General features: G+C 68.2%; 200 protein-coding genes and 4 tRNA genes (2 of these 204 running past the window's edge). 102 read left to right on the top strand and 102 right to left on the bottom strand.

Going from position 1 to position 230,686, the window contains the following annotated elements:
* On the top strand, window positions 1–120 hold the 3' portion of the coding sequence (locus tag FEK34_RS12035; RefSeq protein WP_138447909.1) for a hypothetical protein. 87 nt of this gene lie to the left of the window's left edge; 120 of the gene's 207 nt are visible here — the last part of the coding sequence; the start codon falls outside the window, past its left edge; it ends in the stop codon at window positions 118–120.
* A 274-nt stretch (window positions 121–394) separates the two neighbouring features.
* The gene (locus FEK34_RS12040) at window positions 395–1,297 is read left to right on the top strand and encodes a cutinase family protein (RefSeq protein WP_171048163.1); all 903 of its coding nucleotides are present in this window, start codon (window positions 395–397) and stop codon (window positions 1,295–1,297) included.
* 121 nt (window positions 1,298–1,418) lie between these two features.
* Here FEK34_RS12040 and FEK34_RS12045 read toward each other — a convergent pair whose 3' ends face one another.
* The 3 genes from FEK34_RS12045 to FEK34_RS29965 form a co-directional block, all read right to left on the bottom strand.
* Window positions 1,419–1,754: a hypothetical protein gene (locus FEK34_RS12045; RefSeq protein WP_138447910.1), complete on the bottom strand. Its 336-nt coding sequence runs from the start codon at window positions 1,752–1,754 to the stop codon at window positions 1,419–1,421.
* 242 nt (window positions 1,755–1,996) lie between these two features.
* Window positions 1,997–2,608 carry a histidine phosphatase family protein gene (locus FEK34_RS12050; RefSeq protein WP_138447911.1) on the bottom strand — a complete coding sequence of 204 codons (612 nt, stop codon included), beginning with the start codon at window positions 2,606–2,608 and terminating at the stop codon, window positions 1,997–1,999.
* A gap of 116 nt (window positions 2,609–2,724) precedes the next feature.
* Window positions 2,725–2,794, bottom strand: a tRNA-Pro gene (locus FEK34_RS29965).
* A gap of 148 nt (window positions 2,795–2,942) precedes the next feature.
* On the opposite strand from FEK34_RS29965, the gene FEK34_RS12055 reads away from it, so the two are divergent.
* Entirely contained in the window at window positions 2,943–3,638 is a 696-nt protein-coding gene (locus FEK34_RS12055; protein ID WP_249359020.1) for a hypothetical protein, read from the top strand.
* 72 nt (window positions 3,639–3,710) lie between these two features.
* On the opposite strand, the gene FEK34_RS12060 is transcribed toward FEK34_RS12055, so the two are convergent.
* From FEK34_RS12060 to gltB, 3 genes are all read right to left on the bottom strand, one after another.
* Window positions 3,711–3,947 carry a FitA-like ribbon-helix-helix domain-containing protein gene (locus FEK34_RS12060; protein ID WP_249359024.1) on the bottom strand — a complete coding sequence of 79 codons (237 nt, stop codon included), beginning with the start codon at window positions 3,945–3,947 and terminating at the stop codon, window positions 3,711–3,713.
* Window positions 3,948–4,054: 107 nt separating this feature from the next.
* Window positions 4,055–5,524, bottom strand: coding sequence for a glutamate synthase subunit beta (locus FEK34_RS12065; protein ID WP_138447913.1), 1,470 nt, complete (start codon window positions 5,522–5,524; stop codon window positions 4,055–4,057).
* Window positions 5,517–10,166 (bottom strand): glutamate synthase large subunit, encoded by a 4,650-nt coding sequence (gene gltB, locus FEK34_RS12070; protein ID WP_138447914.1) that lies wholly within the window; start codon window positions 10,164–10,166, stop codon window positions 5,517–5,519. Before gltB ends, FEK34_RS12065 begins: the two co-directional genes overlap by 8 nt.
* Before the next feature lie 1,076 nt (window positions 10,167–11,242).
* Here gltB and FEK34_RS12075 point away from each other — a divergent pair.
* Window positions 11,243–13,105: a DUF4407 domain-containing protein gene (locus tag FEK34_RS12075; RefSeq protein ID WP_138447915.1), complete on the top strand. Its 1,863-nt coding sequence runs from the start codon at window positions 11,243–11,245 to the stop codon at window positions 13,103–13,105.
* 287 nt (window positions 13,106–13,392) lie between these two features.
* Window positions 13,393–14,961, top strand: a complete 1,569-nt coding sequence (locus FEK34_RS12080; RefSeq protein WP_138447916.1) for an adenylate/guanylate cyclase domain-containing protein — start codon at window positions 13,393–13,395, stop codon at window positions 14,959–14,961.
* Between the two features lie 321 nt (window positions 14,962–15,282).
* Here FEK34_RS12080 and FEK34_RS12085 read toward each other — a convergent pair whose 3' ends face one another.
* On the bottom strand, window positions 15,283–16,836 hold the full coding sequence (locus FEK34_RS12085) for an MFS transporter (RefSeq protein ID WP_138447917.1): 1,554 nt from the start codon (window positions 16,834–16,836) through the stop codon (window positions 15,283–15,285).
* Between the two features lie 86 nt (window positions 16,837–16,922).
* Here FEK34_RS12085 and FEK34_RS12090 point away from each other — a divergent pair, with 86 nt between their 5' ends.
* The 5 genes from FEK34_RS12090 (at window position 16,923) to FEK34_RS12110 (ending at window position 21,809) form a co-directional block, all read left to right on the top strand.
* On the top strand, window positions 16,923–17,465 hold the full coding sequence (locus tag FEK34_RS12090; protein WP_138447918.1) for a TetR/AcrR family transcriptional regulator: 543 nt from the start codon (window positions 16,923–16,925) through the stop codon (window positions 17,463–17,465).
* 134 nt (window positions 17,466–17,599) lie between these two features.
* Complete coding sequence (locus FEK34_RS12095; RefSeq protein ID WP_249359027.1) at window positions 17,600–18,487, top strand: hypothetical protein; 888 nt, start codon at window positions 17,600–17,602, stop codon at window positions 18,485–18,487.
* Window positions 18,475–19,518 (top strand): DUF4129 domain-containing protein, encoded by a 1,044-nt coding sequence (locus tag FEK34_RS12100; protein ID WP_138447919.1) that lies wholly within the window; start codon window positions 18,475–18,477, stop codon window positions 19,516–19,518. Before FEK34_RS12095 ends, FEK34_RS12100 begins: the two co-directional genes overlap by 13 nt.
* Window positions 19,494–20,498 carry an AAA family ATPase gene (locus tag FEK34_RS12105; protein ID WP_138447920.1) on the top strand — a complete coding sequence of 335 codons (1,005 nt, stop codon included), beginning with the start codon at window positions 19,494–19,496 and terminating at the stop codon, window positions 20,496–20,498. The genes FEK34_RS12100 and FEK34_RS12105 overlap by 25 nt, the downstream gene beginning before the upstream one ends.
* Window positions 20,499–20,501: 3 nt before the next feature.
* Window positions 20,502–21,809 carry a DUF58 domain-containing protein gene (locus FEK34_RS12110; protein WP_138447921.1) on the top strand — a complete coding sequence of 436 codons (1,308 nt, stop codon included), beginning with the start codon at window positions 20,502–20,504 and terminating at the stop codon, window positions 21,807–21,809.
* Between the two features lie 241 nt (window positions 21,810–22,050).
* Here the strand turns inward: FEK34_RS12110 and FEK34_RS12115 are convergent, their stop codons facing one another.
* Window positions 22,051–22,854, bottom strand: coding sequence for an RDD family protein (locus FEK34_RS12115; RefSeq protein ID WP_138447922.1), 804 nt, complete (start codon window positions 22,852–22,854; stop codon window positions 22,051–22,053).
* 43 nt (window positions 22,855–22,897) lie between these two features.
* Here FEK34_RS12115 and FEK34_RS12120 point away from each other — a divergent pair, with 43 nt between their 5' ends.
* Window positions 22,898–23,896 (top strand): stage II sporulation protein M, encoded by a 999-nt coding sequence (locus FEK34_RS12120; RefSeq protein ID WP_138447923.1) that lies wholly within the window; start codon window positions 22,898–22,900, stop codon window positions 23,894–23,896.
* Between the two features lie 681 nt (window positions 23,897–24,577).
* Here FEK34_RS12120 and FEK34_RS12125 read toward each other — a convergent pair.
* On the bottom strand, window positions 24,578–25,978 hold the full coding sequence (locus FEK34_RS12125; protein ID WP_138447924.1) for a hypothetical protein: 1,401 nt from the start codon (window positions 25,976–25,978) through the stop codon (window positions 24,578–24,580).
* Between the two features lie 152 nt (window positions 25,979–26,130).
* Between FEK34_RS12125 and FEK34_RS12130 the strand changes: the two genes are divergently transcribed.
* Window positions 26,131–26,781 (top strand): class I SAM-dependent methyltransferase, encoded by a 651-nt coding sequence (locus FEK34_RS12130; RefSeq protein WP_138447925.1) that lies wholly within the window; start codon window positions 26,131–26,133, stop codon window positions 26,779–26,781.
* 14 nt (window positions 26,782–26,795) lie between these two features.
* Here the strand turns inward: FEK34_RS12130 and FEK34_RS12135 are convergent, their stop codons facing one another.
* Window positions 26,796–27,563: an SDR family NAD(P)-dependent oxidoreductase gene (locus FEK34_RS12135; RefSeq protein WP_138447926.1), complete on the bottom strand. Its 768-nt coding sequence runs from the start codon at window positions 27,561–27,563 to the stop codon at window positions 26,796–26,798.
* A 295-nt stretch (window positions 27,564–27,858) separates the two neighbouring features.
* Between FEK34_RS12135 and FEK34_RS12140 the strand changes: the two genes are divergently transcribed.
* Complete coding sequence (locus FEK34_RS12140) at window positions 27,859–29,253, top strand: FAD-binding oxidoreductase (protein ID WP_138447927.1); 1,395 nt, start codon at window positions 27,859–27,861, stop codon at window positions 29,251–29,253.
* Between the two features lie 59 nt (window positions 29,254–29,312).
* On the opposite strand, the gene FEK34_RS12145 is transcribed toward FEK34_RS12140, so the two are convergent.
* Window positions 29,313–29,395, bottom strand: a tRNA-Leu gene (locus FEK34_RS12145).
* Between the two features lie 212 nt (window positions 29,396–29,607).
* Here FEK34_RS12145 and FEK34_RS12150 point away from each other — a divergent pair.
* From FEK34_RS12150 to FEK34_RS12185, 8 genes are all read left to right on the top strand, one after another.
* Complete coding sequence (locus FEK34_RS12150) at window positions 29,608–31,059, top strand: DUF3662 and FHA domain-containing protein (RefSeq protein WP_138447928.1); 1,452 nt, start codon at window positions 29,608–29,610, stop codon at window positions 31,057–31,059.
* A gap of 201 nt (window positions 31,060–31,260) precedes the next feature.
* Entirely contained in the window at window positions 31,261–31,728 is a 468-nt protein-coding gene (locus FEK34_RS12155) for an FHA domain-containing protein FhaB/FipA (RefSeq protein ID WP_014348331.1), read from the top strand.
* On the top strand, window positions 31,725–33,206 hold the full coding sequence (locus tag FEK34_RS12160; protein WP_138447929.1) for a PP2C family protein-serine/threonine phosphatase: 1,482 nt from the start codon (window positions 31,725–31,727) through the stop codon (window positions 33,204–33,206). Before FEK34_RS12155 ends, FEK34_RS12160 begins: the two co-directional genes overlap by 4 nt.
* A complete protein-coding gene (locus FEK34_RS12165; protein WP_138447930.1) occupies window positions 33,206–34,693 on the top strand; it encodes an FtsW/RodA/SpoVE family cell cycle protein in 1,488 nt (495 codons plus the stop codon). Before FEK34_RS12160 ends, FEK34_RS12165 begins: the two co-directional genes overlap by 1 nt.
* Window positions 34,693–36,159, top strand: coding sequence for a peptidoglycan D,D-transpeptidase FtsI family protein (locus FEK34_RS12170; protein WP_138447931.1), 1,467 nt, complete (start codon window positions 34,693–34,695; stop codon window positions 36,157–36,159). Before FEK34_RS12165 ends, FEK34_RS12170 begins: the two co-directional genes overlap by 1 nt.
* A gap of 37 nt (window positions 36,160–36,196) precedes the next feature.
* A complete protein-coding gene (locus FEK34_RS12175) occupies window positions 36,197–37,720 on the top strand; it encodes a protein kinase domain-containing protein (protein ID WP_138447932.1) in 1,524 nt (507 codons plus the stop codon).
* Entirely contained in the window at window positions 37,717–39,651 is a 1,935-nt protein-coding gene (gene pknB, locus FEK34_RS12180; RefSeq protein WP_138447933.1) for a Stk1 family PASTA domain-containing Ser/Thr kinase, read from the top strand. The genes FEK34_RS12175 and pknB overlap by 4 nt, the downstream gene beginning before the upstream one ends.
* A gap of 137 nt (window positions 39,652–39,788) precedes the next feature.
* Window positions 39,789–40,208 carry a CBS domain-containing protein gene (locus tag FEK34_RS12185; protein WP_138447934.1) on the top strand — a complete coding sequence of 140 codons (420 nt, stop codon included), beginning with the start codon at window positions 39,789–39,791 and terminating at the stop codon, window positions 40,206–40,208.
* A 13-nt stretch (window positions 40,209–40,221) separates the two neighbouring features.
* Here the strand turns inward: FEK34_RS12185 and FEK34_RS12190 are convergent, their stop codons facing one another.
* The 3 genes from FEK34_RS12190 to FEK34_RS12200 are packed head-to-tail and all read right to left on the bottom strand — an operon-like array spanning window position 40,222 to window position 42,043.
* On the bottom strand, window positions 40,222–40,680 hold the full coding sequence (locus FEK34_RS12190; protein ID WP_249359030.1) for a deaminase: 459 nt from the start codon (window positions 40,678–40,680) through the stop codon (window positions 40,222–40,224).
* A 14-nt stretch (window positions 40,681–40,694) separates the two neighbouring features.
* Window positions 40,695–41,402: a RibD family protein gene (locus FEK34_RS12195; RefSeq protein ID WP_138447935.1), complete on the bottom strand. Its 708-nt coding sequence runs from the start codon at window positions 41,400–41,402 to the stop codon at window positions 40,695–40,697.
* Window positions 41,399–42,043, bottom strand: coding sequence for an aminodeoxychorismate/anthranilate synthase component II (locus tag FEK34_RS12200; RefSeq protein WP_036531446.1), 645 nt, complete (start codon window positions 42,041–42,043; stop codon window positions 41,399–41,401). The genes FEK34_RS12195 and FEK34_RS12200 overlap by 4 nt, the downstream gene beginning before the upstream one ends.
* Window positions 42,044–42,157: 114 nt before the next feature.
* Here FEK34_RS12200 and crgA point away from each other — a divergent pair, with 114 nt between their 5' ends.
* Complete coding sequence (crgA, locus tag FEK34_RS12205) at window positions 42,158–42,424, top strand: cell division protein CrgA (protein ID WP_014348321.1); 267 nt, start codon at window positions 42,158–42,160, stop codon at window positions 42,422–42,424.
* Window positions 42,425–42,541: 117 nt separating this feature from the next.
* On the top strand, window positions 42,542–42,961 hold the full coding sequence (locus FEK34_RS12210; RefSeq protein WP_249359031.1) for a PH domain-containing protein: 420 nt from the start codon (window positions 42,542–42,544) through the stop codon (window positions 42,959–42,961).
* A 101-nt stretch (window positions 42,962–43,062) separates the two neighbouring features.
* On the opposite strand, the gene FEK34_RS12215 is transcribed toward FEK34_RS12210, so the two are convergent.
* Window positions 43,063–43,935: a rhomboid family intramembrane serine protease gene (locus FEK34_RS12215; protein ID WP_138447937.1), complete on the bottom strand. Its 873-nt coding sequence runs from the start codon at window positions 43,933–43,935 to the stop codon at window positions 43,063–43,065.
* A gap of 130 nt (window positions 43,936–44,065) precedes the next feature.
* On the opposite strand from FEK34_RS12215, the gene FEK34_RS12220 reads away from it, so the two are divergent.
* A complete protein-coding gene (locus FEK34_RS12220; RefSeq protein WP_138447938.1) occupies window positions 44,066–44,278 on the top strand; it encodes a hypothetical protein in 213 nt (70 codons plus the stop codon).
* 3 nt (window positions 44,279–44,281) lie between these two features.
* On the opposite strand, the gene FEK34_RS12225 is transcribed toward FEK34_RS12220, so the two are convergent.
* From FEK34_RS12225 to FEK34_RS12235, 3 genes are all read right to left on the bottom strand, one after another.
* A complete protein-coding gene (locus FEK34_RS12225) occupies window positions 44,282–45,142 on the bottom strand; it encodes an ABC transporter permease (protein ID WP_138447939.1) in 861 nt (286 codons plus the stop codon).
* A complete protein-coding gene (locus FEK34_RS12230) occupies window positions 45,139–46,149 on the bottom strand; it encodes an ATP-binding cassette domain-containing protein (RefSeq protein ID WP_138447940.1) in 1,011 nt (336 codons plus the stop codon). Before FEK34_RS12230 ends, FEK34_RS12225 begins: the two co-directional genes overlap by 4 nt.
* Window positions 46,150–47,081: 932 nt before the next feature.
* A complete protein-coding gene (locus FEK34_RS12235; RefSeq protein WP_138447941.1) occupies window positions 47,082–48,002 on the bottom strand; it encodes an acyl-CoA dehydrogenase family protein in 921 nt (306 codons plus the stop codon).
* Window positions 48,003–48,124: 122 nt separating this feature from the next.
* Between FEK34_RS12235 and FEK34_RS12240 the strand changes: the two genes are divergently transcribed.
* Window positions 48,125–49,033, top strand: coding sequence for an oxygenase MpaB family protein (locus FEK34_RS12240; RefSeq protein WP_138447942.1), 909 nt, complete (start codon window positions 48,125–48,127; stop codon window positions 49,031–49,033).
* Window positions 49,034–49,037: 4 nt separating this feature from the next.
* On the opposite strand, the gene FEK34_RS12245 is transcribed toward FEK34_RS12240, so the two are convergent.
* Entirely contained in the window at window positions 49,038–49,574 is a 537-nt protein-coding gene (locus tag FEK34_RS12245; RefSeq protein WP_138447943.1) for a pyridoxamine 5'-phosphate oxidase family protein, read from the bottom strand.
* 82 nt (window positions 49,575–49,656) lie between these two features.
* Here FEK34_RS12245 and FEK34_RS12250 point away from each other — a divergent pair, with 82 nt between their 5' ends.
* Window positions 49,657–50,079 (top strand): winged helix-turn-helix transcriptional regulator, encoded by a 423-nt coding sequence (locus FEK34_RS12250; RefSeq protein WP_138447944.1) that lies wholly within the window; start codon window positions 49,657–49,659, stop codon window positions 50,077–50,079.
* 59 nt (window positions 50,080–50,138) lie between these two features.
* Window positions 50,139–51,134, top strand: coding sequence for a hypothetical protein (locus tag FEK34_RS12255; protein ID WP_138447945.1), 996 nt, complete (start codon window positions 50,139–50,141; stop codon window positions 51,132–51,134).
* Window positions 51,135–51,141: 7 nt separating this feature from the next.
* On the opposite strand, the gene FEK34_RS12260 is transcribed toward FEK34_RS12255, so the two are convergent.
* The 12 genes from FEK34_RS12260 to dnaA form a co-directional block, all read right to left on the bottom strand.
* Window positions 51,142–51,675 (bottom strand): hypothetical protein, encoded by a 534-nt coding sequence (locus tag FEK34_RS12260; RefSeq protein WP_249359033.1) that lies wholly within the window; start codon window positions 51,673–51,675, stop codon window positions 51,142–51,144.
* Between the two features lie 578 nt (window positions 51,676–52,253).
* A tRNA-Ala gene (locus FEK34_RS12265) sits at window positions 52,254–52,326 on the bottom strand.
* Between the two features lie 18 nt (window positions 52,327–52,344).
* On the bottom strand, window positions 52,345–52,452 hold the full coding sequence (locus tag FEK34_RS30410; RefSeq protein ID WP_212748746.1) for a DLW-39 family protein: 108 nt from the start codon (window positions 52,450–52,452) through the stop codon (window positions 52,345–52,347).
* A gap of 29 nt (window positions 52,453–52,481) precedes the next feature.
* Window positions 52,482–52,555 (bottom strand) — tRNA-Ile (locus FEK34_RS12270).
* Window positions 52,556–52,762: 207 nt separating this feature from the next.
* Entirely contained in the window at window positions 52,763–53,866 is a 1,104-nt protein-coding gene (locus FEK34_RS12275; RefSeq protein WP_138447946.1) for a DUF3566 domain-containing protein, read from the bottom strand.
* A gap of 36 nt (window positions 53,867–53,902) precedes the next feature.
* Window positions 53,903–56,413, bottom strand: coding sequence for a DNA gyrase subunit A (gene gyrA, locus FEK34_RS12280; RefSeq protein ID WP_138447947.1), 2,511 nt, complete (start codon window positions 56,411–56,413; stop codon window positions 53,903–53,905).
* A gap of 87 nt (window positions 56,414–56,500) precedes the next feature.
* Window positions 56,501–58,558 (bottom strand): DNA topoisomerase (ATP-hydrolyzing) subunit B, encoded by a 2,058-nt coding sequence (gene gyrB / locus FEK34_RS12285; RefSeq protein WP_138447948.1) that lies wholly within the window; start codon window positions 58,556–58,558, stop codon window positions 56,501–56,503.
* 326 nt (window positions 58,559–58,884) lie between these two features.
* Window positions 58,885–59,787, bottom strand: a complete 903-nt coding sequence (locus FEK34_RS12290; RefSeq protein ID WP_138447949.1) for an alpha/beta fold hydrolase — start codon at window positions 59,785–59,787, stop codon at window positions 58,885–58,887.
* Window positions 59,788–59,934: 147 nt separating this feature from the next.
* Window positions 59,935–60,501 carry a DUF721 family protein gene (locus FEK34_RS12295; RefSeq protein WP_138447950.1) on the bottom strand — a complete coding sequence of 189 codons (567 nt, stop codon included), beginning with the start codon at window positions 60,499–60,501 and terminating at the stop codon, window positions 59,935–59,937.
* Between the two features lie 353 nt (window positions 60,502–60,854).
* On the bottom strand, window positions 60,855–62,042 hold the full coding sequence (recF, locus tag FEK34_RS12300; protein WP_138447951.1) for a DNA replication/repair protein RecF: 1,188 nt from the start codon (window positions 62,040–62,042) through the stop codon (window positions 60,855–60,857).
* 162 nt (window positions 62,043–62,204) lie between these two features.
* Complete coding sequence (dnaN, locus tag FEK34_RS12305; protein WP_138447952.1) at window positions 62,205–63,380, bottom strand: DNA polymerase III subunit beta; 1,176 nt, start codon at window positions 63,378–63,380, stop codon at window positions 62,205–62,207.
* A 914-nt stretch (window positions 63,381–64,294) separates the two neighbouring features.
* On the bottom strand, window positions 64,295–66,514 hold the full coding sequence (gene dnaA, locus FEK34_RS12310) for a chromosomal replication initiator protein DnaA (protein WP_138447953.1): 2,220 nt from the start codon (window positions 66,512–66,514) through the stop codon (window positions 64,295–64,297).
* 532 nt (window positions 66,515–67,046) lie between these two features.
* Between dnaA and rpmH the strand changes: the two genes are divergently transcribed.
* The 9 genes from rpmH to FEK34_RS12355 all read left to right on the top strand — a co-directional run bounded on the left by rpmH (window position 67,047) and on the right by FEK34_RS12355 (window position 74,043).
* Window positions 67,047–67,190: a 50S ribosomal protein L34 gene (gene rpmH, locus FEK34_RS12315; RefSeq protein ID WP_011212207.1), complete on the top strand. Its 144-nt coding sequence runs from the start codon at window positions 67,047–67,049 to the stop codon at window positions 67,188–67,190.
* Window positions 67,191–67,278: 88 nt separating this feature from the next.
* The gene (gene rnpA, locus FEK34_RS12320; protein ID WP_138447954.1) at window positions 67,279–67,695 is read left to right on the top strand and encodes a ribonuclease P protein component; all 417 of its coding nucleotides are present in this window, start codon (window positions 67,279–67,281) and stop codon (window positions 67,693–67,695) included.
* On the top strand, window positions 67,692–68,078 hold the full coding sequence (gene yidD, locus FEK34_RS12325; RefSeq protein ID WP_138447955.1) for a membrane protein insertion efficiency factor YidD: 387 nt from the start codon (window positions 67,692–67,694) through the stop codon (window positions 68,076–68,078). The genes rnpA and yidD overlap by 4 nt, the downstream gene beginning before the upstream one ends.
* Before the next feature lie 4 nt (window positions 68,079–68,082).
* Complete coding sequence (gene yidC, locus FEK34_RS12330; protein ID WP_138447956.1) at window positions 68,083–69,162, top strand: membrane protein insertase YidC; 1,080 nt, start codon at window positions 68,083–68,085, stop codon at window positions 69,160–69,162.
* A gap of 158 nt (window positions 69,163–69,320) precedes the next feature.
* Window positions 69,321–69,824, top strand: a complete 504-nt coding sequence (locus FEK34_RS12335; RefSeq protein ID WP_081505532.1) for a protein jag — start codon at window positions 69,321–69,323, stop codon at window positions 69,822–69,824.
* 133 nt (window positions 69,825–69,957) lie between these two features.
* Window positions 69,958–70,710 carry a 16S rRNA (guanine(527)-N(7))-methyltransferase RsmG gene (rsmG, locus tag FEK34_RS12340; protein WP_138447957.1) on the top strand — a complete coding sequence of 251 codons (753 nt, stop codon included), beginning with the start codon at window positions 69,958–69,960 and terminating at the stop codon, window positions 70,708–70,710.
* A 365-nt stretch (window positions 70,711–71,075) separates the two neighbouring features.
* A complete protein-coding gene (locus FEK34_RS12345; RefSeq protein ID WP_249357823.1) occupies window positions 71,076–72,032 on the top strand; it encodes an AAA family ATPase in 957 nt (318 codons plus the stop codon).
* Window positions 72,033–72,081: 49 nt separating this feature from the next.
* Entirely contained in the window at window positions 72,082–73,098 is a 1,017-nt protein-coding gene (locus FEK34_RS12350) for a ParB/RepB/Spo0J family partition protein (RefSeq protein WP_138447959.1), read from the top strand.
* Window positions 73,099–73,305: 207 nt separating this feature from the next.
* The gene (locus FEK34_RS12355; protein ID WP_138448145.1) at window positions 73,306–74,043 is read left to right on the top strand and encodes a GNAT family N-acetyltransferase; all 738 of its coding nucleotides are present in this window, start codon (window positions 73,306–73,308) and stop codon (window positions 74,041–74,043) included.
* 74 nt (window positions 74,044–74,117) lie between these two features.
* Here the strand turns inward: FEK34_RS12355 and FEK34_RS12360 are convergent, their stop codons facing one another.
* The 8 genes from FEK34_RS12360 to FEK34_RS12395 all read right to left on the bottom strand — a co-directional run bounded on the left by FEK34_RS12360 (window position 74,118) and on the right by FEK34_RS12395 (window position 86,384).
* Window positions 74,118–75,308 (bottom strand): N-acetylmuramoyl-L-alanine amidase, encoded by a 1,191-nt coding sequence (locus FEK34_RS12360; RefSeq protein ID WP_036541808.1) that lies wholly within the window; start codon window positions 75,306–75,308, stop codon window positions 74,118–74,120.
* Between the two features lie 182 nt (window positions 75,309–75,490).
* Complete coding sequence (trxA, locus tag FEK34_RS12365) at window positions 75,491–75,817, bottom strand: thioredoxin (protein ID WP_014353750.1); 327 nt, start codon at window positions 75,815–75,817, stop codon at window positions 75,491–75,493.
* Window positions 75,818–75,858: 41 nt separating this feature from the next.
* Complete coding sequence (gene trxB, locus FEK34_RS12370) at window positions 75,859–76,845, bottom strand: thioredoxin-disulfide reductase (RefSeq protein ID WP_138447960.1); 987 nt, start codon at window positions 76,843–76,845, stop codon at window positions 75,859–75,861.
* 77 nt (window positions 76,846–76,922) lie between these two features.
* Entirely contained in the window at window positions 76,923–77,702 is a 780-nt protein-coding gene (locus FEK34_RS12375; protein WP_138447961.1) for a hypothetical protein, read from the bottom strand.
* A gap of 104 nt (window positions 77,703–77,806) precedes the next feature.
* The gene (gene sigM, locus FEK34_RS12380; protein ID WP_249357800.1) at window positions 77,807–78,460 is read right to left on the bottom strand and encodes an RNA polymerase sigma factor SigM; all 654 of its coding nucleotides are present in this window, start codon (window positions 78,458–78,460) and stop codon (window positions 77,807–77,809) included.
* Between the two features lie 214 nt (window positions 78,461–78,674).
* On the bottom strand, window positions 78,675–82,403 hold the full coding sequence (locus FEK34_RS12385) for a murein biosynthesis integral membrane protein MurJ (RefSeq protein ID WP_283206598.1): 3,729 nt from the start codon (window positions 82,401–82,403) through the stop codon (window positions 78,675–78,677).
* Window positions 82,404–83,289: 886 nt separating this feature from the next.
* A complete protein-coding gene (locus tag FEK34_RS12390) occupies window positions 83,290–85,851 on the bottom strand; it encodes a DUF6049 family protein (protein ID WP_138447962.1) in 2,562 nt (853 codons plus the stop codon).
* On the bottom strand, window positions 85,848–86,384 hold the full coding sequence (locus tag FEK34_RS12395; RefSeq protein WP_081597542.1) for an NUDIX hydrolase: 537 nt from the start codon (window positions 86,382–86,384) through the stop codon (window positions 85,848–85,850). Before FEK34_RS12395 ends, FEK34_RS12390 begins: the two co-directional genes overlap by 4 nt.
* A gap of 152 nt (window positions 86,385–86,536) precedes the next feature.
* On the opposite strand from FEK34_RS12395, the gene FEK34_RS12400 reads away from it, so the two are divergent.
* The gene (locus tag FEK34_RS12400) at window positions 86,537–88,006 is read left to right on the top strand and encodes a CCA tRNA nucleotidyltransferase (RefSeq protein WP_138448148.1); all 1,470 of its coding nucleotides are present in this window, start codon (window positions 86,537–86,539) and stop codon (window positions 88,004–88,006) included.
* Between the two features lie 18 nt (window positions 88,007–88,024).
* Here the strand turns inward: FEK34_RS12400 and FEK34_RS12405 are convergent, their stop codons facing one another.
* Entirely contained in the window at window positions 88,025–88,840 is an 816-nt protein-coding gene (locus FEK34_RS12405; protein WP_138447963.1) for a hypothetical protein, read from the bottom strand.
* Window positions 88,841–88,990: 150 nt separating this feature from the next.
* Between FEK34_RS12405 and FEK34_RS12410 the strand changes: the two genes are divergently transcribed.
* The 3 genes from FEK34_RS12410 (at window position 88,991) to FEK34_RS12420 (ending at window position 91,547) form a co-directional block, all read left to right on the top strand.
* Window positions 88,991–89,746: a LamB/YcsF family protein gene (locus FEK34_RS12410; protein WP_138447964.1), complete on the top strand. Its 756-nt coding sequence runs from the start codon at window positions 88,991–88,993 to the stop codon at window positions 89,744–89,746.
* Window positions 89,747–89,795: 49 nt separating this feature from the next.
* Window positions 89,796–90,521: a 5-oxoprolinase subunit B family protein gene (locus tag FEK34_RS12415; protein ID WP_138447965.1), complete on the top strand. Its 726-nt coding sequence runs from the start codon at window positions 89,796–89,798 to the stop codon at window positions 90,519–90,521.
* 159 nt (window positions 90,522–90,680) lie between these two features.
* Window positions 90,681–91,547: a biotin-dependent carboxyltransferase family protein gene (locus FEK34_RS12420; protein ID WP_138447966.1), complete on the top strand. Its 867-nt coding sequence runs from the start codon at window positions 90,681–90,683 to the stop codon at window positions 91,545–91,547.
* Here the strand turns inward: FEK34_RS12420 and FEK34_RS12425 are convergent.
* Entirely contained in the window at window positions 91,541–93,178 is a 1,638-nt protein-coding gene (locus FEK34_RS12425) for a DUF4185 domain-containing protein (protein ID WP_138447967.1), read from the bottom strand. The two genes, FEK34_RS12420 and FEK34_RS12425, sit on opposite strands and share 7 nt — an antisense overlap.
* A gap of 189 nt (window positions 93,179–93,367) precedes the next feature.
* Here FEK34_RS12425 and FEK34_RS12430 point away from each other — a divergent pair, with 189 nt between their 5' ends.
* Complete coding sequence (locus FEK34_RS12430) at window positions 93,368–94,027, top strand: hypothetical protein (RefSeq protein WP_138447968.1); 660 nt, start codon at window positions 93,368–93,370, stop codon at window positions 94,025–94,027.
* A 99-nt stretch (window positions 94,028–94,126) separates the two neighbouring features.
* Here the strand turns inward: FEK34_RS12430 and FEK34_RS12435 are convergent, their stop codons facing one another.
* Together FEK34_RS12435 and FEK34_RS12440 are read right to left on the bottom strand one after the other, a co-directional pair.
* Window positions 94,127–95,458 carry an MFS transporter gene (locus FEK34_RS12435; protein WP_138448149.1) on the bottom strand — a complete coding sequence of 444 codons (1,332 nt, stop codon included), beginning with the start codon at window positions 95,456–95,458 and terminating at the stop codon, window positions 94,127–94,129.
* A gap of 134 nt (window positions 95,459–95,592) precedes the next feature.
* Window positions 95,593–96,060, bottom strand: a complete 468-nt coding sequence (locus tag FEK34_RS12440) for an NUDIX hydrolase (RefSeq protein WP_138447969.1) — start codon at window positions 96,058–96,060, stop codon at window positions 95,593–95,595.
* A gap of 224 nt (window positions 96,061–96,284) precedes the next feature.
* Between FEK34_RS12440 and FEK34_RS12445 the strand changes: the two genes are divergently transcribed.
* Complete coding sequence (locus FEK34_RS12445; protein ID WP_138447970.1) at window positions 96,285–97,076, top strand: pirin family protein; 792 nt, start codon at window positions 96,285–96,287, stop codon at window positions 97,074–97,076.
* Between the two features lie 118 nt (window positions 97,077–97,194).
* On the top strand, window positions 97,195–97,665 hold the full coding sequence (locus tag FEK34_RS12450) for a DUF4190 domain-containing protein (protein WP_138447971.1): 471 nt from the start codon (window positions 97,195–97,197) through the stop codon (window positions 97,663–97,665).
* Here FEK34_RS12450 and FEK34_RS12455 read toward each other — a convergent pair.
* Entirely contained in the window at window positions 97,643–98,167 is a 525-nt protein-coding gene (locus FEK34_RS12455; protein WP_138447972.1) for a hypothetical protein, read from the bottom strand. The two genes, FEK34_RS12450 and FEK34_RS12455, sit on opposite strands and share 23 nt — an antisense overlap.
* A 132-nt stretch (window positions 98,168–98,299) precedes the next feature.
* Between FEK34_RS12455 and FEK34_RS12460 the strand changes: the two genes are divergently transcribed.
* From FEK34_RS12460 to FEK34_RS31140, 3 genes are read left to right on the top strand one after another with little or no spacing between them, the layout of a single operon-like run.
* A complete protein-coding gene (locus FEK34_RS12460; protein WP_138447973.1) occupies window positions 98,300–99,151 on the top strand; it encodes a Scr1 family TA system antitoxin-like transcriptional regulator in 852 nt (283 codons plus the stop codon).
* A 10-nt stretch (window positions 99,152–99,161) separates the two neighbouring features.
* On the top strand, window positions 99,162–99,542 hold the full coding sequence (locus tag FEK34_RS12465; protein WP_138447974.1) for a DUF397 domain-containing protein: 381 nt from the start codon (window positions 99,162–99,164) through the stop codon (window positions 99,540–99,542).
* Window positions 99,543–99,575: 33 nt separating this feature from the next.
* Window positions 99,576–99,764 (top strand): sigma factor, encoded by a 189-nt coding sequence (locus tag FEK34_RS31140; protein ID WP_283206599.1) that lies wholly within the window; start codon window positions 99,576–99,578, stop codon window positions 99,762–99,764.
* Between the two features lie 38 nt (window positions 99,765–99,802).
* On the opposite strand, the gene FEK34_RS12475 is transcribed toward FEK34_RS31140, so the two are convergent.
* Window positions 99,803–100,387, bottom strand: coding sequence for a dihydrofolate reductase family protein (locus tag FEK34_RS12475; protein WP_138447975.1), 585 nt, complete (start codon window positions 100,385–100,387; stop codon window positions 99,803–99,805).
* 114 nt (window positions 100,388–100,501) lie between these two features.
* Between FEK34_RS12475 and FEK34_RS12480 the strand changes: the two genes are divergently transcribed.
* Window positions 100,502–102,508 carry a M13 family metallopeptidase gene (locus tag FEK34_RS12480; protein ID WP_138447976.1) on the top strand — a complete coding sequence of 669 codons (2,007 nt, stop codon included), beginning with the start codon at window positions 100,502–100,504 and terminating at the stop codon, window positions 102,506–102,508.
* A gap of 65 nt (window positions 102,509–102,573) precedes the next feature.
* Here FEK34_RS12480 and FEK34_RS12485 read toward each other — a convergent pair whose 3' ends face one another.
* The 4 genes from FEK34_RS12485 to FEK34_RS12500 form a co-directional block, all read right to left on the bottom strand.
* Window positions 102,574–103,461 carry a L,D-transpeptidase gene (locus FEK34_RS12485; RefSeq protein ID WP_432760951.1) on the bottom strand — a complete coding sequence of 296 codons (888 nt, stop codon included), beginning with the start codon at window positions 103,459–103,461 and terminating at the stop codon, window positions 102,574–102,576.
* A gap of 471 nt (window positions 103,462–103,932) precedes the next feature.
* Complete coding sequence (locus FEK34_RS12490) at window positions 103,933–105,273, bottom strand: cytochrome P450 (protein WP_138447977.1); 1,341 nt, start codon at window positions 105,271–105,273, stop codon at window positions 103,933–103,935.
* Between the two features lie 32 nt (window positions 105,274–105,305).
* Window positions 105,306–106,520 carry a serine hydrolase domain-containing protein gene (locus tag FEK34_RS12495; RefSeq protein ID WP_138448151.1) on the bottom strand — a complete coding sequence of 405 codons (1,215 nt, stop codon included), beginning with the start codon at window positions 106,518–106,520 and terminating at the stop codon, window positions 105,306–105,308.
* A 41-nt stretch (window positions 106,521–106,561) separates the two neighbouring features.
* On the bottom strand, window positions 106,562–107,080 hold the full coding sequence (locus tag FEK34_RS12500; RefSeq protein WP_138447978.1) for a DUF6764 family protein: 519 nt from the start codon (window positions 107,078–107,080) through the stop codon (window positions 106,562–106,564).
* A gap of 209 nt (window positions 107,081–107,289) precedes the next feature.
* Between FEK34_RS12500 and lppU the strand changes: the two genes are divergently transcribed.
* Window positions 107,290–107,922: an LppU family putative lipoprotein gene (gene lppU, locus FEK34_RS12505; protein WP_138447979.1), complete on the top strand. Its 633-nt coding sequence runs from the start codon at window positions 107,290–107,292 to the stop codon at window positions 107,920–107,922.
* A gap of 117 nt (window positions 107,923–108,039) precedes the next feature.
* On the opposite strand, the gene FEK34_RS12510 is transcribed toward lppU, so the two are convergent.
* Complete coding sequence (locus FEK34_RS12510) at window positions 108,040–108,714, bottom strand: S1 family peptidase (RefSeq protein ID WP_138447980.1); 675 nt, start codon at window positions 108,712–108,714, stop codon at window positions 108,040–108,042.
* Window positions 108,715–109,263: 549 nt separating this feature from the next.
* On the opposite strand from FEK34_RS12510, the gene FEK34_RS12515 reads away from it, so the two are divergent.
* From FEK34_RS12515 to FEK34_RS12560, 10 genes are all read left to right on the top strand, one after another.
* Window positions 109,264–110,082, top strand: coding sequence for an MlaE family ABC transporter permease (locus tag FEK34_RS12515; protein WP_228783155.1), 819 nt, complete (start codon window positions 109,264–109,266; stop codon window positions 110,080–110,082).
* Between the two features lie 3 nt (window positions 110,083–110,085).
* Entirely contained in the window at window positions 110,086–110,949 is an 864-nt protein-coding gene (locus tag FEK34_RS12520) for an MlaE family ABC transporter permease (protein ID WP_249357801.1), read from the top strand.
* Window positions 110,950–110,952: 3 nt separating this feature from the next.
* A complete protein-coding gene (locus tag FEK34_RS12525; protein WP_138447982.1) occupies window positions 110,953–112,500 on the top strand; it encodes an MlaD family protein in 1,548 nt (515 codons plus the stop codon).
* Window positions 112,497–113,525 (top strand): MCE family protein, encoded by a 1,029-nt coding sequence (locus tag FEK34_RS12530; protein ID WP_138447983.1) that lies wholly within the window; start codon window positions 112,497–112,499, stop codon window positions 113,523–113,525. Before FEK34_RS12525 ends, FEK34_RS12530 begins: the two co-directional genes overlap by 4 nt.
* Window positions 113,522–114,514: an MCE family protein gene (locus tag FEK34_RS12535; protein ID WP_138447984.1), complete on the top strand. Its 993-nt coding sequence runs from the start codon at window positions 113,522–113,524 to the stop codon at window positions 114,512–114,514. The genes FEK34_RS12530 and FEK34_RS12535 overlap by 4 nt, the downstream gene beginning before the upstream one ends.
* Window positions 114,514–115,593, top strand: coding sequence for an MCE family protein (locus FEK34_RS12540; protein ID WP_138447985.1), 1,080 nt, complete (start codon window positions 114,514–114,516; stop codon window positions 115,591–115,593). Before FEK34_RS12535 ends, FEK34_RS12540 begins: the two co-directional genes overlap by 1 nt.
* On the top strand, window positions 115,590–116,693 hold the full coding sequence (locus FEK34_RS12545; RefSeq protein WP_249359038.1) for an MlaD family protein: 1,104 nt from the start codon (window positions 115,590–115,592) through the stop codon (window positions 116,691–116,693). The genes FEK34_RS12540 and FEK34_RS12545 overlap by 4 nt, the downstream gene beginning before the upstream one ends.
* The gene (locus FEK34_RS12550) at window positions 116,690–117,850 is read left to right on the top strand and encodes an MlaD family protein (protein WP_138447986.1); all 1,161 of its coding nucleotides are present in this window, start codon (window positions 116,690–116,692) and stop codon (window positions 117,848–117,850) included. Before FEK34_RS12545 ends, FEK34_RS12550 begins: the two co-directional genes overlap by 4 nt.
* Window positions 117,851–117,982: 132 nt before the next feature.
* Window positions 117,983–118,978, top strand: coding sequence for a hypothetical protein (locus FEK34_RS12555; protein WP_138447987.1), 996 nt, complete (start codon window positions 117,983–117,985; stop codon window positions 118,976–118,978).
* 36 nt (window positions 118,979–119,014) lie between these two features.
* A complete protein-coding gene (locus tag FEK34_RS12560) occupies window positions 119,015–119,614 on the top strand; it encodes a hypothetical protein (RefSeq protein ID WP_138447988.1) in 600 nt (199 codons plus the stop codon).
* Between the two features lie 77 nt (window positions 119,615–119,691).
* On the opposite strand, the gene FEK34_RS12565 is transcribed toward FEK34_RS12560, so the two are convergent.
* From FEK34_RS12565 to FEK34_RS12590, 7 genes are all read right to left on the bottom strand, one after another.
* On the bottom strand, window positions 119,692–120,285 hold the full coding sequence (locus tag FEK34_RS12565) for a ribonuclease H family protein (protein ID WP_138447989.1): 594 nt from the start codon (window positions 120,283–120,285) through the stop codon (window positions 119,692–119,694).
* Window positions 120,286–120,295: 10 nt separating this feature from the next.
* The gene (locus FEK34_RS12570; RefSeq protein WP_138447990.1) at window positions 120,296–120,766 is read right to left on the bottom strand and encodes an SRPBCC family protein; all 471 of its coding nucleotides are present in this window, start codon (window positions 120,764–120,766) and stop codon (window positions 120,296–120,298) included.
* A 93-nt stretch (window positions 120,767–120,859) separates the two neighbouring features.
* Window positions 120,860–122,068, bottom strand: coding sequence for an L-2-hydroxyglutarate oxidase (gene lhgO, locus FEK34_RS12575; RefSeq protein ID WP_138447991.1), 1,209 nt, complete (start codon window positions 122,066–122,068; stop codon window positions 120,860–120,862).
* 3 nt (window positions 122,069–122,071) lie between these two features.
* Window positions 122,072–123,427 carry a hypothetical protein gene (locus tag FEK34_RS12580; protein WP_138447992.1) on the bottom strand — a complete coding sequence of 452 codons (1,356 nt, stop codon included), beginning with the start codon at window positions 123,425–123,427 and terminating at the stop codon, window positions 122,072–122,074.
* Between the two features lie 137 nt (window positions 123,428–123,564).
* Window positions 123,565–124,005: a hypothetical protein gene (locus FEK34_RS31265; RefSeq protein ID WP_349292426.1), complete on the bottom strand. Its 441-nt coding sequence runs from the start codon at window positions 124,003–124,005 to the stop codon at window positions 123,565–123,567.
* A 21-nt stretch (window positions 124,006–124,026) separates the two neighbouring features.
* On the bottom strand, window positions 124,027–124,737 hold the full coding sequence (locus FEK34_RS31270; RefSeq protein ID WP_349292427.1) for an FAD-dependent oxidoreductase: 711 nt from the start codon (window positions 124,735–124,737) through the stop codon (window positions 124,027–124,029).
* A complete protein-coding gene (locus tag FEK34_RS12590; RefSeq protein WP_138447993.1) occupies window positions 124,734–125,393 on the bottom strand; it encodes a TetR/AcrR family transcriptional regulator in 660 nt (219 codons plus the stop codon). The genes FEK34_RS31270 and FEK34_RS12590 overlap by 4 nt, the downstream gene beginning before the upstream one ends.
* A gap of 281 nt (window positions 125,394–125,674) precedes the next feature.
* On the opposite strand from FEK34_RS12590, the gene FEK34_RS12595 reads away from it, so the two are divergent.
* Both FEK34_RS12595 and FEK34_RS12600 read left to right on the top strand, forming a co-directional pair.
* Window positions 125,675–126,466, top strand: coding sequence for a TIGR03084 family metal-binding protein (locus FEK34_RS12595; RefSeq protein WP_138447994.1), 792 nt, complete (start codon window positions 125,675–125,677; stop codon window positions 126,464–126,466).
* A gap of 352 nt (window positions 126,467–126,818) precedes the next feature.
* Window positions 126,819–127,571 carry a hypothetical protein gene (locus FEK34_RS12600; protein WP_138447995.1) on the top strand — a complete coding sequence of 251 codons (753 nt, stop codon included), beginning with the start codon at window positions 126,819–126,821 and terminating at the stop codon, window positions 127,569–127,571.
* Window positions 127,572–127,642: 71 nt separating this feature from the next.
* On the opposite strand, the gene FEK34_RS12605 is transcribed toward FEK34_RS12600, so the two are convergent.
* Genes FEK34_RS12605 through FEK34_RS12615 form a run of 3 tightly spaced genes read right to left on the bottom strand, consistent with a single transcriptional unit; the run spans window position 127,643 to window position 129,697 of the window.
* Window positions 127,643–128,305 (bottom strand): YdcF family protein, encoded by a 663-nt coding sequence (locus FEK34_RS12605; protein WP_138447996.1) that lies wholly within the window; start codon window positions 128,303–128,305, stop codon window positions 127,643–127,645.
* Window positions 128,306–128,312: 7 nt separating this feature from the next.
* A complete protein-coding gene (locus tag FEK34_RS12610) occupies window positions 128,313–128,765 on the bottom strand; it encodes an ArsR/SmtB family transcription factor (RefSeq protein WP_138447997.1) in 453 nt (150 codons plus the stop codon).
* Window positions 128,762–129,697: a serine hydrolase gene (locus FEK34_RS12615; RefSeq protein WP_138447998.1), complete on the bottom strand. Its 936-nt coding sequence runs from the start codon at window positions 129,695–129,697 to the stop codon at window positions 128,762–128,764. Before FEK34_RS12615 ends, FEK34_RS12610 begins: the two co-directional genes overlap by 4 nt.
* 305 nt (window positions 129,698–130,002) lie before the next feature.
* Here FEK34_RS12615 and lon point away from each other — a divergent pair, with 305 nt between their 5' ends.
* Window positions 130,003–132,477 carry an endopeptidase La gene (lon, locus tag FEK34_RS12620; RefSeq protein ID WP_138448154.1) on the top strand — a complete coding sequence of 825 codons (2,475 nt, stop codon included), beginning with the start codon at window positions 130,003–130,005 and terminating at the stop codon, window positions 132,475–132,477.
* Between the two features lie 169 nt (window positions 132,478–132,646).
* Here lon and FEK34_RS12625 read toward each other — a convergent pair whose 3' ends face one another.
* Window positions 132,647–133,087 carry a PaaI family thioesterase gene (locus FEK34_RS12625; protein WP_138447999.1) on the bottom strand — a complete coding sequence of 147 codons (441 nt, stop codon included), beginning with the start codon at window positions 133,085–133,087 and terminating at the stop codon, window positions 132,647–132,649.
* Between the two features lie 188 nt (window positions 133,088–133,275).
* On the opposite strand from FEK34_RS12625, the gene FEK34_RS12630 reads away from it, so the two are divergent.
* The gene (locus FEK34_RS12630; protein ID WP_138448000.1) at window positions 133,276–134,337 is read left to right on the top strand and encodes a DNA polymerase IV; all 1,062 of its coding nucleotides are present in this window, start codon (window positions 133,276–133,278) and stop codon (window positions 134,335–134,337) included.
* Between the two features lie 35 nt (window positions 134,338–134,372).
* The gene (locus FEK34_RS12635; RefSeq protein ID WP_138448001.1) at window positions 134,373–135,365 is read left to right on the top strand and encodes an oxidoreductase; all 993 of its coding nucleotides are present in this window, start codon (window positions 134,373–134,375) and stop codon (window positions 135,363–135,365) included.
* A 120-nt stretch (window positions 135,366–135,485) separates the two neighbouring features.
* On the opposite strand, the gene FEK34_RS12640 is transcribed toward FEK34_RS12635, so the two are convergent.
* On the bottom strand, window positions 135,486–137,366 hold the full coding sequence (locus FEK34_RS12640) for an ABC transporter ATP-binding protein (protein WP_138448002.1): 1,881 nt from the start codon (window positions 137,364–137,366) through the stop codon (window positions 135,486–135,488).
* Window positions 137,367–137,911: 545 nt separating this feature from the next.
* Here FEK34_RS12640 and FEK34_RS12645 point away from each other — a divergent pair.
* Both FEK34_RS12645 and FEK34_RS12650 read left to right on the top strand, forming a co-directional pair.
* Window positions 137,912–140,716 carry an FAD-binding and (Fe-S)-binding domain-containing protein gene (locus tag FEK34_RS12645; RefSeq protein ID WP_138448003.1) on the top strand — a complete coding sequence of 935 codons (2,805 nt, stop codon included), beginning with the start codon at window positions 137,912–137,914 and terminating at the stop codon, window positions 140,714–140,716.
* 359 nt (window positions 140,717–141,075) lie between these two features.
* Complete coding sequence (locus tag FEK34_RS12650) at window positions 141,076–142,023, top strand: DNA-3-methyladenine glycosylase family protein (protein ID WP_138448004.1); 948 nt, start codon at window positions 141,076–141,078, stop codon at window positions 142,021–142,023.
* 32 nt (window positions 142,024–142,055) lie between these two features.
* Here the strand turns inward: FEK34_RS12650 and FEK34_RS12655 are convergent, their stop codons facing one another.
* Entirely contained in the window at window positions 142,056–142,259 is a 204-nt protein-coding gene (locus tag FEK34_RS12655; RefSeq protein ID WP_036541697.1) for a hypothetical protein, read from the bottom strand.
* Between the two features lie 396 nt (window positions 142,260–142,655).
* Here FEK34_RS12655 and FEK34_RS12660 point away from each other — a divergent pair, with 396 nt between their 5' ends.
* The 3 genes from FEK34_RS12660 to FEK34_RS12670 all read left to right on the top strand — a co-directional run bounded on the left by FEK34_RS12660 (window position 142,656) and on the right by FEK34_RS12670 (window position 144,054).
* Window positions 142,656–143,558, top strand: coding sequence for a helix-turn-helix domain-containing protein (locus FEK34_RS12660; protein ID WP_283206595.1), 903 nt, complete (start codon window positions 142,656–142,658; stop codon window positions 143,556–143,558).
* Window positions 143,555–143,785 (top strand): DUF397 domain-containing protein, encoded by a 231-nt coding sequence (locus FEK34_RS12665; protein WP_138448005.1) that lies wholly within the window; start codon window positions 143,555–143,557, stop codon window positions 143,783–143,785. Before FEK34_RS12660 ends, FEK34_RS12665 begins: the two co-directional genes overlap by 4 nt.
* A 71-nt stretch (window positions 143,786–143,856) precedes the next feature.
* Window positions 143,857–144,054, top strand: coding sequence for a hypothetical protein (locus FEK34_RS12670; protein WP_048833791.1), 198 nt, complete (start codon window positions 143,857–143,859; stop codon window positions 144,052–144,054).
* 8 nt (window positions 144,055–144,062) lie between these two features.
* On the opposite strand, the gene FEK34_RS12675 is transcribed toward FEK34_RS12670, so the two are convergent.
* The 7 genes from FEK34_RS12675 to FEK34_RS12705 all read right to left on the bottom strand — a co-directional run bounded on the left by FEK34_RS12675 (window position 144,063) and on the right by FEK34_RS12705 (window position 152,963).
* Window positions 144,063–144,809: a succinate dehydrogenase/fumarate reductase iron-sulfur subunit gene (locus FEK34_RS12675; RefSeq protein ID WP_138448006.1), complete on the bottom strand. Its 747-nt coding sequence runs from the start codon at window positions 144,807–144,809 to the stop codon at window positions 144,063–144,065.
* A gap of 2 nt (window positions 144,810–144,811) precedes the next feature.
* Entirely contained in the window at window positions 144,812–146,749 is a 1,938-nt protein-coding gene (locus FEK34_RS12680; RefSeq protein WP_138448007.1) for a fumarate reductase/succinate dehydrogenase flavoprotein subunit, read from the bottom strand.
* Between the two features lie 15 nt (window positions 146,750–146,764).
* Window positions 146,765–147,595, bottom strand: coding sequence for a hypothetical protein (locus FEK34_RS12685; RefSeq protein ID WP_138448008.1), 831 nt, complete (start codon window positions 147,593–147,595; stop codon window positions 146,765–146,767).
* Between the two features lie 272 nt (window positions 147,596–147,867).
* Window positions 147,868–148,155: a hypothetical protein gene (locus FEK34_RS12690; RefSeq protein WP_138448009.1), complete on the bottom strand. Its 288-nt coding sequence runs from the start codon at window positions 148,153–148,155 to the stop codon at window positions 147,868–147,870.
* A 163-nt stretch (window positions 148,156–148,318) separates the two neighbouring features.
* On the bottom strand, window positions 148,319–149,278 hold the full coding sequence (locus FEK34_RS12695; RefSeq protein ID WP_432760952.1) for an alpha/beta fold hydrolase: 960 nt from the start codon (window positions 149,276–149,278) through the stop codon (window positions 148,319–148,321).
* A gap of 423 nt (window positions 149,279–149,701) precedes the next feature.
* Window positions 149,702–151,654, bottom strand: a complete 1,953-nt coding sequence (locus FEK34_RS12700) for an acyl-CoA dehydrogenase family protein (protein WP_138448011.1) — start codon at window positions 151,652–151,654, stop codon at window positions 149,702–149,704.
* 127 nt (window positions 151,655–151,781) lie between these two features.
* Window positions 151,782–152,963: an ATP-binding protein gene (locus FEK34_RS12705; RefSeq protein WP_138448012.1), complete on the bottom strand. Its 1,182-nt coding sequence runs from the start codon at window positions 152,961–152,963 to the stop codon at window positions 151,782–151,784.
* A 153-nt stretch (window positions 152,964–153,116) separates the two neighbouring features.
* On the opposite strand from FEK34_RS12705, the gene FEK34_RS12710 reads away from it, so the two are divergent.
* The 3 genes from FEK34_RS12710 to FEK34_RS12720 all read left to right on the top strand — a co-directional run bounded on the left by FEK34_RS12710 (window position 153,117) and on the right by FEK34_RS12720 (window position 154,887).
* Window positions 153,117–153,413 carry a hypothetical protein gene (locus tag FEK34_RS12710; RefSeq protein ID WP_138448013.1) on the top strand — a complete coding sequence of 99 codons (297 nt, stop codon included), beginning with the start codon at window positions 153,117–153,119 and terminating at the stop codon, window positions 153,411–153,413.
* Between the two features lie 478 nt (window positions 153,414–153,891).
* Entirely contained in the window at window positions 153,892–154,482 is a 591-nt protein-coding gene (locus tag FEK34_RS12715) for a C40 family peptidase (RefSeq protein WP_138448156.1), read from the top strand.
* 3 nt (window positions 154,483–154,485) lie between these two features.
* Window positions 154,486–154,887: an RNA-binding S4 domain-containing protein gene (locus tag FEK34_RS12720; RefSeq protein WP_138448014.1), complete on the top strand. Its 402-nt coding sequence runs from the start codon at window positions 154,486–154,488 to the stop codon at window positions 154,885–154,887.
* A gap of 14 nt (window positions 154,888–154,901) precedes the next feature.
* On the opposite strand, the gene FEK34_RS12725 is transcribed toward FEK34_RS12720, so the two are convergent.
* The 3 genes from FEK34_RS12725 to FEK34_RS12735 are packed head-to-tail and all read right to left on the bottom strand — an operon-like array spanning window position 154,902 to window position 162,807.
* Complete coding sequence (locus FEK34_RS12725; RefSeq protein ID WP_249359041.1) at window positions 154,902–156,566, bottom strand: fatty acyl-AMP ligase; 1,665 nt, start codon at window positions 156,564–156,566, stop codon at window positions 154,902–154,904.
* On the bottom strand, window positions 156,563–162,550 hold the full coding sequence (locus FEK34_RS12730; protein ID WP_138448015.1) for a type I polyketide synthase: 5,988 nt from the start codon (window positions 162,548–162,550) through the stop codon (window positions 156,563–156,565). The genes FEK34_RS12725 and FEK34_RS12730 overlap by 4 nt, the downstream gene beginning before the upstream one ends.
* A complete protein-coding gene (locus FEK34_RS12735) occupies window positions 162,547–162,807 on the bottom strand; it encodes an acyl carrier protein (protein WP_138448016.1) in 261 nt (86 codons plus the stop codon). The genes FEK34_RS12730 and FEK34_RS12735 overlap by 4 nt, the downstream gene beginning before the upstream one ends.
* A gap of 146 nt (window positions 162,808–162,953) precedes the next feature.
* On the opposite strand from FEK34_RS12735, the gene FEK34_RS12740 reads away from it, so the two are divergent.
* Window positions 162,954–163,913 carry an MBL fold metallo-hydrolase gene (locus tag FEK34_RS12740; RefSeq protein ID WP_249359046.1) on the top strand — a complete coding sequence of 320 codons (960 nt, stop codon included), beginning with the start codon at window positions 162,954–162,956 and terminating at the stop codon, window positions 163,911–163,913.
* 203 nt (window positions 163,914–164,116) lie between these two features.
* On the opposite strand, the gene FEK34_RS12745 is transcribed toward FEK34_RS12740, so the two are convergent.
* The gene (locus FEK34_RS12745) at window positions 164,117–165,094 is read right to left on the bottom strand and encodes an NAD(P)H-dependent flavin oxidoreductase (protein ID WP_138448017.1); all 978 of its coding nucleotides are present in this window, start codon (window positions 165,092–165,094) and stop codon (window positions 164,117–164,119) included.
* A gap of 330 nt (window positions 165,095–165,424) precedes the next feature.
* On the opposite strand from FEK34_RS12745, the gene fadD5 reads away from it, so the two are divergent.
* Complete coding sequence (gene fadD5 / locus FEK34_RS12750; protein WP_138448018.1) at window positions 165,425–166,993, top strand: fatty-acid--CoA ligase FadD5; 1,569 nt, start codon at window positions 165,425–165,427, stop codon at window positions 166,991–166,993.
* 153 nt (window positions 166,994–167,146) lie between these two features.
* On the opposite strand, the gene FEK34_RS12755 is transcribed toward fadD5, so the two are convergent.
* The 3 genes from FEK34_RS12755 to FEK34_RS12765 all read right to left on the bottom strand — a co-directional run bounded on the left by FEK34_RS12755 (window position 167,147) and on the right by FEK34_RS12765 (window position 171,219).
* Entirely contained in the window at window positions 167,147–169,522 is a 2,376-nt protein-coding gene (locus FEK34_RS12755) for a lysylphosphatidylglycerol synthase transmembrane domain-containing protein (RefSeq protein ID WP_138448019.1), read from the bottom strand.
* A 163-nt stretch (window positions 169,523–169,685) separates the two neighbouring features.
* Complete coding sequence (locus FEK34_RS12760; RefSeq protein ID WP_138448020.1) at window positions 169,686–170,450, bottom strand: SDR family NAD(P)-dependent oxidoreductase; 765 nt, start codon at window positions 170,448–170,450, stop codon at window positions 169,686–169,688.
* On the bottom strand, window positions 170,437–171,219 hold the full coding sequence (locus tag FEK34_RS12765) for a 2OG-Fe(II) oxygenase (RefSeq protein ID WP_138448021.1): 783 nt from the start codon (window positions 171,217–171,219) through the stop codon (window positions 170,437–170,439). The genes FEK34_RS12760 and FEK34_RS12765 overlap by 14 nt, the downstream gene beginning before the upstream one ends.
* An 84-nt stretch (window positions 171,220–171,303) precedes the next feature.
* Between FEK34_RS12765 and FEK34_RS12770 the strand changes: the two genes are divergently transcribed.
* Entirely contained in the window at window positions 171,304–171,903 is a 600-nt protein-coding gene (locus tag FEK34_RS12770; protein ID WP_138448022.1) for a GDSL-type esterase/lipase family protein, read from the top strand.
* 176 nt (window positions 171,904–172,079) lie between these two features.
* Here FEK34_RS12770 and FEK34_RS12775 read toward each other — a convergent pair whose 3' ends face one another.
* Complete coding sequence (locus tag FEK34_RS12775) at window positions 172,080–173,546, bottom strand: ABC1 kinase family protein (RefSeq protein ID WP_249359049.1); 1,467 nt, start codon at window positions 173,544–173,546, stop codon at window positions 172,080–172,082.
* A gap of 97 nt (window positions 173,547–173,643) precedes the next feature.
* On the opposite strand from FEK34_RS12775, the gene FEK34_RS12780 reads away from it, so the two are divergent.
* Window positions 173,644–174,417: a GntR family transcriptional regulator gene (locus FEK34_RS12780; protein WP_138448023.1), complete on the top strand. Its 774-nt coding sequence runs from the start codon at window positions 173,644–173,646 to the stop codon at window positions 174,415–174,417.
* Window positions 174,418–174,619: 202 nt separating this feature from the next.
* On the opposite strand, the gene FEK34_RS12785 is transcribed toward FEK34_RS12780, so the two are convergent.
* The 3 genes from FEK34_RS12785 to FEK34_RS12795 all read right to left on the bottom strand — a co-directional run bounded on the left by FEK34_RS12785 (window position 174,620) and on the right by FEK34_RS12795 (window position 178,068).
* Window positions 174,620–175,747 (bottom strand): NAD(P)H-dependent flavin oxidoreductase, encoded by a 1,128-nt coding sequence (locus tag FEK34_RS12785; protein WP_138448024.1) that lies wholly within the window; start codon window positions 175,745–175,747, stop codon window positions 174,620–174,622.
* A gap of 208 nt (window positions 175,748–175,955) precedes the next feature.
* The gene (locus FEK34_RS12790) at window positions 175,956–176,609 is read right to left on the bottom strand and encodes a class I SAM-dependent DNA methyltransferase (protein ID WP_138448025.1); all 654 of its coding nucleotides are present in this window, start codon (window positions 176,607–176,609) and stop codon (window positions 175,956–175,958) included.
* Between the two features lie 67 nt (window positions 176,610–176,676).
* Complete coding sequence (locus tag FEK34_RS12795; protein WP_138448026.1) at window positions 176,677–178,068, bottom strand: DUF2029 domain-containing protein; 1,392 nt, start codon at window positions 178,066–178,068, stop codon at window positions 176,677–176,679.
* A gap of 139 nt (window positions 178,069–178,207) precedes the next feature.
* On the opposite strand from FEK34_RS12795, the gene rpsF reads away from it, so the two are divergent.
* From rpsF to FEK34_RS12820, 5 genes are all read left to right on the top strand, one after another.
* Window positions 178,208–178,495, top strand: a complete 288-nt coding sequence (rpsF, locus tag FEK34_RS12800) for a 30S ribosomal protein S6 (protein ID WP_036541623.1) — start codon at window positions 178,208–178,210, stop codon at window positions 178,493–178,495.
* A gap of 107 nt (window positions 178,496–178,602) precedes the next feature.
* The gene (locus tag FEK34_RS12805; protein WP_036541621.1) at window positions 178,603–179,163 is read left to right on the top strand and encodes a single-stranded DNA-binding protein; all 561 of its coding nucleotides are present in this window, start codon (window positions 178,603–178,605) and stop codon (window positions 179,161–179,163) included.
* Window positions 179,164–179,219: 56 nt separating this feature from the next.
* Window positions 179,220–179,471: a 30S ribosomal protein S18 gene (gene rpsR, locus FEK34_RS12810; protein WP_036541619.1), complete on the top strand. Its 252-nt coding sequence runs from the start codon at window positions 179,220–179,222 to the stop codon at window positions 179,469–179,471.
* A gap of 17 nt (window positions 179,472–179,488) precedes the next feature.
* The gene (rplI, locus tag FEK34_RS12815) at window positions 179,489–179,947 is read left to right on the top strand and encodes a 50S ribosomal protein L9 (RefSeq protein WP_014353660.1); all 459 of its coding nucleotides are present in this window, start codon (window positions 179,489–179,491) and stop codon (window positions 179,945–179,947) included.
* 692 nt (window positions 179,948–180,639) lie between these two features.
* Window positions 180,640–183,738: a replicative DNA helicase gene (locus FEK34_RS12820; protein WP_138448027.1), complete on the top strand. Its 3,099-nt coding sequence runs from the start codon at window positions 180,640–180,642 to the stop codon at window positions 183,736–183,738.
* Window position 183,739: 1 nt separating this feature from the next.
* Here the strand turns inward: FEK34_RS12820 and FEK34_RS12825 are convergent, their stop codons facing one another.
* Window positions 183,740–184,315 (bottom strand): TetR/AcrR family transcriptional regulator, encoded by a 576-nt coding sequence (locus tag FEK34_RS12825; protein WP_171048166.1) that lies wholly within the window; start codon window positions 184,313–184,315, stop codon window positions 183,740–183,742.
* A gap of 206 nt (window positions 184,316–184,521) precedes the next feature.
* Between FEK34_RS12825 and FEK34_RS12830 the strand changes: the two genes are divergently transcribed.
* The 3 genes from FEK34_RS12830 (at window position 184,522) to FEK34_RS12840 (ending at window position 188,462) form a co-directional block, all read left to right on the top strand.
* Window positions 184,522–184,929 carry a nuclear transport factor 2 family protein gene (locus tag FEK34_RS12830; RefSeq protein ID WP_138448029.1) on the top strand — a complete coding sequence of 136 codons (408 nt, stop codon included), beginning with the start codon at window positions 184,522–184,524 and terminating at the stop codon, window positions 184,927–184,929.
* Between the two features lie 109 nt (window positions 184,930–185,038).
* On the top strand, window positions 185,039–186,721 hold the full coding sequence (locus FEK34_RS12835; protein ID WP_138448030.1) for a cutinase family protein: 1,683 nt from the start codon (window positions 185,039–185,041) through the stop codon (window positions 186,719–186,721).
* Window positions 186,722–187,058: 337 nt separating this feature from the next.
* Entirely contained in the window at window positions 187,059–188,462 is a 1,404-nt protein-coding gene (locus FEK34_RS12840) for a lipase family protein (protein ID WP_212748749.1), read from the top strand.
* A 120-nt stretch (window positions 188,463–188,582) separates the two neighbouring features.
* Here FEK34_RS12840 and FEK34_RS12845 read toward each other — a convergent pair whose 3' ends face one another.
* Together FEK34_RS12845 and FEK34_RS12850 are read right to left on the bottom strand one after the other, a co-directional pair.
* Complete coding sequence (locus FEK34_RS12845; protein WP_138448031.1) at window positions 188,583–189,572, bottom strand: hypothetical protein; 990 nt, start codon at window positions 189,570–189,572, stop codon at window positions 188,583–188,585.
* On the bottom strand, window positions 189,569–190,135 hold the full coding sequence (locus FEK34_RS12850; RefSeq protein ID WP_138448032.1) for a hypothetical protein: 567 nt from the start codon (window positions 190,133–190,135) through the stop codon (window positions 189,569–189,571). The genes FEK34_RS12845 and FEK34_RS12850 overlap by 4 nt, the downstream gene beginning before the upstream one ends.
* An 80-nt stretch (window positions 190,136–190,215) precedes the next feature.
* Here FEK34_RS12850 and FEK34_RS12855 point away from each other — a divergent pair, with 80 nt between their 5' ends.
* Together FEK34_RS12855 and FEK34_RS12860 are read left to right on the top strand one after the other, a co-directional pair.
* Window positions 190,216–190,671, top strand: a complete 456-nt coding sequence (locus tag FEK34_RS12855) for an SRPBCC family protein (protein WP_138448033.1) — start codon at window positions 190,216–190,218, stop codon at window positions 190,669–190,671.
* Window positions 190,672–190,734: 63 nt separating this feature from the next.
* A complete protein-coding gene (locus FEK34_RS12860) occupies window positions 190,735–191,694 on the top strand; it encodes a DUF389 domain-containing protein (RefSeq protein ID WP_171048167.1) in 960 nt (319 codons plus the stop codon).
* A gap of 7 nt (window positions 191,695–191,701) precedes the next feature.
* Here the strand turns inward: FEK34_RS12860 and FEK34_RS12865 are convergent, their stop codons facing one another.
* The 3 genes from FEK34_RS12865 to FEK34_RS12875 form a co-directional block, all read right to left on the bottom strand.
* Window positions 191,702–192,304, bottom strand: a complete 603-nt coding sequence (locus FEK34_RS12865) for a Tellurium resistance (protein ID WP_138448034.1) — start codon at window positions 192,302–192,304, stop codon at window positions 191,702–191,704.
* Between the two features lie 83 nt (window positions 192,305–192,387).
* Window positions 192,388–193,482: a DUF475 domain-containing protein gene (locus tag FEK34_RS12870; RefSeq protein ID WP_036541599.1), complete on the bottom strand. Its 1,095-nt coding sequence runs from the start codon at window positions 193,480–193,482 to the stop codon at window positions 192,388–192,390.
* 261 nt (window positions 193,483–193,743) lie between these two features.
* Window positions 193,744–194,319: a TerD family protein gene (locus FEK34_RS12875; RefSeq protein WP_036541597.1), complete on the bottom strand. Its 576-nt coding sequence runs from the start codon at window positions 194,317–194,319 to the stop codon at window positions 193,744–193,746.
* A gap of 304 nt (window positions 194,320–194,623) precedes the next feature.
* On the opposite strand from FEK34_RS12875, the gene FEK34_RS12880 reads away from it, so the two are divergent.
* The 4 genes from FEK34_RS12880 to FEK34_RS12895 are packed head-to-tail and all read left to right on the top strand — an operon-like array spanning window position 194,624 to window position 200,515.
* Window positions 194,624–195,748: a hypothetical protein gene (locus tag FEK34_RS12880; RefSeq protein WP_138448162.1), complete on the top strand. Its 1,125-nt coding sequence runs from the start codon at window positions 194,624–194,626 to the stop codon at window positions 195,746–195,748.
* Between the two features lie 14 nt (window positions 195,749–195,762).
* The gene (locus FEK34_RS12885) at window positions 195,763–196,974 is read left to right on the top strand and encodes an HpcH/HpaI aldolase/citrate lyase family protein (protein ID WP_171048169.1); all 1,212 of its coding nucleotides are present in this window, start codon (window positions 195,763–195,765) and stop codon (window positions 196,972–196,974) included.
* Window positions 196,971–199,682: a phosphoribosyltransferase gene (locus tag FEK34_RS12890; protein ID WP_138448035.1), complete on the top strand. Its 2,712-nt coding sequence runs from the start codon at window positions 196,971–196,973 to the stop codon at window positions 199,680–199,682. Before FEK34_RS12885 ends, FEK34_RS12890 begins: the two co-directional genes overlap by 4 nt.
* Before the next feature lie 47 nt (window positions 199,683–199,729).
* Complete coding sequence (locus tag FEK34_RS12895) at window positions 199,730–200,515, top strand: HAD family hydrolase (RefSeq protein ID WP_138448163.1); 786 nt, start codon at window positions 199,730–199,732, stop codon at window positions 200,513–200,515.
* A 158-nt stretch (window positions 200,516–200,673) separates the two neighbouring features.
* On the opposite strand, the gene FEK34_RS12900 is transcribed toward FEK34_RS12895, so the two are convergent.
* Both FEK34_RS12900 and FEK34_RS12905 read right to left on the bottom strand, forming a co-directional pair.
* Window positions 200,674–202,233, bottom strand: coding sequence for a TerD family protein (locus FEK34_RS12900; RefSeq protein ID WP_138448036.1), 1,560 nt, complete (start codon window positions 202,231–202,233; stop codon window positions 200,674–200,676).
* Between the two features lie 21 nt (window positions 202,234–202,254).
* Window positions 202,255–203,592, bottom strand: coding sequence for a TerD family protein (locus tag FEK34_RS12905; protein ID WP_138448037.1), 1,338 nt, complete (start codon window positions 203,590–203,592; stop codon window positions 202,255–202,257).
* Between the two features lie 200 nt (window positions 203,593–203,792).
* Between FEK34_RS12905 and FEK34_RS12910 the strand changes: the two genes are divergently transcribed.
* From FEK34_RS12910 to FEK34_RS12920, 3 genes are read left to right on the top strand one after another with little or no spacing between them, the layout of a single operon-like run.
* Window positions 203,793–204,416, top strand: coding sequence for an AIM24 family protein (locus tag FEK34_RS12910; RefSeq protein WP_014353637.1), 624 nt, complete (start codon window positions 203,793–203,795; stop codon window positions 204,414–204,416).
* A gap of 5 nt (window positions 204,417–204,421) precedes the next feature.
* On the top strand, window positions 204,422–205,120 hold the full coding sequence (locus FEK34_RS12915; protein WP_138448038.1) for an AIM24 family protein: 699 nt from the start codon (window positions 204,422–204,424) through the stop codon (window positions 205,118–205,120).
* Between the two features lie 2 nt (window positions 205,121–205,122).
* Entirely contained in the window at window positions 205,123–205,884 is a 762-nt protein-coding gene (locus FEK34_RS12920) for an AIM24 family protein (RefSeq protein ID WP_104360347.1), read from the top strand.
* A gap of 76 nt (window positions 205,885–205,960) precedes the next feature.
* Here FEK34_RS12920 and FEK34_RS12925 read toward each other — a convergent pair whose 3' ends face one another.
* Window positions 205,961–207,064: an alkene reductase gene (locus tag FEK34_RS12925; RefSeq protein WP_138448039.1), complete on the bottom strand. Its 1,104-nt coding sequence runs from the start codon at window positions 207,062–207,064 to the stop codon at window positions 205,961–205,963.
* A gap of 61 nt (window positions 207,065–207,125) precedes the next feature.
* Here FEK34_RS12925 and FEK34_RS12930 point away from each other — a divergent pair, with 61 nt between their 5' ends.
* On the top strand, window positions 207,126–207,488 hold the full coding sequence (locus FEK34_RS12930) for a MerR family transcriptional regulator (RefSeq protein ID WP_138448040.1): 363 nt from the start codon (window positions 207,126–207,128) through the stop codon (window positions 207,486–207,488).
* Here FEK34_RS12930 and FEK34_RS12935 read toward each other — a convergent pair.
* Window positions 207,485–208,483 carry a helix-turn-helix transcriptional regulator gene (locus FEK34_RS12935; protein ID WP_138448041.1) on the bottom strand — a complete coding sequence of 333 codons (999 nt, stop codon included), beginning with the start codon at window positions 208,481–208,483 and terminating at the stop codon, window positions 207,485–207,487. The genes FEK34_RS12930 and FEK34_RS12935 overlap by 4 nt on opposite strands.
* A gap of 90 nt (window positions 208,484–208,573) precedes the next feature.
* Here FEK34_RS12935 and FEK34_RS12940 point away from each other — a divergent pair, with 90 nt between their 5' ends.
* On the top strand, window positions 208,574–209,134 hold the full coding sequence (locus tag FEK34_RS12940) for a DinB family protein (RefSeq protein ID WP_138448042.1): 561 nt from the start codon (window positions 208,574–208,576) through the stop codon (window positions 209,132–209,134).
* A 182-nt stretch (window positions 209,135–209,316) separates the two neighbouring features.
* On the opposite strand, the gene FEK34_RS12945 is transcribed toward FEK34_RS12940, so the two are convergent.
* The 3 genes from FEK34_RS12945 to FEK34_RS12955 form a co-directional block, all read right to left on the bottom strand.
* On the bottom strand, window positions 209,317–211,056 hold the full coding sequence (locus FEK34_RS12945) for a glycosyltransferase family 87 protein (RefSeq protein ID WP_432760947.1): 1,740 nt from the start codon (window positions 211,054–211,056) through the stop codon (window positions 209,317–209,319).
* Between the two features lie 11 nt (window positions 211,057–211,067).
* Window positions 211,068–213,890, bottom strand: a complete 2,823-nt coding sequence (locus FEK34_RS12950; RefSeq protein ID WP_138448043.1) for a transglycosylase domain-containing protein — start codon at window positions 213,888–213,890, stop codon at window positions 211,068–211,070.
* Window positions 213,891–214,182: 292 nt separating this feature from the next.
* The gene (locus FEK34_RS12955) at window positions 214,183–214,602 is read right to left on the bottom strand and encodes a DUF5318 domain-containing protein (protein ID WP_158430226.1); all 420 of its coding nucleotides are present in this window, start codon (window positions 214,600–214,602) and stop codon (window positions 214,183–214,185) included.
* Window positions 214,603–214,829: 227 nt separating this feature from the next.
* Here FEK34_RS12955 and FEK34_RS29970 point away from each other — a divergent pair, with 227 nt between their 5' ends.
* The 4 genes from FEK34_RS29970 to FEK34_RS12975 all read left to right on the top strand — a co-directional run bounded on the left by FEK34_RS29970 (window position 214,830) and on the right by FEK34_RS12975 (window position 218,691).
* Window positions 214,830–215,945, top strand: coding sequence for a DUF1707 SHOCT-like domain-containing protein (locus FEK34_RS29970; RefSeq protein WP_249359052.1), 1,116 nt, complete (start codon window positions 214,830–214,832; stop codon window positions 215,943–215,945).
* Window positions 215,946–215,952: 7 nt separating this feature from the next.
* Window positions 215,953–216,774, top strand: coding sequence for a DUF1707 SHOCT-like domain-containing protein (locus FEK34_RS29975; RefSeq protein ID WP_171048173.1), 822 nt, complete (start codon window positions 215,953–215,955; stop codon window positions 216,772–216,774).
* Window positions 216,775–217,040: 266 nt separating this feature from the next.
* Window positions 217,041–217,598 (top strand): PadR family transcriptional regulator, encoded by a 558-nt coding sequence (locus tag FEK34_RS12970; protein ID WP_036541506.1) that lies wholly within the window; start codon window positions 217,041–217,043, stop codon window positions 217,596–217,598.
* A complete protein-coding gene (locus FEK34_RS12975) occupies window positions 217,591–218,691 on the top strand; it encodes an inositol-3-phosphate synthase (RefSeq protein ID WP_138448045.1) in 1,101 nt (366 codons plus the stop codon). Before FEK34_RS12970 ends, FEK34_RS12975 begins: the two co-directional genes overlap by 8 nt.
* Window positions 218,692–218,916: 225 nt before the next feature.
* Here FEK34_RS12975 and FEK34_RS12980 read toward each other — a convergent pair whose 3' ends face one another.
* The 6 genes from FEK34_RS12980 to FEK34_RS13005 form a co-directional block, all read right to left on the bottom strand.
* On the bottom strand, window positions 218,917–219,342 hold the full coding sequence (locus FEK34_RS12980) for a GyrI-like domain-containing protein (RefSeq protein WP_138448046.1): 426 nt from the start codon (window positions 219,340–219,342) through the stop codon (window positions 218,917–218,919).
* Between the two features lie 10 nt (window positions 219,343–219,352).
* Window positions 219,353–219,811: a GyrI-like domain-containing protein gene (locus FEK34_RS12985; RefSeq protein ID WP_036541500.1), complete on the bottom strand. Its 459-nt coding sequence runs from the start codon at window positions 219,809–219,811 to the stop codon at window positions 219,353–219,355.
* Between the two features lie 271 nt (window positions 219,812–220,082).
* The gene (locus FEK34_RS12990) at window positions 220,083–222,395 is read right to left on the bottom strand and encodes a transglycosylase domain-containing protein (RefSeq protein ID WP_171048174.1); all 2,313 of its coding nucleotides are present in this window, start codon (window positions 222,393–222,395) and stop codon (window positions 220,083–220,085) included.
* A 260-nt stretch (window positions 222,396–222,655) separates the two neighbouring features.
* The gene (locus tag FEK34_RS12995) at window positions 222,656–223,534 is read right to left on the bottom strand and encodes a carbohydrate ABC transporter permease (protein ID WP_138448166.1); all 879 of its coding nucleotides are present in this window, start codon (window positions 223,532–223,534) and stop codon (window positions 222,656–222,658) included.
* A gap of 14 nt (window positions 223,535–223,548) precedes the next feature.
* A complete protein-coding gene (locus FEK34_RS13000; RefSeq protein WP_432760948.1) occupies window positions 223,549–224,604 on the bottom strand; it encodes a carbohydrate ABC transporter permease in 1,056 nt (351 codons plus the stop codon).
* Window positions 224,605–224,634: 30 nt separating this feature from the next.
* On the bottom strand, window positions 224,635–225,930 hold the full coding sequence (locus tag FEK34_RS13005) for an ABC transporter substrate-binding protein (protein WP_138448048.1): 1,296 nt from the start codon (window positions 225,928–225,930) through the stop codon (window positions 224,635–224,637).
* Between the two features lie 120 nt (window positions 225,931–226,050).
* Between FEK34_RS13005 and FEK34_RS13010 the strand changes: the two genes are divergently transcribed.
* Window positions 226,051–226,899 carry a DUF2786 domain-containing protein gene (locus FEK34_RS13010; protein WP_175585995.1) on the top strand — a complete coding sequence of 283 codons (849 nt, stop codon included), beginning with the start codon at window positions 226,051–226,053 and terminating at the stop codon, window positions 226,897–226,899.
* Window positions 226,900–227,332: 433 nt separating this feature from the next.
* Window positions 227,333–227,845, top strand: a complete 513-nt coding sequence (locus FEK34_RS13015) for a TIGR04338 family metallohydrolase (RefSeq protein WP_138448049.1) — start codon at window positions 227,333–227,335, stop codon at window positions 227,843–227,845.
* 12 nt (window positions 227,846–227,857) lie between these two features.
* Here the strand turns inward: FEK34_RS13015 and FEK34_RS13020 are convergent, their stop codons facing one another.
* Window positions 227,858–228,829 (bottom strand): o-succinylbenzoate synthase, encoded by a 972-nt coding sequence (locus FEK34_RS13020; protein WP_138448050.1) that lies wholly within the window; start codon window positions 228,827–228,829, stop codon window positions 227,858–227,860.
* A 102-nt stretch (window positions 228,830–228,931) separates the two neighbouring features.
* On the opposite strand from FEK34_RS13020, the gene FEK34_RS13025 reads away from it, so the two are divergent.
* Both FEK34_RS13025 and FEK34_RS13030 read left to right on the top strand, forming a co-directional pair.
* Window positions 228,932–229,279, top strand: a complete 348-nt coding sequence (locus tag FEK34_RS13025) for a hypothetical protein (protein WP_138448051.1) — start codon at window positions 228,932–228,934, stop codon at window positions 229,277–229,279.
* 205 nt (window positions 229,280–229,484) lie between these two features.
* Window positions 229,485–229,802 (top strand): hypothetical protein, encoded by a 318-nt coding sequence (locus FEK34_RS13030; RefSeq protein WP_138448052.1) that lies wholly within the window; start codon window positions 229,485–229,487, stop codon window positions 229,800–229,802.
* Between the two features lie 13 nt (window positions 229,803–229,815).
* On the opposite strand, the gene FEK34_RS13035 is transcribed toward FEK34_RS13030, so the two are convergent.
* On the bottom strand, window positions 229,816–230,686 hold the 3' portion of the coding sequence (locus FEK34_RS13035) for an ABC transporter ATP-binding protein (RefSeq protein ID WP_138448053.1). 227 nt of this gene lie beyond the right edge of the window; only the last 871 of its 1,098 coding nucleotides appear in the window; its start codon lies off the right edge, out of view; its stop codon occupies window positions 229,816–229,818.

Here is a 230,686-nt window from a genome sequence, read left to right on the forward strand (position 1 = left end):
GACGGGCCCCGGCAACCGCCGTACCCGCCGCAGCAGTACCCGCCCGGCGATCCGTACCCGCCACACGGTGGGCAATATCCACCACCCCCCGGCGGGCAGTATCCGCCGCAGAACTACTAGACCGGCACATCGCTCGCTCGGCTCGCGGATCCGCGGCCGCGTCGGTAGAGGAAACCGGACATCCGATCGCATTCGGTTGGCGGCGATTCGGCTGTAGCCCTATTGTTATTCGCGGTGTGTGCGTCGGGGCCCGGATGTTATCCGGGTATGCGCACTCGGCGGGTGGAACGGTGTTCACTTCGTGTGCACCGGTGCGCCATCCGGCGAGTTCAGCATCGTAGCGACAGCGTGTACGGGAACGCCCCACCTGGGGCGATGGGTTGACTGGAGCAGTATGCAGTTCAAGAAGGTTGCCGCAGCATTGGGCGCGTGCGTGGCGATCGCATCCGGGTTGGTTGTCGGAGGTAACGCGGTGGCAACGGCCGCGCCCGGATGCCCGAGTCTGTACGTGGTGGCGATCCCCGGAACCTGGGAAACCGGCCATGACAAGAAGCCACAGCCCGGCATGCTGTCCGGCGTGACGAACGGGCTCGGACCGGAGACGAAGGTCGACTACGTCACCTACGCCGCCACCGCGTTCCCGTGGGAGGGCGACGTCTACGGCCGGTCCAAGCGCGAAGCCACCGACAAGGCACGCGGCCTCGTCGGCGCGATGGCGCAGCGGTGCGGTGCGACCAAGATCGGCCTGGTCGGCTACAGCCAGGGCGCCGACGCCGCAGGCGATCTCGCCGCGGAGATCGGCACCGGAGTCGGTGTCGTTCCGCCGAGCCGCATCGCCGGTGTCGGCCTGATCTCGGATCCGCGGCGCTCACCCAACGACATCCAGGTGGGCCCGCACGCGGGTGGCGCCGGTGGCGGTGGCCCGCGCGTCGGCGGCTTCGGCTGGATCCACGACCGGGTGCGCACCATCTGCGCCGTCGACGACCTGTACTGCGCGACCGCCTCGGACGATTTCGTCACCCGATTCGCCGGATTCCTCGCGCAGAGCTCCGACGCCAACCCCGCCAACATGTGGCGCTACCAGCTGGAAGCCGGCGCGATCATCAACGACCTGATGGCGCACGGCGGCATCCCGACCCTGCAGTCCCAGCTCACCGAATCCGCCAACCAGCAGCGGATCAAGGAGCTGGAGGAGTTCTACGGTTCGCACGCCCACACCAAGTACGGCAGCTACCAGGTCGGCGGCGGCCAGACCGCCATCACCTGGATGCACAACTGGTTCGCGCGCATGGCGTGATCAGCGGCTCCGCACTGCGGCCACCTGCCCGGCATCTGCCGAGCACGGTGGCCGCAGTCGTTTCCGGACCATGCGTGGCCCGCCGCGCGCTGCCGGCGAACTGACGCCCGGCCCGCGCCCGTCAGCTGCTGCCGAAGGAGCCGGTAGCGCCGGGCAGTACCCGATGGAGGATGCGCGGGCCGGGTCCGGCGGGGCCCGGCCCATCGGGGCGGTGATCGTCCAGATACAGGCGCCGCTCGCCGTCGCGGTGCTCCCCGGGGTGCGGCCCGGGACGGCTCACCTCATCGGCGCTCGCCGCGACCGGGGCAGCGGCCTCGACGACCTGGGTGGTGGCCGCGCTCGGCGCCTCGGCCGATGCGGTGGCCGCGACCGCCGCCACCGGTACCGCGGCGAGCGCGCCCGCCACCGCGACCCGGAGGCCGATCCGCCGAGCAGAAGACAGTTTCGTGGAGTGCAACGTCGATCCCTTTCTCCCGGAACATGTACCGCGTCCGCGGTGCACGAACTCCAGGAAAGTCGCCGTCGCTGGGACCGCGGTGGGACGGAGCTGGCAGTCGGCTGGGAATCGGGACGATCAGTCGGCCGGCTCCGACGGGCGGTAGGTGCTCTGCCCACCTCTGAGCGACAACCGCGCGAGTTGTCGCTCAGAGGTGGGCGGCTGACTCCCCTGCCTGATGAGCGACCGGACGCGTGGCTCGTTCACGCGCTTACATTGCGCGGCAACAGCTCCCAGACATGGCCGTTCTCGTTGATGGTCGCGGCCGTGCGCCGGCCGGTGCGGGAGAACAGCACCCGGGTGATCGAGCAGTAGTCGATCGGGAAGGTCAGCGGCCGGGCCAGGCCGAGAATGTCCTGGAGCAGGATATTGATCACCCCGCCGTGCGCGAACGCGACCACGGTGTCGGTGTGGTCGGCGCGCACCGCGATATCGGTGATGGTGTCGAGCACCCGCGACCTGAACGCCGGCTCGTCGATCACCGACGGCAGATGCCCCGCCTTGATCCGGTCGTATTCGGCGCGGAACTCCACCTTGGCGTCCTCGATCGGGATATAGGCGGGCAGGTCCCGGTCGTATTCGGCCAGCCCGTCCAGCACCTCGACCTCGAGCCCCAGCTTCGCCGCCGTCGGCCCCGCCGTCTCCCGCGCCCGCCGCTGCGGACTGCTCACCACCCGCGCGATCCGATGATGCCCCAGCGCCGCGGGCACCCGCTCCGCCTGCTCCACCCCCACCCCGGCCAGCCCCGGATCCGCCGCCCCCTCGACCTGCTCGATCCGAACGGGCTGGGCATGGCGAACGAGAATCAACTGCACACCAATACTGTGCCGTATCGGGGTCCGCGGCGCGCAGCGGGCACGCCCGTCGATGGCCGCCCGATCCGAGACCGCTCGTTGCCTCGGGTTCGGAGCATCTCGTGCCTCTCGCTACGCAGGCGGAGAAGGATATGAACCTGCGGCCTCCGCTCCCAAAGCGGATGCGCAACCACGCTGCGCTACCCCTCGATCCATCGAGCCCGTTAGGTTTCAGCACACCCGCAGCGATCCACCGAAAACGCGGGAACACCTCGAGTTTCGAACTTCCCCGACCGAATCCGCAAGCGCCGGAATAGGATCAGCAAATGCCATATCGGTGCAATAGCCAACCCCATTGCAGCGCAATGAATTGCACACGATAGGGTCACCGTGTGTCCGTTCACGGGGATCGGACAAAGCGGAGGGAATTCTAAGAATGAAGTTCGGAAAGATCACTGCTGCCGTTTTCATGGCTGTCACCGCGGTGGGGATTACCGCGGCTACCGCCAATGGTCAGCCCGCTGTGGCGAATGATCCGGCCGTGGTGACTTCGGGGGACGCGACTTCCGGTGTTGTGAGCGGAATCAACTACAACACCACCGTTTCTCCTGCTGACAAGACCATCACCTGGTCGGTCGACAGCGGCAAGTTCGAGCTGACCTCGGATGGTTCTGCCGTGGTGCTGAAGTCGGACTCCGGCGCGACCGTTGATCAGGTGGCGCTGCGTTCGGAGGTCGCCGGGTTGCCGATCACGGTGGACGAGGAGATCAGCGCGGACGGCCGCAGCGTGACGCTGGCCGCCACGATGACGCCCGAGGACAGCGCGAAGCTGAAGGACGTCGCGGAGCTGAAGGACATCAGCTCCTACGACCGGCTCATGGAGCAGGTCAACAAGAACCTGCCCGGCATCGCCATCGGCGCTCTGATCGGTTGCTTCGTCCCGTTCCTGTGGATCATCACCATCCCGGCGGGTGCGGTGATCGGCGGATACGTGATGGGTGGCCAGCCGTTCCTGGACGCGCTGATCGCCTTCGCCACCGGCCAGCCCTGATCTGAGCAGGTAGCACCATAAGGGGTGCGCAGGCGGAAATCGCCTGCGCACCCTTTGCGCTTCCAAGGAGGGCTACTCGGCGCTGTCGCGCCCGGCACGGATCTGCGCGGTTATCTCGTGCGCATCGACGCCAAGGCCGCGGTGGCCGGTCGTCGTCTCCCATGCATCGTCGTTTCGGCGAGCGCGGAATTCGCGCTCTAGCAATGCTCGCAAGTAGTCCTGCATCGACTGGCCGCGGGCGGCCGCACGCGCGGCGATCGCGTCGTAGACCGGCTCCGGAACGTCGTAGATCTGGATCGACATGGACATGGCGAACAGTGTGCGGGCGAGCACATCGTGCTGGCAACGATGTACAGATACGACAAAAGGCGTTGCACCGGAATAGCCCCGGTGCAACGCCTTTCGGGTTGATCAGCTCAGCGCTGGGCGACCATCGTCGGGGTGATGGGCGCCGGGAGGGCGGTCTCACCCTCCAGGAACTTGTCCACCGACGAGGCGGCGGCACGGCCTTCGGCGATGGCCCACACGATCAGCGACTGGCCGCGGCCCATGTCGCCGGCGACGTAGACGCCGGGGATGTTGGTGGCCCAGTTCTTGTCGCGCTGGACGTTGCCGCGCTGGTCGTAGCCGACGCCGAGGTCGGTGAGCAGGCCCGGCTTCTCGGGGCCGACGAAGCCCATGGCCAGCAGCACCAGGTCGGCTTCGAGGGTGAAGTCGGTGCCTTCGACCTTCTCGAAGCGGCCGTTGACCATCTTGACCTCATGCGCCTCGAGGCCGGTGACCTTGCCGTTCTTGCCGACGAAGCGTTCGGTGTTCACCGAGAACACCCGCTCGCCGCCCTCCTCGTGCGCCGAGGACACCCGGTACATGAGCGGGTAGGTCGGCCACGGGGTGGAGCTGGCGCGCTCCTCCGGCGGACGCGGCATGATCTCGAACTGGTGCACGCTTTCGGCGCCCTGACGGTGCGAGGTGCCGAGGCAGTCGGCGCCGGTGTCGCCACCGCCGATGATGACGACCTTCTTGCCGCGTGCGTGGATCGGCGGCAGGCCTTCGGCGTCGGTGACCGGATCGCCGTGCTGCACCCGGTTGGCCCAGGGCAGGAACTCCATCGCCTGGTGGATGCCGTCGAGCTCACGTCCGGGGATCGGCAGGTCGCGGGCCTGGGTGGCGCCGCCGGCCAGCACGATCGCGTCGAACTGCTCGCGCAGTTCATCGGCGGTGATGTCGACGCCGACGTTCACACCGGTCTTGAAGATGGTGCCCTCGGCTTCCATCTGCGCCAGGCGGCGGTCGATGAAGCGCTTCTCCATCTTGAATTCCGGGATGCCGTAGCGCAGCAGACCACCGATGCGGTCGGCCCGCTCGAACACGGTCACGGTGTGACCGGCGCGGGTCAGCTGCTGTGCGGCGGCCAGACCGGCCGGGCCGGAACCGACGACGGCGACCTTCTTGCCGGTGAGGCGGGTCGGGTACACCGGGGTGACCCAGCCCTCGTCGAAGGCGTTCTCGATGATCTCGACCTCGACCTGCTTGATGGTCACCGGGTCCTGGTTGATCCCGAGCACGCACGACGCCTCGCACGGCGCCGGGCACAGCCGCCCGGTGAACTCCGGGAAGTTGTTGGTCGCGTGCAGCCGGTCGATGCCGTCGCGCCAGCGGTCCTTGTAGACCAGGTCGTTCCATTCCGGGATCAGGTTGCCCAGCGGACAACCGTTGTGACAGAACGGAATACCGCAGTCCATGCACCGGCTGGCCTGACGCTGGAGGGTCTCGTGGGAGAAGTTCTCCTCGTAGACCTCTTTCCAGTCCATCAGGCGCAGCGGCACCGGACGCCGCTTGGGCAGCTCACGCGAGGTGTGCTTCAAAAATCCCTGCGCGTCACCCACGAGCAGCCTCCATAATTGCCTCGTCCACGTCCTTGCCGCTCTTCTCAGCCTCGGAGATAGCGAGCAGCACCTTCTTGTATTCGCGTGGCATAACCTTCACAAAGTGGTTCACCTGCTGCGACCAGTCACTCAGAATGCGTTCGGCCACAGCCGAACCGGTCTGGTCGCGGTGCTGCGTGATGATGTCGCGCAGCCAGGTGAAGTCGTCGCCGGACAGCGGCTCGATCGCATCGGCCTGGTCCGGGTTCACCTTCGCTTCGAAGGTGCCGTTCGGGTTGTAGACGAACGCCACACCACCCGACATGCCCGCGCCGAAGTTGCGGCCGGTCTCACCGAGGATGACGACCTTGCCACCGGTCATGTACTCACAACCGTGATCGCCGACGCCCTCGACCACCGCGGTGGCACCCGAGTTACGCACCGCGAACCGCTCACCGACGATGCCGTTGATGAACGCGAGGCCGCTGGTGGCGCCGAACAGGATCACGTTGCCGGCGATGATGTTCTCCTCGGCCACGAACTCCGGCGGCGCGGTGGGCGCCGGGCGGACCACGATGTGGCCGCCGGACAGACCCTTGCCGACGTAGTCGTTGGCATCGCCCTGCACCCGCAGGGTGATACCGGCCGGGACGAACGCGCCGAAGCTGTTGCCTGCCGACCCGGTGAAGGTGATGTCGATGGTGTCGTCGGGCAGGCCGGCGCCACCGTAGAGCTTGGTCACTTCGTGGCCGAGCATGGTGCCGACCGTCCGGTTCACGTTGGTGATCTTGGTTTCGAACTTGACCGGCTTGCCGCGCTCGAGCGCATCGGCCGACTGCGCGATCAGCTCGTTGTCCAGCGCCTTGTCCAGCCCGTGGTCCTGGGTCTTGGTGCAGCGGCGGTCCTGGTACATGAACGCGGTCTCGACGTCGTCGAGGATCGGCGACAGATCCAGCTTGGCGGCCTTCCAGTGCTGCTTGGCCTTGCTGGTGTCGAGCAGGTCGACCCGGCCGATGGCCTCGTCCAGCGTGCGGAAGCCGAGCTGGGCCAGCAGTTCGCGCACCTCTTCGGCGATGAACATGAAGAAGTTCTCGACGAACTCCGGCTTACCGGTGAAGCGCTGACGCAGGATCGGGTTCTGCGTGGCGACACCGACCGGGCAGGTGTCGAGGTGGCAGACCCGCATCATGATGCAGCCGGAGACCACCAGCGGAGCGGTGGCGAAGCCGTACTCCTCGGCGCCGAGCAGCGCGGCGATCATTACGTCGCGGCCGGTCTTCATCTGGCCGTCGACCTGCACCACGATGCGGTCGCGCAGACCGTTGAGCAGCAGCGTCTGCTGGGTCTCGGCCAGGCCGAGCTCCCAGGGACCGCCCGCGTGCTTGAGCGAGGTGAGCGGCGAGGCACCGGTGCCACCGTCGTGGCCGGAGATCAGCACCACGTCGGCGTGCGCCTTGGACACACCGGCGGCGACGGTGCCGACACCCGGCTCGGCGACCAGTTTCACGTGAATCCGCGCCTGCGGGTTCGCGTTCTTCAGGTCGTGGATCAGCTGCGCCAGATCCTCGATCGAGTAGATGTCGTGGTGCGGCGGCGGCGAGATCAGGCCGACACCCGGCGTGGAGTGGCGCACCTCGGCGACCCACGGGTACACCTTGTGCGCGGGCAGCTGGCCGCCCTCACCGGGCTTGGCGCCCTGGGCCATCTTGATCTGGATGTCGGTGCAGTTGGTCAGGTAGTGCGCGGTGACACCGAACCGGCCCGAGGCGACCTGCTTGATCGCGCTGCGGCGCCAGTCGCCGTTCTCCTCGACCTCGAACCGCGCCGGATGCTCGCCGCCCTCACCGGAGTTGGAGCGGCCACCGAGCCGGTTCATCGCGATGGCGAGGGTCTCATGCGATTCGGCGGAGATGGAGCCGTAGCTCATCGCGCCGGTGGAGAACCGCTTGACGATCTCGCTGGCGGGCTCGACCTCGTCGATCGAGATCGGCGCGCGCTCACCGGACTTGAACTTGAACAGGCCGCGCAGCGAGGCCAGCCGCTCGGACTGGTCGTCGACCAGCTTGGTGTACTCCTTGAAGATCGAGTACTGCCCGGTGCGGGTGGAGTGCTGCAACTTGAACACGGTGTCCGGGTTGAACAGGTGGTACTCACCCTCGCGCCGCCACTGGTATTCACCGCCGACCTCGAGCTCGCGGTGCGCGCGCTCGGTGCGGTTCTCCAGGAACGCGATCCGGTGCCGTGCGGCGACCTCGGCGGCGATGTCGTCGAGGCCGATACCGCCCAGGTGCGAGCGCAGACCGGTGAAGTACTCGTCGACCAGACCCTGATCCAGGCCGATGACCTGGAACAGCTGGGCGCCGTTGTAGGAGGCCAGGGTGGAGATGCCCATCTTGGACATCACCTTCAGCACACCCTTGCTCGCGGCCTTGTTGTAGTTGGCCACGGCCTTGCGGAAATCGGCGGCGTGATCGCCGGTGCTTCCTGGCATGTCCAGCGCGTTGCGCTCGAGCATGTCCTCGATGGACTCGAAGGCCATGTACGGGTTGATGGCGGCCGCGCCGAAGCCGACGAGCATCGCCATGTGATGCACCTCGCGGGCGTCACCGGCCTCGACGACCAGCCCGACCATGGTGCGGGTGCGCTCGCGGACCAGGTGGTGATGCACCGAGGAGGTGAGCAGCAGCGACGGGATCGGCGCCAGCTTCTCGTTGGACTCGCGGTCCGACAGCACGATGATGCGCGCGCCGCCGTCGATCGCGGCCGAGACCTGGGTGTTGATGGCGGCCAGCGCCTTGCGCAGACCCTCACCGCCCTCGGCGACCGGGTACAGGCCGCGCACGACCACCGAACGCAGCTCGGGGTGCGAGCCGTCGTCGTTGATGTGCACGAGCTTGGCCAGCTCGTCGTTGTCCAGGATCGGCTGCTCGATGGCGATCTGCTTACAGGAATCCGGACCCGGATGCAGCAGGTCGGCCTCGGGACCGATATTGCGCTTGAGGCTGGTGACGACCTCTTCCCGGATTGCGTCCAGCGGCGGGTTGGTCACCTGCGCGAACAGCTGGGAGAAGTAGTCGAACAGCAGCCGCGAACGGCTCGACAGCACCGCGATCGGGGTGTCGGTGCCCATCGAACCGAGCGCCTCACCGCCGGTCTTGGCCATCGGCGCGATCAGCAGGTTCAGTTCCTCGGTGGTGTAGCCGAAGATCTGCTGCCGGATCAGCACCCGGTCGTGCGGCATGTGCACGTGCGGGCGGTCGGGCAGATCGGCCAGCCGGCTCACACCCGCGTCCAGCCACTCCTGGTACGGGTGCTCGGAGGCGAGCTGATCCTTGAGCTCGTCGTCGCCGACGATGCGGCCCTGGGCGGTGTCGACCAGGAACATGCGGCCGGGCTGCAGGCGGACCTTCTTGATCACCTTGGCCGGGTCGATGTCGAGCACGCCGACCTCGGAGGCCATGACGACCAGGCCGTCGTCGGTGACCCAGATGCGGCTGGGGCGCAGACCGTTGCGGTCGAGCACCGCACCGATGACGGTGCCATCGGAGAAGCACACCGAAGCCGGGCCGTCCCACGGCTCCATCAGCATCGAGTGGTACTCGTAGAACGCGCGCCGCTTCGGGTCCATGGTCTCGTTGCGTTCCCAGGCCTCGGGAATCATCATCAGGACCGCGTGCGGCAGGCTGCGACCGCCCAGGTGCAGCAGCTCGAGCACCTCGTCGAAGCGGGCGGTGTCGCTGGCGCCGGGGGTGCAGACCGGGAAGATCTTCTCCAGCCGGTTCTTGCCCGCGGAATCGGTACCGAAGACGTCCGAGCGCAGCAGCGCCTCACGCGCGCGCATCCAGTTCTCGTTACCGCTGACGGTGTTGATCTCACCGTTGTGCGCGACCCGGCGGAACGGATGCGCCAGCGGCCAGGACGGGAAGGTGTTGGTGGAGAAGCGCGAGTGCACGATGCCGAGCGCCGACTCCACCCGGTCGTCCTGCAGATCGAGGTAGAACGCCCGCAGCTGCGGGGTGGTGAACATGCCCTTGTAGACGAAGGTCTGCCCGGACAGGCTCGGGAAGTACACCGACTCGCGGCCGACCGCGCCCTCACCGGCGCCGGACTTGCCGAGCTCGCGCTCGACCCGCTTACGGATGACGTAGGCACGACGCTCCAGGTCCATCCCGGACAGCTGCTCGCCGTCGGCGGGGGAACCGATGAAGATCTGCCGGAAGGTCGGCATGGCGTCGCGCGACAGCGCGCCGAGCGAGGACTCGTCGATCGGCACCTCACGCCAGCCGAGGACCGCGAGGCCCTCTTCCTTGACGATCTTGTCCACGCCGTACGCGGCGACGGCGGCTTCGCGGCGGGCCTGCGGCAGGAAGGCGATACCGGTGGCGTAGGAGCCCTCCGGCGGCAGCTCGAAGTCGACCACGGCACGGAAGAACCGGTCCGGCACCTGGATCAGGATGCCGGCGCCGTCACCACTGTTGGGCTCGGCGCCCGCGGCACCACGGTGCTCCAGGTTCAACAAGGCGGTGATGGCCTTGTCGACGATGTCACGGCTGCGGCGGCCGTGCATGTCCACGACGAAGGCGACGCCACACGCGTCGTGCTCGTTCGCCGGGTCGTAGAGACCGATGGGTCCAGGTGACCTGTGGCCAGGAAGTTGCGTCATGCCTCTGCCTTCAAGAAAGTCGGCCCTCGATTCGGGCGGCCGTCGAAGACGGCCTGTCGAACGCCTCCGTCAAGACTGCGCCGGTACCTTCGGGAAGCCAGCCGCGCTGATGGTTCCCTGTGTCCGATTCGCGGCGCTCGCCGCTGGGTGCAGTCACGTCTCTAGTTGTCCACCCGCTCCTGTTATGCAGTAGGGGTGCTCGGTGGTAACGGAACGCTTACGTGTTCCTTACCGCCGCGCGGGGTTGTGCCCGCTACGCTCGGCACCGGATCAGGGTGCCTGTGCGGGCGTTCGGGCACCGAACATTCTGTGTTCGGCGTAAGAGCAAACGATAAGTCAGGTCCCGAGCCCAACCAACTTAGGTTCGACTAATAACCAGGTCTAGCTGGGCTTCTTCATTCAGGTCCTCCACGTGTGCGCGTCGTCCAGTGTAAAGCAGCATCCGGGCACTGATCGATCCCGTTCCGTGCAGGTCGGAGGGGTTGTCAGGGGGCTTCCCGGTGGATGAGCGAACGCGTCGTTGCGCCCGAACACCCGCTTTCACCTGCATCGAAGCAGATTTCCCCTCGCCGGAGCGGGACAAACCATTCGTGGTGCGGCTAACCATTGCGCGGGCCGGTGAGATATTTCCGACAGCGTTGTGACGAGCACAGAACATGATCCGACCGTCCGGCCTGTTTTGCCCGATGTGCGCTTCAGCACACCCGCAGCAAACGGCGCCGGAGTGGTCTTCGACACATCCGATCGCGGCCGAGGCCGGCCCTGACCCGGTCCGGATCTCGTTGCGGCAGCGTGGTCTTCGGCACATAGGGCGCTACCTGCGGCATCGGATCCGATCACGCGTCGGCCCGCACCCTCGAAGGCGGGCGGCGACGACATCGACGCCGACTGTGAGGCTGACCACATCCCGGGCTCCACGCTCGGTGGATCGGCAGATCGCCTGTCACGCTGTGACAACGAATCCGTGACACTTTCGCATGCGCGGGCGCACCGCCGTGGCAGTCGAGAAGCGAGCTGCGCGCGAATATCGGAGCCGAGCGCGACAAGGACTCGGACGTAGAGGATGTGGGAATCCCATGACCGTCATCGGCACGCTCACCTGGCTCGGCGGGGACCGGTCCGGCGCCCGGCCTGATATCGAAGACCACCGGGAACGCGGTGCGTACGCGCTCATCGGCGCGGTGGTCGCGCTGTTCGCCGTGGTCGCGGGTGTGGTCACCGGTGCGGCGGGTGCGGCGTCGGGGTGGCCTGCCTTCGGTGTGATCGCGGCGGCGGCGATCGTCGCGGTGCTGGCGAGCGCTGTCGGTAAGGCGCTGGCCACCGTCGATCCGGAGACCGTGCTGCGGCGCGACGGTGCGACCGGCGACCGGCGTGGCTCCCTCGGCCGAGTGGTCGTCGCCGCGCTGACCGGGCTGCTGCTGGCGGAACTGGCCTCGACCCTGCTGTTCGGCGGTACCGTCGACCGGCTGCTCGACGAACGCGGTGCGGCCGCTGCGGCCTCGGTGCCTGCCGTGCGCGATGCCCGCGCGGATCTGGACCGGGCCCGCACCGACCGCACGAACCTGAACCAGACGATCGCGCAGGCCCAGGCCGATATCGACAAGGCGCTGGTCACCGCGCGCTGCGAATACAACCCGACCCCGGAGTGCCCGCAGACCCGCATCACCGGCGTCCCCGGGCGCGGACCGGAATCGCAGACCGCCGAGGACATGCTCGCCGACGCCCGTGCCCAGCACGCCGCCGCGGTGGACCGGATCGCGCCACTCGACCAGGCCGTCACCGATGCGCAGGTGCGCGTCGACGCCGCCGAAACCGCTGCCCTCGCCGACGCCGACCGTGGGCTCGGGGCGCGCTGGGTCGCCATGCACGACCACACCACCGCGCACGCCGGCGCGCTGCTGCTGCGCCTGCTGACGGCGGTCGCGTTCGTGCTGCTCGCGCTGCTGCCGCTGATCCTGCGCCGCTGGCGCGGGGAAACCGCGCAGGAGCGGCGGCTGGCCGCCGACCTCATCCGGGACCGGGCCGAGCGCAGCGCCGACGCCGCCATTGCGGTGAAGCGGGCCGAGGTGCGCACCGAGGCCGAACGGCTGCGCGCCGATCAGCAGCTCACCGCCGCCCGGCTGGCCGTCGAGGCCGATACCGCCATCGACCGGGAACGCCAGCGCACCCGCGTCATCGCCGCCATCGGCGGCCTGGAGATCGGCATCACCGAACCCTCGCGCCGGGCCGTCGGCGCGGGCGCGACCGCCGAACTACCGGCCGGAGCTCCGGCCGCCGACCGAAAGGACCCCACCGTGTCGCACGACGGGATCGCCCCGACGAATCTGCCCGCCCCGGTCGGCGCGAACGCCATCGCCCCGGCGCCGGGTGCCCTCGCACCCGCGGTGCGGGCGACCGTGCCCGCCAAGGCCGAACACTCCGGTGAGCGCGGTGGATTGGAGTTGCCGCTGATCGGTCAGGTGCCGTTCACCGATACCGCCGCCCGCTGGATCCGCCCGCTGGTGCCCTCCTTCGTCGCCAATGCCATCGACACCGCGACCCATCCGCTGCGCACCGCGCGCCAGGCGTTCGAGGAGGTCGAGGAGATCACCTTCACGCTGCGCCGCACCCGCAAGGTCACCGTCGACTCCGAGGATTCGGCCGCGCAGGCCGCCCCGCAGGTGGGCTATCAGGTGCCGCCCGGCTACCAGCTGACCCCGGGCACCCCCGAGTACTGGCACGCCCAGCGCATCGCCGCCGCGGCCGTCGACCCGCAGGTGCCGCACTACTACCCGACAACCGACCCCCGCTACTCGACCGATCCCCGCTACTCGGCGCTGCCGCAGGCCTCGGCGTCCGGGTACGGGCTGCCGCACGCTTCCCACGACGAACTGCCCGGCCGCCACACGCCGGAACTGCCCGGACCTTCGGGGCCGCGCGAACTTCCGCCGGGTCGGTGAGCGCCGCGCGACCGGGCGGGTGCAGCGGTGAACACGGACCAGCGAGCCGGTATGCGCTGTGCCGCCGGGCAGCGCCGTCCGATTGGTACGGACTCACGGGCCATCCTGGGTCGTCGCCCCACCACCCGCGCCACCCGAGTCGGCCGATGACCGGCCGGCGGCGCGGATCGGGGGCGGCGAAAGGGTCCGGTCGAACTCACAACGAGAACGGCTCGCGGCTGTCCGGTCTCACCACCGACGGCGCCGCCGGCCCCGAGGGGCGCGCACCCGCGCATACGCTGCCACCTGTGCCCGACAGTGAGCTCACGCCCGAAGCGTTCGGATCCAAGCCGTGGGGTTCTCGGCTGCTCGGACCCGCCGAGGAGAAGTCGGGGATTCGGCGGGTGCGGATCCAGCTGCTGCTGACGATTCCGTTGATCGGGGCGAATCTGATCGGGATCGCGGTGGCGATCGTGCTGATCGGGTTCGTGCTGCCGGGGCCGACGGTCTTCACGCTGCGGTTGCTGCCGCTCAATGCCATTGCCGCGCCGTTGTATGCGGTGCTCGCGGTGGTGGTGGGCCTGCTGTGGGGGACGGTGTCGGGGCTGCGGACATTGCGGTGGGCCACCGACCCCGAGCATGTGCCCACCGAAGCCGAACAGCGCGCGGCGGTGCGGGTGCCGCGGCGGTTGGTGCGCCAGCAGGCGTGGCTGTGGTTCGGCGGGGCGGTGGTGCTCAGCCTGCTCTACGGGCTCGCCGATCCGGCACTCATCCCGAAGATCGTGCTCGGCATCGGGTTCAGCGCGATCGTGGTGTGCGCCAACAGCTATCTGATCGCGGAGTTCGCGCTGCGTTCGGTGACGGCGCGGGTGCTCGACGCCGCGCCGGGACGGGTCATCCACAGCATCGGCGTCTTCGGGCGGACCATGCTGATGTGGCTGCTGGGTTCGGCGGTGCCGGTGGCGTTGTCGATGGTGGTCGCGCTGCTGTCGCTGACCGGGTTCGACGTCAGCACCGAACGCATGGCCGTCTGCGTGCTCACCCTCGGCGGGGCGACCCTGGTATTCGGGATGCTGCTGATGATGCAGGCCTCCGCGGCGACGGTGGCGCCCATCCGCGGGGTGCGCCGGGCGCTGCGGCAGGTGGAGGGCGGCGATCTGAATGTGGCGGTCACCGTTTACGACGGCACCGAACTGGGTGAGCTGCAAAGCGGTTTCAACCGGATGGTGCACGGGCTCCGCGAACGCGAACAGATCCGCGATCTGTTCGGCAGGCACGTCGGCCATGAGGTCGCGGTCGCGGCGATCGGCAGCAATCCGCAGCTGGGTGGGCAGGAATGCGAGGCCGCGGCGCTGTTCATCGACATCATCGGCTCCACGACGTTGACCGCCACCCGCCCGGCCACCGAGATCGTCGCGATTCTCAACGAGTTCTTCGCCATCGTGGTCGACGAGGTGGAGCGGCAGGGCGGGCTGGTCAACAAATTCGAAGGCGATGCGGCGCTGGCGATCTTCGGTGCGCCCGCCCCGCTACCCGATGCGGCGGGGGCGGCGCTGGCCTGCGCCCGTGCCATCCGCGCCCGCCTTGACGAGCACACCTCCGATTTCTCCGCCGCCATCGGCGTGGCCGCCGGACGGGTGGTCGCCGGCAATGTGGGCGCCCACCAGCGTTACGAGTTCACCGTCATCGGGGACGCGGTGAACGAGGCAGCGCGGCTGTGCGAACTGGCCAAACAGGATTCGGGACTGCTGTTGAGTTCCGCGAGCACCGTCGCCGCCGCCGACGCCGAGGAAGCGGCGCAATGGAAGCTGGGCGAGCAGGTGACCCTGCGCGGGCGCACCCAACGCACCGAACTCGCCCGGCCCCGGATGAATTGAGCGCGCCGCGCGTGAAGGGACGGCGCTAGCCATCATCGGGCCGAAGTGACGACGCCGGTTCAGACCGCCATCGTCCCCGACCCACGACAGATGCGCCGCCGGCCCAGGCGGTCGGCCTCGCGACCGGACAGCCTGCGCAGCCGTTTCGGACATGATCGGGCCACCACGCAGCCGGCCGGTTCGCAGTACGGAGGGCCGAGAGCCGGCCGCTCATTCCACCGGACACGGTCGCGCGTCTCGAATGCCGGCTCGCGCTCGGCCCCTGGGCTCGCCACCCAGACGACCGAGCGCCGCTCGACCTCGTCGGCTCCGCGCTGCCCGTCAGCCCCGCGCTGCCCCTGAGCTCCGCGCGCCCCGCGAGCGGAACGCCAGCACTGCCGCCACCAGCAGCACGCCCGCGATGCCGACCGAGGCCAGATGGATACCGGTGACGAAGGATTCGTGCGCCGACGTCAGCAGCGCCGTGCCCGCCGCCTCCGGTAGCTGCGCAGCCAGATCGGCAACGCCGCCCAGCGATTCAGCAGCCGCGCCGGATGCCTCCGACGGCAACGCCGACAGGTCCAGCCCGTTGCGGAACACCGCCATCACCATGCTGCCGAGCAGCGCCACACCGAGCGCGATGCCGGTTTCATAGGCGGTCTCGGAGATGGCCGCTGCCGCACCGGCGCGCTCGACCGGAGCCGAGCTGACCACCAGATCCGACGACACCGTCAGTGCGATGCCGACGCCGGTACCGATCAGCCCGAAGCCGAGCACGAACGGCACGATCCCTGTCGCGGCGTCGGCGGTCAGCCAGCAGAACAGCCCCGCACCGAGCGCTGCCACCGCCAGCGAGCCACCGAGCACCGCGGTCGGCCGCCAGCGCTGCACCAGCACCGCGGCCAGCAGCGAGCCGACGACGCTGGCCGCGAGCCCCGGCAGCAACAGCAAACCCGCCTGCATCGGCGAGCGGCCGAGCACCAGTTGCAGATACTGCGAACCGAAGAACAGCACGCCGGCCAGCGCGAAGACCGCGAGCAGGTTGGTCAGCACCGCCGTGCGGAACTGCGGCACCTCGAACAGTCGCAGGTCGAGCATGGGCTGGTCGAGGGTGCGCTGCCTGCGCACGAACAGCACGCCGGCGCCCACGCCGATCACACCCGCGACCATCGGCACCGGGCTCACACCGTGCGCCGCGAACTCCTTGACCGCGTACACGAACGGCACCAGCGCCAGCATCGACAGCACCGCGCTCGGGATGTCGAATCGGCCCGGGTTCGGGTCCTTCGACTCCGGGATGAGCAGCGGGCCGAGCGCGACCAGCGCCAGCATCACCGGCAGATTCGCCAGGAACACCGAACCCCACCAGTAGTGCTCGAGCAGCCAGCCACCCAGCAGCGGACCCGCGGCGGCGCCACCACCGGCCATGGCACCCCAGACCGCGATGGCGAAGGTGCGCTGACGCGGGTCGAGGAACATCGAGCGGATCAGCCCGAGGGTGGCCGGCATCAGGGTCGCGCCGGTGACGCCCTGCAAGACGCGGGCGGCGATCAGCATTTCGGGGCTGACCGACCAGGCCGCCAGTAGCGAGGCGAGCCCGAAGCCCGCCGCGCCGATCAGCAGCAGCCTGCGCCGGCCGATCCGGTCGCCGAGGTTGCCCATCATCACCAGCAGGCCTGCCAGCACGAACGAGTAGACGTCGATGATCCACAGCAGCTGGGTGGTGCTCGGGGCCAGGTCGGCGCTGATGGCGGGGACCGCGATATCGAGCACGGTCGCGTCCACCGCGAGCAGCAGCAGGGCGAGGGCCAGCACGGCCAGGCCGATCCAGTCCCGCGTGGTGGCGCGGGGCGGGGTTTCGCGCAGGTCGGGGCCGGTGCCCGTGGTGATGTCCATGATCCTTCTCGACTTTCGTCGTTCGTCGTAAACCGTCCAGACGGTACAGTACCAAACATTACCGTCCAGCCGGTACAGTTGATCCCGTGACAACCACCACCCGCGATCGCATCCTGGACGCCCTCGAGACCCTGCTGCTGGACAAGGGCATGTCCCAGGTGACCCTCGAGAACGTCGCCGCCGCCGCGGGCGTGTCCAAGGGCGGGCTGCTCTATCACTTCAAGAGCAAGGACGCGCTGCTCGCCGGCCTCGTCCGGCGGCTGACCGATCGCGCCCGCACCCAGCTCGCCGATTCGGTCGCCGCGGGCGGCTCGGTGGCCGAGTGGTACTTGCAGATCCCGAACACCGAATCCACCGACGAAGCCCTCGAACTGGAGCTGTACCGATCGCTGCTGGCCACCATGCGCACGGTCGACGCCACTGCGGGCCCGGAGACCGACGTCGTCCAGCAAGCGCTGGCCGAGATGATGAACTCGTGGTCCGATGGCCTGGACGCCGAAATCGACGACCCGGTGCGCGCGGATCTGGTGCGGCTGGTCGGCGACGGAATCTATCTGCGCGCCTTGCTCGGGCTGCCGCCGATCGACCCGGAGCGGTACCGGCGCGTGGTGGAGCATCTGCTGAGCTGAACAGACCGCCCGCACCGCCCCACCGGTGCCCGGTCGGCACCTTCCACGCCGGACCGACAGCGCCCGGCTGTCCGCCGCAGCGCGGGGACATCACCGTCGGACCCATTGCTGTCCGACCGGTTACACTCGGCCGCGTGCCACCAGCCGAAACGGCCGGTGCCGTCGGGGCGGGGAACGATCCGGTGCCGGGGTCTCTCGGAACGACGGTGCCGATCCGTCCGATGACCTTCCGCGAACTGCTCGATACGCCGTTCGCGCTCATCCAGTCGGCCATCCGCCCGCTGGCCGGGTTCGGCGCGGTCCTGATCGTCGCGGCCGAACTCGTCGTCGCCGGTGTCACGGCCGGAGTCGCGCGCCTGTCCGATAACGATGACGCCGCGGTCGCGCTGGCCGTGGTGCTCAGCACGCTGGTCTGCCTCTGGCTGGTCCGGGTCGTCCTGCGCGGCATCACCACCGCGATCGGTACCGCCGCGATCGCCGGCGCGCCGATCGATTGGCGTACCGCGCTACGGCGTTTCGCGGCGCGGCTCGGCCCGCAGTTGCTGTTCGGATCGCTGTTCACGCTGGTCGGCGTCGCCGTCGTCGGGCTCGGCACGGTGCTGATCATCGGGCTGCCGTTCGCACTGCTGTGGCTGGGCTGGTTGCGGGCCAACCGTTTCGTGGCGGTGCCGGTGATATTCGCCGAAGGAGCACACCATCGAGTCGCGGTGGCACGCTCGAAACTGCTGGTCAGCGGGGCGCAATGGCCGACGGTGTGGCTGTGGATGTGTGTTCGCGCACTGCTGTTGCTGACGGCCCTGCCGCTGCTCGGTATCCCGTGGTTCCTCTCCGATTTCTCCGGCACGCACCGCTGGGCGGTCATCGTCCTGACGACCTCGGCCGTGCTGTTGATCGTCGCGTTCGGTGAAATCGTCGAATCCGCGACCAGGGTGGTGGTCTATGTGGACCGGCGCTGCCGCCGCGAAGGCCTCGACATCCGGCTGCCCGCGCCGATCGCCGAGGCGGTGCGATGGCCGAGCTGAACACCCCCGACAACGGCTCCGCGCCGCAACCACCTCGGCTCGGCTCGGCTGCCGATCACCGCGCCGCCGCCGAATCCGCGCTCGAGCGCCGCGATTACGACTCCGCCCTGCGGGAACGCTTCCGCGCAACCCTGCGTGGGCTGGAACAGCGCGGCCTGCTCGATATCCGCCGGTCCCGTACCGCCGCCGAGACCGCTGACGAGGTCACCACCGCGGCCGTTCCGGTGCAGCATGCCGACGAATTCCGTCCGGCCGCGCACAGTTTCGACGAGGTCGTCTACGGCGGCAGGCACGCGACCGAGGACGAATACCGCAGGCTCGAGTTCGTCGACCAGTTCTCCGCGGCCGCGCCACCACCGGCCGCCGAACCGCGCGAAGTCGACGCCGTCGAACGCAAGCCACGCACCCGGCCGAACCTGCCTCCGCTGCCGGATCTGCTGCGCGACCCGAAGTTCTGGGCCACCCTCGCGGGCGTCGCCGTGCTGATCCTGCTGCTATGGGCGGTGCTGCAATCGTGCGGCGCCCCCGACGCTCCCCCGCCGCCCGATATCCCGCCGGATCTGCCGGAACCCGACTATCCCGACGACATCGACCCCGATTTCGGCACCGGATCGGATTCCATCTTCGAACGCCTGCCCGCCCCCATCGCGTTCGGCGGCTTGCAGTTCCTGATCGCGGGCGCGCTGCTGGTGTGGTGGCGGGCGCGGCGACGCGGCGCGCTGGTCGGCGAACCACGCCCGGTCGAGGTCACCGCCAATGAACTGCTCGCCGGGCAGGCGGCGCTGTACCGGCGGTCGAAGGACTACGAATACGTGGCGGCGAAACTGCGGGCGGCCACCCTGCGCCGGGTGCGCGCGCCGCTCGGCGTCACCGCCGATTCCGCGCCGGATCAGGTGGCCGCCGCACTCACCGCGCGCACCGGTGCGGACCCGAACTGGGTGTACGCGGCGCTCTACGGGCCGGTACCCGATGAACACACCTTGGAAATGGTTGCCGCGCAACTCGAATGGATCGAAGCGGAGGTCTCGTGACCAGCATTGACACCAGCAAGGCTCCGAGCGCCGAGGAGGCGGCTGCCGCGTTCGCCGCGCTGCGCGCCGAGATCGGCAAGGCGGTGGTCGGCAACGACAATGCCGTCATGTATCTGGTGCTCGCGCTGCTGTGCCGCGGGCACGTGCTGCTGGAAGGCGTTCCCGGCGTGGCGAAGACGCTGCTGGTGCGGGCGCTGGCGACCGCGCTGGACTTGGAGCATTCCCGGGTGCAGTTCACCCCGGATCTCATGCCGGGTGACGTCACCGGATCGCAGATCTACGACCCGCACACCACCGAATTCACCTTCCGCTCCGGCCCGGTGTTCACCAACCTGCTGCTGGCCGACGAGATCAACCGCACGCCGCCGAAAACCCAGTCCGCGCTGCTGGAATCGATGGAGGAGCGCCAGGTCTCCGTCGACGGCACCCCGCGCCCGCTGCCGGACCCGTTCGTGGTGGTCGCCACCCAGAACCCGATCGAACAGGAAGGCACCTATCCGCTGCCCGAGGCGCAGCTGGACCGCTTCCTGTTCAAGGTCGATATCCAGCTGCCCGAACGCGATGACGAATTCCGCATCCTGCAACGGCATGCCGGCGGTTTCGATCCGCGCGATCTGGCCGCTGCCGGTCTGCGTCCGGTGGCCGGTCCAGCGCATATCGCCGCGGGGCGGGCCGCGATCGGCAATGTCACGATCAGTCCCGAGGTGCTGGCCTACATCGTCGACATCTGCCGGGCCACCCGCGCGGCACCGGCCGTGCAGCACGGCGCCTCCACCCGTGGCGCGACCGCGCTGATGGCAGCGGCCCGGGCGTTCGCCTGGTTGAACGGGCGCGGCTTCGTCACCCCGGACGATGTGAAAACCGTTGCGGTGGCCGTGCTGCGGCATCGGTTGCAGCTGCGCCCGGAGGCCGAACTCGATGGCGTGAGCACCGAAGGGGTCCTGCGGTCGCTGCTGCTCGCGGTCCCGGTTCCGGTGTAGGCCGTGGTCGTCACCGGTCGGTTGTTCGCCGTCGCCGTGGCGGCGGCGCTGCTGGTCACCTTCGTGCTGCCGTCCTGGCTCGGCGTCGCGGTGGTGAGCGCGCTGCTGCTGGTCGCGGTATTGGTGGATCTCGCCGCGGCCGGTAGTGCCGCCGCGCTGACGTTGACCAGGGATCCGCTGACGGTCGTGCGGCTCGGGCGCAGCACCGATGTGGAGCTCGTGGTGACCAATACCGGCCCGCGCACCGTCCGCGGTGTGCTGTGGGACGACTGGCCGGCCAGCGCGCACGCCACCGGCCGCACCCACCGCATCGCCCTCGAGCCGGGCACTCGCTCGCGCTACCGCACCACCCTCACCCCGATCCAGCGCGGTGATCGGGTGGCCGGGCCGATCACCGTGCGCGTCGTGGGTCCGCTCGGCCTGGCCGGACGGCAGACCCGCCACAGCGTGCCCGCCCGGGTTCGTGCGCTACCGCCGTTCCGCAGCGAGAAACTGCTGCGCTCGAAAGTGAAACGGCTGCAACATCTCGAGGGCCGCACGGTGGCGAACATGCGCGGACAGGGCACCGAATTCGATTCCTTCCGCGAATACGTCGCGGGCGACGACGTGCGCACCATCGACTGGCGCGCCACCGCCCGCGCCGCCGACGTCCTGGTGCGCACCTGGCGTCCGGAACGCAACCGCCACATGCTCATGCTGCTCGACACCGGACGCGTCAGCGCGGGCCGGGTGGGCGTCGGCGGCACCGACGGCACCCGGCTGGACGCGAGCATCGAGGCCGCGCTGCTACTGGGCGGGCTGGCCGCCGCGGCCGGGGATTCGGTGGATCTGCTCGCCTTCGACCGTCAGGTGCGCGCGGAGGTGCGCGGCATCGGCGGCCGACGGCTGCAATCGAAGCTGATGCACGCCCTGGCCGGGGTGACGCCCGCGCTGGTCGACACCGATACCGCCGCCATGGTGCGCGCCGCCATCGACCGCACCCGCCGGCGCAGCCTCATCGTCTGGTTCACCACCCTCGACGGCGCCGCGGTGCAGGAGAACCTGATGCCGGTACTTCCGGTGCTCGCCCACCGTCATCGGGTGCTGATCGTCTCGGTCACCGACCCCGAGGTCGCAGCGGCCGCCACCCGCCGCGACAGTCCCGCCGAGCTCTACGGCGCCGCTGCGGCCGAATCGCTGCTGGCCGAGCGCGCGCTCGTGCAGGAGTCGCTGCGCCGCACCGGAATCGACGTGGTGGCGGCCTCACCCGAGCGATTGCCCGAAGCGCTCGCGGACGAGTACCTGGAGCTCAAGCAGTCGGGCGGGATGTAGGCGAGGAACTCTCCCTGTCCCGCAGGAGGTAGACCTCGGGTGCGACCTACCCCGAGGACAGGCAGCACCCCGGGCTCGGCGGCCGAGCGCGCGCTGTTCGGTTCAGCTGAACCTTCGCGAGGCCCGCGAGCGAGCGATCCGCGGTCTGTGCACGACCTGGCAAACACCACGCCGCCGTCTGGACGTGCGACGACCTCACAGTCAGCCGGAATCCCATGCCCGGCACCTGCGGACCTGGCAGCTATCGGGCGATGGCAGGTCGCCCCGCCCACCCGATCACCGGCGGTGCCACGGCAGGCGTCGTCAACGCGCGACGCTGCCGTTCGGCCATGATGCTGCCGAGGATCTGCGGCGGCGGATAGTCGCCGGGGCGGGTGATGCCGAGGCGGGCGCAGACGGCGTCGGTGAGGGCGTTGCCGAGGTGGACCTGGGCCTCCGGGGTGAGAGTGCGCAACCGGGTCAGGTACTTGCGGACCGCCAGCGCCAGGTCGTCGGGCAGCGGGGTGGGATCGAGCCGGGTGGCCCAGTCCGCGAGCCAGGGCGGCGGCACGGCGAGCGCCGGGATCGGGAGGGTCTGCTGCCCGTGCACGACGACGGTGCCCGCCAGCACATCACCGACCCGGCGGGCGTTGGGTGAGCACAGCGAGCTGATCATGGCGATGGCGCCGAACCCGCCGAGCATCCAGAAGTCGACGATCGCGCCGGCCAGGCCGCGGGTCAGTGCATGCCGGAAATCGATGGGCCCGCCGTCGGCGCGCACCACGCGCAGTCCGAAGATCAGCTTGCCGAGGGTGCGTCCACGGCTGAGGGTTTCGCAGGTGACCGGGTAGCCGACCAGCACCGTGACCGTGGTGACCAGCACCGCCGTGGTCAGCCAGGCGGAGTCGAGTCCGCTGGGCAGCAGGATCGACACGATGCCCATCATCAGCGTCCAGCCGAGGATCAGCTGCATGATCACGTCGACGAAGAACGCCCCCGCCCTGGTGGGGATGCGCGCGATGGGCAGCTCCAGGGCCACTGCTTCGCCGGTGGTGAACTCAGCCATGTCGCCTAGCATTCTTCCCAGAGCGGGAGTGGGAGGCAACCGAATGGACGTCGACGCATACAGCTACGCGCATCGCGGGGCCTGGAACCGGCTGGACTTCCTGGCCCGCAAGGGCCGCCTCACCGGAGCCGAGGCCGACGAGCTGGTCGCCCTGTATCGGCGCACCTCCCAGCAGCTGGCCCGGTTGCAGACCCACAGCCCGGATCCGGAGCTGGTGGCGGGCCTGAGCGCGGTGCTGGCGCGGGCGCGGGCGAAGGTGCTCGGCACCAGGGCCGACACCTGGTCGGAGGTCGGGCGCTTCTTCACCCACCGGTTCCCGGCCGCGGTGTATCGCGCGTGGCCGTGGTGGGTGTCGGTGGCGGCGGTGTTCCTGCTGGTGTCCGCAGGTCTCGCGGGCTGGGTGGCCGAATCCGATTCGGCGCGTTCGGTTCTCGGCATTCCAGACGACACCCGCGCGGTCACGGCACCCGGTGGCGCGTTCGAGACCTATTACTCCGAGCATCCGAACGAGGCATTCGCGGCGCAGGTGTGGACCAATAACGCCTGGGTGTCGGCGATCGCGCTGTTCACCGGCGTGCTGATCCTGCCCGCGCTGTATCTGCTGTTCATGAACGCGCTCAACCTCGGCGTCACGGCCGGGTTGATGGCCGAAGCGGGGCGGCTGGAATCGTTTTTCGGGTTCATCCTGCCGCACGGCACGCTCGAGCTGACGGCGGTCTTCGTCGCGGGTGGTGCGGGACTAAAACTCGGCTGGACGCTGGTCGATCCGGGGCGGTTCAGCCGGTTGGAGGCGGTGGCGCGGCAGGGCAGGACCACCGCGACGATCGCGCTGGGGCTGATGGGTGTGCTGCTGGTGGCTGGTCTGCTGGAGGGTTTCGTGACGCCGAGCGGTCTGCCCGCGCCGGTGCGGATCGCGATCGGGTTCGCGGCCGAGGCCCTGTTTCTGCTGTATGTGTTCGGGGCGGGCCGGCGGGCGGCGCTGGAACGAGACCATTCTGAAACCGACCAGACGGTAGCTGTTGCGGTGGATCGGTTGCGGTAGCCATCGCCGAGCACACCGTGAGCGATCACGGCTGCGGCAACCGTTGGCAACGCCGGGATTCGGATCGGTGAAGAACTCCCCCATTTGAGTTCCGCTGGCCGCAGCGAGTCGTGCTCAGCTGCGGCCAGCGTTGCCGTTGACTCTACACAATCGTTATGCCTGCGCAACCCTCTGCGCAGCTGTCAAGCGTATAAAGCAGACCCTCCGCAAACCCATGTGAAGACCTCGTTTTTCATGCCTCCAGCTAACTCGCAGCGCCCGATGTGAACCGCGATTTGGTCCTTTCATCTGCAATTGCATTTCGTTTTTCGAGGTCACAGACCTGACTCGGCCGGACACCCTCAGGCGATTAGCCACGCCTACTTGTCCGCTACCGGTCGGTACTCACAACATGCCCCGCTACCTGGGGATTCAGTGTGGATAATGGGGATAGCTGAACGAACTGTGGCGAGAAAGCGACCACAGGTTTGTTTATCACGGAACAAACACGATCAGCATCGTGCAGTGGGTGGCCTACATGTACCAATACACAGTTAACCGGCTGGTTATCCGGTCACCGCAATGCGATCAGCGACCCCATCGATCGGCACAGATCAGCACCATCGGAGTTACTGAAATCCACGGTGTGATCTTCGCCTCATCGGAGGTTTAAACGGGTGAATCGGACAGATCCGGCGGCCTTCAGCCCACCCGGACCACACCGGTGACGGTGCCCTGGAAGAGCTTGCCGCTCTTGGTGATCAACGCCGACATCTGCAACGGATCACCGACGATCGTCGGCGGCAGCACACTGTTGGCCAGTACGCCACCGGTTTCCGGGTCGATCACCGTCAGCGCATAACCATCCAGCGGCGTCGTCGTCGGCAGGCCGATCCGCGACACGGTGTAGACCAGGCCGTCGGCGGTCGACAGGTGCGGCACCGCCGCGCTGCGCACCGCGCTGTCCCACACTGTGCGGCAACCGTTGTCGTCCACATCGACTCGGGTGAGCCCGCCGGTGAACGGCGCCGTCGGCGGCACCGCGGGACCCGCGTCCTCGGGCACGGCCGGATAGGGATAGCCATAGGTGCTCGCCACGAACACCGACCGGCCGATGCCGATCGGCGAATTCTCGCTGCCCGCACCGGCTTCGGTCAGCACCGGCTGCGTGCAGACCAACTCGCCACTGCCGGAGCGGAAGACCAGCAGCCGGACCCGGCCGTCGGCATTGTCGACGATGGTGAGGTAGTCGGCGCCGGTCCGCGGGCCGAAATAGGTGGGCGTGGAACCGGTCCCCCAACTCAACTGTCCCGGCTTGCGCGCCGAACCACGCTCATAGGGCGCGCGCCACAACACTTCCGGACCGGAACCGCTCGCCCGCAATTCGTAGAGGGCGTGCGTGGTGGCCACCGCGACCCGCCCGCTCGGCGCGGCGGAGATGCTGTTGGCCACCTGCTCACCGCCGGGCAGCGCCATCGCCGCCACCGAGCCGGAGGGCCGCACGAAGCCGGCCACCCCGCCGCCGGTGGCGAACCAGACATTGCCGGACCAATCCGGCACCAGCCCGGTGACGTTGTCGCCCGCCGGAATCGAGCCCGCCAGCGCCACCGTGGAATCGACCGAGAGTTGCCATCGTCCGGATTCGCTGCGGCGGTGCCCGATCCGCAGCAGGTCCCGGTTGCCGTCCACCACCACCAGACGGTCGGCGTTGTCGAGGTAGGCGTATACGCCGCCGAGGAGACTGCCCTTGGTCAGCGGCAGCGAGGCCAGCGGCAGGCCGACCGGTGACTGCGGGTCGATCAGGAACACCGTCGGCTCGCGCCCGGCGACCGTGGTGCACAACGCCACCACCAGACCGTCGTTGCCCTGCAACAAGGTCGGGCAGGCGGCGGCCAGCGGATAGATCGTCACCGGATGCAGGCCGGTCCCTGGTCCGGCCAGCGGTGTCGCATCCGAGGAGCCCGCGTCACCGTGCATGGTCGCGGTGCCCAGCGGTCCCAGATGCGGATTGGGTGGTGCGAGCGGCCCCCATGCCGGTGCGGCGCTCGCGCTGCCCGCACTCATCAGGACACAGGTGGCGAGCAGGGCCAGTGGTGCGCGCATGGCGACGCCTGTCGTTCGACTTGGCCGTCCTATTGGAGACGCTGACCTCAATGCGCCACGCCTATCGGCCGGAACCTACCGCGCGGGAACAGTATTGCCGCAACGTCGATCACCGCCCGGTCGATCGCGCATGGCCCCGATACCATGGCCGCATGAGTGGGCTCCGTGACCGCGTCCTGTCGACCGTCGCCGGCCAGCTCGGCAATCCGCACGGCCTGCTCGGCAAGGTCGTCGCGCCGGTATTGAACCGCGGCAACGGTCGCGCCATCACGGCAGCCGTCGACGCGGCCATCGAAGAACAGTCCGGCGCACCGGTCGTCGCCGATATCGGTTTCGGCGGCGGCACCGGCTTGCGGAAACTGCTGGATCGGGTGGGCGCCGATGGCGTCGTGCACGGCATCGAGATCTCCACCGACATGCTCGACCGGGCCGAATCCGGTTTCGCCGACGACATCGCGGCCGGCCGACTGCGCCTGGCCGAGGGCTCGCTCACCGCGCTGCCGCTCGAGACCGACAGCCTCGACGCCGCGATCACCTGCAACACCATCTATTTCGTCGACGACCTGCCCGCCGCCTGCACCGAAATGGCGCGAGTAGTCCGCCCCGGCGGCAGGCTCGTGATCGGCATCGGCGATCCGGACGCGATGCGAAAGCTGCCGTTCACCGGCTACGGATTCACGCTGCGCCCGGTCGCCGAGGTGATCGACACACTGGTCGCGGCCGGCTGCACGGTCGAGCACCGGCGGATCCCCAACCCGCCGATCCCGTTCCATCTGCTGATCGCCCGGCCCGCCGCGTCCTGACCGCACCGACGCCCTCACATGAGGGCGCCGCCGTCGACCCGGATCTCGGTGCCCGTCATGTAACGGCCGTCGTCGGAGGCGACCATCGCGACGACGCCCGCGATGTCCTCCGGGCTGCCGAGCGCGCCGCCGTTGAGCCAGCCGGTCAGCCGCGCGAACAGGCTGGGATCGAAACCCTCCGGCTGCTCCAGGATCGATTTGGTGGTGATCCCGCTGGTGATACCCGCGGGCACGATGTTCACTGCGCGCAGGCCCTGCTTGGCGTATTCGAGCGCGATGGCGTGAGTGAAGCTGGCGACACCGCCCTTGGACGCCGCGTAGGCCGCCAGATACGGCGAACCCTGGAACGCCGCGGTCGACGACAGGTTGACCACCACGCCACGACCGGATTCGAGCAGCGCGGGCAGGGCGGCCTGCGTCATCAGGAAGGTGCCGGTGAGGTTCACCCGGATCACCGTGTCCCAGGCGTCGAGCGGCATCTCGTGGGTGCGGGCGGGGCGCAGGATGCCGGCGGAGTTCACCAGCACATCGAGCCCGCCGAGGAACTCGAGGGCCGTCGCGGTGCCGGTGCGCACCGAGTCCTGATCGGCGATATCGAGCCGGACCGTCCGCAGTCGGTCGGCGGCGTCGCCTGCCTTGTCTGCGGTCGCGGCCAGGCCGGGCTCGTCGATGTCGACGGCCACCAACTGGGCCCCCTCGTCGAGCAGTCGCAATGCGATGCCCTGTCCGATACCTGATCCGGCACCTGTTACCACCACCCGGCGGCCGTCAAATCTGCGCATGCCATGAATTAGAACAGGTTCTTATCGCGAGTCAACCCTGTTCAGCGAATTCCGCGGCGAGAAACTGAAACGCGTTCCATGACCACGACAGGGCCACCCGCGCCCCAGGTTCACCCCATCGACCGAGGCCGGACGCAGGCCACGATGAACTCCCCGACGGCGTGCCGCGTATCACACCTCAGCTCGGAGCAAGAGTTCGAGCGCAGCCCACCAGCTGCCAGGTGGGTGTCGCGGGAAGCCGGTGGTGGTGCCCGGCTTCGCATTCAGCGGGGGCCACACAATGCGGGAGAAAGTTATGGCACGAACACTGCACTCCGGTCTGGGCGCATTGCGTTCGATGATCAGCGGGCCGGTCCACGGCCCCGGCGACGCGGGCTACGACACCGCGCGCTCACTCTGGAACGGCGATATCGACAAGCACCCGGCGATGATCGCGGGCTGCCTGTCCGCCGACGATGTCTCCGCGGCCGTGTCCTTCGGGCGCGAACACGGACTCGAGATAGCCGTGCGCGGTGGCGGCCACGCCTTCAGCGGCTCCTCGTCCGTCGACGACGGGCTGATGATCAACCTCAGCGCGATGAATCAGGTCGTGGTCGACCCCGAGGTACAGCTCGCCAGGGTCGGCGGCGGCGCGACCATGGCGGACATGGATGCCGCCACCCAGGCTCACGGGCTGGCCGTGCCCGGCGGGACCATCAGCCATACCGGCGTCGGGGGCCTGACTCTCGGCGGCGGAATGGGCTGGCTCACCCATACCTTCGGCCTGACCATCGACAATCTGGCCGCGGCGCAAGTCGTGCTGGCCGACGGCAGCATCGTGCGAGCATCCCAACAGGAGAACGCCGATCTGTTCTGGGGCCTGCGCGGCGGTGGCGGCAATTTCGGTGTGGTCACCGAGTTCGAGTTCCGGCTGCACCGGCTCGGACCGGAGATCCATTTCGGGCTGTTCTTCTGGGATCGCGCCGCGGGCGCCGACATGCTGCGGATGTGCCGCGAGTTCCTCCCGACCCTGCCCGAGCGCGCCGGCGCGCTGATGGCACTCGGCCTGTCCGCGCCGCCGGAGCCGTTCGTGCCCGAGCAGTACCACCTGATGCCGGGCTATGCGCTGCTGGTGGCCGGCTTCGGCACCGCCGACGAGCATGCGCGGATGGTCGCGCCGATCCGGGACGCGCTGCCGCCGCTGTTCGAATTCATCACGCCCATGCCCTACACGGCATTGCAGAGCCTGCTCGACAACGCCGCGCCCTGGGGAATTCTCGGATATGAGAAGGCCCTCGACATCGACGACATCTCCGACGAGGCGATCACGGTCATCACCGACAGCATCGGAAAGAAGACCTCGCCGCTGTCGTTCATGCCGTGCTTCTGCCTCGACGGCGCGTTCTCCGCGGTCGGCGTCGACGACACGGCCTTCGGCGGGGCGCGCGCACCGCATTACGTCGTGAACATCGCGGCCGTCGCCACCGAACCCGAAGTGCTCGCCACCGACAAACAATGGGCCAGGCAGACCTGGGAGACGCTGGAACCGCTGTCGTCGAACCCGGCCGGCTATATCAACTTCATGGCCGAACCCAGCGAGGAGCTGATCCGTAGGTCCTACGGTGCGAAGTACGCGAGACTGGCCGCGCTCAAGGCGAAGTACGACCCGGGCAACGTGCTGCACCGCAACGCCAACATCAAGCCGGCCTGACCCGGAAACGAGAAAAGCCGCAGATCAGACGAATCTGATCTGCGGCTTTTCCGCATCTGTGGGCGAAGGGGGACTTGAACCCCCACGTCCCGAAGGACACTGGCACCTGAAGCCAGCGCGTCTGCCATTCCGCCACTCGCCCGAGCGACTCGGAGACAGTATCACGGAGCCCGCCCGGATACGAAATCGCGGTCCACCCTCCGCGACGACCCGCGGGAACCCGCGGCGAGTTCCATCAGTTACAGGTGTAGACGATCGCGGATATCATGCAAAGAACGTGCTCGTTGAACGACACGCCACGTCCGCGTGTCGTCGTTGCGAATGAGGAGACATCTCACCGAAGGGAGGGCCGAGATGGGCATCGTTTCGAGATTCGAGCGTCGCCTGCAAGGCGCCGTCGGTGATGTGTTCGCCAGGGTCTTCGGTGGGAGCGTCGTGCCGCAGGAGGTGGAGGCGGCGTTGCAGCGCGAGGCGGCCGATCACGTCCAGGAACTCGACGGTGGGCATCTGCTCGCACCCAACAGTTATGTGATCACGATCAACCCGTCGGATCATCAGCAGCTCGACGCCGATCACGACCTCACGACGCGCGCGTTCGCCAAGCATCTGCAGGACTTCATCCGCGAACAAGGGTGGCAGACCTACGGCGAAGTACACGTGGCGTTCGAGGCATCCCCTACGCTGCACACCGGACAGTTCAGGGCGAGCGGCCGGGTCGATCCCGACGTCGGCCGTGCGGCTCCCGCAGCTCGCAGCCCGGAACCCCCGCCACAACGACCCGCACACCCGCAACCAGGAGCTGGCCCCATGACGCAGAACTCTGGCTACGACCCGAGCCGTGAGCCCGCGGAGTCCGATCCACGCAACCGCGGGTACGCACCCCCGCCCGCGGGACGCGGGCCGCAGAACGGCGCGTACCCCGAGGACTACGGTTCGGGCGCGCCCTACGGCGCGGGCGCCGACTACCGCGCGCCGGAGTCGCAGGGCTACAGCGACTACCAGGGTGGCGACTACCAGAACGGCTACGACTACCAGCAGGGCGGTCAGCAGGCCTACGGCCAGCAGGGCGGCTACGGCGAACCGGGTTACGGCCAGGCCGAGCCGGGCTACGGTCAGCCCGGCTACGACCAGGGGTACCAGCAGCCCGGCTACGACCAGGGCTACGGCCAGCAAGGCGGCGGCTACTCCGAGCCGGGCTACGGTCAGCCCGGTTACGCCGATCAGGGCTACGCCCCGGCCGCGGGCGGTCAGCAAAGCGCGGGACAACCCGGCTACGGCGAGCAGGCCTACGCCGACCCGGCCTACGGCGCCCAGCAGGGTTACGGCCCGCAGGGGGCCCAGCAGGGCTACGGCCAGCCCGGCTACGCCGATCAGGGCTACGCGGACCAGGGCTACGGCGATCAGGGCGGCTACGGCGAGGACCAGAACTACGGTCAGGCGTACTCCCAGCAGCCCGGTTACGGCGCGCAGGGTGGCTACGCGGGCGGTGGGTACGCCGCGGGCGCCGCGGCGGGTTCGGGGTATTCGGCAACCCTCCAGCTCGACGACGGCAGCGGCCGCACCTATCAGCTGCGTGAGGGAAGCAACATCATCGGCCGCGGCCAGGACGCGCACTTCCGCCTGCCGGACACCGGTGTCTCGCGCAGGCACATCGAGGTCCGCTGGGACGGGCAGACCGCCATGCTGTCGGATCTCGGCTCGACCAACGGCACCCTGGTGAACGGTTCCCCGGTGCAAGACTGGCAGCTGGCCGACGGTGATGTGATCCGCGCCGGACATTCCGAGATCCTGATCCGCATCGTCTGATCCCGTAAGCTCGCGATGCAGGTCACGACATGACTGTCCGGAATTGGGCGGTCGTGGCGTGTCCGTATCGGCTGACGGCCCTATGATGTGCCCACACACGCGAGGCACCGCATACGGAGCCGGCAAGACCAGCACAGCGGTGGGGGTGGGTCGAACCACACCTACGGCACCGACACACGGTCGAACAGGAGGTGGAGCGCCGTGCAGGGACTGATCCTGCAGCTGACCCGTGCGGGCTTCCTGCTGCTGTTGTGGCTGTTCGTGTGGGCGGTGCTGCGAACCTTGCGCAGCGACATCTACGCGGCCTCCGGCATCCGGGTCCAGCCGAGGGCCGCGCGCGGTCCCGCGGTACTGCCGTCCCTGCGCCGAGGCCAGAAGGGCGCCAAATATCTTGTGGTGACTCAAGGTTCACTAGCCGGCACCCGCATCACCCTCGGCACCCAACCGGTGCTGATCGGCCGTGCGGACGATTCCACGCTGGTACTCACCGATGACTACGCTTCCACCAGACATGCGCGGCTGTCACAGCGTGGTGACGACTGGTACGTCGAGGATCTCGGCTCGACGAACGGTACGTATCTCGACCGCGCGAAGGTCACCACCGCTGTCCGTGTTCCGCTCGGCGCTCCCGTCCGGGTCGGCAAAACTGTGATCGAGCTCCGATCGTGACACTTGTTCTCCGCTACGCAGCGCGCAGCGACCGCGGTCTGGTCCGGGCCAACAACGAAGATTCCGTGTACGCGGGTGCCCGCCTGCTCGCCCTCGCCGACGGCATGGGCGGACACGCGGCGGGCGAAGTGGCCTCGCAGCTGATGATCGCGGCGCTCGCCCACCTCGACGACGACGAACCGGGCGACGATCTGCTCGGCAAGCTCGACCGCGCCACCCGTGAGGGCAACGCGGCCATCGCCGACCAGGTCGAGGAGGAACCCGAGCTCGACGGCATGGGCACCACGCTCACCGCCATGCTGTTCGCCGGGAAGAAACTCGGCCTGGTGCACATCGGCGATTCGCGCGCCTACATGCTGCGCGACGGCGAGCTCACCCAGATCACCAGGGACGACACCTTCGTCCAATCACTGGTCGACGAGGGCCGGATCACCCCGGAGCAGGCACACACTCATCCGCAGCGTTCGCTGATCATGCGGGCGCTCACCGGTAACGAGATCGAGCCGACGCTGGTGATGCGGGAGGCGCGCGCAGGCGACCGGTACCTGCTGTGCTCGGACGGGCTCTCGGATGTGGTCAGCGATGAGACCATCGCCAACACCATGCGCGAGGGCAGCACCGACGAATGCGCCGACCGGTTGATCGAACTCGCGCTGCGCAGCGGCGGGCCCGACAACGTCACGGTGGTCGTCGCCGACGTCATCGATCTGGATTACGGGCAGAGCCATCCCATCGTGGCGGGCGCGGCGTCCGGCCAGGACGAGGACACTCCGCCGCCTAACACCGCCGCGGGCCGGGCCGCCGCCATGCGCCCGCCGCGTGCGGCGCCGCGCCGGGCCGCCACCGCGCCGGAACCGCCGCCCGCGGCGAAATCGCATAAGCTGCGCTGGATTCTGCTCGCGGTCGCGCTGGTGGCAGCGGTGGGCGTCGGCCTGCTGGTCGGGTACAAGATGATCCGGTCCAACTACTACGTCGGCGCCGACAACGATCGCGTCGTCGTCATGCGCGGGCTGCCCGGCTCGATCCTCGGCTATTCGATCCATGAGGTCGACCTGGTCGGCTGTGTCGCCGCCGACGGCAAGCTGACGCTGGTCGGCGCCGATGCGGACATGCCCGCCGATTGCCAGGAGCTGAAGGTCGAAGACCTCAAGCAGACCGGACGCGATCAGGTGGACAAGGGCCTGCCGCCCGGTTCGCTGGACAAGGCCAAGGACCAGATGGCCGTGCTGGCCGACCGGGAACTGCTGCCGCCGTGCGACACCAAGAGCTCGGTGCCGCAGCCCGGTGTCGTCGCGCCGCCGGTTGTTCCGCCGACCGCGCCCGCTCCGACCACCACCACCGCGCCGCCCCCGGCTCCGGCACCCAATGGTGAAGGCGCGCCGCCGGCCTCGGCCACCCCGACGCCCGCGCCGCCGACCACCACGGCTCCGCCGACCCAGCCCCAGACCGCGGGGGAGAACTGCCGGGTGACGGACTGATGTCCGCACCGGCACCACCGTCCGCCGGGGCCTATCCGAGTCCCCCGGGCGGCTTCGCTCCCGCGCCTGCGCCGAGCACCAGACGCAACAACGAGCTGTTGTTGCTCGGCTTCGCGGCAGTGGTCACCACCGCGTCGCTGTTCCTGGTCGAGGCCAGCCAGGAGCAGTCGATCACCTGGGATATCGCCAAGTACGGTCTGGCCTACCTCGCTCTGTTCGCGATCGCGCATCTGGCGATCCGTCGCTTCGCCCCCTTCGCCGACCCGCTGCTGCTGCCCATCGTCGCGCTGCTCAACGGTCTCGGCCTGGTGCTGATCCACCGACTCGACCTGGCCGATCAGCAGACCGCGGCCTACAACGACTGGCCGATCCCCTCCCCCGACGCCACCCAGCAGATCCTGTGGACGGCGCTGGGCACGATCGTGTTCATCACCTTGCTGATCGTGCTGCGCGACTACCGCACGCTGGCCCGCTACAGCTACACCCTCGGCCTGATCGGGCTGGTCGCGCTGGCGATCCCGGCCCTGCTGCCGAGCCGATTCTCCGAAACCAACGGCGCCAAGATCTGGATCCGGCTGCCGGGTTTCAGCATGCAGCCCGGCGAGTTCGCCAAGATCCTGCTGATCATCTTCTTCGCCTCGGTGCTGGTGGCCAAGCGCGATCTGTTCACCGCCGCGGGCAAGCATTTCCTCGGCATGGAGTTCCCCAGGGCCCGCGATCTCGGCCCGATCCTCGCGGTGTGGATCGTGTGCATCGGGGTGCTGGTGTTCGAGAAGGATCTCGGCACCTCGCTGCTGATCTTCGGCACCGTGCTGGTGATGCTCTACATCGCCACCGAGCGGGTGGGCTGGCTGATCATCGGCGGCGGGCTGCTCGCACTCGGATTCGTCTTCGCCTATCAGCTGTTCGGGCACGTGCGGGTGCGGGTGGAAACCTGGCTGCATCCTTTCGACGACTACAACAACACCGGCTACCAGATCTCGCAGTCGCTGTTCGGGCTCGCTACCGGCGGACTGGCGGGCACCGGCCTCGGCAGCGGCCGGCCCTCACAGGTGCCCTTCGCCAAGACCGACTTCATCGTCACCACCATCGGTGAGGAACTGGGCCTGATCGGCCTGACCGCGGTGCTGATCCTGTTCCTGGTGTTCATCACCCGCGGTATGCGCACCGCGCTCGCGGTGCGCGACAGCTTCGGCAAGCTGCTGGCCGCCGGGCTGTCGTTCACCATCGCGGTGCAGCTGTTCGTGGTGGTCGGCGGCGTCACCAAGCTGATCCCGCTGACGGGTCTGACCACACCGTTCGTGTCCTACGGTGGTTCGTCGCTGCTGGCCAACTACGCGCTGCTGGCCCTGCTGATCAAGATCTCCGACGCGGCCCGCGCGCCCGCGCCGGTCCGCAAGAAGGAAGTCGCACCGCCGCCGATCGCCGAGGCGCCGACCGAGATGATGCGGCGGGATCAGAACCGTCAGGAAGGGGGGCCGAGGTAGTGAACACTCCCCTACGCCGGGTCGCCGTCGCGGTGATGGTCATGGTCGTCGCGCTGCTGGCCAACATCACCTACGTCCAGGTCATCAAGGCCGACGATCTGCGCGCCGATCCACGCAACTCCCGGGTGCTGCTCGACGAGTACTCGCGCCAACGCGGCCAGATCTCGGCCGGCGGCACCGTGCTCGCCAGCTCGGTCGCCACCGACGACCGCTACAAATACCTGCGCACCTACCCGACCGCGCCGTCGGCCTTCGCACCCGTGACCGGCTTCTACTCGATGCAGTACGGCAGCACGGGGCTCGAGCGCGCGGAGGATCCGGTGCTCAACGGCTCGGACAACCAGCTGTTCGGCAGCCGCCTTGTCGATCTGTTCTCCGGACGCGACCCGCGCGGCGGCAATGTGGTCACCACCATCGACCCGGTCATGCAGCAGGTCGCCTACGACGAGCTGACCAGCAAGGGCTACACCGGATCGGTGGTCGCGATCGAGCCGAGCACCGGCAAGATCCTGACGATGGTGTCCACGCCGAGCTACGACCCGAACCTGCTGTCGGGCCACGACGGCGCCCAGGGCACCAAGGCCTGGGAGCAGCTCAGCTCGGATCCGAACCAGCCGATGCTCAATCGCGCCGTCTCCCAGACCTATCCGCCCGGGTCCACCTTCAAGGTGATCGTCACCGCGGCGGCGCTGTCCAACGGGGTCGCCACCCCGGAAAGCCAGTTCACCGCGGCGCCGAACATCACCCTGCCGGGCACCAGCACCACGCTGGAGAACTACAACGGCACCACCTGCGGTCCGGGCCCGACTGCCTCGCTGTACGACGCGTTCCGGATGTCGTGCAACACCGCGTTCGTCGAGCTCGGTGTCGATGTGGGCGCCTCGAATCTGAAAGACGAAGCCGCCGCCTTCGGCATCGGCCCGCATCGCGGGGTGCCGATCCCGGTCGCCGAGAGCACCGTCGGGCCGATCCCCGACGACGCCGCGCTCGGCCAGACCAGCATCGGCCAGCGTGACGTCGCGCTGACCCCGCTCAACAACGCGGTCATCGCGGCGACCATCGCCAACGGCGGCGTGCGGATGGAGCCGTACCTGGTCGACCAGCTGCAGGGCCCCGATCTGAGCGTGCTGTCGGAAACCACACCGGTGTCGGTCGGGCAGGCGGTGAGCGCCCAGGTAGCGTCGACCGTGACCAACCTGATGGTCGCCTCCGAACAGAACACCAAGGGCGGTGGCGGGCGGCCGTACCAGATCGCGTCCAAGACCGGAACGGCCGAACACGGCTCGGACCCGCGTAATACCCCACCGCATGCCTGGTATATCGCCTTCGCGCCCGCGCAGAACCCGAAGATCGCGATCGCGGTCATCGTGGAGAACGGCGGTGACCGCGGGGAGGCGGCAACCGGTGGGTCGGTCGCCGCGCCGGTAGCCCGCGCGGTACTGGACGCGGGCCTGCAAGGGCGCTGAACGAGATGGATGTGCGAGTGAATCTGCGGGGAAACCGATGCTGAACAACGGTGCGATGATCGCGGACCGGTACCGGCTGCAGCGGCTGATCGCCACCGGCGGTATGGGCCAGGTCTGGGAAGCCCTCGACACCCGTCTCGACCGGCGGGTGGCGGTCAAGGTGCTCAAGTCGGAGTTCTCGGCCGATCCCACCTTCCGGCACCGGTTCCGCACCGAGGCCAAGACCACCGCGCAGCTCAACCACTCCGGCATCGCAGGCATCTACGACTACGGCGAGACCGTCGACCCGCAGGGCGGGGAGGTGGCCTACCTGGTCATGGAGCTGGTGCAGGGCGAACCGCTGAACACCGTGCTGAACCGGCTGGGCAGGCTGTCGGTGGCCCAGGGCCTGGACATGCTCGAACAGACCGGCCGAGCCTTGCAGGTGGCGCACGCCGCCGGTGTGGTGCACCGCGATGTGAAGCCCGGCAATATTTTGGTTACCCCCGCCGGGCAGGTGAAGATCACCGACTTCGGCATCGCCAAGGCAGTGGACGCCTCACCGGTGACCAAGACCGGCATGGTGATGGGCACCGCGCAGTACATCGCACCGGAGCAGGCCGTCGGCGAGGACGCCACCGCCTCCAGCGACGTGTACTCCCTCGGCATCGTCGGCTACGAAGCACTGGCCGGTCAGCGGCCGTTCAGCGGCGACGGCGCGATCACCGTCGCGATGAAGCATGTGCGTGAGACACCGCCGCCGATGCCGTCGGATCTGCCGCCCAACGTGCGCGAACTGATCGACATCACCATCGGCAAGGACCCCGCCCAGCGCTATGCCGACGGCGGCGAGTTCGCCGACGCCGTCGCCGCGGTACGTGCCGGTCGCAGGCCACCGCCGCCGCGCGGGATGGGCACCGGACCCGCGCCCACCGGCGCCACCCGGGTGCTGCCGCCCGGCCCGACGGTGGTGCTGCCCTCGGCCCAGCCCGCCTACGACAACGGCGCGACCGTGCGTTATCCGACCGCGGCGGCGACCGGCGCGGCGACTCCGACCACGGTCGGCGCCGCTCCCACCTCCGGGCACGCGCCGATGCCGCCCGAGAATCACAAAGGCGGCCTGACCTCCACCCAGAAGTGGATGGCCGGGCTCGGTGTCGGCGCCGTGGTGCTCGGCGGCCTGGTGATCTGGCTGCTGTTCGGTGGCGACACCAACCCCGATCCGAACCGGCCGATCGAGTCGAGCACGGTCGCCCCGCATACCCCCAAGCCGCTGCCACCGCCGGTCACCACGACCGTGCGGCCGGTGCCGCCCCCGGTGACCACCACCGAGGAGCCCACCACCACGCAGCCGCCGACCACCACCACCGAACCGCCGACGTCGACGACCACCGAAACGACCACGACGGAATCGACGACGACCGAGCCGACCACGACCGTTCAGCGCACCTCGACACAGCCGACCACCACCGGTAGGCGCGTGCCGACCGTCGACATACCATTGCCCGAGATTCCCGGTGCCCGACGTCCAGTCGTCACCGACAGCAGCACGCCGGCGACTTCCCAGCAAGGACTGCCATGACGACCCCGAAGAATCTCTCCTCCCGGTACGAGCTGGGCGAGATCATCGGGTTCGGCGGGATGTCGGAGGTGCACAAGGCGCGCGACCTGCGACTGAGCCGGGATGTGGCGATCAAGGTGCTGCGCGCCGATCTGGCCCGCGACCCCACCTTCTATCTGCGCTTCAAACGGGAGGCGCAGAACGCGGCCGCGTTGAATCATCCGGCCATCGTTGCGGTGTACGACACCGGCGAGGCCGAGGTCGACGGCGGCCCGCTGCCCTACATCGTGATGGAGTACGTGGACGGCGAGACGCTGCGCGATATCGTGCGCGGCAAGGGCCCGCTGCCGCCGCGCCGGGCGATGGAGATCATCGCCGATGTCTGCGCCGCACTGGATTTCAGCCATAAGGCCGGGATCGTGCACCGCGATATGAAGCCGGCCAACATCATGATCAACCGGTCCGGCGCGGTGAAGGTGATGGACTTCGGCATCGCCCGCGCCATCGCCGACGCCGCCAATCCGATGACGCAGACCGCCGCCGTCATCGGTACCGCGCAATACCTCTCGCCGGAGCAGGCGCGCGGCGAATCCGTCGACGCCCGCTCGGACGTGTACTCGGTGGGCTGCGTGCTCTTCGAGATCCTCACCGGCGAACCGCCTTTCACCGGCGACTCGCCGGTCGCGGTGGCCTACCAGCATGTGCGCGAGGATCCCCGGCTGCCCTCGCTGGTGCACGACGGGGTGCCACGCGAACTGGATTCGGTGGTGCTCAAGGCGATGAGCAAAAACCCCGCCAACCGGTACCAGACCGCCGCCGAGATGCGCGCCGACCTGATCCGGGTGCTCGGCGGGCAGAAGCCGAGCGCGCCGATGGTGATGACCGACGAGGACCGCACCACCATCCTCGGCTCGGAGGAACCGGCGCCGCGTTCGTACCACACCGTCGACAACCACGACCGTGCCTACCGCGACGATGACGACACCGGTGAACAGGAGCCGGTGGACCCGCCCAGTCAGCGGCGCACCGCCTATCTGACGCTGGGCGCGGTGGCCGCGGTGATCGTCGCGATCGCTCTGTTCTGGGTGCTGATCGGGCCGGGCAGCAAGCCCGACCAGGTCGCGGTCCCGGATCTGTCGAACAGTTCGGTGCAGCAGGCCGAACAGAAACTCGAGGACCTCGGTTTCCACGTCGCCATCCAGGAAAAGCCCGACGCCAGGGTCGCTCCCGGCAATGTGATCGCCACCCAGCCCCTCGGCGGATCCCGCGTCGACGAGGGCAGCACCATCACCCTGCACGTATCCACCGGGCCTGCGCAGATCCAGGTGCCCCGGCTGACCGGGTTGACCAGGCAAGAGGCCGAACAGAAGCTCAACGCCATCGGTTTGCGGCTGGATCCCCAGGTCGACAAAGAAGCCTCTAGCACCGCCGAGCTGGACAAGGTGATCGGCCAGAACCCGGCCGAGGGCGCGAGCGTCGAGGTCGACCGGGCCGTCAAGGTGACCATCGGCAGCGGGCCCGAGCAGGTCCGGGTGCCCAATGTGGTGGGCCAGGACATCGAGGTCGCCGAACCGAACCTGGTGGAGGGCGCGCAGTTCAAGGTCGTCGTCCAGGAGGTGGTCTCGTCCCGGCCGAAGGGTGAGGTCATCGCGACCAGCCCGGCCGGTGGTTCCACCGCGGAGAAGGGCTCGACCGTCACGGTGCAGGTTTCGCTCGGCGCCGAGTTCACCATGCCGAGCCTGGTGGGGCTGAACGCCTCGCAGGCCATCGACCGGCTGCGGCAGGCCGGCTGGGCGGGCTCCACCACCCAGATCGTGCAGAACACGCAGGTCACGCTGGATTCGGCGAACGTCGGCAAGGTGCTCAACCAGCAGCCGGCGGCCGGTTCCTCGGTCGGGCGCAACAGCACCATCGTCATCTACACCGGGGTGCTTCCGCTCGGCCCGCCGTGATCCACCGAGCCGCCGGACCGGCTGCAGGATTCGAGTGAACGGGATCTCGATTCACCGAACCGGTCGGTCCGTGCGGTGCGACAATTGATGGGCTCCATCCCGATCAGCTCAGCTGAATCTATGAGGAGGTAGCCCAGATGACCACTGCCAGGGACATCATGAAGCCCGGCGCTCAGTGGATTTCCCGAGATCAAACGGTCGCCCAGGCGGCCCGCGTGATGGCCGAACTCGGTGTCGGCTCGCTCGTCATCGCCGACGAGAACGAACGGATGTGCGGCATCATCACCGACCGCGACATCGTGGTGAAATGCATCGCCCAGGGGCTGTCGCCGTCGGGCACTCGCGCCGCCGAGCTCTGCGAAGCGACGCCCCGCTGGGTCTCGGCCGACGCCGACGTCGACGAGGTGCTCGACGAAATGGAGACCCACCAGGTCAAACGCATGCCGGTGATCGAGAACAAGCGCCTGGTCGGCATGATCAGCGAGGCCGATCTCGCCAGGCATCTCGATGACAACCAGCTCGGCGAGTTCGTCACCGCCGTCTACGGCAGGCCGTGACGCACTGAGCTGATCAGGACAGGTCGAGGTGGCGGTTCATCGACATCGCCGCCTCGGCCAGTTCCGGCAGTTCGACCACCTCGACGCCGTGCTGCCGCAGCCGTTCCACACCGACACAGTTGGTGACAAAAGTGGCCGGTTCCCGCCAGGCGATGACGACTCTGGGAATTCCGGCCCGGAGGATCCGCTCGGTGCACGGCAGCCGCGTCGCCGTGGCGCGCTCCGAACACGGTTCGAGGGTGCTGTAGATCGTCGCACCCGCCAACCGGGGATCATCCGCGGCCAATTTGTCCAGCGCGGATTCTTCCGCGTGCACCTTCGGATCGGTCTCGCGCGAATAGCCGGAGCTGATCTCGATGCCGTCGGCGACGATCACCGCGCCCACCGAGAAGGCGGTCTCGCTACGCGGCGCGAGGCGGGCGAGGTTGATCGCGCGCAGCATCCAGCTGTGGTCTATCGCCGCGGCACCCACTGTGGCCTCCTCGTTCACGCTTCGGGCAGATCGCCGGTCTCGAGCCGATCACCGGACTTGGGTAAATAGCGCAGCACCGCGACATCGCCGGCGCGCCCGACCTCGGCCAGCCGCATCCGCCGCCGCGCGCCACCGGGAAAATCGGCCGGTTCGAGTACCCGCGGGGCGGCGGCGTCGCCGACGATCAGCGGCGCGATCGCCAGCACCAGTTCATCGGCGAGGTCGGCCGCGAGAAACTCGGTGAGGATGCGGGTGCCACCTTCGACCATCAACCGGCCGATACCGCGGCTGCCCAGATCGTCGAGCAACCGGCCCAGCTCGATCCGCTCACCGAGTGCGACGACCTCGGCGGACTCACCCAGCCGATTGCCGAGCCGAGCTGCCCCGGCGACGGTGGTGTAGACCAGTTTGTCACCGCCGTGCTGCCAGAACCGCAGCTCGGGATCGAGGTCACCGATCCCGCTCACCGTGACCTTGAGCGGGTACTCGGGCTTCCCGGACGCGACCCGCTCGGCCCGGCGCGCCTGATCGTTCACCAGCAGTCGCGGATTGTCACTGCGCAAGGTCTGCGCGCCGACCAGGATGGCGTCCGATTCGGCCCGCAGCTGATCGACCCGGTCGAAGTCCTCGGCGCTCGACAGCAGCAGCCGCTGCGGGCTCGCGTCGTCGATATAGCCGTCGACGCTCGCGGCGACCGAGAGCAGCACGTACGGCCGGCTCATGAGATCGCCAGCGCCGCGACCTCCGCCTCCAGCATCTCCACCAGGCCCTCGGCGGGCCGCTCGCCGCACACCTCGAGCCAGTTGGCCAGCATCCGGTGCCCGCCCTGGGTGAGCACCGACTCCGGATGGAACTGCACACCGTGGATGGGCAAATCGTGATGCCGCATGGCCATCACGATCCCGCTTTCGGTGCGGCCGAGCACCTCGATCTCGTCGGGCAGGGTGTCTTCGAGGACGGTGAGCGAGTGATACCGGGTGGCGGTGAACGGATCGGGCAACCCGGCCAGCACGCCCGCGCCGATGTGGAAGACCTCGCTGGTCTTGCCGTGCAGCAGCTCCGGCGCCCGGGTGACGGTGGCGCCGAAAGCCGCGCCGATGGATTGGTGGCCGAGACATACACCGAGCAGCGGCGTGCGCTGCCGGGCCGCGGCGTGGACCAACTCGATACTCGCGCCCGCGCGATCGGGGGTGCCAGGCCCAGGACTGATCAGAATGCCGTCGAATTCGGCGGCCACCGCGTCCAGATCGGCCAGGCGCTGGTCGTCGTTGCGCCAGACTTCGGCCTCCGCGCCCAGCTGGCCCAGGTACTGGACCAGGTTGTAGACGAAGCTGTCGTAATTGTCGACGACCAGAACACGCATGGTTCGAGATTACGTGGCCCACCCACAGGCCGTCGCATCCATTACCAGTTGGGATAGCCTAGAGAGAACCGGAGGGACGCCGGTATTGCCCTGTTCGCCGAATTCGAGGACGTCATGCCCAAGTCCAAGGTCCGTAAGAAGACCGACTACTCCAGCTCCCCCGCCAGCCGGACCCCGGTGAAGGTGAAGGCCGTCGGTCCGTCGCCGGTCTGGTACGTCGCCATCATGCTCGGATTCATGCTCGCGGGCCTGGTGTGGCTGCTTGTGTACTACCTCGCGGGCGATCAGATCAGCTGGATGCGCGACCTCGACGCCTGGAACTTCCTCATCGGCTTCGGCCTGATGGTGATCGGCCTGATCATGACCATGAGGTGGCGCTAGCGCCCGGTTGCCGGCCGCCGTATTACAGTCGTGTCATTCATGCACACCTGTGGATGAACCTGTGGACAACTCGAGGAAATCGTGAATCCTGAGTCGCGTCTTTCGTGGACCACACCGATGTCCGCGCTGGTCGCGGCGACCGTGGGTGGCGTCGTCCTGGCGGTGGTCGCCGTGCTGAACAACGATCCGCCCGGTCGCTTGCTCATCGGTCTGGCCGCCGTGCTGCTGCTCGGCTTGGCCGGTCTCGGATTCCGGCAGCGCCCCCGGCTCTCGGTGATTCCCGGCGCGGATCCGCGCCTGGTGGTGCGCTCGCTGACCGGCCCCACCGAATATCGTCCCGACCAGATCCTGCGGGCCCGCATCGTCTACTACCGCCGCCTCGGCCGCCGGATGCCGATGCTGGAAATTGAGCTCATCCACAACGACGCCGAGCGACTGCTCATCTTCGGGCGCTGGGACCTGGGCACCCACCCCGAAGACGTCTACGACGTCCTCGTCGAGCAACTGCGGCTCAGCGGGGACATCACCCGGCCCTGAGCGTTGTTGCCGCGTTCACGGTCGCCACGGCATCGAACCGGTCCCGTGCACCGTCGTGGTTTCGCGTGAAACATTCCGCCCGGCATAGGTGGCGCACCACCTCACGGCAGCAGCGATGCCGCGCTCACCCCGATAACGGCCAGCGAGATCACCGTGACCGCCCCCACCGCGGACCAGCCGATGATCTGCGCGCTGCGCGTCGAACCGGCCTTCAACCAGGTGGGCAGGAACAGAATGCCGAGCGTGGCCAGCGTCCCCGCGGCGAGCCCGCCCAGATGGCCGAACAGTGAGATGCCCGGCAGCGAGAAGCTGATGAAGACGTTGATGCCGATCAGGATGAACATGCTGTTGGCGTTCTGCCGCAGCCGGATCAAGATCAACGTAATGGCGCCGAACAGGCCGTAGACCGCGCCGGAGGCGCCCGCCGTGAGGTTGTCCTGGGCGAACACCATGACGGCGGCCGAACCGCCGAGCAGCGAGACCAGATACACCGCGAGGTAGCGCGACCGGCCGAGCACCAGCTCGATATCGCGACCGACCACATACAGCGCGAACATGTTGAGCAGCAGATGAATCGGCCCGTAGTGCAGGAAACCGGAGCCGATCACCCGCACCCAGTCGCCATCGGCCACCGCGGGCGGGAACATCACCCAGCGCAGGAACAGCTGTGAGCCGTTGTAGTTGTCGATCAGGCTGCGCGATTGCGCCGCGGTGATGGCGAACACCGCGACGTTCACCGCGATCAACGCATAGGTGACATACGGAATCCGCACTCGTGGCGCAGCCGCCGACGCCACCGTACGGACCTGCGGGGCGCCACGGTTGTCAGCGCGCAGGCAGTCCACACAGTGCTGGCCGACCGAGGCCGGGCGCAGGCATTCCGGGCAGGCGGGGCGACCGCACCTGGTGCAGGCCAGGCCGGTCACCCGATCCGGGTGCCGGACACACGTCGTCGCGGGAGGTTGGGGGTTCATCGGCTCATTCGAATCGTGCCGGCGGCGCCGACGCGGTCATGGTCACCCGACCATCGTGCCATGACCGTCCCGGCAGCGCGCTGACCTGGGGCTCGGTGCGCGCAGCCCGGGTCTGTGTCAGAGTTGACCCATGAGCTCGAGGTCCCTGCACCTGTCTTCGCGTTCCCGTAATCGGCTTCTGACCGCTGCCGCCGTCGCGGCCGCGGGCGGCGCCGCGTGGCTGGCCCGCGCCAAGCGCCCGCTGCCGCCGGAGCCCGCCCCGGCCCCGCCACGCATCGGCTACTCCCGAAACGGGTCCGCGCCGACCCCCGAGACGGAAGCCGGCGCGGAATCGCAGAGCTGAGCCTCAGCGGCTGACGCTGCGCTTGTACCGCCACAGGGTGAGCGGGACGAAGATCGCCAGGATCACCACGACCCAGATCAGGGTCGTCGCGACCGGATGCTGCATCGGCCAGGTGTCCGGCGGCGGCGCCACCGGCGAGGTGTTGCCGAACAACTCGCGGATCGCCTGCGTGACGGCCGAAACCGGATTCCACTCGGCGAATACGCGCAGCACCGTCGGCAGTTCCTCGATCGGCACGAAGGTGTTGGCCAGGAAGGTGAGCGGGAAGATCACCATGAAGCTGGCGTTGTTGAACACCTCCGGCGCCCGCACGATCAATCCGACGAAGGCCATGATCCAGGAGATCGCGTAGGCGAACAGCAGTAGCAGCACATAGGCCAAGACCGCGTCCAGCAGCGAGCCCCGGATCCGCCAGCCGACGATCAGGCCGGTCAGCGACATGACCACCAGGCTCACCACATTGATGACGACATCGCTGATGGTGCGCCCGATGAGCACCGCGACCGGCTCCATCGGCAGCGACCGGAACCGGTCGATGATGCCCTTCTGCATGTCCTCCACCAGGCTCAGCCCGGTGAACGTCGCGCCGAACACGCAGGTCTGGGCGAAGATGCCTGCGATGAGGAACTCGCGGTAGCCACCCTCGAGTCCCGGCACCTTGATGGCCGTGCCGAAGATGTAGGCGAACAGCAGCACGAACATGATCGGTGACAGCGTGCTGAAGATCAGCACATCGGGCACGCGCTTGATCTTGATGACGTTGCGCTTGGTGATGGTGATGGTGTCGGAGACGACGGTCGAGAGCCGCTCACCGAGACCTGGGCCGTGATCGGGCACGACCTTCGTGGTGCTGACCGCGGTCATCGGGTCTGTCCTTCCGTGGCTTCCAGCGCGCCGAGGCCCTCGGCCGCATCGTCGGCAGTGGTCAGTTCCTCGGCCTCGTGTCCGGTGAGGGTGAGGAACACGTCGTCGAGCGACGGGCGACGCAGGCCGACGTCGTGGATCTTCACGCTGTGGTCGTTGAGCCTGCCGACGGCCTCGACCAGCGCCTGCGAGCCGTTGCTGACCGGTACGATGATGCGCCGCAGGCCCGGTTCCAGATGGATCTCGCCGTCGGCCAGACCGGCCAGTGCCTGCTGCGCGATGGCCAGGTTGTCCACATGGTCGACGGTCAGTTCGATCCGGTCGCCGCCGACCATCGTCTTCAGCTCGTCGGCGGTGCCCTTGGCGATGACCTTGCCGCGATCGATCACCGCGATGGAATCGGCGAGCCGGTCGGCCTCCTCCATGTACTGGGTGGTGAGCAGCAGGGTGGTGCCGCCGGCCACGAGTTCCTCGATCACGTCCCACAGGTCCAGCCGGGCCCGGGGATCGAGGCCGGTGGTCGGCTCGTCCAGGAACAGCACCGGTGGCGCGGCGACCAGCGCACCCGCCAGGTCCAGGCGCCTGCGCATACCGCCGGAGTAGCCCTTGACCGGGCGATCGGCGGCATCGCTGAGCCGGAACCGGTCGAGCAGTTCGCGCGCGCGTTCCTTACTGCGTTGGACGCCCATGTGGTACAGGCGTCCCACCATTTCGAGGTTCTCGAAGCCGGTGAGGTACTCGTCGACCGCCGCGTACTGGCCCGACGCGCCGATGTTGCGGCGCAGGGCCCGCGGGTCACGCAGCACATCGATGCCCGCGACGGTGGCGCGGCCGCCATCGGGGATCAACAGCGTGGTCAGCACCCGGACGGTGGTGGTTTTTCCGGCGCCGTTCGGACCGAGCAGCGCGGTGACGGTGCCCTCGGGCACGGTCAGGTCGAGTCCATCGAGGGCGACCTGCGGGCCGTATCGCTTGACGAGACCCTCGGCGACTATTGCGTCACCCATGATTCTCCTGAAGTTCGTAGAGCCCGATGACATGCGGTGTCGGTGGCCGGCTTCCTCGGCGACCTGCTGATATGACGGCCCGCGGTGCGGAAATTAATCGCCGGGGCCGGCAACCGGGCCGATCAGACCATTCGGACGATCGACCAGTCCTGGAGTGAGTATTGCGCGTCGGGTGGCCGATTTCATCGGATTTGTCCGGCCGCCCGGTTACCGGTGGGCAACGAAAAAAGGTCGCACCTCGATCCGGGCGGTGCTCGGGGGTACCGGATCGGGGTGCGACCGATTCGATGATGCCGCGCACGGGGGCCGGCGGTCGTGCGTACCGGACTACTCGAATCCGCGCGGGCCGGTACTCATTCGGGCGCATGGACGGACCGCGTCCGTGTAGTCCGAGACGGAAATACACCGACGACGGCATGCTTCGCGAGGCGAGGTCGTCCACGCGCGGAATGCTGCCACGGGGGTACGACACATTTCCTATATCGCGGTAGCTACCGGGCAACCGCCTCGCCCCGCCGACGCCGACACGCGGCCGCCGGAGCGCCCCGGGCAGGCGCTACAGCGACCGGTCGGCATGTTTTACCGATCGCACCGGACCCCCTGGACAACCGCGTATACAGCCCGGTAAACCGGTGCGGGCCTGCGCTTTTGGCAACCACAGAGCCATCGGCGGCCCGGCTCGGGATCGAGTCGGGTGTCCGATTCACCAACCACGGAACCCGAACCCTGTGAATTACCCCGAAAAAACTTCGAAACCGACTGTCCTCATACACACAAAAACGCGGATCTTCGCGTAGGATCGTTCTCGTCGGCCCCTCCCCCCCGGGCCGACCTTACGCGGGCCTCGGCTAACTCCCCCCCTTCGCCGAGGCCCGCTCTCATGTCCGGACGAGGTTCCGCCGGAACAGATTGGCGGAACCTCGTTTCCGGCACTAATGAGCGGGGCCGTGCACCGATTGCCAGGCCGACGCCAATCGCAGCCCCCGCACTTTTCCGGCAACCCGCAGCAGCGGCAGATCACGCTCCCACCGCCGGACGTCCTCCGGCTCGGCCGCCGCCCAGATCGGCGCCGCCATCCGGGGCAGTTCATCGAAACGGGCCAGCACACCGCCCAGCGCGATATGGACACCGGGCGAACTCGCGGGCGCCCGGGCCAGATCGCGCAATGACGCGGCGTCGGCCAGCAACTGCTCCAGCAACGACCGCGCCACCGCGCCCCGGCGCCCCATCCGGATCAGCCAGCCGAGCGCCGCCGCGAGCACGTGGATGTCCTCGATCGTGCGGAACGGTTTCAGGTAGCCGGAGTAGCCGTCGCCGGGCAGTATCTGAGCTCGCGCACCGGTGAATGTGACCGTCGCGTGCGGTATTTCCGGGATGAACGGGGTCTCGGGAAGCGGAGTCCGCGCCACCGACGGCTGGTCGGTGCCCACGAGCACGGCGGCCAATCGATTGCGCCCGCTGTCATCGGTGCCGGCACTGCCGATCACCACCAGCCGGTCGGCGGGCTCGCCGAGCGTGGCGAAAGTCTTCGTCCCGTCGACCAGCCAGTGCCCGTCCCGCTCGGTGACAGTGGTTCTGATGGCCGCCGGATGCCCGCCGCCCTGCTCGGTCGCGCACAGCGACACCAACTCCTCCGGCGGCAGCTGCGGCAGCAGGGCCCGCAGGGCGGCCTGATATCCGGACAGGAATGCGTAGCCGAGCCGATCCGCACCGAACCCGCAGGCCAGGGCGGCGTCCACGGGAACGTCGAACATCGCGGCGGTGTCCCGGTGCCGCTGCCAGGCCTGCGGCACATCGTTCAGCGGCGCAACCTCGGCCGGCGCGGTGAGCAGGTAGTCGAGTACAGAATCCACCCCTGCACGCTAGCGGTGCTCCACCGGCTGGGCGCCGGAGAGACGCGCACACCCTGCGAACGTGAGAGAGTTAGAGTATATTTGTCTCACAGTTGCTCCATCGTCGATCAAGGGAGATCGCCATGACAGCGTCCGTCGAGGTCGTGCCCAGGACCACCGCCCTTCCCGAACGCCGCCCCTTCGGTCCCGGTACGCGGATGTGGGAGGAAGTCGGGCTGGTCACCTTCTCGCTGACCGCCGGATCCGCGTTCCTGCTGCAAACCATGGAACCGACCATCTCCGCCGTGGTCGACGAACATTCCACCTTCCGCACCGATCCGGTCGGTCGCGCGGTGCGCAGCCTGTCGGCGGTGATGACCTGGACCTACGGCGGCCCCGAGGCTCTCGCCGAGACCGAACGCCTGCGCGCCATGCACGCCTCGCTCAACACCACCGACGCAGCGGGTGTCAAACATCGCGCGCTGTCGAGTGGACCGTGGGCGTGGGTCCTGCACACCGGCACCTTCGCCTTCAGCGAGAACGCCAAATACTTCGCCAAGCGACCGCTGACCCAGGAAGAGAAGGAGCACTACTACCGCGAGACGTTGCAGCTCATGCGCAACTTCTCGGTGCCGCCCAAGGAAATCCCGGCCACCTACGCCGATTTCGAGAAGTTCTTCGCCGACCGGGTGGAGAACCATCTCGTCGCCACCCAGACCGCACACGACTATCTGCGGGTGATCCGCTCGGTCGGCGCACCGAAGCAGCTGCCTTCATTCCTGCGGCCGGTGTGGAAGCGGGCGGTGTCCCCGATCGGCGCGCTGCAATACTTCGTCACCGTCGGCACCACGCCCGAGGCCGCCCGCCGCAAGCTCGGCCTGACCTGGACCGAATCCGATGAACGCAAGCTGCGCGCGATCGGCTGGGTGATCGCCAGGATCGTGCCGCTGCTGCCGGAACGGTTGCGCTACTTCCCCATCGCCTATGAGGCCCGCAAACTCGAACGTGATCGCGCCCGCTTGCAGGCAGTCATCGCCAAGCGCCCGATCTGAGCTGTCACCGGGCCACCGCGGCGGGCCCGGCCGTCACCTCGGCCGGCGCCTGCCAGATCCGGCTGCGCAGATCCCGTCCGCGGATCACCCGGATCCGCCACGGCTCCAACCGCATGATGTGCAGTTTCGGGTCGTCCGGTGAGGTCCAGAATTGCCCGAGGTGATATCCGGCGCCGGGCGGGCTGGTGCTGGCGTACATCCGCCATATCCGCTCCCTGGTCCGCGGGTCGTGCACGCCGTTGGCGGGATCGTCGATCCACCGCGCCGTCGCGTCGATAGCGACCGAATTATTGCTGCCCTGAGCCCAATACGAGAAGTTCACGTGCGGATTGCGCGCGATGTGGGCGGACTTGATCGGCGTCCGGTAGGTCGCCAGCCACCCGAGCGGATCGCCGTCGACGTTCTCCCACACCGGGATCAGCACCCGGGTGCGTGGTCGGTTTTTGCTGTCCACCGTCACCATCGTCGCGTACACGATGCGCCCCACATAGGCATCGAATTCGGATTCGATCTCCGCGAACGACCCCACTTTGCCGGCCATCACGCCACCTCCACATCGGTTCCCAAAGCACCTGTCGGTTACTTCTTGTAACTGAGAGCATCATCGGTCACCATTTGATTCCATGGAAGACGGCACTTCTGAGTCACTCGGTTACTGCGCGGATACCGGCGACTACACGGCGAAACAGTGGGACACCCGCGAGGACTGCGATGTGCGGCAAATTCTCGACCGCATCGCCGACAAATGGTCGTTGCTGACCATCGCGCTGCTGGCCGGTCGCACCATGCGCTTCACCGAACTGCGGCGCGAGATCGACGGCGTCAGCCAGCGCATGCTCACCCGCACGCTGCGGCATCTGGAACGCGACGGGCTGGTTCGGCGCACGGTGTATCCGGTGGTTCCGCCGCGCGTGGAATACGAGCTCACCCCGCTCGGCGGGAGCCTGCACGAGACGATCCAGGCGCTGGTCACCTGGACCGAGACCCATCAACGCGAGATCGCGGCGGCGCGCACCGAATACGACAATAGAGCCGAAATCGCTTGACATGCGGTAGTTGTCGCCAGCGACAGGAAGTGTCATAGACGGCCGCTAGCGTGTGCGGCGTGACCGACTTCGAGGTTCCCCAGAACTGGGCCGACGCCCGTCCCCTGCTGCGGCCGGTGCTTCGGCCCGTGACCTACCGCAGTACCGTGCCCGCCGCCGATCAGCCGCTCGGGCGCACCGTGCTGCCGTTCGTGGATGCGCTGGTGGCTGTCGATCTACCGGACCGGCGCACCATCGTCAACGACGATCACCGCGCGGCCTGGGGTGTGTCGGCAGACGAGGTCTTCGAGGCCGCGATGGCGAATCTGTCGGCGATGGTGCAGTTTCCGGAGATGGAGGCCGATTCCGTCCTGCATTTCGCCGACGACGGCGACGGCTATTTCACCTCCTGGCTACTGGTCCCCGGTTGGCTGGCGGGCCTGCGCGCCGGCTTCGGCCGCCGTCCGGTGGCGTTCCTGCCGGATGTCGACACGTTGATCGTGGCGCCGGATGATCCGGAGATGATCGGTTCGCTGTTCGAGATGATCGAGGAGCAGTACGGCGAGTCCGATCGTCCGCTCAGTCCGCAGGCCTACACCGTCGACGATGACGGCCGGGTAGTGCCGTTCGATCAGGCCGGGCCGCATGAGCAGCTGCCTGCCGCACAGCGCGCCCGGTGCGGGCTCGCTGTCACCGAGTATGCCGCGCAGACGGAGTGGTTGAACGAAATCCTCGAAGAGGACTTCGATTTCGAGTCACTGGACGCCGAGCTCACCGACTCCTCCAGCGCCTATGTCGCCTCGCTGATGTACTACGACCCGGGCGACGGCCCGCGCACCATCACCGCGTGGGGTGAGGGTGTGGACTACCTGTTGCCGGAGGCCGATCTCGTCGTCTTCTGCGATACCGACGACAACGGCAAGGAGCGCACCCTGTTCGACGCACCCTTCGCCCGCGTGGTCGAGATCCTCGGTCTGACGCCGGTGCCCGGCCTCGCGCCGGCCCGCTACGAGATCAGGAGCTGGCCCGAGCCGGAGCAGCTGCGCCGTATCGAGCAGGCAGCAGCCCTCGGCTGAGCCGCGTTCACTGTTCCCGGCGTCGTTTGAATCGGATGTTGAGCGGCGCCGGGTCACGCACCTGGGTGCGCTCGGCAGGCGCGACCAGGATCGCCGCCAACCCGAGGATGGGTAGCAGCGCCGCCGCGAGAACGCTGAAAGTGAAACTCACACCGCTCATTTCGGCCGGCTTGTGCAGCAGGTGATAGATCAGGTGCGGCACTCCGAACACCAACCACCCCAGACCGGCCACCCGCGCCAGCAAGCTGTCCCCGTAATACAGCGCCGCCCCGGTCACAGCCGCCAGCGCGAGAAAGAACGCCCCCACATCCGCGGCCAGGTGATGGTTGTACGGCCCGTCCGCCGATATCCACCGCATCCCGAACCCTGGAAAGCTGGTGTACCAGGAGTGCGGTGCGAACACCGCCCACGCACCCACCACCAACCCCTGAATCGCGAGTATCCACAGGATGATTCGCAGGATCAACCACCGCCGCCGATTCACCTCGAACCGCATCCGAACCCGCAGCCCGTCCCCATTCCCCCGAATCGAGATCCGCATCGGCCCCTCCATCCACACCCGTGCCCGCGTCGAGTGCAGTAACGGTAAGCCCGCATCAGCATCCCCGGCAAGACACCCGGACCTGGGAAGATTCATCATCCCGGACAAGCGGAACTGTGAGCGAGCCCGGCGCACCCGCCCGGTCGTCCGTCCGCCACGAAAGCGAAGCCGACCATGTGATCGGCTGGCCACGGTCTCCCGTAGCCCTGGTTCCTGAATGGTTGACATCCCGCCGTCTCTTAGCCTCGACCCCAGACGTGGTCAGCAGTTGCCGTCCGTGTATCTCCGGCGTAAGCGTGGTCAGCAGCTCGCTATCAGTGAACCGCGCACGTGCCCATGAAGCCGAACGCCACCACTGACGTCGAGCCAACCTGGGATTCGTCACCTTATGGCGGGCCGAACCAGAGAGGGGGTCCTAGGGCGAGCCCCGCCGGCCAGGCACCTTAACGGCGGGTCAAACCTGAAAGGGGGTCCGGGGGCGAAGCCCGCCGGGCGGGGTTTGGGGGCTGCGCCCCCAAATAACACGCGGAACGAGACCCCGGCCCACGCTCTCCGTGGGCATGGGTAGGGAATTCGAGTGGAGCCTAGGGGAATCGAACCCCTAACCCCTGCCTTGCAAAGGCAGTGCTCTGCCAATTGAGCTAAGGCCCCGGGTGGCTGCCCGAGTTGTCAGCGGGTGGTGACCTCGTGCCACAGGTCGTCGTCGTTGCGCTGGCGCAGTTTGGTGATTCCGATGAGAACCGCGACCACGACACCGAGTGTGAGGAGAATTTTCATGGTTCCCACCCTACTGTGATGTTCGGGAGTGGGCCTAGGAGGACTTGAACCTCCGACCTCTTCGTTATCAGCGAAGCGCTCTAACCGCCTGAGCTATAGGCCCGTGTGTTCGTTGTTGTGTTCAGCCGGGTACTGCACCGAACGCAACGACCGAGAACAGAGATTACCCGACGCGCCGACTACGACCAAAACGCCTGGTAGACGGGCTGCCGAGGGCAGCGACCCGCGGGCGGCGCGGCGTGCTCCTGGTAACGACAACGGCCGGCACCGGAACCCGTCGGAGGGCTCGGTACCGGCCGTCGCGTGTGTCCTAGTCCGGGTCGGCCAGGGTGACCTGGATGCCGCCGACCAGATCGCAGCACTGGTTGTAGATGAACGTGCCGACGGTGGCCAGTGCGGTGAACAGCACCACGTTGATCAGCCCGATGACGCCGGCGTAGCCGAACACCGTGCCAGCGTCGATCAGCCCGGTGGATGCGCCGCTGTCCTGCGAGACCATCTCGGTGAAGGTGTCGTTGAGCCGCTCCCACACGCCCATGCCCTCGAGCACGATGTAGAGCAGTCCGACCGCGAGCATCCACACGAAGAACAGCGCCACGCTGATGACCAGGGTGATCTTCAGCGTCGACCAGGGGTCGATGCGACGGATCTGCACCGTGGCGCGCAACGGCTCACCGGCGACAGCCTGGGCGACCGCGACCGGCACCGCGGGCGAGACCGGGGTGGGTCCGGGCTTGGGTGCGGTGGGGTTCTCCGGCGGCAGCGGATGCCGGATCTCGGACAGATCCGGCATGTCCTTGGTGAGCTCGGGGCGCGAGATGCTGCGGGTGGGCCCATCGAGCCCGACCGACTTCACCATCGCCGCTTCCTTGCGGGCCGCCTTGGCCGCGAGGTCGGCGGTGGTGCGGGCATTGCCGACGCCCCCGCCGAGACCGCCGCCACCACCGTGGCCGCCGCCGCTACCGAGGCCGCCACCACCGGACGGCGCCTGCCGACCTGCCACCGGCGAATGCCCGGGCCGCGGCAGGTTGGACTGCGGCTCCCGCTGCGGTAGCGCCGACCAGCCGTCCTGGTACCGCGACTGGCCGCCGCCGTTGCCGCTCGGCGCACCCGAATCGCCCTGCGGCGCTTGACCGGAACCGTTCATCCGGACGGTCTGATCGGAGGCGTTGCCACCATCCTTCGGCGCCGAGTCGGCACCGTCGGAGCCGAATTCGCCCTGCTTGTCGTCGTTTTCGCGCGACTGTGCGGCGGGCCCTGCGCCGGCCTGCGGATTCGCGCCCGCCGGACCGCCATTGGACGGTTCGGACTCCGGTCGTTGGATCGGCCGGGGCGGAATCGGTGACGGTGCGACCCGTTCGGTCACGCCGTTCGTCTGCTGCCGCTCGTCATTCGGCTGATTCGGAGTGGTCAATGCAATCCTCAGATCCGTTCGTTGCCGCCGCTGTGTTTATTGCTCGGAAGAATCGCTGGTGTCGTCGCCGATAGCTTCGGGCTCGTCGGCGTTGCGCGCGATCGCAAGCAAGGTATCGCCCTCGCCCAGGTTCATCAATCGCACGCCCTTGGTCTGGCGGCCTGCCTTGCGAACCTGCTTGGCCCCGGTGCGGATGACACCGCCCCCGGAGGTGATCGCGTACAGCTCGTCGTCGTCGTCGACGATGAGCGCACCGACCAGCGTGCCACGCCTGGTGTCGTACTGGATGGTCAACACACCCTTACCGCCGCGTCCCTGTGCGGTGTACTCCTCGATCGCGGTGCGCTTGGCGTACCCGCCCGAGGTTGCGACCAGCAGGTATGTGCCTTCACGGACGACATTGAGCGAGAGCAGTTCGTCCTCGGCGTTGAACCGCATGCCCTGCACACCGGAGGTGGCCCGGCCCATCGGACGCAGCGCCTCGTCGGTGGCCGCGAAACGGATCGACTGGCCCTGTGCCGACACCAGCAGCAGGTCGTCGTCCGCCGAGCACAGCACGGCACCGACCAGTTCGTCGTTGTCGCGCAGGTTCACCGCGACGATGCCTCCGCTGCGGTTGGAGTCGAAATCCGACAGCCGCGACTTCTTCACGAGGCCATTCTTGGTGGCGAGCACGAGATACGGGGCGTCTTCGTAGGATTTGATCCGAATGATCTGGGCGATCTTCTCGTCCGGCTGGAACGCCAGCAGGTTCGCCACGTGCTGACCGCGGGCGGTGCGGTTGGCTTCGGGCAGCTCGTAGGCCTTGGCCCGGTACACCCGGCCCTTGTTGGTGAAGAACAGCAGCCAATCGTGGGTCGAGGTGATGAAGAAGTGCTTGACCAGGTCGTCCTGCTTGAGACCCGCGCCCTGCACACCCTTGCCGCCGCGCTTCTGGCTGCGGTACAGGTCGGTCTTGGTGCGCTTGGCGTAACCGGTCTCGGTGATGGTGACGACGACGTCCTCGCGGGCGATCAGATCCTCGTCGGCCACGTCGCCGTCGGCGGCGATGATCTTGGTGCGGCGTTCGTCGCCGTACTTCTCCACGATCTCGGCCAGCTCGTCGCGCACGATGCCGCGCTGACGCTCCGGCTTGTCGAGAATGTCCTTGAGGTCGGCGATCTCGGCCTCGATCTTGGCCAGCTCGTCGACGATCTTCTGCCGCTCCAGGGCCGAGAGCCTGCGCAGCTGCATATCGAGGATGGCGGTGGCCTGGATCTCGTCGATATCGAGCAGCTGCATCAGGCCGGTGCGCGCGGTGTCGGTATTGGCCGAACGCCGGATCAGCGCGATGACCTCGTCGAGCGCGTCGAGCGCCTTGACCAGGCCGCGCAGGATGTGGGCGCGTTCCTCGGCCTTGCGCAGCAGGTAGCGGGTGCGCCGGACGATGACTTCCAATTGGTGTTCGACGTAGTACCGGATCATCTGATCCAGGCGCAGCGTGCGCGGCACCCCGTCGACGATGGAGAGCATGTTGGCGCCGAAGCTGGTCTGCAACTGGGTGTGCTTGTACAGGTTGTTCAGCACGACCTTGGCGACGGCGTCACGCTTGACCGTCACAACGATCCGCATACCCGCGCGGTCGGAGGACTCGTCGTGGATATCGGAGATGCCGGCGATCTTGCCGTCCTTCACCTGCTCGGCGATCGAGTTGATGAAGTTGTCGGTGTTGACCTGGTACGGCAGCTCGGTGATGACGATGGTGGTGCGGCCGCGGGTGTCTTCCTCGATCTCCACCACGCCGCGCATGCGGATGGAACCGCGGCCGGTGGTGTAGGCGTCGTGGATGCCCTGCCCGCCGACGATCAGGCCCGCGGTCGGGAAGTCAGGGCCCTTGACGCGTTCCATGCACGCGGCAAGGGTGGCCTCTTCGTCGGCGTCGTAGTTCTCCAGCGCCCAGTAGATGGCGTCGGCGAGCTCGTTGAGGTTGTGCGGCGGGATATTGGTCGCCATGCCGACCGCGATGCCGTTGCTGCCGTTCATCAGCAGGTTCGGCACCCGGCTCGGCAGGACCACCGGCTCCTGCGAGCGGCCGTCGTAGTTCGGCGTGAAATCGACGGTCTCGTGGTCGATCTCGCGCAGCAGCTCCATCGCCAGCGGCGTCAGGCGGCATTCGGTGTATCGCATGGCGGCGGCGCCGTCGTTGCCGCGGGAACCGAAGTTGCCCTGGCCGTCGACCAGCGGATAGCGCAGCGACCACGGCTGCGCCATCCGCACCAGGGTGTCGTAGATGGAGGCGTCGCCGTGCGGGTGGTAGTTACCCATGGTCTCGGCGACCGGGCGCGCGGACTTCACGTAACCGCGATCGGGCCGGTAACCGTTGTCGTACATCGCGTAGAGCACGCGCCGGTGCACCGGCTTGAGGCCGTCGCGCACATCGGGCAGCGCGCGGCCGACGATCACGCTCATCGCGTAATCGATGTAGCTGCTCTGCATTTCGTTCTGGATGTCGACCGGCTCGATGCGGTCGCCTGCGCCGCCGTTCGGGGGCAGTGTGGTCTCAGTCATGAAGAGGTCTCCGTTGGAAGGCTCGGGTGCAGCGGCAGTTGCAGGCGGAGGTCAGGGGTTCGATTCCCCTGACCCCTGCCTGACCGGCTACACGTCGAGGAAGCGAACGTCCTTGGCATTGCGGGTGATGAAGCTGCGGCGCGCCTCGACGTCCTCGCCCATCAGCACCGAGAACAGTTCGTCGGCCGCGGCGGCGTCGTCGAGGGTGACCTGACGCAGCACCCGGACCGCCGGATCCATCGTGGTCTCCCACAGTTCCTTGGCGTTCATCTCGCCCAGACCCTTGTAGCGCTGGACGCCGTCGTCCTTGTTGATCTTCTTGCCCGCGGCCAGACCCGCCTCGAGCAGGCCGTCGCGCTCGCGGTCGGAGTAGGCGAACTCCGGTTCCGCGCGCTGCCACTTGAGCTTGTACAGCGGCGGCTGGGCCAGGTAGACGTGCCCGTGCTCGATCAGCGGGCGCATGAACCGGAACAGCAGCGTCAGCAGCAGGGTGGAGATGTGCTGGCCGTCGACGTCGGCGTCGGCCATCAGCACGATCTTGTGATAGCGCAGCTTGGAGATGTCGAACTCGTCGTGGATACCGGTGCCGAAGGCGGTGATGATCGCCTGGACCTCGTTGTTCTTGAGGACCTTGTCGATGCGCGCCTTCTCGACATTGATGATCTTGCCGCGCAACGGCAGGATCGCCTGGTACATCGAGTCGCGGCCGGACTTGGCCGAGCCGCCGGCGGAGTCACCCTCGACGATGTAGATCTCGGACTTGCTCGGATCCTTGGACCGGCAGTCGGCCAGCTTGCCCGGCAGCCCACCGAGATCGGTCGCGCTCTTGCGGCGCACCAGCTCACGCGCCTTACGCGCGGCCACACGGGCCTGCGCCGACGACACCGCCTTGTTCACGATGGTCTTGGCGTCGGCCGGATTGGCCTCGAACCAGTGCGCCAGATGCTCGTTGCAGGTGCGCTGCACGAACGACTTGACCTCGGTGTTGCCGAGCTTGGTCTTGGTCTGGCCCTCGAACTGCGGTTCGCCGACCTTCACGCTGACGATCGCGGCAAGACCCTCGCGGATGTCGTCACCGGTGAGGTTGCCGTCCTTGTCCTTGAGCAGCTTCTTTTCCTTGGCGTACCGGTTGACCACCGTGGTCAGCGCGGCGCGGAAGCCCTCTTCGTGGGTACCGCCCTCATGGGTGTTGATGGTGTTGGCGAAGGTGTGCACCGACTCCGAATAGCCCGAGTTCCACTGCATCGCGACCTCGAGCTCATGGCCGGTGCCCTTACCGGTGAACGCGACGACCGAGTTGTGGATGGGCTGCTTGGTGCGGTTGATGTGGCGCACGAAATCCTCGAGACCACCCGGGTAGTGGTAGGTGCGCGACTTGACCTTGTGCTCGGCCTGCGGCGTCTGCTCGTCGGCGTGCTTGGGCGCCTCGGCGGTCTCGCTGACGACCTCGTCGGTGACCTCGGTATCGGAGACCCGCTCATCGGTGAGGGTGATGGTGAGGCCCTTGTTCAGGAACGCCATCTCCTGCAGGCGGCGGGCCACCGTCTCGAAGTTGAACGAGGTGGTTTCGAAGATGTTGGGGTCGGGCCAGAACCGGATGGTGGTACCGGTGCGCGTGGTCGGCTCGCCCTGGATGAGCTTGCCCGGCGTGGCGTCCTTGTACTCCTGGGTCCAGTGGTAGCCGGCGTGGTCGACCTCGGCCTCGAGCCGGGTGGACAGCGCGTTCACCACCGAGATACCGACACCGTGCAGACCACCGGAGACGGCGTAGGAATCGGAGTCGAACTTGCCGCCCGCGTGCAGCTGGGTCATGACCACCTCGATGGTGGGCACACCCTGGGCATGCATGCCGGTGGGGATACCTCGGCCGTCGTCGATGACCTCGACGCCGCCGTCGGCGAGCAGCGTGACGTCGACCCGGGTGGCGTAGCCCGCCATCGCCTCGTCGACGGAGTTGTCGACCACCTCCCAGATCAGGTGGTGCAGACCGCGCTCGCCGGTGGAGCCGATGTACATGCCTGGACGTTTACGGACGGCTTCGAGCCCCTCGAGAACCGTGATGGAGGAGGCACCGTAGTCCTTGTTGCCCGCCTTACCCGAAGACGCCTTGGTCGAGCCCGATGCATTGGAGTCGTTGGCAGCCACTGGTCGGTAGCTCTCCTTACTTGCTGATCCCCGGCACAGCGTCGCCACAGCACACGTAGGACCGGATTCTGAGCTGGTCGAGATTCACGGTCCACCGCGCGGGCTGTGCGGAACGCGCCGAAGGTATCGCCGCTAGTTACGTCACCATCCTACTGGTACGCCCAAACTACAGCGCACCTACGACACCCCTGACGGCTACGAGAATGCGAGAAATCGGATCACGGTGGGTCCGATCCGCCGTCCGGCGGTTTCGATCCATCAGGGTTGGCGTGAGAGTTGTGTTGCGGTTCGCCCCGTTCCGCGTCCGCCGGGATCGCTCGCGCCGGTCAGCGTTCGGTGTCGCGCACGGCGAATTCCGCGGTCAGCCGAGCCAGATCCGCCGGATGCGACAGCGGCGACCAGTGCCTGGCCGGGATCTGGCGCATCGTCAGGTCCTTTACCCAATTATCCGCCTCCAGATGCACCACCGGGCGCACCGCGCGGTCGCCTGTCGCGACGATCACCTGCACCGGCACCTCGATCGGACGGGGCCGGGGCTTGCCGAGCCGCGGCCGGATATTGGCGCGGTAGAGCTTCAGGTTGTTGATCATGTCGGCGCGTAGCGTCGGCGCGGGGCGCACCAGCGCGGGGTCGATCCCATCGAAGAAGGCGAGGAATCGCGGCCAGCGACCGGACAATCCGCGCAGCACCGGATCCGGCAGGCCGGGGATCTGGAAGGCGACGGTATAGGCCGACGCCACGCCCTGGGCGAGCGAATTGCGCAGCCGGGCGAAGGAGAAGGGCCCACGCAGGTAGGCGCCGAGGAAGTCGAGATTCGGGCCGGATACCGAGGTGAAGGAGGCGATAGCGGCGGGAGCGTCCGGCATCGAGGCCAGTTCCCAGCCGATCACCGATCCCCAGTCGTGGCCGAGCACGTGCACCTTCTCACCGGGCGCCACGGCGTCGGCGACCGCATGCACGTCGGCGGCCAATTCTTCGAGCCGATAGGCGTCGACCTCGGCCGGAACCGTGCTGGCCCCGGCGCCGCGGTTGTCGATGGCGATCACCCGGAAGCGGTCGGCAAGCAGCGTCGCGACGCCGTTCCACAGGGTGTGCGTATCCGGCCAGCCGTGCACCAGGATGATCGCGGGACCGTCGGCGTTTCCGCATTCGAAGACGGCGAGCTCGATATCGCCGCGGCGGACCGTGCGGGTCGGCAGCGTGGGGAACGGCTCGGTGGCGACGGTCATCGGCGACAACTTTCGATGTGTGGTGGGCCGGCGGGATCCGGATCGGCGCGCGCTGTTCCACGTGAAACCGCAGTTCGCGGCGGCGGTACGAGACGGCGGCCGGTAATTCGGATCAATGTAACACCGGGTACCACACAAAGGAACGGCTCAGCCGTAGGTGTCGCGCGGTCCCCGGCCCTTGATATGGCGTTCACCCTTGCGCCAGCTGGGTGCGGCCGGACCGGAGATCCGCACCGACGTCACCACGCCCTGCCCCACGGCGGCATTGATCTTGGCCAGGATCTGCGACTGCAACATGCGCAACTGGGTGGCCCACGCGGTGGATTCGGCGGCGATGCTCAGCACCCCGTTCTCCAGCTTGACCGGCGTCGCATGGCTGGCGATGTCCTCACCGACCACGCCGGACCACCGGCCGAACACCATGCCCTCGGCCACCTTCGTCGACCAGCCGCGGCTCTTGGCGATCGAGCCCGCCAGCTTGGACAGCATCTGGGGATCGCGCTCGTCGGGGCGCGGACCGGACCATCCACTGCGGCGGCGAGCACCGGTCCGCAGGCTTCGCTTCGGCGAGGAACGACCCTGGCCGACGGATTTGCCGCTGGCCTTGGCGGCGGCCCGGGCTTCTTCGAGTGCCCGGCGGGCCAGGTCGATCCCGCGCAGTTCCGGTTCCGCGTCCGGGCTCCGGCCGCCCGGAGGTTCGGCTTGATCGGTCATCGCCGCTCCGTTCGATTCGTCGAGTTGTCCCCAGCTCTGGCGAGTTGTCCCCAGGCTCCGACACGCTGTGTGCAACACGCGGTTCGCCTGCCGTCCAGCGGTGCCTGGCACCAGGCCGTACGGGAATACCACCCGGTAGAAGACCATTTTTCGATGTTGTGCAGGCGTTGTTCGGCAGTCACGGCCGGATTGCGGTTACTCGGAGAACCTCCTGGGGATCCCAAGTTATCCACAGGCTGTTGACAACATGGGATCGATGCCCGCGACCAGGCCGGACGTGCAGGACGCACGGGAAAACTGTACGGCAGCCCACCCTCGAGCACCGGGACGACGAGCAGTTCCGGATGCATCGATCAGCCGGCGGCCGAGGAGTCGACGCTCTGCACGATTCGCGAGGTGCGGCGCTCGGCGTCGCCGGAGGTCTCCACCCGCAGCGTGGCCGCCGACAGCTCCGCAGGGACGTCCTCGGCCACCGCGGCGGTGATCAGCACCTGTTCGGCGCCTGCCGCGACCGCGGCGAGCGCGGTGCGCCTGCGCCGGTCGAGCTCGGCGAACACATCATCGAGCAGTAGCACCGGGTCGGTGCCGCCCTCGCGTAACAGCTCGAACGAGGCGAGCCGGAGGGCCAACGCGTACGACCAGGACTCGCCGTGACTGGCGAAACCCTTGGCGGGCGCGTCGCCGAGCATGAGCTCGAGGTCGTCGCGATGCGGGCCCACCAGGCAGACCCCTCGCTCCAGTTCCCGGGGGCGGGCCGCGGCGAGCTCGCGCAGCAGGATCGCCTCCAGTTCGGCGGCGTCGCCCGGCTCGGGTGCCCGCGCGGGATCGAGCAATTCCACCGGCAGCGCCGCACTGCGGTAGCCGATGGCAGCGGGCCGCGATTCCGGGGCGATGGCGGCGTAGGAGGCGGCCAGATGCGGCGACAGCTCGTGGACCAGCCGCAATCGCTCGGCCAGCAGCACCGAGGCATGCGCGGCCAGATGGCCGTCCCACACGTCCAGGGTGCCCAGATCGGCACGGGAGCGCGCTTGCCTGCCCGCGCTCTTCAACAGTGCCGAGCGCTGCCGCAACACCCGGTCGTAGTCGGCGCGCACCGCGGCCAAACGGGGCAACCTGGCTGTGCACAACTCGTCGAGAAACCGGCGCCGCTCCCCCGGATCGCCGCGCACCAGCGCCAGATCCTCTGGCGCGAACAACACGGTGTGCAGAATCCCCAGGATCTCGCGCGGCCTGCGCACCGGCGACCGGTTGATCTGCGCGCGGTTGGGCGAGCCCTGATTGAGTTCGACGTCGATGCGCAGTTCACGGCCGGTGTTGACCACCGTGGCGCCGATCCTGGCGCGCTCGGTGCCCATCCGCAGCAACGGCGCCTCGGCGGCGACCCGATGTGAGCCGAGGGTGGACAGATAGCCGACGGCCTCGAGCAGATTGGTCTTGCCGTTGCCGTTCGCCCCCAGGAAAACCGTTCCGCCTGTGGATAACTCGATGTCCGCGTGCTCCCAGGAACGGAAGTCGCGCACCGTCAGAGCTCGGATGAACATGCGCTCAGCTCGCCGAACGGGATGTCACAGTTGTATCCACAACTGTGGACAACTGTGCTTGTGCCACACCGGTTTCCGGCTCGACGACATCGCGGCGAACCGAAACGCTGTACCGCACTGCCGGTTTCGGATCCTGCTCGCACCCGACGGTCACGCCCGTCCTCAGCCCGGGAGCCGGACCGGCATCAGCAGGTAGATGTAGGCGCTGTCCAGGGCCGCGAAGGAACCGGAATCCAGCGGCTGCGGCTCCTCCTCGGAGGCGGGCAGCAGCACCGCGGGACGGCTCGGGGTGGTGAAGCCGAAGGTGACCCGGTCCGAATGCAGCGCCGACAGGCCGTCGATGAGGTAGCCGGGATTGAAGGCGATGGTCAGCGGCTCGCCGCGGAAATCGGCCTCCAGCCACTCCTCGGCGCGGCCGGCGTCGTCGCCGCCCGCCGACAGCAGCAGGCCCTCACCGGAGAATTCCAGCCGTACCTGGGCGCCGCGCTCGGCCACCAGGGCCACGCGCTTGATGGCGTCGGTGAGCGTGGCGACCGGCAACGTCGCGATGGAGGTGTGTTCCTTGGGGAGCAATTGACGGAACTTGGGGAATTCCGCGTCCAGCAGGCGGGTGGTGGTGCGCCGGCCCGCGTTGACGATGCCGAGCAGGCCATCGGCGCCCGCACCGGTGCCGAGCGACAGCTGCACCGGCGCATCGGTGGCGCCGAGCGTCTTCGCCGACTCCGACAGGGTGCGGGCCGGGATGAGCACCGCGGTCTCGATATCGGGGCGCGCGGGCTGCCATTCGATGTGGCGCACCGCGAGCCGGAAACGGTCGGTCGCCGCCAGGACCACATGCGAGCCCTCGATCTCGACCCGGATGCCGGTGAGCATCGGCAGCGTGTCGTCGCGGCCGGCAGCGACGGCGACCTGGCCGACCGCCTCGGCGAAGACGTCGGCATTGAGTTCACCGCTCTGCTGCGGCACCTCGGGCAGCTGTGGATAGTCCTCGACCGGCATGGTGGGCAGGGAGAACTTGGCGCTGCCGCAGCTGATCAGCACGCGGGTTCCGTCGACGGAGACATCGACCGGCTTGTTGGACAGCGCCTTGGTGATATCGGCGAGCAGACGCCCGGAGACGAGCACCTGGCCGGGACCGGCGACCTCGGCCGCGACCCGCATCTGCGCGGAGACCTCGTAGTCGAATCCGGAGACCGTGAGCCCGTCCTCGTCGGCTACCAGCAGCACACCACCGAGCACCGGCACCGGGGGCCGGGACGGGAGGCTGCGCGCCACCCAGGCGACCGATTCCGCGAAATCCTCACGGGCGACCCGAAACTTCATGCTCGAAAGCTCCATCGCCCGATCTGTCCTCTCCCGGTTCCGTGGTCTAGCAGTGATCGAACGATGTCGTCCGACCCCTGACGGCTGGTCAGCGTTGGTTCTCGAAAGACGTGCTGTCGCGGCCGCCTTCGAAAGTGTGGCACAGACGACCGACAACCAAACGGTACCGCGTGCGACCCGGCGCCCGGGTCCGACCCTCCGGTCCTCGCCCGCACGCTCTGTCGTCTGCTTGCTTCGGCTGCTGTGTGGATTGCCTCGGGCACTCAGCGGTCCGGCTCGACTGTCGTGCCACCACGCGCACCGCGCCGCGAGACAGCTCGCCGGTGCGCCCCGCTTCCTCCTTGCCTCTTGTCCGGGAACCCCATCGCCGAGCCGAGCCTGCCCGACCGACTTTCCACACACCCTGTTTTCAAGAGAGATCTATTTGAAGAAGAACCGAAGTAGTAATAGGCCCTGTGGATTCTGGGGAAATCGACTGTTTGCGCAGGTCACAGCGCGTGGTGGCATGGGGATGAGCGTGGAGTGTCTCGAGGATGAACCGGGGGTGTCTGTGGAGGCACGGAATCTGTCCCAAGTTCATCCACCGCTGATCCTCGAGTTGTTCCACCGGATTCACCCGGTTGTGCACACATGTGCACCACAGCGTGGACAACCGGTGGAATCCTCGAGGAGTCCACACGGTTTCCTCGAGGATTCCACAGGCACAACTTCGGAGATCGCCCGCTCAGCGCCTGTGCACGCACCACCCTGTGGACGCTGTGGACAATTGCCTGTGCGTAGATCCGCGACGCCCGTCCCGGCTGCCTGTGGGTAAAACGGTGCACAACCGGTGGATTCCTCGAGGACTCCACAGGAATTCCTCGAGGAATCCACAGGCCACGGGCAGGCGTCAGCCCAGGTCAGGGACTTTCACAGGGTGTGTACGGAGATCAGCGCGAACGCTGTTTGATTCGGGCTGTGAGTTCTTGGACCTGGTCGTAGACCCGGCGCCGTTCGGTCATCTCCTTGCGGACCTTCTTCTCCGCGTACATGACCGTGGTGTGGTCGCGGCCGAACGCCTGCCCGATCTTCGGCAACGACAGGTCGGTGAGCTCCCGGCACAGATACATCGCGATCTGGCGCGCCTGAGCCAGTGGGCGGGCCTTACCCGGGCCGGTCAGCTCCTCGAGCGTGGTGTTGAAGTACTCGGCGGTGACGGCCATGATCGTGGCGGCGGTGATCTCGAGCGCGGCGGTGTCGGGCATCAGGTCCCGCAGCACCACCTCGGCCAGCGGCAGATCCAGCGGCTGCCCGTTGAGCGAGGCGAAGGCCGTCACCCGGATCAGCGCGCCCTCGAGCTCGCGGATATTGCGCTCGACCCGGCTGGCGATGAGTTCGAGCACGTCATGCGGCACATCGAGCCGGTCCATCCTGGCCTTCTTGCGCAGAATCGCGATCCGGGTCTCCAGCTCCGGCGGCTGCACATCGGTGATCAGGCCCCACTCGAACCGCGTGCGCAGCCGCTCTTCCAGCGTGGCGAGCTGCTTGGGCGGGCGGTCCGAGGACACCACGATCTGCTTGTTGGCGTTGTGCAGGGTGTTGAAGGTGTGGAAGAACTCCTCCTGGATACCTTCCTTGCCCTCGATGAACTGGATGTCGTCGACCAGCAGGATGTCGGTTTCGCGGTAGCGGCGCTTGAACGCCACCTTGCGGTCGTCGCGCAGACTGTTGATGAAGTCGTTGGTGAATTCCTCGGTGGAGACGTACTTGACCCGCATCCCGGGGAACAGCCGCTGGGCGTAGTGCCCGGCCGCATGCAGCAGATGGGTCTTGCCCAGACCGGAGGCACCCCAGACGAACAGCGGGTTGTAGGCGCGCGCCGGCGCCTCGGCGATCGCGACCGCCGCGGCGTGCGCGAAGCGGTTGGACGCGCCGATGACGAAGGTCTCGAAGGTGTATTTGGCGTTCAAGCTCGCCGAAGAGGACTGCGGAGCCTGCGACTCCTGTGACTTGGCGAAGTAGGTCGGCCAGGAATCGCGCACATTGACCACGGGCTCGTCGTCGTGCTCGGGGCGCTTCCCGTCACCGGCGGGTTCGCGCACCGAATCGCGCAGCGGCTCTCGCACGGAATCGGGCCCGGGCTCCCGGATCGGTTCATGCGCGGCGGCAGGGGCAGGTTCCTCGGTGGGGCCCGGTTCGCGGGCGGGCGCCGGAACCGGTGCGCGGGGCGCAGGCTCCGGCGTGAACAGTGACTCCTGTCCGGGCGGTGCCGACTCGCGGCGCGGTGCGGTGGCCGGCTCACGACGCGGCGCCGGAGCGCTGTCGGCGCGACCCTCGGCCGCACGTTCGGCCTCGGATGCCGGGTAGTCGCCGCGCGGGTTGTACTCGCCGTCGCGATAGTCGGGCGCGGGACGGTAGTCCTGTTCGGACCGGCGTTCGGTGGACTCGGCGAATTCCGGGCCGCGGGCGAACTCGGGCCTGCCGTAGCTGTCGCGTCCATCGCGCTGCTCGAAGTTGTCGCGCTGCTCGAAGTTGTCGCGCTGCTCGAAGTTGTCGCGCTGCTCGTAGCTATCGTCGGCGCGGTAACCGCTGCCCTCGGCGAATCCGTCGGCACGGCCGTAGCTATCGGGGCGGTCGAAATCCTGACCCTGTGGATAATCCTGGCCGGGCGGGTAGCTGCGCCCGCCCGCGTAGTCGGCGCTCGGATAGTCGGGGGCGTACTCGTTGCCCGCGGCGTATCGCGGCGGCGGGCTGAACTCACCGCGGCCCGCGGACTCCGCGCCCGGATACTCGGACCTGCGGACCGGCTCACGCGGACGCTCCGGCCTGCTGGTCATCCTGGCGTGCCGGGGCGGGGCGCTCGGGCGTTCGGTGCCCGGAGCGGTCGGCGCGGCGATGCGCACCCCGAGACCCTCGACCTGCGGACCGAGCCTGCGGGCGAGCGAACGCAGGATCGGCTCGCGCAGATCACGCTCGATCGCCTCCTGTGCCAGCGACGACGGCACCGAGAGCAGCGCGAACCCCTGCGCGACGGTCAGCGGTTTGACGAGCTTCAACCACGCCTGCTGCGCGCGGGAGACCGACGGGATGGCACCATCGGGAGAGCCGGTGGTCAGTTCTGCCACCACCTCCGGCCAGACGGTGGCCAACACGTTCTGCTCGTCGTCCATGCAGTGTCCTCCCCGGAAATTGGTCGATGGGAGCAGACGGCCGGGGTACGCAAGACGTCTACCGTGGTGGTTCGATCCGATCCCGCGCAGATCCGTGACCGGTTCGCCACGCATCCCGCACTCGCGGATTCCGGATGGCGGCGCGGCACCGTCGGCTTAACGAATATGCCACTCACGGGGTCTTTCCACACAATTATCCACAGATGTGGAGAACCCCTGGGGATTGGGGACTACGGCCGCGTTGACCGGCCGCGACGCCCCGACCTGCGAGGCAGCCGGCAATCGCCCGGCTACGCTCGGGACCTGCGCCCGCGCGGGCCGATCAGGGGTGTGGACGAGCTCACGCCCGCATACCCCTGATATGGGCGAGTTTGACCCGTTCGTGGCCGCTGAGTACCCTCGTACAGTCACCCCTCGGTGCGGTGGCTGTCCTGTGCTGACTGTTCGCCAGGATCGCCGCACGTCGAGGACGAACGAATCACCGAAAAGCTTCGGGTGCGACAGGCGCCCACCAACTCGAGGAGTGTTGACCGTGGCCAAGGGCAAGCGGACGTTCCAGCCGAACAACCGTCGTCGGGCGCGGGTTCACGGCTTCCGCCTCCGGATGCGGACCCGTGCGGGCCGCGCCATCGTTTCCGCGCGTCGCCGTAAGGGCCGCGCCACCCTGACGGCCTGATCCACCTCCCGGATTCGGTGTCGGATGCCCGTTTCGCCGAACGCTGCGCTCCTCGTCCCTGATCGCTCACTCGCCCCCGGACTCTCGGGTGCTGCCTGAGCCGAATCGGCTGCATCGTCGTGCCGACTTCTCCAGGACGGTGCGTTGCGGCCAGCGAACCGGGAGGCGGGATCTGGTGGTGCACGCGTTCGTGCACACCGTGGATCCGGCCGCCGAACCGACCGAGGATGTGCTGATTCGCGTCGGCGGTCCGCGCTTCGGATTGATCGTCAGCAAGGCGGTGGGCAACGCGGTGATTCGTCACCGGGTGGCCCGCCGCCTGCGTCATATCTGCGCCGAGATGCGCACCGAGATCTCCGTCGAGGCCGACATCGTCATCCGCGCTCTGCCCGGCGCCGCGACCGCCGATTCGGCGGAGCTGCTGCGTCAGCTGCGCGGCGCGGCCCGCAAACTCGGCCTCGGTCCCGCCGTCCGGTCAGGCGTCCGCTCGGGTGAACCGGCATGAGATCGCCCGCGGTTCTGCTCCGGTGGCCGGCCAATATTCTGATCTTCCTGATCGAGCTCTACCGGACGTATGTGTCCCCCACCCGGATGCCGGTCTGCCGCTTCACCCCGACCTGTAGCGAGTACGCGGTCACCGCGTTGCGCACCCGAGGGCTGTTCATCGGCCTCGGACTGACGGTCGTGCGTCTGGCCAAATGCGCACCCTGGCACCCTGGTGGGTGGGACCCCGTTCCGGAGCGCAGACGCCGCGCCGAGCACGGGAACGAGGCAACCGCCGAATCGTCACGGGAATCGACCCCGCCGGCCGACTCGGAGCCGGAGGCCAAGGCTTGTACAGGACCACCGCCCGCGGTGGTCGGCGATACGAACGACGGGAGTGCATAGAGCCGTGCTCGACTTCATTTATTACCCGGTGTCCTGGATCCTCTGGTTCTGGCACCGGGTCTTCGGGTTCGCCTTCGGCGCGGACAACGGACTCACCTGGGCGCTGGCCGTGGTGTTCCTGGTGTTCACGCTGCGGTTGGTGCTCTACAAGCCATTCGTGAAGCAGGTGCGCACCACCAAGCAGATGCAGGAGTTGCAGCCCCAGATCAAGGAGCTGCAGAAGAAGTACAAGAACGACCGCCAGAAGATGGCGCTGGAGATGCAGAAGCTCCAGAAGGAGAACGGCTTCAACCCGCTCATGGGCTGCCTGCCGATCCTTGCTCAGGTGCCGGTGTTCCTCGGTCTGTTCCACGTGCTGCGCTCGTTCAACCGGACCGGGCACGGGTTCGGTCAGCTCGGCATGGATCCGTACACCAACGCGCACACGCCGAACTATGTCTTCAGCGCGGCCGACGTGCAGTCGTTCCTGAGCGCGCGCATCTTCGGCGCGCCGATCTCCGCGTTCATCACCACCCCGGCCAACGAGCTGCTGGCCTTCGAGGATTACGGCGGCATTCCGAGCCGGATCTCCATTGCCGCCGTCGCGATCCCGCTGATGGTCATCGCCTCGGTGGCCACGCACTTCAATGCCCGCGCCTCGGTCCAGCGGCAGACCCCGGAGGCCGCGGCCAACCCGCAGGCCGCCCTGATGAACAAGCTGGCGCTGTGGGTGTTCCCGCTCGGTGTGCTCGTCGGTGGTCCGTTCCTGCCGATCGCCATCCTGCTGTACTGGGTCTCCAACAACATCTGGACCTACGGGCAGCAGCACCTGGTCTTCGGACGCATGGCCAAGGAAGAAGAAGCCAAGAAGCAGGCCAAGCTCGAGCAGCGGGCGCAGAACGCGCCGAAGCCGGGCGCCAAGCCGGTCGACACCCGGAAGAAGCAGGCGCCCGCGGCCGCGGCGACCGACGAGGACACCGCCACCACCAACGGTGCGGCTCCGGTGGCAAAGGCGTCGGGCAAGCCGGCCGGCGGCCAGAAGCGTCCTGGCGGTCAGAAGAAGTCGGGCAATCGCGGCCGGGCCAATCAGAAACGCCGCCGCTGAGTCCGCTCAGCTGAGCCCATTCGATCCGTGGGAGACCACGATCGCCGAGCAACCCCTTGATCGCGGCGCATCCGGACACCCGGTGGCCGCGACGAGCAGATGAAGGAAATCACATGACAGTTGAGAGCGACGGAGGGGACGCCACTGTGGCAACGACGATGGTTGATGCCGACACCGAAGCGGCCGACGTGACCGATGCCGAGGAAGCGCTCATCGAAGAGGGTGAGATCGCGGGCGACTACCTGGAGCAGTTGCTCGACGTGCTCGACTTCGACGGCGATATCGATCTGGACGTCGAGGGCGACCGCGCGGTCGTGAGCATCGACGGCGGCCGCGACCTGTCGAAGCTCGTCGGCCGCAATGGCGAGGTGCTCGACGCGCTGCAGGAGCTGACTCGCCTCGCCGTCCAGCAGGCGACCGGCGTGCGCAGCCGGCTCATGCTGGATGTCGCGGGCTGGCGCGCCAAGCGTCGCGAGGAGCTGAGCGCGCTCGGCACCGCCGCCGCCAAGCGGGTGCAGGAGACCGGCGCCCCGGAGTCGCTGGCTCCAATGACGCCGTTCGAGCGCAAGATCGTGCACGACGCCGTCGCCGCCGTCGATGGTGTGGCGAGCGAGAGTGAGGGCGTGGAACCCAACCGGCACGTGGTTGTCGTTCCGGCGTGACGGATAGACCGGCACGCCCCGTGCGCTGACGGGGTGGGCAATGGTTGGATAGGGCCTCGGGTCTTCGGACCGGGGCCCTTCTCCATTTCTGGCCGACGGTGCCCGGCACCGATTTTCGATGACGCTCGGAAGGATGTTTCACGTGGAACGAGATCTCGGCGGAGCGACCGAGTTGCCGGCCGAGCTGGAGCCGCCGGCGGTGGCCGCCACGGTCTTCGGTGACCGTCTCGAACTCGCGCGCCGCTACTGTGCCGCTCTGGCGACCGCCGGCGTCGAGCGCGGGTTGATCGGTCCGCGTGAAGTGCCCCGTCTCTGGGACCGCCACATTCTGAATTGCGCTGTCATTGGTGAGTTGATTCCGGAGGGTGCGTCGGTCGTCGATATCGGTAGTGGCGCGGGGCTGCCCGGTATTCCGCTGGCGATCGCCCGGCCTGATCTGCGAATTACCTTGGTGGAGCCGCTGTTGCGTCGCACGATCTTTCTGAGTGAGTTCATCGAGGAGGCGGGCCTCGACGTGGCCGTCGTGCGCGGCCGCGCGGAACAGTCGGGTGTGATCCATGAGGCCGGTGGCGCGGACGTCGTCACCTCGCGTGCGGTGGCTCCGCTGGCGAAGCTGGCGCAGTGGTCCCTCCCCCTCGTGCACGAGCACGGACGGATGCTCGCACTCAAAGGTGTCAGTGCAGCCGAGGAATTGGCCCGCGATGCGGACGCGCTCGCTCGGGCCGGAGCCGGCAAGGCCGAGGTGCTGGAGTGCGGGGTCGGGATCGTGGAGACGCCGACGCTTGTCATCAGCGCCGAGCGCCTCCCCCGCTCCGAGCGACCCGCGAAAACGCGCCCACAGAAGTCTGCGCGACGAGCGGCGCGGGCCGCCCGGAAGGCCAACTGATCGCTTTCGGTGGCCGATGTTTCACGGGAAACATGGCCTAGCGCACGCGAATGGTCACGGATCCGCGTGTCGTGCGCGCGTCACCGCGATTCAGCTTTCTAATCCCGCTCGGTGCTGGCAAGCTAATGGGCGTCGGGCGTGAGCGTTGGTGCCACGGAGGGATGTGGATGTCACAGCGGCAGAAGCTCCGCTCGGTCGATCGGGCGCCGCGGTCCCGGTTGAGCATCAAGTTCGATCCGACACGGCTTGTTTGAAGACACGGCGCCGACCTTTTCGGGGCACGTGATCTGGAGTTCTCGCGTTAGGAGCTGTCTATGTCGAGCGGTTCAGCGAATGTTTCACGGGAAACATCGCGAGTTCCGGGAATGCTGGATTCCAGCAACGCCGGTCCGGAAACATTCGGAAGCACACCGTTCGGGCACATCTCCCCCAGTGAGACCCCGATTGCGGCGGAGGCGCACCGCGCGAGTCAGATACTGCATCCAGGAAAGGTGACAGTGCCGAAACCGCATGAGCAACGGATCATCACGATCGCTAACCAGAAGGGCGGCGTCGGTAAGACGACCACCGCGGTCAATCTGGCGGCCGCCCTGGCGCATCAGGGGATGAAGGTGCTCGTGATCGATCTCGATCCGCAGGGCAATGCCAGCACTGCACTCGGGGTCGAACACCACTCGGGTGTGCCGTCGAGCTATGAACTGCTCATCGGCGAGATCTCGGTCAAAGACGCGATTCAGCAGAGCCCGCACAGTGAACGGCTGCTCTGCATTCCGGCCACCATCGACCTCGCCGGAGCCGAGATCGAATTGGTCTCCATGGTCGCGCGGGAGGGCAGGCTGAAGGCCGCCATCCAGGAGGCCAATATCGCCGGCTACGACATCGACTACGTGATGATCGACTGCCCGCCGTCACTGGGGCTGCTGACGGTGAACGCGATGGTCGCGGCAAAGGAAGTGCTGATTCCCATCCAGTGCGAGTACTACGCGCTCGAAGGTGTCGGTCAGCTGATCCGCAATATCGGGCTGGTCCAGTCGCACCTCAATCCCGAACTGCACGTCTCCACCGTGATCCTCACGATGTACGACGGCCGCACCAAACTCGCCGACCAGGTGGCCGAGGAGGTGCGCGGTCACTTCGGTGATGTGGTGCTGCGGTCGGTCATCCCGCGCAGTGTGAAGGTCTCGGAGGCGCCCGGCTACGGCATGACGGTGCTGGATTACGATCCCGGTTCGCGAGGGGCGATGAGCTACCTTGATGCCGGTCGGGAAATCGCGGCTCGCGCGGCGGCGAAGCGCGCGGCCGTCACCGAAGGTGCCCAGTGACGCAGGCCGAACGGACCTGTGGCGGTGGAACGAGAAAGGGGTAGGCCCGATGAGTCAGGCGAAGAAGGGTGGTCTGGGACGCGGTCTGGCCGCGTTGATCCCGACCGGACCGGCGTCGACCGGTCTCGGTGACGCGGCCGCGAGTGTGGTCATCGGGGTCGATCCCGGACCGCTGCAGCCCGCCACCGCATACCTGCATCGGGTGCCCGACTCCCCCGCGACCGCCCCCGAACTCGACTCCCCCGGCGACGCCGTCTATCGGGAGATCCCGCCGGACGCCATCGAGCCGAATCCGAAGCAGCCGCGTCAGGTCTTCCAGGAAGACGCGCTCGCCGAGTTGGTGCATTCGATTCGCGAATTCGGGCTCATGCAGCCGATCGTGGTGCGCCGCCTGGAGTCCGATCCCGAGCGCTATCAGCTCGTCATGGGTGAGCGCCGCTGGCGCGCCTGCCAGGAAGCCGGCTTGACCGCCATTCCGGCCATCGTCCGGGAGACCGACGACGGCTCGATGCTGCGCGACGCACTGCTGGAGAACATCCATCGCGTGCAGCTCAATCCCCTCGAAGAGGCGGCCGCCTATCAGCAGCTGCTCGAGGAGTTCGACGTCACCCACGAGGAACTGGCGGACCGGATCGGCCGCTCGCGTTCGGCGGTGACGAATATGATCCGGCTGCTGAAGCTGCCGGTGCCGGTGCAGCGGCGGGTCGCAGCCGGTGTGCTGTCCGCGGGCCATGCGCGGGCGCTGCTCGGTTTGGAGGGTGGAGCCGACGCACAGGAGGTGCTGGCGGCCCGCATCGTGGCCGAGGGCATGTCGGTGCGTGCGACCGAGGAAGCGGTGACGCTGGCGAACCGGGAACCGGAGAACGCCGCGCCCCCCTCCCCCCGCCGCAAGCCGATGCACGCGCCGGGGTTACAGGATGTGGCCGAGCGTCTCTCGGAGTCGTTCGACACGCGCGTGACGGTGAGTCTGGGCAAGCGCAAGGGCAAGATCGTCGTCGAGTTCGGCTCGGTCGATGATCTCGAGCGCATTGTCGGATTGATGCAGCAGAACAACATCGCAACATAACGAAAATAGAGCCTGTGCACCCGTAACCCTCGACCTGGCACCGAAACGTCACTGTGACGGTGCCCGAAAATCGCACAGAGCCCCGAACCGAACAGCACAGTGACGTGGAATGAGGCGGGTTCGCTTGATCGCATATTCTTGCTGGCGAGAAGACAGTGATGCGGCGTGAGCGTGGATGAATCGGACAGCTGGAGGCTGAGCAGAGCGGTGTCGACCAGCGTCACACCACTAACCCTGGACGGGCTGGATCAACTGCCCGCGCATGCTCGGCGCTGTGTGTTCTGGGAAATCGATCCGGCCGTGGCCGCCGACTCTCAGGAATTCAGCGATCCGGTCTTCGAGAAGGAAGCCTGGCTGTCGACGGTCATGCTGGAGTGGGGCTCCTGCGGCCAGATCGCCACCGTCGACGGGAACGCCGCCGGCTGCGCGCTCTACGCTCCGCCGAGCGCCGTACCCCGCGCCACGCTGTTCCCCACCTCCCCCGTGAGCCCGGATGCCATCCTGCTGACCACGCTGCGGGCCGAGCCGCCGCACCAGGACTCCGATATCGGGTACCGGCTGATTCAGGCCGTGGTGACCGATCTGATGCGCCGCGGTGTGCGGGCACTGGAGGTCTTCGGGCTCAGGGGCGACCCGCCCAGCACCGCGCTGTCGGATCGCACCATGGGGTCGATGACGCTGATGGAACGCATCGCGACCCCGGTGCGGGACCGGCTGCGCCCCTCCGGCCGCGCCACCGCGCGCTGTGCGCCGGAAACCTGCATGATCGACGCCGACTTCCTGGAGGAGGCGGGGTTCGAGGTCGTCGCACCGCATCACCGGTTCCCCCGGCTGCGGCTGGAACTCGACTCCGACCACGGCTGGAAGGAAGACGTCGAGCGCGCGCTGGATCAGCTGCTCGCGGCCGCCTCGATGACGGAGCCGACCCGCGTGCTCAGCCTCTGACCAGCGCGATACAGGCATAAGAAGCTGCCCCGCCGGCAACAGGTCCGGCGGGGCAGCTTCGTAGCTGGGGAAGTTTATCCGCGGTCGGCGGCGGCGAGTTCCTCGGCGAGCAGTTCGGCGAAGGTGTAGGTGCCGGTCGGCTGGTCGTCCTGGCCGAGCAGGTAGAGCCGCTTCACCGACACCAGGATGGCCTCGGCGATGACGTCACGCATGCGCGGGTTCGTGAGCACCGAGGCGTCGTATTCGTTTGTCAGATACCCGATATCGACCTGCACCGTCGGCATTTTGGTGAGCCGCAGCAGATCCCAGGTGCGCTGATGGGTGCGGCAGTCCTGCAACGAGGTCCGGGCCACCACCTCACGCTGGATGAAGCCCGCGAGCACCTGCCCGATCATCGACACCGAGCCGTGCGAATTGCCGAAGTAGAAGCCTGCCACGCCGTTGGCCGAGGAGCTGGGGTTGTTGGCGCAGCGCAGCGAGATCATCAGGTCGGCGTCGAAGGCGTTGGAGGTCTCCGCCCGTTCGGCGTCGGTGGGGTTGGCGCCCCACGGCCGCGAGAGGAAGGTCTCCATGCCGGTGGCGGCCATCCGGCCCTCCAGCCGGCTGGCCAGATCCCAGAGGATCTCCGACTCGTAGACGTCACCGAATTCGGTCGGGACGGCCTGGCCCTTGTCGGGTCCGCCGAGACCGGGATCGATGACGATGCGCTTGCCCGTCAGCTGCGGGCCCGCGCGATGCACCACCTCTTCCTCGGCGATGCGATGCGGATTGCCGCCGGTGACCCTGGCACCGAGCAGATCCAGCGACCGCAGCGTGTCCGGGCCGCAGATGCCGTCGGCGGACAGGCCGATCTCGCGCTGGAAGGCGGTCAGGCCGTCATGGGTGTGCGGGCCGAAGTAGCCGTCCACCCGGTGCACGTAGAAGCCGAGGTCTTGCAGCCTGCGCTGCAATGTCGCCACGTCGTCGCCGTAGAGCGGGGCCGACAGCTGGTAGATCAGCGTGCGTGCGCCGAGCCGGTAGGAGGCCTCTTTCAGAGCCCGGTATGTCGCCGGACCGACCACCCCGTCCACCAGCAGCCCGCGATGCTGCTGGAAGGCGCGCACCGCGGAATCGAGCTGGTGATCGAAGGTGGCGTCGGTGTCTTTCCAGTACTCACGCGCGTCGTCGCCATCGGCGTTGTGCTCGTGCAGGAAACCCAGACTTGCCAGGGTGCTCCGAACCTCTGCGACGGCTGGACCGGTATCGCCGTGACGAAGTCGGTGCATGCGTGAGAGCCCTTTCCCTTCCGTCAGCCCGGGTACCCACTCATGCGATGGGTTATACCCTCGCACAACCGGAGCATCGGTCGATTGTCTCAGACCCGGACCGGATTTCGGCAATTCCGGGTCTGGGCATACTACGGCGCGTCGCCGGTGTGCGTTGCCTTACGGCGGAGTTCGCCGCGATCTCAGATGACGCCGTCGAGTTCGCGCAGCAGGGCGGCTTTGCCCTTGGCCCCGACGATCTGCTTGACCGGCTTGCCACCGGCGAACAGCATCATAGTGGGCAGCGACAGGATCTGATAATCCTTGGCGGTGACCGGGTTGGCGTCCACGTCCAGCTTGGCGACGGTCAGCTTATCGGCATGGGTGCCCGCGATCTCCTCCAGCACCGGCGCGACCATCTTGCAGGGGCCGCACCAGTCCGCCCAGAAGTCGACCAGAACCGGCTTCTCGCTGAGCAGGACGTCATCGGCGAAGGTGGCGTCGGTGACGGTGATGGTGGATTCGGACATGGGTGTTCTCCTCTAGCAGGTGAAATGCGCGGTGCGCCGGATCAGTTGGCGGGGACCGCGACCGGGCGTCCGGCGTGGTCGAGGGTGTTGGCGGTGATATCGCCCTGTTCGGCGAGCCACCGCTCGGCGTCGATCGCGGCGCGGCAGCCGGTGCCCGCGGCGGTGATCGCCTGCCGGTAGGTGTGGTCGACCAGGTCGCCCGCGGCGAAGACGCCGGGCACCGCGGTGGCGGTGGACGGGTCGGCCACCTTCACATAGCCCTCGTCGTCGAGTTCGACCTGGCCGCGCACCAGTTCGCTGCGCGGGTCGTGGCCGATCGCGACGAACATGCCGGTGGCGGCGAGCTCGGAGGTTTCGCCGGTGCGGGTGTCGCGCAGGGTGAGGCTGGTCACGCTGGTGTCGCCGTTGACCCGCACGACCTCGGCGTTGGTGACGAAGCGGATCTTCTCGTTGGCCTTGGCCCGTTCCAGCATGATGCGCGAGGCGCGGAACTCGTCGCGGCGGTGCACGACGGTGACGCTGGAGGCGAACTTGGTGAGGAAGGTCGCCTCCTCCATGGCCGAATCGCCGCCGCCGACCACGACGATGTCCTGGCCCTTGAAGAAGAAGCCGTCGCAGGTGGCGCACGCGCTCACGCCGCGGCCGAGCAGTTCCTGCTCACCGGGGACGCCGAGGTAGCGGGCGGCCGAGCCCATGGCGAGGATGATGGCGTAGGCCTCGAAGGTCTCATCGCCCACGGTGACCTTCTTGACCGGTCCGCGCAGGTCGATGGCGTCGACGTCTTCGGTGCGGATGTCGGCGCCGAAGCGCTTGGCCTGGTCGCGCATCTGCTCCATCAGGTCCGGGCCCATGATGCCGTCGCGGAAGCCGGGGAAGTTCTCGACCTCGGTGGTGGTCATGAGGGCGCCACCGAACTGCGTTCCCTCGAACAGCAGCGGCTGGAGTTCCGCGCGGGCCGCGTAGACGGCGGCGGTGTAGCCGGCGGGGCCGGAGCCGACGATGATCAGGTCGCGAACTGGCGTGCTCATGGGGCCCTTCCGAAAGACATCAACGGGACGTGTCGGTCAACAACAGGGTAAACGCACTTGTTCCCCGGGTGAGCGGGCTATCCGATGTCGGTGACGGTCAACACTCTCGGCTCGCCCGCGGTGCAGCCGGGCTCCACGACCAGGGCGGTGATCTTGCCCGGTGCGGTGCCCGCGAGCAGGATCAGCACGGCGTCCTGCCCGCGGAAGGTGATGTCGGAGGAGCCGAGGACCTTGCGGTCGTATCCGGCGGCCGCCACACATCCGGCGAGTTCGGTGGAATCGGCGAGCGGGCCACGGACGTCGTGGCGGCCGAGGACGCCGAGCGCGACCGTCGAATCGAGATCCTCGCCGGGGGCCACATCGACGGTGGTCGGCCCGGCGGTGGGGCTCACCGTGTTGTCCTGGCGCACCGTGGTGATCGCGATGGCCGCGCAGGCGATCACCGCGACGACGGCCGCGGCGGCGGTGAGCACGCGCATCCGCCGGCGGCGGCGCTCGTCCAGCGAGACCACCGAAGTTGTTGGCGTATCACGTGTTTCGTGCCGCCGAACGGGTAGTTGTTCCGATATCCGTGCGGTCGGTTCCTGATCCGATTCGGCGTGCCCGAGTTCCTCGGCCCATTGCCGCAGCCGCATCGCCACGTCGTCGGGCATCGGATGGATGATGCGGTCGTCCCGGCCGAGGTCGCGCAGGTGGGCGCTGACCTCGTCGAGGGACCGTAGATAACGCTGGGCCTCCGGATCGCCGTGGACCGCGGGCCACAACTGTTCGCTCAGTTCGCGCGAGAGGTTGTCGGCGTGCAGGTCGGCGAGCAGCTCCGCCGAATACGGAGGCTGCGGAACGGATCGGGTCGCCATCGCACCTCCAAGTGTTCTTACATTTGACCTTGCACGCAGCCGGGCGAATGCCAGGCGGCGGTTACATCGTCTCGTGGTTCGTCACTATTACTGACGCAACAGGGTCACATCCGGTTCCCTGGATCCCGCAGAAATTCCAAACGTTCTGCCAGTCGCTGTCTGGCCCGGGCGCAGCGGCTCTTGATCGTGCCCTCCGGGACACCGAGCAGTGCCGCCGCGTCCGCCACGCTATACCCCTCCAGATCGACGGCCACGATCGCGGTGCGCTGGTCCGGCGGCAGCGAGAACAGCGCGCGGTCGACCACCATCGACATCTCCAGCCGGGCGATGTCGTCACGGTCCTCGATGGGTTCCGGCATGTTCTCCGGCGTCAGCGAGATCGCGCGCCTGGTCTTGTTGCGCCGGATCCGGTCCAGGCAGGCGTTGACCACGATGGCATGCAACCAGCTGCGCACCTCGGATTCGGCCCGGAACGAGCCCGCGGTGCGGTGCGCCGACAGCAGCGCGTCCTGGAGCGAGTCGGCGGCGTCCTCGCGGGTGTAGGAGGTGCGCAGCGCGGTCTGCCAGAGGTGGTCGTTATGCCTGCGCAGCAGTTCGGCGAAGGCGTGCGGCGCACCGCCCGCGTGGGCGCGGAGTAATTCGGCGTCGGTGGCCTCGCCGAGGACGAGGGAACCGGCCCGCGCGAGGGCTCGAGGTCTCCCCCTGCGGAAGCCCGCGTTCGATTCCGACGACAATGCCAACCCCTTGGACGCGCTCATCACAATGCCCGGCCGGCCTGGCCGGGCACCGAAGAAATCGCAGCATGCAGGGATCGAAACGCCTGATCCCGAGAGGCTCCCCTGCTGAGAGCGCGTGCAAGATCATAACGTGGGTAACGATTCGGTAGCAACCGGACCGCGATCCGGCCAGCGCTGCGACCAGGCCGTGACGACGGAGAGTTTTACCTGGTGAGGACAGGTTTCCAGTGAGGCGTCAGCGGGCGGCGTCGAAGCGGATGTCGGCGATGGAGGTCTGGAACTGGCCGTCGGCGTTGCCGAGGCCGGTGATCCAGACCAGCACATAACGGGCGGCCTGATCGGCCTGCACCGGGATCTGGGTGACGCCGTCGACCAAGGTCGCGCTGCCGATCAACTGCGTCTGATCCAGCGTGGGCGAGGTGGTCGGCGAGGTACGGATCTCCACCCGGGTGCCCGGGCTCGGCGAGTTGATCGCGACATTGGTGAGCTTGGCCGGGCTCGGCAAGGTCGCCAGCAGCCCGACGCCCTTCTTCAGAGCCGGGAACTGCTGGAAGTACTGGTCGGTGCGCCACATCGAGGAGGCGTTGTTGTCCAGCACCGAGCCGACGCCGCTGACGTTGTCCGGGGTGCCCTCCGGCGAGAACACCGACACACCCGTCACCGGAACCGGCACCCCGGCCTTCGGCGCCGGCGCACCGGGCGTCGCGGCGGGTTCGGCGGGGGCGGAACTGGCCGTGGTGAGTCCGATATTGCGCTGTTCGTTCAGCGGTTCATCGGAGGCGCCCGGCGCGAAGATGCTCACCATCCACCAGATGATGATGCCGACCACGAGCGCGGTGAGGATGCCGAGGCCCACCATGATCCACATCATCCGCTGCGACTTCTCGCGTTCGGCCGCAAGCAGTTCCGGATCGGCGAGGGTTTCGTCGGCGGGTGCGGTGGCGCGCTGGCCGAGCCGGAGCACCGGAATGAAGTCGGTCTTCTGATCGACCACCGACGCCTGCTCCAGCACATGCTGCACGGTCGCGGCGGTCCGCACACCCTTGTTGGGCTCCAGCGAACGGACCGCGACGGCGGAGATCTCGAACGGCACCTCCGGACGGATCTGGCGCGGTTCGACCGGGGTGCCGTCGGGGCCGAAATCGGCCAGCCGCAGCCCGCCGACCGTGGCGGCACTGCCGGTGACGCCACCGGCCCGCAGCGGCCAGCGCGCGGTGATCAGCGCGTAGAGCATGGCGCCGAGACCGCGCACGTCGGACTGGGCGTCGGAATCGGCCAGCGTGCCGGGGAAGGCGAGCACCGCGTCACCGGAGGCGCTGATGCGCACCCGGTCCGGATGGTCGATCGACAGCGAACCGCCGCCGCGATGGGCCATCTCGGCGGCCGAGGCCAGCGCCCGGATCGCGCGGGCGGCACCGATCGGCGAGGGCACGGTATCGGCCATCTCGCGCAGCGACCGGCCGGGAGTCCATTCGGCCACGACAATGCCGCCGGAGCTGCCGCGCACCACATCCAGCACGCGCGCCAGGCCCGGCGAGTTGATCTTGCCAAGGCGCAGCGTGCGCGACAGGATCGCCTGCGGGCCATCGTGACCGGAGTTGTCGGCGGCCTTCTGATCGGCGTCGACGAAGGTCAGCGCGACCTCACGATCGAGCTTGATGTCGAGCGCCTGCCAGAACTTCAGGCCGCGCGCACCGCCGTGGCTGGCCAGCAGCCGGTAACGACCGCCGGCGACGGAGGCGCCCGGCATCAGCTTCGGGCCGCGCGGGGTACGGCGCGGGCCGCCGCCGTCACCGCCGCCGACCGGCGGCATCACCGGCAGCATGCCGGTGTCGTACATCGGATCGCGTGGCGGCGCGTGGCGCTCGGTGCGGTCGTCTGCGTGCTCGGCATCGGAGGACGGATCCACCTCGTTCGGATCGGCCTGCTCCGGCTGGTGCGCCGATGCGGAATCGGGCTGCTCCCCCGCGGCGAGCGGAACGTCGGTGGAGAGCCCGCCCGCCGTGTTCGCAGCTGATTCGGCGGCTGGGACGCCGCCCACCGCGTCGTCGCTCACCCTCGGTCCTCCTTCGCCCTGATGTGTCGCAACCCCGGCGAATTCGCCACTTGTGCTTCTCTGCCGAACAGGGTACGGGAACTCGCCGACCCCGGTGATGTCAACAGCATTCGAGCGGATGACGGGCAGCACCATGGTCTGTGCGTCCATGGGGTCGTAGTGGGAGTAGGCCAGGTACGGATCGGGCCTGCGCAGGATCTGGGTGGCGTACTCGTCCTCGACCGGCTCGTCCAGCCCCAGATCGGGCGCGGGCGGAGTGATGCCGAGCTTGCGCGAGATCGCCACGGTGATGGCGACGATCTCCGGGATACCGGCCAGGCGCATGAGTCCGAAAGCCACCCCGAACATCACCAGCGAGGTGATGACGACGCGGATGAACGAGCCCGGGCCGTGCAGCGAGTCCGAGAGCCGGTGCAGGCCGAGCACCTTGTCCACGATCAGCATCACCGCGCCGCCTGCCGCCGAGGACAGCACGACCCTGGTGATGGTGTGGCCCACATTGGCCATGCGCAGATCGCCGAGGCTGCGGTGCAGCAGATATCCGCCGATGAAGGCGCCCGCGGTGAAACCGACGCCGGTGGCCGCGCCGAGCACCATCACCACCTGATCGCCATTGCTGGCCAGCACCGGCGCCAGCGCCGAGCCGATGATCTTGACGGTGACGATGCCGAGAATGATCCAGGTCGGCGTCCAGGCCTGCTCCCTGGCGTAGAACACGCGCAGATGGATCAGTACCAGCGCGTACGGGATCAGCGTGAAGGCCGACCAGCTGACCGCCTGGCCGAGGCGTTCGGCGTCCTCGGCGAAGCGGGCGTAGCCGAACAGCGCGTCACCGACCTGCGGGCCGGCCAGCGTCAGGAACACGACGATGGGGATCAGCGCGATCATCGTCAGCCTGGTGGCGGCCGAGAGATCGTCGACGACCGCCGGGGTGTCGTCGTTGGCGGCGTTGCGGCTCAACCGCGGCATGATCGCGGTGAGCAGGGTGACGCCGAGCACGCCGTAGGGCAGCTGGAGCAGCGCCCAGGCGTTGTTGTAGATCGCCGGACCGGCCGCGTCGGCCTGCGAGGAGATGTGGTTGGCGAAGATCGTGCCGATCTGGCTGATCAGCACGTAGAGGATGATGGCGGCGCCCATGGTGCCGAACTGCTTGAGCCGGGCGTCGACGCCCCACAGCGGGCGCAGATCGATGCCTTCGCGGCGGATGGCCGGGATCAGCACCATCGCCTGGGTGACGACGCCGAGGGTGACGCCGACGCCGAGGATCAGCAGCTTCGGATCGCCCATCCGCACCGGATCCAGCGAGATCTCACCCGGGGTCACCGCGTACAGGCCGAGCGTCACCAGCACGACGATGTTGTTGAACACCGGGGCCCAGGCGCCGGGTTTGAAGTTCTGCCTGGTGTTCAAGATGGCCGTGAACAGGGCCGACATGCCGTAGAACAGGATCGCCGGTACCAGCAGGAACGTCAGCGCGGTGGTCAGATCGGTGTTGACCTCACCGTCGGCTGCGACGAACAGATGGGTGGCCAGGATCGGTGCCGACGCCGTGGCCAGCAACGCGGCCGTGGCCAGCACCACGAAGGCGGCGGTGACCAGCCTGCGCACGAACGCGGCGCCGCCGTCGGCGTCCTCCTGTTCGGCGCGCACCAGCGTCGGCACCACGATCGCGGTCAGCACCGCGCCGAGCACCAGTTCGGCGATCATGTTCGGGATCAGGCTGGCCGAGGTGAAGGCACTGGCGATGGCCGGGCCGAGCACGGTGAGCAGCAGCAGCTGCTTACCGAAGCCGGTGATGCGGCTGATCAGGGTGGCGAAGGCGATGGAGCCGGAGTCGCGCAGCAGCCGGGCGTTGGCGCTTTCCTTGGACTCGGGCTTGGCGGGCTTGTCGGCCACCACGACCGGCATGCCCTTGGTGCTCGGCCTGCCGGACTCGGCGCGGGGCGCCACTCGTTCGGGCGGCGCGGGCCGTCGCACCTGCGGCTGCGGCTGGGTGGGCGGTCGATGCGGTGGCTGCTCGCCACCGCGCGCCGGACGACTCTGCGGCGGCCGGCCCTGACCCGGCACCGACTGACCCTGCGCCGGCCGACTCTGCCCCGGCACCGACTGGCCGGGGCCCTGCGGCGGTTGGCCGGGGCCCTGCGGCGGCTGACTGTGCTGCGGCGGCCCGGGCGGACGCTGCGGTTGGCCCGGACGCGGCGGCCTGCCCTGGCCCTGCGGCGGAAGCGGCGGACGCTGAGGCCTGCCCTGTTGCGGCGGCCCGGGACGCACCGGACGTTGCTGGGGTAGCTCACCGCTGCGGGGGTCGCGCGGCGGCACCGGACGCTGCTGGGGAAATTCCCCGCTGCGGGGATCGACCCCGCCCTGCGGCGGCCGACCGCGCGGCGGAATCCGCTGCGGCGGCGGCAGCGGACCGGGACGTCCCGGTTGCGCGGGCGGCGGACCGGGCCGTGGCGGCCGGGGTTCGGCGGGGTAACTCTGCTGACCGGGATGCGGTGGACGCTGCGGTGGCGGCATCCGGCGGCCGGGGGCGGGCGGTTCGCCGGGACGGCTGATGCGCGGCACTCCGGGCCCGGCACCGTCGCCGCTCATCGTCGGCTCCGCGTGCGGTCCCCGTTCCCAGGGCGCCGCGGGGGCCCGCCGGGCCGGTGGTACGTCGGGGCGGTCCTCGGGTCGCTGATGAGCGAATTGATCATCGTCGCCCATCATGCCTCCTGTGCATCGCCGGGCAGCGGAACCGGACGGTGGCGATGAGCTGCGCCGCGCCGAAGCGCGCCGGGCGGGCCTGGCTCATCTACACCTCCTGTTGCTGTCCTTGCTGCCGAAGTGCGCGCTTACGCGCCCGCCGGTACCTGTTGACCCGCCGCCGGATGCCCGGATCGACGCCCTTGTCGGCGGGATCCGGCTCTCCGTGGAACCGGCGCCACAGGCGGCGTCCGGCCAACAGGAACAGCAGTATCCCGGCACATGCGGTAATTATCGCCAGCGTTTGACCGTACGCGTTCGAACGCACCGACACCGACGTGGCGTTGCCGAGCGGCACCCCCTCCGGCGTGGTAAGCGAAATCGGAATGACCAGGTTACGGGAGTCGCTGACCTCGGTGGGGATCTGGAACGAGCGGGTGCCGCGCGGCGGCAGCTGCTGTTCGCCGATATCGGTGATCTTCGTCTCGGCCGGAGCGTCGATCCGGAACCGGATCCGCACCGCGACCGGCAGATCGTTGCGGGCGACCAAGAGCAAGGGGCTCTGCTCGGAGGCCAGGGTGTACACCCCGCCCGGCGGCAGCACGGTGACCGAACCGAACATGCGGTCCAGTGCGGTCGTGGTCTGCTCCACCCGGCGCTGGGCGAAGGTGTCGGCCATGGCGGTTTCGCCGCGGCGGTCGGACAGGCTCAGCGCGCGCACCAGGTCGTCGCGCAGCGGGGTGAGGAATTCCTGTGGCGTCGGCTCCGACTGCGGCACCTCGACCAGCGCGCGCATCAGTTCGCTGATCCGATGGCCCTGCTCGCGGATCGGCGCGACGAACCGGCCCGGTGCCGCGTCCTCGCTCGCCTGCGCGAGGTAATCGACCTGGTAGGGCGCGGAATCGGCGGGCTGGTCGAGCAGCTGGGCGAAGCTGCGCGGGGTGGCCAGATTGTTCTCCAGCAGCAGTTCGACCTGGCGCAGGACCGCGATGGCCTCGTCGCGGTTGGCGCCCCACTGTTGCGGCGGCACCAGCAGGGCCGAGCGCGGCCGGTCCGGACGCGGGTTGAGCGCACTCCACGACAAGGCGCCGAGCGCGTCCTGCAAGCGGGCGGTCCTGGAGTCCTTGGTGACCTCGTAACGGACCCGGTCGGGGGTGAACGACGGCGTCGGCGGGTTGGAGCCCATCGCGGCCAGCGCCGTCGCCGACCAGATGTCGAAGGTGGCCGCGCGCAGGGCCGGATCATCGGCGGGTTCGGGGACTCGGGGGGCCGGAACTCCCGCGGCGGGCGGCGGCGCCGCGGCGGGTGGGACGGGCGTCGCGGGCGCGGGCGGTGTGATGCCGGGCAGCCGGACCACATCGGGCGTTCCGGGTTCGGGCTCGGTGCGCGCGGTGCGGGTGGCGGCGGTGCGTCCGGTGACGCCGGTGCGGGCCGAGGTGATCGCGGGATCGTCGGCGAGAGCGACGGCATTATCGGCCAGCACCGCGGTCTTGAAGCCGTTGCTGCGCAGCAGCACTCCCGCGCTGGTGTCGATGCTGCCGGAATCGGGCAGGCTCACCCCGCGCACCGACCGGGTGGCCAGGATCGAATCGACGACGTCGGCGGGCGCCTTCACCGCGCGCGCCGTGAGCTGCGGATCGTCCACCGCGGCCAGCGCCGACAGGTCCACCTGTGCGAACGGCAGCGCCACCGTGCACATCGACGAGGCCAGCGTCCGCAACCGGTCCAGCCAGGCCTGCGCCTGGTCCGATCCGGTACCGGCCCTGGTCGCGCCGCCCGGGTCGGATGGGCTGGCCAGCACCCGGTAGTCGCCGGTCATCGCCTGCACGGTGAGCAGCAGATCCGGGTCGACGGCGACACACACCGAGGAGGCCAGCCGCTTGTCCCGGCCCGCATCGCTGCCGAGCACGGTCTCCAACGCGTCGAGCAGCTGCTCCAGCCGCCCGCCCTTGGCCAGCGACGACGCCAGCTCGTCATCGGTCAGTTCGGGCAGCTCGTCCACCGTGCCCGCGCGCCCGGCCACCAGCCGCGGCCGATCCGCCAGCGGCCACACCAGCGTGGTCGCCACCGGGGGCGCCGGTGCGGGCGGCACCGGTTCGGTGGCGCCGGCCGAAGCGGGCGGCAGGCCGAGCACCGGCAGCAGGAAACGGGCGTCGTCGAGGCGGGCCTGGCTGCCGTAGGCCGGTTCCCCGTTGACGTTGAGCAGCAGCGGATACACCCCGGGTGCGGTGATGTCGAGCGAGGCGCCGGTGTCGTCGGCCCGCAACGCGATGCTCAGCGTGAACTGGCGGCGCTGGCCGGGGCTGAGCCGTTCGGCGACGTCCTCGAAGGGGCCGGCCACGTCGTAGTTGGCCTGGTCCAGCCGCAGTGCGGTGCGCAGTCCGCTGGGTTCGGCGATCGCGCGGGCGCGCTGCACCCGGACGCTGACGTCGTCGACCACCCGGTCACCGATGTTGGTGACGGTGCCCGACACGGTCAGCAGTGGATCGCTGGTGGTGGTCACCGTGGTCGGGGTCACCGAGTCCAGCGAGAGCTTGAGGAACTTCGGCGACGACGTCTCACCGGACTCGCTCGGCTGCGCGCCCGCGGGTGGTTCGCTCAGCACCGGCAGCGTCGCCACCGCGCCGAGAATCGTCAGGACCGCCACGATGATCCGCAGTCCACGCGTCATTGCTTGCCGGTCTCCATCCGGTCGATCAGCCGGTTCGCCACCTCGGCCAGGCGCCGTTCGTCGGCGTAGGCGAGCCGGGAGTCGAGCTCACTCAACGGAACCCACGCCACCTGGGTGACTTCGATGTCCGCGTCGGACAGTTCACCACCGACCGAGCGTAAAAGGAAATGGTGCACCGTTTTGTGTACCCGGCGGCCGTCGGTGACGAACCAGTAATCGATGCTGCCGAGTTCGGCGACCACCACGCCCTGGATGCCGGTTTCCTCGGCGACTTCCCGGATGGCGGTCTGCTCGGAGGTCTCGCCTTCTTCGATATGGCCCTTGGGTAGCGACCACAGCAGCCGTCCGCGCCGGTCGGTGCGCCCGATCAGGGCGGCGCTGCGCTGTTCACGCGGCCCGTCGAGGCCGTCGACGACGAGGCCGCCCGCGGAAGTCTCCTTGACCGTGCGCATGCGTGGTCTCGCCGCGTTTCCGGCCGAACCTCGGCGCCGGGGCTGGCGGCGTCGACTGTTCGCGCGATCGGCCGGGGACACCAAGCAATCCTAATCGACGGCGCGGGCCCGGCCGTCCATAGACCGCCGCATGGCGGCGGCGTTCCCGGCCCGCGCGGACGGCGGTGTCCGGGACAACCTTCGGCTGGGTAAGGTTCACGTTCGTGGTTTCGACCGGCCCCGACCCCGCCCAGCTGCCCGCGCAGACCGATCACGCGCAGCTCGCGCCCGATGAGCGCCGCACCAGGCTGCTCGCCGCGGCGGCGGTGACCCTCGGCAGCCTCGGCGATGTGCTCACCCCGCTCGGCGAGCTGTTCGCCGCGCGCGGGTTCCAGCTGTACCTGGTCGGCGGCAGTGTCCGCGACGCGGTGCTCGGCCGCCTCGGCACCGATCTCGATTTCACCACCGATGCCAGGCCGGAGCAGGTGCAGCAGATCATGCGCGGCTGGGCCGATCATCTGTGGGACACCGGCGGCCTGGCCTTCGGCACCGTCAGCGCGGCCAAGGACGAGCAGCAGCTCGAGATCACCACCTTCCGCAGCGACTCCTACGACCGGGTCTCCCGCAACCCGGAGGTCACCTTCGGCGACAGCCTCGAAGGCGATCTGGTCCGGCGCGATTTCACCGTCAACGCGATGGCGGTGAAGATCGGCGCGGACGGCGCCCTGGAGTTCGTCGACCCGCTCGGCGGCATGGACGCCCTGCTCGCCGGCGTGCTGGACACCCCGTCGACGCCGCAGGAATCCTTCGGCGACGATCCGCTGCGGATGCTGCGTGCCGCCCGTTTCGTCTCCCAGCTCGGTTTCACGCTGCATCCGCGGGTGCAGCAGGCGATCACCGAGATGGCGGGCGAGATCGAACGGATCACCGCCGAACGGGTGCGCACCGAACTGGACAAGCTCATCGCGGGCGCGCATCCCATCGACGGCATCAACATCATGTGCGAGACCGGGCTGGCCCAGATCGTGCTGCCCGAGGTGCCCGCCATGAAACTGGAGATCGACGAGCATCACCAGCACAAGGACGTCTACTGGCATTCGCTGACCGTGCTCGAACAGGCCATCGACCAGGAAGAAGGCGATCCCGACCTGGTGCTGCGCTGGGCGGCGCTGCTGCACGACATCGGCAAACCCGACACCAAACGCAATGAGCCGGGCGGCGGAGTGAGCTTCCACCATCACGAGGTGGTCGGCGCGAAGATGGTGCGCAAGCGGATGCGGGCGCTGAAATATCCGAAGCAGTTCACCGAAGACGTGGCCAGGCTGGTGTTCCTGCACCTGCGGTTCCACGGTTACGGCAAGGGCCAGTGGACCGATTCGGCGGTGCGCCGCTACGTCACCGACGCCGGTGACCTGCTGCCCCGGCTGCACAAACTGGTGCGCGCCGACTGCACCACCCGCAACAAGCGGCGTGCCGCGGCCCTGCGTGCCACCTACGACGATCTGGAGCTGCGGATCGCGCGGCTGCAAGAGCAGGAGAACCTTGATCGGGTCCGCCCCGACCTGGACGGCAACGCGATCATGGAACTGCTCGGCCTGAAACCGGGGCCCGAGGTCGGCAAGGCCTGGAAGTACCTGAAGGAACTCCGGCTCGATCGTGGCCCGCTGACCAGGGAAGAAGCCGAGGCGGCGCTGCTGGAGTGGTGGAAGAGCCAGCAGTCCTGATCCGGCCGGGCGGCCGGACTAGAACACGATCAGCGTCGTCCCCGCGACAATCGCCGCCCGCATCTGCGCCAGGTCGATCGAACCGCTGACCTCCGGCAACTCGACCCGGAAGCGCACCAGATCGCCGTCGCGGGTGGCGTGCACGACGCGCGCGTTATTGGGTAGTTCGGGCAGCCGGATCGGGCGCACGGTGCGCATCCGCCGCGGAATCGGCACGCCGAACCAGCCGGCCCGGCGCACATCGAGGGTGAGCATGTTCTCGCGCACCGAGGCGTCGGCGACGGCGGTGATCCGGCGCTGCCGGTGCACGGCCCGGACCAGGCCGTCCGGAGCGAGCGACAGCTTCCAGTCCAGCTGTTGCTCGTTGAGCCAGTCGACCAGGGCGGCCGTGGTCACGGTGCCCTCGACGTCGAGTTGGGCGGTGCGGACCTTGGTGGGCACGCCGGGGATGAGCCGGACGCCGTGCGCGATCACTGTCATCTCGCGGATCGGATGCTTATCCCAGTGCAGATCGGTGAGCACGGTCTTGGTCTGGAAGTGCGCGCCGCGACGGCGCACCTTCAGCACCTCGAGGGTCGCGGTGAGGTCGTGGCCGAGCAGGGTGGCGGTGACCTCCTGGCCGCCGAAGCGGCTGAGGATGCCCTCGCTGAGCACGGTGAGCAGCACATCGGGCATGAGCGCGGTCACCGTGCCCGCGCCAAGATCGGCCACCGGATCCACCCAGGCCGTGGTGTAGGAAATCCACTGCTCCAGCCAGGATTGCTCGAACAGCCGCTTGCCGAAGTCCACTGCCCGCAGCGGTGACCAGGACTTCGGGTCGAAATACGTGGCCATGATTGCTCCGAGCGTACTGGGCGGGCCCGGCCGCGACCATCGCCGAATCCGGGCTCGACCGCGGCCGATCCCCCGCGACCGGCCCCGGACTGCGATCCTTGTCTGCGGAATCACACCCCGAGGACAATGGTGGCGACGGGAAGGACGCGCATGGCGCTGGATCTGAACAGTGATCTCGGCGAAGGCTTCGGGCCGTGGACGATGGGCGACGACGCGGCGATGCTCGACATCGTCACCAGCGCCAACATCGCCTGTGGCGCCCATGCCGGTGATCCGACGATCATGCGCCGCACCTGCGCGTCGGCCGTGGAGAAGGGTGTCCGGATCGGCGCCCACGTCGGCTACCGCGATCTGGCCGGATTCGGCCGGCGCGCGATCGCGGTGGCGCCGGCCGAACTACGCGACGAGGTGCTGTATCAGATCGGCGGCCTGGACGGTTTCGCCCGCGCCGAGGGCGACCGGGTGCGCTACGTGAAACCGCACGGCGCGCTCTATCACGCGGCCGCACGGGACCGGAAGATCGCCGACGCGGTGCTGGCCGCGGTCGCCGAATACGATCCCGAGCTGGCGTTGCTCGGCCCGGCGGGCACCGAACTCGAACACGCGGCCGGCCATATCGGGGTGCGGTTCATCGGCGAGGGGTTCGCCGATCGCGGCTACACCCCGTCCGGTGGGCTCGCCGATCGCGGTACGCCAGGGGCGATCCTGCATACCAATGAGGCGGTCGCCCAGGCCGTCTCGATCGCCATGTCCGGCACCGCGCGCACCGTCGGTGGATCCGGGGAGGTGACCGTGCGGGCCACCAGCATCTGTGTGCACGGCGATACCCCGGAGGCGGTGGAGATGGCCCGGTTGATCCGGGAGACGCTGGACGAGGTCGGCGTGGTGGTCGCGCCGTTCAGCTGAGACCCGAGGCCCGCGAGCCGTACCATCGGTGGCCTGGAGGGAGGCGCTGATGACGACATCGACGGGTTCGGTGCCGCACCGATCCGGCCCATCGCGCACTGCCGGATCGCGCACCGACACTGCCGCGCAGGCGATCCGGGCGGCCGGCGACCGCGCCTTCCTGCTCACTCCGCGCCCGGACGCCGTGGCCGACTTGGCCGCTGACCTGCGCGACCGGCGGCTCGACGGCGTACAGGATGTGCTGCCCGCCGCGGAAACCGTGCTGGTGACGCTGCGATCCACCGCCGACGCCGAGCCGGTGCGGCGGGCCTTGCACACGCTGCTCGAGGAACTCGCCGAGCGCCCCGATTCCGGCGACGTTTCCCGTGGAACATCGTCCGCCGGCGAGCCGGTCCTGATCCCGGTGCACTATGACGGCGCCGATCTGGACGAGGTGGCCCGCACCCTCGGGCTCAGCGTCGCGGACGTGATCGCCGCGCACACCGGGACCGTATGGCGTTGCGCCTTCGTCGGTTTCGCGCCCGGCTTCGGCTATCTCCGCTCCCCCGACGACCGCCTCGATGTCCCGCGCCGCGCCGAGTCGCGCACCGCCATCCCGGCCGGAAGTGTCGCGTTGGCGGGCGGATACTCGGCGGTCTATCCGCGCAAGTCGCCGGGCGGATGGCAGTTGATCGGCCGCACCGAGCTGACCATGTGGGACGTCGACCGCGATCCGCCCGCCCTGATCCGGGCCGGTACCGCGGTGCGATTCGTCGATGCCAGGGCGGGGCGATGAGATCCGGGCACGCTCGGCCGGCGATCAGCGCGGCGCGGGCGACGGATGACATCGAGGCGGGCGCGCGGCGACGGCAGCGACCAGCGCGTACCTGTTCGTGGGGAGATGAGGACCGAGCGTGCGAGCGGGTTCGCCCGTGAACGCGCCGGGGAGGCGAGGATGACCGACGACGCGACACTGCTGGTGGAGCGGGTGGGGCCGCTGGCGACCATCCAGGATCTCGGCCGTCCGGGCTGGTTCGATTCGGGCGTCGGTGTGTCCGGTGCGGCCGATCGCGGCGCGCTGCGGCTGGCCAATCGACTGGTCGGGAATCCGGAGGGCCATGCGGGAATCGAGGTGCTGCTCGGTGGTGTGCGGCTGCGCACGATGCGCCACACCACGCTCGCCGTGACGGGAGCGCCCGCGCCGGTGACGGTCGACGGTCGTCCGGTCGGGCATGCCAGCGTGCTGGAACTCGAACCGGAGCAAGTCGTTTCGCTCGGTCTCGCATCGACGGGTTTGCGCAGCTATATCGGCGTGCGCGGCGGCGTCGATGTCGCGCCGGTGCTCGGCTCGCGCAGCCGCGACACCATGTCCGGGATCGGGCCGCAACCGCTGCGCGCGGGTGATGAAGTGCCCATCGGCCCTGCGCCGCGGACGTTTCCGATCCTGGACCTCGCGCCGCTGCCGAATCTTCCTGTGGTGCTGGATATTCGCGCCATCCCGGGTCCGCGCGACGACTGGTTCACCGATCCGGCGGCCTTGTTCGCCGGCAGCTGGTCGGTCAGCGCCGACGTCGACCGGGTCGGTGCGCGGCTACGTCGCGAATCCGGCCCGCCGTTGGAACGGTCGCGCACGCAGGAACTTCCGACCGAAGGCGTCGCGCTCGGTTCCATCCAGGTGCCGCCCGCCGGGCAGCCGGTGGTGTTCCTCGCCGATCACCCGATCACCGGGGGCTATCCGGTGATCGCGGTGGTCGCCGACGCCGATATCGACCTCATGGCGCAGGCGCGGCCGGGCCAGACCCTGCGGTTCCGGCGCTACTGATCGAGGCGGGCGTGCATGAGATAGACGTTGTAGCTATCCCACGCCGAAATGGTGAAGTACAGGTCCTTCGCCGTCGACCATGGATGGATGAAGCCGCCGTAGGACTTCGGGTAGTCGGTGGTCGAGACCAACGGCACCGCATCGGTCCAGGCGCCCTGCGGTGAGGCGGCGGTGCGCAAGACGATCGCGCCGCGCGCCGAATCCAGATACACCATCTGCCAGCGGCCCGACTCGGCGTCGTAGCGGACCGACAGTTCCGAGGCGATCCCGGGAACCAAAGGCGTGGCGAGGTTTTCGGCCGCGGGAGCCCAGGTGCCGCCGACCCAGTACTGGTAGGCCGACTTGTTGAGCACCTCGTCCTTGGGCACCCTGGCCAGGCCGATCACGCCGATGCGCCCGTTGGGGGTGCCGAACATGTAGACGTAGTCGCCCTGCGGCACCATCGCCGCCACCTGGAACCGGCCGAGCCCGAACAGGTTGTCCCACTTGGCGTGCTGGTCCTTGACCCAGGTGCTGCCGTTGTCGTCGGAGTACGCGATCCCGCCGTAATTGGTCCACCACAGGCCGGGGATGCGGCTCCACCGGTTCACCGACATATAGCTCAGGTACTGCCGGTCGCCGAGGGCGAAACCGGAGGTCGGGATGGTGGTGGTCTCCCAGTTCTTCACCTTCCGGCTGCCGAGGAGTTCGGCGGCGTGGCAGCGGCTGTCCTGCACCATCGTGTCGATCTTCAGACCGTCGGACAGGTCGCGGTCGGTGCTGTAGCCGAGGACGTTGCTGCGCCAGTCCTCGTCCTCGCCGCCGGCGCCGCCCGCACTCCAGCCCTTTCCGAAGGTGTCGCCGAACACCACGGCCACCTCGCCGGGCCGGTTCTCCCACATCAGGCCCAGATCGGTGCCATCGACCTGCCAGCGCATATCGGTCCGGTTCTCCGAACCGGGGCCGGTGACCTGCTCCACCAACCGCACCGACTCCACCCGCGCGGGCGCGACGGCGGGACTCAACGGTCCGGGCTCGGCCGGGTGCACCACGTGTGGCGGCGCGGGTTGCGGTGGGTCGCCGGGCTCGCCGGGTACCGGAATCGGGATGGGTTCGATCTCGGGTTTGATCTGGATCTTCGGCAGTTTGATCGGCTCCGCCGAGCCGGAGGAGCTGCCCGATCCCGATCCACTTCCCGACCCGGATCCACTGCCCGACCCGCTACTCGAACCGGAACCCGGCGCAGGCGGTGACTGCGGTACGGGCGCGGATTCTTCCGGCTTCGCGGTGTCACGGATATCGGGGCACGGGTTGCGGCACGGGTCGCTCGGCAAGGGCTCCGGCACGATCCGGGTGTTGTCCTGCGGCGGATCGGGCACCGGCACGGGGGTGAGCTGCGGGACCGGGATCGGGATATCGATCTGCGGCGGCAGCGGTGGCGCGGGCGGCTGCGAGGGGTCCGGTTCACGTGTGAGCGGATCGAAACCCACCTCGCCGCAACTGTTCACCGGCGGCGGCGCCCACGGAAACGGTGCCGCTTGCACCGGCGCAGGCACCGCGAGTACACCCGTGAGCAGCACGCCGAACAGGGCGGGACGGAACGGGGTGCCGGCGCGGGAGTGGATACCGAGGTGGTTCGGCAGAGGTCCCATGGCGCGGCGGCTCCCGGGTCGGATCGGAACGGGCGTAGCTGATCCCGTGGCCCCGCCTGTGATGCAGGCTCCGGGGCCCGGCCGGATCAAGCGAAGATCAACTTACCGTGCGAGGCGCCGGAACCAAGGGATGAGAGCGAATGTTCATTCCGGTGGAACCGGATCGCCGCGCGCCGCGTCCAAGCAGATATGAACGAGATCGAGTACGCCTTCGGAACCGGCGACGGCACCGTCGACGTCTGGTCGACGCAGGCGAATCTGGAACTGGCCGGATCGCCGGACGCCGTGCAACTGGACTTCGACGGCGACGGCCTGATCGACGACGCCATGTGGGACACCCAGGGTGACGGCGTCGCCGACGTCGCCGCACTCGACCTGAACGACGACGGCGTACTCGACGCCTTCTTCACCGACCCGTCGGGCCACGGCGTCTGGGACCACCAGATCACCGGCAGCACCGCCGACGCCGCCAGTGAACCGCTCGACTGGATCGTGCGCGGTGAGGCCCCGCCCGCCCCCGCTGCTCACGACTCCCCCGCCGGCTACGGCGCGGCGCACCCAGCCCCGCCTGCCGATCCGCTCGTCGGGCACGCGCCACCGCATCCGGCGCCCTCTGCGGACGGGTCCACCGGGTACGACCGCCCGCCCCACGCCGTTGCCGCTCCGTCCGCGGATCTTCTTGCCGTGCGGCCGGTGGACCCCTTCGCCCGGCCGGATGTGCAGCCGGGCAATCCCGCCGGCCTGGTGGTGCAGTTCAACCTGGAGATGCAGGTGAATGCGTCGCCGGGCGGGCCACAGTCTTCTGCGGATCCGGCGGGCGCCGGGTTCGCAGCCGACGGGCAGCACTGATCGCGCTGCTCGTCCAGCCGGTCCGGGCCGGATCGACGAACTTCGCCGACGTTCGAGGGGTCGATGTGCGGGGTTGGCCGATCCGCCTGGACACGCGGGTCACTCGGCCGAGGCGAGGCGCCCGCGGCGGGTGTTGAGCGCGATGGCCAGCAGGCCCGCGCAGTAGATGCCCGCGCCGGCACCCACCACTCCCAGCGATCGCCCGTCGTCGGGCACCGCCAGTGCGGCCGTGGCGACGGCCAGTACGAACGCCACGTTGAACACGGTGTCCTGGAGGGCGAATACCTGGCCGCGGCGGGTGTCGTCGATATCGATCTGCATGGCCGCGTCACCGGTGAGTTTGATGGTCTGACCGGCCAGGCCGAATAAGAAGGCCCCGGCCAGCAGCAGTTGATGGGCCCGGTGCGCGGCCTCGCCCGCCTCGGCCACCGCGATCGGCGTCACCAGCAGCAGCTGCACCACCGTCGCGGTCACCAAACCCGCCACGACGGTGCGTGGTCTGCCCAACCGTGGGATGAGCACCGGCGCGACCACCGCCGCCACCAGCATGCCGCTGGCCGTCGCGGCGATCGCGACGCCGAAGCCGATGAGCCCGCTATCGACGCCCGAGCCGTCCGAGGGTGCCTGCCGCAGCACCAGCACCATGATCAGGGTATTCATCCCGAACACGACGCGATGCGTGCCGATACCGATCATCGCGGTGGTGACCTGCACCGATTCCCAGACCGCGTGGGCGCCGGTGCGCAGTCCGGTCGCGATCGCGCGCACCGCGCCGGTTCGTGCGGCGGCCCCGGCTTCCGGGCCGAGCGCGCGAGCGGCGAATCCGGTTGCCAGGGCAACCCCCGCCACCGAACCGGCTGCACTCACCCCCACCGCGACCGCCGATCCGGTATCCCCCGCGCCGATCAGCCCGATCACCGCGACCGAAGCGGCCGCCCCCACACCCGCACAGCCGGAGGCCACGGTGGCGAGCACCGAATTCGTCGGCACCAGCCAGCGTTGCGCCAGCACCCGTGGCAACGCGGCCGAGACCCCGGCCATCACGAATCTGCTGATGCCGACCACCGCGAGCGCGAGCAACAGCAGCGGCGTGTCGCCGATCCCGGCCAGCAGACCGAGGCTCACCACGCCGATCAGCACCGCACGCAGGACATTCGCCACCAGCAGCACCGTGCGCCGGTCCCATCGGTCCAGCAGCGCACCCGCGTACGGTCCGATGAAGGAATACGGGAGCAACAGCACCGCGAAGCCGGCGGCGATGGCCAGCGGATCGGTCTCGCGTTCGGGATTGAACAGGATGGCACCCGAGAGCGCCGCCTGGAACATGCCGTCACCGAACTGGCCGGTGAAGCGGACCAGCGCAAGCCGCGCGACGCCCGGGCTTTCGCGCAGGGCGGTGCGGAACGCTTTGGCCTTGCCGAGCGCGTTCATCGGGGGTGGTGTGGCGGGCTCGCCGGATTCGTCCGCCCCATGGCGGTTGTCGGGGCGAGCGCTGGACACGGCCGTGAGGCTACCCGGAGCAGGCCCTGTCCATATTCCGAGCGTGCTCGGGGGTGCGGACGACGTCAGCGAATTCCCGTGCTGACCAGTGCGATGACCGTTTGGCGCATATCCGGCGCCATCGGCAGCTCGGCCAGCGCCTCGGCATCGATCCAGGCATAGGCGTCGTGTTCGCCGGGCGCCAGTTCGACCTCGCCCGGTTCGGCCTCCACCACGAAGGCGAATTTGCGGACGCGGGCCTTGGTTCTGGTGGCGTAGTCGAAGCTGCCGAGGAAATCGGTGATCGCGCGTAACCGCAGACCGGTTTCCTCGTGCAGTTCCCTGGCCACACTCTCGGCGAAGCTTTCCCCCGTTTCGACACCGCCGCCGGGCAGTTCGTACATGCCGCCGTGATAATCGTCCGGTACCCGCCGCACGACCAGCAGTTTCCGGTCCCGGAATACCGCGACGCCGACCACGAAGTCGGTGATCCCGTCGCGGTGCGCCTCGGTGCGGAGCTGCCGCTCGACGCGGGCGAGTGTTTCCGGTCGCATCCGGCCCATCCCTCCGGTTCCCTTGGGGCACATTCTGTTACGCCACCGCACCGATTCGGCAGATCGGCCGGTACTGCTCACCTACCGTTCATCCGCTGGTCGCTCGCGTAAAATGCCGAGTGCAGACAATTTACAAGGAATGGGGAGTATCGCGCGCCTGCGGTCGCGCCCGCGGTACTTCGACCGGAAAGGCGATGGTGCCAGGGCCCGAGAGGAGGACCGCGATGTCCACACTCACGACTCCGCATATTGATGTCCATCGCGGTGGCGACCGCATGAAAACGCGTATCTCATGGCTCGATTCGAAACACTCGTTCTCGTTCGGCCAGCACTACGACCCCGATAACACCCATCACGGGCTGTTGCTCGTGAATAACGAGGATATAGTTCTGTCAGGTCAGGGCTTCGATACCCATCCGCACCGGGATATGGAGATCGTCACCTGGGTGCTCAGCGGCAGCCTTGTCCATCAGGATTCCCTCGGCCACAGCGGAATCATCTATCCGGGCCTGGCCCAGCGCATGAGCGCGGGCACCGGAATTATGCATTCGGAGAAGAACGATTCCTGGCGGCTGGACGGAAATCGGCCCGAACACGACGAGCCGGTCCATTTCGTGCAGATGTGGGTGTTGCCGGATGAGCCCGGCGTCGACCCCGGCTACCAGCAGCTCGAGATCGACGATCAGCTGGCCGGCGGCGGCCTGGTCACCGTGGCCTCCGGGCTGCCCCGCTACCGCGATCGCACCGCCATCGCCATCAACAGCAGCCATTCCGCGCTGCACGTGGCCCGGCTCGCCGCCACCGAACCCGGCGGCCCCGATTCGGTCATCGAGCTGCCCGACGCGCTGTATCTGCACGTCTTCATCGCGCGCGGCGAGGTCGACATGGAGGGCGTCGGCCCGCTCTACGAGGGCGACGCGGTGCGGATGACCCGTTCGGGCGGGCAGCGCATCACCGCGCGGATGCCCTCGGAAATCCTGGTCTGGGAGATGCACGCGCGCCTCGGCGGTCCGTAGCCGGCGCACCGGTTGGGTTCGCCGCCATACGGATCCGCGCTCGGTGCGCCATTAACATCGAAGGCCGGCAGGCGCGATCAACCGATGCCCGACCAGCGGCCCGACCGAGAGGACCACCATGTCGCAGTATCCGCCTCCTCCTCCCGGCAACTATCCGGCCCCGCCGCCCGGGCAATACCCCGGTCAGCCCGAATACTGGCAGGAATCACCGCAACGCAAGGGTCTGGCGATCACCACGCTGGTGCTCGGCATCCTGGCCGCGCTGAGCTTCTGGACGGTCGTCGGTGGCGTGCTGTTCGGCCTGTTCGCGGTGATCTTCGGGGTAATCGCGGTGATCAAGGCGATGCGCGGCCGCGCGGGTGGCGCGGTCATGGCGTGGATCGGGCTGATCCTCGGCGCGCTCGCGATCGTCGGCGCCGTCATCGCGGGCATCGTCTACTGGGGCTTCGCCGAAGAGACCGGCTTCACCGATTTCTACGACTGCGTGAGCCAGGCGGGCAACGATCAGGCCAAGATCGACCAGTGCGAACGCGAATGGAATCAGCGCATCGAAGACAAGATCGGAATCACCCCGACTCCCGCGCCTTGACCGCGACCGCCCTGGTCGCGGCCACCACATCGCCGAACTCGGGCCGATAATCACCCTGCGGCGGATTGATCCAGATCCGGTAGCCGTTGCGTTCATCGGCGGGCGAGGGCAGCACGATCTGGCTGCCCGGCAACGCCACCGACGCGCATTCGCGGAACAGATCCGCGAACAGCTCGGTATCCAGATAGGAGTCGTCGACCGGTTCGGTGAGGAAGGTCCAGCGCGAGGAGCGCGGGTGGGCGATGATCGGGCCATTGCGCATGCCGCGGCTGTCGAGCCGGTCGTGTACCTGTTTGCCGAGCACGGCGGGCATCGCGACCGCGCCGACCGCCCCGATTTCGAGCACGATGCGGCCGAGTGCCTCGTCGACGTCGGCGAACAGGCCGTGTTCGGTGCGGTATCGGCGGCAGCGGGCCACCGGATCGGAGTCTGCGCGGAACTTCTGGGGCGGATCGGACGCGGGATAGCTGCCCGGCTCGGAATCGGTGCGGGACGTACTCATGACGAACCTCGCCCTCGGCGCTGGTGGATCTCGTACAGGTGGGATCGACCGCTGACCTCGACAGTAGACCGGGTTACCAGCGCTGACAATAGTCACACGCCGGGGACTTCGGCGGGCGTAGCATCGGCTGCCATGGCACCCGTTTCGCCGACAGTTGCCCGCTGGGAATTGGTGCTGCGGCTGCGTGAGCTGCGCGAACAGCGGGGCTTCGACTCGGCCGGATTCGCCAAGCTGGTCGGCTTCACCCCGGCCAACTGGTCGCATGTGGAAAAGGGCAGGCGGGTGCTCACCACCAACACCATCGGCCCGGTGCTCGACCAGCTCGAGGTGGAAGCGGAAGAACGCACCGAACTGCTCGAACTACTGCGCGCGAGCAAGCAGCGCGGCTGGTGGGCGAAGTCCTCGGCGCTGATCGGCCCGGAACTACAGCGGCTCTACGGGATGGAATACGGAGCGCAGAGCATTCGCAGCTACGACAGCTCCGTGGTGCCGGGCCTGTTGCAGACCGAGGATTACGCCAGGGCGCTGATCAGCGCCGATGTCATGATCCGGCCGGTGCAGGTGGAGCAGCTGGTGGCGATCCGGATGCAGCGTCAGCAGCGGTTGCGCGGGCCCGATCCGGTGGAGGTAACCGCGGTGGTCGGCGAGGGCACGCTGCGTCAGCAGACCGGTGGGCCGGATGTGCTGGCCGCGCAGCTGCGTCATCTGGTGGACCTGATGACCGAACTCGGCAACGTCGAGGTGCGCGTCATCCCGTTCACCGCACCGGCCGGGGCGGTGCTCGGCGGGTCGAGTTTCCATCTGATCGACTTCGCGAGCGAGCGGCTACCCACCTTCGGCTGGGCCGAGAGCGCGGTCTTCGGCGGCGCCGTCGACGACCCGGAGCAGGTCCGCGATCTGAGCTTCGCCTTCGTGCGCGCACTGGAACAATCGCTGTCGCGAGAAGACTCATTATCCCTGCTCAGACGGTATGTAGTCGGGTAAAATGCGGCCCATGGCCACCACCGCGAAGTACCGGCCGCATGCCCGCGGCTGGTTCACATCGAGCAGATCCAACAATGGCAATCAATGTGTCGAGGTTCGGTTCGATGGTGATGCGGTGCTCATCCGTGACAGCAAATACCGCCGCAACCCGGCCAACCGCCCCGACGAAGAGCCCATCATCACCGTCACCGCATGCGAATGGACCGCATTCATCGATACCGTCACCGGGCGCGCAACCGCCACCAGCGTCTTGACCGTGCACACCGCCGAGGACGGCCACACCAGTCTCGGCCACCGCGCCACCACCCTCACCTACACCCCTGAGGAGTGGCAGGCCTTCCTCGACGGCGCCATCGCCGGCGAGTTCGACCGCATCATCCTGCCCGCTTGACCATCACCCCACAGCGGTCGCGCCCACCCGCGGATCGGCTGCCGCGGCAGGAGGTTTCGAGTCGGCGAGCGTGGGCGCGCCGGGCTCGACGACGCCCAGGACATGCCGCAGGAGACGTTCCTGCGCGCGTGGAACAAGCGCGAGTCGTTCAGGGGCGACGCCGCGCCGCGGACCTGGCTCTACTGGATCGCAGGGCCGAGGGTCACGGCCGGCCAGGAATGACTTCGCCCGGCCTCACGACCTGATCGTCCGGGCCGTGCTCATCGCCTCGTCTCGTATCGGGTCAGCAGGATGCCGCCGGGAAACCCACGGGTCTCCACGAGGTTCACGTTCACCCAGCTGTCCAGCGCGGTGAAGAACGGCGTCCCGCCGCCCACCAGGACCGGGTGGGTGACCAGCGCGTATTCGTCGATCAGACCGGCCCGCATGGCCGCCCCGGCGAGCGTCGCGCCGCCGATGTCCATCGGGCCGCCGTCCTCGGCCTTCAGCCGGGTGATCTCGGAAACCGCGTCGCCGGTGACCAGCCGGGTATTCCAGTCGACGGTGCTGGTCGTCGAGGAGAACACCACCTTCGGCATGTCCCGCCAGCGGCGGGAGAACTCGCTCTCCGCCGGTGTGGCGCCGGGCTGCTGGTCGGCGGTCGGCCAATGCGAACTCATCGCCTCCCACAGCTTACGGCCGTACAGCGCAAGGCCCGTCGCCGCCACCCGGTCGGACCACCATTCGAACAGCTCGTCGTTCGGTGACGAGTCAGGTCCCTCACCCCCGCTCCAGCCGAGGTCGTCGCCCGGCGCGGCGATGTAGCCGTCCAGGGTCACATTCATGGCAAAGGTCAGTTTCCGCATGTGGAGCCTCCCGTGAGTCGATGACACAAGTACTGACGGGCGCGGCGGGAAAACCTCATCGGCGAGCTTTCGCCGCACCCCACAGACGTCACGGCCACCGGCATACTGGTGGTCGTGACCTCCGAACTGACCAGTCCTCCCTCCGGTATCGACCTGTCCTACCTCGACCCGGCCGTTCGGGTGCAGGACGACCTGTTCGCGCATGTCAACGGCGCCTGGCTGCAGTCCTATGAGATTCCGGCCGACCGTGCCGTCGACGGCGCCTTCCGCACGCTCTACGACCAGGCCGAACTCGACGTCAAGGCCATCATCCAGCAGGCGGGCGGTGCGCCGGGCAGCGAGGGCCGCAAGGTCGCCGACCTGTATGCCAGTTTCATGGACACCGAACGGGTGGCCGCCGCCGGGCTCGCGCCGATCGCCGGCGAGCTGTCGGCCATCGCCGAGGTGGCCGACCGCACCGCGTTCGCGGCCCTGCTCGGCCGGCTGCAACGCACCGGTGTCGGTGGCGCGCTCGCGGTCTACGTCGACACCGACGACAAGAATTCCCAGCGCTACCTGGTGAACCTCACCCAGTCCGGTATCGGCCTGCCCGATGAGTCCTACTACCGCCAGGACGAATTCGAGGCGATCCGCACCGCCTATATCGCTCATATCGATCGGATGTTCGCGCTCGCCGCCGCAGACGAGGCGGTGGCCGGGTTGCTGCCCGCCGAGCCGGTGGGCCGTCGGGTATTCGAACTCGAACGCAAGCTCGCCGCCGGGCATTGGGATGTTGTGCGCCGCCGCGAGGCCGAGTTGAGTTACAACCTGCGCACCTTCGCCGAGCTGAGCACCGAGCATCCCCAATTCGATTGGCAGGCCTGGGGTTCGGCGCTGTCGGAGAATGTAGCGACCGACGCGAGCGAGCTGTTCGCCGAACTCGTGGTGCGCCAGCCCGAATACCTCGGTGTCTTCGCGGGCGCCTGGGAGCAGGAGTCGCTGGCGGATTGGCAGGCGTGGGCGATGTGGCGGGTGCTGCGGGCCCGCGCGCCCTATCTGACCGATGAGTTGGTCGACGAGAACTTCGACTTCTACGGCCGCACCCTCACCGGTGCCCAGGAGAACCGCGAACGCTGGAAGCGCGCGGTGTCGCTGGTGCAGGATCTGCTCGGCGAGGCCGTCGGCAAACTGTATGTGGAGCGGCACTTTCCGCCGGCGGCCAAGGAACGCATGGTCGAGCTGGTGGAGAACCTGCGCGAGGCCTACCGCCGCAACATCTCCGAGCTGGAGTGGATGGGTCCCGACACCAGGAAGGCCGCACTGGCCAAGCTGGAGAAGTTCACCCCGAAGATCGGTTACCCCGACCGCTGGCGCGACTATTCGGCGCTGGAGATCACCGCCGACGACCTGGTCGGCAATTACCGTCGCGGCTACGCCTTCGAGGTGGACCGGGATCTGAACAAGCTGGGCGGCCCGGTGGACCGCGACGAATGGCATATGACGCCGCAGACCGTCAACGCCTATTACAACCCGGGCATGAACGAAATCGTGTTCCCCGCAGCGATTCTGCAACCACCGTTCTTCGATATGAACGCCGACGACGCCGCCAACTACGGCGGAATCGGCGCGGTGATCGGGCACGAGATCGGGCACGGATTCGACGATCAGGGCGCCAAATACGACGGCGACGGCAATATGGTCGACTGGTGGACCGACGCCGACCGCGCCGAATTCGCCAAGCGCACAAAGGCATTGATCGACCAGTACGGTGTGCTGTCGCCGAAGGATCTACCCGACGAACACACCGTCAACGGTGAGTTCACCATCGGCGAGAACATCGGCGATCTCGGCGGACTCTCGATCGCGCTGGAGGCGTACCGGATTTCGCTGAACGGCGCCGAGCCGCCCGTCATCGACGGGCTGACCGGTTTGCAGAGGGTGTTCTTCGGCTGGGCGCAGGTGTGGCGCACCAAGGCCCGGCCCGAGGAGGCCATCCGCAGGCTCGCCACCGACCCGCATTCGCCGCCGGAGTTCCGCTGCAACGCCGTGGTGCGCAACATCGATGCCTTCCACGAGGCCTTCGACATCCAGCCCGGTGACGCCCTCTACCTGGAACCGGAGGAGCGCGTCAAGATCTGGTAAGGCCACCGACGACAACGGCGGCGCGTCCGGAAAGGACGCGCCGCCGTTGCGGTGTCAGAGGCCGATCAGTTCCAGTCGCCCAGCCCGTCGCGCTGGTTGAGGGTGCCGCCCGCGGTGTTCTGCACGATCACCGCGTCGCCCTTCTTCACGTTCTCGAAGAACCACTTGGCGTCCTCGGTGCTGACGTTGAGGCAGCCGTGGCTGACGTTCGACACACCCTGCTGGCCCACCGACCACGGCGCGGCGTGCACGAAGATGCCGCTGTTGGAGATGCGGGTGGCGTATTCGACGTCGAGCTTGTAGCCCTCGGGATCGTCGATCGGCACACCGTAGGTGGAGGAATCCATCACCATCTCGCGGCGCTTCTCGCCGACGATGTAGGTGCCGTTGGGGGTCTCGTGGTCGGGCTTGCCCATCGAGGTCGGCATGGTCTTGACCACCTCACCGTTGCGGGTGACGGTGATGGTCTTGGTGTTGTCGTCGGCGGTGGCGATCAGCGACTCACCGATCCGGAAGGCGCTGCGGCTGCCGCCCGCCTCCACCACGACGTCGGTTTCGGCCGGCCAGAACTCGTTCGGCCGCCAGCGCACCTGCTTGTCGCTGAACCAGTAGAAGTGGCCCTCGGCCGGGTTCGAGGAGGTGATCTTGATGGCGCGCTCGGCCGCGGCGCGATCGCCCACCGGCTCCTTGAAGTTGATGATGATCGGCTGCGCGACGCCGACCACCTCGCCCTCGCCGGGGTTGAGGCTCGGCGGTGCGAAGTTGGCCTGCGGCGGCACCGGTTCGGTGGCCATTTCCGCCGAACCCGACGGTAGGTGGGGCGCGGCCTGGGCAGGAGCGACGAGCAACGCGCCCGCGGCGGCGACCGCCGCGGTCAACAGGACGCCCTGGCGGAGCCGGTGCGCGCCACGACGGCGCGTGCTCATCGACTCGGTGGTCTTGGCGGCATACATATGTTCTTCGTCCATTCCATCTCTCGGCCGCACCCGCTCGCCGTGGATTGCACGGCGCGTTCGCGCGCGACCTGCGGAGCGGCCCGGTGACTGCTCACCGGACCTGCGGAGCACCCCACGGCATCGAACATGCGCGGTCCCCGCGGCGTGCGCATCGTTCTCGGCGCACCGACGGGTCGTGGAGCCCGGAGCGGCCCCGACCGGGTATCCGCGGATCCGCTGCCGTGACGGCGGCGACCCTGGCGGCTACACCTACCGCTCCGCCGACCATTCCTACCGTTGATGAGCCGGCGTTTCCAGCCGGGTACCGCGGTCATAGGCAACCGCCACCGGTTGTTCGATTGCGCATGGCCCGCCATGGCGTCGCGCGCCGCGGCGAAACGTGCCGCTCACGCCGGTGAGTCGCAGGCGGTGCGGTGATCGGCCCGGCCGGTCGGTATCGGCAGGCCTCAAACATGTTGGTGAGCTAAATCACTCGAGCACGGTGAATCGGATCCGCCTGCTCGGTCCGGTGGCGATCCCGCGCGGCAGCGCGCGTGGCAGGCGGCCGCGATCCAGCGGTGGCGCCAGCCGGAGCCGGGTGCGGCCGACGATCGTCGCGAGGGCGATGCGCAGTTCGGTATCGGCCAGCGCGGCACCCACACAGCGGCGATGACCGCCGCCGAAGGGTGCGAACTCGAACGGGGTGTAGCGGCGGTCGAGGAAACGTTCGGGACGGAACCGGTCCGGCTCGGCCCACACCGCCGGATCGGAATGCAGCAGTGGAACCGCGACGCCCATGATGGCGTCGGGTCCCAGCGCCACCCCGCGCAGCGTGTAGGGCGCGGTGAGTCTGCGCAGCACGATCGGCACGGCCGGATGCAGCCGCAGCGTTTCCTGGCAGACCGCATCGAGGTAGGGCAGCCCGAGCAGCTCCTGCGGCGCCGGCTCCGGACCCGCGGCCCGCAGTTCGTCGCGCAACCGGTGCAGTACGGCGGGTTCGCGATGTACCCGCAGCAGCGCCCAGGCCAGCGTGTTGGCGGTGGTCTCGTGACCTGCGACGAGCAGCGTGCGCAGCTGATCGCACAGGTCGTGATCGGAGATCGTGCTGCCGTCCTCGTAGCGGGTGCCGAGCAGGGTCGAAGCGATGTCCTCACCAGGTGGGCTGTCGCGCCGCTCGGCGATATCGGCGAGCAGCAGCTGATCCAGCCGCTCGCGCGCGGCGACGAACCGGTCCCACGGCGCCAGCCCGAACAGCCCGCGGCGCAAGCCGGGTGCCAGCATCAACGGTCCGGAGAAGCTGCCGAGGAACGCGCCGATCGCGGCGAGATAGGCAGGCCTGCGGTCGTCGCCGACGCCGAACACCGCGTCCAGGATCACCCGCAGCGTGATGGCGGTGGCCGCCGACCGCGCGTCGATGACGCTGCCGGGCCGCCATTGATCCACCTCGCAGCGCACCGATTCCGCGATGAGTTCACCGTAACCACGCACCCGCGTCCCATGCAGCGCCGGTGCCAGCAGCGCGCGGTCGCGGCGGTGGCGTTCGCCGCCGGTCAGGATGAGCGAGGCCGTGCCGACCAGCGGTTCGATCGGGTTCGGCCGCGGTGGAACCAGTGCGTCGACCGGCGCGCGGAACACCTCGCGCGCGCCCTCGGAGGTTCCGGTGAACACCGCTTCGCCGAGTCCGGGGAACCGCAGCAGGAACGGATCGCCGTCACGCTCGCGCCGCCTGCGGAAGTACCACTGGAAGTCGATCCCCGCGGCGGCGGCATGCACGAGCGCCGCGCGCGGCCGGCGCAGCACCACCTGCCCGGCGCGGGTGCTCGGTTCCATACCGCTGGATACGGGCGGTGGACGGCGGCGGTTCAGTGCTCGTGGACGGTGTCGAGATCGTCGACGGGACGTTCCTTGCGGACGGTATTGCGGGCCAGCGCCGCCAACCGGGCCAGCCGGGCGTCACCGAGCGCGGTGACCGCGTTGCCGAGCCGATTGGTGACGAACGCGACCGACATGCCGAGCAGCGGATCGGCATATGCCCCGGACCCGCCGACGCCGTAGTGCCCGAAGGCTTTTCGCGGCTGCTGCTTGGTCATCAGCACCGGACGGTGATAGCCGAGAGTGAACCGCAGCGGGAACCCGAGCACATAGTCGCGGCTCTCGGTCGGCTGCACCTGATTGATCTTCTCGATGGTCTCGGGCTTCAAGAACTGAATCATGCGCCCGCGATCGGCGCCGAGCCCGGCGACCTGTCCGCGATTGGCGAGTGCGCCGTACATCCTGGCCAGCGCACGCGCCGAGAACACGCCGTTCCAGCCCGGCATCACCGCATCGTGCACCCGCGGATCGCGCACCAGCTCGTCGAAACTCTCCGGCATTCCGGCCTCGGCCAGCCCGCGCACCGGCCGCACCCACGACAGCACCGACGACGCGGTATTCCAGCGGATACCGGGCGGAGCCAGGTGCGGAAATGTCTTGGCGATCCGGTAGCGCTCGGATTCGGGTACCCGGAACCAGAATTCGTCGGTGCCCAGCGGGATCGCGATCTCGCGGCGCAGCACGTCGGTGAAGGGCTCGCCGGTCACCCGCTGCACCAGTTCGGCGACCAGCCAGCCGAAGGTGATGGCGTGGTAGCCGGAGGTGCGGATGCGCCGCGGGTCCGGCGGGCTGTCGGCCAGCGCCCGCACCACCGAGTCGTAGTCGAGGATGCCCTCGCGGCCCGGCACCAGCCCGCGCACCCGGTGCAGACCGGCGCGGTGGGACAGCACATCGCGCACGGTGATGTCCTCTTTTCCGTGCGCGGCGAACTCCGGCCAGTACTCGGCGACGGGCGTGTCGTAATCGATGAGACCGCGTTCGGCCACCCGGTGCAGCACCGTCGAGGCGACACCCTTGCCGGTGGAGAAGGTCAGCGCGACGTTCTCGCCGTTCCAGCGCTTGTCCTTGGCGGCCCAGCCGGCCCAGATGTCGACCACCGGTTCGCCGTCCAGATAGATCGCCAGCGCGCCGCCGCCCCGGCTGGGCTGGGTGAACATGCCGAAGAAATGGTCGGCCAGCCGGATGAACCGCGGGTCGACCAGCATCTCGCGCGGGGCCGAGAGCCCGCGCGCCGGTTCGGCCGTGCTCACGACCGCTGCCAGCGGCCCACCGGAGTCGCCAGGCAGGCCTCGCCGGTCCCGGCGTTCCAGGCGAACGCCGCCACGCCGAGGCACACCACGGCATTCTCACCGGAAAGCACTTGGGCGCGGGATCCGTCCAGGGCCAGCGATACCGCCACCGTGTCCGAACTCGGTGCGCCGCCCACCGGCAGCAGTGAGGTCAACGCCACGGCGTCGGGTCCGAGCCCGACAGCGATCGGCACCCCGCCGACCCCTTCGCTCGCGCCGAGTCCGCCTGCCGCGCCGATCCCGACCGCGGTGGCGCCCGACGATGCTATGGCGTAACCGATGCCGTCCACTCCGGCCGAGCGCGCCTTACCGGTCGCGCTCGAACGCGCGCGGCAGCCGTGGTCGCCATCGAGGATCATCACGTCGGCTCCGTTGTCCGCGGCGCATTGCACGGTATTTGCCGAGGCCACCGCCGGTGCCGCGAGACAGGCCCCGGCTGTCGCGGTGGCGCAGGCGATCGCGCTGATCAGCTTCATGTCCGACTCCTCTCGCACCGGCCTCCTCACCATAGGCGAGATCGTTGCTGCGGGGGCGGTTCCGGGCGCATGCGCGACGCGCGGCGCGGCGTTCGACTCGACCGCACCGAAGCGGTGGTGTATTCATTTCGAGGTATTTCAAGCACTGTTGTGGACTTCGGATTCGTACGGGGGTGTGAGTTCGGCGTTGCTGCTCGGGAGGACTTTTCGTGTCTGGTCGATCGACCTTCGCCCATCGCGCGCTCGCGGCCTGTGCCGTCGCGGCGGCGCTCGTACCGTTCGCCGCCGGGTGTAGCACCACCGTCACCGGCACCGCGCAACCCGCGCTGGACAACGCGATATCCCCGACCAGCAGCGCCGAATCGACCTCCGATTCCGAGCCGACCAGCACCCGCTCGCCGCGCACCACGACCAGCACCGCGCCGACCGGCGGCAACACCTCCTTCGACGCCGAGATCGGCGACTGCGTGACCCTCGGTGGCACCACCACCGACGCCGAGATCGATCGGGCCTCCTGTGGCAGCCGCGCGGCCAACTACAAGGTCATCGGCAAGGTGGCCAAGCGATCCGAATGCGTCAGCGATGCCGACAGCTACTACGCCGAAACCGTCAACGGTGTCGAGCAGGGCGCGCTGTGCCTGGATATCGACTGGGTGGTCGGCGGCTGCATGGATGTCGGCGGTGAGGATCCCAAGCGGGTGGACTGCACCGAACCGGCCGTCGACGGGGTGAAGGTGCTCTCGATCGAGCAGGACGCCGACTCCGCCGATGCCTGCGGTGCGGGCGGCAGCGGGTACGTCTACCCGGAGCGCCGGTTCGTGGTGTGCGTCGAGGAGCTGTAGGTTCCCCGCGTCACCGCACCTGCTCTACCGGGGCCGGCCGCACCACCGAAGCCCCTGAAACGCCGAATGAGCGGGCGCTCACGCCCGCTCATTCGCTGAAAGTTCTACCGGTCCGGATCAGATGGGCCGGAAACCCGCGCCCGTCCCGCCGCGCGCGTTGACGTCGTCCATGATCGCGGTCAGGTTGGTGCCGACCTCGGGGCCGAAGCAGGCGATGGCCAGGTAGGCGTTCACCATGCCGACGAGGGTGGACCCGACGACAACCGGTGCTCCGGAATCGCCTTCGACCACGCACATCTGGGCCCAGGTCTCGTAGTTGGTCTGGAAGATGTCGCCCCAGGTGACGCCGCAGGTGTTGCCGGTGGTCCGGCCTTCCTTGCAGACGATGGTCGGGAACTGCGGTGCCGCCCCGATCCCGGTGATGGTGACGTTGCCGATCCGGTTCACCGGGGTGATCCGGTTCGGATCGAACTGGATGACGGCGTAATCGAGTTCGTGGTTGGAGAAGACGAACTTGCCGATCGGCCCGTAGCCGCGGTCCACCTCGGCGTACACCTGCGCGCCCGCGTCGCCGCAGTGCCCGGCGGTGAGTCCGACCAGTCGTCCCGCCGCATCGTGGCCGACCGTGGTGACCGTGCACTCGAACATGTTGTCGATGACGATTCCTGATCCACCGCCGATGACCGGCGCGCCTGGTGCGGCGCCGGCGGCGCCAGCGCCGGTCCCGAGCAGCGCCGCTCCGATGGCGACGGCGAGGACGGCGTTGGCCGCCTTGGCGAGTTTGCTGAACATGTCCCTCCAGACGTCGGAAGCCCGCACGATATCAATGTGCGAGACCCATCGTGTCAGTATTTGCGCTCGGGCGCGTCATCGGCCGGGCCGAGCCCGCCGGGACGCCGATTTCCATACATGTCGCCGGGTTTGTCTCTTTCCATCGAAATAGCCTCTTGCTATCACCGACTCGATTATTGTCAGCGAAGTTTACAAAGCGAGTCCTGCCATGGTCGGCTGTCCAGAATTGAATCCCGCGCAATTTCGATGAATGGTTTCCCTATTTATTAGGAACGGCTCCGCGTCGGGTCCGGCTCACATGCAGGGACTCTGTAACTTGTTCCAGTTCTATTCCGGGAAAGATTGGGATCAATACCAACTCCGGCGCGATAACTCAGTGGTCACAGTGCATAGTGACAACGGTCTATGACCGCAATCACATGTCTATGGTGTGTTCTGCGCTACTCCGTAGTAAGGTGCGTCAAGCAAACAAGTCGTCGGGGCAGGTAAACCGACGTCGAGAGGGGTTAGTCAGTGCAGTCGACCAAGAGTCCACCAGCGGGTTCGAGATTGAGCGATGCGGTCGAGTGGACCAAGGACTACTGGCGCGACCATCCCAAAAAGTCGCTGGAAACCCTCGGCCGTCAGATGACGATGGGCGCCCAGGCCGTCACCGAACTCGTCGTCGCCATCTTCCGGCGGCGGTTTCCGTTCGACGAGTTCATCCGCCAGTGCGCCTTCATGGCCAGCGTCGCCGCCGCGCCCACGCTGCTCGTCGCCATCCCGATCGGCGTCATCGTCTCGATCCAGGTCGGTGCGGTCGCCGGCCAGGTCGGCGCCACCTCGTTCATCGGTGCGGCCAACGGCCTCGGCATCATCCAGCAGGGCGCGCCACTGGTCACCGTGCTGATGATCGCCGGCGCCGTCGGTTCGGCCATCTGCGCCGACCTCGGCTCGAGAACCATCCGCGAGGAAATCGACGCCATGAAGGTGATGGGCGTCGACCCGATGCGGCGGCTGGTCGCCCCCCGGCTCGGCGCGGCGATGATCGTCAGCGTGCTGCTGTGCGGGTTCGTCGTCTTCGTCGGCTTCCTGACCGGCTACATCTTCAATATCTTCGCCCAGGGCGGCACCCCCGGCTCCTATATCGCGACCTTCTCCTCGTTCGCGGTGACGTTGGATCTGCTGGTGGCGCTGGTCAAGTCGCTGCTGTTCGGCCTGCTCGCGGCGATCATCGCCTGCGATACCGGGCTCAACACCCGCGGCGGCCCCGGCGGTGTGGCCAACTCGGTCAACACGGCCGTCGTCATGTCCGCGGTGATGTTGTTCGGCGTGAACGTCATCTTCACGCAGGTCTACAACACCCTCTTCCCCCCGACGGTGGTGTAGCCGGTGTCAGCGACCTATGTGCCGCCCCTGCTGCGGCCCTTCCAGAAGCTCCGCTCCGCGGCCACCGCGCCCAAGGACATGCTGGCCCGCCTCGGCCACCAGGTGTTCTTCTTCCTGCGCTCCATCGGCTCGATGCCGCTGGCGTTCAAGCAGTACCCGAAGGAAGTCTGGCGGCTGCTGTCCGATGTCACCTGGGGCAACGGCAATCTCGTCGTCGGTGGCGGCACCATCGGCGTCATCCTGATCCTGTCCGCCTTCGGCGGTATGACCGTCGGCATCCAGGGCCACACCTCACTGAACCTGCTCGGCCTGAGCCCGATCACCGGCGCCATCTCGGCCTTCGCGACCACCCGTGAGCTCGGCCCGCTGCTGGCGGCGCTGGCCTTCGCGGCGCAGGCCGGCTGCCGGTTCACCGCCCAGCTGGGCGCCATGCGCATCTCCGAGGAGATCGACGCGCTCGAATCGGTCGCCATCCGTCCGCTGCCCTACCTGGTCAGCACCCGGATGATCGCCGCGATGATCACCATCGTCCCGCTGTACTGCCTGGGCCTTGCCATGGCCTACATCTCCTGCGCGGTCACCGTGCAGCTGATCGGCGGCACCGACAGCGGTACCTACATGCATTACTTCTACCAATTCCTGATACCGACCGACGTGCTCTATTCGCTGCTCAAAGCGATCGTGTTCGTCGCGATCACCACGTTCATCCAGTGCTACTACGGCTTCTTCGCCTCGGGTGGTCCCGAGGGTGTCGGTGTGGCAGCGGGTCGCGCGATCAAGATGTGCATCATCGTGGTCGTCTTCGCCGACCTGTTCATGACCTTGGCAATCTGGGGTGTCAACCCCGGCATCCGGATCTCGGGGTAGGTAATGATCATCGATCCGAGTGGGCGCGGGCCCACCATGCGGCAACTGCTCATCGCAGGTGTGTGCGGGCTCGTCGTCTTCGCAATCATTCTCGGCTTCCTGATGGCGCGCTATCAGGGCTACTTCGTGCCGAAGGTGAACGTCACCGCGAACCTCACCACCACCGGTGACGGCCTGCCGCAGGACGCCGACGTCAAGTTCCGCGGTGTGCTGGTCGGCGCGGTCGACAGCGTGTCGGTGGCCGCCAAAGGTGAACTCCAGCAGGTCCATATCGAGCTGAAGCCGGAGTACGTCGACGGCATCCCGGACAACGTCACCGCGCGCGTGGTGCCGAGCAACCTGTTCGCCGTCACCTCGGTCGAGCTGGTCTACAACGGGCAGTCCGACGGGCACCTGGAAGAGGGCTCGATCATCGAGGAGGACACCAGCAAGGGCACCGTCGCCTTGCAGGACACCCTCACCACGGTGCAGAACATCCTCGATCAGATCGACCCGATGCAGTTCGGCCGCGTGCTCGGCACCCTGTCCTACGCCCTCGACGGCAGCGGCCGGGTGCCCGGTTCCACCATCGAACGGCTGGACCGCTGGCTCACCACGGTCGACGAGTCGATCCCGGACCTCGGTGTGCTGCTCGGTGATTTCTCCGCCTCGGCGCACGCGCTGAACGAATCCGCGCCGGAACTGATGGACGTGCTGGCCAGCTCGGTCACCACCGCCCGCACCATCGCCGACCGCCGCTCGGATCTGGCCGCCCTGATCAGCGGCGCCAGCGTCACCGCGGACAAGATCAACCACCTGTTCGCGGTCAACCCGAACTCCGGTAAAGAGGTCACCGCGGGCCTGAACGCCACCATCGGCGCGCTCGCCTCCGACCCCAGCGCGATCACCAACGCGATCGCCAACCTGAACACCTCCACCCGCAAGCTGAACACGGTCTTCCACTGGGGTCCGCAGCGGCAGATGGTGTGGAACGCGGGCATCACCTTCACCCCGTGGCAGCCCAACACCGTGAAGGACTGCCCGCGCTACGGTGATCTGGCCGGTCCGAGCTGTGCCACCGCGCCCGCGGTCGCCGATCCCGGTGTGCTGCCGGAATCCATGCGGCCGGGCCGGTTGAAGTCGGCCGATGGCCTTCCGGTGCTGCCGCCGCTGCCGGGCATGCCCGCCATCCCCGGCGTGACCACCCAGGTCACCGCGCCGTCGGCGCCCGCGCCCACCGCGGCCGTGCCGAACCCGTTCGCGGGCACCCCGCTCGAAGGCCTGTTCCCGAACCTGGTGCCCGGTGCTCCCGCTCCGGCCGCACCGCAGCCGGGGACCCCGGCGCCGGCCACCCAGCCCGGCACGGACAAGCCCGCACAGGGTGAGGCCGCGCCCGCGGCGAACACCGAGCGGCCCGGCGTGAAGCCGGCGGCCCGGCCCATCGCCTACACCGATGATCCGGCGCTGACCGCGCTGCTGGGCCGGCGGGCCTCCACCCTCGAGTACATGATGTTGAGCACGGCTCTGGAAGGCGGCACTGTGCAGGTCACCGCAGAGGGGGCCGGCCGATGAGCATCCGCAAACCGCTGATCGGCTTCAGCCTCTTCGCCGTCGTATCGGTACTGGTCACCGTGGTCATCTGGAACACGCTGGCCCGCACCGTCGACGGCGACACCAAGACCTACTCGGCCACGTTCACCGACGTGCTGGGTCTGCGCGAAGGTGACGACGTCCGCATGGCGGGCGTGCGCGTCGGCAAGGTCGAGAAGATCGAACTCGACGACAACAACGACGCCCACGTGTCGTTCATCGTCCAGGACGAACAGACCCTCTACGGCAACACCAAGGCGCTGGTCCGCTACCAGAACCTGATCGGCCAGCGCTACATCGCGCTGGCGCCGGGCACCGGCGGGGACGCCACACCGCTGGAGGACAACGCGACCATCCCGCTCGAGCGCACCGAGCCGTCCTTCGACATCTCGGCGCTGCTCAACGGATTCCAGCCGCTGTTCCAGGCGCTCGAGCCCGAGCAGGTCAACCGGCTGTCGGAGACGTTCGTGCTGGCCTTGCAGGGTGACCGGATCCAGCTGAGCCAGTTCATCACCCAGGCCGCGACGCTGGCCACCGATTTCGAGCGCCGGGACGCCATTCTCAGCGATGTGATCACCAACCTCAGCGGCATCATGTCGGGGTTGGCAAAACGAGGGGACGAATTGGAGACGCTGGTAACCCAGACCCGGGCGCTGATCGGCGGGCTCTATGAACAGGGCCAGTCGCTGCAGCAGTCCACCGTGCAGATCGCCGACGCCACCACCGCGCTGGTCGATATGGTCGGCAATATCCAGCCCAAGCTGGACGCCGCGCAGAACTCGACCCGCGACGCGCTGACGCTGCTGCTGGCCAACGGCGCCAAGCTCGACCAGGCCGCGATCGACCTGCCGTCGGTGCTCGCCGACGTGGGCCGGTTCACCTCCGAGGGCGCCTACGCCAACGCCTACATCTGCCGCCTCGACGTCTCGCTGTACGGAATCCTGTTCCCGCGCGGGCTGTTCTCGCAGATCGGTGGCAACGGACAGTCGGCGGTGTGCCGCCCATGACCAAGATCAAAACCTGGTTCAACGCCAACCGCTACTTCGGTCTCGGCATCATCGGCGCCGCGCTGGTGGCGCTGCTGGTGATCGTGTCCTCCGGATTCCAGAGCCTCGGCGTCGGTGAGCAGAAGATCGAAGCCGAGTTCGTCCAGGCCGCGGGCATCAAGGTCGGTGACAAGGTCGACGTCGCCGGTGTTCCGGTCGGCCGGGTCGCCGGCGCCGAACTCGAGGGCGACCACGTCGTGATCACCTTGCAGATCAACGACGACGTCGAGCTGGGCCCGGACGCGCATGCCTCGATCAAGATGGCGACGCTGCTGGGCGCCCGCTACATCGACCTCGAGCCCGGTGACGGCTCGGGCCTGCCGGACAAGCGGATCCCCAAGACCAACACCACCGTTCCCTACGACCTCGCCGATGTCGTGCAACGCGGCACCCCGAAGTTCGAGGAACTCGACACCGCCAAGCTGGCCGAATCGCTGAATCTGTTCAACCAGCAGCTCGGCGGTTCGCCGGAGCTGATCGCGCAGGCGCTCGACAGTGTCGGCGCGCTGGCCAAGACCATCGACTCGCGCAAGACCCAGGTCGACACCCTGCTCAAGGATCTGGACCGGGTCACCACCATCCTGGCCGACAACCGCAACAGCGTGCTGCTGGTCGTCACCCAGGGTGAGGCGATCGCCAGCCGGGTGATGGAGCGGCAGAACCTGCTGCGTCAGCTGCTCGACAATGTCGCCACGCTGACCGCGCAGTTGCAGCAGATCGGTGCCCAGAACAACAACCAGTTCTCCGGCACGCTCGATCAGCTCAACATCATGGCCTCGGGCCTGCAGAAGAACAAGGACAACCTGGACCGGTTGCTGTCGATCATGCCGCCTGCGGTGCGTTACCTGGCCAATGCCTGGGGTAACGGCAACTACGCCGAGGTCGGCCTGCCGTGGCTGTTCCCGGACAACTGGTTGTGCTTCGCCCAAGTCGCCGAGGGGTGCGCGTGATGAGACTCAAAACGATCGCCCAATCGCTGTTCGTCGGCGCCAGCGCGCTTCTGGTCGGCAGCTGCTCGCTGCTGCCGGGTCCGTTGAACAACGACATCAAGATCACCGCGGACTTCGAGAACATCGCGGGCATGTACGAGGGCAACAGCATCCAGGTGCTCGGCATCGACGTCGGCAAGGTCGACAAGATCGTGCCGCGCGGCACCTTCGTCGAGGTGCACATGACCCTCGACGGCGATGTGAAGTTCCCCAAGGACGCCATGGCCGTGGTGATCTCGCCGTCGATCGTCACCGACCGGCATATCGAGATCACTCCCGCCTACACCGAGGGCGAGACGCTGTCCGACGGCGACCACCTGCCGCTGGAACGCACCGATGTCCCGGTGGAACTGGACACGATGATCAAGACCATCGACCAGTTCGCCGCCGCGCTCAAGCCGGAGGAGGGCCAGGAAGGTCTCGGACCGCTGTCGGGCCGGGTGCTCTACCCGATGCTCGACGGCAACGGTGAGAAGATCCGCGACACCCTCAACGCGCTGTCGAGTGCGCTCAAGGTCGGCCTCGACAACAAGGACGCGATCTCGACCATCATCATCAAGCTCAACGAGCTCACCACGATGCTGGCCGAAAACGATCAGTCGGTGCGCGATTTCAGCAACCAGGCCACCCAGATGACCACCCTGCTCGCCGAGCAGGCGCCTGGTCTGCAGGCCACGCTGGATCAGCTCAACAGCTTCCTGACCAACACCAGCTCGATCTTCGCCGACCACCAGGCCCAGATCAGCGACACCCTGACCAGGATGACGGCGGTCACCGACCAGCTGCGCCAGAACGCGCGCGGGCTCACCGAGGTCATCGACGTCGCGCCGATGCTGCTGGAGAGCATCGACAAGTCGATGAACAAGGAGCTCGGCTACATCCGGCTGCACGCGCTGGTCGGCACCACCCTGTCCGGCGAGCAGATCAGCCTGTTCTGTGAACGCATCCAGATGCGCGCCGACGGCTGCCGCACCGGTCGCATGGAGGACTTCGGTCCCGACTTCGGACTCACCGCCGCACTGCTTGGACTGACGAAATGATGAATCGAATCAGCAGACGAGCCCGCCGCAGCATGGTCGCGGTCGCGGCGGTCGGGGCGATGTCGGTGACCTCCGGCTGCGGCCTGACCGTGGAGAAGCTGCCGCTGCCCAAGCCGGGCGCCACCGGCGACACCTACTCGCTCACGGCGGTGTTCGACAACGCGCTGAACCTGCCCGATCAGGCGAAGGTGAAGGTCGGCGGTTCCGATGTCGGTGTGGTCACCGGGATCAGGACCTCGAACTTCCAGGCCATCGTCGATATGGATATCAGCACCGATATCCAGCTGCCGGTCGGCAGCACCGCCGAACTGCGCCAGGCCACCCCGCTGGGTGATGTGTTCGTCGCGTTGTCCATGCCGCCGGCCGAACCCGGCACGCAGATGATGCAGGACGGCGACGAGCTACCGCTGGATCAGACCTCGGCCGGTGCCACCGTCGAGGAACTGCTGCTGTCGGTGTCGATGATGTTCAACGGCGGCGGCATCGCCCACCTGGCCCGGCTCGGCGCCGAACTGGACTCCATCGTCGGCGGGCGCAGCGATCAGGTGGTGCATCTGGTCAACGAGATCACCGGCGTCGTCACCAGCATGAACGACAACTCCGCGCGCATCGACAGCGTGCTCGCCGAATTCGGCGCACTGGCCACCACCCTGGAGGCCCGGCGTTCGGACCTCGGCCAGGTCGCCGACACCCTGCCGAACATGATCGGCGCGGTCGCGGAGAACAACAAGGCCATCGGCGATCTGCTCACCAAGATCGGCACCGCCAGCGTCGCGCTCGGCGACTACGCCAACACCTCCGGCGGTGAGCTGGCCGGGCTGCTCGACAGCCTCGATCAGCTGATGGGGGCCTTGGCCGCCACCGGCGACAACTTCGGTGCGGTGCTCGACGCGCTCCGCGAGATCCGCCCAGGCGTGAACGCGACCTTCCGCGGTAACAGTCTCGCCGCGCAGGTCAACGTCACCAACCTCGATATCGCCTTGCTCACCGCCCCCGGCACCAGCAAGTTCTTCGATCTCAACGATCTGAACGACTTCGCGGGCAGCCTGATTCAAGTGCTCCAGGTCGTCTACGGCCGGGTGACGGGAGGACACCGGTGAAAAGCCACAGGATCCTCTACTCCACCATCGGCCTGGTGCTGGTGCTGATCATCGGTGCGGCGTACCTGCTGGTCAACGTCATGCGGATCAATCCGCTGCGCGGCACCTACACCGTCACGGTCACTCTGGACCGCTCCGGCGGTCTGCAGCCGGGCAACGACGTCACGCTGCGCGGTTTCCGCGTCGGCAAGGTCGATTCGATCACGCTGATCAACGGCGGCTCGGCCATCGCGGCCACCGCCGAGATCGACGACCGCTACGACATCGCGGTGGACACCGTGGTCGCGGTGCAGGCGCTGTCGGCGGCCGGTGAGCAGTACATCGACTTCCGTCCCGATACCGATCAGGGCCCGTTCCTGACCGACGGCTCGGTGATCGAATACAACCCGGACACCGTGCGCACGCCCACCCCGGTGTGGGCGGTGCTCGACGACACCAGCGCGTTGATCGCCCAGATCGATCCGAAGCACTTCGACGTCATCCTCAACGAGCTCGACATCGCGCTCAGCGGTGGCCCGGATCAGCTGCGTTCGCTCATCGACGGCGTCAGCATGGTGGCCGCGGGTCTGGACTCGCTGCTGCCGCAGACCTCGAATCTGATCGCCAACCTGCGCACCATCGCCGCGACGACGTCCAACGCCCAGCCCGACCTCGGGACGCTGACCCGCAACTCGGGGGTGCTGTTCGAGCAGTTCAACAACGCCAATGCCGAATTGCAGTCGGTGCTGTCGCAGGCCCCAGGCCAGTTCGCCAGCCTCGGCGCGGTGCTCGACACCACCACCGATCCGATCACCGGCCTGGTCAACAACTTCGTCGCCATCACCAAGGCGGCGCAGCTGCGCACCCCGGCCATGCGGGCGCTGTTCCCCGCGCTCGAACTCGGTGGCGCGGCGCTCGGCGTGCCCGCCCACGACAACGAATTCCACACCATCCTCGACATCTGGTTGCGGCCCTACTGCCAGTACCAGTCCACTCCGGCCAGCCCGCAGGTCGTCTCCGACGGGACCATGCCGAAGTGGAACTACTGCGAGAACCCGCCGCCGGGACAGCAGATCCGAGGTGCGGTGAACGCGCCGCGGCCGAACATCCCGAACAACGGCTCGCATATGCCGCCCGGTGTGGATCCGAACGAACGGACCATGCCGCCGGTGCGGTAACCCCGACCGGCTGAACGGCCGCGTGTGCGCCGGGGCATACTCGCAGATGAATGCCTGCGGCCCGGCGCGCGCGTGGCCGGACGAAATACACGGCACACCCCGATGTGTGCCGGGAAGGTGTGAACAGTACTCATGTCCACAGATGACGCCGCTTCCGACGCGGACGCCGGGCAGGATGGCGCGACGACGGGATCGGCGGGCGACGCCGACCCCGCCGAGGCGACCACACCGGCCCCGGACGGCGACGCCGAGTCCACGGACGCCACCGGAGGCGAGACCGGCAAGACCGGCGCCGGCAAGCCCGACGCGGACGATGTAAGCAAGGCGAGCACGGCGGACGCGGACAAGACCGTGAAGGCCGAGACCGCGGCCGCCGCATCGACCGACGCCGACGCCACCGTCAAGGTGGACAAGGCAGCCGGTGCCGCGGGTTCCGATGAAACCGGCAAGCCCGATGCCACCGACGATCCCGACAAGACTGTCAAGGTCGACACGGCCGCCGCCGACGCGGACAAGACCGTCGAAGTCGACAAGGCCGACAAAGCCGACAAGGCGAAGACGACCAACGCCGACGACGACAAGACCGTCAAGGTGCGCACCTCCGCCGCCGCGAAGGCCGCGGGCGCCAAGCGCCGCAACCCGTTGTTCATCGCCGCCGGTGTGGCCGTCGTCCTCGCGATCGCCGCCGCGATCGCCGGCGTGGTGTTCTTCCTCCAGTCCGGCAATCGCCAGGACGAGCTGGACACCAGGGCCGCCGCCACCAAGGCCGCCTGCGATTTCGGCAACCAGTTCGCCACCTACAGCGGCGACAAGGTCGACGACTACCTGGGCCGGCTCGAGGACACCGCGACCGGTGAGTGGAAGAAGATGGTCGCCCAGCTCGGACCCGACCTGAAGGCGCGGTTCGAGGGCAGGCAGGTCGACTCGCGGGCCGACGAGGTCATGTGCGGTTACGCCTCCGGCGACGACGAGAAGGCCACCTTGGTGCTGGTCATCGACCAGACCTTCTCCACCGCGGATGTGCCGAACTCCACCCCGGGCAAGGTCCGGGTGGCGGCCAATGTCGAGATGGAAAAGGTCGACGGGCGCTGGCTCGTGGCCGAGTTCGACTTCCCGGCAATGCAGTAGGGCAGCGGCGTGACGAAAGAGAGTGGGACCGGATCTATGGTCGAAAACGCCGACAACAACGGCGATGAGCGCGGTGTGCTGCCCGTCGTCCTCGCCTTCGTGGCGGGGGTGGTGCTGGTGGCGCTGGTCGTCACCGCCGTCGTGTTCTTCCGCCAGGCGCAGCAGCGCGGCGACGAACTCGCGGCGCAGGACGAGTCCAGCCAGGCCGCCTGCGATTTCGCTCGCGCGACCAACACCTACGACTACGCGGGCAATCTCGACAACTTCATCGCCGAGCTGAAGGGCCGGGCGACCGACAACGTGGTCTCGGATCTGGAGCAGAACTGGGAGGTGCTGCGTCAGCTGCTGGTCGAGTCCAAGGTCAAGGCCTGGGTCGACAAGGCCACCTGCGGTTTCCGTTCCGGTGACACCGAGAACACCCAGGTGCTGGTGAATATCAGCCTGATGAAGACCAATTCGGCCACCCCCGAGCCCAAGCGCCAGGACATCGCCGTGGTCGCGGGCATGGAGAAGTCCGGCGACAAGTGGCTGGTCAACAAGTGGGAGCTGGCCATGCTGCCCGGCATCGACCCGAATGCCGCCCAGCAGCCCCCGGCCCCGCCTGCCGATCAGCCCGCCCCCGAGCCGGGCAACTGAGCTACCGATAGCGACCCCCGGCGGTGGGTCGAGCCACCACCGCCGGAGGTCTATTCAGGTGGTCGGTGCGACGCCGATCAGAACAGCGTCAGCGCTCCTGCGGCCGGCTGCTTCGCGACTTTTCGCGTGGCAGCCGGCTTTTCTTCTGGTGCAGCCGGTTCCGCGCGGACGGCGGGTGCCGGGATGGTGGTCGTCAGCGCGGGGATCTCGACCGTCACCGGATCGGCGGCCGCGGCGGGATCGGCGGCGACCCGGCGGGCGGCCTGGCCGGCCAGCGTGTCGGCCTGCTCGTTGAAGTAGTTGCCGACATGTCCGCGCACCCAGCGGAAACGGACCGGGCCGGGGCGGGAGGCGATGGCGCGGTCGATCTGCTGGATGAGCTCGGCGTTCTTGACCGGGGCGCCCGCGGAGGTGCGCCAGCCGTTGCGCCGCCAGCCCGCGATCCACTCCGAGGCGCATTTGATGGCGTAGAGCGAATCGCTTTCGATCAGCAGCGGTTCATCACCGGGGTGGGCGAGGATGGCCTCGAGCAGCGCGCGTAGTTCCGCGATCTGGTTCGTGCCCGACGCGGCGCCCCCGCTATCGGAGGGGCCCTGATGGTTGACCCATGCCCAGCCGATGGCGCCGCCGGGATTGCGCAGGCAGGATCCGTCGGTGCTCACGATGATCATGCCTCGCACCCTACGCAATCCGGCCGACAAGATCGGTACCGTGGAATTGCTCTATCTCCCTTCGTAACCGGGACTCCGTGCGGCGCAGCGCCGAGCGGACACCCGATTCGAGCGGACGAGCGAGCATGCGGCCCGCGAGGCCACGTGGCGGATCGTAGTCGACCTCGGAGGTGAGCACCGAGCGCCCGTAGCCCAGCGGATCGAATCGCAGTGTCAGAGTGCCGGATAAGCGTCCACGCAGCGTATACCCGATCACGACGTTGCGCCGGTACTCGGTGATCTCGCAGCTCAGTGTGGTGCGCAGCAGGATCAGCCTGGCATCGGCGCGAAAGCGTGCGCCGAGCCCGCGGTCGGTGTCACCGCTCGGTTCGAATTCGGCGACGCCGAACATCCAGTCCGGTACGAACAGATGGTTGTCCGTGTAGGTGAAAGCGACCTCGACCGGTGCGCCGACGTCGCTGGCATATCTGATGTGGCCCATGGGCCCTCCCTCCACGGCTCCGACAAAAGTACTACAGCGTTCCTCTTTATTCGAGGGTTGTGCCGAGATTTTGGAGCGTGGATTGCCAGATCGCTACCGGCCGGTTGCTCGGTCGGCGGGCAGCCCGAGCCGGTCGACGATGTGATCGGCGATCGGCAGCGCCGAGGTAGCCGCCGGTGACGGCGCGTTGAGCACATGCACCATCCGCGCGGTGCGTTCGACCAGGAAGTCGTGGATCAGCGTGCCATCCCTTGCCACCGCCTGGGCTCGAATGCCCGCTTCCCGCGGTCGCAGATCGGCCATCGTCAGCTCGGGACAGTAGCGGCGGCATTCGGCCAGGTAGCCGCGCTTGAACAGCGAATTGCGCAGCTCCCGCAGCCCGGTGCGGACATTGGCCATCGCCACCCGATGCACGCCCGGATAGCCGAGCACCGCCCTGGCGTCCCGCAGGTCGACGCTGCCCTTGCGGTAGCCCTCCCTGGACAGGCCGAGCACGGCGTTCGGCCCGACCGTGAGATCACCGTCGATGGTCGGGCTCAGGTGCACGCCCAGGAACGGCAGGTCCGGATCCGGGATCGGATAGATCAGCGTCTCGACCAGCCCGGCCCGTTCGGCCGGCAACTGGTAGTACTCGCCGCGGAACGGCACGATCCGGGTGTCGATGCGTAGTCCGGCCATCCGCGCCACCCGATCGGCCTGCAACCCGGCACAGGCCACCAGGGCTTTCGCGGTCCAACTCCCCGCCGGGCCGGCCACGGTGACGCCCGCATCCGTCTCGGTGACGGCCTCGACCCGCGCCCCGAGCACGATCTGCCCGCCCGCAGCGCGCACCTCCTCGGCCAGCGCATCGGTGATCCGGCGATAGTCGACGATGCCGGTATCGGGCACGAACAGCGCACCGACCCCGGCCACCCGCGGTTCGCGCCGGCCCAGCTCGGCGGCGTCGATCAACTCGACGTCCACGCCGTTCACCCGCGACCGCTCATACAGCGCGAGCATCCGCTCCCGCTCCACCTCATCGGTCGCCACCAGCAACTTCCCGCATTCGTCGAACGCGATCCCGTGCGCCGCCGCGAACTCCTTCGTCGCCCGCGCCCCCTGCCTGCACAACGTCGCCTTCAAACTCCCCGGCGCGTAGTAGATCCCGGAATGGATGACGCCACTGTTGTGCCCGGTCTGATGCGTACCCAGCGCCCCGGCCTTCTCCAGCAACACCAGACTCGCCCCCGGCGCCCGCCGCAGAATCCGGTACGCGGTGGCGACGCCGACGATGCCGCCCCCGATCACGCAGAAGTCGTACATGGGCTACCAGCCGAACAGCAGCAGATGCACACCGCCGACCATCACACCGAGCAGACCGCCGTGCACGTACAGCAGCCAGGCGTCCTGTTCGACCGAGGCGTAGAACATCTCCATGAACTCGCCCGGTGTGAGTTGTTTGAGTTTGCGGGCGGCGAATTCATCGATCTTCTTGGCTTGTTCCTCGGTGAATTCCGCGTCCTCGACGAGGGTCGGGGCCAGGCCGACGGCGGCGCCGGCTGCCCCGACCTTGAGATTGTCGAATTGGCGGCGGCCGAAGGCGGCGCGGACCATCGAGGTGGTGCGGCCGAGCTGGCGGTGGATCTCGTCGGAGATCAGCCGTTCCAACAGCTGACGGGTCTTGTCGCCGTTGGGGCCGTCGAGCAGCTCCTTGGACAGGTTGGGCAGCGTGAGCACCTGGTAGGCGAGGATATGGGCCAGATCGACCGCCGCCTGCGGTTGCCGTTTGGCCAGCAGGGCTTGGCGCCACAGGTATTTGTAGCGCGGCTGCGGATCGCCGGGCTCGAACACCATCTTGATCGCGATCACATTGACCAGCACGCCGATACCCGCCGACACCAGCAGCACGATCACCCACGCCGGCACCCAGCCGAACACCGGAATACTGCTGTGCACGTGCAGGTACAGGGCCAGTAGCAGACCGAACGGTGCGCCGAGCAGACCGATCCGGACCATGAACTTCAGTTCTGGGGCGGCGATCGTGGTGGTCAGGTCCTTCAGGATGATCGGGTTCTCCTGGAGGTACCGGATGACGAAGCCCTTGACGTCGATCAGCTGGTCGACGTTGTCACCGAGCGATTCGAACGCACGACGGCACAGCGCGGGCAGTTCCCGGTCCACGCGCTGATAGACCAGCTGCTTCATCGCCCGCGGCAGCGAACCCCACAGTTCCGGGTTCTCCCGGTACATGACGTCGTCGACGATCGACTGGACCTGCTTGTGCGCCATCTCGGCCACATAGTCGGCGATACCGTCCAGATCGAGTTCGTGGATGAAATCGCGCGGGCTCCCGATCCGCAACAGCGCTTTGTCCACGCAAATGCTTGCCATCTTTTCCGCGCGGGCCGGGATGAAGCCCTGGAAGCCGAAGCGCGAACCGTCTTCGGAAAAGATCGGAAGCACCTGAACTCGGCGCGGAAAGTACGGGTAGAGCACTTTCAGGCCGGGCACCCGGACCCCACGGAACCGCAGCGGCCAGAACAGCATCAGCACGCCGGTCCAGTTGGTCAGCCAGCCCGCGATCCCGGCGAAGATCGGAAAGCTGATCAGGTCGACCACGAACTTCGACTGCCCGGTCAGCTGCTCCCAATCGATGAACACACCGGACGCGAGTGTGATCACGCGGGCTCTCCCTAGGCCGGCCGGTACGAATGCCCGGAATGGTTGTCTGAGACATCGAATGAGACTCGAGGTCCCAACATTCTCATTGCCCCGTGGAGGTGTCAACGATTCGGGGCACGGCGGCAGCGGCTACTTGTTCATGATCGCGTCGGGGTGCGCGCGGGCAGGGCGGCGACCGCGCGTTCGGCCGCGATCAGGGCGCTGTTGATCGAGATCTCGCCGCGCATGCCCGGGGCGGCGACCATATCGCCGGCCAGGAAGACATCGCCGCCGCGGTCGATCGCCGGTCGGTCGCGCCACGTCTGGCCGGGCAGGTCGAGGGCGCCGGTGCGGCCCTTCGCGGTGGCGGTGCGGGAGAAGGTCGTGCGGGTGTCGCGTCCGGGGATGACCAGATCAGCGAACTCGGCCAGGCGCTGCTGGGCCTGCTGAGGCGATTCGCCGGACCGCACCGGCATCTGCAACTGGAACAGCGACTCACCGGCCGGGGCAATGCTGTCATCTTGCATGGTGTAGCTCTCATGAAATCCGCCCGCGTCGAGGTCGAAGACGATGCTGCGGTCCCGTGGCGAGCTCTGCACCGCGATATCCAGCAGGGCGGCTTACCCGCTCGTCCAGGTCAGAGTGTCGTCGGCGAGCAGGCGCCGGGCCGAGGCGAGCTCGGTGGCCACGATGACCGGCCCGGCCGAGGTATCGACGCTGTCGACGCGCGTACCGGTGCTGATCTCCACACCGAGTGCGGCGGCATGGGCGACCATCCGGTCCAGCACCCGCTGCCAGCCGCCGCGCACCCACCGCACCGCGGGCACCCGTGGCCCGAGCACTCGCTGGAACAGGCCCCAGACGAAGGCCGCCGACAGTCGCCCGGTGTCGGCGTCGTAGGTGGCCACGCTGATCGCATTGGCGATGTGCTCGGCGGTCGCTTCACCCCACCGCGCCGAGGCCCAGCTGCGAAAGTCCACGTCCACCGGCGGTTTCAGATCGAAACGGGCCTGCGCGCGCAGCATCCGGGCGGGTGGGATCCGGCGGACACGGCCTTCGGCGCGGAAGCCGAGGCGCGCCATATGGTGTGGTGCGGGCCAGCCGAGGCCCGCGGTGAACCCGCGGGCCTTCAGCCAGGTGTAGTGCGGGCCGTCGGCATAGAAGACGTGGGCGCCGTCGTGGGCGATGTAGGGCCCCGAGGTGGCGCGGCCGCGTCCGCCGAGCGTCGAGTGCGCCTCGAACAGCCGGACCGGCGCACCGGTTTCCGCGCACGCGATGGCGGCGGTGAGACCGGCCAGGCCTCCGCCGATCACGGTGATGTACTGGGTCATCGCAGCGTCTCCTGTTCGTCAGTGGTGACAGGTTTGGCCGCATCGATCTGTGCGGCGATCAGTTCCGCGGTGGCCCGCAGATAGCGTTCGCTGTCCATTCCGGAGGGGTGGTCGCCGCCGAAGATGTCGCACATCAGCCAGTAGTGCGCGATGGCGCCGACGATGACGGCCGCGGTGGCGTCCCAGTCGGTGTCGGCGTGGTCCGGCCCGGCGAGTTCGGTCAGCCCGCGCGCGACCACCGAGGTCACCACGGTGAACTCCTCGCGGCGGAATACCTCGAGCACTTCGGGCGCGATGGAGTTGTCGCGTAGCAGGATTCGGGTGACGTCGCGATCGTGTTCGAGGCGCATGAGCCCGATCCGGCACAGCATCCAGAGGCGGTCCACCGTCGACGCGCTCGGCGCCACCGCTGCCAGGAACTGCGCGATGGAGAAGTCGGGCTCGAGGAAGTGCTGCCATTCGCCCCGGTCGACCAGCCGCGAGCGCACCGCCTCGATCAGTAGTTCGTCCTTGGACGCGAAGTGCCGGTACAGCGCGCCGGAGCCGCGCGAGAGTCCGGCGGCCGCTTCGATCTGGGCGATCGAGGTGCGCGCGAATCCCTGTTCTCCGAACAGCCGCAGGGCCTCGGACATGATCCGCTCGCGTGTCGATGCCATTCGCGCTCCTGTAAGTAACCACTTACTTACAGAGAATCGCGGTCGCTTCTCCTGGGCAAGGGGTGCGGACCGAGATGTCCGAAACGCGCTACTGAAACGTTCGAGTTACCGCTCCTACCTGGTGTTTTCCGGACTTGCGATGCGTGCGCCGCGCATCGCCCGGGCGTCTCCGGTCAAATACAAGCACGCATGCTTGCTTCTTTAATTCGGAGCTGAGATGCTGAACGCCGACGTCACCTCGAGTGGCATCCGGCAATGACGACGCGGGGCGAGGACACACCATGGCTGATCTGGAAGCGTTACTCGGCGACCTGGCCGAGGAGAGCGCCGAATTGGAACGACTCGTCGCCCCGCTCACGCCCGCCGAATGGGCCACCCCCACGCCTGCCGAGGGCTGGACCATCGCGCATCAGATCGGGCATCTGGCCTGGACCGATGAGATCGCCACGATCTCGGCGAGCGATGCGGACCGTTTCGCGACACTGGTCGCCGAGGCCGGGCCGCGCGTGCTCACCTTCGTCGACGAAGCCGCCGAGGAGGCCGCGGCCGCGGAGCCGGCGCAGCTGCTGGAACGGTGGCGGCGGAGCCGGGTCGAATTGGCCAATGCCCTGCGCAATGTGTCCGACGGTGCGAAGGTGCCGTGGTTCGGGCCGCCGATGAGCGCGGCCTCCATGGTCACCGCGCGGACGATGGAGACCTGGGCGCACGGCCAGGATGTGGCCGACGCGCTCGGCGTCACCCGGACACCGACCGCCCGATTGCGGACCGTGGCCCATATCGGTGCGCGGACCAGGAACTTCGCGTACATGGTTCGTGGCAAGCAGGCGCCGGCCGAGGAATTCCGGATCGAACTCACCGCGCCCGACGGCAGCCTGTGGACCTGGGGTCCGGAGGGCGCCGCCCAGCGTGTCACCGGTCCGGCGCTGGACTTCTGCCTGCTGGTCACCCAGCGCAGGCATCGAGACGATCTCGCGCTGACGACGGTGGGTGCGGATGCGGCCGAATGGCTGACGATCGCGCAGGCCTTCGCCGGTCCGAGCGGTGCGGGCCGCGCCGCGGGGCAGTTCGCCTGAGCCGACCGCCCCACGTCGATACGTGAAGCGGGCGAGCGCCAGTCTTGGGTGCGTCGCGACGACGATCGGACGTCGTTGGCCGGGTGTCTCGATATGGCAGTCGAGAATGACGCTCGCCAGCGACCTCGGAATACCCCTCTCCCGATGGTGTGAAACCTCGTCGACGCGGATGGTTCACCCTCAGGGCACGTGAACGTCGCGGTAGCTCATAGTGCAGGGCCGGGGCCTGTGATGCTGCTCTCAGCGATGCGGCACGCCAACCTTCCACGCCGTAACCTGGACGAGCGTACGGCTTTCAACGATGCGGGCCGTCGACCCCAGGGAAACCAGGGCGGAGGGAAAGGAAAGCATCGTGTCAGCATTCGAGTCTGCTCAGATCGCTCGCCACACCGCCATCGTGCTGGCAGGCGCGGCCAGCCTCAGTCTCACCGTAGTGTCCGGCGCCTACATCGCCACCAACATGCCCGGCCTCGAACGTCCCGGCCAACTCGCCGCGCCCTCGGCGCCGATCATCCGCGACGGCGCACCGCAGACCGGTCCTGTCCATCGCACCGGATCGATCCTGATCACCGACGGCTCCGGTCAGGCCGCCGTCTACCGTGACCGGCCCGCCGCCGCACCCAGCGTCGTCACCGCACCCGAAGCCACCGCGCTACCCGCCGAAACGCAGCCCGCCCCGGCCGACCGCGCGGGCGTCGGCGGCCGCCTCGGCCTCGGCACCACCTATGTCGGCGCCCGAGTCGCCCCGGCGCAGACCAACACCGTCTCCATCACCCTCGACACCAACGCGCTCACGGTACTGAGCGGCATCCTCATGTCAGACCCGCTCCGCGAACGCCTCGGCGTCTCGACCGACCCCTCCGGCGTCACCCAGATGCGCACCGACGTCGACACCCGCCGCGGCGAAGTGACTTTGGTGTTCTCCGACCCGACGCTGGGTGAGCATGCGCTGGAGTTGGACCGGAATCCGGCTCCGGGGCAGGCGGATCGGTCCGCGAGCGCTCCGGTGGATTCCTCGACCGCACCTCCCACCGACGCGCGACCGGCGCCCGAGCCCTCGACGGATCCAGCTGTGCGCGGCGAAAACCGCACGATCACAGCCTGATTCCCGACGTGGCGATTTCCGCTGCGGTACGGGTCGGTCTCGGCGACCGGCCAGGTGCGATCGGCATCGCCTCACTCGGATAGCAGTCGCCCGACGTAACCCGCCGCCACCAGCCGCTCGTACGCGGCGCGCACTCGAACCGGTACATCCACCGGAACAGCCCATCCCTTGGCCGGATAGACCCACGCCCGCTGCACTTCACCGACCAGCATCGTGACCACCCGGTCCATATCGCCGATATGGTCGATGTAATCGTCGAGTGCCATCGGAGCCGACGAACAGGTAACGGCGATATCGGGCCACACCTTCCGGCACACCGCGTAGCTACGCCGCTGATGGTAGGGGCGGCAGATCAGGATGGCGGACCGGATGGAGTCCAGCAGGCCCGCGTTCCGCAGCAGATCGCGAGTGAATGCGATGTTCTCCCCGGTGTTGGTCGCCGCCGTCTCGACGAGAACAGCCTCGTCGGGAACCCCCAGCGTCATCGCCCGTTCCCGGTAATGCACGGCCTCCCCGCGAGGAAAAACCGCCGCCGTGGTCGGCGAGTTCGCGCCGCTGAACACCAGTCGAGGAACTCGCCCCAGGTGATACAGCCGCGCAGCCCAGTCGGCCACCCCGGAATCGTGGCTCCCCAAGCCGATGCCGACGTCGGCCGACCCCACGTCCAGAGACATCTGGCCGAAGTCCCACAGTGCTTGGACATCAGCACGAAGATCCGCAGGTAGTTCGGTCATCGACAATTCACCGCAGCACCTCGCCGATATCGGCGGCAGCGGTCATGATGATCAGCAACGGAACAACTTTCGGGGCAGGGATCCGGTAGGCGCCGCGGGTGTGTTGTTCGATGACTTTGGCTGAGGTCAGGGCGCGGATGTGGTGGTAGAGCTGGCCGGTGGAGTTGAGTGAAACCGCTGCTGCCAGTTCGGCGCCGGTGGCTGGGCCGTCGAGCAGGGTTTCGATGAGGGCACGGCGGACAGGGTGGCCGAGCGCGGCGAGGACATCGACGCGGGCTTGGGCGGGAAGTTGCCGGATCGCAGCGGCGCTGTAGCGGATCGTCCAGTCGATCGGGCCGCCGAAATCGACGCTGCCGCCGTATTCGATGAAGCCGCGTTCGGCGTCCTCGGTGTGCCGCCGGCCTTCCAGCTGCTCGATCCGCGCCTCCAGCTCTGCCAGTTTGGCAGCGACGTCGGTCATGTGGCGCATGCCAACCGGCGCCACGTCTCCGGTTCTGTCATGGCCCTGATCAGGAGTTGCTGCTCGCTCACGGTCGCGAGCGCGGAGTTCCAGGTGGACTCGGGCATGCGGTGGTCGAGCAGGACGGCTGTCGCGACCGTGCCGTCGGCGCGGCGCAGATAGACAGCGTCGGCCAGCATGCCGGGATAACTACCGCTCTTGGCACCGATCGCGACGGATCCGGCGGGTGGCTGCGGCCATTCCAGCTGAGCACGTGCCACGTCGCTGCCCGAGCCGAAGCTTCCGGTCGCGATGGCACGAAACATCGAGGCGAGTTGGCGAGCCGAGCCGGTGGCCGTGGTTTCGGTCCACGCCATTTGAATGTCGAGCGGCGGCAAGGTCTTCGACTGGATCGCGGTTCGGTAGGCGGGGTCGCTCGCGTAACGCTGCGCAGTCGCCCAATCACCGTCGCTGCCCGGGTCGAGTGCGCGGATGATCTCGCCGAGCTTGGTGCTCGGTGTGTAGCCGTGCCATCCGCCGGCGGCGGCCGCGTCGATCAGCGCCTGGTCGCCGAGGCGGTCGCGCAGGTAGTCGTGGACGGCGTTGTCGCTTTCCTGGATCATCGCGCTGACCAGCTGATCAAGGGTGACAGTCGCGCCGGTGAGGCGCGCACGTGCCTTGGGATGTGCGCCGCCGTCGGTTCCGGGCAGATACCAGCGCTCCCACTCGCTGACCGGCACCGTTTCCCGTGAGTCGAGCGTGCCCGACGTGACGGCGCGGGCGTACGCCGCGAGCGCGACCACCTTCACCGCCGAGGCGAGGGGCTGCTGGTCGTCGGCCCGGCGTTCGATGGTGTTGCCCCGGCCGTCATCTATCGCGAGGGCGATGGTGTCCGGTTCGGCGTGTATCCGGCCCAGCCATTCCTCGGCCGTCGCGACGCCCGCCGCTGGCATCGGCTCACACGATTTCTCGGCAGCGCCGTGGCTCGAGCAACCCGTAAGAAGCGGAATCATCACGGCAACGACCATCCCCCACCTCTGGACCACGGCGTACTCCTGAAATTCGTAATTCCGTAGTAACGAACAAGGCCAGGCTAGCTGCGATCGGGTCAGCTGTCGAGGAGACTCGGTCGCCCCCCGATCTTCGCTGTGAGTGAACGCCACCACTCCCCCGGAACAAACCCGAATACCGCGGGGTTGAGTAGGCATCGCTAAACTTTGAAAGGGTCGAAGACGTGACTGCAGCTCAGAATTTGCCGGTGCTGTTCCTGACCGATCCGATCGTGCTGCCGGGCATGGTCGTGCCCATCGAACTCGACGAATCGGCGCAGGCGGCCATTGATGCCGCGCGGGCCGCGAAGACCGACCAGGTGCTGGTCGCGCCCCGTTTGGATGAGGGGTATGCGGCGTACGGCGTGGTCGCCACCATCGAACAGGTCGGCCGGCTGCGTGGTGGCGCGCCGGCGGCGGTGCTGAAGGCGGAGCGGCGCGCCAAGATCGGGCACGGGGTGACCGGGCCGGGTGCGGCGCTGTGGGTGGAGGCCGAACCGGTGGAGGACGTCCCCGCCGACGGGCGGACCAAGGAACTCGCCGCCGAATACAAGAAGCTGGTCGTGTCGGTGCTGCAACGCCGGGAGGCCTGGCAGGTCATCGACGCGGTGAACCAGCTCAGCGATCCCTCCGCGATCGCCGATACCGCGGGCTACGCCACCTACCTGACCAGCGAGCAGAAGCGTGAGCTGCTGGAAACCCCGGAACCGGCCAAGCGGCTGGCCACGCTGATCGAATGGACCAAGGCGCATATCGCCGAGACCGAGGTCTCGGAGAAGATCAGCGAAGAGGTCCGCGAGGGCATGGAGAAGAGCCAGCGCGAATTCCTGCTGCGCCAGCAGCTCAATGCCATTCGCAAGGAACTCGGCGAGGACGAGCCTGACGGCGCCGACGACTACCGCACCCGCGTCGAGCAGGCCGATCTGCCCGATGCGGTGCGCGAGGCCGCCCTGCGCGAGGTCGGCAGGCTCGAACGGGCCAGCGATCAGAGCCCGGAATCGGGCTGGATCCGCACCTGGCTCGATACCGTCCTGGAACTGCCGTGGACGGTGAAAACCACCGACAGCACCGATGTTTCGGCCGCACGCGCGGTGCTCGACGCCGATCACCACGGCCTCGACGAGGTCAAGGACCGGATGGTCGAGTACCTGGCGGTGCGTGCCCGGCGGGCCGCTCGCGGTCTGGAGGTCGTGGGCGGTCGTGGGTCCGGCGCGGTGCTGGTGCTGGTCGGTCCGCCGGGTGTGGGTAAGACCTCGCTGGGTGAGAGCGTCGCGCGGGCACTGGGCCGCAAGTTCGTGCGCGTCGCGCTCGGCGGCGTACGTGACGAGGCCGAGATTCGCGGTCACCGCCGCACCTACGTCGGCGCGCTGCCCGGGCGCATCGTGCGGGCCATGAAGGAAGCCGGTTCGATGAATCCGGTGGTGCTGCTGGACGAGATCGACAAGGTGGGCTCCGATTTCCGCGGTGACCCGGCCGCGGCGCTGTTGGAGGTGCTCGACCCGGCGCAGAACCACACCTTCCGCGATCACTACCTGGACCTGGATCTGGACCTGTCCGATGTGCTGTTCATCGCCACGGCCAACGTCATGGAGACCATCCCAGGCCCGCTGCTGGACCGGATGGAACTGATCACCGTCGACGGCTACACCGAGGACGACAAGGTCGCCATCGCCCGCGACTTCCTGGTCCCGCGCCAGCTGGAACGCAATGCGCTGACCGCCGAGGAGGTGACCGTCACCGAGGCGGCGCTGCGCGAGATCGCGGCCAACTACACCCGCGAGGCCGGTGTCCGGCAGATGGAGCGGTTGATCGCCAAGGCGTTGCGCAAGGCGGCCACCAAGCTCTCGGAGGGCGGGTTGGCCGACGACGACACCGTGATCTCGATCGGTCTCGGCTACGACCCCGAGCTCGGCTACGACGACCTTGTGCGTGCTGGCAGCCGGCCGGCGGAGGGCGCAACCGAGACTGCGATCAGCGGTGTCGGCGAATCCAGCCCCACCGCAGTGCTTTCCGGAGAATCGCTGACCATCGACGTCGGCGATCTGAAGGAATACCTCGGCCGTCCCCGGTTCACTCCGGATTCGGTGGAACGCACCGCCGTCCCGGGCGTGGCCACCGGTTTGGCGGTGACGGGTCTCGGCGGCGATGTGCTCTACATCGAAGCCAATGCCGTCGACGGCGAGCGCTCGCTGACGCTCACCGGCCAGCTCGGTGACGTCATGAAGGAATCCGCACAGATCGCGCTGACCTACGTCCGCTCGCACCTGGAGGAGATCGGCATCGAACCCTCGGTGCTTGATCGCAATATCCACGTGCACTTCCCGGCGGGCGCGGTGCCCAAGGACGGTCCGTCGGCGGGCGTCACCATGGTCACGGCGCTGGTGTCGCTGGCGCTCGGCAGGCAGGTGCGTTCGGATGTCGGCATGACCGGCGAGGTCACGCTGAACGGCCGGGTCCTGCCCATCGGCGGCGTCAAGCAGAAGTTGCTCGCCGCGCAGCGGGCCGGCCTGAAGACGGTGTTCATCCCGGCCCGCAACGAGCCGGATCTGGACGACGTCCCGGCCGAGGTGCTCGCCGCGCTGGATGTCCGCCCCGTCGCCGACGTGGCCGACATCCTGGCCTACGCCATCGAACCGGTCGCTGAACCGGCCCTGGATGGACGGCCACTGGCGGCTACCGCCTGATCGGGGGGCGCCGCTGGCGCCGCGCTGAACGGAGCCGTGCCTGTGCTGAACGGGCACGGCTCCCTTCATCCGACCAGTCCCGGACGCCTCGCATGCGGCGGTGCCGCCTCATCGCGAAGCAGGCCCCCGGTGCGATCGTCCACGCCGTACGGACTCGCCGCCCCCCGACTCAGCCGCCGTTGCCCAGCGCTCGATCGACGGTGCGGGTGGTGCCCTGGGCGACGGCGCACAGGACGGCTTCGCCCGCATCGTCCTCACTGTAGATCTCGCAGCTGACCACGGCTTGACGCCGCGTCGAACCGGTCACCTTCGCCTCGGCCCGTAAGAGTTTCCCGCCCGCGGGCCGCAGGTACGTCACCGAGAAACCGCCGGTCAGCACATTGGGACCCAGCACGGTGCCGGCCGCGAAGGTGATCGCGTTGTCGGCGGCATAAGCCAGCACGCCGCCGTGTACGAAGCCGAACTGTTGACCCAGTTCCTCCCGCAACGGAATCACCAATGTCGCCGCGCCGTCCCCGAACGCCGTCAACTCCGTGCCGACCAGCTTCGCGAACGGCTGCGCAGCCAGCACCTGCCGCGCCTGCTCGATTCCGAGTTCGGGAATGGTCATCGGCGGATCCCTCCTGGTCGTTGCCGCGCCCGGTCCCCTTCGGTGTCGGCGTCAGCGCTACAAGGCACAGATTTACACCGTAAAATCATTGACCGCAACGGTTGACGAATCCGGCGAAGCACGGCGTTCTGCCGGTTCGCGCGGCGCGGTCGGAGCCGACAGTCATACCCATGCGGTAAGACGGACGTATGCCCCGGTGGCTGTTGCATGTCGATCTCGACCAATTCCAGGCGGCGGTGGAGTTCCGTCGTCATCCGGAGCTGCGTGGGCAGCCGGTGATCGTCGGCGGGAACGGGGATCCGCAGGAGCCGCGCAAGGTGGTCACCTGCGCCTCCTATCCGGCGCGCGCCTATGGGGTGCGGGCGGGCATGGCATTGCGAACGGCGGTGCGCAAATGTCCGGAGGGGGTGTTCCTTCCGCTGGATATGGCCAGCTATGAGGAGGCATCCGAGGAGGTCATGGCCCTGTTGCGGACCTTCGGTCCGGTGGAGGTGTGGGGCTGGGACGAGGCGTTCCTGGCCGCCGACACCGACGATCCGGAGCAGCTGGCCCGCGAAATCCGTACCGCCATCGCCGGATTGGAACTGAGCTGCTCGGTCGGCATCGGCGACAACAAGCTCACCGCCAAACTCGCCACCGGTTTCGCGAAATCGTCCGGCAAGGATTCCGCGGAACCCGGCGCGGGCGCCGCGGCGGGCATGTTCCGGCTCACCGCCGCCAACTGGACCGAGGTGATGGCGCATCGCCCGACCAGCGCGCTGTGGGGTATCGGCAACCGGATCGCGGCCCGGCTGGCCGAACTCGGGATCGAGACGATCGGCGATCTGATGGCCTCGGATCGGCATCGGCTGGCCGAGGCCTTCGGGCCGACCACCGGGCCGTACCTCTGGGTGCTCGGCAAGGGTGCGGGCGACACGGAAGTCGTCACCGAACCGCGGATACCGGTGGGCCGCAGCAAATCCGAAACATTCCCTCACGACCTCACCGAGCGCGAGGAGATCCGGGCCCAAGTCGCGCGGCTGGCCGGCGAGGTCGCCGATGAGATGGCCGAAGCGGGCCGCGTCACCATCCGGGTGTCGGTAACCGTGCGCACGAACACCTTCTACACCCGCAGCAAACAGTCCAAGCTGCCCGAACCCACCACCGACCGCGACGCCATCATCGACGCCGCCCTGCGCATCATCGACCGCTTCGAGCTGGACCGCCCGGTGCGGCTGCTCGGCGTCCGGCTCGAATTGGTCCCGGTCTGACCAACCGGCAGCCGCACGCTCGTATGCTCGGGCTCATGGAATTCTGGGCGATGGTGGCACACGAATCGGACAGCGGCGTCGTGCTCGCGCGACAGCAGGTCGGGACGGAGTTCCTCGGACCGGGTGCGGTGACGATCAAGGTGCATTACTCGAGCGCCAACTTCAAAGACGGCCTGGCGATCACCCCGGGCGGCGGCGTGGTGCGCAACTACCCGATCGTCCCCGGTATCGACCTCACCGGTGAAGTCGTCGAATCCGAATCCGAGGATTTCGTGCCCGGCGATCAGGTGGTGGCGCACGGCTACGAGATCGGCGTCTCACATCACGGCGGTTTCGCCGAATACGCCAGGGTGCCCGCGGAATGGGTGGTGAAGCTGGACGGGCTGTCCACTCGCGACGCCGCCGCCCTCGGCACCGCCGGATTCACCGCGGCATTGAGCGTGCAGGCCCTGCTCGAGCGCGGCATCACCCCGGACGACGGCGCCATCCTGGTGACCGGCGCGACCGGCGGGGTCGGCAGCGTGGCCGTCGACATCCTGTCCGGACTCGGCTACGAGGTCATCGCTTCGACCGGGAAGACCGACGCCGCCGACCGCCTGGCCGACCTCGGCGCCAACGAGGTGATCGGGCGCCTCCCGGAACCGGGGACGAAGGTCCGTCCGCTGTCCAAGGCCCGGTGGGCTGGTGCGGTCGACAGCGTCGGCGGGGCCTCGCTGGCCTATGTGCTCAGCGCCATCGGTTACGGCGGCGCGGTCGCGGCCAGCGGCCTGACCGGCGGTACCGAGGTCCCGACCACCGTGATGCCGTTCATCCTGCGGAATGTGGCGTTGCTCGGTATCGACTCGGTGAACCATCCGATCGAGAAGCGGCGCGAGCTGTGGGGGCGGCTGGCCAACGAGCTGCGTCCGCGTCATCTGTCGGAGATCGAGAACTTCGCGCCGGTGACCGAGGCCGAGCGGGTGCTGCACTCGATCAAGGACGGCACGCATTCGGGCCGGACGGTCTTCGGGGTCGCCGGGGAGTTCTGAGCGACCCCGCGCGGGCCGGGTCCGCCTCTCCGGCACCGACACCGTCGCACACGCCGAACCGCCCACACGGTTGCTCTGCTGGGCGGTCGGCGTGCGCGTAAGGCCTGATCAGTCGGCCCTTCAGGCGGCGACCGGCGCGGGCTCCTCGGAGAACTGCGTCCGGTACAGCTCCGCGTACCGCCCGCCGGCGGCCAGCAGCTGCGGGTGGGTGCCGCGCTCGATGATGCGTCCGTCCTCCAGCACCACGATCTTGTCGGCGGCCCGGATGGTGGACAGCCGGTGCGCGATGACCAGCGCGGTCCGGCCCTCCAGAGCCTCGGCCAGTGCCTCCTGCACCGCGGCCTCGGAGGTCGAGTCCAGTGAGGCGGTGGCCTCGTCCAGGATCACCACGCGCGGCTGCTTGAGCAGCAGCCGGGCGATGGTGAGCCGCTGACGCTCGCCGCCCGAGAGCCGGTATCCGCGCTCGCCGACCACGGTGTCGAGCCCGTCGGCCAGCGACGCGACCAGATCACGCAGGCGGGCACGTTCGAGCGCGTCCCACAGCTCGGCCTCGGTGGCCGCGGGACGGGCCAGCAGCAGATTGGCGCGGATGGTGTCGTGGAACAGATGTCCGTCCTGGGTCACCAGGCCGACGGCCTGCTGGATCGAGCGGGTGCTCAGCTCGCGCACATCCACGCCGTTGAGCCGCACCGAGCCACTGTCGACGTCGTAGAGCCGCGACACCAGTTGCGCGATGGTGGACTTGCCGGCGCCGGACGAACCCACCAGCGCCACCATCTCGCCCGGTTCCGCGCGCAGCGAAATATCGTGCAGCACTTCCACTCCGCCGCGGGTGTCGAGCGTCGCGACCTCCTCCAGCGAAGCCAGCGACACCTTGTCCGCCGACGGATAGCCGAAGCGGACATTCTGCAACTCCACCGCGACCGGGCCGTCGGGGACCGGGACGGCGTTCGGCGCGTCCTCGATCAATGGCTTCAGATCCAGCACCTCGAAGACCCGCTCGAAACTCACCAGCGCGGACATGATCTCCATGCGCGCACTGGCCAGTGCCGTCAGCGGCGAGTACAGGCGGGTCAGCAGCAGCGACAACGCGACCACAGCGCCCGCGTCCAGCCGGCCGGCCAGCGCGTACCAGCCGCCGAGCCCGTAGACCAGCGCGATCGCCAATGCGGAGACCAGCGTCAACGAGGTGACGAACACGGTTTGCAGCATCGCCGTGCGCACCCCGATATCGCGCACCCGCCGCGCCCGCAGCGCGAACTCCGCCGACTCCTGATGCGGGCGGCCGAACAGTTTGACCAGCGTCGCGCCCGGTGCGGAGAAGCGTTCGGTCATCTGGGTGCTCATCGCCGAATTCAGGCCCGCGGCCTCACGCTGGATATCGGCGAGCCGATCTCCCATCCGGCGCGCCGGGATGACGAACACCGGCAACAGCAGCAGCGCCAGCAGGGTGATCTGCCAGGACAGCTGGATCATCACCGCCAGCGTCAGCATGACCGTCACCAGGTTCGCCACCACGCCGGAGAGCGTGTCGCTGAACGCGCGCTGCGCGCCGATCACGTCATTGTTCAACCGGCTCACCAGCGCGCCGGTGCGGGTGCGGGTGAAGAAGGCGATGGGCATCTTCTGCACATGGTCGAACACCGCGGTGCGCAGGTCGAGGATCAGGCCTTCGCCGATGCGGGCCGACAGCCACCGGATCGCCAACCCGAGCCCGGCGTCGACGACCGCCAGCCCGCCGATGGCCAGCGCCAGAATGACCACCGTCCGCGGCTCCACCCCGTCGACGATCCCGTTCACCACCCGCCCGGCCAGCAGCGGCGTCGCCACCGCCAGGAGTGCCGACACCACGCTGAACAGCAGGAATACGCCCAACCGCCGCTTATGCGGCGCCGCGAACCGCAGAATCCGCCGAGCCGTGGCCAGACTGAACGGCCGCTGCTCCTTCGGCGCGTTCATCCGACGGTACATCTGGTTCCAGGCCACCGATTCGATGCTCACCTCGACACGTCCTTCCACTCCCCGCCAGTCAACCTCAGGCCACCGACACTAAGACCTCAACAAAGGTTGAGAGCAAGTTGTTTCGGGGGTGAATTCGTCGTCGATCGGTGCGCCGGATATGCGGCCGGAGCGCCGGGACCTTGTCGGCGAAGTGCTACCGGAAGCACTCCACCCCGGCGAGGCGACGTAGCCGCTCAGGCGTCGGATCAAGGGCATCGTGGCTGCTGGAGTCCGGGTCGCCGCGCGGCGAGCCTGTCGTTCCGACCGCCGGGCCGAGTACCGATGGGAGCGCCGGACCGATCGAAGGCGTTGTAGCCGTTGGGAGCGCTGGATCGAGCGCAGGTGCGCTAGCCGCCTGGTGGGCTGGATCGTGCGGAGGCGTTGTGGCCGCCTGATGGCTGGATCGAGCGGAGGCGAGGTAGCCGCTGGTGCGCCGGACCGAGCGGAGGCGTTGTAGCTGCTGGAGCGCCGGATCGTGCGGAGGCGTTGTAGCTGCTGGTGCGCCGGACCGAGCGGAGGCGAGGTAGCCGCCTACGCTGGACGGCGTGACCGATGAGGACGGCGGGCGGGTCCGGCTGGCGCGGGCGCTGCGCCTCCGGATCGGCGGTGAGGTCGATGTCTCGGAGCGGCGGCGCGCCGAATACTCCTCGGATGCGTCGAACTATCGGGTGCTGCCCGAGGCGGTGGTGTTCCCGCGCGAGGACGGCGATGTAGCGGCGGTTCTCGAATTCGCGCGGGCCGAGGGGCTGCCGGTGACCGCGCGTGGGGCGGGAACATCGGTGGCGGGCAATGCGATCGGGTCCGGCATCGTGCTCGACTTCAGCCGGCACATGCATGCCGTGCTCGACCTGGATCCGCAGACGCGTATCGCACGGGTGCAGCCCGGCCTTGTGCTGTCGAAGCTACAGCGCCGGGCCGCCGAGCACGGGCTGCGGTTCGGCCCCGATCCGTCGACGCAGAACCGCTGCACCCTCGGCGGCATGATCGGCAACAATGCATGCGGCCCGCATGCCCTGGCCTGGGGCCGCACTTCCGATACCGTGCGTGAGCTGCGCGTTCTCGACGGCACCTGCACTGAACGGCGACTGGCCGACGACCTGGCAGCCGTTCCCGGCCTACCCGAATTCACCCGCGAGGCGTTAGCCGTATTGCGCACCGATCTCGGCCGCTTCGAACGGCAGGCTTCCGGGTACGGCCTGGAACATCTACTGCCCGAACGGGGTTCGTCGATCGCCAAAGCGTTCGTCGGCACCGAGGGCACCTGCGGTGTGCTGCTGGACGCGACGGTCGATCTGGTGCCGCTGCCGGCCGCGACCGTGCTCGCGGTTCTCGGTTACCCCGATATGGCCACCGCCGCCGACGATATCGCCGCGGTCACCGCGTGTGCGCCGATCGCGGTGGAAGGTATCGACGCCCGCCTCGTCGATATCGTCCGCACGCATCGGGGCACCGTGCCCGACCTGCCGCGCGGAAACGGCTGGCTGTTCGTCGAACTCGCCGGTCGGACAGCGCAGGAGGCCGTCGCGGCGGCGTCCACGCTGTGCCGTTCGGCGGGCGCGCTGGACAGCACGATCGTCACCGATCCCGCTGCCGCTGCGGCACTCTGGCGCATCCGCGCCGACGGAGCAGGCCTCGCGGGCCGCACGCCCGACGGCCGCCCGGCCTGGCCCGGCTGGGAGGACGCTGCCGTGCCACCGCAACATCTCGGCGCCTATCTGCGTGATTTCGGAGCCCTCACCGCCGAGCACCGGGTCGACGGACTGCTCTACGGCCATATCGGCGACGGCTGCATCCACGTGCGCCTCGATCTGCCGATCGCCGATGCGCCACAACGTTTCCGGGCCTTCCTGCGCGATGCGGCCGAGCTGGTGGTGCGCTACGGCGGCTCGCTGTCGGGCGAACACGGTGACGGCCGCGCCCGCTCGGAACTGCTGCCGGTCATGTACTCCCCCGAAGTGCTGCGCACCTTCGCCGGGTTCAAGGCCCTGTTCGATCCGGCGGGCATGCTGAATCCCGGCGTGCTGGTCGATCCGGCGCCGATCGATCACGACTTGCGCCTGACCGGACTGCCGAAGGTGCCGGGCGAGGGCTTCGCGTATCCACACGATGACGGCGATCTGAGCACGGCCGTGCACCGCTGCGTCGGCGTCGGCAAATGCCGGGCCGACACCAGCGCGAGCGGCGGTTTCATGTGCCCGTCGTATCTGGCGACCGCCGATGAGAAGGACAGCACGCGTGGGCGCGCCCGGGTGTTGCAGGAGGTGGTGCGTGGCGCGCTGCCGTGGTCGTCGCCCGCGGTGGCGCAGTCGATGGAACTGTGCCTGTCCTGCAAGGCGTGCCGGTCGGATTGCCCGGCCGGGGTGGATATGGCCACCTATAAGTCCGAGGCGCTCTATCGCCGCTATCGTCGTCGTCTTCTCCGGCCGGTCGATCACTACACGCTCGGCTGGTTGCCGCGCTGGCTGGCGCCGGCGGGACGGGCGCCACGGCTGGTCAATGCCGCTGCGCGCGTCGAACCGCTGCGCCGCCTGGGGCTTCGAGCCGGCGGAGTGGATCCACGCCGGGAGGTTCCGCAGCTGGCCGCTCGCGGCTTCCGCCGGATCTGGCGGGACAGTCAACGGTCACGGGGAGATTCGACCGACGCCACCGAAGTGATGCTGTGGATCGATACCTTCACCGACGCCTTCGATCCCGACATCGCCCTGGCCGCAATGCGGCTGTTGGAATCGCTCGGCTACCGCGTTCGCATCCCGGACAAACGGGTGTGCTGCGGGCTCACCTGGATCAGCACCGGTCAGCTGGACGGTGCGCGCAAGCGGCTGCGGGCGACGCTGGACGCGCTGGAGGAGCATGTGCGCGCCGGCGGCATCGTCGTCGGCCTCGAACCGTCATGCACCGCCGCACTCCGCTGCGACCTGCCGGAACTACTGCCCGAAGACCCGCGCGCGGCACGCACCGCGGCGGCGGTGCGCACTCTCGCGGAGTTCCTCGATGCGGAACCGGGCTGGGTCGCGCCGGACCTTGCGGGTCAGTCGGTGGTGGTGCAACCGCATTGTCACCAGCACGCGGTTCTCGGCTTCGACGCCGATCGCCGGATATTAGCCAGAATGGGTGTCGCGGTGACCGAAATCACCGGCTGTTGCGGTCTGGCCGGCAACTTCGGAATGCAGAAGGACCATTACGACATTTCGGTCGCGGTCGCGGAAAACGGTCTGCTACCCGCGCTGCGGAACGCGGACGAGGATGCGATCTTGATCGCCGACGGCTTCTCCTGCCGGACTCAGGCCACGCAGCTGGCGGGACGTCCGAGCAGGCATCTCGCCCAGCTCATTCTGGGCGAACGGCGCTGACGCGCACGCGAGTTTCGTGGGACTCGCGTACGCGGCGGCGCCGGGTACGGCTCAGCTGCCGAAGGGCAGGGTGCCCGGCGGGATCTGGTAGCCGGAGCTGCCCGCGGACACTCCACCCCAGGCGTTGAGCAACCAGTTGAGCGCGTTGGTGATCATTGTCGAAAACCTCCGTAGTGGCGACTGCCAGCTGTTTGCCGATTCGACGCCATTATCGTCCTATATTCCGAAACTGTTACAAACCAGGCCTTACCTGCGGCTTTGCCGTCATCGGATCGTGATAGGGGCCGAGGTATCCGCCGCGGGCGATGAACGCCGACCCTTACCGCTGCCTCACCGCCGCCGGAGCGCACAATGAACCCGTGCGTGATGCCAGGGTCGAATCGGAAGCGAGCCGCACCGGCTTCGCTCGCACCGTCACCTCGCAGCGACCGATCGACCTCGCGCACACGATCTCCCCGCTGCGCCGCGGCCCCGGCGATCCCTGCTATCAGGTGACTCGCGACGGCGCGCACTGGCTCACCGCCCGGATGCCCACCGGGCCCGTCACCTACCGGCTGGTCCAGGCCGGACCGTGCGCCGTGCAGGCCCGTGCCTGGGGGCCCGGTGCCGACGAGTTCCTGGACCGGCTGCCCTGGATGCTGTGCCTGGACGAAGACCTGTCCGGTTTCGCCCCCGAACACCCCAAGATCGCCGAAGCCCACCGCCGTCATCCGGGCCTGCGCATGCTGCGGACCGGGCTGGTGTTCGAGGCCCTGGTACCCGCCGTGCTGGAGCAGAAGGTGCACACCGTCTCCGCGCATGCCTCGTGGCGACGGCTGGTGCGGCAGTTCGGCAGCATCCCGCCGGGCCCGGCGCCCGACGGGATGCGAGTGGCCCCGGACGCCGACGGCTGGCGCCGCATCCCGTCCTGGACCTTCCATCGCGCGAACGTGGGCCCGCAGCGTGCGCAGACCATCGTCCGCGCGGCCCGGGTGGCCGATTCGCTCGAGCGTGGCACCGCGATGGAGCCCGCTGCGGCGGCGAAGCTGCTGCGCAGCGTGCCCGGGATCGGCGAGTGGACGGTCGCCGAGATCTCGCAGCGGGCCTTCGGCGATGCCGACGCCCTGTCGGTGGGAGATTTCCACCTCGCGGCGATCGTCGGCTGGACCCTGCTCGGGCACCCGCTCGACGATGCCGCGATGGTGGAATATCTGGAACCGCTACGGCCGCACCGTTATCGCTCGGTGCGGCTGCTGTCGGTCAGCGGTCAAGCCCGTAAACCGAAGTTCGGCCCACGGACTCCGATCACCGACCATTCCTGGCATTGATCACCGATCGGTGATCGAGCGCTGCCCCCTCACTACCGCAGCGCTCGATCGTCGAGGACACACCGGCCCGATTCCACCAGGGTCGCCCGCGCGCGCCGTCGTACCCGGCATTCGTCGACGGTGCAGTCCAGGTGCAACTGCATTGCCGCATGGGCTTGTTCGGTCGTCATGACACCGGGATCGTTGCGGCACGCCAGCAGCGACGCGACATGCATATTGAGGTTGGTCAGCTGCATTGCGCGACCTCCGTCCACGCGGCGCGGTGGGCGCCGGGAGCGGCTCGGTCGCCGGCGGCCGGCGACGACTCGGTGAGGTGTACTGTCATGACTCTCCCCGTTCTGCGTGCGATACCTCGTACTAGACTTCGGAGTCCTGCGTGATTCCCCTTGTGCGAGGCAGTTTTCCGGCCCGGCACACTTCCAGCACACCATCACGGCGGCCCCCGCAGGCGCAGTTTCCGGATCTACCGACTTTTCGCGCGAATTCCCAGCACAAGATCCGTTCTGGAGTGCAGGATTGCCCATAGTGGACGAAAGATCCCAATGCCCAGGCGAAGTGTGACGGGGGACCGCACGCATGGCTCCCCCGGCTCGACGGCGCGGGGCTCATCCCAGAGCAGAACGGAGCATGCGGTGCCAGCTGGTTCGGTGAGTTCGGGAAGTAAATCCACGAGTCTGCCGCGGCGGCAGCTCGGCCGGTATCTGCGCGATATGCGCACCCAGTCGGGGCTGACCATCGCCCAGGCGGCCAGGCTGATGGAATGGGGCGCGAGCACCCTGCAACGGCTGGAGAAGGGCCAGGCCGATCGGATCCGCACCATCGATATCCGGGAACTGTGCCGGATCTACGGTGTTCCCGATCAGCTCGCCGAGGGCCTGGCCGGGCTGGCGCAGCAGGCCGACACGCCGAGCTGGTGGCACGCCTTCGGCGATGTGATTCCCGAAACCTTCGACGTATACGTGGGTTTGGAGGCCGCGGCCGAATCCGTCACGGCCTACCATCCCGAGCTCGTCCCTCCCCTGTTGCAGACCGCCGACTACGCACGGGCGCTGTACCGGCTGGCCCACCCCGGTGACAACGACGCCGCACTCGACAAGCGGGTGCAGCTGCGGCTGCAACGTCAGGCGCTGATCACCCGCAGGGTCGCACCGGCGGCTCTGGATGTGATCGTGCACGAAGCGGTGCTGCGCCGGATGGTCGGCGGCGCGAAGGCGATGGCGGGCCAGCTGCGGCACCTGGCGGACGCGGGCACCAGGGACAACGTCACCGTGCGGGTGCTGCCGTTCGCCGCGGGCGTCCCGCTCGGTGTCGGCACCGGCGCGTTCACCATCCTCGAATTCGGCGCCGACCGATCGGGCCGGCCGCTGGAACCGCCGGTGGTGCACGCCGAGGGGCTGACCGGGGATCTGTATCTGGAACGCCCGGACGATGTGCGCCGGTACCATCGGGCGCACGAGAACCTCCGGCACTGTGCGCTGGACGGTCCATCGAGTAGGCACCTGCTGCGGCAGCTGGCGAAGGAGTTCCTGGCATGAGTATCGACAAGGGCGCCGACATCGACTTGTCCGGCGCGACCTGGTTGCGCGCGGGCGAAGGGGAGGGCGGCGACAGCGTCGAGGTGGCGATGCTCGCAGACGGCCACGTCGGCATGCGCGACGGCAAGAACCCGGATGGCCCGGTGCTCGTCTTCACCCCCGGTGAATGGGCCGCGTTCACCGCGGGCGTGCAGGACGGTGAATTCGACCGGCCCGGCACTTCCTGAAATACGTCGTTCTACCAGCCCACGATCCACCTGGTGTTTGACTCCCGTAGATAACGGGTAGACAACAACTTGTGGATCGTGGGCTGAAAAACACCCACCCCTTGTACCGCAGATTGCGGCCGCACGACTGGGTCGAATGGCTTATCGTCGCGCTGCTTTTCGCGGTGTCGGCGGTGGGTATCTATGTACTCACCGGCTCGTTGGCGTCGGCATTGTTCGTCGGCGCGCTGGTATGGCTGGTGGCAGCGGGCGTGGTAGCCCTGTTGTGAGCCGCTGATCAGCGGCGGAACAGCTTGTTGCCCAGCCACACCAGCGGATCGTACTTCCGGTCGACCACCCGTTCCTTCATCGGAATGAGCGCGTTGTCGGTGATCTTGATGTGTTCCGGGCACACCTCGGTGCAGCATTTGGTGATATTGCACAGGCCGAGACCGTGCTCCTCCTGAGCCATATCCCGGCGGTCGGCCACATCGAGCGGATGCATCTCCAATTCGGCGATCCGCATCAAGAACCGCGGACCGGAGAACGCCTGCTTGTTCTCCTCGTGATCGCGGACGACGTGACAGGTGTTCTGGCACAGAAAACATTCGATGCATTTGCGGAACTCCTGCGACCGCTCCACATCGACCTGTTTCATCCGGTACTCCCCCGGCTTCAGATCCGGCGGCGGGGTGAACGACGGTACTTCCCTGGCCTTTTCGTAGTTGAACGACACATCGGTCACCAGATCCTTGATGACCGGGAAGGTCCGCATCGGCGTCACCGTGACGAGCTCGTCCTGGGTGAAGGTCGACATCCGGGTCATGCACAGCAGTCGCGGCCTGCCGTTCACCTCCGCCGAGCAGGAACCGCATTTGCCCGCTTTGCAATTCCAGCGCACCGCCAGATCCGGGGCCTGGGTGGCCTGTAAGCGGTGGATGATGTCGAGCACCACCTCGCCCTCGTTCACGGGCACGGTGAAGTCGTGCAGCTCGCCGCCGTCGATATCGCCGCGCCAGATGCGGAACCTGGCGTCGTAACCCATAGTCAGGCCTCTCCGTCGGTGGAAACTCCGGCCGCCGGATGACCGGCGAGTTCGGCTGGGGTGTAGTACTTCTCGAGTTCGGCCAGATCGAACAGCGCGAGTAGTTCCGGCCGCATCGGCAGCTGATCCTCGACTGTCACCGACACCCCGGGCACCATGTCGTCCGGTCGCGCCGGGTCGAGCGTGCAGACCAGCAGCTTGTTGCGCCATTGCGGATCCATGGCCGGGTGGTCGTCGCGGGTGTGCCCGCCGCGGCTCTCGGTGCGCAGCAGCGCCGCCTGCGCGACGCATTCGCTGACCAGCAGCATGTTGCGCAGATCGAGCGCCAGATGCCAGCCCGGATTGAACTGCCGATGGCCCTCCACCGTCACCGCCGCGAACCGCTCGCGTAGCTCGGCCAGCTTGTCGATGGCCTCGCGCACCTCGTGTTCCTTGCGGATGATGCCGACCAGATCGTTCATCGTCTGCTGCAAATCGGTGTGCAGGGTGTACGGGTTCTCGCCGGTGCCGGCGGCCGGCGGATCGAACGGGGCCAGCGCGGTTTTCGCGGCCGCGGCGATATCGGCGTCGGCGACCGCGGGCCGGGAGGACAGGCCCTCCACATACGCGGCTGCGCCGAGGCCGGCCCGGCGACCGAAGACCAGCAGGTCCGACAGCGAATTACCGCCGAGCCGGTTCGAGCCGTGCATGCCGCCGGAACACTCACCCGCCGCGAACAGGCCAGGCACCCGCGCCGCGCCGGTATCGGGATCGACCTCGATGCCGCCCATCACGTAGTGGCAGGTGGGGCCGACCTCCATCGGCTCCTTGGTGATATCGACATCGGCCAGCTCCTTGAACTGGTGATGCATCGACGGCAACCTGCGCACGATCTCCTCGGCGGGCATGCGGGAGGCGATATCGAGGTAGACGCCGCCGTGCTCGGTGCCGCGACCGGCCTTGACCTCTTCGTTGATGGCGCGCGCCACCTCGTCGCGCGGCAGCAGGTCGGGCGTGCGGCGCGCGGAATCGTTATCGCGCAGCCACTGGTCGGCCTCGGCCTCGGTCTCGGCGTACTGGCCCTTGAACACGGCGGGGATGTAGTCGAACATGAACCGCTTGCCGTCGGTGTTTTTGAGCACCCCGCCGTCACCGCGCACGCCCTCGGTGACCAGGATGCCCTTCACGCTCGGCGGCCAGACCATGCCGGTGGGGTGGAACTGTAGGAACTCCATGTTGATCAGGGCGGCACCGGCGCGCAGCGCGAGCGCGTGGCCGTCGCCGGTGTACTCCCAGGAGTTCGAGGTGACCTTGTAGGACTTGCCGATGCCGCCGGTGGCCAGCACCACGGCCGGGGTCTCGAAGAGGATGAACCGGCCCGATTCGCGCCAGTAACCGAACGCGCCGCTGATCCGGTCGCCGTCTTTGAGCAGCTCGGTCACCGTGCATTCGGCGAAAACCTTGATCCGCGACTCGTAATCGCCGGTCTCGGCGTAATCCTCCTGTTGCAGCGACACGATCTTCTGCTGCATCGTCCGGATGATCTCGAGGCCGGTCCGGTCACCCACATGGGCCAGTCGCGGAAAGGTGTGGCCGCCGAAATTGCGCTGGCTGATGCGCCCGTCGGGTGTCCGATCGAACAGCGCGCCATAGGTTTCCAGCTCCCACACCCGGTCCGGCGCCTCGCGGGCGTGCAATTCGGCCATGCGCCAGTTGTTGAGGAATTTGCCGCCGCGCATGGTGTCGCGGAAATGCGTTTCCCAGTTGTCCTTCTCGTTGGCGTTGCCCATCGACGCCGCGCAGCCGCCCTCGGCCATCACGGTATGCGCCTTGCCGAACAGCGATTTGCACACCACCGCCACCGACAGACCGCGCTCCCGAGCCTCGATCACCGCGCGCAGTCCGGCGCCACCGGCACCGATGACGACGACGTCGTATGCGTGCCGTTCCACTTCTGGCATAGCCGCGAAAACTCCTCAGTCGATGAATCGAAGATCCGAAATCGTCCCGCTGGCAACCAACATCACGTAGAAGTCGGTGATCACCAGCGTGCCGAGGGTGGTCCAGGCCAGGGCCATGTGGCGGGTGTTGAGCTTGGAGACCTGGGTCCAGAACCAGTACCGCACCGGGTGGGCGGAGAAGTGTTTGAGCCTGCCGCCCGCGATATGCCTGCACGAATGGCACGACAGGGTGTAGGCCCACAGCAAGATCACATTGCCGGTGAGGATCAGGCTGCCCAGGCCCATCCCGAAGCCGCCGCTCGCGCCGTGATAGGCGCCGATGGCGTCGTAGGTGTTGATCACCGAGATGATCACCGCGACATAGAAGAAGTAGCGGTGCACGTTCTGGATGATCAGCGGCAACCGGGTCTCGCCGGTGTAGGTCTTGTGCGGTTCGGCGACGGCGCAGGCCGGCGGCGACAGCCACACCGACCGGTAGTAGGCCTTGCGGTAGTAGTAGCAAGTGAGCCGGAAGCCGAGCAGGAACGGCAGGGCCACGAACCCGAGCGGCAGAATCGCCGGGATCTCGCCGAACGGCGTGCCGAAGTGACTCGAGCCCTCGACGCAGGAGGTGCTAAGGCACGGTGAGTAGAACGGCGTCAGGTAGTGGTAGTCGGCGACCCAGTAGGCCGTGCGCACATACGAGCGGACCGTCGCGTAGATCACGAACGCGGCCAGGCCCAGCACCGTGAACAGTGGTGGCACCCACCATCGGTCGGTGCGCAGCGTCTGCTGCGTGATGCGGGCCCTCGTCCTGCTGAAGACGCCGGTTCCGGTGTCGGGGGTCACGGTCGGTGCGGCACTCACCGGTCGATCCCTCGCTGGTCCGCGGTGCGGGTGGTCATCATTACCTCCGCGATCGAATGTGATGCTGAGCACCATACGCCGCAGGTGCTATCGCATGAGCAGGGTCTCGCCAACGCGGACCCCGCCGTAGTGCGGTGATTTGTATCACAGTCGATCGCGGGCGGTGCACCGGCACCCGGTGTGGTGAACCGGCGGCAACTCGTCCCGGTAACAGGGATCGGGAGGTAGACACACGTCGTCCGCCCGCGCGGGGCGGGCGGACGACGGCGGGGCTATTTCGTGCGGGGGCGGGAGTGGAAGCCCAGGCCCTCGTCCTGTGCACCCATCCACGCGGCCTCGTCCGACTTGCTGTCGGGCACATAGATGGGTTCCTGTGCGCGCTTGGCCACCCTCGGTGGTGGCGACTGCTCCAGGTCTTCGCTGTCGATGGTGAGTCGCTCCAGATCGTTTTCGAGGCGGCGCACCGTAGTGGCGTCGCCGTAGTTCGCGCGCAGTGCCTCTATGGACTGCCGGAGTTGGCCGACGGCGTAGCGGAGATCCGCGAATTCGCTGCGTGTCATGGTTTCCTCCTGAGTTCATACCCGGTCATCCGGATCGGCTACCGCGCGGACCTCGCTGGCCGCGTGACGGCGTGTCGTGTGACCGACCACACATCGTGATCTACAACACAGTAACTGAAGTTATCGGATTCGGCTCGTCGGATACCGGCAAGTAGCTATTTGTTCAGCCGGCCGTCGCGTACTTGCCGCCGTGTCCGCCGGCTGCCGCGAAGGCCCGCTCGGCCAGGCCCGCGATCGAGGCCGCGACCTCCTCGGCGCGTTCCAAGATCACGCCATGACCTGCTCCTTCGAGTCGGACCAGTTCCGAACCCGACAGCTGCGAGGCCAGTACCACCGAATGGGTGAACGGCACCATGATGTCGGCGGTACCCGCCAGCACCAGCGCCGGAATGGCGCCGAGCCGATGCAGTGCGGCGGTCTCGTCGAAGGCCATCAGCGACGACAGGAAACCGGCCATGGTGAGCAGCGAGGTCTCGTTCACCATGGCGGTGGCGAGGGCGACCAAACGCGGATTCACCTTCCTGGTACCGAAATTCGCTTCGCGCAGGATAGGTTCGAGGATTCGCCGCGAGAGCCGCTTGGAGGCCTGCATCATCCGCGGCGCCCGCCGCACTGCGAAATGCAGCGAGTTCACCGCGCGCCGATTCAGCAATCTGCCGAGCCCGACCTCGGTGAGCCCGCCGGCGGCGCCGGCGATCAGGCCCACTCCGACGACGCGGGCGCCGATCGTCTGCGGGAACAGTCGCGCGTAGGCCAGCACCACCATCGCGCCCATCGAATGACCGACCAGCACCACCGGGCCTCGCGGGCTCACCGTGCGCAGCACCGTGTCGAGGTCGCGGCCGAGCTGTTCGATGGTGTAGGTGGCGGGATCGCCCGCACCGGATTCGCCGTGGCCGCGGTGGTCGTAGAACACCATGCGGGTTCCGCCGCCCCAGTGTCGTAGGAGATGGGAGCGCAGGAACGACCAGGACTCGGTGTGCAGGCAATGTCCGTGCACGAAGACCACGGTGAGCGGTGCGTCGTCGGAGCCGAAGACGCGCACGGCGAGCGGGACACCGTCGTCGGCGGCCACGGTGAGGCGATGGCCGTCGTGATCGGCTGCCCGGCGGGCACGGGTCATCGTGGACATGACAATCTCCTGTCGGCCCACCGTGCGGAGTGCGGGCAGCCCCACCGTGGGATCCGCACCCGGCACTGTGGTCGGAGTGTTCTTGCCCGGATGTCGCTGCCGGGATCCACCCCGTTAGCCGCAGGTAGCTCGCGTTATGCACACGTTGCCCAACCGAGTCCGGCGGTCGATCTCCAGGTCGCGGGCGAGCTCGACAGGAAACTCTGAGGTCGTCTACCCATTCCGCTAGACATGTGCAGAGACTGCTCACGTCGGTGTAGAGGGTTCTCTTCGGTTGTCGAGCAGATCTGCTAGATGGACGTAGATCATGCTGACGAATGCCAGGGATCCCCTCGCGGTGAAAGTATTGCCGTTTCTAGCGTCAGTTAGAGATTGGCGAATACTTCCATCGAGGGCGGCTCCGGCACCGTGCCGTCAGGTCCCCACCCGGCGCGTCGACGGCAGGAATGGGCGCAGCAGATTGGTCTCCGTCGACGGCCCGAACTGCCAGTCGGCGATCCACGGCCCGGTGCCCTCGCTCTGGTCGAGCACCCCGTCCTCGAGCCATTCGTGGTTGCCGTCGAGGACGCCGCGGGTCAGCGCGCGATCCTCGTCGTCGGTGTTGTCCCACAGCGCCTCGAACAGCGCCCGCACCCGGAGCCGGGCCTGCTGGCAGAAGGTGTCGGCCAGCTCGGTCGCCGAGCCCGCCTCCACCGCGCCGGCGCTGCGCAGATCCTGGGCCCGCACACAGGCGGCGGACATGGCGAACAGCTCCGCACCGATGTCGACGACGCGGCCGAGGAAGTTCTGCCGGTACTCCAGTCCCGCCTGCCAGCGCGCCATCGCGTACATCAGCGACCTGGCCTGTTTGCGGGCATTGCGTTCCACGAATCGCAGATGCCTGGCCAGCGGGCCGAACTCGGGATAGCTCGCGGGCACGGTGCCGGCACCGACCGCCAGCTGCGGGAACCACTTCGCGTAGAAACCGCCCGCCCCCACGGCCGCCTTGGCCTTGTGCTTGAACTCGGCGTTCCGGTCGACCAGCGCACCGGCGGCGGCCATATGCGCGTCGGCCATCTCGCGGGCGATCAGCAGCCGCATGATCTCGCTGGAGCCTTCGAAAATGCGGTTGATGCGCAGGTCGCGCACCAGCTGTTCGGCGGGTACGGCGCGTTCGCCGCGCGCGGCCAGCGAGGCGGCGGTCTCGTAGCCGCGCCCGCCCCGGATCTGGACCAGTTCGTCGGCGATCCGGCAGCTCATCTCGCTGGACCACAGTTTGGCCAGGGCCGCTTCGATCCGGATGTCGTTGCGGCCCTCATCGGCCATGGTGGCCGACAGATCGAGCACCGCTTCCAGCGCGAAGGTGGTGGCCGCGATGAACGACAGCTTCGACCCGACCGCGGCGTGCTCGCCGACCGGCCTGCCCCACTGCACCCGCTGGCTGCTCCATTCGCGGGCGATCTTCAGCGACCATTTCGACGCCGCCGTGCACAGCGCCGGAATCGCCAGCCTGCCCGCATTGAGCGTGGTGAGCGCGATCTTGAGGCCATCGCCCTCGCGGCCGATCAGGTTGCGCGCGGGGACCCGGACGTTGTGCATCCTGGTGACGCCGTTCTCGATGCCGTGCAGGCCCATGAACGCATTGCGCCGCTCCACGGTCAATCCCGGCGAGTCCGCCTCCACCACGAACGCCGAGATCCCGCCGCGGTGGCCTTCGCTCTTGGGCACCCGCGCCATCACCACCAGCAGTTCGGCCACAACGCCATTGGTGGTCCACAGCTTCACCCCGTTGAGCTCATAGGCCTCGCCGTCCGCGGTCGGGGTAGCGGTGCTCGCCATGCGTGCCGGATCGGAGCCGACATCGGGCTCGGTCAGCAGGAACGCGCTGACCGCACCCGCGGCGCAGCGGGGCAGGAATTCGCGCTTCTGCTCGTCGGTGCCCGCCAGTTTGAGCGGTTCGGGCACACCGATCGACTGGTGCGCCGACAGCAGCACACCGAGGCTCGGGTGCGCCGAGCCGGCCAGCATGAGCGCCCGGTTGTAGCCGTACTGGGACAGGCCTTGCCCGCCGTAGTCGTGCGGGATCTTCAGGCCGAAGCAGCCGAGGTCGGCCAGCGCGCGGACGTAGTCGTCCGGGATGCGGGATTGCTCTTCGATCAGCGCACCGTCCATGGAGGCGCAGACCGGGCGAAGCCGGGCCAGGAACTCGTCGGTGCGGTCGGCGTCCTCGGCGGTGGGGCGCGGATACGGGTGGATCAGATCGAGCCGGAATCGCCCGAGGAACATCTCCTTGGCGAAGGATGGCTTGGCCCAGCCGGTTTCGCGGGATTCTTCGACGAGGGCCCGGGCCTGTTCCTCGGTGGCGTCGACTTTCGCGGTGGTGGCCATATCTGCTCCTCGGAGTGATCGGGATCACATCCGAGTGTAGGAAAGTTGGTTACCCGCCGGTAGGTCTCGAGCTCAGCTATTTCTACAGGTTTCTAATGATCTTGGTAGACGAGTAGATGGACGGCAATCAGACGCTGCGCAGATAGCGGCCGAAATGCGGGACGGTGAATCCGATCGTCCCGCGCTCGGCCGAGTAGATCAGCCCCTTCTTGATCAGCCCGTCGCGCGCGGGCGACAGCGACGCCGGTTTGCGGCCCAGTTCCGCGGCCACCGCCGCCGTCGCTACCGGGCCGTCGTCGCCGGACAGATCCGCCATGGCCCGCATGTACTCCCGCTCGGCGGGAGTTGCGCGCTCATAGCGGGAACCGAAGAAGCCGACCGCCAGCTCTTCCTCTGCCGTCGGCGCGGCGACCGCGACGTCCTCGGCGGTGATCGGGCTGCCCGGTGCTTGATCCCAGGTCGCCTTACCGTAGGCCTGCACGAAATATGGGTAGCCATCGGCTTTTTCGTAGAGTGCCTGGAGTGCCTCGTCGGTGAACTTCACTTCCTCGCGTTCGGCCGGAGCGATGAGCGCCTGGTCGGCGGACTCGCGGTCCAGCCGGTCGATGCGGTGGTAGCTGAACAGCCGCTCGGAATAGCTCTTCGAGGCCGAGAGCACCGCGGGCAGATGCGGCAGACCGGCGCCGACCACGATCAGCGGCGCCGCGTCCTGGCTCAGTTCATGGCAGGCCCCGCAGATGGCGGAAATGTCTGCGGGACCGAGATCCTGCATTTCGTCGATGAAGATCGCGATCCCGACCCCGATATCGGAGGCCAGCGCCGCCGCCTCGACCAGCAGCTCCACCAGGTCGATCTCGATATCGCCGGAGTCGGCGCGCCCGGTCACGGCAGGCACGTCGATGCCGGGCTGCCAGCGCTCCCGCATGCCCTTGTCCGCGGTCGCGCGCAGTGCGAAGGCCTTGAGGATGCCGAGGAAATCGTCGACCCGTTCGGGATTGCGGTGCGCCATCGCGATCGCGCGGACGGCCATATGCAGCGCCGACGACAATGGTCTGCGCAATTCCTGATCGGGACGCGCCTCGATCTTGCCGGTGCCCCAGCCGCGCGACACCGCGGCGGAACGAAGTTGGTTGAGCAGCACGGTCTTTCCGACCCCACGCAGCCCGGTGAGCATGACGCTGCGTTCGGGCCTGCCGCGCGCGATACGTTCGAGCACGATGTCGAAAGCGTCGAGTTGTTTGTCGCGCCCGGCCAATTCGGGCGGGCGCTGACCGGCGCCGGGAGCATACGGATTGCGCACGGGGTCCATACCCCAACACCGTAGCGCGGATCGTCAGAGATCTCTGGGCATCTCTACGGCGTGTCCTAGATACGCCTATCGATTCATGATCACGGAGCGGCGCGACCTGGGCGGGTGCCGGCCGAAACTAAGCTGGGCTTCCCGCGAAGATTGGAGTCGACTATGTCCGGCGAGCACGAGTTGCCCGGCGAAGACGAGATCCCCTCCGGCACCGCCGAGGTTGTCGAGTCCTGGGAGGTTCCCGCCGGTTCGGTGGTCGCGAGCCGGATCCGCGACAACATCCTCATCGCCATCGAGCGCGGTTACGACGACCCGCAGTTGGTCGCGGACCTGGCGGTCGGGCCGCTGGTGATGGCTGTCGGGAAATTGGAGGTCGAGCTGGCGGCCGCGCGGCGCCGGATCGAAGAACTCGAGCGCTCGGTGAGCAATCTCGCCGGTGGATCGGCCTCCGGTCGATAGCTGAACGGATGCTGTGATGTTTCATGGCGAGCCGGTTTCCGGGGTTCATGGCACTGTGGTCAGCTGATATGTGATTCGGCTATCGGCATCGGTCCGATAACGGGACGTTTCCGCCGATATCGATCCGTTACCGGAGGGCCTGCGGGCGAATGGTCCGCTTATTCGGTGTGTTTGCATTCGCGTGTGCAGGTGCCGAAAAGTCCCTGCTCTGTGCGCTGGACAACATCGCGTCCGCACCGTAATCTTCTCGTGACTTAGTGGAGTCTGTCGCTTCGTCAGAGAAGCGGCGCCACCTGGTCACCGCTTCATCGTCGGTCGGGATTCGTGGATCTCGGCTGTTCGAACCGGGCATCGGCAGGTTGTCGTCAACCTCGCTCGGTCGGCGGTAGAGCACGAAGATCGGAGACGCAGCTCGGTGGGTAAACACAGCTTGCAGCGGGATTCTCGTTTGCCGAATTCCGTCAAGGGTGCGCTCGTCATGGGCGCGGTGGCAGCATCCACAGGGGCCATGCCGGCCATCTCGGCATCGGCGGCCACGATCGACGTTCCCGGCGTCGGCAAGTTCGAGGTGGACGTTCCGCCCGAGTTCGAGCAGCCGGTGGACCAGCTCAACAAGCAGTTGCAGGCCGCGATGGCCCCGCACGCGCAGGGCGGGCCGCAGGCCGCCGCCCCGGCACCCGGTGTTCCCGGCTTCGCGCCGGTGATGCCCGGCATGTTCGACAACTCCCCCGGCGATATCGCCCTCAACGCCGCCAAGACCAAGGTCGGCGCCCAGTACTCCTGGGGCGCGGCGGGCCCGTTCAGCTTCGACTGCTCCGGTCTGGTCCAGTGGGCCTACCGGCAGGCCGGGATCCAGCTGCCCCGCACCAGCTTCGAACAGTCGCATGTCGGCGCGCCGGTGGCCTTCAACGATCTGCGTCCCGGCGACATCGTCATCACCAACGGTGGCGGTCACGTCGGCATCTACGCCGGCGGCGGTCAGCTGCTCAACGCGGTCCAGTCCGGCACCCCGGTCTCCTACACCGCACTGTCTCCCGACGATGTGGTGACCGCACGCCGTATCGTTTAACGAGTGGCCCGCGCCGAACCCGGCAACCAGAACACCGCGACCCAGGCCCGAGTGGATTCCTGGACGTGGGCGGTGCGTCTGTTCAAAACCCGCTCAGCTGCTGCTGAAGCCTGCCGAGGTGGACATGTCCGCGTCAATGGCGCCGCGGCGAAACCCGCCCAGCCGGTCCGCCCTGGCGACGAGGTCCGCATCCGGATCAGCGGTATCGAACGCATCGTGATCGTCGAGCGCATCATCACCAAACGAGTGAGCGCTCCGATCGCCGCGCAATGCCTGATCGACCGCAGCCCGCCGCCGCCGTCGCGGGAAATCCTGGCCACCATGCCGCGCCGTGATCGCGGTTCGGGCAGGCCCACCAAACGCGAGCGCCGTGAAACCGACCGGCTCCTCGGCCGTACCGACTGATCGCTCCCCTGACGTCAGAGCTCGCCCGCCGCATTCAAATCCCGGCAGGCCGAGCGGCGGATCTTTCCGCTGCTGGTCAGTGGCAGCCGGCCACGCCCCGTCAGCACGATCTCGCGCGGGGTGATGCCGTGGACCGCCGCGACCGCGACGCGAATCCGATGCTCGAGCCGCGCTTCGCCGCCACCGGCGGTCCTGGTTTCGGCGACCAGCACCAGCTGTTCGCTGCTGCCGTCGTCATGACCGAACGCCGCGATCCGCCCTGGCCGCAGTTCCCGTGCGCAATCCGCCACGGTCGCCTCGATATCGGCCGGATAGTGATTGCGGCCGTCGATCACGATCACATCCTTGCGCCGTCCGGTGATGTAGAGCTGCCCGTTGTGCCGGAAGCCGAGATCACCGGTGCGCAGCCAGCCGCCGGTCGCCGGAGGCAGGGGTTGATCGAAGGTCGATGCCGTCACCGCCGGATTCTCGAAGTAGCCCGCGCAGACGTTCGGGCCGGCCACCCAGATCTCGCCGACTCGGCCGGGCTCGACCTCCGTGCCGTGGTCCGGGTCGACGATGGCGACCCGCTGCCCCACCGGCACGCCACAGCCGACCAGCCGGGTACCGGTCCGTTCGTCATCGGTGACGACGACCCGTCCCACACCGAGCGCCGCGCGATCGAACACCTGCGTCACCGGTTCGTCGTCCTGGCCGGCGATGGTGACCGGAAGGGTGGCCTCGGCGAGTCCGAAACCCGGCGTGTGGGCGTGATGCCGGAATCCGTGTGCGGCGTAGATGCCGGTGAATTCGGTGAGGGTCGCCGCGCGTATGGGTTCGGCGCCGTTGAGAACGACGCGAAGGGCAGACAGGTCCAATTCAACGCGTTCAGCCGCCGTCGTTTGTGAAACAGCCAGAGCCAAACCGAAATTCGGCGTCGCGGTCGCTGCGGCACGGTAGTCCGAGCAGGCGCGCAGCCAGCGCGCCGGACGTTTGGCGAATTCTTCCGGCGCCATGGTCACGGCGGACACACCCGAATACAGCGGCAGCGACAGACCGAATACCAAACCCATATCGTGAAACAACGGCAGCCAGGAAACAATCGGCGCAGCTGTCGTCGCCGGTAAGGCGGACTGCAATTGATCCAGTGCCGCAGCGAGATTCGCGTGCGAGACCGTGACGCCCGCGGGCGTGCGCGTCGAGCCGGAGGTGTATTGCAGGTAGGCCGTGCCGGCAGGGTCGATTCGCGGTGGCGGCGACTTGGTCGGCCCGCCGACGAGCGGATCGACGGTGACGGCGCGTATCTCACCGATCGCCGCCGCTGTTCGCGAGTCGCCCGGTGCGGTCAGCGCAACCGTGGGTCGGGCATGGGCGAGGATCACGGCCGCTCGCTCGGCGTCGACCGGCCGGACCACCGGGAACAACGGCACCGCAACGCGTCCGGAGTTCAAGCACGCCAGGAATCCCACCGCGTAGGCAGCCCCATGCGGGCACATGATGGCCACGCGGTCCCCCGGCGCGCTGATTCCGAGCAGCTTGTTCGCGTATTCGAGGGCGGCCCGGTGTAGTGCCGCATACCGCAATACTGTGGCAGCGCATTCCGTTCCCCGATAGGTCAATGCGACGAATGCGTCCGCATTCGGCCGGTCGCGGGCGTGCATACCCACGCGCTGGTGCAGGAGGTCGGACGACGCCGTCATGACAGGTGATCGGCAGCCGGGGGCTCGATGCGTTCGGCGAGAGCGGCGGCCAGCGATTCGACAGTGGGATAGCGGAACAATTCGGCGGTCGCGATGCGGATAGGCAATTCCTGCTCGAGTGCGCGTCGCATATCGACGGCAAGCAGTGACGTCAAGCCGAGATCGTTGAAATCGGCGGCGGTATCGATGGTGTCGGGGGTGACCCGCAGGGTGTTCGCGAGAATTCGGTGGATCAGCGTTATCAGCTCGGTGCGACGAGCACGGCTGGATGCGGCATCGGTGAAATGCGCTGCGGCGCTGGTGTAAACACCTGCCGACCGCGCCGGGTGTTCGAACCGCGGGCTCCGCTGGTCGCCCACGGCCCCCGGGGAGATCCCGGCTCGGTGCGCTGGGAACGGCAGCTCGCCTCCGAAAACCTCGGCCCGCGGCGCGGCCAGCAGCTCGGCCAAGCGTTGTGCCACCGGTGACGGGTCCGCCGTCGTCCGGTAGTCCAAGGCGACCAGGTGGGATGCCTGATGGCCGATGGCCTGGTGCAACAGCTCGGCGCCACGATCGGCGTCGAAGGGCACAATTCCTGCGCGCCGCAAATGGGAGGCCCCACCGGCGGATTCGGCCAGCCCGGTATCCCAGAGTCCCCATCCGATACTGAGGATGCGCCGATGCGGATAACGGTGGATGAGCGCATCCATGGCGGCATTCGCGCAGGCATACGCCGACTGGCCGGGAGCGCCGAACGCACCGGCGGCGGAGGAGAACAGCAGCACGAAATCGGTGGGATCGGCGGCGGTGAGCTCGATCAGATGGGTGGCGGCGGCCAGTTTCGGTGCGAACATCCGGTCCAGCTGCGCGACCGTGACGTCCTCGATCAGCGCGTCCTCCAGTGCCCCCGCGGCATGCACCACGCCGCGGATGGTGGAACCGCATTCGCGGATATCGCGCAGGGCGTGGTCGAGGTCGGTGCGGTCGGCGGTATCGCAGCGCACCACCACGATCCGGTCCTCGCGACCATCCAGTAGCGGCGGCACCGGCCGCGGGGCGCGCGTCGGCACCACCACATCACGGGCACCGGCGTCGAGCAGCCAGCGCACCGCGATCGAACCCAGCGCGCCGAGTCCGCCGCAGACCACATACGTGCCGTGCGGGTCGATCGTGACGGGCGCAGGTTCCGGATCGACCGGAACGAACCGGCGGATGGCCGGACCGTCGCCGGTCAGCCGCAGCTCCGCCGGGAGGTGCACATCGGTGAGCAACCGCGCCAGCACCTCCGGGCCGGCCCGGCCATCGGCCCACACCAGCCGCACCATCGGTCCGGATTCCAACTGCACCGACCGCAGCAGCCCGGCGATCGCACCGATCACGCTCGGCTCGGCGACGGCATGTGGTTCGGGCAGCACCACGGTCAGCGCGGCAGCCGCCGGACTCCGCAGGATCCGCTGGACCAGGTCGAGCACCCGCCCCACCTGATCGACCACGGCTCCGTACCCCGCCTCGACCAGGTCGTCGTCGGCGGCAGGCCACACCACGACGACAGCGGTCCGTGCCGCCGCTGTCCTTCCCGCGAGCACCGCGTCCACGACCGGACCCGCCGCATCCACGTCCCGCGCCACCCGCTCACTGGGCAACCGCTGATCCAGCATCCGCGTCAACCGGACAGCAGCCTCGGATTCGCCGACCACCAGCACCCGCCGCACCTCCGCTCCGGTGGACATCTGCCGCACCGGCCGGCCAGGGGTGCCTCCGGATGCGGACTCCCGGCCGCCGTGCGGATCGATGCCTATGTGCCGGTGCGTATCTCGTCCTCGTGCGGATCCACCGCCTGCATCGGACCGCGATCCACTGCCGATCTGTCCGGGTGCTGATGGGGCGCGGCTCTCCGGGTCGGTGGCAGCGCTTGCCCGTTCGTTCGGGCTTGTCGTGTGGGCGGGTTCATCGCCGGCGGGAGGCCATCCAGGGTCGTCCGATCCGGTGACCGAATGCGACGGTGGTGCGTCGATCGCGAACGGCTCCCAGACCTCACGCCACCACACGGTCGGAGTGCGGGAGATGGACGGCGTCGACCCGCGATAGGACACGCCGTCTCGGAGATCGCGGACCCATGGTGAACGGGTGGCACGACCGGGTGGGACGAACATGGCCGGTTCGCCCGGTGTCTCGAGGCCGGTCTCGTCGGGCGCAGTCGCCTGCCACGGATCGAGCTGAATGTCGTCGGTGTGCGGTGTGCTGCCGAAACCGGCGTTGCCCGTGCTTGCGCGCGGATCCGGACCTTCTGGGATGCCTCCTTGACGGACCTCGAGCTCACTCGGCGGCGCCGCCACCGGGTTCGGCCGCCTGCCTCCCGGACGGGTGAAGCGGATCTGGACGCCGGTGAGGGCGAGGGCGGGTGCGCCGTGCTGGTCGGTGGCGATGATATCGCCGATGAGGCCGGTGGCGGTGCGGGTGCGCAGCAGGGCGTGGACTTCGCAGAGGCGGCGGTCGGGTTCGGGGGACAGCCAGGCCGCGGCGATGGCGATGGGGAGCGGGACGGCGTCGGCGGGGAGGGCGGCGTGGTCGAGGGCGGCCAGCAGATGCAGGCAGCCGTCGATGGTCGCGGTGGTGCCGGCGTCGGCGGCCGCGAGGGTGCCGATCGCGCGGTCGGCGCTGCCCGCGATGGTGCGCAGCGGGCGGAACGCCGGCCCGTAGGCGAGTCCGCGCTCGCGCAAGGCCGCGTAGAACGCGGTGGGTGCGATGACACGCAAACCGCTGCGACAAGCCCGATTGGCATCGACCACCCGCATCCATGCGATGATGTCACCGGGTGTGGGGCCATCGGTGAGCCGTGCTTTAGCCAGCGTTCCGGCACCCGGGGCCTCCGCCCGCACACTTTCCGAATCCCGCCGCAACATCACCTCGGCCGTCGCATCGGCCGCCAGCGGTTCATGCACCACGACCTCGGCGAGCGCGGCCCGGCCGCACTCACGGGCCAACCGGGTGAACCGCCGCAACCAATACGCGGCAGGCACAAGGGCCACTCCGCCGACGATGTGTTCGTCGAAATCCTCGACGCCGGCCGCTGCCGCACCGGCGAGGAGCGGAAACCGGCGCCGCCGCCACCGCCTGCGCGGCGCACCCGAAAAGCCGCCGAGCGCCGACCAATCCAGGGCCCGGCCTTCGACATACAGCTGGGCGAGGCAGGTCAGCAGGGCTGCCGCCTCGTCATCACGATCGGTAGCCGCGTGCGCGGCCATACCGAGCTCGTCGTGATCGCGCACCGCGGGCAGCAGCTGCGGATGCGGGCCGATCTCGAGTACCGTCGAGATCCCGGAATCCGCGGCGCTGCGCAACGCCTGCGCGAGTTCGACTGTGCCACGGGCATTGTCGAGCCAGTAATCGACGTCGGTTGCGGCGGCGGTGATCACCCGCCCGGCACGGGTGGTGGAGTACACCGGCATCTGCGGCACGCGAGCGACGATGTCCTTGATGGCGGCCGCGAACTCCGGCAGCACCGCATCCACCTGTGGGCTGTGTGCTGCGAAATCCACCGCGACCCGGCGCGCGAACAGCCCACGCCGCCGTGCCCGCCGCACCACCGCCTCCACCGACCGCTTCGTCCCCGACACCACCACCGAACGCGGGCCGTTGACCGCCGCGATCCCGGCCGACGCCCGCAGCGGCTCGACCATGAGCGCCACCTGGTCCGGTTCGGCCTCCAGCACCGCCATCGCACCGTGACCGTCCAGCCGCGCCAATGCCCGGCTGCGCGCGACGACCACGCGCGCCGCGTCCTCCAACGTCAACGCTCCGCTCATCGCGGCCGCCGAGACTTCGCCGAGGCTGTGCCCGGCCACGCCATCCGGCCGCACCCCGAATGCGGCCAGCAGTTCCGACAATGCGAACTGGTAGACGAACAACGCGGGCTGCACGTAATCGGTGGCGTCGCGGCCGCTCTCGTTACCGCCGAAGCCGCGTCGCGGCGTCCAGACCCGCGGGCCACCCGCGTCCGATACGGCGTCGGCGGCCGCGGTGAGCGCGCGGGCGAACACCGGATAGCGCGCGGCGAGCCCCCGCCCCATGCGTGCATGCTGCCCGCCTTGACCGGAGAACAGGAACAGCAATCCACCCGGTCGACGCTGTGCGGCCGGGCCGATCACGCGTGGATCCGCTGCGCCCGTGGCCAATCCACGCAAGGCGGCAACGGCGGCCGTGCTGTTATCGGTGATCACCGCCGCCCGTACCGCCTGGCCGATGAGCCGGGCGGTGCCGGCGGCCAGGACCGGTAGGGGAGTGCTGCCCCCATGGTCGCCGCCCGTTGACGATGTCCCATCACGCACCGCGTCGTCGTGGCCGTACTCACTCACGCCCTCAGCACGGCGCGCGACGCGTCCCCAGTCCCCTCGCGGATCCCTTGGCTCTGGTGCGTCCACCGCGTCAGCTGCTTCAGGCGTCCCGGTACTACTCGGACCAGCGTCCGCTGCCGACCTTGTCCGGCCGGCGGCAGCCGCATTCCCGGCTGGATCCGCGTCAGGCATCAGCCCGGCTGCACCTGCGCCGATGACCGGCCTGACAGCGGAGTCGGCGTCATCCATCAGCTCATTCATGGCGTCCGCATCGCGCCGGGCATTGATGCCCGAGGCCGCATCGCGAGCGGCCGATGCGGGATCCAGCAGCCGAGCCAGCCGCACCGCCGCCTCCCGCAGCTCACCCGTATCGCGGCCGGTCAGCGGAATGAGCGACGGGGGGAGCGCCTGTCGCTGCTGCGCCCTCGGAGCCCCATGTAGCGCGACGTGCGCATTCGTACCGCCGAAGCCGAACGAGCTGACTCCGGCGTACCGCTCGACCGCGGGCACACCGCTCCAGTCGATCGGCACATCCGGCACCCGCAGTCCGCGCTCGGTCAGGCGCAGCAACGGATTGGGGGAGGTGAAATTGGCTGTGGGCGGGATAGTTCCGTGGTGCACCGCCAGCGCCGCCTTGATCAATCCGGCCACTCCCGCCGCCGCCTCCAGATGGCCGACGCTGGATTTGAGTGAGCCGATCCACATGGTGCGCTCGGCATCCCCACGCACCTCCGACAGCGCGCCGATCTCCACCGCATCACCCAACGCCGTTCCGGTGCCGTGGCATTCGAGATAGCCCAGCATGCCGGGTGTCAGTCCAGCGCGGTCCCACGCAGTCCGGATGACCTCGCGTTGGGCGCGCCCGTTCGGTGCGTACAACCCATTGGACCGCCCGTCCGAGCCGACCGCCGAACCGACGATCTCCGCGTACGCGCGATTACCCTCGCGCCGGGCGTCGACGCTGCGTTGCAGCACGACGACGGCGCACCCCTCGCCGCGCACATAACCGTCGGCGGCCGCGTCGAACGGCGTGCACCGCCCGGTGGGCGACAGGAAACCGGCCTCGGCCAGATAGTCGCCGGTGTGCGGAAGCAAGGTCAGATTGACGCCGCCGACCACCGCGAACGGCACAGTGTCGTCGGCCAGCAATCGCACCGCCAGATCCACCGCGACCAGCGACGACGAGCAGGCCGTGTCGATCACCAGGCTCGGTCCGCGCAGATCGAGGGCGTAGGACAGCCGGTTGGCGATGATGCTCGAGGCCGAGCCGGTCACGGCGTACGGCGGGTCGTAGCCGCCGTGCCCGAGTACCGCACCGCCGTGCTCGAACCCGCAGGCGCCGAAGATCACCGTGCCTGCCGAACCTCTTGCGCGGTAACCGATTCCGGCGTCATCGAGCGCTTCGACCGCAACCTCCAACGCGATCCGCTGCTGTGGATCCATCACCGCTGCCTCGCGGCCGGAGATACCGAAGAACTCGTTGTCGAAGCGGTCGATCTGCTCGAGGTAGCCGCCTCGCTGGTGACCGGCGCGGCCCTGCGGCGGCATTCCGGTCGCGTCCCGGCCGTCGAGCAGCAGTTGCCAGAACTGGTGCGGTCCGTCGGCTCCGGGCAGGCGGCAGCCGATGCCGATGATCGAGACCGGCGTCGATGCGGGATGGGGTGGGCTCATCGCATGAGGGAGTCGACCAGTTGTTCGATATCGGGGTGGTCGTACAGGGCGGTGATCGGCACCTCGACGCCGACGGCGTCCTCCAGATGCGCGGTCAACCGGGCCAGTTGCGCCGAGCCGAGGCCGAGGTCGGCGAAGGCGGTGCTGGTGCTGATCGTGGACGCGTCGACGGCGAGTATCGCGGCTACGGTCTCGACCGCGGTATCGGTGAGCGCGCGGCGGGTAAGCGCTTGGCCGCCAAGCTGGTTCGCCCCCATCCGACCCCTCTTCCCGATCACTGTCGGCAGCCGCGCACCCCGGCTGGTACCCACGCGATTATGCCGGAGAATTCGATGTCGGCAAGGTGCGATTGCGCTGCCTGCGCGCCCTTTCGCCGACACGCCGGATCGCCTACCGTGGCAGCGTGGCCGATATCCGCGAAGGGCGTATTCCGACCGTGCCGACCATGCTGCGCTGCTGCGCGGCGTTGGTGGCGACACCGCCGAAATTGCTGCGTCCACGCCGTCCGGATACCGGGTTGCTGGCGAGCATCGAGCAGGCGCCGCTACCGGTGGCCCGAGCGACCGTCCGGTTGCGGGTGATCCCGCAGGCGACGATGTCGGCGCCCGCCACCATCGTCGCCGAGGGTGTGCGCAGTCTGCGCGAGTTGCCGATGGCGATGGGCTCGTACCTGGTGGAACATCCCAGTGCCCGGTTCCTGGTCGACCCCGCCCTGTGCGCCGACCCGCACAGCCGGGTGCTGCCGGGGCTGCCGTTCCCGATTCCGCTGCTGGTCGCCCCCGACAAACCGGTGCTCGGCCTGTCCGACGCCCTCGCCGCCCGCGATATCGCGGTCTCCGATATCGATTTCGTGCTGCCGACCCATCTGCATTGGGATCACGTCTCCGGCCTGCTCGAGCTGCCGTCGTCGATCGAAATCAAGCTGCCCGCAGCGGAATTGGAGTGGGCCACCACCGGTCCGCACGCGCCGATGTCGGTCGTGCGCGCGACGCTGGACAACCGGGCCTGCGCGCCCTTCGAACTCGACGGCCCTGCGGTGCTCACCTTCCACCGCAGCAAAGACCTCTTCGGTGACGGCTCGGTCGTCCTGGTGGACCTGGCCGGTCACACTCCCGGCAGCATCGGCGTGCTGCTCGCCGTCGACGACGGCTCCCGCGTCCTGCTCGCCGGTGACGCCGTCTGGAACAAACTCCAGATCGAACTGATCCGCGAGAAGGCCCCCATGCCCGGCCTGCTCTTCGACGCCGACCGCGACGCCACCTTCGCCACCATCCACCGCCTGCACGCCCTCCCCGACGGCATCGAAGTCGTCGCCGCCCACGACCACGACGCCGTCACGGCGCTGGCCGCGCGCCACCACTGAGCGGGTCGGCGGACCCAGCCCGGCCCCGCTTGCCTGAGACGTCACCGAGATCCATCGAACCCGGACCCGGCGCGGACCGCTTCGCGGGGCCGCACCTCGCCGTCCGCGCGGTGACCGTGTCGGCGAGGTGGTCCGCCGCAGCGCATGCGGTGGCGGTGCCGCGCGTGAGCCGAGGCGCGACGTGCGCCCCGGCCTGCGGCAACTCAGCCCACGACGACGGTTTCCGCCAGCCGCGCGGTGATCAGCTGCTCGGCCTCGGTGACCATGCGCTCGATGAGTTCGGCACAGGTCGGGATGTCGTGGATCAGGCCCTGGCACAGGCCGACCGACCAGATGCCGGCGTCCAGATCGCCCTCGTCGAAGACGCGGCGCCCGCGCGCTCCCGCGACCAGATCGCGCACGTCTTCGAAGGTGCCTCCGGCCTTCTCGATCTCGACGACCTTGCGGCTGATCTCGTTGTCGGCGACGCGGGCGGTATTGCGCATGGTGCGGAAGATGAGCTGGGTGTCGCGCTCGCTGCCCGCGACGATGCGCTCCTTGACCTTGTGGTCGATGCACGATTCCTGGGTGCACAGGAAACGGGTGCCCATATTGACGCCGTCCGCGCCCAGCGCCAGCGCGGCGACCAGGCCTCGGGCGTCGGCGATACCGCCGGAGGCGATCATCGGGATGCTCAGTTCCCGTGCGGCGGCGGGGATCAGCACCAGACCCGGGACGTCGTCCTCGCCGGGGTGGCCCGCGCATTCGAAGCCGTCGATGCTCACGCCGTCGACGCCGATCCGCTCGGCCTTGAGCGCGTGCCGGACGCTGGTGCATTTGTGCAGCACCTTGACGCCGGCGTCGCGGTAGTAGGGCAGGAACGGTTCCGGGTTGCTGCCTGCCGTCTCGACGATCTTGATGCCGCTGTCGATGATGGCCTGCACGTATTCGGCGTACGGGGGCGGGTTGATCGACGGCAGGATGGTCAGGTTGACGCCGAAGGGCTTGTCGGTGAGCTCCCGGGTGCGCGCGATCTCGCGGCGCAGGTCGTCGGGGGTGGGCTGGGTCAGGGCGGTGATGAAACCGAGCCCGCCGGCATTGGCGACGGCCGCGACCAGTTCGGCGCGGCCGACCCACATCATGCCGCCCTGGACGATCGGATGTTCCACACCGAAGGTCTCGGTGAACCTGGTCCGCAGCATTGCTTCTCCTCTGCTCATCGCGGGCGTGCCCGCTCTCGGGGAGATCGTGACACGCGAATCAACCTCTCGACAAGCTGTAAGTGAGTCGTGATTCGCATGTGTCCGCGATCCTGCTGGCCGCGGCTGCCTATCTGTCGAGGCGGATAAACTGTCGATGGCCTGCGGATATGGTCACAAGCGCCGCCCTGGCGGCAAAGCCGCAAGATTAACGCCGAATCAGGAGCCTGAATCCTTGTTGCCAGGTAAGTTACTTGTTATTCTTCGCACAGGTTGAGCCCGTCACCACCGCCGGACGCTCCGGCGGCCACCGTGCGGGAGAGGAGTGCCTGGATGACCACCGGTGTGCAAGCGTTGGACGAGCCGATCAGATCGCGGCGCAATCATTGGAACAACCAGCTCGCGACCCATGCGGCCATGCGGCCGAACGAGGTCGCCGTGCGGTTCCGTGGCGCCGACACCACCTGGCGGCAACTGCACGAACGCTCGCTGAAGTTCGCCGACGCGCTGGCCCGCCGCGGTGTCGGCTTCGGCGACCGGGTGCTCATCCTGGCGCTGAACTACCCCGAATACCTCGAATCGGTCTTCGGCATCAATGCCCTCGGCGCCATCGCGGTGCCGGTGAACTTCCGGCTCACCCCGCCCGAGGTCGCCTACATCGCCTCCGACAGCGGCGCCAAGGTGATCATCACCGATACCGTGCTCCAGCCGCTGGCCGCCGCCGTCCGCGCGCAGGTGGACTCGCTGGAGAACTGCGTGGTCATCGGCGGGCAGTCCGCTGAGGGCGTGCTCGGCTACGACGAGCTGCTCGCCGAGGACGGGCGGCCGCACACTCCGCTCGACATCCCCGAGGACACGCCGAGCCTGATCATGTACACCTCGGGCACCACCGGCAGCCCCAAGGGCGCGATCCTCTCGCACGCCAATATGAACGCCCAGGCCCTCACCTGCATCAGGGCGCTCGCCATCGATCAGGAATCGATCGGTTTCTGCACCTCGCCGCTGTTCCACATCGCCGGTTTGGGCAGTCTGGCACCGTATTTCATGCTCGGTGCCAAGACCGTGCTGCATCCGCTCGGCGCCTTCGACGCCACCGAATTCCTCGACGCGATCGAGGCCGAACAGGCCACCACGGCCTTCTGTGTGCCCGCGCAGTGGCAGCTGATCTGCGCCGAACCGACCGTCAAGGAGCGCAAGCTCGCGTTGAAGGCGCTCAGCTGGGGTGCCGCGCCCGCCTCCGACACGGTGCTGAAGGCCATGGCCGAATGCTTCCCGGATGCGTTCAACGTCGCGGTATTCGGGCAGACCGAGATGTCGCCGATCACCTGTGTGCTCGAGGGCAAGGACGCGATCCGCAAGCTCGGCTCGGTCGGCAAGCCCATCCCGACCATCCAGGCCCGCATCGTCGACGACGAGATGAACGATGTCGCACCCGGCGAGGTCGGCGAGATCGTCTATCGCGGGCCGACTCTCATGCAGGGCTACTGGAACAAGCCCGAGGCCACCGCCGACGCCTTCGCCGGCGGCTGGTTCCACTCCGGTGACCTGGTCCGCCAGGACGAGGAGGGCTTCATCTATGTGGTCGACCGCAAGAAGGACATGATCATCTCCGGCGGCGAGAACATCTACTGCGCCGAGGTGGAGAATGTGCTCTTCGCCCACCCGCGCATCCGTGAGGCCGCCGTCATCGGGCGTCCGCACGAGAAGTGGGGTGAGGTCCCGGTCGCGGTGGTCGCCCTCGCCGACCCGGACGGCGAGCTGACCCTCGCCGAGCTGGAGCCGTTCCTCAACGAGAACCTGGCCAGGTACAAGCATCCCAAGGAACTGGTGGTGGTTCCGGAGCTGCCGCGCAATGCCAGCGGCAAGGTCGTGAAAGTCGAGCTGCGCAAGCAGCATTCGTAGGTTTCACGTGAATCCTGTCCGCCGGCTACCGCATTGACGGCGGATCCGGGCCGACACCACCCATGCCGCCCCGGGGATAGTGCCGCCCACCTTTGAGCGACAGCGAAACCCTTTGTCGCTCAGAGGTGGGCGCAACTATGTACCCGTCCGGGCTCAGATCATGTTCTTGTTCGTCATCCAGCGCATGACCTGCCAGCCGCAGAACACCGGCAACCAGCAGGTCAGCACGCGATACAGCAGCACCGACGGGACCGCGACCGCGGCGGGCAGCCCGAATGCGGCCAGACCACCGATCAGCGCCGCTTCCACCGCGCCGACACCACCCGGCGTCGGCGCCGCCGAGGCGAGGGTGCCGCCGATCATGGTGACGATGGTGACGGTGACGAAGGTGGTTCCGCCGCCGAACGCCTCCACACTGGCCCACAGCGCCAGCGCCTGACCCAGCGTCAGCGCCGCACAGCCGGCGATGATGATGGCGAACCGCTTCGGATCCTTCGCCAGATCGGCCAGCTCACCGAGCACCTCCTGCAACTGCGGCCGCACCGAATGGTTGAGCCAGCGCCGCAGTTTCGGCACGAACATGAAGGTGCCGATGATGCCGACGCCTACTCCGGCGAGCAGGTACAGGATGGTCTCGTCTGGCACGAAATGCGACAGATCCGCCGAGGTCCCCGCCGCGATACTGAAGAACACCAGCAGGCTGATATGGGTGATCACCTGCACGGCCTGCTGCAACGCCACCGCCGCCGTCGCGCGGACCGCGCCGAGCCCGCCCTTCTGCAAGAACCGCACACTCAACGCCAGCCCGCCCACCCGCGCCGGGGTGGTGGTCGCGGCAAAGGTGTTGGCTACCTGCATGATCACCAGGTTGCGGAAGCTCACCACACCCGAAGCGCACGCCCACAGGGCGGCCGCGGTGCCGATATAGGTCAGCGTCGACAACGCCAGACCGGCCAGCGCCCACCACCAGTTCGCGGTGCGCAGCTGACTGAAGAAGGTCGGCACCGCGCTGATGAACGGATACGCCACGTAGACCAGGCCGATCAGCAGCACCAGCTGGATGATGCTCTTGCGGCTGAACCGGGTGATCTGCTCGGCCTCGATGCGGTCCTGGCCGGTCTGTTTGCGCACCTCGTCGCGCGTGCCCGACATCACCGACTTCCAGTCCGGCACCGATTTGCGGATCCCGGACGGCATCCCGGATCTGGTCAGTCTGCGCGAGGCGGTGAGCACCGCCTTCTCACCCAGACTTTCGATCGCGGCGCGCACCGCGGCCTCACGGCCGAAGATCGACGCCGTCGAGACCAGCAGTTGCGCCACATCGGACTGGATCTGCGCGTCGGAGGCGCCGAGCTCGGCGCCGATGAACCCACCGAAGCGGGCGACGCCGTCCTCGACCCGGATCTCGTCGGGGCGCAGGTCGCCGAGGGCGATCTGGCGCCGGTGCAGCGAATCCAGCGACTGCCACAGCCCGGGCAGCACCTCCTCGTCGAGTTCGGTCAGCGGCCGGCCGTGCGGCACCGTATGCGCGTACAGCATCCACCCGCGATCCAGCGAGGCCACCGCCACCGGCGCGTGCGCCGCCATGCCCAGATCACCGACCGCGATCGCCATCAGCGCCCGGTGCTCGACCGCGCGATGCATCGAACCGTGCAGCGGCGCGGTCTCGCTGGAACGGAACGTCAGCCAGCGCCACACCTGGCGCAGCGCGCCGTGACTGCGCTGATTCTTGCCGTACAGCTCGACGGTGAGCCGCCGCTCCGGCCCGGTCACCGCCGCCGACAGCAACAGCGGCCCCGGACCCGACGGCCGCACCACGGTGAACGCGGTGACGGTGAACCCGCGCTTGGCCAGCACCCGCACCGCCGCGTCGAGCGGAACCTCGAGCGCCGGCGTGCCGACCACCAGCACGATCACCGCGCCCACCAGCCAGCCCACCGCGAGCCCGAACATCGCCCGCGCCGGCACGACGGTACTGACCACCAGGTGGATCGGCGCGAAGGCCAGCAGCAGAAACCACATCCAGCGCCGGGCCCGGTCCGGCAGCCACGGACTCGACACCGTCAGCACCGCGGCCAGCATCGCGATCCAGCGCGGATCGTCGAGGAACTGCTGCAAGAAGGTGTTGTCGAGCTTGTCCGGCACCTGCAGATGCCATTTCGGTGCCGACAGGCCCGTCCCGGTGATCGACAGCAGCAGGCCGGCCACCAGTCCCGCCGCCGCGTATCCGGCCATCAGTTTCCACTGCTTGCCGAGCACCAGCTCGATCAGAATGGCGAAGGGCAGGATCAGGATGGCGATGCCGTAGAGCAGATAGACCAGGTTGGATTGGTCGGGATTGAGGAATCCGACGATATTGGAGACCGAACGTTCCAGCGCCAGCCACTCCGGCCGGGTGATCAGCGAACCCGCGATCACCACCCCGACCCCGATCGCGGCGAGTACGACACGGATGATGTCACTGGTGCGCCGGGTCAACGGCTGCAGCAGGCTGCCCGTGACCGGGATGTCCCGCCCATCGACTCGCATGTCGTATCGGTACTTTCGGATCGAGTTGAAGCTACGCCGGCCACCCTCGCTCACTGCAGGTGAGTATGCAGGAGGCCGAGGCGGACGATACACACCAACACGCCGCACCGATGTCCGGCGATCGGTTGCCCAGACAGACGCGAAGTGGTAACGGCGGTGGCGGCTAGGCCCCAGCCGTGCGAGCGTGCCGTCCGACCGGAGCGCCGGTCGGCGGGACCACGCTGAACACGGTGCCCGTCATCTCGCCGCTGTCGAGCTCGACGATGGCGCGCACGACCTTCGAGGTGGGGATGGATCCGGGGAAGGCGTCCGGCGCGATCGCGTTGACCCGCACGCCGAACTCGTCGAACTCGTCGGCCAGATGGCGGGTCAGTTTGTTGAGCGCGGCCTTGGAGGTGCCGTACAGCGTCTGACCACCGAAAACCTCCGGGCCGGACATGCTGGACACATTGACGATATTGCGGTTGTTCGCCCGGTTGCCCGCGTCATCGTGCAGCCAGGACCGCTGCGCGAGCCGCGTCGCCAGCCGCAGCGGCACCTCGACGTTCAGTGCGAACACCGGTCCGAACGCGTCGAGTGCGGCGTCGCCGTCGACCACACCCAGCGGGTGCAGCGCCATGTTCGCGGCGTTGTTCACCAGCAGGTCCACCCGCCCGAACTTGGCCAGCGTCAGATCGACGACCCGCTCCGGCTCGCCCGCCTCGGTCAGGTCCGAGCGCACGATGAACACCCGCGACGCGTTCTGCGGGACCTCCCGCTCCGGGTCGAGTGGATCGACGAACCACTCCTCCTGAGACGGCGCCGCCGGCACCCGATTGCGGCAGACCGCGACGATGTCGTAGTGGGTGTAGAGCGAGCGGCAGAACGCGTCACCAAGCCTGCCGCCCGCGCCGGTGATCAGGCAGACGCGGCGCTCACCATTGGACAATGCGGTCTCCTCCCCAACGCCGCACCACGTCGGCCTTCGGCCGGTGCAGCCACATCACCACACAGTTGCGTTCGGCGGTATTGGCACCGGCGAAGGCATGCCATGAGCGCGGTGTGCATTCGAACATCACCAGCGAATTGTTCAGCGGCGGAACCAGTTTCGCCGGGCGCGCACCGCGCTCACCCCGGCTGAACAGCGCTGTCTCACCGCCGCCGCCCGGCTCCCATGGATCGTTGGCCAGATAGAACAGCAGCGTGACCGCCCGCACCGTCTCCCGTGCCGCGATATCGGTGCTGCGGGGGCCGGTCTTGGTGTCGACGCTCGGTTCGGGGACGCGCACCTCACCCGGTCCGGGGGCGGCGCCGGCGAACCAGGCCGGGGCGAGGTCGTTGTGCGGCCAGCCGCGCGGGCTGTCGACCGGATGGCTGTGCAGTGACGCCTCGACGTCACCGGTCGCCTCGACTCCGGCCACACCGGCGATCATGTCGTGCCATTCGCGGGACTGGAACACCGCGAGCGGGCCGTTGCTCAGTTCGGTCAGCCGAATACCGCTGGCCCCATAGTTGTCGGCGACCTTGGCGAAGCGATCGGCGTGCTCGCGGCGGGCGCGGTCGAACTCGTCGGCCAAGCGGCGATAGAACTCCGGCGCGAACACATCACGCGCGTAGACGTGCGGAAACGGCTCGGTGCGGCGAATCCAGTGCCGGCTGCCGAGCAGGTCCGCGAACCATTGCGGGGCGGCGGCACGCCGCTCCGATTCCCCTGCCACGATCACTCCCTCCCGAACGAACACCGCGATCTTATTGCACGGCCGCGCAGGCGCACGTCCGCAGTGCGAGGGCATGATCATCGGGTGAGTCGCGATACCCGTATCTGTTTCGTCGGTGATTCTTTCGTCGCAGGCGTCGGTGACCCGTCGGCGCTCGGCTGGGCCGGACGCCTGGTCGCCGACGCGCACGCCTGCGGGCATCCGGTGACCGCGTACAACCTCGGCGTGCGCAGGCAGACCTCCACCGAGATCCGGGCGCGCTGGCTCGCCGAATGTGTGCCGCGCTTCCCCGATGACGTCGACGCGCGGGTGGTGTTCTCCTTCGGCGTCAACGACACCATGGTCGACAACGGCCGGCCACGCGTCGACGCCACCGATTCGGTCGCCAATCTGACCGCCTTGCTCGCCGAGGCCGCCGACCGCGGCTGGCCGGTGCTGGTCGTCGCACCGCCACCGATCGACGACGACGAGCACAATGCCCGCACCGCGGCTCTCGACGCCCGTTTCGCCGCCCTCTGCGCCACCGCTGCCGTTCCCTATGTCCGCACCCATCAGCCGCTCAGTACCCACCCGGTCTGGCGGCACGAGGTCCGCATCGGCGACGGTGCGCATCCGGGGGCCGACGGGTACGCGGTGCTGGCGGAGCTGATCCGGCCCGAGTGGCGAGAGTGGCTGGCGCACTGAGCTGTACCGTCGGCCGCGATGATCTGCGTGGCATGCGGAATCGTCTGGCCCGGGTTGATGGTCCGGGGTAGTACTCACGCCGCCCCGATTGTCTGGGACAATTTGCCTAGAAGTTTGGTGACCAGGCCGAATCCAATCGGCTACCGGGATCGGCAGCCGGGTCCGCGCGCTGGAACTCAGCTGATCGGTAACTGCCGCACAACCCGCAACCGCCGCTGCGCGCCCGGATCGCCGTGTCCTTCGGTCAGCGTTCCCGCCCGCTCGAACACCTCGCCCAGGAACGGCAGCGCCCGGACCACCTCGTCCAGATAGGACACCTCGGCCTCGAGCTGGCTCAACGCCCCGATCAGCGTCAGTCCGGCCCTGGCGAACGGCGTGAACGGCGCGGGCATGGCCAGTTCCCGCACCACATTCGACAGGCGCGGATTCGTCGTGCGCAACACCTGCCGGCGCAACCAGCGCGTGGTCAGGTGGAAGGTGCTGTGCTGCAATGGCTCCCCGCATTCGCCGAGCGCGGATACCAGCGCGTCGGCATCGAGCGGATGGCTCGGATCGACGAAGCCGTGCGCCCGCACCGCGGCTTCGAGTTCGGCCGGTCCGCCGGTGAAGAAGGCATCGCAGAAATCGTAGGCGAGGGCGCGGAATTCGATCGGCCATGGCGAACAAGCGCCGAAATCGACGATGCCGAGCCGCCCATCGGGAAGCAACCGGAAATTGCCCGGATGCGGATCACCGTAGAGCAGATCGTGCTGCCAGCCCGACAGGACGAAGCGCGTCATCAGCATGCCGACCCGGTCGCGTTCGGACCTGCTGCCGGAGGCGATGATTCGCGATACCGGGGTGCCGTCGAGCCATTCGGTGATCAAAACATCGCCGCGCTGTTCGACCACCGCGGGAATGTGGAACTCCGGTGCGCCGGCGTAGGCGGTGGCGAAGGCCTGCTGATTGGCGGCCTCCGCGCCGTAATCGAGTTCGTCGCGCACACACTCGCAGATCGCCTCGGTGACCGCCTTGACGTCGGCGCCGGGCAGGAACACCGATGCCAGGGTCGAGATCCGCCGCAGCTGCGTCAGATCCGTCTCCACTGCCGCCCGCCCGCCGGGGTACATGATCTTGACCGCCACCGGCCTGCCGTCGTGCCACACTCCCCGATGCACCTGACCGATGGAGGCGGCAGCGGCACGGCGATCGTCGAACTCGCGGAACGCGCCCCGCCAGCCGCCGCCCATGTTCGCCGCCATCGCCGCATCGACGGTCGGGGGCAGCATGATCGGCGCCGCATCCTGTAACCGTGTCAGCGCGATTCGATAGGGATCAGCTATATCTTCGGGCAAGGCGAGCTGATAAATGGACAGCAGCTGGCCGAGTTTGGTCGCGCAACCCTTGAGTTCGCCGAGCACCTCGAAGATGTGCTGGGCGGTTCGCAACTGGATCTCCCGATCCACCTCCGCCGCCGAACGGCCGAGCGCGCGGCGCCCCGCCCCGGCCGCGCGCCGCCCCGCATAGGCCACCGGAAGGGCCGCCAGCCTGGCGTTGCGCGCCGCCCGGCTCATCGGCGGGGTGCCGTCGGGGCGAGCCGGAAACAGGCCGGAACGGCCCGTCGCCAGGCCTGCTGCCCGGCCCTTGCCCCATCGAGTGGTCATGATTCACCTCACACTGCGCCGCCCCGTAGTATCCATGTGCAGTCTGGCACATTGCGCCTAGACTGTCTGGGACGTATTACGAAGGTGAGGGTGCAGGATGGGATCCCGGACGGTGGTCGCCGACGCTGCCGATGAGCTGGCACGCCGGGTCGCCGCGGGGGAGTACCGGCCCGGCGAACTGATGCCCTCGGTGCGCCAGGTCGCCGACGAATTCGAGATGAACCGCGCCACCGCGCAGCTCACCCTCGGCAGGCTGGAGTCCTACGGCTTCGTCGACGCCCGTCGCGGCAAGGGTTTCACCATTCGCGACGTCCGCGAACTCGGCGGCATCGACGTGTACCGGCATCTGTTCCGCTACTCGGTGCCCATGCCCGAGGTGGCGATCGAGATGTTCCGCGACATCGTCGAGGTGGAGCGCGGCATCGTCATGGACGCACTGCTCGCCTACACCGCGGGCCGCTGCGACGCCGACCCGGCGGAGCTCAAAGCCGATATCGACAGGCTGGAAGCGCTTGCCCGCCTGGAGGTTCCGGACTACCGCGAGATCCTCTCGGTGGAGATCGGCTTGGTGCGCCGGCTGCTCACCGTGCTCGGCTCGAGCATGCAGCGCGCGATCTTGAACTCGATCGGCGAGATGGTGCTCGAGGTGCCGGAGGCGATCGAGGCCTACTTCGCCGGCGCCGCCGATCTGCACGTGCTGGTGTGGCGGGCCATGATGGCGGTGTGGGAGTCCGATTCCGGGCCGTCCGAGGCCCAGCTCGCGCTCTTCGAAGACCTCTTCGGGATGTATCACGACAAGGTGCTGGCCCGCTTCGCGGAATTGCTGGACGCGGCCGAGGAACCCGATTCCGCGCACGCCGCGACTGCCTAGCGGTCTCGGTAATCCGGACTGCCTGACGGTCTCGGGCCTGACGGGCCGGGTTCTCCTGGCGCCCAACGGGATCGGTTCACCGAACCGCGGTGATCGGCACCTTCTAGGTGCCCTGGATAGGCGCGTCCAAACTCATCGCTGCCGAGTGGAGAGGCCGCCGGGACCCCTCGGTCCGGCGGCCTTCCTACGTCCGGTGACTACTTCACAGCGCCCCGTTGAGCTTGTTCAGCCGCTCGCAGGACTCCACGTACTCCTCGACCAGCCGCGCCATCACATCGGCGGAACGCTCGACCTTGTTCATCATGCCGACCACCTGGCCGACCGGGTTGAAGTTGACGTCCTTGGCGGCCTCCGGGTACTTGTGCCCGCGCTTGACGCCGTCGAGGGCGACCATCATCTGCAACGGCATCGGCAGTGGATCCGGGGTGTCGGACTGCTCCCACGCCTCGGTCCAGTCGTTGCGCAGCATGCGCGCGGGCTTACCGGTCCACGCCCGCGACCGCACGGTGTCGTGGCTGGTGGCCTCGATCAGCGTCTGCATCTGGGCGGGCGGCACATTGGCCTCCTCGACGGTCAGCCAGATCGAGCCGGTCCACGCGCCCGCCGCGCCCATCGCCATCGCCGCAGCGACCTGACGGCCGTCGGCGATACCGCCCGCGGCCAGCACCGGCATATCGCCGACCGCGTCGATCACCTGCGGCCACAGCACCAGCGAGGACACCTCGCCGCAGTGCCCGCCGCCCTCGGTGCCCTGGCAGACCGCGAAGTCCAGGCCCGCGGCCTTGTGGTTGAGCGCATGCTTGACCGAACCGCACAGCGCGCCGATCAACCGGCCCGACTCCTGGATCTTGCTCACCACATCCGGCGGCGGGGTGCCGAGCGCATTGGCCACCAGCTTGGCCTTCGGATGCCGCAGGATCACCTCGATCTGCGGTGCGGCGGTGGTCGCGGTCCAGCCGAGCAGCTGCGGATGCACCTCGTCGGCGGGCAGTTCCGGGACGCCGTGATCGGCGAGCAGCTTGGCCGCGAAATCGCGGTGGCCCTGCGGAACGTGCTTGGCGAGTTCGGCTTCGAGCTGCTCGGGGGAGAGTCCGTCGATGCCCTTGCCCTCGTACTTGGACGGGATCACCAGGTCGACGCCGTAGGGCTTGTCGCCGACGTGTTCGTCGAGCCAGCTGAGCTCGACCTCGAGCTGTTCGGCGGTGAAGCCCACCGCGCCGAGCACCCCGAGACCGCCGGCATTGCTGACCGCGGCCGCCACATCGCGGCAATGGGTGAAGGCGAAGATGGGGAACTCGATCCCCAGGCGGTCGCAGATTTCGGTACGCATGGCGGTTCTGGTCTCCCTATGCCCTGGAACGGGTTGCATAATATTCGGCTCGCCGGATGCTGACCGGTAAACCTTCTGCCCGGCACGTCGCGCTCGAAACCGCCGCGTACCGCATTGATCGCCAGTGCGCGGACGCGGCGTTCTCGATCGGCGTCGGTGCCATGCATCGAATGTAACACGTTCTAGTTTTGCTAGGGAGGGGAAATTTTCAGGCCACTGCGGCCGGGTCCTTGGTCACCAGCACATAGCCCTGATCGAACCGCTCATCCGGTTGCGGTTCGCGCACCATCCGGGTCACCGGCGCGAACCCTGCCGCCACCAGCAGCTCGAGCAGATGCTCCGGCGACCAGCGGTAGGCCTCGGTGACCTTGTGATCGAACGCGGTGATCGATTCGGGCGGGTCGGTCGCCTGGAAAGCCAGCAGCGCGTACCCGCCGTCGGCCAGCACCCGGTGGAAACCGGCGAGGACCTCGGGCACCCGACGCGGCGGCAGGTGGATGATCGAATACCAGGCGAGCAGGCCGGACAGCGAGCCGTCGGGGATCTCGAGCCGCTCCATGCTGCCGACCTCGAAGCGCAGACCCGGGTGGGACTGCTCGGCCAGCGCGATCATCTCCGGTGAGAGATCCATGCCGAACACGTCGAGACCGAGCTCGCTCAAATGCGCCGTCAGCCGGCCGGGCCCGCAACCGATATCGGCCACCGGGCCGCCACCGTTGTCGCGCACCAGCTCCGCGAAGATGCCGAGCATGGCCCGCTCGAAAGGGTTGCGTTCCAGGTGGCCCGCGACGAGGTCGGCGTAGAGTCCGGCCACGCCGTCGTAGGCAGTGCGAGTCGTTGCGATGTCGGCGGGTTCGTTCATCGCACCATTGTCGGCGCCGCAGCGCTCAGCCGTCAGGTGTGGGCACCGGGCCGTCGGTCGCGGGGACTCAGCCGACCGGCACCAGTTCGCCGGAATCACGCCGCGGAGCCGGTGGGACCGCGGGTCTTTCGACACGCGAGGCCGCACGCACGAAGACGAAGAACAGCACGAGCAGCAGCCCGGCCCGGCCCCACACCCCGAATTGCACGATGGCCTCCGTCAGTTCGACCGAATTGCCGGTGCCGAGGGCATAGAAGTACCGGAACACGCCGACGCCGATGGCCGCGTCCGCCACCAGATAGGCGCCGACCAACGTCCACGGGACCCGCAGCAACACCAGGAACGGAATGATCCACAGCGTGTACTGCGGTGAATGCACCTTGTGGAACAACAGGAATCCACACAGCATCGCGCCGCTCACGCCCACCCACGGAAACACGCCCGTGGTGCTGAATCGCCGCCACCCCAGCCACATCGCCAGCACGAACGACACCAGGATCAACGCGGGGGAGGCGCCGGAGACCACCTGCTGGAAATTCTCCTCGTCCACCGCATCCGGCCCGAACAGCGGCCGCAGACCCCAGTACCAGATCGAATTGGTGGTGATATCGGCCTGCCGCAGCTGCTGGAAGGTGAACGAAGCCCGCCAGCCCTCGTACCCGGCCAGCGCGAACGGCAGATTGATCGCCACCACCGTGGCCAGCGCCGCCGCACCTGTCAACAGCGCGCCCCGCACATCGAAACGGCGATCGCGCAGATCGGAGTTCGCGGCATCGGCCCCGCCGGTGAGCACATACGCCATCAACGGCACAACGAAAATCCCCGGATACAGCTTCAGGCAGAACCCGATCGCGAACAGCACCGCCGCGAGCACCGCCCTGGTGCGCAGCGAATACCGCGGCAGCATCGTCACCACGTAGACGGCCGCGACCGCGGCGCACACCACCGGCAGTTCCCAATTGTGGAAGGCATAGAGCACCAGCGGCGGCCCCGCCGCCCACAGCAGGGCGGGCCAGCCCGCCATCCGGCCCAGCAGCCAGGCGGTGAGCAGCGCGAAGGGCGCCAGCAGCAACGCCGAATGCAGCAGGAACATCGCGTCGTTGTCGGCGCGCAACGCGCCCACCCACATCAGCAGCCCGCTGAGCACCGGATATTCGACCGCCCCGCCGACCAGCGCGCCGTCACCGGTGATGCCGCCGTGAATATAAGGAAAGACGTGCTGATCGATATCGCGGCCCAGCCACAGGAACTGGATATCGGAATAACAGACCCGCGAATCCTTGAACAGGTCGAACGCCAGCGAACGCCCGTCCTCGCGGAACGGCGCCCCCGCGCACCGCGCCTTGTTCCAGAATGCGGCAAGCAGCGTCAGCCCGCACAGCAGCACCGCGACTGTTGCCGCGCCCACCCGTGGCAGGCGACCGGCGACCAGCTCGCCTGCTGCGGGTCCGTTCGGCATACCGATCAGCGTAGTGGCGGGGGGATCGATTTCGCCGGTCAATACCTGGTCAGGTAACCTTGCCGGGTTGCTGACGCGACGACCCTCCTGCCACGGACCGTCCGTGGCCGTTTCCTAGTCCACAGGAGGTGATTGGTCCGTGCGTCATTATGAAGTAATGGTCATCCTCGACCCGAGCCTGGACGAGCGCACCGTTGGTCCGAACCTGGAGAACATGCTCAGCGTGGTTCGCACCGATGGCGGCAAGGTCGACAAGGTCGACATCTGGGGCCGCCGCCGGCTCGCCTACGAGATCCGCAAGCAGGCCGAGGGCATCTACGCCGTGATCGACCTGACCGCCGAGCCCGCCACCGTGAGCGAGCTCGACCGCCAGCTGGGTCTCAACGAGTCGGTGCTGCGCACCAAGGTCCTGCGCCACGACAAGTAGTTCTTCCGGTCCCTCGTTTGACCCGTGTTTGGTCGGTGCCTGTCTCTAGGCTCTAAGCACGACAAGCGAGTGCACCCGGGAACTGCACACCGAGCAGGAGGAACCTCATGGCAGCAGGCGATACGGTCATCACCGTCATCGGAAATCTGACGGCCGACCCCGAGCTTCGATTCACGCCCGCGGGCGCCGCGGTGGCGAACTTCACCGTCGCCTCCACGCCCCGCGTGTTCGACCGTAATACCAATGAATGGAAAGACGGCGAAGCGCTGTTTCTGCGCTGCAACATCTGGCGCGAGGCCGCGGAGAATGTCGCCGAGAGCCTGACCAGGGGTTCTCGTGTGATCGTGAGCGGACGGCTCAAGCAGCGCTCCTACGAAACCCGCGAGGGTGAGAAGCGCACGGTCGTCGAGCTCGAGGTCGACGAGGTCGGTCCCTCGCTGCGTTACGCCACCGCCAAGGTCAACAAGACCAGCCGCGGCGGCGGGGGCGGCGGCGGATTCGGATCCGGCGGCTCCGGTGGTTCCGGCGGCGGTGGTGGCAACTACCAGCAGGCCAACAGTGGTGGTGGGCGTTCCGGTGGCCAGGGTGCCGCCGACGACCCGTGGGGCAGCGCGCCCGCGGCAGGCTCCTTCGGGGGCGGCCGCATGGATGACGAACCGCCGTTCTGACAACGGCTCATATCGGCCCGCGATGACGGGCCACCAAGATTACGGAGTAGAAGACCATGCCTAAAGCGCCCGCGCGCGAAAAGGTGCTCAAGAAGAAGGCTTGCACTTTCTGCAAGGAGAGCAAGACCGGACTCGTCAACATCGACTACAAGGACACGGCGCTGCTGCGCAAGTACGTCAGCGATCGCGGCAAGATCCGTGCCCGCCGGGTCACCGGCAACTGCGTGCAGCACCAGCGCGACATCGCGGTTGCCGTCAAGAACTCGCGTGAGGTGGCGCTGCTGCCTTACGTGTCGACGGCTCGCTGAGCAAGGGAGGCACGCAAATGAAGCTCATTCTGACCGCTGATGTGGACAACCTCGGTGCCCCCGGTGACACCGTCGAGGTCAAGGACGGCTACGGGCGCAACTACCTGCTCCCGCGCGGCCTTGCCATCGTCGCCAGCCGTGGCGCGCAGAAGCAGGTCGAGGGCATTCGCCGGGCGCAGGATGCCCGTCGCGTGCGCGACCTGGACCACGCCAACGAGCTGAAGCAGGCCATCGAGGGCCTGGAGTCGGTCTCGCTGAGCGTGAAGACCGCGGGCACCGGCAAGCTGTTCGGTTCGGTCACCCAGGCCGACGTCGCCGCCGCGGTGAAGTCGGCCGGCGGCCCGGTGCTGGACAAGCGCAGCATCGACCTGCCGAAGTCGCACATCAAGTCGACCGGCAAGCACAAGATCTCGGTGCACCTGCACCCGGATGTGGTTGCCACGTTCGACCTGAACGTCGTCGCAGCCGAGAGCTGAGTTCACGGCCCAGCGCCGGAATTACATCGAGTCGAAGGCCACGCCCGTGTTCGGCACGGGGGTGGCCTTCGGCTGTGCACTGTTTGTTCAGCGGGCTATACCCGTGCTGATAGCCGGGGATTAGCTCTGTCTTCTGCTGGTTGCTGGGCAACCGAGGCCTGGGTTCGTGCTGTGCACAGCGCGAGAAGTTATCCCCAGATGTGCATGTTGTGGATCACTGGAGAAACCAACCGCTCGTAATGTGATTCACCTCATAGCTTGTCCATCGTCTGTTAACTCAACACGCCCGGCTGTTCAACTCCACCGACACGCCGAGACTTTATTTATCCACACATGCACAGCTGTGGAAATACGTACCTATCTGCGTGTTTGTGGTAGATGACCAGGGTTTTCCCCAAGTAGTGCACAGGAGGTGCACACCGTTGGGTAAACAGTCCACAAGTTATCCACAGATGTGTGCACAGGTGGGTTTGGTATGTGCATGCGCGGTCGCCTAGGTTCGTCGCATCGCCGTGCGCGAGCCCTCGAGCGGTCACGATCCGGTGGATGCCGGAGCGGTAACTGAACTCGTGACCCGGGGTCGCAACGGTGCTGGTCCTGCCTGTCCGACACGCCGAAACTGTCGTACCCCGGGGGTAGAACCAGACGTCAATAGGGTGAGCCCTATCGGGTAGAGAGGACGGTCGAGTCAGGTGGCAGTCGTCGATGACCGTGGGCATACCGATTACCCGCCGGAACCGCCCGGCGAGGATTTCGGGCGCCAGCCACCACACGATATGGCGGCCGAGCAGTCCGTACTCGGCGGCATGCTGCTCAGCAAGGACGCCATCGCCGACGTCGTCGAGGCCCTGCGCCCCGGCGATTTCTACCGCCCCGCCCATCAGGCGATCTACGACACCATCCTCGACCTGTACGGCCGCGGCGAACCCGCCGACCCCGTCACCGTCGCCGCCGGCCTCGATCGCCGCGGCGAACTCAAACGCATCGGCGGCGCCCCCTACCTGGTCACCCTCACCCAGACCGTCCCCACCGCCGCCAACGCCGGCTACTACGCCGAGATCGTCGCCGAGAAGGCCATCCTGCGCCGCCTCGTCGAAGCCGGCACCCGCATCGTCCAATACGGCTACGCGGGCGCCGACGGCCAGGACATCGCCGAGGTCGTCGACCGCGCCCAGGCCGAGGTCTACGAGGTCACCGAACGCCGCACCACCGAAGACTTCCTCCCCCTCGAGGAACTGCTCCAGCCCACGATGGACGAAATCGACTCCATCGCCAGCCGCGGCGGCATCTCCCTCGGCGTCCCCACCGGCTTCACCGAACTCGACGAAATCACCAACGGCCTGCACCCCGGCCAGATGATCATCGTCGCCGCGCGTCCTGGCGTGGGTAAGGCGCTGGCCCTCGACACACCGCTACCGACGCCGCGTGGCTGGACCACGATGGGTGAGATCGAGGTCGGGGACGAGCTGCTCGGACCTGATGGCCGATCGACCCGTGTTGTCGCCACCACCGAAGTCATGACGGACCGGCCCTGCTACGAGGTCGAGTTCTCCGACGGGACGGTTCTCGTCGCCGACGAGGAGCACCAGTGGACGACGCTGGCTCCCACGCTGGCACCGCATCCGGTGGTCCGCACGACCGGCGAGATCGCCCACAGCCTGCGCACCCCGCGCGACCACTTCGCCCATTCGGTCCCACGCACCGCGCGCTCGGAAGCCCGGCAGATCGTCGACGTGCGCAAGATCGATCCGCTGCCCGTGCGCTGCGTCGAGGTCGACAACCCCGCGCACATGTACCTGGCGGGCCGGTCGATGGTCCCTACGCATAATTCGACCCTCGGCATGGACTTCATGCGGAGCTGCTCGATCAAGCACGGACTGGCCAGCGTTATTTTCTCGCTGGAGATGAGCCGGACCGAGATCGTGATGCGCCTGCTCTCGGCCGAGGCGAAGATCAAGCTCGGCGACATGCGGTCCGGGCGGATGAGTGATGACGACTGGACGAAGCTGGCGCGGCGGATGAGTGAGATCAGTGAGGCGCCGCTGTTCGTCGACGATTCGCCGAACCTGACGATGATGGAGATCCGGGCAAAGGCGCGCCGGTTGAAGCAGCGCCACGATCTGAAGCTCGTCGTCGTGGACTACCTCCAGCTGATGACCTCCGGAAAGAAGGTCGAATCCCGCCAGCAGGAAGTCTCGGATTTCTCCCGAAACCTGAAGCTGCTCGCCAAGGAACTCGAAGTCCCGGTGGTCGCCATCAGTCAGCTGAACCGTGGCCCCGAACAGCGAACCGACAAGCGCCCCATGGTGTCGGACCTGCGCGAATCGGGATGCCTACCGGCCTCGACGCGCATTCTGCGTGCGGATACCGGCGGCGAGACCACGCTGGGCGAACTGCTCGCGACAGGTGAACAGCCGCTGGTGTGGTCCCTGGATGAGCGGATGCGGATGGTCGCGCGGCCGATGGTGAAGGTGTTCCCCAGCGGGCGCAAGGAAGTCTTCCGGCTGCGTCTGGCGTCCGGTCGGGAGGTAGAAGCGACCGGGAACCATCCGTTCCTCACCGTCGACGGCTGGATCGCGCTGGACAAGCTCTCGGTCGGTGACCGCTTGGCGACCCCGCGCGTGGTCCCTGAACCCGTGCACACCACCCGCATGGCCGAGTCCGAAGTGATTCTGCTTGCGCACATGATCGGCGACGGCTCCTGTGTGAAGCGACAGCCCATCCGCTACGCGAGCGTTGACGAGGAGAACCTCGCCGCTGTCACGTCTGCGGCACAACACTTCGGCGTGACTGCTGTGCGTGACGAGTACGCGGCTGCCCGAGTGACGACGCTCCGTCTGCCTGCGCCGTATCGCCTCACTCACGGTAAACGGAACCCGATTGCCGCGTGGCTCGATGAGCTCGGACTTTTCGGTCTGCGCAGCTACGAGAAGTTCGTTCCGCAGCCGGTCTTCGCGTTGCCGAACGATCAAGTCGCGCTGTTCCTGCGTCACCTGTGGGCGACTGATGGGGCGGTGCGATGGGATGACAAGAATGGGCAGGCGTGGATCTACTATGCGTCGACCAGTCGGCGGCTTGTCGACGATGTGGCGCAGTTGCTGCTCCGACTCGACGTGCATGCCCGTATCAAACGGGTTGCCAAATCGGGTTATCGGGATTGCTGGCATCTGGTCGTGTACGGCTCTGAGAATCAACTGAAGTTCATCCGTGGTATTGGTGTGCACGGGAGCCGCGGGGTGAAGGCTCATGCGGTGCAGGCAGAGCTGGAGCGTCTCGTTCCGAAGCCAAACGTCGACACTGTCCCAAAGGAGGTATGGGCCCAAGTCCAGGTGCTCCTCGCCGCCAGAAATATGACCCACCGCGAATTCGGTGACGCTATGGGGTCGAGATACTGTGGCAGCACCCGGATGTGGAACCACTCGCCCAGCCGTTCTCGGCTGGCTCGGGTTGCAGCGGTTCTCGACGATGCCGACATCGAGATGCTCGCAACAAATGACGTTTTCTGGGACAGGATTGTAGAGATCACCAGCCTCGGAGAACAGAATGTTTACGACGGGACCGTACCCGGCACCGAAAATTTTGTCGCGAATGGTATAAACTTGCACAATTCTTTGGAACAAGATGCGGATATGGTCATCCTGCTGCATCGCCCCGACGCGTTCGAACGCGACGACCCGCGGGGTGGCGAGGCCGACCTGATTCTCGGCAAGCACCGAAATGGCCCGACGGCCACGATCACGGTTGCGCACCAGCTGCATTTGAGCCGGTTCGTGGATATGGCGCGCGGCTGAGTCAGGCCAGTTCTGCAGCGCGGTCGGCGAAGGCGGCGAGGAAATCTCGGAGGCCGGCCATCTCGTCGTCGGTGCTCGCGGCGTCGCCGAGGAACAGGCGCACGAGTTGGGGCATGGCTATCGGCCAGGCGCCGAGGCCGACGAGGGTGAGCAGGGTGCGGCCGATTTCCTGTTCCGGCAGCCCGGTGCGCTCGACCAGGGTTGCTTTCACCTGTGCGTACCAGTCGCGGCGGTGCACATTGCTGTCGGCGAGGGTGTCACCGTAGTACAGGGCCTCGAACATCAGCAGCCGTAGCAGTGAGGGGTCGGCGCGGTGGTAGTCGAACACGCGGCGCACCAGATCGGCGGCCGAACTCTCGCCAGGCTTGACGGTATCGGCCAGGCGCAGCATCGCGGCGGCGAGAACGGCGCTGAACAGGGCTTCCTTATTGCCGAAATGGCCATAGATGCGTTCCTTGTTGCAGCCGGCGGCGGCCGCGATCCGGTCCACCCGCGCCCCGGCGATGCCGTGCTCGGCGAACTCCGCATGGGCGGCCTCGAGTAGCAGCTGCTTGGTTCGTGCGGAATCGCGTGGCATGCGCCCAGGGTAGCAATCCACCCAACTGGTTGGTTGGACAGTTCGGTCGAGCCGTGTCATGATCCAACCGTCTAGTTGGTAACAAGCCTTGCCGGGCAAGGAGACTCCTTCACCGCTCGGCCACCACAGTCATCCGTGCCGACAGACGATGCCGCACTTGCGCTCTGACCACCACGTTTCCGATCCGAAAGCCAGGAGATATCCCGATGCCCGACAACCCCACCACCATCGACGTCGTAGACGAGTTCTTCACCAATTTCGGTTCCGGCAATACGAGCGCGCTGCTCGACCAGTTCGCCGACAAGGTTGATTTCCGGGTGAACGGGGCGGCGCATGTGCCATGGGCCGGCGAGCGTTCCACCAGGGCCGAAATCGAGGAGTTCTTCGGCATTTTCCCGCAGGTGCTCACGGCTGCGGAATCGTTCGAGATCACCGGCAAACTCGCGCAGGGCGACGACGCCGTGGTGTTCGCCACCTGCGTCTTCGGTGTCAAGGCCACCGGCAAGAAGTTCACCAATTCCTACGCACTGCATTTCACCATCACCGACGGCAAGATCAGCCGCTATCACATGTACGAGGACAGCCACGCGATCGCTGAAGCCTTCACCGCCTGATGCCCCTCCCGTAACACTCTTCCCACCTCCCACGACCTCATACGTGACACATGGCCCGTCGGGGGGCCTGTCCTTCCACTTGTCGGTTACAGGAAACTGGGGTTCGGACATGGCTCTTCGTGAGTTCTTCGCGCGACATCGGTTGGCCTCTGCCGTTGCCGCGCCCGCGGTGCTCGGGGTGGCGGCGGCGGTGGCCGCGACGTTCGCGTTCACCGCCGCACCGGAAGAGGCGGATACGCAGTTGGTGGCCTCGGTCACCGAATGCCGCGACATGGTGACCATCTCGGTCGCGGGTCGCAATGACACTCCCCGCGAGGGGACGACGGCGATGCTGGTGGACGCCAACGGCAATCCGCTGCCCGCCGCGCTCTCGGGTGATCACAGCAGTGAATGGCTCGATCCGGTGGTCAACGCGCCACGCGACGACGTCGCGGAGGGTTCCTACGCCGCCGTCTACATCGCCTACCCGGCGAATATGGCCAGCTACGAAGACGCCGTGAACGCCGGTGTCGCCAATGCCAAGCAGGTGATGTCGGAGATCGCGGCGGCCTGCCCGGACACCAAGTTCTCCATCGTCGGCTACAGCGAGGGCGCCGATGTGGTGCGTCGCGTCGCGATGGAGGTCGGGCATCAGGAACCCGGCCAGGACGGTGCGTACGGGATCGTCGACCCGGACAACGTGCTCGGCGTGGTGATCCTCGCCGATCCGGGCCGCTCCACCGGCGACGGTCCGTTCCCCGGTGCGGAGGATCCGTACGCCAACCCGGACGGCTTCGACCAGAAGTATCAGAACGGGCAGAAGCCGGTGCCCGGTTCGGGTGCGCTGCCCGGTACCAGCGGTGATTTCGGGGCGTTGAACGGCAAGATCGCCTCGTTCTGCTCCGACGGCGACCTCACCTGCTCGGCGCCGGAGAACATCTCGCTGCTGAACCTGGCGGTGAACGTCGGCAGGCAGTTGAATGTCGACGCCCTGGAACGTGAGGGCCTGACCCCGGCGACCGGCCAGGACGTCGCGGTGGTGCTCGGCCGGATCGCGATGACCGCGTTCGCCGATATCGCCTCCCAGCCGAACTGGATGGCCAGCGACGAAACCTTCCTCGAGGTGCTGCTGCGCGTCTCGGATCCGCAGTACAAGCCGGGCACGCCCGCGCCGCAGGATCCGGCGCAGGCCGACGCGATCGCGGTGGAGCAGATGTCGCCGCTGGCGTACCTGCCGCAGAAGATCCTCAACGAGATTGTCGGGCTGATCGTGACCAACCAGAACACCATCCCGGTGATCCTGAGCGATCCGTACAAGCAGACCCTCGGCCCCAACCACACCGGTCATCACTTCGACTACTGGGATGACGCCGACCCCGGCAATGGCAAGCCGATGACCTCGGCCGAGTACGCGGCGGCCTGGATCACCCACCTGGCCAAGCAGGCGCAGGCCGGCCAGAAGGTGGATACGAACTCCAAGCCGACCGAAGCCGATCTGGCCGCGGCCTACGAGGCGGCGGAGTCGACCACCTCGGCCGCGCCGGCGACCGAACCGGCCAAGGGCACGACCACCACCGCGCCGGCCACGACCACCACGGCGAAGCCGAAGACCGAGGCCGACCCGTCGACCACGGCCCCGACGACGACGCCGAGCGAGGCAGCGACCACCACGCCGGAGGTCACCACCACCCCGCCCGCGCCGACCACCACCCAGGCGCCCGCGGAGACGACGGAATCCACCACCACAGCGCCGTCGACCACCACGAAGGCGGAGGCCCCCACGACCGACGCCCGCGCGGAGGCGACCAACTGAGCGAAGCCGGAGCCGGTCGTACGGCGCGGATGCGAGGCGCCGGACTGACGGCCGGATAACCGGTGACGCGAATCAGTAAGCCGGAATGCGATATCGAAAAAGCCGATGCGGCGGACTCAGCTGGAGTCCGCCGCATCGGCTTTCGGGGTGCCTAGCTTCGCCGCCGAAGCCACCGCGCGGGCCACCCAGTTGCGTTGTGGCCCAGCTGGGCCTTCTCCATCGCCCGGTCGACAGATCGACGGCGTCGACCGTAGTGGGCGCCTGCGAAACCCTGCCCGCGAGCGCTGAGCCCGCGGAAAACGGCTCCATAAACTGAAACACGTTCTACAGTGTGCCCATGCGAACAGCGGGGATCGGGCAGTCGGAATCACTCGGGCGGGGACGAGGATGGCGGGCCAGGATCACCGCAATCGCCGTCAGCATCACCATGACCTGCGCGGCGATGGTCGCGCTCAGCGCTCCCGGGTCGGCGATTCCGAATACCACCGACGCCTTCTATCTGCCGCCCGCCGGTTACGAATCAACCGCACCGGGCACCATTCTGCGGACCAGGCCGATCGCACCGGTATCGCTCCAATTGATCCCCATGCGGGTGCGCGCGTGGCAGCTGCTCTACCGGACCACCGATTCCCACGGTAACCCGTATGCCGCGGTGACCACGGTGTTGATGGGCGATCACGGCAGGCCGCCGACCGCGATCCTGTCTTACGAGAGCATGATCGACGCCATCGCACCCAACTGCATGCCCTCGCAGGTCTTGCGGACGGGCGCGCCGTGGTTCGACTTCTCCGGCGCCAGCGGCCCGATCACCTTGTCCACCACCGCGAGCGAAGTGCCTATGATCGCGGCCGGGCTGGCGCAGGGCTGGGCGGTGTCGGTTCCGGATCTGGGTGGTGTGGACAACCACTTCCTCACCCCGAAGGAGCCGGGGTATGTGGCGATCGATGGTGTGCGGGCAGCGCAGAAATTCGCCGAGCTCGGGCTCGCCGCGCGGGCACCCGCGATGTTCTGGGGATACTCCGGCGGCGGCATCGCCACGGCGTGGGCGGCGCAGGTGCAGCCGGACTACGCCCCGGAGCTGAATGTCGCGGGAATGGCGATCGGCGCGCCGGTCGCGGATCTGCTCGCGGGCATCAGGAACGGCAACGGGACCCCGGTCGCGGGCTTGCCGCCGGTGGGTATCGCCGCACTGCAACAGGATTCGCCGGAGTTCGCCGCCATGATGGATCAGGTGCTCACCGCCGAAGGCAAACGGTTGCTCGCCGGAGCGGCCGCGAGCTGCACCCCGCAGAACCTGGTGAGTTTCCCGTTCCTCGATTTCGGCAGCCTGTTGACGGTGCCGCTGGAACAGGTGCTGACCGCGCCGCTGACGCAGCGCCTGATCGGCGAGCGGACCCTCGGTGCGACGGCGCCCACCGCACCCGTCTACGTGTACAACGCCGTGGACGACGAACTGAGCACGATTACCTCCGCCGACCAGCTGGTCGACAAGTATTGCGCGGCAGGCACTCCGGTGACCTACCGGCGTGAGGTCGTCCCGTCGGTGGTGTCGCCGCACGCCTTCGAATGGGGGCTCGGCGCCCCGGCCGCCTTCGCCTGGTTGAAGGATCGGGCCGCCGGGCATCCGGTCGCCGGCTGCGATATCCGGACCGGGACGTCGCCGACCACCCCGGACGCGATGAACTCCTTCGGCGCGGACTTCGTCGGCGGAATGCTGGCGGCGATTCTCGGGCACCGGTAGGCGGCCTGCTCGGCTACTCATTCATGCCGAGCCGTCGCCGCCCGGCTTCTGCCGCAACTGCTTCGGCGCCGCGACAGTCTTTCCGCTGCGCGGCCGGCGCCTCCGAGCCGACCGGCGCGCTCAGCGCGGCCGCAGCCGCCGATAAGCGGTCGCCACCCGCGAGGAATCGTCGAACGGCCCGCGCCAAATGCGCTGATCCAAGATCTCCAGGAACGTCGGCACGCCCTGATCGCTCAACACGATTCCGGACTCGTCGATCCGGATGCCCTCGGGGAGTTCGGGATAGCGGTCGATCTCGGCTTGCAGCGAGGTGGGCGTGATCTTCGGCAGATAGTCGACTCCGCTGAGCCGTTTCAGCAGCTTGGCGTAGCTGGGCCGCTTGGCGCACACGGCGATGATGGTGTCTTTGACCTGCGCGGACAGCTCCAGGCCGAGCGCCTCGCTGATGTGGTCGACGAATTCCGGGGTGGCCTTGGTGAGCAGTTCGAGGTCGGTGAACAGGCGCAGGAAGGTGTCGGGTTTGAGGATGGCGATCTCGTCGCCGGCGATGACGAGATCGAATTCCTCGGCGAAGGCGAAGACCGGGTCGCCGACGCGGTTCAGGCGTTCGCCGAAGGTGGCGAGGATGCGGTGCGCCGAGGCCACGCGCAGCCCGTGCTGCAACCGCACGAATGCCGTGCGCTGCCGATCGGGTCCGGCCGATTCGCAGATCAGCACGTAGAACAGGAAGGTGCCATCGCGCATCTGCCGCGGCAGCACAGTCTCCAGCGTCGCCGAACGGGCGATGAGCTGGAGCAGCCCGGCGATCTGAGCGTCGGGTTCGCCGGCCACGGCACCCGGCCGGGCACCATCGAGCCCGTCGAGGCAGAAGGAGAAGAACTCCTCGCCGTCGACGAGTGCTGCGATGGTGTCGTATTCGATCGGCGCCATGGCCCCGAGCCGTTCGAGGGTGGCCGCGGCGATCTCGCGCAACTCGACCCCGAGCGTGGCAGCGAACTCGATCCGCAATGCCTGCAAGCGTTTACGGCTGTCACGCCAGCCCAGCAGCAGGTCGATCGGTTCGCCGCCGATATCGATGCCGGCCCAGTCCCGGCCGCCGCGCATGCTCATACCCGCTCCGTCATCACTCGGATTCCGGCGTGCTGGGCGACCGTGACGGTATCGCCGGGACGGGGTACCGAACGCACAACCACATAGGCCATATCCCCGGTCGCGGTCTGCACCTTCACGATTCGGTGCAGCAGCAGATAGATCATCGGGTTGACCTGGATGAGGTCGGTGCGCACGTACACGATCAGCAGCACAAGCAGGAACAGGCCGTAGGCGAGGGCGTCGAGCCCGCCGGGTGTTTCGACGGTGAGGAACGGCAGCACGTAGGAGACCAGGTAGCCGCCGGATTCGCTGCCGGTCTCGTGTACCCCCGCCACCGTGAGCGAAGAGCGCGCCGACGAGCCGAGCAGATACAGCACCCAGATGGTGCAGACCGCGCCGAACCCCATGAGCGCGAGCGCGCCGAACGCCAGCCACGGGGTGGCGGCGAAGCGGGCGGCGAGGATCGCGAACAGCGGCGTATAGCTGGAGAAGAACAGCGGTGTACGCGCGACGATCTGCATCAGATCGTCGGCTGCGCGCCGAGGTGACGGGCCCGGCGCGGGATGGACCGCTGCTGTCATAGCGCCACTGTATTACCGGGTACCGACAAGATCGTCGCCGCTGGTGAGCCGGGCTGCGCAGGCTGTGCTTCGATCAGGACATGAGCTCAGAGACGCAAACAGTGGTCAGCGCCGAACGTGAGGTCGCGGCGCCCGCGGCGGTGGTGTTCGAGTTGATCGCCGATCCGGCGCAGCAACCGCGCTGGGACGGCAACGACAACCTGTCCGAGGCCCCGGCCGGCCAGCGGGTGCGCGCTGTCGGTGAGGTCTTCACGATGGTGATCACCAAGGGCGCCACCCGGCACAATCATGTGGTCGAGTTCGAGGAGGGCAGACTGATCGCGTGGCAGCCGTCCGAGCCCGATCGCGAACCACCCGGCCATCTGTGGCGCTGGGAAATCGAACCGCTGGACGAGCACCGTTCGCTGGTGCGCCACACCTACGACTGGTCGCGCCTGACCGACGAGAATCGGCTGCCGCGGGCCCGCGCCACCACCTCCGACAAGCTGGCCGCCTCCATCGAGCGTCTCGCCGAGCTCGCCGAGCGGCAGACATAGTCATCAGGACTCGCCACGCGGGTTCACCCGGCCCGATGCCGGCGAGTACGCGAGACTGAGCCCATGCTGCACGTGCGAGTAATGGCGCCCGCCGACAAGACCGACGCTGTGATCGAGATCCTCGAGGGCGACGACGCGGTCAGCGGGCTTGCGGTGATGCGCGGGGCCGCGCTGCGCCCGGCCGGAGACCTGGTGATCGCCCACATCGCCAGGGAAGCGGCCAATGAACTGGTGGAACGGCTGCGCGCGACCGGCGTGCACAAATGCGGGAGCATCGAGATCGAGCCGGTGCGGACCTGGCTGTCGCTGGCCGGTTTCGAGGCCGAGGTGCGCACCCCCGGCAGCAGCGCCGACGCGGTGGTCTGGGCCGATGTGGCCCAGCGTTCCTACGAGGAGACCGAACTCAACTGGACCTACCTGAGTTTCATGACCCTGGCGACCACGCTGGCCGCCATCGCCATCGTGGTCGACTCGCAGATCCTGGTGATCGGCGCGATGGTGCTCGGCCCGGAGTTCGGTGCGATCGCGGCGCTCGGGGTGGCGCTGGTGCGGCGCCGTTTCGTGCTGTTCGGGCTGGCGGTCCGGACCCTGATCCTCGGCTTCCTCACCGCGATCCTGCTGACGTTCCTGCTGGTACTCATCGCGCGCGGGCTCGGTTGGATCACCGCGGAGGATGTGGGAACAGGGCCGGAAACCGCATTCATCTACACCCCGGACAAATGGTCGTTCATCGTCGCCGTGATCGCCGCCGCGGCGGGCGTGCTGTCGCTGACCTCGGCGAAATCGGGCGGTCTGGTCGGTGTGTTCATCTCGGTGACGACCGTGCCCGCGGCCGGCAATATCGCGCTGGCCGCGGTGTTCGCGCACTGGGACGAGGTATGGGGCAGCACACTGCAATTGGCGCTGAACCTGTCCGGGATGGCGTTGGCCGGTTGGGGGACACTGGCTTTGCAGGATGCGCTGTGGTCGCGGGTCGCGGTGCGCAGGCCGAAGGCGCGGCTGTACCCGCGGCGCATGCTCTGAGCGCCGGTCAGGCGCGCGCGGAATCCATGTCCATGCCCCACCGGTAGGTCCGCATCAGCTCGTCCAGCGCGCCCGTCAGGTACCTGGCCTCGCGGTAGACGGTGATGCCCGCGCCCTGGTTCTGCAACAGTGCGATGGCGCAGGACCGGGTGTCGGCCACCGGTTCGTCCAGTGCCAGTTCGACATTCGAGCCGATGGTGGGCGCCAGGGTGAGCGTGCCCTTGGCGGCGGCCCAGTTCGGCGCCTGCGCGGACAGCGCGAAGATCAGGACCTGGCGAAACGCTTCGGGGCGGGCCAGATCCATATTGAAGCCCGCGCTGCCGGGGCGGGCGCCGTCGCGGTCGAGCAGGATGTGCGGCTCGAATTCGAGTGCGCCGGCGTCGGTGGCGGTGCGCAGCACGCCGGTGCGCCCGTCGGCGAGTTCGTAGAGGCAGCCGAGTTCGAGTTCGACCGGAGTGGATCTGCGGAACAGGCTCTTGGCGCGCGCGGCCCAGGTCAGCTCGGCCCGCATGATGCCCTGCAGCTCGCCGGGCCTGGTGAGATTGATGCTCGGCGTGGCCTTGGACAGGGTGACTTTCCCGCCGCCGGCCAGCTGATCGTCGATCGCCATCGCCGCGATCCCCCCTCAGGAGATGAGAACGGCAGCGGCCACGCCAGGCCGCTGCCGTTCGAGTCTTCGGTTGCGTCCGCCGGTCAGCCTACCGGGGTCGGCTCCTTTTCGGCGGCCGCTTCCGGCTCACCCTCGCGCCGGTTGCGCATGATGCTGCTGATGAACGCCGCACCGATGAACGCGATACCGATGAAACCGGTGACGAGCTCGTTGACGTGCACGCCGATCGAGATCAGCAGGATCGCCGCCAGCGCGCCGATCGCCCAGTGCGCACCGTGCTCGAGGTACACGAACTCCGACAGGGTGCCCTTGCGCACCAGGTACACCGTGATCGACCGGACGAACATGGCGCCGATCAGGCCGAGGCCGAGCGCGATGATGATCGGGTCGGCGGTGATGGCGAACGCGCCGATGACGCCGTCGAAGGAGAACGAGGCGTCGAGCACCTCCAGGTACAGGAACAGGAAGAAACCGGCCTTACCGGTGGCCTTGGCGGCCTCCGACGGGCCCGCGTGCTCCTCGGCGTGGAACATCGAGCCGAGTCCGTCGACCGCGATGTAGGTGATCATGCCGAGCAGGCCGGCCAGCAGCACCGTCGAGCGGACCTCTTCCTCGGCGAGGAACTCCGCGCACAGGATCAGGCCGAGACCGGCGACGACCACCGACAGCATGTCCAGCTTGCCCGCCTTGGCCAGCGGCCGCTCCAGCCACGACAGCCAGGTGATCTCCCGCTCGGCGAAGATGAAGTTCAGGAACAGCAGCGCCAGGAACATGCCGCCGAACGCCGCGATCTGCGGATGGGCGTCGGTGAGCAACGTCTCGTAGCTCGGGTCGCCGTTGGGGAAGTAGGCGGCATCACCGGGCGGCGGGTTGAGCGCCAGGTCGAAGGCCTCGACCGGGTTCAGCCCGGCGGTGACCCACACGATGGCCAGCGGGAACACCAGGCGCATGCCGAACACGGCGATCAGGATGCCGACGGTCAGGAACATGCGCTGCCAGAACTCGCTCATCCGCTGCAGGATGGTCGCGTTGATGACGGCGTTGTCGAACGACAGGGACACCTCGAGGATGCCGAGGATCGCGCAGAGCACCAGCGCGGTGGGCCCACCGTAGAGCAGTGCCACTACCAGTGATACGACGGTGACCAGGAAGGATAGGCCGAATATGCGCAGGACCACGCGGGGACCTTTCGTGTGCGGCGCCGGAGTCGGTCGTCATCCGGGCATATGGGACGTGTGAAGCTGCTGCGTGCGATCGCCGACCCGGTGCGAGCGGCGCTCGACACGACCGTACCGGTCGACGGTGAACCCGACATTTCGGGCCGACGTCGAAAGCGACCGTCATCATTCAGCCTGGTCGCCGGACCATGAGATGTCCAGTCGGACCCAGCGGAAGGGGGCCCGGCGCCGGGCCCCCTTCCTGGTCGAGAGTGAGCTCGATCAGACGTTCACGCCGTAGTCGCGGGCGATGCCGGCCAGGCCGGAGGCGTAGCCCTGGCCGATGGCGCGGAACTTCCATTCGGCGCCGTTGCGGTACAGCTCACCGAACACCATGGCGGTCTCGGTGGAGGCGTCCTCGGACAGGTCGTAGCGGGCCAGCTCCTCGTTGTTGGAGCGGTCCACGACGCGGATGTAGGCGTTGCGCACCTGGCCGAACGACTGCTGACGGGTGTCGGCGTCGTAGATCGAGACCGGGAAGAAGATGGACTCGATGGTGGGCGGGGTGTTGGCCAGATCGACGTTGATGACCTCGTCGTCGCCCTCACCCTCACCGGTGGTGTTGTCGCCGATGTGCTCGATCGAGCCCTCGGGCGAACGCAGGTTGTTGAAGAAGACGAAGTGCTGGTCGGAGACCACCTTCTTGTCGGCTCCGGTCGCGATCGCGCTGGCGTCGAGGTCGAAGTCCGTGCCGGTGGTGGTACGAACGTCCCAGCCGAGGCCGACCGCGACAGCGGTCAGGTTAGGCGCCGCCTTGGTCAGCGAGACGTTGCCGCCCTTGGACAAACTGACACCCATGCGGGATTCCCTTTCGATAGTCGTCTGTGATTCCCAGCATGTCCGAATCGCCGGGTACGAGATACGACAGTAGTAGGTTTCGGCGATCTTGCGTATAAACCGATGCGGGTAGCCCGCATTCGCTCGCGCCGCGCGCCGCCCCTGGACGCCCGGCGCCCGGCCCAGGCCGTTGTCCCGGCCCCGCCCCGGCAAGATCTCCTACCATCGGGTCGTGGCAGGCCGCAGGCGTGGATGGTTCCGGTCATCCGGGAATACCGAGTGGATCGAGCAGGCTCGGCACTCGCTCGCGTCGGCGTTCCTGGACATGGACCGGCGCCAGAGCGTCGCCGAATCGGCCACCGCGGCCGCCGAGCAGGTCTTCCCCGAACGCCGCCTGGATCGGCGCTGGGAACCGGTGCGGGCCCGCTGCTACGCCGCCGCCGACGCCTATCTGAAGCTCACCGAGCAGCTCGATCAGGCCGAGGCCACCGGTGCTTCGGTGCCGCAAGGGCAGGTCAGAACCGACGAGACGGTGCGCAGGCTGGCCGAGGCGGCGCGCGGGGTGGACGAGTACTACCGCGGCAACCAGGCGCAGCTGGAAGAGGCCGTCGCTGTGGTGGCGATGGTGCCGCGGCTGGCCGAGCAGGTGACCGCGGCCGCCGCGCAGGTGCGCGGGCAGGCTGCCGAGTCCCCTTACGCGCACTACGGGTCGATCCGGCGGGCGAGCGCCGCGGTCGATGAGGCACTGATCACATTGCACGCGGCCCGTGAGAACGCCGGGGTCGGTGCGGTGCGCGAGGCCGCCAACCGGCTGGACGCGGCGAGCAAAGAACTGGCAGATGCTTTGGCGCAGGCCCCATCTCGGACCGCCGCGGCAGCGACCGCGATCGTCTCGGTGCGCACCCGGCTGGCGGCGGCGCGGACCAGGGCCGAAGGGGTGGGCGCGGCGTACTCCGCGCTACTGCGCGAGTTCAATGCTGCGAGTTCGGCGGATCTGTCTGACAATGAGCGAGACAGCCAGCGGGCCATAGCCGCCGCGGATGACGCCCTGAGCCGGGCCCGCGCGGCCGCGGCCGAGAACGACCCGGAGTTAGCACTTGAACTGACCACGACCGCGCGCGGCAATCTCGCCGAGGCCGAACAGCAGGTCGACGCCGTCACCAAACGGCTGACGCTGCTGCGTGAGGTGCGCGAGAATCCGCAAGACAAAGCCAAGGCCGTACGATTCCGGCTGCGGGACGCGCAGATGCTCGCGGTGGGCCGCGGGCTCGCCGCCGAGTGGGGATCTGTCCTCGACGCGCAGGCCGAACGGATCGACCGGATCACCGGTGCGCTGTCCGGGCGTCACCCCGACTATTGGGCGTACGTGACGGAGCTCGACGCCGTCGCGGATTTCATAGCGGGCGTAGTGGATCGCATGAGAAAACAGTCAGGACCACGACGAGAGTGAGGGGTGGGGAGACGATGACCGCAGGCATCGCCGTCAAGCAGGAAGTTTCCCTGCGCAAGCGCGTGCTGCTGCGCCATTTCCGGCAGCTGAACGGTCCCGACGCGAGAACGCTTTTCCATCGCCAGCCCGAGCCCATCGGCGGCCAGACCGACCGCGAGCTGCTCGCCGTGGCGCTGGGCGCGACCCTGTACGCGCCCGCGACCAGGGCCGATCTCACCGCGACGATCTGCAAGCGGGCCGCGCGCGGGGTGTGCTCGATGGTCATCGACCTCGAAGACGCGGTGGCCGACCACGAGGTGGAATCGGCGAAGGCGCAGGCGGTGCGCACCCTCGACGAGCTGGCCGCCGGCGTCGACCCGAACCCGATGCTGTTCGTGCGGGTGCGCGACGCCGACACCATCATCGAGATCGCCGAGCAGCTCGGGCCGGGCGCCGAGGTGCTCACCGGCTTCGTGTTCCCCAAGTTCGATTCGGCCTCCGGGTCGAAATATCTTGCCGCGTTGGAGCATGCGCGCACCCTGCTGGACCGACCGCTCTACGGCATGCCGGTGCTGGAATCGAAGGCGCTGGTGCATCGGCAGACACGCGACGCCGAACTCACCGAGATAGCCGCGCTGCTGGCCGAACACCGCGACAACGTGCTGGCCGTGCGGGTCGGCGCGACCGATATGTGCTCGACCTTCGGAATCCGGCGCGACCGCGATCTGACCATCTACGACGTGCGGGTGGTCGCCGATGTGATCGCCGATATCGTCAACTATCTGGGCCGCGCCGATGGCACCGGATTCGTGATCACCGGCCCGGTGTGGGAATACTTCGCCGATCACGAGCGGATGTTCCGGCCGCTGCTGCGGACGGCGCCGTTCGAGGAATCCGATGCGGTGCCGTTCCGGCGCTACCTGGTCAGCCGGGATCTCGACGGTCTGTTGCGCGAGATCACCCTCGACCGCGCCAACGGCATTCAGGGCAAGACGGTGATCCATCCGTCGCATGTGGCCGCGGTGCACGCGCTGTCGGTGGTGACCCATGAGGAGTACTCGGATGCGCTCGACATCTTGCAGGCCGATGTGGGCGGCGTGGCGGCCTCGGAGTACCGGAACAAGATGAACGAGATGCGTCCGCATCGCAGCTGGGCGCGCCAGACCCTGCTGCGCGCCAGGGTGTTCGGGGTGGCCAACAAAGGAGTATCGTTCGTGGATCTGTTGACGGCGTTGGTCACGGTATGAGCGAGGAGTCGACGGCATCGCCGCAGTTCTCGGCCTGGGCGACACGGCATCTCGGGATTGAGCTGCATCATGAGGCCTCGTATCGGCACGGTATTGACCTGGGTGTGCTGCCTGCTGATTTGCCGATCGCTTCGCTGATCCAGCCGGGGTTGCGGAGGAACAATAAGAAACGCGCACATCTGCTGGTGTCGACGGTGCTCGGCAAACATCTGCCCACTGATCCACGGGTGGTGCTCGACGCGGGCAATCGCCTCGGCGATCTGGTGCGCGGAGCGCTGGGCGAGCGCGACGCCGTGGTGCTCGGGTTCGCCGAAACCGCCACCGGCCTCGGTCACTGTGTGGCCGCCCGCATCGGCGCCACCTGCTACCTGCATTCCACCCGGCGCGAGGTTCCGTTGGCGCAGACCCTCACCGGATTCGAGGAGGGCCATTCCCACGCCACCTCCCACCTGCTGCAACCCGCGCCCGCCGACATCTTCGTCAACGATCTGCCGTTGGTGCTGGTGGACGACGAGATCTCCACCGGCGACACCGCGATGGACGCCGTGCGCGCGCTGCACGCCTTCGCGCCGCGATCGCATTACGTGCTGGCCTCGCTGGTGGATATGCGCACCGAATCCGATCGCGCCCGATTCGAGGCGGCGGCGCGTGAACTCGGTGCGCGCATCGATACCGTCTGCCTGGCCGCGGGCCGGACGATGCTGCCCGAGGATCTCATCGACGCGGTGCAGAGCCTGCCGGAACCGCGGCTCAATCCCGTCGCGCCGCAGCGGGGCTCGTTCCAGCGGTGCGAATTGCCTTGGCCCGCCCACGTTCCCGAGGGTGGACGGCACGGCATCCTGCACTCGGATACCGCGGCCTTCGAATCGGCGCTCACCGCCGCCGCTGCGGCCCTGCGCGCACGGCTGACCAGCGATTTCGCCGAACGCCCGGTGATAGTGCTCGGGCACGAGGAGCTGATGTATCTGCCGCTGCGGCTGGCCGTCGAACTGGCCGACTCCGGCATTTCGACCAGATACCAGACCACCACCCGCTCACCGGCCTACGTGCTCGACGAGCCGGGTTATCCGCTGCGGCGCGGATTCCGCTTCACCGCACCGGAATCCGGCCAGCATCAACCGCGCTACCTCTACAACGCGCATTGGGCCGAGGATTTCATCGCCGAACTCGATGCCTGGACCGGCGACGTGTCCGAGGCCGAGACGGTGCGCGGTGAACCGGTGCTGGTGACCGTCGTGGATGCGCCCGCCGATACCGAGGAGTTGGTCGCTGCCGGCGGTCTGGTCGATGTGCTCACCACATCCGGTGCGGATGTGCTGGTCGCGGTGCTGCCCGGGGCCGACCCCCGCCTGTTGCACGCGGGGCGGACCGATGCCGGCGCCGACCAGGCCGATTCCGGACACGAGGAGAATGGGCAGGCAGGCCTGTCTGCCGGACTGGTCACGAAGGGAGTAGATGCGATGTCCTCCGCAGCCGACGCGCTCGCCGACTGCGACCGGCTGCCGGTGACCGGCGCGGCCGTCACGGAACCGGCGCGGGCCGGTGTCGCCGTCGATGCGCGGCCGGGTGCCGGGGTGGCCGGCTGCGAGCCGCTGTACGGACCGGAGTTCGGTTCCTATGCCCGCGACGACGTCGCCTGGCTGCTGAAGGACCTGTCCGACGTCGACCTCGAGGCCGACGTCACCGAGCGCGAACAGCGCATTCAGGCCGGGATCGCGCACTACGCGGAATCGCTGCCGATCGAATACCAGCCCGACGCGCAGTACCGCGAGCTGTTCGATCAGGTACTCGCCGACAGTGCCGAGCGGCTGGCTCTCGCCGTCGGCACCGTGGCGGAACTGGTTGTCGCCGAACGCGGTACCGATATCGTGCTGGTTTCGCTCGCGCGTGCGGGCACGCCGGTCGGGGTGCTCATGCGGCGCTGGCTGCGCGACGGGCGCGGGCCTGGAATGCCGAGCCTGGATATCCCGCATTACGCGGTGTCGATCGTGCGTGATCGCGGGATCGACGCGGTGGCCTTGGATTATCTGGCGGCCCATCATGATCCGGCCTCGATCGTCTTCGTCGACGGCTGGACCGGCAAGGGCGCCATCACCCGCGAGCTGTCGGAAGCCCTGGACGCCTACCACGCGGCGGGCGGCGCCCGATTCAACGACGACCTCGCCGTCCTGGCCGACCCCGGCCACTGCGTGCGCACCTACGGCACCCGCGACGACTTCCTCATCGCCTCGGCTTGCCTGAATTCGACCGTCTCCGGGCTGGTTTCACGCACCGTCCTCAACGACGAGCTGATCGGACCCGGCGATTTCCACGGCGCGAAGTTCTACCGCGAACTGGCCGCCGACGACGTCTCCGGACGCCTCATCGACACCGTCACCGCCGCCTTCGACGCGGTGCGCGAACACGTGCCCGGTTCGGTCGAGGCCATCCGCGCCGGCGACCGCACCCCCACCTGGGCCGGCTGGGCCTCGGTGGAGCAGGTACGCGCCGAATACGGTGTGTCCAGCGTGAACTTCGTGAAACCCGGGGTCGGCGAGACCACCCGGGTGTTGTTGCGCCGGATGCCGTGGCGCGTGCTGGTGCGGGAACCCGACGCTCCCGAGCACGCCCATATCCGCCTGCTCGCCGCGGCCCGCGGTGTGCCGGTCGAGGTCGTCGACGACCTGGCCTATTCGTGTATGGGACTGATCAAGGATGTGCAGCAGTGATTCCGCTACGAAGACAGGTGCTGGTCGCCACCGACCTGGACCGGACCATGATCTACTCCCGCAACGCGTTCAGCACCGACGATGACCTCGCGACCGTCTGCGTCGAACATCTGGAAGGCGCGCCGCTGTCGTATATGACGACCATCGCGGCCACCCGGATGCGCACCCTCACCCGTCCCGCCGCCGTCGTCCCCACCACCACCCGCACCATCAAACAGTTCGGCCGCATCCAATTGCCCGGCGCTCCATGGCGTTACGCGATCACCAGCAATGGCGGCAATATCCTCGTCGACGGCGTCCCCGATATGCGCTGGCGCATCGATATCGACGCCGAAGTCCGCGCGAGCGGCGCCACCCTCTCCGAGATCAGCGCCGAACTGCGCTCCCGCATCGATGAGAGCTGGGCGCCGAAATTCCGCGTCGCCGACCACCTGTTCTGCTATCTCGTGGTGAAACCGAAGGCCGTGCCGGACGGCTTCCTCGCCGAATGGGACTCCTGGTGCCGCCCGCGCGGCTGGTCGGCCTCCCAGCAGGGCCGCAAGATTTACACCATGCCGCTGGCGGTCTGCAAGAGCCGCGCCGTCGCCGAAGTGCGCCGTCGCCTCATCGAATCCGGCGAACTCACCGACACCGCCCTCACCCTCGCGGCGGGTGACGGAGCCCTCGACGCCGAAATGCTGCGCGCCGCCGACTCCGCCATCCGCCCCCGCCACGGCGAACTCGAACTGCTGAACTGGACCCACCCCAACCTCACCGTCACCGAGTCCTCCGGAATCATGGCCGGCGAGGAGATCCTGGACTGGTTCATCGACGCCGCGCCCGCGGCGGCGTGAGGATCGGCCGGCCGGGGAGGCCCGGTTCTGACGATCATCAGCACCGGAAGGTCTCGGTTATCGGCGAAACGAACCCGCGCCGTCGCCGCGGCGGTGGGCGACCTCGGCGTAGTGCTGTTCTCCCGGTGGGCCCGGCGCGTAAGCAGCCGGGTCCACCCTCAGCGGGCGCGCAGAATCCGCGCCTGCCGCTCGGGTTCCTGCGGTAGTAGATCCAGGTCCAGTTCCCACGCGCTGCCGGTCCACGGGTCGAACAGCGGGGTGCCCGGAATCGTCGGCAGGTGACGGCAGGCCTGCGACAGGGTCGCGATCAGGGGGTCCGCGGAGTCGGATTCGTTGCTGCCGATGATCACCGTGGACAGCCCGATCAGATCACCGCGCATGAGCAGCGAACCGAGCCGCTGCACGTCGGTGGCCTGATAGCCGTGCGGGAAATCGGCCGCGACCAGCACCCGATGCTCGGTGGGCGGGGTGCCCGCACCGCTGTTGTAGGCCATTTCGGCCAGCTCGGCGGCGTCGGCGAGGGTTTTCAGCCGGGCCGAGATATCGGTGTGGTGGGTGATCGGTGGACCGCCGAGCACCGGTGCGAGCAGGCCGGTGAGTCCGGTGAACGCGCTGGTCAGATCGATGATGTCGACGACGGTGGTGCGCTGCGGCGCCGCCGCGACGAGCCGGGCCAGCAGTGCGCCGACAATCGGCGCGACCGCCGCCGAGGATTCGGTATCGATCCACAGCGGACGATTCAGCGGGACCGGCACACAGTACGGAATGCGCAGCGGCCCACGGTCGATGGCGTACAGCTCGCCGAGCCGGATGCCGTCGGCGGGTGCGGGAGGGCGGTCCCAGGCCGGTGATTCCCAGGACGCCAGCGAGGGCGGCATCGCCTGATCGGCCTCGGCGAGTTCGCGCACCAGCTGTTCGCTGTCGCGGCGGTGGTTGGCCTCGGCGGTGGCGTTGAGTTCGTCGTGACGGCGCTGGGCGGCGGTGCGGGCGGCGTCGGCGGCGGGGGTGTTTCTGGTGGCCGGGTCCGAAACCGCTTCGGACAGTTCCTGATCGAGCCGTTTCGCCGCGTAGTCGCGGGCGGAGATCAGGGCCGCCGCCGAGCGCGCCGCGTCTTCGAAGATCATCCACAGCCGTTCCAGGCCGTGCCCCACCTCGAGCGGGCCGCCGGCCTGCGCGGGCACGGCGGCCTGCGCGGGCGCGGTCATCGCGTAGGGATCCGACTGCGGGCCGGACGCCGCGGGGACAGGTGCCATCCCGGCCGCACCGTGCGCCTGCAACAGTTCGGCCAGACCTCCGGCGTAACCCTGACCGAGGGCGCGCACCTTCCACGCACCTTGGCGCCGATATACCTCGAGGCAGATCAGCGCGCGCTCACCGGCGGCGGGCGCGATCGCGAATTCAACCGTGACGGAACCATTTTCGGACAGTTCGGCAACGACCTTGCCCAGTTCCGCCGACTGCCCTGCCGTGCTCACCACCAGCAGGACCGCCTGCGCGTCGGCCCGGACCTCGGCGAGGGTGACGGTCACACCGTCGTCGCCGAGGCGCACTCCCGCCGTCGTCGTCCGAGCACCGGTGACGACGTCGTCGGCGGAGCGCACCCGAAGATCGTCGTTCACCACCAGCGCCGAAATGTCCAGTGCCGCATCGGCGTGCACGCCGAACCGCACCGACTGGGCGGTCAGGGGGACGTTCTGCCCTGCCGTCAGTTGCCTCACGTCCACTTCCCCCGTCGTCACTCAGCCGGTCGCGAGGAAACGGCCGAGCTGCGGTACTGCCTCCCCGGGATGTTTGGCCTGGAATCCTTCGCCGAGCGCCTGCATCTTCCAATCCGCGCCGACCCGATAGACCTTCGCCATCGCCATCGCGGTGAACGGCATACCGCCCGCGAGGGTGTAGCGGGCCAGTTCGGCATTGTTGCCGCCGTCGATCAACCGGCAGAAGGCGTTCTGCACCTGCTCGAATGTGTGGCCCTTGTAGGAGGTGACGATGAAGAACAGCGTGCTGATGTGGGCGGGGATGCGGGTCAGATCCACCAGGATCATCTCGTCGTCGCCCTCGCCCTCGCCGGTGAGGTTGTCGCCCTGGTGGCGCACCGAGCCGTCCTTGGAGCTGAGCTGGCCGTAGTAGGCGACGTCGGCGGGCTGGTGGTCGGCGAACATGACCACCGAGGCGTCGAGGTCGATATCGACGGTGCGGTTGCCGAACATGCCGCGGCTGCGTACCGGATCCCAGCCGAGACCCATCTTGACGAAGGTGAGCGCCGTGCCGCCCTCCTTGCGCAGGGTGACCCGCTGGCCCTTCTGCAAGCTGACCGGGCGGTCCTTGCTCAACGAGATCTCGCCCTGCGGCTGCGCGGGCGGCGGCACCGGAGCACCGGGAGGCGGGTAACCGGCGCCCGGGCCCGGCGGGGGCGGATACCCGCCACCCTGCGGCGGGTAGGGCGCGGTGGGCGGCGGTGGCGCCGGGTAACCGCCCTGCGCGGGCGCGGCCGGCGGCTGGGTCGGGTACGCGGGCTGCGCGGGTGGCGGAGCCGGGGCGGGCTGCGGCGCGGCGGGCGGCGGGGGCGGCGAGTCATCGACCGTCACGCCGTGGTCGGTGACCAGGGCCGCGAAACCACCGGCGTATCCCTGTCCGACCGCGCGCACCTTCCACGCACCCTGACGGCGGTAGAGCTCGAGCGCGATGACGATCGACTCGGTGTCCAGACCGTCGATGCGGTACTCGTAGAGCGGCGTGCCGGACGCATCCGACACGATCGCCGTCGGCGCCGGATAGCGGCCGAAATTGCTGGTGGCGTCATCGAGGGTGATGACCGCGCGGATCTGATCGATATCGGCGGGCACCGCGTTCAGCGACACCGCGAGCGACGCCGGTTGCCCCGCCGGGCCGGGCACCAGGTTCACCCCGGGCCCGCTGGGCTGATTGAAGAACACGAAGTCGGCGTCGGAGCGCACCTTGCCCTGCTCGGTGACCAGGAGCGCGGACAGATCCGCCTGCGCCGTCAGCTGAATGGAGATCACCACATCGTTGCCGGACAGCGGGCCGTTCTGGCCCTTGGCGAGTGTTGCGGACAAGTTCGACCCTTCGCTTGTCGGTGCGTACGGAAGCCACTCTACGAGAAAGGTGGATACCACGGCTCGGATGCGCTCGCAGCGCGTGCTCGCGGACTGAGATCAACTTCGATCACGATTGTCCATTAGGGTGACGGCGACGCTCATGGAGCATGGGGGGATTGCCCGTGTTCCCTCATCCACACGACAGGCACAACTCTTCTATGGCGCAACTGTTCGAACAGTCGAAGAAGGTGATCGAGGCTCATCTCGCGGGCACGAGTCTGCGCGCGATCTCCGGGTCGATGATCGCCTACGAGGGCAATGTCCAGTTCAAATCCGCCGGATTCGGTGGCGGCGACGGCGTGATCGCGGGCCTCAAGCGGCGCGCGACCGGAGAGAAGCTCTCGCTGATGGAATGCGGCGGCCACGGCCGGGTGTTCTTCGCCGTCAACGGCCAGAACGTCTCGGTGGTGAACCTGAACAACGAGACGCTGCAAGTGGAATCGCAGCAGCTGCTCGCCTTCTGCGGCAACCTGCGCACCGACGTGCGTTTCGCCGGGCTGCACGGCGCCTCCGCCGGGCAGGGCCTGTTCACCACGACGGTGTCGGGCCAGGGGCAGGTGGCGCTGCTGTCGGCGGGCGGGCCGCTCATCCATCTCGAGGTGACGCCGCAGTTCCCGCTGGTGGTGGATCCGGACGCGTTCGTCGCCGCGCGCGGCAACCTCAATCAGTCTTTCGTCACCGATGTCTCCTGGCGCACCGTCGTCGGACAGGATGCGGGCGAGGCGTTCTCGCTGCGCTGGGATGGCCAGGGCGTGGTGTCGATTCAGCCGGCGGAACGGTAGGCACGATGTTCGAGAAGGTCAACGGCAAGGTCGTCAAGGTCAACGTCGGGATGGCGGGCGGTGTGGTGGCTCGCCAGGGCGCGATGCTGTTCTACACCGGCGACGTCTCCTTCGCGCCGCACCAGATTCCGGGCGGCCAGGGCATGGGTGGCGGCGGCGGGATCATGCGGATGGCGGGCCGGATGATGCAGGGTGAACACGAACGCACCATGCTCGCCCAGGGCAACGGCGAGGTGCACTACGGTTTCGCCGGCCTCGAGATCCACATCGTCCAGATGCAGCCCGGCGCCGCGCTGCGGGTGGAAGCCTCACGGCTGCTTGCCCATACGGCCGGTTTGCAGAGTTCGGTGGTGTCGGTGATGAGCTCCGGCGGCGGGGGCGGCGGCGGTGGCCTGATGGGCGCGCTGCGCGGCGCGGCCTCCGGCGCGATGACCGGCCAGGGCATGTTCACCACGCAACTGTCCGGGCAGGGTGCGGCGGTACTGCTCGCGCACGGCGGATTCCTGGAACTTCCGGTGGGCGGGCCGAATCCGATCGTGGTCGATCCGCAGGCCTTCGTCGGCGCCTACGGCAATGTGCAGACCGAACTGAAAACGGCCATGAGCTGGCGCGACGCGGTCGGCCGCGGATCCGGTGAGGCGATGCAATTGCAGTGCACCGGACAGGGAGTCGTGTACGTGCAGGCCTCGGAAGAGAAGTTGTGACCATGAGCCAGATCCTGAACCCGATGACTCTCGGTGAGAGCGACAACATCCCGGGCAACAGCTACGCCTACTGCATCGACCTGAACAAGCCGTGGTTCATGCGCAAGGGCGCGATGATCGCCTACTACGGGCAGATCCAGTTCCAGCTGCTCACCCACGGCCTACAGGGCTCGCTGATGCACATGGTGTCGCAGCAGTTCTCGGCACCGCTGTTCACCAGCGATTACGTGGTGGCCGAAGGGCACGGCAAGCTGATCATCGGCGACCGTGGCTACGACATCAACTCCTACGATCTCGACGACGGCAACCTCACCATCCGCGCCGCCAACCTGCTCGCCTTCGAACCCGGTCTGGCGCTCAATCAGTCCATCGTGCCCGGATTCCTCACCCTCATCGGCACCGGCAAGTTCCTGGCCTCCTCCAACGGGCCGGTCATGTTCGCCGAACCGCCGCTGCGGGTCGACCCGGAATCCCTTGTCGGCTGGGCCGATTGCCCGTCCCCCTCACACCACTACGACCATCGCTGGATCTCGAGCTTCCTCGCCGCGGGCGCCGCCCGCTTCGGCGTCAACTCCGGCGAGGAACGCCAATTCGACTTCACCGGCGCGGGAACCGTGCTGATCCAGTCGAGCGAGAAGGTGATCAGCGATTCCGCGCTGGTCCGCACGATCGAGGGACAGTTGCAGAGCGGGATGACCGTGCCCGGGTTGCAGCGGATCCAGGGAGTGGTGGCGCAGCAGCTGGCGGGGCAGCAGCAGTACTGAGGTTCCCGTCGGCGGTGTGGTCGGCGCAGGACCGCGTGCGCACCCACGGCGCTGTGGGCGGGCCGCTTGCCTGCGGCTAGGCGACCTCGCGTCGCAGGTCCCCACCCGCCGATACGTCCCAGCTCGGGTAGTCCGAGTAGCCCTCGGCAGTCCGGCCGTAGAGATGCGATTCGCGGATCGGGCTCAGCGGCAGGTTACGCGCGATGCGTTGGACAAGGTCGGGGTTGGAGATGAAGGCGCGGCCGAAAGAGACCAGGTCGGCGCCGGTCTCTTCGAGCGCGCGTTCGGCTGCGACCGCGGTGGTCTGCGCCCGGTTCTCCCCGACATTGGCGATGAGGGTGCCGTGCCAGAGCGGACGTAGATCCGTCAGCGCCGGATAGTCGTCGTTATCGATGAGGTGCAGATACGCCAGACCGCGCCGGTCCAGTTCGGCGACCAGCGGCCGGTAGAGCGGGGCGGGATCGGCCTCGATCATGCCGAACTGCGGGTTGCCCGGGGAGAGCCTGATCGCGGTGCGGTCCGCGCCGACGGCCGCGATGACGGCGTCGGTCACCTCGAGCGCGAACCGCATCCGGTTGCGGATCGAACCGCCGTATTCGTCATCGCGGAGATTGGTGTTGTCGGCCAGGAACTGGTGCACCAGATAGCTGTTGGCGGCGTGGATCTCGACGCCGTCGAAACCGGCGGCGATCGCGTTGGCGGCCGCGTCGGCGAAATGGCCGATGGCGGCGGCGATCTCGGCTCGGGTCATCGCGGCGGGCATGATCGGCGCCGCCTTGGAGCCGTCGAGCAGATGTACGTGGTCCTCGTCGCGCACCGCCGACGGTCCGGCCGGCAGCGTTCCGTCGATGCGGGCGAGCGGATGACCCTTGCGCCCACCGTGCATGAGTTGGGCGAAGATCCGTCCACCTGCTTCGTGCACGGCGTCGGTGACCCTCCGCCACGCGGCGACATGAGCTGCGGTTTGCAACCCGGGCACCCAGGCTTCGCTCTGACCGCTGGAATGCGGCCAGATACCCTCGGTGATGATCAAGCCGGCAGTCGCGCGCTGGGTGTAATAGTCGATGACGTCGCTGGTGGGCGAGCCGTCGGGCAGCGAACGCAGGCGCGTCATCGGCGACATCACCACTCGGTTCGGCAGCGTCAGATTCCGGTCTCGGAACTCGGTGAGTAGCAGCATGGGCGTACCGTAGAACCTGACATCAATGTCAGGGGCAAGCCCGGATTGTGGAGGTGTGCCGATGCGCATCGGTGAACTGGCCGAACGGACCGGCGTCAGCGTCCGCTCGCTGCGCTATTACGAGACCCAGGGCCTGCTCGCCTCCACGCGGACACCCGGCGGACAGCGCGACTACGCCGAGTCCGCCGTCGACCGCGTCATCCGGATCCAGGAAATGTTCGCCGCAGGCCTGCACAGCCGCACCATGGCCGAACTCCTGCCCTGCATCCACGATGCCGACGGTACCCCCAACGCCACCGCCACCCCCTTCCTCGCCGAAACCCTTGCGGCCGAACGCGACCGGATCGACGCGTGCATCAGGGATCTGCATCGCACGCGGGAAGTATTGGACGAGGTGATCCAAGCCGCGCAGGGGCAGCGCTAGGTGGATGCCGTGCTCGCCCCCGCGGCTGCGTAACGACTGGACAACCGGGTGAACGCCGCGGCGAGTTCGGGTGGGCCGATGACGTCGATGTCCGCGTCGAACCGGCCGACCGACGCTGCCAGGGCCATCCACGACCAGGCCCCGCGGGTGAGTTTGCAGCGGTCGGGGCCGAGTGCTTCGACCGTCGCGTCACCGGCGTACTTGGACACCTCAGTGGCGGGCAGGTGCAGGATCATCTCGCCCCAGCACGGCCAGCGGCCCGAATCGGCCCGGCTGAACCGGCGGGCCACGAACTCCGCGACCGAACCGCCGGGCACGGTGCGCGGGGTGAACCGGGGCCCGGTCGGGGCGCGCGGGGTGATCCGGTCGGCCCGGAAGATGCGCCAGTCGTCGCGGTCGAGATCCCAGGCGATGAGGTACCAGCGGCGGGCCCGGGTCACGAGGTGATGCGGCTGCACGCGGCGCGGCGGCTGCGGCGGATCGGAAGACGCTGATACCGAGTCGGTTTCGGTCCGGTAGTCGAAGCGCAGCACTTCTCGGGAATGGATGGCCGCGCCGAGCGCGATCAGCACCTCGGGGTCCACCCGGGCGATCCGATCGCTGGCCCACGTATCGATGGCGGCGATTTGTAGCGTGTCGATCCGATGACGCAGCCGCGCCGGCATCACCTGCCGGATGGTGTTCAGCGCACGCGCCGCGGACTCCTCGATGCCGACGCCGGAGGTCGCGGCCAACCCGAGCCCGACGGCGAGCGCGACCGCCTGTTCGTCGTCGAACAGCAGCGGCGGCAGATCAGTGCCAGCCTCCAGGCGGTACCCACCGTCGGGACCCTTGATCGAGGCGATCGGATAGCCCAGCTCACGCAGCCGATCGACGTCGCGGCGCACCGTGCGGGCACTGACCTCGAGCCGCTCGGCCAGCAGTGCGCCCGGCCAGTCCCGGCGCACCTGGAGGAGCGAGAGCAGGGCGAGCAGTCGCGCGGAAGTCGTCGGCATGTTTCCATTCTGGCCGCAATAGCGGACACATCCTGTCCGCTTCCCCTGTCATGGTTGATCCCGACCGAGCATCACGCCGAAAGGAACGCTATGACCGCCTCCACCCTCGACGCCGAACGCACCGAACTACTCGAAGCCCTCGCCGCCGCACGCACCACTCTCACCAATTCCGTCCGAGGCCTCACCGACGCCCAGGCCGGCGAGCATCCGACCGTGAGCGCGCTATGCCTCGGCGGGCTGATCAAGCACGTTGCCTCCATGGAGCAGACCTGGATGCGCTTCGCCGTCGAAGGGCCCTCGGCCATGCAGCACGACCTGCCCGACGGCGTCACCTGGGCTGACATCATGGGCGGCACCGCACGCGAATTCCCGCAGTGGATGATCGACCACGAACAAGAGTTCCAGATGCAGCCCGGCGACACCCTGGCCGATATCCTCGCGCGCTACGAGCGGGTCGCCGCGCACACCGAAGAAGTGCTCGCCACGATCCCCGATCTGTCCGCGGCGCATCCGGTGCCCGATGCGCCGTGGTTCGAGCAGGGCGCGGTGTACAGCGTTCGGCGAGTGGTGGCTCACCTCATCGCCGAAACCGCCCAGCACGCCGGGCACGCCGACATTTTGCGCGAGTCGCTCGACGGGCAGACCGCGTAGACGGGGGCGGTGCCGGTCTGGAGGTAGGGCGCCCGCACCCGCCGCACATCGATGCCGAGCGCGGCCGCCGAGGACGCCCCGGAACTGTCCAGGTGGCGGTGCGTGCCATGCGGTCGGCGAGCGGTCGGTGCCGGTCGAGGCGTCGACTACCGGTCGGCCTCGAACCGGCCCGTGCGGCTCGCTCAGCGCGTGAGAACCCGGCCTTCCCTCGGCCGCAACCGTTCCGGCAACCACGGCAGCAGGGGATCGGTGGCGTGGTCGAGCGGCCCGCCGACCGGATCGTCGACGAAATCGCGGCGCACCAGATCCTCGTCGGGACGGTAGATCTGGCGCACGATCAGCGCGCACACGATGATCACCGCGATATCGCGCAGCAGCACGGTGCCGGTGAACCACTGCTCCGGCAGGCCTTTACGGTCGATGCCGAGGTAGTAGAACATGCGCGGCACCCAGACCAGCGCGTCGATCGTCATCCAGGCCAGCAGGATCCGCCGATGCGGTAGCGCCAGCACCGCCAGCGGCACCAGCCATAGCGAATACTGGGGGCTCCACACCTTGTTCGTCAGCAGGAAGGCCGCGATCACCAGGAAGCACAGCTGGGCAAGGCGCGGCCTGCGCGGAGCGGTCAGGCCGATGTAGGCGATGAGCAGGCAGGCGATGACGAACAGCGTCAGCGAGACCAGGTTGAGGATGGTCGGCTGTTGACCGTGCTCGAGCACACCGTCGAAACCGGGCCAGCCGGTGAACGAGGTGATGACGTTGTAGATCGAATCCGGGTCCGCGTGCCGGGTCGTGTTGAGCCGGAAGAACTCCCGCCAGCCGGTCGGATACAGCACCGCGATCGGCAGATTCACGATCACCCAGGTCCCCGCCGCGGCGCCTGCGGTGAGTCCGGCCGCACCGAGCGGGCGGGTGCCCAGAATCCGGACCCGATGGGGGATCTCACGTATCCACTTCCGGGCCGCGGGCAGGCCGTCGATCTCGTTCAACCGGATCTTGATGTGCGCGCTCGGCGTGCGGTGCATCGGGTCGGCGCGCAGGCACAGCACCAGGATCGGGCCGAGCAGCAGCAGCGGATACAGTTTCGCCGCGCCGCCCAAGCCGAGCAGCACGCCGGCCAGCACCGGTTTCTTGCGCGCCCAGGCCAGCAGGCCGGTGGCGGCGAAAGCCGTTGCCAGGGCGTCGAAATTGGTGAAGCCGTGCACGATCACCAGTGGTGAGCAGGCGACGAGCGCGGCATCCCAGATCCGCCGGCCCGCCAGCAGCGCCGTCGCCCACACGGTGACCAGCCAGGCCAGCGCGAGACCGACCGCGATCACATTGAAGTAGATGACCACTTGCAGCGCACCAGGCAGCGGACCGGCATCCCAGCTCTTCGTGATCTGCATCGACACGTACTGGTAGAGCCCCGACAGCACCGGATACTCCATGTACCGGGTTTCGGTGCCGCCGTCGGGTGTTTCCTCGGTCCAGGACTTCTTGTACGGGAACGCGCCCTCGTTGAGCCGTTCCGCGCCGTAGAGCGGGACGGTGTCCGAATAGCACATGGCCGTGTACTGGCGGCCGTCGTTCCAGTCCAGGGTGAGGCCGCCGTTCGCGGCTTCGGTCTGCTGGATGCACGGCGCCTTGGTGCCCCAGCCGAGCGCCAGGAACAGCACCGTGAACAGGAACAGCACCCGCATCGGCGTCCAGAACCTGGTGCGGCCGATCAGCGCGTGATCACCGACCGGCCCGCCGATCACCGTGCACAGTTGCGCGGTCAGGGAGTCGTTGCGGCTCGGCCGGTCTCGCGCGTCGCACGACCGCAGATCGGGGGCGAGCGGAGCCGGGGACTCGTATCGCACGCTGCCCGGCCGCTGCGCCGACGGGCCGGTGTGCGCGTTCCCGTTGGTCGGCTCGCCCACCAGTCGCTGATCGGTCACGGCACCCGAGGCTACCGGGAGCGGCCGGGCGGAGCTCCGCTCGTCCCCCCGGAATCCTCGGCGCCCTGGCCGCCGCCGGTGCCGGTTCCGCCGCCACCGCCGCCGGAGTCCTCGCCGCTGTCGGAACTGTCCTCACCGGATTGCCCCTGGCCGGTGGACGGTGACCCGTCGGCCGGTGCGGTCGGCTGGCCCGGCAGCGGCCCGGAGTTCGACGGTTGCTGCTGCTGCGGCCGCACCTGCGCCTGCGGATTCGGTTGCACGCCCGGGACCGGGATGGTGATGCCGGGCAGGATCTCCACCTGGCTCGGCGTGATCACCACCGGCGGCTGGAACGGCGGGGCCTCCGTGGTGGACGGCGCGGTATAGGGCGCGGTCCACTCCGGCACACCGGCCTGACCCTTGATCGGGGCCGGCTTGGGGAAGGTCTCCTTCGGCGTGCCTTCGAGCGCGCCGTCCATGGTGTCCTTCCAGATGTCCGACGGCAGGCTGGAGCCGTAGATCATCGCGCCGCCGTAGTTGCGCAGCGGCTCACCCTGTTCGGTGCCGACCCAGACCGCGGTGGACAGCGACGGCGTGTAGCCGACCATCCAGGCGTCCTTGTTCTCGCCGGTGTCACCGAGCTGGGCGGTACCGGTCTTGGCGGCCGATTCCCGGCCACCGGCCAGGCCGTGGTTGCGGGAGTAGGCCGCGATCGGCTTCATCGCCGCGGTGACGTTGTCGGCCACCGCCGCCGAGACGCGCTGTTCGCCCGCGACCTCACCGCGATCGAGCAGCACCTCACCGTCGGCGGTCACCACGCGCTGGATGAAGTGCGGTGCGTGATAGACGCCCGAGGCCGCGAGCGTCGCGTACGCCGAGGCCATATCGAGCACCCTGGCCTGGTACTGGCCGAGCACGATGCCGTTGTTCGGCCCCGAGCCGTCCGGTTCGGTGAGCGTCTTGCCGACACCCGGGATCTCCTCCGGGATGCCCAGCTTGTGCGCCATATCGGCGATCTTCTGCGGGCCGTTCTGCATATCCAGCTGCATGCGGTAGAAGCTGGTGTTCAGCGAACGCTTGAGCGCCTCGGCGATGGTGCACATGCCGCAGGATTCGCCCTCGACGTTGCTGATCTTGATGCCGTGCACGGTGAGCGGCGAGCTGTCGTACATCTGCGACAGCGGGATGCCCATCTCCAGGTTCTGCGCCAGGCCGAACACCTTGAACGACGAACCGGTCTGCAGACCCGCGTTGGCGAAGTCGTAGCCCTGGCCGTCCTTGCCGCCGTAGTACGCGCGCACCGCACCGGATTTCGGATCGATCGAGACCACGGCGGTGCGCAGCTTCTCCGGTTCGCCCTGCAGGTTCTCGGCCACCGCATCGAGTGCGGCCTGCTGCGCCTTCGGGTCGATGGTGGTGGTGATCTGCAGGCCCGCGGTGTTGAGCTGCTGCTCACTGATGCCCGCGGCCGACAGTTCCCGCAGCACCTGCTGCTTGATCAGGCCCTCGGGGCCGTCGTCGTTGGCCTTGTCGCCGAGCGAGGCCAGCGGCCGCACCGCCGGGTACTGCATCGACTTGCGTTCGGCGGCGGGCAGATTGCCCTCCGAGACCATGCCGTCGAGCACATAGTTCCAGCGGGCCTTCGCGCCCTCCGGATTCTGCTCCGGATCCAGCGAGGACGGCAACTGGATGGTGGCCGCGAGCACCGCGCCCTCGGCCACGGTCAGCTCCTGCACCGGCTTGTCGAAGTAGGCCTTGGCGGCGGCGTCGATGCCGTAGGCGCCACGACCGAAGTAGATGGTGTTGAGGTAGGCGGCGAGGATCTCGTCCTTGCTCCACTGCCGCGCCATCTTCGCCGAGATCACCAGCTCTTTGAGCTTTCGGTTGAGCGAGCGTTCGTCACCGACCAGCGCGTTCTTCACGTACTGCTGGGTGATGGTGGAGCCACCGCCCGCGCTCTCCTTGCCGAGCAGGTTGTCACGCGCGGCGCGGGCGAAACCGGACACCGAGAAGCCGGGGTTGGTGTAGAAGTCCCGGTCCTCGGCCGCGGTGACCGCGTTGCGGACATGCGGCGGCACCTGGTCGATGGTGACCTCGGTGCGGTTGCCCTCCGGCGGAACCACCTTGCTGATCTCGGTGGTGCCGTCGGCGGCGTAGATCGTCGCCACCTGATTGGTTTTGAGATCGCCCGGCTGGGGAACGGAAACCGTGGAGTAGGCGATCAAGAACACGGTGCTCGGCACCACGATCGCCAACGCGATCAGGACATAGATGGTGCGACGCACGATTCGCCACGGCGATTTCTTCTTGGCGCCGGGCCTGCGCCCGCCGGGACCATCGGGGCCGTCGCCGTCACCACCACCGCGCCGCGGCGGCGGACTCGACGGCGGGCCGGAACGCGATTGCGCCCGGCGCTCACCGGTGTTCGCCGCCCCTGCGGCAGCGCCGGCGACGGGCCTGCGCGTGGCCGGACGCGGGCCGGTGCTGGAGGCCTTGCGGTCGCGCTGGGAGACCGCCTCCGACAGCGAGGCCGGGCGGCTGATCTTCTGCGTCGCCTGGGCCGACGGCGGTTTGGCGCCCTCGCCCGGCCGGGCGATCTTCTGGGTCGACTGCGCGGAGTTCGGGGCCGGATTCGGGCCGGGCCTGCCCTGCGGTGCGCGCCCGGGCGGCGGAGCGCCCTGCGGCGCCCGGCCCGGCGGCGGTCCCGGACGATGCGGCGGCTGCGGGCCGCGCGGATTACCGGGCGGCGGGCCACCCTGTGGACCACGGCCGCCCTGCGGCGCGGGCCGACCGTTCGGGCCGGGACCCGGACGCGGGCCGTTCGGACCCGGTCGCGGACCGTTCGGGCCGGGCATGGGGCCTGGACGCGGTCCACCCACACCGGGCCGTGGCCCGCTCACCTGCGGGCGCGGACCACCGGGAGCGCCGGGGCGGCCCGGTGGCGGCCCCATCGGACGTGGATTCTGGCCTGGTTGTGGACTGCGCTGCGTGCGGGCGTTCGGGTCATCGCCGTGAGGGCTCTCGTAGGGCGAATTCACTGACAAGATCTCCAAAGCTCGTATCGGTCTGGGTGGCTCGGGGCCGGGCAGGTCGCGATGGACCAGGTTCGGCCCTATAAGTCACCCGACGGGCAGATGACCAGGTGTTTCATTCGGCAGCGGTCCGCCGGTTGGCTCGGGTTCCGGAGCGTCGTCGCGGCGGAACCGGTGTGGTGCCGAGCACATAGGACTGCACCAGATGGTTCCAGCTGCAGGTCCGGCACACCTCGACCACATGGACCGAGAACTCCTCGCGCGTCTCGGCGAGACGGAGCAGTTCCTCCGGGGTGCGAGCCGAGCCCGCTACCGGGCCGAGGCCGTCGCCGTAGACCCAGGATACGAGGGTGAGCTGTTCTTTCCGGCAGATAGGGCATGTGACCTCGCTCCCCCGACCGTGGAATTTCGCCGCACGCAGCAGATATGGATTCGCATCACATACCTCGGCGACATCGACACGGCCCGCATAGACGTCAGCCAGCAGCGACCGGCGCCGTAGCGCATAGTCGACCACTTGCCGCTGAATTCGCACGTTCACCAGAGTAGCCGTGTCCAATTCGTTGCGCTGGCGCCCGGCGTGTTCGGTAGGCGCCCGCCACGAGGTCGGCTGTGGCGTATCTGCGACACCGGATCAGCGGGATTCCCCGGCCGCGCGCCCGCCGCGCCGGATCACGCCGGGTCCGTCAGTGGCTTCTTTCGGGCTGGTCCGGCGCTTGATCGGGAAAGCGAAATGCGGGTCTGTCCGATTAGACTGCGTTGGTGTCGACGCCTGTCCCCGGTCGGATGCGTGCCCGTGATCTCGACCGCGCCCACACCGCGAGTGTGCTCGATGCCGCCTATGCCGAGGGGCAGCTCGGTGCGGACGAATACCACGACCGCATCGCCCAGGCCAGAGCCGCGAAGACGGTCGGCGAACTGTCCGCCCTGGTGGACGACCTGCAAACGCCGTCGTCGGTACCCACAGCCGGTCCGCGGAGCCAGGCCTCGAAGACCGCGCGGGCCTACCCATCGTCCACCAGGGCTCGCACCGCCGATCGCGCCGCCGCCGCCGAACTGCTCGACCTGGCCCGCACCGAAGGCCAGCTCACCGAGGATGAGCACCGCGCCTACTCCGACCTGCTCGCCGAAGCGAAAACCCTCGGCGATCTGGCCGAACTCACCGCCGACCTGCAAGGCCCGCGCCGCACCCCGGCCCCGCCGCGGCGGGCGCAGCCCACCCGTCAGGGCGCTTACCTCGCCGCACTCACCGCGGCCGCGCTGCTCGTCGCCTTCGGCACATTCGCGCTGACCGGCCGCGAGGACGATCCGGCGCCCGCCGAAGCGCCGGTGGCCGCCGCCCCGGACGCCGGCGAAGCCCCGCGTGCCGAGTTCCCCGCACCACGCCCCGAGCTCGATGACGTCGCACCCGTCGTCGTCGCGACCCCCGAGCTGGTCACCGGCGCGGGTCTGGCCCATTTCATCGCGGCCTACCGCGCCGAATTCGGCGACACCATCGCCGACGAGATCTCCCTGTACCCCGACCACGGCGACGTCGACCGTGCCGTACCGGGCCAGCCGAACCGCCAGGTGTCCTACGACTACCGGGGCGGCTTCCAGCGGCCGAGCGATCCGACCACCCGCAAGGTCGACACCCCGACGGTCGACCTCGGTGTCCTCGACACGGCCGCGATCGGCGCCGCACTGGCGAACGCCGCGACGATCGCGCAGGTGCCCGACGGCAAGGTCTCGCACCTGTCGGTCGAGATCCACAGCTTTCCGCCGAACAAGGGCCGCATGGTGGTGGCCGTCTACGTCGGCAACCAATTCCGCGAGTCCGGCCATTTCATCCTCGGCCCCGCCGGCGAGGTACTTCGCGTATGGCCGTTCGAGGGTTAGGCACGTGATGACGAGAAACGACCATCTCAGGGCCCGTGACACCGATCGTGTCGAGGTATGCGCGCTCATCGATGCGGCCTTGCGCGACGGGCAGCTCACCGAGGACGAGCACGCCGGGCGTACCCGATCGGCGATGCGTGCGACGACCTTCGGCGAGCTGAACGACCTCATCCGCGATCTGCAGATTCCGGATGATCTCGCCGGGTCGGCGGTGCTGCATCGCGACCGTCCGCAACGGCGCTGGTGGATTCCGGTCGCGGTGCTCGCGATCGCCGCGGTGATCGGTGCGACGGCGGGAACGCTGCGGCCGGAGGGGTCGAGCGATCCGCTTGCCGTGGTCGGCGTGGAGCAGGCCGAGCAGGCCGAGGCCGAGCCCGCGCCGCTGCCGAGTCTGGTCACGGGGTCCGGGTTCGCGTTGTTCGTCGACAGCTATCGACGTGAGTTCGGTGACGCCATCGCCGACACCGTCACGGTCATGCCCGAGTACGCGGTGGTTCAGCGGTTGAAAGCGGGGCGGCCTGTGCTGTACCGGTTCGATGCCGAAGGGTTCCAGGCGAGCGGCTCCTCGACGGTGAGCTGGGCCAACGGCCGTCCCGTCGATCTGGGCGCCATCGATCTCACGGCGCTCGCCGGGATTCTGCGCGGCGCGCCGGAGTCGGTGCGCCTGCCCGGCGGCGTGGTGAAGCATCTCGGCATCGAGTACGAGCTGAGTGCCCCGGCCGATGCGGGCCCGGTCATCCGGATCTTCGTCGGGGACGGGGACGACCGGACCGGGCACATGGTGGTCGATCTCGCCGCGAAGCCAGTGGAAATCTTCCCGGCCGACTGACGCCTGCGTCCGGCATCGGCAACCGGTCCGTCCCATCCCGCCACACGGCTGGGCGGCGCGGTCGATCTCCCGGCCCGCGTGGGTCCGGCCGGGCCGAACCAGGGGGCATCCGGTCTCCGCCGCTGTCGGCCGCCCATGGGCCAGGCTCTCTCACCAGCGCAAATGCGGAATGCATCACCAACAACTATGCGTGGTTATATCGCTCCGATATAGTTGGTAATCGCATCCATCGGTTAGGTCTGCACACAGTCAGGGGGTGAAGCCCGATGCTCGAACTCGCAATCCTCGGGCTGCTCCTCGAATCGCCCATGCACGGTTACGAGCTGCGCAAGCGGCTGACGGGCCTGCTCGGTGCGTTTCGGGCCTTCTCCTACGGGTCGCTCTATCCGACACTGCGCCGAATGCAGGCGGACGGGCTGCTCGAGGAGGAGATCCCGGCCGGTGCGACCACACGTCGCGCCCGGCGGGTCTACCAGCTGACTCCGGCCGGACGGGAGCGCTTCAACGAGCTCCTGGCCGACACCGGACCGCAGAACTACACCGATGACGGCTTCGGCGTTCATCTGGCCTTTTTCAGCCGCACCCCCGCGGAAGCGCGGATGCGGATCCTCGAGGGCAGGCGGCGTCAAGTCGAGGAGCGCCGAGAGGGGCTACGGGAGGCGATCAAGAAGGCGAGTGGCTCGCTGGATCGCTACACCCGCCAGCTCCATCAACTCGGACTCGAATCAAGCGAGCGCGAAGTGCGCTGGCTCAACGAGTTGATTGCGGCGGAGCAATCGACGAAGGCGGCACCACAGAAAGAGGGAAATACCGGCCATGAGTGATGTCAAAGCTGCTGAGAGCGCCCCAGAGGTTCGCGTCGCCATCGTAGGTGTGGGCAACTGCGCATCCTCGCTGGTCCAGGGCGTTCAGTACTACAAGGACGCGGACGAGACCGCGACCGTTCCCGGTCTGATGCACGTCAAGTTCGGTCAGTACCACGTGCGCGACGTGAAGTTCGTCGCCGCGTTCGACGTCGACGCGAAGAAGGTCGGCTTCGACCTGTCCGAGGCGATCTTCGCCTCCGAGAACAACACCATCAAGATCTCCGACGTGCCGCCCAGCGACGTGGTCGTGCAGCGCGGCCCGACCCTCGACGGCATCGGCAAGTACTACGCGCAGACCATCGAGCTGTCCGAGGCCGAGCCGGTCGACGTGGTCAAGGCACTCAAGGACGCCAAGGTCGACGTGCTGGTCTCCTACCTGCCCGTGGGTTCGGAAGAGGCCGACAAGTTCTACGCGCAGTGCGCCATCGACGCGGGCGTCGCCTTCGTCAACGCGCTGCCGGTGTTCATCGCCTCCGACCCGGAGTGGGCCGAGAAGTTCACCAAGGCGGGCGTGCCGATCGTCGGTGACGACATCAAGAGCCAGGTCGGCGCCACCATCACCCACCGGGTGATGGCCAAGCTGTTCGAGGACCGCGGCGTGCAGCTCGACCGCACCATGCAGCTCAACGTCGGCGGCAACATGGACTTCAAGAACATGCTCGAGCGTGAGCGCCTGGAGTCGAAGAAGATCTCCAAGACCCAGGCCGTCACCAGCAACCTGAAGAAGGAGCTGGGCGCCAACGACGTGCACATCGGCCCGTCCGACCACGTCGGCTGGCTCGACGACCGCAAGTGGGCCTACGTGCGCCTGGAAGGCCGCGCCTTCGGTGACGTGCCGCTGAACCTGGAGTACAAGCTCGAGGTGTGGGACTCGCCCAACTCGGCGGGCATCATCATCGACGCGGTGCGCGCGGCCAAGATCGCCAAGGACCGCGGCATCGGCGGCCCCGTCATCCCGGCGTCGGCGTACCTGATGAAGTCCCCGCCGAAGCAGCTGGCCGACGACGTCGCCCGCGAGCAGCTGGAAGCGTTCATCATCGGTGCTGAGTAGGATTTGCCGCTCCTTCGTCGCGGCGGGTTCGCGGCCCCTTGATGTCTCGCGTCTCCGCTACCGCTGCTTGCCTTCGGCTTGCGCAGCGGCAGCGGAGACGCGAGACGGGCCGCGAACTTTGGGGCTCGGTCTCGCTTCGCTCGAAAACGGGGGCTGACCAGCCGTTGCATCGAGACGGCAAAGCGGCCGGAGGAATCCCTTCGGCCGCTTTCGTCGTGCTTGCGCTCAGTCGAGCGAGACGTAGACCTCTACCGAGGTGGGCCCGGTGTAGCGCTCGATCTCGGCGGCGTGCGAGCGGGTGATGGTGCCCGCGCTTTCGGCCTTGCGCACCTGCGCCCATGCGGTGCGCAGCAGGTCGTAGGGCTTGTCGGAGACGACGAACTTGGCGTATCGGCCGCGCGGCACGCGGGTCACCACGTCGCCCGCGTCCATCTCGTCCATCGACGCCACCTCGTAGCCGAGCACGGCCACCGCGTGATCGTTCTGGCCGATGTAGGCCGCGACCCGCGGCACGTTCTTCTCCCTGGCCAGGTATCGGTCCCAGGTGAAGTTCACCAGGTCGAGGTCGCGGGCGGCGACCTCGCGGCCGGCCAGCGGCACGGTGAGCCCGGCGACCAGGCTTTCCTCCAGGGTGACTATCTCGAAGTCCACAGCGTTGTTCCTACCCGTCCACCGAATCGTCTGCCAGCGCCACGAAGACCTCGACCGTCCGGTTGTCGGGGTAGCGCTCGAAATCGCCTGTGTAGGAACGCTCCAGCCGGCCCGCGGCCTCGGCGTCCCAGATCGCCCGCCATACCGTCACCACGGTGTCGCCGAGATCGTCGCCGCTGAGGGTGAACCGGGCGAACTTGCCCGCCGGGATCCGGGCCAGCACGTCACCGGGTAGCAGGTCGTCGAGACTGCGGCAGCGGTAGCCGACGATATGGGTCAGGTAGGAGTTGATCTCGGGCGCGTGGTCGACGAACGCGCTGGCCGGCGGACCGGGTAGCGCGCGCGCCAGATTGCGCTTCCACGCTTCTTCCACCTTGGTGCGCCGCGGCCCCTCCACAGCCAGTGCCGGGCTGCGGAGCACGGTTCCCGCCACCAATGTCTCTTGGCGGTCAACGACATTGAAATCCACCGGCGTAGCCCCTATTTCTCGTCTGTCGTTCAGTTGGCGGCACGCGCCGGGCCCTCCGCTCGTGCCGCGGTATTCGTTCGGCGGCGCTCCCCGGCTGCTGCGTGGCACGCGGGCTACCGCCTGCGGGCCGCTGCTCGCGCCGCTGTCGTGTCGCTCGTCGCTCATCCTTCCGCATCGATCCGTCGGCGTCGGCGTCGGCCCGGTGCCGTCGCCGCACGGTCACGCTCTCACCCTGGCAAACGATGCTGCCATGGGTTGCGTTCCCCCGGTGTCATCCCGGCACCGGAATTACGATTCCCGGCAGGATCTCCACCTGCCGCGGCGGCGGAGGCGGTGGTGGTGGCGGGGGTTCGGGCGGGAGGATGACGATTGGTTCCCGCGGTTCGGGCTCGGGGGCCTGCGGGGCGGGCGGGAAGATGATCTCCGGTCCGCGCGGCTGCTCACCGGGCGGCGGGTTCAGGATGTCGTAGGGTCCGCCGGAGGGCTGCGGCGGGCCGGCCGGAATGATCGGCTGACCGGCCCCGCCTTCGGGGACTGGGAAGCTTTCGGCCGGTGTGCCTTCCAGCGCGCCGTCCATGGTCTGCTTCCAGATATCGGACGGCAGGCCCGATCCGTAGATGCGGCCACCGCCCGCGGTGCGGATGGGCTGGGAGTGTTCGGTGCCGACCCACACCGCCGTCGACAGCGACGGCGTGAAGCCGACCATCCAGGCGTCCTTGTTCTCGCCGGTGTCGCCCAGCTGGGTGGTTCCGGTTTTGGCGGCCGATGGCCTGCCGTCGAGGGCGTGGCCGTTGGAGTAGGCGGCGATGGGCAGCATGGCCTGGGTGGTGCGGTCGGCGATGGCCGGCGGGAAGCGTTGTTCACCGGGCGGCAGCTGCTTGCCCACCTGGTGTTCGGGGGCGCCGCGATCGAGCAGTACCCGGCCGGTGCCGGTCACCACCCGCTGCACGAAGTACGGCTGGTGATACATCCCGGAGGCGGCGATGGTCGCGTACGCCGAGGCCATATCGATCGGGCGCACCTGGTATACGCCGAGCACGATCGACGGCGCGGGCGGGCCACCGTTCTCACTCAGCGAGCGGCCGGGCACGCCGGGGATCTCCTCCGGGATTCCGGCCTGGTGGGCGGCGTCGGCGATGGCCTGCGGACCGTTGAACATCGACTGGGTGAGCCGGTAGAAGCTGGTGTTCAGGGATCGTTTGAACGCCTCGGCCAGCGAGCAGGTGCCGCAGGATTCGTTGTCCACATTGCGCACCAGCACGTCGTTGACCTGCACCGGTGAACTGTCGAACTGCTTGGACATGGAGATGCCCTGGCGCTGGGCGGCCAGCACGGCGAAGGTCTTGAACGCCGAACCGGTCTGCACCGGTGCCTGCGCGAAGTCGAATCCGACACCGTCGGCGCCGCCGTAATAGGCCCGCACCGCGCCCGTGCGCGGATCGATCGACACCACCGCGGTGCGCAGCTCGGGCGGCTGGCCCTCCAGCGCGCTCTGCGCCGCCGCGACCGCCGCCTGCTGGGCCTTCGGGTCGATGGTCGTGGTGATCTGGAGGGCGCCGGTGTTGAGTTCGTGTTCGGAGATGCCCGCGGCGCGCAATTCGCGCAGCACCTGGGTGCGGATCAGGCCCTCGGGCCCGCGCGCGGCGCCGTCGTCGGCGACGTCGGTGATCGGGATGACCGGCGGGAACGTCGCGGTCTCGCGGTCGGCCCGGTTCAGCACGCCCATCTCGACCATGCCGTCGAGCACGTACCGCCAGCGAGCCTTCAGATCCTCGAGATGGGTTTCCGGATCCAGGATCGACGGCGAGCGGACCAGCGCGGCCAGCACCGCGCCCTCGGCGAGGGTCAGCTCCGGGACCGGCTTGTTGAAATACGCCTTGGCCGCCGCCGCGATCCCGTAGGCCCCGCGCCCGTAGTAGATGGTGTTGAGGTAGGCGGCGAGGATGTCGTCCTTGCTCCATTCGCGCGCCATCTTCGCCGCGATCACCAGCTCGCGCATCTTCCGGGTGAGGGTGCGCTCGGAGTCGAGGAAGGCGTTCTTCACATACTGCTGGGTGATGGTCGAACCGCCACCGGCGTTCTCCTTGCCGAGCAGGTTGTCCCTGGCCGCGCGCAGGAAGGCGGGGATCGAATAGCCGGGGTTGGTGTAGAAATTGCGGTCCTCGGCCGAGAGCATGGCATTGCGCACATGCACCGGCACCTCCGCGAGCGGGACCGGGGTGCGGTTGCCTTCGGGCGGGACGACCTTCGCGATCACCGTGGTGCCGTCGGCGGCGGTGATGGTGGCGATCTGATTGGTGCGCATCGCCGACGGCGAGGGGATTTCCGCACTCCAGTAGAACAGCGCCATCAGCAGCGCGGGCACGGCGATGAAGATGACGAACAGCGCGAGGATCAGCCTGCGGATCCGGCTACCCCTGGTGCGTCTTCGATCCGGGCCCTCCGGCTCGCGTCCGGCTCTTCCGCCGGTGGCGCCACCGTCCTCCGACTTGCCGGCACGCGGGTCGAATCCGCTGATCGAGGCATACTCCGGCGCCGGAGATCGGCCACCGCGGAGCCGGTCACGAAACGAGCTCACGATCATCTCCTCCCGGAGCGTCGGTAAAACTCGGTTACCCCACCGTCTGATCACACATCGTCACCGATCCACACCCGCCTGGGTACCGGAAACGGGTACAGACTTACCCGCCGATCATAGCTGGGCGGTAACTAGCTCAGGGTTTGCTGATCCGGAGTGCTGGACCTGGCCGTGTCATGGCCTGTGCTCGGCGGGCCGGAGCTCGCAGTCAGCAGGCAGCGGCCCAGGGCGCGGCGCCGAGCCGACATAGCCCGGCACCGCCGACCTCAGCTCTTGACGCCGCCCGCCGTCAGACCGGAGATGATCCGTCGCTGGAACAGCAGCACCATGATCACCAGCGGAATCGTCACCAGCGTGCCCGCCGCCATGATCGAGGCGTAGGGCTGGACCAGCGGGTTGTTGCCGGAGAATCCGGCGATCGCGACCGTCACCGGCTTGGTCGATTCACTGGAGAGCAGCCGCGCCAGCAGGTACTCGTTGACCGCCGCGATGAACGCCAGGATCGCCGTGGTGAACACCGCCGGCGCCGCCAGCGGCAGCATGACCAGCCGGAACGCCTGCAGCTTGGTGGCGCCGTCGATGCGGGCGGCCTCCTCGAGCTCCCACGGCAGTTCGGCGAAGAACGCCGCCAGGATGTAGACCGTCATCGGCAGCACGAACGAGATGTTCGGGATGATCATGGCCTGGTACTTGCCGATCCAGCCCAGATCGGTGAACAGCTGGAACAGCGGGGTCACCAGCACGACCACCGGGAACATCGACGCGCTCAGGATCAGCCCCGACACCAGGTACTTGCCGCGGAAGGTCAGCCGCGCCAGCGCGTAGGCGGCGAGCACGCCCAGCAGCAGCGCGATGACGGTGGTGATGGAGCCGATGATGACGCTGTTCACCATCGCCTGACCGAAGTCGTTGCCGCGGCTGGTGTCGAACACGTCGCGGAAGTTCTCCAGCGTCACATGCGTGGGCCACGGCGTGTTCTCGAAGGTGTAGCGCGGGTCGCGGAACGCGGTGACCGCCATCCAGTAGAACGGGCCCAGCCCCCACACCAGCACGATCAACGCGCCGATGTACAGCCGCGCCGACCCGAGCCTGCGGGTCCACGGCACATTCCTGGTGACGGGCGCGGCGGGCTTCTCTTTCGTCATCGTGGTCGCGGCCATCATGCCTTCCGCTGCTCTTCCTGGGTGCGGACCGCGTTCGCGCCCAGCACCTTCACCAGTACGAACGCCACCGCGAAGATCATCAGGAAGGTGATCGTCGACAAGGCGGCCGCGCTGTTGGGGCCCTGCCTGACCTGCTCGACCACCAGCATCGACACCGTGCGGGTGGCGGGGTTGTCGGCGGTCATGATGGCGGGCAGGTCGTACATGCGCAGCGCGTCCATGGTGCGGAACAGGATCGCCACCAGCAGGGCGGGCTTGAGCAGCGGCAGCGTGATGTGCACGAAGCGCTGCCAGGCCGAGGCGCCGTCGACCTTCGCGGCCTCGTAGACGTCGTTCGGGATCACCTGTAGACCGGCCAGCAGCAGCAACGCCATGAACGGCGTCGTCTTCCACACGTCGGCGGCGATCACCGCGAACCGGGCAGGCCATTCGTCGGACGTCCACAGGATGCCGGTGCCGAGCACCCGGTTGACCACGCCGTCGTACTGGAACATGAATTCCCACAGCCGCGCCGTGACGGCGGTCGGGATCGCCCACGGGATGAGCACGGCGGCGCGCAGCAGCGCCCGGCCACGGAAGGTCTTGCCCATCACCACGGCCATCGCCAACCCGAGCACCACCTCGAGCGAGACCGTGACCACGGTCAGGAACAGCGTGACGCCGATGGCCAGCCAGAACTGCGAGCCCAGGTTGCCGGTCGGGCAGTCGACGGTGCCTGCCGCGGTCTCGCACTGTTGCAGCAGCCAGTGCGTGTAGTTGGAGAACCCGGCGCTGCCGCCCTCGATGAACATGCCGGTTTCGGGGTCGATGCCGCCCGAATCCTGCTGGAACGACATCCACAGCGCCCGGAACACCGGGTAGCCGATGACGACGGCGAGCGCGATCAGCACCGGCGCGACGAACATCCACGCCTTACCGGAACGCCGCAGCTCGTCGGCGATCACCGCGCCCCAGCCCCGCTTTCGCCGCGGTGGTTGCTCCGCCTCGCCCGCGCGCACCTTCCGCACGGCCGTATCCGTTCCCGAAGGATCCGACACCCGTTCTCTCCTCATCCGGCAGGTCGGGTCCGTCCGAACTTCCCGCTAACCGGCCGCCTCGATGCCCTTCTGCATGCCGATGATCGCATCGTCCACCGACTTCTCGCCCTTCAGGGCGGCGAAGGCATTGTCGCGGATGGCCTTCGACACCGCCGGGTAGAACGGCGTCACCGGGCGCGGCACGGCGTTGGAGATCGAATCCTTGAGGGCGGGCAGGTAGGGCATCTTGGCGATCAGGGCCGGGTCGTCGTACATCGATTCGCGCACCGAGGGCAGCGCGCCGGAGGCGACGATGTGCTGGGCGTCCTCGCTGATGAGGAAGCGAAGGAAGTCGAGTGCGGTGGCCTTGTTCTTGGAGAACGCGCTGATCGCGGCGTTGTAGCCGCCGAGGGTGGAGGCGCCGATGCCGGTTTCGCCCGGCAGCGGGGCGACGGCGAACTTGTCGCGCACCACCGACGATTCCGAGCCCGCGTCACCGAAGGTGGACGGCCACGAGCGCAGGAACATCAGCTTGCCCTGGGTGAAGGCGGCGCCGCTCTCGGTCTCGGTGAAGGTGACCGCCTCCTGCGGGATGTCGCCGCGGTCGTAGGCCTCGACCAGTTTGCCGAGGCCGGCGCGGGCCTGCGGGCTGTCAACGGTCGGGGTCTTGCCGTCCGCGCCGACGAAGGTGCCGCCGTAGGCGTTGATCACCTCGGCGGTGTTCACCGTCAGGCCCTCGTAGTTCTTGAGCTGGCCCGCGTAGCAGCCGATGTTGTTCTCCCGCGCGATATTGCACATGCCGAGCATCTCGTCCCAGGTCTTGGGCGGGTTCGGCACCAGGTCGGTGCGGTAGAACAGCAGGCCGCCGTTGGTGTTGCGCGGGGCGGCGTAGAGGGTGTTGTTGTAGGTGGCGCTGGCGACCGTCGGCGGCAGCAGGGCCGAGGTGTCGATGGCGAAGGAGTCCTTCAAGGGCTGGATCCAGCCCTTGGCGGCGAACTCGGCGGTCCACGGCACGTCCATGGCGAACACGTCGTAGTCCGAGGACTTGGAGCGCATGTGCTCGACCAGGTCGTCGTACTGCTGGGAGGCGTCGTTGGACTGCTCTTTGTAGGTGACCTGCTCGTCCGGGTGGGCCGCGTTCCACCGGTCGATGAGCTGTTTGACGACACCCGTCTCGGTGGTGTCCTTGCCCTCGACGTAGGTGATGGGCCCGCGGCCGGTGAGGTTCTCACTGGTCGGGTTGCCGCCGCTGTCGCTGGTGCAGGCGGTGGCGAAGGCCGTGGTCAGCACCGCCGCCGACGCCACCGTGAGCACGGCACGGGACACGAGAGCGGCACGTAGGGACACCTTCTTCAAAGCCATCGCGGAAACTCCAAGGTCGAGACGTGAGCGGCAGCACACCCGGCGGTGCACAACGCAACATACATGTTGATCACCCGACGCGCCCGAGCATGTCGGTCGGTATGCCTAGGCTGGTTCGCGATGACTGTCGCAGATCCCGCCCCCGACAAGATGCTGACCCGCATCGGCGGGCTGCTGCGCAAGGCCGAGTCGACCGATAACGAACACGAGGCCGAAGCCTTCCTCGCCGCCGCGCAACGGCTGGCCACCCGCTCCTCCATCGACCTGGCCGTGGCCCGCGCCCATGTGGCGGGCCGCGAGCGCAGGCCAACCCCGATCCAGCGGATCATCCCGATCGGCGAGCCCGGCCGGAAGGGGCTGCGCACCTACGTCCAGCTGTTCGTGGCGATCGCCTCGGCAAACGATGTGCGCTGCGATGTGGCCAGAACCTCGACTCAGGTGTACGCCTACGGCTTCGACTCCGATATCGACACCTGCGAGGCGCTTTACACCAGCCTGCTGGTGCAGATGGTGCGGGCCTCCGACCAGTACATCAAGTCCGGCGCCTACCGTTCGGCGACGGTGGAGAAGATCGTCGTCGAGGTGCGCGGCGGCCGCCGGGTGCGCCGCCGCGTGCAGGCACCGGTCGCCGCGGTGACGGCCCGGCTGAACTTCCAGATGGCGTTCGCGGCCCGCATCGGCAAACGGCTGGCCGAGGTGAAATCGGAAGTGGAGACCGAGGCCCGCGCCGAACCCGCCGCCGCGTCCACCGGGACCGCGCTCGCCCTGCGCAACAAAGAGATCGAGCTGGTCGATTTCTACACCCGCACCTCCGAGGCTCGCGGCACCTGGCGCGGCCCGCAGGCCTCCACAGGCTACGCCCCCGCCGCCCGCACCGCGGGCGACCGCGCCGGCCGCGCCGCGCGCCTCGGCACCTCACCCGAACTCCCCGCTCCGCGCGGCCGCCTTACCGCACGCCGCGCGGACTGACCATGCCCCGGCGCCGCCCCCGACCGTCCGCCCGCGGCGCTCGCCGACCGCGCGGGCGTCACATCACCGTGCGCGCATCCCGGCCGATGCCTCGCCCATGTGCCGCTCCGATCACCGCCGCAGCCCGCTCATGTCGTGCGACGCTGGTGAACTCCACGGCTGCACGTCCAACCTGTCGGTCGTGCCGCCGCGAGAGATACACCACCGTGTGGTCTTCTCGGCCGATGCCTCGCCCATGTGCCGCTCGGACCACCGCCGCAGCCCGTTCCTGTCGTCCTGCGCGGGTGAACTCCACGGCTGCACGCCCAACCTGTCGGTCGTGCCGCCGCGAGAGATACACCACCGTGTGGTCTTCTCGGCCGATGCCTCGCTCATGTAGCGCTCGCGTAGGCGGCGAGTGGATGACCCGCGGCGGTGCGGGGGTGGTGCGCGGGTGAGTGTGCGAGACAGTCAGCGGGCCAGGGTGTACGACGCCGAGCAGCTGGTGCGGGGCGCGTTCGACCGGGCCGATGAGTTCGGTCACCGCACTGTCGAGGTGTTCGGTTCGCAGATCACGTTGCCGGTGGAGCGGCGGTTCGCCTCGGTGGAGTCGGTGCAGGCCTACTGCGATCGGGTACTGGCTTTGAACTGGGTTGTGGGGCAGTGGGACCGGGCGCGCTCGCCAGTGCGGGTCCGCTCGCGCGCTGGCACGACGGCTGCGCACTACGAGGCCGACGGCGCGGTGCTCGCCGTGCCGCTGCACACCGGCGGAACCGCCTGGGCGCTGCGGGAATTGGTGGTGCTGCACGAGTTGACCCACCATCTCGACCCGCGCCCGGGAGAGCACGCACCGCACGGGCCGGAATTCTGTAGCCGATACATCGAATTGGTCGACGGAGTGATCGGCCCCGAGGCGGCGTTGTTGCTGCGCGGCACCATGATCGGGTGCGGTGTGCGCTTCGGCTGATGGTGGGCGCGATCAGGGCCGTCCGAGCAGGCCGTGGACGCGGTCGAAGCGTTCGTACCACCATCTGGTCCGATCCGAATCGGGATGCCGATAGCGTTCCAGCAGCTTCGGGTCGGGCGTCGGTGGTGTGCGGGGAACGGGTAGGTAACCGTCCACCGGGAGCAGCGGTTCGGCCACCACATCGCCCTCGAACAGTGCGACTGTGCCGAGTCCGCAGGCGAAGTCGAGGTGGGGGAGGGCGCCGGCGAGGGCTAGCTGAGCCGAGAGGCCGACGCTGGTTTCCAGCGCCGAGGACACCACGCAGGGCAGGCCGGCGGCGTCGGCGACCTCGAGGGCGCGGCGCACCCCGCCCAGGGGCGTGCACTTCAGCACGGCGATATCGGCGGCGCCCGCGACGGCCACCTTCATCGGGTCCTCGGCGCGGCGGATGGATTCGTCGGCGGCGATCCGCACGTCGACCCGACGGCGCACGGCCGCGAGCTCGTCGATGGTGCGGCAGGGCTGCTCGACGTACTCCAAACCGCCCGCAGCACGGTCTATTTCACTGATGTTCCGGACCGCGGTATCCACGTCCCACAGCCCGTTGGCATCTACCCGAACGGCACCATCCGGTCCGAGCGCGTCACGCACCGCCTCCACCCGCGCCAAATCCTCGGCCAGCGAGTCTGGATGGTCGGCCACCTTCACCTTGGCCGTGCGGCACCCCGATCCCGCGACGATGGCGTGCGCGCGTTCCGGCCCGACCGCGGGCACCGTGCAGTTCACCGGTATCCGATCCCGCACCGGTGCGGGCCATCCGGCCGTCACCTGTTCGACGGCGGTGGCCAGCCACTGCGCGGCTTCCCGGTCGTCGTATTCGGGGAACGCGCAGAACTCGCCCCAGCCGAGCGGCCCGCGCACCAGCATTCCTTCGCGCACGGTGATGCCGCGGAACCGAGTGCGCATGGGCATCGCGTACACGCCGACGGCTTCGACCTCGCTCATCGTCAGCAGGGTAGTCGGCCCGGTCCGGTCGTGGATTTCCCGCAGGTCGGGTGAGTAGTTCTGCGGAGTCGCCGCGGGGCGTGCCGGGGGACGCTGGACAGCATGGTTCAACAGCACCCTGTCCCGCCCCCGATCCGCACCTGGGACGTCGTGCTCGGTGCGGTCCTCTACTCGATCGGCGCCTGCCTAGGCGCGGTGGCCCTCTACTTCAGCCTGTTCTTCGGATTCGTGACCGACAACTGCAATCCGAGTACCTGCCGGGATGAGTTCGTCTGGTACGGCATGCTGGTGTCCTGGGTCGGCATCGGCGTCGCGCTGCTGGTCGTGCCGGTGGTCATGCTGATCCTCGCGCTGCGCCGGCGTCTGGTCTGGTATCTCGGCGTGCTGTCGATCGTGATCGTGGTCGCGGCGTTCTTCGGCGGGTACCAGGTCGCGATTCAGGCGGTGTGATCGGCGATCGCGGGGCGGAGGTCAGGCGGCTGCGGCCCGCGTCGAAACGACCGGCCCTGTCGCCTTCGACGAGGCACCAGGGGATTGCCCGCGGTCCTCACTGCTCCGGCATCCATGACGACGTCGGCACTGCTCCAGCTGTGTTTCGCACCGATCCGAGCGGCACGGGATTGCCGCCATGCCGGCCTGCCCGCACACTCGAATCGTGCGATGGCGAATCCTGGATCTCGCGCGCGCGATCCCCGCGACCCTGATCACGGCCGGAACCGGCTGGGCGACAATCCAATTGCTGGAGTGGTACGAGCTGACCGGCCGCGAGTCCGCACGCCCGCACGACCTGACGGCTGCCTATGTGATCGCCGCCATGGGCTTCGTGCTGACGGTCGGCATGGTGGCCGTGACGATTGTCGACGCGGTCCGCAGCCGACGCCCGATCGGCTGGGCGCCTTTGATCGGCGCCCCGCTGTTCGCCGGAACCTGGGTGTGCGGGTTCTTGGTCGCGATCGTCACCGCGCCGGGTTGAGGGTGCGCGCCCCTCAGTTCAGCCGACGCCCATCGTCGGCGGCGAAGAAGTAGGTGTGCTCCGGATCTGCCGTCAGATGCACCCGCTCACCCTTGGCCGGCGGATTACGCCAATCCGCCCGCGCCACAATCGTTTCCCCCGGACCGTCGGCGATGGTGCGCCCGTAGATGTAGGCGTCGGAGCCGAGTTCCTCGACCACATCCACTTCCATCTCGATCCCGGCGGCGCCCTTGGTCAGCCCGGAACCGCCACCGCCGATCTCCAGATGCTCAGGCCGCACGCCGACGGTCACCGAGCCATTGCTCGCGTCGGCCACCGAACGCGGCAGCGTCATCTGGTGTCCGCCGAGCGAGACGGCACCGTCGGAGACGGGCAGGGTGAACAGATTCATCGCAGGCGAGCCCATGAATCCGGCGACGAACACATTGGCCGGATCGCGGTACAGGTCGCGCGGCGAGGCGCACTGCTGCAACAGGCCGTCGCGCAGCACGGCGACCCGATCACCCATGGTCATGGCCTCGACCTGGTCGTGGGTGACGTACACCGTCGTCGTGCCGAGCCTGCGCTGCAATTGCGCGATCTGGGTGCGGGTCTGCACTCGGAGTTTGGCGTCGAGGTTCGACAGCGGCTCGTCCATCAGGAACACCTGCGGCTGCCGCACGATCGCCCGACCCATCGCCACGCGCTGGCGTTGACCGCCGGAGAGCGCCTTGGGTTTGCGGTCCAGATACGGCTCCAGATCGAGCAGCTTGGCCGCCTCCAGCACCCGCTGCTTGGTCTCCGCCTTGTTCACCTTGGCGAGTTTGAGCGCGAAGCCCATGTTCTCCGCGACCGTCATATGCGGGTAGAGCGCGTAGTTCTGGAACACCATCGCGATATCGCGT

The organism is Nocardia cyriacigeorgica, from assembly GCF_005863245.1.
Lineage (GTDB): Bacteria > Actinomycetota > Actinomycetes > Mycobacteriales > Mycobacteriaceae > Nocardia > Nocardia cyriacigeorgica_C.

Excerpts from the sequence above, each read along its gene's own strand:
- FEK34_RS12040 (WP_171048163.1), top strand. The coding sequence starts at position 395 with ATGCAGTTCAAGAAGGTTGCCGCAGCATTGGGCGCGTGCGTGGCGATC.
- FEK34_RS12060 (WP_249359024.1), bottom strand. The coding sequence starts at position 3,947 with ATGTCCATGTCGATCCAGATCTACGACGTTCCGGAGCCGGTCTACGAC.
- gltB (WP_138447914.1), bottom strand. The coding sequence starts at position 10,166 with ATGACGCAACTTCCTGGCCACAGGTCACCTGGACCCATCGGTCTCTAC.
- FEK34_RS12075 (WP_138447915.1), top strand. The coding sequence starts at position 11,243 with ATGACCGTCATCGGCACGCTCACCTGGCTCGGCGGGGACCGGTCCGGC.
- FEK34_RS12085 (WP_138447917.1), bottom strand. The coding sequence starts at position 16,836 with ATGGACATCACCACGGGCACCGGCCCCGACCTGCGCGAAACCCCGCCC.
- FEK34_RS12100 (WP_138447919.1), top strand. The coding sequence starts at position 18,475 with ATGGCCGAGCTGAACACCCCCGACAACGGCTCCGCGCCGCAACCACCT.
- FEK34_RS12105 (WP_138447920.1), top strand. The coding sequence starts at position 19,494 with ATGGATCGAAGCGGAGGTCTCGTGACCAGCATTGACACCAGCAAGGCT.
- FEK34_RS12115 (WP_138447922.1), bottom strand. The coding sequence starts at position 22,854 with ATGGCTGAGTTCACCACCGGCGAAGCAGTGGCCCTGGAGCTGCCCATC.
- FEK34_RS12120 (WP_138447923.1), top strand. The coding sequence starts at position 22,898 with ATGGACGTCGACGCATACAGCTACGCGCATCGCGGGGCCTGGAACCGG.
- FEK34_RS12125 (WP_138447924.1), bottom strand. The coding sequence starts at position 25,978 with ATGCGCGCACCACTGGCCCTGCTCGCCACCTGTGTCCTGATGAGTGCG.
- FEK34_RS12130 (WP_138447925.1), top strand. The coding sequence starts at position 26,131 with ATGAGTGGGCTCCGTGACCGCGTCCTGTCGACCGTCGCCGGCCAGCTC.
- FEK34_RS12135 (WP_138447926.1), bottom strand. The coding sequence starts at position 27,563 with ATGCGCAGATTTGACGGCCGCCGGGTGGTGGTAACAGGTGCCGGATCA.
- FEK34_RS12140 (WP_138447927.1), top strand. The coding sequence starts at position 27,859 with ATGGCACGAACACTGCACTCCGGTCTGGGCGCATTGCGTTCGATGATC.
- FEK34_RS12150 (WP_138447928.1), top strand. The coding sequence starts at position 29,608 with ATGGGCATCGTTTCGAGATTCGAGCGTCGCCTGCAAGGCGCCGTCGGT.
- FEK34_RS12165 (WP_138447930.1), top strand. The coding sequence starts at position 33,206 with ATGTCCGCACCGGCACCACCGTCCGCCGGGGCCTATCCGAGTCCCCCG.
- FEK34_RS12175 (WP_138447932.1), top strand. The coding sequence starts at position 36,197 with ATGCTGAACAACGGTGCGATGATCGCGGACCGGTACCGGCTGCAGCGG.
- pknB (WP_138447933.1), top strand. The coding sequence starts at position 37,717 with ATGACGACCCCGAAGAATCTCTCCTCCCGGTACGAGCTGGGCGAGATC.
- FEK34_RS12185 (WP_138447934.1), top strand. The coding sequence starts at position 39,789 with ATGACCACTGCCAGGGACATCATGAAGCCCGGCGCTCAGTGGATTTCC.
- FEK34_RS12195 (WP_138447935.1), bottom strand. The coding sequence starts at position 41,402 with ATGAGCCGGCCGTACGTGCTGCTCTCGGTCGCCGCGAGCGTCGACGGC.
- FEK34_RS12200 (WP_036531446.1), bottom strand. The coding sequence starts at position 42,043 with ATGCGTGTTCTGGTCGTCGACAATTACGACAGCTTCGTCTACAACCTG.
- crgA (WP_014348321.1), top strand. The coding sequence starts at position 42,158 with ATGCCCAAGTCCAAGGTCCGTAAGAAGACCGACTACTCCAGCTCCCCC.
- FEK34_RS12210 (WP_249359031.1), top strand. The coding sequence starts at position 42,542 with ATGTCCGCGCTGGTCGCGGCGACCGTGGGTGGCGTCGTCCTGGCGGTG.
- FEK34_RS12215 (WP_138447937.1), bottom strand. The coding sequence starts at position 43,935 with ATGAACCCCCAACCTCCCGCGACGACGTGTGTCCGGCACCCGGATCGG.
- FEK34_RS12220 (WP_138447938.1), top strand. The coding sequence starts at position 44,066 with ATGAGCTCGAGGTCCCTGCACCTGTCTTCGCGTTCCCGTAATCGGCTT.
- FEK34_RS12225 (WP_138447939.1), bottom strand. The coding sequence starts at position 45,142 with ATGACCGCGGTCAGCACCACGAAGGTCGTGCCCGATCACGGCCCAGGT.
- FEK34_RS12230 (WP_138447940.1), bottom strand. The coding sequence starts at position 46,149 with ATGGGTGACGCAATAGTCGCCGAGGGTCTCGTCAAGCGATACGGCCCG.
- FEK34_RS12240 (WP_138447942.1), top strand. The coding sequence starts at position 48,125 with ATGACAGCGTCCGTCGAGGTCGTGCCCAGGACCACCGCCCTTCCCGAA.
- FEK34_RS12245 (WP_138447943.1), bottom strand. The coding sequence starts at position 49,574 with ATGGCCGGCAAAGTGGGGTCGTTCGCGGAGATCGAATCCGAATTCGAT.
- FEK34_RS12250 (WP_138447944.1), top strand. The coding sequence starts at position 49,657 with ATGGAAGACGGCACTTCTGAGTCACTCGGTTACTGCGCGGATACCGGC.
- FEK34_RS12260 (WP_249359033.1), bottom strand. The coding sequence starts at position 51,675 with ATGCGGATCTCGATTCGGGGGAATGGGGACGGGCTGCGGGTTCGGATG.
- FEK34_RS30410 (WP_212748746.1), bottom strand. The coding sequence starts at position 52,452 with ATGAAAATTCTCCTCACACTCGGTGTCGTGGTCGCGGTTCTCATCGGA.
- gyrA (WP_138447947.1), bottom strand. The coding sequence starts at position 56,413 with ATGACTGAGACCACACTGCCCCCGAACGGCGGCGCAGGCGACCGCATC.
- FEK34_RS12290 (WP_138447949.1), bottom strand. The coding sequence starts at position 59,787 with ATGACCGTCGCCACCGAGCCGTTCCCCACGCTGCCGACCCGCACGGTC.
- FEK34_RS12295 (WP_138447950.1), bottom strand. The coding sequence starts at position 60,501 with ATGACCGATCAAGCCGAACCTCCGGGCGGCCGGAGCCCGGACGCGGAA.
- recF (WP_138447951.1), bottom strand. The coding sequence starts at position 62,042 with ATGTTCATCCGAGCTCTGACGGTGCGCGACTTCCGTTCCTGGGAGCAC.
- dnaN (WP_138447952.1), bottom strand. The coding sequence starts at position 63,380 with ATGGAGCTTTCGAGCATGAAGTTTCGGGTCGCCCGTGAGGATTTCGCG.
- dnaA (WP_138447953.1), bottom strand. The coding sequence starts at position 66,514 with ATGGACGACGAGCAGAACGTGTTGGCCACCGTCTGGCCGGAGGTGGTG.
- yidD (WP_138447955.1), top strand. The coding sequence starts at position 67,692 with ATGAGATCGCCCGCGGTTCTGCTCCGGTGGCCGGCCAATATTCTGATC.
- FEK34_RS12335 (WP_081505532.1), top strand. The coding sequence starts at position 69,321 with ATGGTTGATGCCGACACCGAAGCGGCCGACGTGACCGATGCCGAGGAA.
- rsmG (WP_138447957.1), top strand. The coding sequence starts at position 69,958 with ATGTTTCACGTGGAACGAGATCTCGGCGGAGCGACCGAGTTGCCGGCC.
- FEK34_RS12345 (WP_249357823.1), top strand. The coding sequence starts at position 71,076 with ATGCTGGATTCCAGCAACGCCGGTCCGGAAACATTCGGAAGCACACCG.
- FEK34_RS12350 (WP_138447959.1), top strand. The coding sequence starts at position 72,082 with ATGAGTCAGGCGAAGAAGGGTGGTCTGGGACGCGGTCTGGCCGCGTTG.
- FEK34_RS12360 (WP_036541808.1), bottom strand. The coding sequence starts at position 75,308 with ATGCACCGACTTCGTCACGGCGATACCGGTCCAGCCGTCGCAGAGGTT.
- trxA (WP_014353750.1), bottom strand. The coding sequence starts at position 75,817 with ATGTCCGAATCCACCATCACCGTCACCGACGCCACCTTCGCCGATGAC.
- trxB (WP_138447960.1), bottom strand. The coding sequence starts at position 76,845 with ATGAGCACGCCAGTTCGCGACCTGATCATCGTCGGCTCCGGCCCCGCC.
- FEK34_RS12375 (WP_138447961.1), bottom strand. The coding sequence starts at position 77,702 with ATGGCGACCCGATCCGTTCCGCAGCCTCCGTATTCGGCGGAGCTGCTC.
- sigM (WP_249357800.1), bottom strand. The coding sequence starts at position 78,460 with ATGAGCGCGTCCAAGGGGTTGGCATTGTCGTCGGAATCGAACGCGGGC.
- FEK34_RS12385 (WP_283206598.1), bottom strand. The coding sequence starts at position 82,403 with ATGCCGGTCGTGGTGGCCGACAAGCCCGCCAAGCCCGAGTCCAAGGAA.
- FEK34_RS12390 (WP_138447962.1), bottom strand. The coding sequence starts at position 85,851 with ATGACGCGTGGACTGCGGATCATCGTGGCGGTCCTGACGATTCTCGGC.
- FEK34_RS12405 (WP_138447963.1), bottom strand. The coding sequence starts at position 88,840 with ATGGCCACGTATTTCGACCCGAAGTCCTGGTCACCGCTGCGGGCAGTG.
- FEK34_RS12410 (WP_138447964.1), top strand. The coding sequence starts at position 88,991 with ATGGCGCTGGATCTGAACAGTGATCTCGGCGAAGGCTTCGGGCCGTGG.
- FEK34_RS12415 (WP_138447965.1), top strand. The coding sequence starts at position 89,796 with ATGACGACATCGACGGGTTCGGTGCCGCACCGATCCGGCCCATCGCGC.
- FEK34_RS12420 (WP_138447966.1), top strand. The coding sequence starts at position 90,681 with ATGACCGACGACGCGACACTGCTGGTGGAGCGGGTGGGGCCGCTGGCG.
- FEK34_RS12425 (WP_138447967.1), bottom strand. The coding sequence starts at position 93,178 with ATGGGACCTCTGCCGAACCACCTCGGTATCCACTCCCGCGCCGGCACC.
- FEK34_RS12430 (WP_138447968.1), top strand. The coding sequence starts at position 93,368 with ATGAACGAGATCGAGTACGCCTTCGGAACCGGCGACGGCACCGTCGAC.
- FEK34_RS12435 (WP_138448149.1), bottom strand. The coding sequence starts at position 95,458 with ATGAACGCGCTCGGCAAGGCCAAAGCGTTCCGCACCGCCCTGCGCGAA.
- FEK34_RS12440 (WP_138447969.1), bottom strand. The coding sequence starts at position 96,060 with ATGCGACCGGAAACACTCGCCCGCGTCGAGCGGCAGCTCCGCACCGAG.
- FEK34_RS12445 (WP_138447970.1), top strand. The coding sequence starts at position 96,285 with ATGTCCACACTCACGACTCCGCATATTGATGTCCATCGCGGTGGCGAC.
- FEK34_RS12450 (WP_138447971.1), top strand. The coding sequence starts at position 97,195 with ATGTCGCAGTATCCGCCTCCTCCTCCCGGCAACTATCCGGCCCCGCCG.
- FEK34_RS12455 (WP_138447972.1), bottom strand. The coding sequence starts at position 98,167 with ATGAGTACGTCCCGCACCGATTCCGAGCCGGGCAGCTATCCCGCGTCC.
- FEK34_RS12460 (WP_138447973.1), top strand. The coding sequence starts at position 98,300 with ATGGCACCCGTTTCGCCGACAGTTGCCCGCTGGGAATTGGTGCTGCGG.
- FEK34_RS12465 (WP_138447974.1), top strand. The coding sequence starts at position 99,162 with ATGGCCACCACCGCGAAGTACCGGCCGCATGCCCGCGGCTGGTTCACA.
- FEK34_RS12475 (WP_138447975.1), bottom strand. The coding sequence starts at position 100,387 with ATGCGGAAACTGACCTTTGCCATGAATGTGACCCTGGACGGCTACATC.
- FEK34_RS12485 (WP_432760951.1), bottom strand. The coding sequence starts at position 103,461 with ATGTATGCCGCCAAGACCACCGAGTCGATGAGCACGCGCCGTCGTGGC.
- FEK34_RS12490 (WP_138447977.1), bottom strand. The coding sequence starts at position 105,273 with ATGGAACCGAGCACCCGCGCCGGGCAGGTGGTGCTGCGCCGGCCGCGC.
- FEK34_RS12495 (WP_138448151.1), bottom strand. The coding sequence starts at position 106,520 with ATGCTGGTCGACCCGCGGTTCATCCGGCTGGCCGACCATTTCTTCGGC.
- FEK34_RS12500 (WP_138447978.1), bottom strand. The coding sequence starts at position 107,080 with ATGAAGCTGATCAGCGCGATCGCCTGCGCCACCGCGACAGCCGGGGCC.
- FEK34_RS12510 (WP_138447980.1), bottom strand. The coding sequence starts at position 108,714 with ATGTTCAGCAAACTCGCCAAGGCGGCCAACGCCGTCCTCGCCGTCGCC.
- FEK34_RS12525 (WP_138447982.1), top strand. The coding sequence starts at position 110,953 with ATGATCATCGATCCGAGTGGGCGCGGGCCCACCATGCGGCAACTGCTC.
- FEK34_RS12530 (WP_138447983.1), top strand. The coding sequence starts at position 112,497 with ATGAGCATCCGCAAACCGCTGATCGGCTTCAGCCTCTTCGCCGTCGTA.
- FEK34_RS12535 (WP_138447984.1), top strand. The coding sequence starts at position 113,522 with ATGACCAAGATCAAAACCTGGTTCAACGCCAACCGCTACTTCGGTCTC.
- FEK34_RS12540 (WP_138447985.1), top strand. The coding sequence starts at position 114,514 with ATGAGACTCAAAACGATCGCCCAATCGCTGTTCGTCGGCGCCAGCGCG.
- FEK34_RS12545 (WP_249359038.1), top strand. The coding sequence starts at position 115,590 with ATGATGAATCGAATCAGCAGACGAGCCCGCCGCAGCATGGTCGCGGTC.
- FEK34_RS12555 (WP_138447987.1), top strand. The coding sequence starts at position 117,983 with ATGTCCACAGATGACGCCGCTTCCGACGCGGACGCCGGGCAGGATGGC.
- FEK34_RS12560 (WP_138447988.1), top strand. The coding sequence starts at position 119,015 with ATGGTCGAAAACGCCGACAACAACGGCGATGAGCGCGGTGTGCTGCCC.
- FEK34_RS12565 (WP_138447989.1), bottom strand. The coding sequence starts at position 120,285 with ATGATCATCGTGAGCACCGACGGATCCTGCCTGCGCAATCCCGGCGGC.
- FEK34_RS12570 (WP_138447990.1), bottom strand. The coding sequence starts at position 120,766 with ATGGGCCACATCAGATATGCCAGCGACGTCGGCGCACCGGTCGAGGTC.
- lhgO (WP_138447991.1), bottom strand. The coding sequence starts at position 122,068 with ATGTACGACTTCTGCGTGATCGGGGGCGGCATCGTCGGCGTCGCCACC.
- FEK34_RS31270 (WP_349292427.1), bottom strand. The coding sequence starts at position 124,737 with ATGACCCAGTACATCACCGTGATCGGCGGAGGCCTGGCCGGTCTCACC.
- FEK34_RS12590 (WP_138447993.1), bottom strand. The coding sequence starts at position 125,393 with ATGGCATCGACACGCGAGCGGATCATGTCCGAGGCCCTGCGGCTGTTC.
- FEK34_RS12595 (WP_138447994.1), top strand. The coding sequence starts at position 125,675 with ATGGCTGATCTGGAAGCGTTACTCGGCGACCTGGCCGAGGAGAGCGCC.
- FEK34_RS12605 (WP_138447996.1), bottom strand. The coding sequence starts at position 128,305 with ATGACCGAACTACCTGCGGATCTTCGTGCTGATGTCCAAGCACTGTGG.
- FEK34_RS12610 (WP_138447997.1), bottom strand. The coding sequence starts at position 128,765 with ATGACCGACGTCGCTGCCAAACTGGCAGAGCTGGAGGCGCGGATCGAG.
- FEK34_RS12615 (WP_138447998.1), bottom strand. The coding sequence starts at position 129,697 with ATGCCAGCGGCGGGCGTCGCGACGGCCGAGGAATGGCTGGGCCGGATA.
- FEK34_RS12625 (WP_138447999.1), bottom strand. The coding sequence starts at position 133,087 with ATGACCATTCCCGAACTCGGAATCGAGCAGGCGCGGCAGGTGCTGGCT.
- FEK34_RS12630 (WP_138448000.1), top strand. The coding sequence starts at position 133,276 with ATGCCCCGGTGGCTGTTGCATGTCGATCTCGACCAATTCCAGGCGGCG.
- FEK34_RS12635 (WP_138448001.1), top strand. The coding sequence starts at position 134,373 with ATGGAATTCTGGGCGATGGTGGCACACGAATCGGACAGCGGCGTCGTG.
- FEK34_RS12655 (WP_036541697.1), bottom strand. The coding sequence starts at position 142,259 with ATGCAGCTGACCAACCTCAATATGCATGTCGCGTCGCTGCTGGCGTGC.
- FEK34_RS12665 (WP_138448005.1), top strand. The coding sequence starts at position 143,555 with ATGAGTATCGACAAGGGCGCCGACATCGACTTGTCCGGCGCGACCTGG.
- FEK34_RS12675 (WP_138448006.1), bottom strand. The coding sequence starts at position 144,809 with ATGGGTTACGACGCCAGGTTCCGCATCTGGCGCGGCGATATCGACGGC.
- FEK34_RS12680 (WP_138448007.1), bottom strand. The coding sequence starts at position 146,749 with ATGCCAGAAGTGGAACGGCACGCATACGACGTCGTCGTCATCGGTGCC.
- FEK34_RS12690 (WP_138448009.1), bottom strand. The coding sequence starts at position 148,155 with ATGACACGCAGCGAATTCGCGGATCTCCGCTACGCCGTCGGCCAACTC.
- FEK34_RS12695 (WP_432760952.1), bottom strand. The coding sequence starts at position 149,278 with ATGACCCGTGCCCGCCGGGCAGCCGATCACGACGGCCATCGCCTCACC.
- FEK34_RS12700 (WP_138448011.1), bottom strand. The coding sequence starts at position 151,654 with ATGGCCACCACCGCGAAAGTCGACGCCACCGAGGAACAGGCCCGGGCC.
- FEK34_RS12705 (WP_138448012.1), bottom strand. The coding sequence starts at position 152,963 with ATGGACCCCGTGCGCAATCCGTATGCTCCCGGCGCCGGTCAGCGCCCG.
- FEK34_RS12710 (WP_138448013.1), top strand. The coding sequence starts at position 153,117 with ATGTCCGGCGAGCACGAGTTGCCCGGCGAAGACGAGATCCCCTCCGGC.
- FEK34_RS12715 (WP_138448156.1), top strand. The coding sequence starts at position 153,892 with ATGGGCGCGGTGGCAGCATCCACAGGGGCCATGCCGGCCATCTCGGCA.
- FEK34_RS12725 (WP_249359041.1), bottom strand. The coding sequence starts at position 156,566 with ATGACGGCGTCGTCCGACCTCCTGCACCAGCGCGTGGGTATGCACGCC.
- FEK34_RS12730 (WP_138448015.1), bottom strand. The coding sequence starts at position 162,550 with ATGAGCCCACCCCATCCCGCATCGACGCCGGTCTCGATCATCGGCATC.
- FEK34_RS12735 (WP_138448016.1), bottom strand. The coding sequence starts at position 162,807 with ATGGGGGCGAACCAGCTTGGCGGCCAAGCGCTTACCCGCCGCGCGCTC.
- FEK34_RS12745 (WP_138448017.1), bottom strand. The coding sequence starts at position 165,094 with ATGCTGCGGACCAGGTTCACCGAGACCTTCGGTGTGGAACATCCGATC.
- fadD5 (WP_138448018.1), top strand. The coding sequence starts at position 165,425 with ATGACCACCGGTGTGCAAGCGTTGGACGAGCCGATCAGATCGCGGCGC.
- FEK34_RS12755 (WP_138448019.1), bottom strand. The coding sequence starts at position 169,522 with ATGCGAGTCGATGGGCGGGACATCCCGGTCACGGGCAGCCTGCTGCAG.
- FEK34_RS12775 (WP_249359049.1), bottom strand. The coding sequence starts at position 173,546 with ATGACCACTCGATGGGGCAAGGGCCGGGCAGCAGGCCTGGCGACGGGC.
- FEK34_RS12780 (WP_138448023.1), top strand. The coding sequence starts at position 173,644 with ATGGGATCCCGGACGGTGGTCGCCGACGCTGCCGATGAGCTGGCACGC.
- FEK34_RS12785 (WP_138448024.1), bottom strand. The coding sequence starts at position 175,747 with ATGCGTACCGAAATCTGCGACCGCCTGGGGATCGAGTTCCCCATCTTC.
- FEK34_RS12790 (WP_138448025.1), bottom strand. The coding sequence starts at position 176,609 with ATGAACGAACCCGCCGACATCGCAACGACTCGCACTGCCTACGACGGC.
- FEK34_RS12795 (WP_138448026.1), bottom strand. The coding sequence starts at position 178,068 with ATGCCGAACGGACCCGCAGCAGGCGAGCTGGTCGCCGGTCGCCTGCCA.
- FEK34_RS12805 (WP_036541621.1), top strand. The coding sequence starts at position 178,603 with ATGGCAGCAGGCGATACGGTCATCACCGTCATCGGAAATCTGACGGCC.
- rpsR (WP_036541619.1), top strand. The coding sequence starts at position 179,220 with ATGCCTAAAGCGCCCGCGCGCGAAAAGGTGCTCAAGAAGAAGGCTTGC.
- rplI (WP_014353660.1), top strand. The coding sequence starts at position 179,489 with ATGAAGCTCATTCTGACCGCTGATGTGGACAACCTCGGTGCCCCCGGT.
- FEK34_RS12825 (WP_171048166.1), bottom strand. The coding sequence starts at position 184,315 with ATGCCACGCGATTCCGCACGAACCAAGCAGCTGCTACTCGAGGCCGCC.
- FEK34_RS12830 (WP_138448029.1), top strand. The coding sequence starts at position 184,522 with ATGCCCGACAACCCCACCACCATCGACGTCGTAGACGAGTTCTTCACC.
- FEK34_RS12835 (WP_138448030.1), top strand. The coding sequence starts at position 185,039 with ATGGCTCTTCGTGAGTTCTTCGCGCGACATCGGTTGGCCTCTGCCGTT.
- FEK34_RS12840 (WP_212748749.1), top strand. The coding sequence starts at position 187,059 with ATGCGAACAGCGGGGATCGGGCAGTCGGAATCACTCGGGCGGGGACGA.
- FEK34_RS12845 (WP_138448031.1), bottom strand. The coding sequence starts at position 189,572 with ATGAGCATGCGCGGCGGCCGGGACTGGGCCGGCATCGATATCGGCGGC.
- FEK34_RS12850 (WP_138448032.1), bottom strand. The coding sequence starts at position 190,135 with ATGACAGCAGCGGTCCATCCCGCGCCGGGCCCGTCACCTCGGCGCGCA.
- FEK34_RS12855 (WP_138448033.1), top strand. The coding sequence starts at position 190,216 with ATGAGCTCAGAGACGCAAACAGTGGTCAGCGCCGAACGTGAGGTCGCG.
- FEK34_RS12860 (WP_171048167.1), top strand. The coding sequence starts at position 190,735 with ATGCTGCACGTGCGAGTAATGGCGCCCGCCGACAAGACCGACGCTGTG.
- FEK34_RS12865 (WP_138448034.1), bottom strand. The coding sequence starts at position 192,304 with ATGGCGATCGACGATCAGCTGGCCGGCGGCGGGAAAGTCACCCTGTCC.
- FEK34_RS12875 (WP_036541597.1), bottom strand. The coding sequence starts at position 194,319 with ATGGGTGTCAGTTTGTCCAAGGGCGGCAACGTCTCGCTGACCAAGGCG.
- FEK34_RS12880 (WP_138448162.1), top strand. The coding sequence starts at position 194,624 with ATGGACCGGCGCCAGAGCGTCGCCGAATCGGCCACCGCGGCCGCCGAG.
- FEK34_RS12885 (WP_171048169.1), top strand. The coding sequence starts at position 195,763 with ATGACCGCAGGCATCGCCGTCAAGCAGGAAGTTTCCCTGCGCAAGCGC.
- FEK34_RS12890 (WP_138448035.1), top strand. The coding sequence starts at position 196,971 with ATGAGCGAGGAGTCGACGGCATCGCCGCAGTTCTCGGCCTGGGCGACA.
- FEK34_RS12895 (WP_138448163.1), top strand. The coding sequence starts at position 199,730 with ATGATCTACTCCCGCAACGCGTTCAGCACCGACGATGACCTCGCGACC.
- FEK34_RS12910 (WP_014353637.1), top strand. The coding sequence starts at position 203,793 with ATGGCGCAACTGTTCGAACAGTCGAAGAAGGTGATCGAGGCTCATCTC.
- FEK34_RS12915 (WP_138448038.1), top strand. The coding sequence starts at position 204,422 with ATGTTCGAGAAGGTCAACGGCAAGGTCGTCAAGGTCAACGTCGGGATG.
- FEK34_RS12920 (WP_104360347.1), top strand. The coding sequence starts at position 205,123 with ATGAGCCAGATCCTGAACCCGATGACTCTCGGTGAGAGCGACAACATC.
- FEK34_RS12925 (WP_138448039.1), bottom strand. The coding sequence starts at position 207,064 with ATGCTGCTACTCACCGAGTTCCGAGACCGGAATCTGACGCTGCCGAAC.
- FEK34_RS12930 (WP_138448040.1), top strand. The coding sequence starts at position 207,126 with ATGCGCATCGGTGAACTGGCCGAACGGACCGGCGTCAGCGTCCGCTCG.
- FEK34_RS12935 (WP_138448041.1), bottom strand. The coding sequence starts at position 208,483 with ATGCCGACGACTTCCGCGCGACTGCTCGCCCTGCTCTCGCTCCTCCAG.
- FEK34_RS12940 (WP_138448042.1), top strand. The coding sequence starts at position 208,574 with ATGACCGCCTCCACCCTCGACGCCGAACGCACCGAACTACTCGAAGCC.
- FEK34_RS12950 (WP_138448043.1), bottom strand. The coding sequence starts at position 213,890 with ATGCCCGGCCCGAACGGTCCGCGACCGGGTCCGAACGGCCCGCGTCCG.
- FEK34_RS29975 (WP_171048173.1), top strand. The coding sequence starts at position 215,953 with ATGACGAGAAACGACCATCTCAGGGCCCGTGACACCGATCGTGTCGAG.
- FEK34_RS12970 (WP_036541506.1), top strand. The coding sequence starts at position 217,041 with ATGCTCGAACTCGCAATCCTCGGGCTGCTCCTCGAATCGCCCATGCAC.
- FEK34_RS12975 (WP_138448045.1), top strand. The coding sequence starts at position 217,591 with ATGAGTGATGTCAAAGCTGCTGAGAGCGCCCCAGAGGTTCGCGTCGCC.
- FEK34_RS12990 (WP_171048174.1), bottom strand. The coding sequence starts at position 222,395 with ATGATCGTGAGCTCGTTTCGTGACCGGCTCCGCGGTGGCCGATCTCCG.
- FEK34_RS12995 (WP_138448166.1), bottom strand. The coding sequence starts at position 223,534 with ATGACGAAAGAGAAGCCCGCCGCGCCCGTCACCAGGAATGTGCCGTGG.
- FEK34_RS13000 (WP_432760948.1), bottom strand. The coding sequence starts at position 224,604 with ATGAGGAGAGAACGGGTGTCGGATCCTTCGGGAACGGATACGGCCGTG.
- FEK34_RS13005 (WP_138448048.1), bottom strand. The coding sequence starts at position 225,930 with ATGGCTTTGAAGAAGGTGTCCCTACGTGCCGCTCTCGTGTCCCGTGCC.
- FEK34_RS13010 (WP_175585995.1), top strand. The coding sequence starts at position 226,051 with ATGACTGTCGCAGATCCCGCCCCCGACAAGATGCTGACCCGCATCGGC.
- FEK34_RS13020 (WP_138448050.1), bottom strand. The coding sequence starts at position 228,829 with ATGAGCGAGGTCGAAGCCGTCGGCGTGTACGCGATGCCCATGCGCACT.
- FEK34_RS13025 (WP_138448051.1), top strand. The coding sequence starts at position 228,932 with ATGGTTCAACAGCACCCTGTCCCGCCCCCGATCCGCACCTGGGACGTC.